This window comes from Dankookia sp. GCM10030260, from assembly GCF_042666655.1.
Classification (GTDB): domain Bacteria; phylum Pseudomonadota; class Alphaproteobacteria; order Acetobacterales; family Acetobacteraceae; genus Paracraurococcus.
This window is the reverse complement of record NZ_JBHTDE010000001.1, coordinates 385,849-605,314: the sequence shown is the minus strand read 5'-3', so window position 1 is coordinate 605,314 and position 219,466 is coordinate 385,849. Positions and strand designations below refer to the sequence as shown.

The following is a 219,466-nucleotide window of genomic DNA, read 5'->3' as shown; positions in this document are numbered from 1 at the left end:
GCGCCGCCGCCGGCCCCTCGATCGCCGCTGCCTCAGGCAGCGATGAACTCATTCCATTTCCTGACCATGTAGTCGTTCTCGTCCATCACGGCGTTCCAGCAGGCGACGCCGCCCATGCGGGCCTCGTAGCTGCCGCCGTCGCGCACCGCGCCGGCCTTCTCCATCACCGTGCCGTCCGGCGCCTTGATGTCCTGCTCGGCCGGCTTGCCTTCCATCCAGAAGGCCCATTCGTAGGGCTGCATATTGGCCTTCGCCGTCGACAGCACCGCCGAATAGTAGCCCTGCCGGTTGAGGAAGGCGCCGGCCCAGCCGGACAGGAACCAGTTGATGAAGTCGTAGGTGGCGTCGAGCTTCTTTCCCGTCAGCGTCTTCGGAATGCCGAAGCCGGCGGCCCAGGCGCGGTAGCCTTCCTTCAGCGGCTGGTAGACGCAGGGCACGCCCTTGCTGCGCACCGCGGTCACCGCCGGCGACCACATCGACTGGATGACCACCTCGCCCGAGGCCATCAGGTTGACGCTCTCGTTGAAGTCCTTCCAGAAGGCCCGGAACTGGCCGGCCCGCTTGGCCTCGGTCAGCACCTTCATGGTCAGGTCGATCTCGGCCCGGGTCATGTTGCCCTTGTCGGCATACTTGTGCTGGCCGGTGGCTTCCACGACCATCGCCGCATCCATGATGCCGATCGACGGGATGTTCAGCAACGCGGCCTTCCCCTTGAATTCGGGGTTCAGCAGCTCGGCCCAGGAGGTGACGGGGCGGCCGATCTTGTCCGGCCGGATGCCGAGCGTGTCGGCATTGTAGGTGGTCGGGATCAGCGTCATCCACTGGGTCTGCTCGGTGGCGAAGGTCTTCGCCTCCCGCGCCGGCAGGAAGCTGACCTTGCGCGGCGCGGTGCCCTGGTCGCCGATCTTCTTGCCGCCGATCTCGCCCTTGGTGAAGACCGGGGTGATCTCATCCACCAGCTTGATCCGCTTGGCATCCATGCCGAGCAGGTTGCCCGAGGGGATGATCTTCTTCAGCATCCAGTATTCGGAATCGAGGATGTCGAAGCTGTTCGGCTGGGTCACCGCCCGCCGCACCACGTCGTCGGACGTGACGGGCACGTATTCGATGACGATGCCGAGGTCCTCGCGGACCTTGTCCTTGATCTCCCTCGACTGGTTCACCGCGGTGCCGACATAGCGCAGCACCACCGGCCCCTGCGCATGCACCGCCGGCGCCGCCAGGCCCGCCACCGCGGCGCCCGCCGCGACCTTCAGCGCGTCGCGGCGCCCGAATCCCTTGTTCCGCATTGGTCCCCCTCCTCAGCTCGGCCCGGCCGCATCGGCAAGCGGGCGGATATCGGCCTCGTCCCAGGCCAGTGACACGCTCTGGCCGGACTCGACGGGATGCGCGTGCAGCGCGGCCTCCGTCAGCGCGACCGAGTATTCGTCCCCCGCCGTGCCGGCGAGTGCCACGGCGAAGCCGGTGCCGGTGTACTCGACGCCGGCGACCGTCGCCGGCAGGCCGGCATCGCCGATCCGGGTGCGGTCGGCCCGCACCGCGATCTGCCCGCCATTGGCCAGGGCGAAGACGTTGTGGCCGCCCATGAAGCGGGCGACGAAGGCGGTGCGCGGCCGGTCGAACAGCTCCTCCGGCGAGCCCTGCTGCTCGATCCTGCCGGCCCGCATCAGCACCACCAGGTCGGCCAGCGCCAGCGCCTCGTCCTGGCTGTGGGTGACGTGGACGAAACTGATCTGCAGCTCGCGCTGGAAGCGCTTGAGCTCGGCCCGCACCCGGCCGCGCAGGAAGGGGTCGAGCGCCGAGAGCGGTTCGTCCAGCAGCAGCGTCGCCGGGTTGGTGACCAACGCGCGGGCCAGGGCCACGCGCTGCTGCTGGCCGCCCGAAAGCTGCGCCGGCAGCCGCGTGGCGTAGCTGTCGAGCTCGACCAGCCGCAGCGCGTCGGCCGCCTTGGCGTGGCGTTCGGCGCGGCCGACGCCGCGCATGCGCAGGCTGAACGCGACGTTGTCCAGCACCGACAAATGCGGGAACAGCGCATAGGACTGGAACATCATCGCGGTGCCGCGACGGGCCGGCGGCAGGCCGATGATGGGGACGTCGTCCAGCAGAATGTCGCCGCTGGTCGGGGTCTCGTGCCCCGCCAGCAGCCGCAGCGTGGTGGTCTTGCCGCAGCCCGAAGGGCCGAGCAGGCAGACATAGCTGCCGGGCCGGATGCGCAGGTCGAGCGCATCGACCGCCACCGCGCCGCCGGGGAAGCGCTTGGTGACGGCGGCGAATTCGATCGCGCCGCGCGCCTTGGCGGCGGTCGGGCGCAGGGTGGTGGTGCCGTGCAGGTCCGCGGTCTCCGGCTGGCCCCAGGGAAAGTCGGGGGCGAGGTCCTTGCAGCATGCGTGCCACCCCGGCCCCAGTGGAAGCCTTTCGAATTGCCGGGGCCGCGCCGTCCGCTGCCCAGGCTTGCGGCAGGCTGCCGGAAGCGGTGGCAGCCTGCATGGCGATCGGCAAGGCTGCGGAGGGGAATGCATTCCCTTTCCGTGGGACGCATGCGTCCGACCCCACCCTTCCTTTCCGTGGGTCGGCACCCACCGCGCGGCCGGTGCCAACCCGCGGACATGGAGGAGGCTCCAGCGAAGATACGTCCTCCCTGGCCTTGCCCTTCCGGCGCCTAAAGCGACCGCGCCGGCACGCCCCCCACCACGGCGCCATCCGGCACATCCTCGACCACCGCAGCACCGACCCCGACCACGGCGCCGGCACCGATCGTCACATAGGGCCGGCAGGCGGCCCCGGCGCCGAGCAGCGCCCCGGCGCCGACCCGGACGCCGCCCGGCAGCACGCTGCCCGGGCCGCAATGCGCCGCCTCCCCCAGTTCCACGTCGTGCTCCAGGATCGCCCCGGTATTGACGATGCAGAACCGCCCGACGCGAACGCCGGCGCCCAGCACGGCGCGCGGCAGCACCACGCTGCCCTCCCCCACCGCGGCGCTGCCCGCCAGGATCGCCGAGGGGTGGATCAGGGCGGGAAAGCCGAAGCCGAGTGCCGCCAGCCGCAGCGCCGCCGCCCGCCGCGCCTCCGCGTTGCCGATCGCGATGCAGGCCAGCCCCACCCCCGCACGGCGCAGTCCCGGCAGCACCGATTCGTCGCCCAGCACCGGCACGCCCAGCATCGCTGCGGCCTGCGGCGCGGCATCCACAAGTCCGGCGATCTCCAGCCCGCCGCGGTCGCGGACCAGCTCGATCAGCGCCCGGCCATGCCCGCCGGCGCCCAGGATCAGCAGTTTTTCCACCATCACCGCCTTCCGCGTCGCTTCATCCGCCATCTCCTGCGTTGGCGAAGTCGGCGGTTAGGCCGATATTGCCCCGGAAGACCAACCCCTGGGGGCGGAGCGGACATTTCGGCATGCCAAGCAGCGAATGGGAAATCCCGTCGGACCTCCAGCCGGACCCCACCGAGCATGAGTTCGACCTGGACCAGGTGCTGCGCTCGGTCGTGGCGGTGAAGGCCATGGTGCCGGCGGATGCCTTCACCGCGCAGACCCTCGGCACCGAGCGGGTCGGCAGCGGGGTGGTGATCCGCCCGGACGGGCTGATCGCCACCATCGGCTACCTGGTGACGGAAGCCGAGGAGATCTGGCTCACCACGCATGACGGCCGCGTCGTACCCGGCCATGCCCTGGCCTACGACTTCGAGACCGGGCTCGGCCTGATCCAGGCGCTGGGCAAGCTCGCCCTGCCGGCCCTGCCGATCGAGGCCGGCGACCTGCCGCGGCCGGGCGATACCTGCGTCTTCGCCAGCGCCGGCGGCCGCAAGCACGCGCTGCGCTGCACCATCGCGGCGCGGCAGGAATTCGCCGGCTATTGGGAATACCTGCTGGAGGACGGGATCTTCACCGCACCGGCGCATCCCTCCTGGGGCGGCGCCGGGCTGATCGGCGGCGACGGCAAGCTGATGGGCATCGGCTCGCTGGTCATGCAGCAGCAGGACGGCAAGGGCCGCCGGGTCGACCTCAACATGGTGGTGCCGGCGAGCCTGCTGCCGCCGATCCTGCCCGACCTGCTGTCCTATGGCCGGCCGAACAAGCCGGCGCGGCCCTGGCTCGGCCTCTATGCCACCGAGGACGAGGAGGGCGTGCTGGTCAGTTCCATGGCGCGCCAAGGGCCCGCGGCCAAGGGCGGGGTACAGGAGGGCGACCGCATCCTGGCGGTCGGCGGCGCCAAGGTCACCGACCTGGCCGGGCTCTGGCGCGCGCTCTGGGCCTGCGGCAATGCGGGGACGCGGGTGCGGCTCTCGCTCAGCCGCGACCAGATGCCGCGGGAGACCACGCTGGCCTCGATCGACCGGCGCAGCGTCCTCAAGGCGCCGAGGCTGCATTGAGCGGCGACCTGGCGGCGCTGGCGCTGCGCCGGCAGGCGCGGCGGCTGCTGGCGCCCTGGGACCGGCCGGGCAGCCCGGGCGCGACCCTCGGCCTGGTGCGGGACGGCGCGCTGGTGCTGCACGAGAGCGCCGGCGCGGCGAGCCTCGAGCTCGGCGTGCCGATCGGCGCGGACACCGGGTTCCGCATCGCCTCGGTCAGCAAGCAGTTCACCTGCGCCGCCATCCTGCTGCTGGCCGAGGAAGGCAGGCTCTCGGTCGAGGACGACATCCGGCGATGGCTGCCGGAGCTGCCCGACCTCGGCGCCCGGATCGGCATCGACCAGCTGATGCGCAACTGCTCCGGCCTGCGCGACATGCTGGAATTGATGCGGCTTGGCGGCACCGACCTCTCCCACCCGGTGACGCCCGCGCAGCTGATGGCCGCCATCGGCCGGCAGCGCGGGCTGAATTTCCCGCCCGGCGCGCGTTTCCTCTATTCCAACACCGGCTTCATGCTGCTGGGCCGCATCGTCGAGGCGGCCGCGGGCGAGCCGCTGGGCGATTTCCTCGCACGCCGCATCTTCGCCCCGCTGGGCATGACCCGCACCCGCCACACGCCGGGCCTGGCGGAGGTCGTGCCCGGCCTCGCCACCGGCTACCTCCCGCAGGACGACGGCTTCGTCCGCGCGCAGCACGGCTTCCCGCTTGGCGGCGAGGGCGGGCTGGTGTCCTGCGTCGAGGACCTGGCGCTGTGGGAGCGGAATTTCGCCACCGGCCTGGTCGGCGGCGCCTGGCTGCCGGCCGCCCTGGCCGCGCGGGCGCATTTCACCAACGGCAGGCTCAACCTCTATGCCCGCGGGCTGGAGGTGACCGAACACCGCGGCCTGCGCACCGAGAACCATGGCGGGCTCTGGCCCGGCTACCGCACCTGCTTCCTGCGCGCGCCGGAGCCCGGGCTGGCGGTGATCGCCATCGCCAACCATGGCGGGATCGACGTGCACCACCTGGCGCACCAGCTGCTGGACGCGGCGCTGGAGGGAAGGCCGGGCCTGCGTCCCCTCCCCGCCGTGCCGCCGCGCCCGGCGCTGGACGGGTTGGCCGGCCGCTGGCTGGACCCCGGGTCCGGCGCGACGCTCGACATCGCCCTCGACGCCGCGGGTCAGCCGAGCGCGACCCAGCATGGCCTGCCCTTTGCCCTGGTGGCCGCCGAGGATGGCCGGCTGGTCGCCCGCCGCGGCATCTATCCCTTCGCGCTGTCGCTGCCCGAAGGCGACGGCCTGGCCCTGGAAACCGATGCCGGCACCGTCACCCGGCTTCGCCGCGTGGCCACGGCGCCGGTGCTGCCGGAGGGCCTGGCCGGCACCTATCGCTGCGCCGAACTGGACACGGTCTGGACCCTGGCGCCGGACGGCGACGGCCTGGCGGTACAGGTGCGCGGCCCGCTGACCGCCGCCGGCCCCTGGCCGGTGCAGCCGATCGAAGGCGACTGCCTCCGCATCCTCACCCCGGCGACGCTGTTCCAGGGCTGGGTGGATGCGCGGCTCGCCCGCGACGCGGCCGGGCGGATCGCCGCCATCCTGGTCAGCGGGTCGCGGGTGCGCGGCCTGCGCTTCGACCGACAGGGCTAGCGCGCGCCGGACAGGACGATATCCGCCTGGACCGGGACGGGCAGGCGCCAGGGGCAGGCCTGACGCCGAGCGACGGCGTTCGGACGCGGGCGACGCCGCCTGGCGGGCAGGCTGGATTGGGGGAGAGGCGTTCCCCCGTCGCCCACCGATTATTCCATGTCTGCAGGCTGCCGGGGAGAGTCTCTCGGGGCACTCGGCGCAAGGCCGCGTGACGTTGCCGACTGCGCTCGACCATGCGTTACGGTATTGCGTTGACCAGGGCGGTTGCCACGGCCGATCGGACCCGCGCAGCGCCGGGCCGGGGGGCCAGCCGGCGTGGCGCGAGACCCCTCAGGGAGGAGACAGGAATGACCCAGGCCACCCGCCGCGCCCTGCTGGCCGGCACCGCCGGGCTGCTCGCCGCCCCCGCCCCGCTGCGGGCGTTGGAATCCGCCTATCCCAGCCGTCCGGTGACGGTGGTGGTGCCCTGGGCGGCCGGCGGCTCGACCGACGCCTTCGCCCGGGTGCTGGCCGGGCGGCTCTCGACCGATCTCGGCCAGGGCTTCGTCATCGACAACCGCACCGGCGCCAACGGCACCATCGGCCTGACCTCGGCGGCCCGGGCGCGGCCGGACGGCCATACGGTCATCGTGCTGCCGAACAGCACCTATGCCGTGGCGCCGCACCTCTACCCGCTAGGCTTCGAGGTGGAGACGGCCTTCGCCGGGGTCGGCCTGCTGGTGTCGATGCCGATGTTCATGCTGGTCGGCAGGGCCTCGCCGGCCCGGACCCTGGCGGACTACGTCGCTTTGGCGAAGCGGCCGGGGGCGCCGCTGACCTATGCCAATTCCGGCATCGGCGCGACCAGCCACCTGGCCACCGAGATGCTGCTGCAGGCCGCCGGCATCGAGGTGACCGACATCGGCTACCGCGGCGGCGGCCCGGCCATCCAGGGCGTGCTGACCGGGGAGGCGGGGATGCTGTTCATGCCGGCCTCGGCCGTGATGGGCTTCATGGCGTCGGGCGACCTGCGGGCGCTGGCCGTCGCCTCCCCCCGGCGCAGCCCGCTGGCGCCCGACGTCCCGACCTTCGCCGAACAGGGCTACCCCGCAGTCGAGATGATCGAGCATGTCGCCATGCTGGCCCCGGCCGGCACGCCGCCGGCGGTGCTGGAGAAGCTGAACGCCGCCTGCCGCATGGCGCTGACCGCCGCCGACATGAAGCCCCGGCTGGACGCGCTGGCGGTGACTGCCGAGGCCCGGCCGCTGGCCGAATGGCTGCCCTACCTGGCCCTGGAAAGCCGCCGGATGGCGGAGATCGTCCGCCTGCGGAACATCAGCATCCGGTAGCCGGATCGGCCGGGAGGACGGCTTGCATTCCCGGGGCAAAGCCGTCATACCGCCCGCCGCGCCTGGGTAGCTCAGCTGGTTAGAGCACGGCACTCATAATGCCGGGGTCGCCGGTTCAAGTCCGGCCTCAGGTACCACCCCTTCCGCCGATCCCGGTCCGGATCGCGGCAGCGCGCAGCCCTCGGCTCCTCGACATGCCATGAATACGCATCCGGCCGCATTCTCGACGGCCGGAACGGTATATAAAATACATCATTATGAACGTGAAATATGTTGTGAAGAACAACATTCTTTTGAATCTATTTCTCCGTGATAGGCATCACACATCTAAGTGATCCGGAGAAACCCCATGGCGATCGTCACCGCCGGGCCGCAGGCCCTCGACACCCGCACCCTCTCCACCGCCGCCTGGTCGTCGCTGACCGTCACCACCCGCACGTCCAGCTACGCCCTGGGCGACGAGCGCTGCCTCGGCGCGCCCGGCACCAAGCTGGAATTCTGGGGCAGCGGGCTGACCTACGACGCCGCCGGCCGGCTCGCCTCGGGCAAGGTCTTCGCGGTGCAGGAGAGCGTCGGCGGCCAGGTCACCTGGCGCCTCGACAACCTGCAGCTGCAGGCCAAGACCCTGCTGGCCTGGGCGAGTGCCGGCACCCTGGCGCAGAACGGCCTGGGCGGGAATGACAGCCTGACCGGCACCGCGGCCGCCGACTGGCTGCATGGCCATGCCGGCCACGACAGCATCGCCGCCGGCGCGGGCGCCGACACGATCACCGGCGGCATCGGCAACGACCTGATCGATGGCGGGGCCGGGAACGACACCGCCATCCTGTCCGGGCGCCTGGCGGATTACCGGCTGGTCTCCTGGAACGGCACGGTCGGCGTCGTCGGCCGGACCCCGGCGGCGCGGGCCGCCGACGGCATCGACGAGCTCCGCCAGGTCGAGACCATCAGCTTCGCCGCCTCGGGCGAGAGCATCGCGGCGCCGGCGGCGAATTTCGCCCCGCTCGCCTATGTCGCCTCCTACCTCGACCTCAGCCTGCTGCTTGGCGCCAACCCGATGGCCGGCTTCAAGCACATGCTGCAATACGGCGCGGCGGAGGGACGCACGACCACCTTCTCGGGCGCCGAGTACATCGCCTCCTACCGCGACCTGATGCAGGCCTTCGGCAGCAATGCCGAGGCGGGCGCGCAGCATTTCATCCAGCATGGCCGGACGGAGGGGCGGCATGCCAGCTTCAGCGGGCTGGAATACATCGCCTCCTACGCCGACCTGATCGCCACGCTGCATGCCGACCGTGAGGCCGGGGCGCGGCAATACATCGAGCATGGCCGGGCCGAAGGCCGGCATGAGAGCTTCAACGGCCTGCTCTACATCGCCTCGCAGCGCGACCTGATCCCGACGCTGGGCGCCGATGCCGATGCCGGGGCCGAGCAGTACATCCTGCACGGCCATGCCGAGGGCCGGCAGGTCACCTTCAACGCCAAGCAGTATGTGGCCAACTACGCCGACCTGAAGGCCGCCTTCGGCAGCGACGTCGACGCCGCCGCCACGCATTTCATCCTGCACGGTGCCTACGAGGGCCGCACGGATGCGCCGCTGCTCTGATGCCGGCGGGCCGGATCACCGGCCCGCCGGCGGCGCCGCGCGGCCATGCCCCGCGGCGTCCCGGTTCAGCTGACTTCCTGGGCCGCACCCGGCGGCAACGGCGCGACGGCACGCAACGTGCCGTCGTGCTCCATCGCGCCTCGAACCGCGGCACCCCAGACCAGCGCGGCGGTCCCAAGGGTGGCGGCCAACACGCCGACGATCAACGACATCATGATCCTGCTCCTCGCAGAGCCGCGGCGGGCGGGGCGCGCGATGCGCCGGCGCCATGCGGTCCTGCCATGCCAGGATGTGGGGCGCCCACCGGCCCGCCGCTCGGGCCTTGCCGCGGCGCAGCCATGCATCGGCGGCGTGGCGGCGGGGATTGGCGCCGGGCGCCGGCGACAGTCAGGCCGCGGCGACGGTCGCCGCGGCCCGGCGGATGAAGCCGCCGCCGAGCACCCGCGCCCCGGCATAGGCCACGCAGGCCTGGCCGGGCGCGGCGATCGCGGCTTCGTCCGGCGTCACCCGCAACAGGCCCGTCGCGGCATCCCAGGCGATGGTCGCGGGGCGCGGCTCCTCCCGCGCGCGGAGCTTCACCTGGCAGCGCAGCGGCCCCACGGGCGGCGCAGCCAGCCAGTTCACCTCGCCGACCTCGACCACCGCCTGCGCCAGCGCCTGGCGCGGCCCGACCACCACCCGGCGGGTGCCGGCCTGGACCCCGGTGACGAACAGCGGCTGCTCGCCGTCGCGCGACGCCTGGCCGAGGCCCCGCCCCTGCCCGACCGTGTAGCGGGCGATGCCCTGGTGGCGGCCCAACACGCGGCCATCGAGATGCACGATCTCGCCCGGCTCGGCCGCATCCGGCCGGTGCTTCGCCACCACGTCGTGGTAGCGGCCGGCGGGGACGAAGCAGATGTCCTGGCTGTCCGGCTTCTCGGCGACCGCGAGGCCAAGCCGCGCCGCGACCGCCCGCACCGTCGCCTTGTCGGGATAGTCGCCCAAGGGGAAACGGCTGAAGGCGAGCTGTTCGGGCGTGGTGGCGAAGAGGAAGTAGCTCTGGTCCCGGGCCGGGTCGGCAGCGCGGTGCAGTTCGGCCCCGCCCGGGCCCTCGACGCGGCGGACATAGTGGCCGGTCGCCATCGCCTCGGCGCCGAGGTCGCGGGCCAGGCCGACCAGGTCGTGGAACTTGACCGTCTGGTTGCAGCGGATGCAGGGGATCGGCGTCTCGCCATTCGCGTAGCTGTCGGCGAAATCCTGCACCACGGCGTCGCGGAAGCGGCTTTCGCGGTCCAGCACGTAATGCGGGATGTCGAGCGTGTCGGCGACCCGGCGGGCGTCGTGGATGTCCTGCCCGGCGCAGCAGGCGCCGCGCCGAGCCGTGGCGGCGCCATGGTCATAGAGCTGCAGGGTGGCGCCGACGACGTCGTGGCCCTGCTCGCGCAGCAGGCCGGCGACGACGCTGCTGTCCACGCCGCCGGACATGGCTACCAGGATCCTCATGGCGGAGCCATTCGGGGGGCGACCAGGATCCTCATGGCGGAGCCATTCGGGGGGGCGACGAGGATCCTCATGGCAAAGCCATCCGGGGGGCGACGAGGATCCTCATCCGGTGTGGATCTTCTCGTAGCCGGCCGTCCGCCCCGCCGCCGCATCCAGCCCCTGCTGCCAGAAGCGCGCCTCCAGCCGCGCGGCCTCGGCGAAGGTCGCGCTCAGCAGGGCGAAGCGGGCATGGCCGCCATGGCTTTCCCCCAGCGCGTCGATCCGCGCCGCGGCGGCGCGGGCCATCGCCTGGTAGCCGGGATCGGCATAGGTATCGATCCAGGACTGGTAGGCATTGCCTTCGACCTTGCGCCGCGGGTCGGCCAGGATGCGCAAGGCCACCTCGCCATAGCCCACCGTGCAGGGGGCCAGCGCCACCTCCAGGTCGAGGATGTCGCCGGCCAGGCCGCGGTCGATGACATAGCGGGTATAGCTGACCGTCTCGGCGGATTCCGGGGTGGCGCGCACCTCGGCCTCGGGGATGCCCCAGCCCTCGCAGTATTTCAGGTGCATGAGCGTCTCGGACAGGATGGCGGCGATCGCGGCCGTCTTGTCGCGCATCGCCTCGATGCTCTCGGCCTTGAACACCGCCAGCGCCTTGGCCCGGGCGAAGTGGATCAGGAACAGGTAGTCCTGGATCAGGTAGCGCCGGAAGGCCGGCAGCGGCAGCGTGCCCTGCGCGATGCCCTGGACGAAGGGGTGCCAGGTATAGGCCTGCCAGTCGGCGGCGCAGGCGTCGCGCAGCCGGCGGTACAGGCCGCCTTCCTGGCCGAAGCCTTCCTCCCAGGAATTGCTGTGGCTGCGATTCACGCTTCGCTCCGGGGCTTCGCGATCGCAGCCATCAGCCGCCCGCGTTCCGCGTGCCGGCCGGCAGCTTCACCACCAGCCCATCCAGCGCATCCGTCATGATCAGCTGGCAGCCGAGCCGCGAGGTCTCCTGCAGGTCGAAGGCGAGGTCGAGCATGTCCTCCTCGTCCTCGGTCGGCTTGGCCAGCTTGCCGAACCAGGTCCCGTCCACCACCACGTGGCAGGTCGAACACGCGAGCGAGCCCTCGCAGGCGCCCTCGATGTCGACGCCGTGCTTGTGGGCGATCTCCAGCACCGAAAGGCCGAGCGGCGCGTCCACCTCGCGGCGCGTGCCGTCGCGCTCGATGAAGGTCATCCTGGGCATCTTATTCGCCTGCTCCGCTCGCGGTCCGCCAACCGGCGGCAAGCGCTGCCGCGGCCCGTTCCGCATCAGCGGGCGAGGTAAAGCGGCCGATGCCGATCCGCAAGCTCGCCCTGGCCTCGGCCTCGGGAATCCCGAGGGCCCGCAGCACGTAGGAAGGCTCGACCGCGGCCGAGGAACAGGCCGAGCCGGTCGAGACGCAGACATCCGGCGATGCCCGCATGATCGCCTGGGCGTCCACGGGCCCGGGGAAAGTCAGGTTGAGGTTGCCGGCCACCCGGCATTCGCGGTGGCCGTTCACCCGCAGGCCGGGCACCGCGGCTTCCAGCGCCTGCAGGAAGAGATCGCGCTGGCCGGCGATGCGGCCGGCGTCCAGCATGCCCTCGATCGCCGCGACCCGCGCCGCCTCCCCGAAGCCCACCACCAGCGGCACCGCCAGCGTCCCGGCGCGGAAGCCGCGCTCCTGCCCGCCGCCGGAGAACAGCGGAGCGAGGCGGACCCGCGGCCGCCGCCGGACATAGAGCGCGCCGATGCCCTTGGGCCCATAGATCTTGTGGCCGGAGATCGACAGCAGGTCGGCCTGGATCTCCTCGACGTCGAGCGCGATGCGCCCGCAACCCTGCGCCGCGTCGGTGTGGAACAGCGCCCCGGCCGCCCGGGCGATGGCGCCGATCGCGGCCAGGTCCTGGATGACGCCGATCTCGTTGTTCACCGCCATGACGCTGATCAGCAGGGTGCGGTCGTCCACCGCCCCGCGCAGCCGGTCGAGGTCGACCAGCCCGTCGGGGGCGACCGGCAGCACCACCGGCTCGAACCCCTCGGCGGCGAGGTCGCGGATGCTCTCCAGGACGCATTTGTGCTCGGTGGCGAGCGTCACGATCCGCCGGCGCTCGCTGCCCTGGCTCGCCGCGAAGCGGGCGGCGCCCTTGATCGCCAGGTTGTTGCTCTCGGTGGCGCCCGAGGTCAGCACCACCTCGCGCGCCTCGGCGCCGATCAGCTCGGCGATCTCGGCGCGGGCAGCCTCCACCGCCTCCTCCGCCTCCCGGCCCATGGCGTGCTCGACGGAGTGCGGGTTGGCGAAATTCTCCTCCCACCAAGGCCGCATGACGGCCAGCACGCGAGGGTCGACCGGCGTGGTGGCGTGGTTGTCGAGGTAGACGGGGCGGTTCGGGCGCATCGCGGGAAGATGGCGCGGCAGGGCGCCGCTGGGGAGGGGGGCGGCGGGAATGGCCGGCATGCCCGCGGCGGGGATGCGGCTTTCGGACAAAGGCCCCGGAGCTGGGTGCGGACCGGGTGTCGTTCCCGGACAAATACCCTGGGTGGCGCGGCGGGGCGGCGGACCGGGCCCTGGGTGGTGGGATGCTGGCATCGCCTCGCCCCTGCTAAAGGATGCCAAGCATATCAGGAAAATATTCTTTTTTTCAATCGTCGATCGCCATGGGCGTTCCACGGCGCGGCGGCTGCCTGCCGCCGTGCGGCACCGCAGGCCCCCCCCAGACCCAGAGAATGGGGGAAATGTCTCTGCCTTCCCCGATCGCCCTCAGGCCGCCCGGCGCCCCAGCCTTTCCCGCATGGCGGCCCAGGCGGCCAGGAACCGCTCCGGCGCCTCCTCGGCCACGTCCCAGGGCAGCGAGATGCGGATGCCGCAGCCGGCGAGGTCACCATGCCCCATCGCCGCCAGCACCGGGCTGCGCCCGACCTTGCCCGAGGAACACGCCGCCCCGGCCGAGACCCGGACGCCCGCGAGGTCGAGCGCGATCACCTGGGTCTCCGCCGCCGCCCCGGGCAGCAGGATGCTGCTGGTATTCGGCAGCCGCGGCGCGCCGGCGCCGGCGATGATGGCCTCCGGCGCCAGGGCGGCGATCCCGGCCTCGATCCGGTCGCGCAGCGCGGCGAGGCGCGCCGCCTCCCCGGCCTCGGGCAGTGCCGCGGCCAGGCCGGCGATGGCCGGCAGCGGCTCGGTCCCGCCGCGCCGGCCGCGTTCCTGGCCGCCGCCGGCGATCAATGCGGGCAATTCCAGTCCCGGCCGCAGCAGCAGCGCCCCGGCGCCGGCCGGCCCGCCCAGCTTGTGGCCGGAGATCGCCAGCGAATCGTACTCCGCCGGCAGCGCCGCCCGCCCGGCCGCCTGCACCGCATCGACATGCAGCAGCGCGCCCGCCGCCCGGCAGAGCACGGCGGCCTCGGCCAGCGGGTGCAGCACGCCGGTCTCGTTGTTCGCCGCCATCAGGCAGACCAGCGCCGGGCCACCTTCGGCCAGCAGCGCCGCCAGCGCCGCGAGGTCGGCGGTGCCGTCCGGCCGCACCGGGACCACACCGGCGCCGGGTGCGGCTGCCAGCACCGCCGGGTGCTCCGTCGCCCCCACCAGCACCCGCCGGCCCCGGCCGAGGCCGTGGACCGCCAGCGCATTCGCCTCCGTCCCGCCGCCGGTGAAGACCACGTCCTGGGCGCGGGCGCCGAACCGGGCGGCCACCGCGTCCCGCGCCTGCTCCAGCCGGCGGCGGGCGGCGCGGCCTCCGGCATGGACCGAGGAGGGGTTGCCGCCCGCCTCCAGCACCGCGATCGCCGCCGCCCGGGCGGCCGGCCGCAGCGGCTCGGTCGCGTTGGCATCCAGATAGAGGGTGTCCACCGCCCAGGCCGGCGCTACTGCGCCGCCTCCACCACCGCCGGCAGCGCCCCGTCGCGCGGCATCACCGCACGGCCGGCGATGCGGCCCTCGACCACGTCGGCGAGCGTCACATGCGCGAGGAACAGACGGATCTGCTCGCCCAGCTCGGACCAGAGGTCATGGGTCAGGCAGCGCTCGCCGGCGAGGCAGCCGGGCGAGCCCTCCTCGCAGCGGGTGGCGCGGATCGGCTCGTCCACCGCATCGACGATCGCGGCGACGGTGATGTCGCCTGCCGGCCGGGCCAAGCGGTAGCCGCCCCCCGGGCCGCGGGCCGAGGCGACCAGCCCGGAGCGGCGGAGATGGCCGAACAGCTGTTCCAGATAGGCCAGCGAGAGCAGCTGCGCCTGGGCCAGTTCCGCCAGCGACACCGGCCGGCCCGGGCAGGGATCGGTGCTGCAGCCCTGCTGCCGCGCCGCCAATTCGACCATTGCCATGACGGCATATCGCCCACGGGTGGAGAGACGCACGGCACAGCCCCCTCGGTCATCGAAAACTTGTATACCGGAATACCGGCCTGGCGCCGGAAACATGGGCGCCTTGCCTTGATTCTATTATGAAACCCGGCTTCGCATCTCTATATTCCGGTTGCCCAGGGGGAACGGGAGACTGCCCCGGGGCGACTGGACGATATGGCTACCAAGCTCTCCGGCCCGTGCGCCTCGATCGGCGCCGATGCCGGACGCTAGATTCTCCGACTTCCCCAGTCAACCATTTGGGGCTTTCGTCGGCGAATCCCGGAGCGTGTCGGGCGGTGCGTGAATCGCCCGTGCTCCTCTCGGCATCGTGTCATGATGCCGAAGGGAGCCCGGGCGTTGTTCACTAGTCTTCCCCACCAAGCGCCTCGGTGCGCCCGGCTTGCCGGCGGGACAGCTTCCCGCCCCCCGGCAATCCGGACGGGCCAGGCTCAACCGGAATTGGACCCACGGGACGATGCCTGAGGTCATGTTCGCCGGCCCTGACGGGCGGCTCGAAGGCCGTTACCACCATTCGAAGCAGGCCAATGCGCCGGTTGCGTTGCTGCTCCATCCCCACCCGCTGCACGGCGGGACGATGAACAACCGGGTCATCCACGCGCTCTACCAACGTTTCCAGGCCATGGGGTTCTCGACCCTACGATTCAACTTCCGGGGGGTCGGCCGCAGCCAGGGCCGCTACGACGGCGGCATCGGCGAGATCTCGGACGCGGCCTCGGCGCTCGACTTCCTCCAGGCGGTGAACCCGAACGCCCATAGCCTCTGGGTCGCCGGCTATTCCTTCGGCGCCTATGTCGGCATGCAGTTGCTGATGCGGCGGCCGGAAATGGGCGGCTTCGTGTCCATCGCGGCGCCGGCCAGCCACTACGACTTCGGCTTCCTCGCCCCCTGCCCCTGCAACGGACTGATCTACCACGGCGCGGAGGACGAACTCGTGCCGGAATCCTCGGTGAAGAAGCTGGTGGACAAGCTGAACACCCAGCGCGGCATCACCATCGACTACCGGGTGCTGTCCGGGGCCGGCCATGTCTTCACGCCGGAGGAGACCGAGAAAGTGGTCAACGCCGCCGAGGACCATGTGAATTCCCGGATGAACCGCAGCCGGATGGCGCTCGCCGCCGACTGAGCGGGACGCTGCGGGCGGCCAGCCGGCACGCTGCCGGCTGGCCGCCCGTGGCCCGCGTTTTCCCGCTTCCGTCGCATTCCCCATATTGCAGGTCGCGGGATAGGCTATCCTCGATCCGTGCCGGTACGATCGGCCGGCGCAGCGGGGGGAGCCATGGACAGCATCGCGACCCTGCCGGCCACCCGGCCGAGCCGGCAGCCGGCCCGGTTCCGCACCCATCTGCTAGGCCTCGCCCTGGCCACCGGCCTGCCGCTGGTGGCGCTGGCCATCGGCCTGACCTGGTGGGTCGCCGCCAGCGAGCGCAACGCGGCGCTGCGCGATCTCTCCCGCACCGCCGAGGCATTGCTGTCCGAGCTCGACCGCGAGCTCCGCATCACCACCGTCGCCCTCGACGTCCTGGCGACCGGGCCCGGCCTGGACGCCGCCCTGGCCGAGGCGCCGGGCGGGCCCGCCATCACCGCCTTCTGGGCCCGCAGCCGGGCCCTGATCGAACGCCGCCCTTCGGTGCTGCACAGCATCGCGCTGTTCGACCCGCAGGGCCGGCCGCTGGCGAATACCCTGGCGCCAGGCGGTGCCGCCCTGCCCGGCGTCGAGCAGGCCCGCTTCCCCGACGCGCCACCGCGGCCGAACGGTCCCGCCACCTATTTCGCCGCCGTCCTGCGCGCACCGGACAGCTATGTCTCGCCGCTGTTCCTTGGCCCGCTCGCCGGGCAGCCGGTGATCGCCATCGCCATGCCGGTCCGCCGCGACGGCAAGGCGGTGGGCGTGCTGACCGCCAACATCCTGCCGCGCAGCCTGGGCGAGGTGCTGCGCGGCCGGCCGCTCCGCCCCGGCTGGGTGGCCACGCTGGTGGACAGCCGCCACCTCGTCGTCGCCCGCACGGCGCAGGAGGACGCCTTCGTCGCCCGGCCGGCGATCGCCTGGATGGTCGATTTCCAGACCAGCGGCGCCGCCGCCGCGACGGTGAAGGTTGTCGCCCGCGACGGCACCCCGACCTATGCCGTGCTGCGCCACCTGCCGGCCAGCAACTGGACCCTGGTGCTCAGCGTCCCGCGCGCCGCGATCGACGGGCCGCTGCGCCGGGCGGTTCTGGTCGCCGCCGGCGGCGGGGCGCTGGCGGTGGCGCTGGCCGCGCTGCTGGCCATGGTGCTCGGCGCCCGGCTGGGGGAAGAGGTCGAGGCGCTCGGCCCCGACGCAGCGATGGTGGCGCGCGACCAGCCGCCGCCCCGCCGCGCCCCGCCCCGGGTGCGGGAGGTGGCGCGGGTCCGCCAGGCGCTGGACGAGGCCGGCGCCGCGCTGCGCGCCCGCGCCGCGGCGAAGCGGGAGGCCGAGGAGCACCTGGTGCTGCTGCTGCGCGAGGTCGACCACCGGGCCAAGAATGCGCTGGCCGTCGCCCTCTCGCTCATCCGGCTGGCGCCGCGGGACGTGCCGCCGGCCGAGTTCGCCGCCACCGCCGAAGGCCGCATCACCGCCATGGCCCGCGCCCATGCGCTGCTGGCGCGCGGCGCCTGGACCGGAGCGGAGCTGCAGGCCCTGGCCGAGAGCGAGCTGCCGGCGCATGCCGGGCAGGTCCGGCTGTCGGGTCCGCCGGCGCGGCTTTCGGCCGAGGCGGTGCAGCCGGTGGCGATGCTGCTGCACGAGCTGGCGACCAATGCGGCCAAGCACGGCGCGCTGTCGGTGCCCGGCGGGGAGGTCCGCATCGCCTGGGAATTCCTCGCGGCCGACCAGGCGCTGCGGCTGACCTGGACCGAGCAGGGCGGCCCGGCTTTGGCCGGGGCGCCGTCGCGGCGCAGCTTCGGCCTGCGGCTGATGACCCAGCTGGCGGAGCGGCAGCTGGCCGGTCGGCTGGCGCTCGACTGGACGGCGACGGGTCTCCGCGCCACGCTGACCCTGCCGGCGGCCCGGGTGGCGCCCGATGGCACGCCGCTGCCGGGGCCGGCGCCGGAGGCCCGGCCGGTCGCGGTCAGCCCGCACCCGGTCTGGACCACCCCGGGCGGCCCGCCGCCCCGGGTGCTGGTCGTGGAGGACGAGGCGCTGCTGGCGCTCGAGCTCGAGACCGGGCTGCGCGAGCTGGGCTGCGAGGTGGTCGGCCCGGCCCGCAACCTGATCGAGGCGCATCGCCTGGCCGCGGGCGAGCCACGCCTGGCCGCCGCCGTGCTGGATATCAACCTCGGCGGCGGAGAGCTGGTCTTCCCGGTGGCGGATGCGCTCGCCGCGCGCGGCGTGCCCTACCTGCTGGCGACCGGCTACGGCAGCGCCGGGCCGCTGGAAGGGCGCGATGCCGGTGCCGTCGCGGTGCTGCGCAAGCCCTACCAGCGGGCGGCGCTGGCGGCGGCCCTGGCGCGGGCGTTGCCGGGGGATGGGGCGGGCTGACAACCCGTTCTGAAATGGTCGGGGCGTTGCGGGCTTCGGCCGATTGCGGCCTGCATCGCGCCACCGATCGGTCACGCGTCCCTGCTCGAGTGGACGCTTCGTGCGACAAGCGTAACCCGAACGTCAAAGGAAGACGGTGGAGCGCGCTGCTGCGTCCGCTGATGGGGTGATCATCCGCAAGCAGCCGCTCCAGGCCATGTTGCGCACAGCAATGTATCTCGGCGGGCAACCACGACAGGAACAATCCAGAGAGGGCAATCAGGATCCGCGAACACGGAAGCCTGGCCCCGTGATCGGTCCATCAAGGTTATGGACGTATGCTGCCTCCTCTGGCCAAATGGACTTGGGGCCTTGACCGGAATTCGGCGTTGCCGGCCACACGATGCCTTCCTTGATAAATGGCCGAAGGTAGTTGTGACTGGCCGCTTGGAACTGTTGAAATTCATTGGGCCAGTTGATTGCCTGAGCGCTCGCTATATAGGTTACTCTATAATTCGCAAAATCATGCGGGCCTTCCGTTATTGCTGCGGTGGTCAAGGTAGACCTGTCGATTATCTTCTCCATGGTTGCAATTGCATTGTTTGGGTCAAATGGAAGCGGACTATAGATATGTGAAATGACCATGAATGCGTCGGCCAAATTTCCCTGCGGGAGACCGAAATGCTTCGGCCAACTAATGACGCCAGTAACCTTCGTGTTCTCGACATCGATGAAGCCTGGTTTTTGTTGTTCTATTTCTTCGCTTATCGGAAGCGTTTCTTTTTTATGCATTGGAACTGGTTTATCTGAAATAGCTTTCTCTATGGGGCTTTTCACTGCCATTCTCCAAAGGTTTCTTGCAGCGCGAGCTGACGCTATTGCCAATGCGTGCCGGCTCGCAAGGACCTCGCATGACGGTGACCCTTTGATGTCAGGTCCCACGCACGGAGGAACGCCACGCCTTTTGGAGAGCGCTTCACGCGAGCCATGACCTAGCCGTGTCATCCAACCGTCAACGGCGCCTGCGATGCATTACGAAGGCTTGTCAGGCTTTCCGACGCGATGGTCTGTCTGGCCGCCATTCGCCTCATGCCGCGCCGACGATCGAGTGGCCGGCAGCGATATTCCGGTAGTTGCCTGGCCGGCCGCGGCATGGTTGATCCGCAACAAGGCGTGCCACCAGGCGCCCCCGGGAGAGTCCAACCATGCGCCGCACCATCATCGCCCTCGGGCTTGCCGCCCTGCTGCCGCTCGGCGCCCAGGCCCAGGCGCCCTACCCCGAACGCCCGATCACCATGATCATCGCCTATGCCGCCGGCGGCGGCACCGACACCGCAGCGCGGACCCTGGCGCGCTTCCTGGAGAAGGACCTCGGCCAGTCGGTGGTGGTGGTGAACCGCGCCGGCGCTGGCGGCGAGATCGGCTGGTCCGAGCTCGCCCGGGCCAAGGCGGACGGCTATACCATCGGCTTCACCAATACCCCCGGCATCGTCACCGTGCCGATCGAGCGGCAGGCCCGCTTCAAGCTCGACGACTTCGCGCCGATCGCCAACATCGTCGACGATCCGGGCGGCATCTGGGTGCTGGCGGACAGCCCCTACCGCAGCCTCGCCGAGCTGATCGAAGCCGCCAAGAAGGCGCCCGGCACGCTGGGCTACGGCACCACCGGCATCGGCTCCGACGACCACCTGGCGATGCTGGCACTGGAGAGGCTGACCGGCGCCAGCTTCCTGCACATCCCCTTCGGCGGGTCGTCCCAGGTGCGCACCGCGCTGCTGTCGAAAAGCCTGCCGATCGCGGTGGTGAACATGGGCGAGGGCATCGCCGACTGGAAGCAGGGGGTGCTGCGGCCGCTGGCGCAGCTCGGCGCCACCCGCTGGGAGGCGACGGCGAGCGTGCCGACCGCGAAGGAGCTGGGCTTCGACCTGGTCGAGGGCTCGATGCGCGGCGTGGCCGCCCCGGCCGGGGTGACGCGGCCGATCCTCGACCGGCTGGCCCAGGCGGTGCGGCGGGCGGTGGAGGATCCGGAATTCCAGAAGGCCGCCGTGCAGCAGAACCTGCCGCTGCGCTTCCTCGGCCCCGATGCCTACCGCGCCGAGCTGGTGGCGCTGAAGGCGCAGTACGAGAAGCTCTGGGCGGCGCATCCCTGGAAGGAATGACCCCGGGACTGTTGCCAGGGTGGCAGCAGGCATGGTCCGATCCCGCATAAGCCGAGCGCGGCAAGACGCGCCGAACGGGAGGACCAGGACCATGCAACGACGCACCCTGCTGGGCGGGCTGGCCGCCATGCCGCTCGCCTGCCCCGCCTTTGCCCAAGGCTTCCCCGAACGGCCGCTGACCATGGTCATCGCCTTCCCGGCCGGCGGCGGCACCGATGTCGCCGCCCGGCCGCTGGCGCGGATCATGGAGAAGTATCTCGGCCAGCCGGTGGTGATCACCAACCGGCCCGGCGCGGCGGGCGAGATCGGCTTCACCGAGCTCGCCCGGGCCAAGCCCGACGGCTACACCATCGGCTTCATCAACACGCCGACCATCGTCACCATCCCGATCGAACGCCCCCAGGCCCGCTTCAGGCTGGACGACTTCGCCCCTGTGCTGAACGTGGTGGACGACCCCGGCGCCATCTGGGTGCTGCCCGACAGCCCGATCCGCAGCGTCGCCGACCTGGTGGCGGAGGCCAAACGCCGGCCCGGCCAGGTCAGCTACGGCACCTCGGGGATCGGGTCCGACGACCACCTGGCGGTGCTGGCGCTGGAACGGGTCTCGGGCACCAAGTTCCTGCACATACCGTTCGCCGGCGGCGCCCCGGTGCGGACCGCGACGATCTCGAAGCAGATCGACCTGGCGGTGACCAATATCGGCGAGGCGATCGGCGACTTCCGCCAGGGGCTGTTCCGGCCGATCGGCCAGATGGGGACCTCGCGCTGGCCGGTGATGGCGGACGTGCCGACCTTCCGGGAACAGGGCTTCGACGTGGTCGAGGGCTCGATGCGCGGCCTGGCGGCGCCGGCCGGCCTGCCGCGGCCGGTGCTGGACCGCATCGTCGACGCCGCCCGCAAGGCGGCGCAGGACCCGGAATGGCAGGCGGTGGCGACGCAGCTGGCGCTGCCGCTGCGCCTGCTGGGCCCGGACGAGTACCGGGCCGAGCTGGTGGCGATGCACGGGCACTACGAAAAGCTCTGGGCGGCGCATCCCTGGCGGGATTGAGCAGACAAGGTCGGGGAGGGAAAAGCATTCCCTCCCCAAATCCCTCCCTTCCTTTTCGTGGGTTGGCACCAGCTGCGCGGCAGGTGCCAACCCACAGAAACAGATGAGGGGGTCCGGGGAGAATGCTTCCTCCCCCGGCCTTTCCCTTTACAGGTAGCGCAGCGCCACGAACCCCACGACGATCCCGGCCGCCGCCCCGGTGGTCACCAGGGTCAGCCGCCGCTCGATGAAGTCGCGGATCGGCGGGCCGAAGCGGCGCAGCAGGAAGGCCAGCAGGAAGAACCGCGCCCCGCGCGTCACGACGCTGGCGGCCAGGAAGACCGGGAAGCTGAACATCGCAGCCCCGGAGGCGATGGTGACGATCTTGTAGGGGATCGGGGTCAGGCCTTTGATCAGGATGACCGTGGCGCCCCACTTCTCGTACCAGCCCTGGAACCGCAGCAGGGCGTCGGCGTGCCCGTAGGCCCGCAGCACCGGCTCGGCCAGCGCCTCGAACAGGAAATACCCGATGGCATAGCCGAGCACGCCGCCCAGCACCGAGGCGATGGTGCAGATCAGCGCATAGCGGTAGGCCCGGTCCGGCCGGGCGATGCACATGGGAATGAGCATCGCGTCGGGCGGGATGGGAAAGAAGCTGCTCTCGGCAAAGCTGACGCCGGCCAGCCAGGCTGGCGCGCGTCGATGCGCCGACAAGGCGAGCACGCGGTCATAGAGGGCACGGAGCATCATCGGGTCCCTAGGTCCGCAGGCGACTTCGCACGGGTGGAACCACGGCGCAACTCACGGCCGATTGCCTTGCGGTAGTGTCATATCGTCGCGGCTTCGCCATGCGCCGGAAGCGGGTTGCCGTCCCATGGAAAGCGATGGGATCATGCCGCATTGCAGCGACGGAACTTCGACATGTCGGGAACGAGTGCGGGGCGGCCCGCGGTGGCGGTCGGGGTGCTGATCGCCTGCGGGGTGGCCTGCGCGGCGCTGGCCATGGGCCTCAGGCAGAGCTTCGGCCTGTTCCTGGCGCCGATGACCGCGGCGCATGCCTGGTCGGCCTCCGGCTTCGCCTTCGCCATCGCCCTGCAGGTGCTGATCAACGGCTTCACCCAGCCGGTCTGGGGCCAGATCGCCGACCGCTACGGCGCCCGCAAGGTGATCATGGCCGGCGCCCTGCTGCAGCTGGTCGGCATCACCGGCATGGCGCTGTCGGAGAGCCTCGGCACCTTCACCTTCTTCGCCGGGGTGGTGATGGGCTTCGCCGTCTCGGCCGCCGGCATGCCGGTGATCATGGCCAGCCTGACCCGGCTGCTGCCGGAAGCCCAGCGCGGCCGGGCGACCGGGCTGGGAACCGCGGGGTCATCCTTCGGCCAATTCCTGGTGGTGCCGCTGGTGCAGTTCGGCATCTCCGGCTTCGGCTGGTACACGGCGCTGCTGCTGGTCGCCGCCGCCTCCCTGCTGATGATCCCGCTGGCGCTGCCGCTGAACGACAGGCCGGCCGCCCCGGTCCCCGGCGCCGCGGCGCAGCAGACGGCCGGCGAGGCGCTGCGGCTGGCGCTGCGGACGCCGACATTCTGGTATCTCTGCTGCGGCTTCTTCGTCTGCGGCCTGCATGTCTCCTTCATGGCGATCCACATGCCGGGGTTCGTTGCGTCCTGCCACCTGCCGGCAGTGGTCGGCGCCGGGGCCATCAGCCTGATCGGGCTGTTCAACATCGCCGGCTCGCTCGGCGCCGGGGAGTTGTCCACCCGCTGGAAGCGGCGGGAACTGCTGGTGGCGATCTTCGCCCTGCGCGCCGTGGTGATGACCATCTTCTTCTTCAGCGAGAAGACCACGGCGACGGTGCTGGTCTTCGCCGCGGCGATGGGGATCCTCTGGCTGTCCACCGTGCCGCCGACGGTCGCGTTGTGCGCCCGCAACTTCGGCACCCGCTGGCTGGCGACGATCTTCGGGCTGATCTTCCTGTCGCACCAGATCGGCGGCTTCGCCGGCGCCTGGCTGGGCGGCGTGGTGTTCGACCGCACCGGCAGCTACGACCTGATGTGGATCATCTGCATCCTGGCCGCCGCCTTCGCCGCGGTGATCCACATCCCGGTGCGGGACGGGCCGCCGAAGCCGGTCGCGGTGCCGGCCTGACGGGTTGGTTTGGGCCATGCCGGGTTCGGCGCTAGAACAGCGCCCGGAACCTGGACCGGAGGAAATCGGATGCGGCGTTGGGCCCTGCTGCTGGCCTTGGGATTGCCCCTGATCGGGGCCTTGGACGCCGAGGCGCAGGCGCCACAGCGCCAGGGCCCGCCGCATGAATGGACCTTCGGGTCCTGGACCGGCGGCATCTTCCCCGCCGGCGACACCGGCACGCCGGCCTGCCTCGGCAGCCCGAGCGTGATCTTCACCCGCGACATCGTCATGCGCATCTCGGTGGTGGATACCGCCTACCGGGAACGGACGATCGAGACGGTGGCGCAGACCCCGAACGGCCTCGAATTCCGCTTCACCGCGGCGGCCCCGGTCATCGGCCCGATGGGGCCGCGGGCGGCGCCCGATGCCGGCTTCGGCTGCGCCGGCGGGCCGAACGTGCTGCGGGTGGAACGCAAGGGACCGGACGAGATCGCCTTTCCGGGCTGTGCGGAATTTCCCTCCTCGCTGAAGCGCTGCACCACGGCAGGCAAGTAAGGCCGGGGAGGGAAAGGTATTCCCTCCCCGGACCCCACCCTTCCTTTCTGTGGGTTGGCATTCGCCGCGCGGCAGGTGCCAACCCACAGGAATAGATGAGGGGTTCGGGGAGAATACTTTCTCCCCGATCTTCCTTCCTTTTCTCGAGGTTTTTCCCGATGCGCATCGCCCTGATCCACGCCCTGCGGCACTCCCCCCCGCCGATCGAGGCCGCCTTCGCCCGCGCCTGGCCCGAGGCGGTGCTGATGAATCTGCTGGACGACAGCCTCTCGGCCGACCTGGCCCGCACCGGCCGGCTGGACCAGGCGATGGGCGAGCGGTTCCTCACCCTGGCGCGCTATGCCGCGGGCACCGGGGCGGACGGCATCCTCTTCACCTGTTCCGCCTTCGGCCCCTGCATCGAGGCAGTGGCAGCGGCCCAGGCACCGATACCCGTGCTGAAGCCGAACGAGGCGATGATCGAGGAGGCCGTGGCCGCCGCCCGCGCCGCCGCCGGCGGGCGCCGGCCGCGGATCGGCCTGGTGGCGTCCTTCGCGCCGACGCTCGACAGCATGCCGCCGGAATTCCCCGCCGACGTGGACCTCGTCCCCTGCGTGGCCGAAGGGTCGCTGGCCGCGCTCGATGCCGGCGACGGCGCCGCGCATGACCGGCTGGCCGGCGAGGCGACCCAGCGGCTGACGGATTGCGACGTGGTCGCGCTGGCGCAGTTCAGCCTGGCGCGGGCGGCGGAAGCCGTCGCCGCGGCGACCGGCCGGACGGTCTTCACCACGCCGGACAGCGCGGTGCGGAAGCTCAGGCGCCTGCTGGGCGGCTGAGCCGGGCGCGCTCAGGCGGCCTGCGCCATCTCCCCGTGCACCGCGGCGAGGATTTCGTAGGACCGCTTGCGCGCCGCGTGATCATGGATCTGCGCCGTCACCATCAGCGCATCCGCGCCCGTATGGGCGACGAAATCGGCGATGCCCCGGCGCACCGTCTCCGGCCCGCCGACCACGGCGCAGGCCAGGGCATTGTCCAGCATCATCCGCCCGCGCGGGTCGATCCGCGCATCGAAATTCTCGACTGGCCGCGGCAGCTTGCCGGCCTGGCCGCGGCGGAGGTTGAGGAAGGCCTGCTGCTGCGATGAATAGAGGTAGCGCGCCTCGGCATCGGTATCCGCCGCGACCACCGGGATGCCGAGCATGACATACGGCTTGTCCAGCCGGGCCGAGGGCCGGAAGGTCTCGCGGTAGACGGCGATGGCATCCATCATCATCTGCGGCGCGAAGTGGGAGGCGAAGGCATAGGGCAGCCCCAGCATCGCCGCGAGCTGCGCGCCGTAGGTCGAGGACCCCAGGATCCAGACCGGGATGTCGAGCCCCGCGCCGGGCACCGCGCGCAGCGACTGGCCGGGCTGCTCCGGATCGAAGTAGCGCATCAGCTCCATGACGTCGCGCGGGAAGTCGTCCACGTCGCCGGCCAGGTTCCGCCGCATCGCCTGCGCCGCCACCTGGTCGGTGCCGGGCGCACGGCCGAGGCCGAGCTCGATCCGGCCGGGATGCAGCGCGGCCAGGGTGCCGAATTGCTCGGCGACGATGAGCGGCGCGTGGTTCGGCAGCATGATGCCGCCGGCGCCGACGGTGATCCGCTTCGTCGCCGCGGCGACATGGGCGAGCGCCACCGCGGTCGCCGCGCTGGCGATGCCCGGCATGTTGTGGTGCTCGGCCATCCAGTAGCGGCCATAGCCCAGCCCCTCGGCGTGGCGCGCCAGGTCGGCCGAATTGCGCAGTGCCTGGCCGGCATCGCTGCCGTCCGGCACGGGGGAGAGGTCGAGGATCGAGAGCGGTATCATGCCAGGGATATTGGCACGCCCGGCGCCGGAACCAACCGCCTGCCGGCGCGCGCCCGATGGAAACGGGATTCTGCCATGTCCTGGCACGGCTCGCGGCACGCGGCGTTCCATGGGCATAGCCGACAGCGATACCGGAGCAGTGCCATGCAGGACCTCACCCAGACCGCGTTGCAGCGGGTCGACGACATCGCCGCGCGGCATGGCGTGAGCGCGGACGCCGTCGCCACGCTGCTGCGGGCGGTGTCGAACGGCGGCGGCAGCATGGCGCAGTTCAGCCATCCGGAATTGGGCGGCATGGGCCAGTGGTCGCAGGGCGGCATGACCATGGTCGGCGACATGTTCAACAACGGCCTGAAATACCGCGTCGACAGCCTGTGCAACGAGGTCGCCGCCCTGCTGCGGGAGAGCAACCCCTTCGTGCCGGCGCCGATGCAGGGCGGCGGCTTCAACCAGGGCTTCGGCAACTGGTGGCCGGACGGCCTGGGCAGCCCGGCCGCCTCGGGCGCGCAGAACGACATGCGCTACGCCTATTTCCCCGCCTCGCGCCGGCTGGCGGTGCAGCAGAACGGCCAGACGCGCCTCTACGACACCGCGTACCACAGCATCTCCGGCGTCTCGCAGCAGCAGGGCGGCGGCCAGTCGCTGAGCTTCGTCTCCGACCACGGCACGGTGCGGGCGGCAGACCTGCAGCAGGTGGACGGCCCGCCCTCCCCCCACCGGCAGGCCGTCCAGCCGCCGCAGCCCGCCTGGCGGCCCGAGCCGGCCACCGCCTGGCAGCCGGCGCCCGCCCCGCCGCAAGCCTCGGGGGGAAACGACGGCGACGTGCTGGCGAAGATCGAGAAACTGGCCGAGCTGCGCGGCCGCGGCATCCTCACCGAGGAGGAATTCTCGACCAAGAAGGCGGAGTTGCTGAGCCGGCTCTGAAGCGCCGAACCGTGCGGAACATAACTCTCGGCAACGTCACACAAGCCTCTGATCCGAAACCGTTCCTCGACGCTTGACGAAACCGTCCCGCTAGCGGCCCAATCGTCCAGGTCGTTGCCGGGGGGATGGATATGGCCGCGTTGGCGCGGATGCGGCCGGGGGTCGCTGATGGCCAGGGTGCGTCCGCCCCGCCGCCGGCCAGGCGCAGCCTGCTGCTGCTCGTCGGCATCGTCACCCTGCCGCTGCTGCTGATCGCCGGCCTTGCCTGGCATGGCTGGAACGCCGCCTGGCGCAATGCCGAGGCCGAGATGCTGCGCGCCGCCGAGATGGGGGCCGAGCATCTCCGCCGCGTGCTGGATGGCCACGACCTGCGCATCCAGCGCGCCAACGACGCCATCGCCGGCCTCACCGATGCCGGGATCCGCGCCGACGAGGCGCGGCTGCACGCCATCTTCAGCCGTATCGCCGGGCAGGCGCCGGATGGCAGCGGGCCGCTGACCCTCTTCGCCTTCGACCGCGAGTCGCGGATGCTGGTCGGCGCCACCGCCTTTCCGGTGCCGCGCGACAGGGATTTTGCCGACCGGGACTTCAATCAGGTGCTGCGCGACCCGGCGGCGCCGGAACCGCATGTCGGCCAGGTCCATGTCGGTCGGCTCGACGGCCGCGCCTTCTTCAGCGTCAGCCGGCGGCGGCAGGGCAGCGGCAACCCGCCCGGGCCGGACGGCTATGACGGGGTGGTCGAGGTCTCGGTCTATACCGATGCCGCCAATGCCAACCTGCAGCGCCTGCTGCGCGATCGCGCGGACCTGCTCTCCCTGGTCAGCGCCGACGGACTGGTGCTGGCGCGGTCGGCCGGCTTCGGGCCGCAGGGACCGCCGCTGCGCGTCGCCGCCGACACCGCCCTGGCCGGCCTGCTGGCCGGCGGCGCGGAGCGCAGTATCGTGCAGGGCCGCTCGAGCCTGGACGGGGTGCGGCGCCTGGCGGTCTATCGCCGGGTCGAGGGCTGGCCGGTCTATGCCGCCGCGGCGCGGCCGGAATCCGCGGTGCGCGCCGCCTGGTGGGGCGCCATCGCCGGGGAGCTGGCGGTGGGCCTGCCGGCCTGGGGCCTGCTGGTCGGCCTGGCCGGCGCGGTCTGGCGGCGGCAGCGGGCGCTGGGGGAGGCCAATGCGACGCTGGAGCAACGCGTCGCCGAACGCACCCGGGACCTGACCGAAAGCGCCGCGCAGCTCCGCCTGGCGCAGGAGGCCGCGGGGATCGGCATCTGGGAATGGGATGCCGGGACCCGGCTGCTGCGCTGGTCGCCGGAGCAATATGCGATGTTCGGGCTCGACCCGGCACGGGAGACGCCGCTCGGCTTCGCCCGTTTCCTCCTCTTGCTGCACCCCGAGGACCGGCCCCTGGCCGAGGCGGCGGCGCGCGACGCGATGCGCACCGGCGTCTACGAGGCCGAATTCCGCATCCTGCGCATCCGGCCGGACGGCACGCGGGAGCTGCGCTGGCTGCTCGGTCGCGGCCGGCGGCTGCCGTCGCGGGATGGGAAGGGGGCACGGCTGCTCGGGGTGAATGTCGACATCACCGACCGGCATCTGGCCGAGGAGCGCCGCGCCCTGGTGGCGCAGGAGGTGGCGCACCGCGCCAAGAACGCGCTGCAGCTGGTCGGCGCCGCGGTGCGGATGACGCGCGCCAGCGACACCGCCGAATTCATCCGCCTCGTCGAGGGCCGGGTCGCCGCCCTGGCCCGGGCGCAGACCCTGCTGGCCGAGACCGGCGGGCGCGGCGTCGACTTGGCGGTGCTGGCGGCGGGCGAGGTGGCCTCGGTCATGCCGGAGGAGGCGGACGGGCCGCGCCTCAGGCTCGATGGCCCAGCGCTGGAACTGGCCGAGGACGCGGTGCAGCCGGTCTCGATGGCGCTGCACGAGATGGCCACCAATGCGGCGAAATACGGCGCGCTGTCGCAGGCCGAAGGGCGGGTGACGCTGTCCTGGGGGCTGGACGAGGAGGCCGGGCGGCTGCGGCTGCGCTGGCAGGAGCATGGCGGCCCGCCGCCGCCCAGCGCGCCGGAGAAGGAAGGCTTCGGCAGCCGGGTGCTGGAGGCGACGCTGGTCGGCCAGCTCGGCGGCACGCTGCGGCGCGACTGGTCGCCGACCGGGCTGGTGCTGGACGTCCTGCTGCCGCTGGAAAGGCTGGCGGCGAAGGGGTGAGCCGCCGCACCGGCGCGTTGCCCCACGGGCGGATGCACGCCTCCGGGCGATCCCGCCCTGCGGCGACCCGCATTTCCTGCAGATCGTGCGGATTCACGCCTCCGGGCGATCCCGCCCTGCGGCGATCCGCGTTTTCTGCAGAGCGTGCGGATTCACGCCTCCGGGCGATCCCGCCCTGCGGCGATCCGCCCTATTCCGCCCGGATATTCGCCTCCGCCACCAGCTGGGCGTAGCGGGTCACCTCGGCGGCGACGAAGCGGCGGGATTCGGCCGGGTCGGCGCCGATCAGGTCGAAGCCGAGCTCGGCCGCCTTGCCGCGCAGGCCCGGGTCGCCCAGCGCCCGGCGGATGGCGGCGGCGATGTCGTCGGCGAGCGGCTCCGGCACCCCGGACGGCGCCTGGATCGCTGTCCAGCTGGTGATCCGCAGGCCCGGCAGCCCGGCCTCGGCGGTGGTCGGGATATCGGGCAGCAGCCGGTGCCGCGCGCCATCGGTCACCGCCAGCGCCCGCAGCCGTCCGGCCTGCACCTGGGTGATGCATTCCGGCAGGTTGGAGACCAGCATGTGCAGGTTGCCGGCGACCAGATCCGTCACCCCCGGCGCGCCGCCGCGATACGGTACGTGCACCAGCGAGGCCCCTGCCCCGGTGGCGCGGCGGAACAGCTCCAGCGCCAGATGCGGCGGCGAGCCGGTGCCGGAGGAGCCGGCATTCAGCCGCGCCCCGTCCCGCGCCGCGGCGACCAGTTCGCCGAGGGTCCGCCAGGGCATGGCCGGGTTGACCACCACCACCAGCGGCAGCGAACCCAGCAGGGTCAGGGTCTTCAGGTCGCGCAGGAAGTCGTAGGGCGCCTGCGGGAACAGCGACGCATTGACCGCATGGGTAAGGGTGATCGACAGCAGGGTGTGGCCGTCCGGCGCCGCCTTGGCCACCGCATCGGCGCCGATCTGCGCGTTGCCGCCGGGGCGGTTCTCCACCACCACCGGGCGGCCCCAGTCCTGCTGCAGCCGCTGCGCCACCAGCCGGCTGATGATGTCGGTCTGCCCGGCGGGGGTGAAGGGGACGACGACGCGGACGCTGCGCTCGGGGAAGTCCTGGGCGCGGGCCCCGCCGCCCGCCAGCAGGAGCGGCGCGGCCAGGGCGGCGCGGCGGGTCAGGCGCATCGGCGCTACTCCGCCGCGACGGGCAGGATGCCGCGGGCGGCCACCGCGGCGCGCACCGCCGGCAGCAGGTCGCGGCCATAGCCCGCCACGTCCTCCAGCGGGTCGAAGCCGCGGATCAGGAAGGTGTCGATGCCGAGCGCGGCATAGTCGGCCAGGCTGTCCGCCACCTGCTCGGCGGTGCCGACCAGGGCGGTGGTGTTCGAGCCGGCGCCGACCGCCGCCGCCACTTCCGTCCAGAGCCGCTTGTCGCGGACCTTGCCGCCGGCGGCGGCCTCCAGCAGCCGCTGCGAGCCGACGCTCTCGGGCTTCGACCCGCCCGAGCCGGTCGGGCGAAGGTCGCGGATGCGGGCGATGATGCGGTCGGCCCGGGCCCAGGCGGCCTCCTCCGTGTCCGCCAGCACCGGGCGGAAGGACAGGCTGAAGCGGATGGCGGCCGGGTCGCGCCCGGCCTTCGCCACGCTGGTGCGCACGCGCGCGATGGTCTCCCGCGCCTGGTCCAGCGTCTCGCCCCAGAAGGCGTAGACATCGGCCTGGCGGCCGGCGATCTCGATGGCGATGTCGGACGACCCGCCGAAGAAGACCGGGATGTGCGGCTGCTGCAACGGCTTCACCTCGGCGAAGCCCTGCTCGAAGCGGTAGTACTTGCCGGCGTGGTCGAAGGGCTTCGCCTCGGTCCACAGCCGCTTCAGCAGCGCGATGTACTCCTCCGACCGCGCATAGCGCTCGTCATGCGGCAGGTAGTCGCCGTCGCGCTTCTGCTCGGTGGGGCTGCCGCCGCTGATGACATGAATCGCGGCACGCCCGCCGGTCAGCTGGTCGAAGGTGGCGAATTGCCGGGCCGCGAGCGTCGGCGCGATGAAGCCCGGCCGGTGCGCCACCATGAAGCCGATCCGGTCGGTGGCCGCCGCGGCCTGCGACGCCACCAGCAGGGCATCCGGGGAGGTGCTGCCCCAGGCGACCAGGATGCGGTCGAAGCCGGCATCCTCGTGCGCCTTGGCGAAGCTGCGGATATAGCCGGGATCGACCACCGGGCCGCTGGGCGGGTGGATCTCCGACTGGAAGCGGTGGGAGATCATGCCGATGAATTCGAGCGGGTGGGCCACGCCGGGTTCCTCCGTTTCTGAGGCCGAGGGAGAAAGCATTCTCGCCCGGACCCCCTCATCTATCTTTCTGTGGGCTTGGCACGTGCCGCGCGGCGCGTGCCAAGCCCACAGAAAGGAAGGGTGGGGTTTGGGGAGGGAATACCTTTCCCTCCCCAACCTTGCTTCTTCAGGCGATGCGCAGGCGCCGCAGTGCCCGCCCGACCGCAGCATGATCGGCCGCGAGCCGCTGCGCCAATTCTTCCGGCGCCAGGGCCTCCGGCCGCAGCCCGAAGCGGCGCAGCGCGGCCTCCACCTCGGGCTCGGCCAGGCTCCCGTTGAAGGCGGCGTTCAGCCGCGCCACCACCGGCGCCGGCGTCGCCGCCGGGGCGAACATGGCGAACCAGCCGCTGCCCGGCCAGTCCTGCCCCAGGCCCAGCTCGCCCAGCGTCGGCACATCCGGGAAGGCGTCCCAGCGGGTCGCGCCGACCACGGCCAGCGCCCGCAGCCGCCCGGCCTCGACATGCGGCGCGGCGATCGGGTCGATGATCAGGTGGCAATCGCCGGCGATGACGCTGGTCGAGGCCGGGGCGCTGCCCGGGAAGGGCACGTGCACCGCATCGAAGCCGGCCTCGTCCGCCAGCAGCGCGGCGCGCAGCTGGCCGACCGAGCCGATGCCGGGAGAGGCATAGTTCAGCGCGCCCGGGTGCTTGCGGCCATAGGCGATCAGCTCGGCGATGCTGTGGATCGGCAGGTCCGCATTTACCGCGACCAGGGCGAAGGCCTCGCCCGCCGAGGCCACCGGCGCGAAGCTGCGGAGCGGATCGTAGCCCACCGCATTGAGGTGCGGCGCGATGGTCAGGTTGGCGGCCGAGGCGTTCAGCAGCACATGGCCGTCCGCCTTGGCGTCGGCGACGAAGCGGGCGCCGACCGCGCCGCCGGCGCCGGCCTTGTTCTCCACCACCACGGGCTGGCCGAGCTTCGGCAGCAGGGCGCGCGCCATGGTGCGGGCGACGTTGTCGTTGGTCGCGCCCGGCGTATAGGGCACCAGATAGCGGATCGGGCGGTCGGGGAAGCCCTGCGCGGCGGCAGGACGGATGAATGGCGCGGCGAGGCCGGCGCCGAGCAGCAGGCGGCGGGAGATCATCGGGACAACTCCAGGATACGGGCCGGCAGCTGCGGCGGCCGCGCCAGCCCGGCGAAGGCCAGCACGCCGAGCAGCGCGGCGAGGATCAGCAAGGTGCGGACAGCCTGGCCGATCATCGGACCGGCACGGGCCGCCGCACCGGGCCGGCCGAGTGCCGGCTGCGCTGCAGGACCAGGCCGGCGACGCGCTGCGCCGCGGCCGGGTTGGGGAAGGTGGCGCCGTCGAGATCCTCGACGGCGGGGTCGGTGGCGATGAAGCGCCAATCGGCGGCCTGGGTGATGGCGACGCCGACGAAGCGTCCCTGCACCTCGATCGGGCGGGAAGTGTGCATGGTCGGTCCTTCGGCCCTCCGGGTCGGGAGGGCGGCAAGCGGCTGATGGGGCTGGGGATTCTCCGGGCGCGACGCGCCCGTTGCGGTCAGCGCCGACAGCGCCCGCCGGGACCCTGCCCCAGGCAGGGGCCGGGATCGGGACGGCGGCGCTTTAGCGCTTGGTGACGCGGTGCAAGCTGCATGGATCAAATCCCGCGGTGCCGACGCAGAATGCCTCGGCAACACGCTCAATCTGCGAAGTCCAGTGGTGATTGTCAAGGATCGGGTCGCAGAATACGAATAAATAGCGATTTTATTGCGTGAATAACCGATCGCGCGCCAGGCCTTCGGTTCCGGCTGGAATGTTAGTTCATGCTATGTTCTAGTCGGCCGCATGCCCGACGACTCCTCGCCGCTCCCTGCCGGGACCCCGCCGCACCTGCGCGGCGCCATGCTGCGCTACCGCTGCCTGCTCGCCCGCGGCTGTGGTGCCGAGGCGGCGCTGGCCGAGCTGGTCGCCTATCTGGTGGTGCTGCGGCCGGGGCTGCCGCGGGTGCTCGCCCACGAACAGGCCGAGGCGGTCGCCGCCGCCTATGGCCCGGTGCCGCAGGCCCGGGTCGCGGGACAAGGACCAGGCACCCAGACGCATCCGCCGCGCGGGTTGCTGCTCGTGCTGGCCTCGCCGGCGCGGCGGCAGGACCGGGAGCAGATCACGGGAGGGCACCAAGCGCAGATGCGCGAAGGCGCTCGGGCGACGACGGGCGACGGCGGCGCTGCGTTCACGGTCGAACGCAAACCGCCATGACCCCTGCGCAGCACCCGGGGTCGCCTCCGGCGGCTGCAGGGCGACGGCTCCGGCATGATGCGCGCAGCGGGCCCGCGGTCGCCGGCTCGGGTGGACCGCGACGCGGTGACGACGAAGCGCAGGCCCGACCGATCCGGCAGAGGCCACCCGGCGGCCAGCCGATGCACGGCACCCGCCGGCCGGGGCGCAATCCTGCCGGTCGCCGCACCACCTCGCTGCCCTGCGTCCCGCCGGACAGGACGATATCCGCCGGCGGCAGCTCGACCGCGCCGGGCCGATCCGGCGGTCACGGAAGCGGGGTCCTCGACGCCGGCCGATCGTCGCGCACGGGAAGGCACCGGCCCGCATGCCACGGCGGAACCCTGCGGAGCCGTTCAGGCCTGGCCTGAACCGCTGTCCCGCGCGGTGCGGATCGCCCGCCGGATCAGCCGCGCTTGCGCGCCATCCCGGACGCCACCAGCGCCGCCTCCACCCCCGGCCGCACCTCCTGGATCAGCGCCATCGTCTCCGCCCGGCCGAGCGGCCGCGGCGCGATGCTGGCTGCCTTCTGCCGCGCCAGGACCTCGGGGTCGCGTGCCGCATCGAGCAGCGCCGCCTCCAGCCGGTCGCGGATCGCCACCGGCATGCCCGCCGGCCCGGCCCAGATGATCAGCTGGCGCGTCGCCGTCTCGTGGCCCAGCTCGATCAGCGTCGGCACCTCGGGGAATTCCGGCCAGCGGTCGACGCTGGCGCTCGCCAGCATGCGCAGGTTGCCGCCCTTGATCAGGCCGATCATCTCGGAGGTCCCGGTGTAGCTGTCGATATGCCCGCCGGCGACCTGGGTGGCGGCCTCGGTGATGCTGCTGATCTGCACGTAGGTGATCTGCATGCCGGTCAGCCGCGCGAGGTCGAAGAAGCTGACCGCCGAGCCGGGATTGGTGCTGGCGATGGTCAGCGGCCGCTTCCGCCCCTCGGCGATGAAGTCGGCCATGGTCTTCACATGCGGCAGCGACGGCCCGACGGGGATGCCGATCCGCAGCTCCGAGGTGACGGCGAGGAAGTCGAAGCTCTCCCAGGGCTTGTAGGGCAGGTCCATGGTGAGGGGCGCGACCACCAGGGCGGAGAAGCCGACCAGGCCGAAGGTATAGCCGTCCGGCTTGGCCTGGGCGATCCGCCCCGGGCCCAGCGTGCCGCCGGCGCCCGGCGTGTTGCGCACCACGACCGAGACGCCGAGCGCCCTTTCCATATGTGCGGCGATGGCGCGGGCGATGAGGTCGGTGCCGCCGCCCGGGCCGAAGCCGGTGACGAGCTGCATCTCGCGGTTCGGCCAGCGGTCGGGCGCGGGCTGCGCGGCGGCGTTTCTGATTGCGGGCGCCGACAGCGCGATGGCGCCCAGCAGGCCTCTGCGATGCATCTCTGCGTACCCTCCCGTGCCGGCCCATCCGTGCGGGCCACGCTTGCTTGCCGGCATCGTGCTGGGCGGCACGGCACCGAGTCAATCGGCGCGCGTCGTGCCCGCGAGGAAGGCCGCGACCGCCGCCCGGTCGGCGGCATCGCGCAGCCCGTTCGCGCCCATCCAGAGGCCGGGGAACATCGCATCGGGGTCGGCGAGGAAGCGCTGCAGCAGGCCGGCATCCCAGACCTGTCCGGCCTCCCGCGCCGCGAGCAGGGCGGGCGAATAGTCGAATTCCGCATCGCCGGCGACGCGGCGGCCGACCACGCCGGCCAGGCTGGGCCCGGCGCCCGGCGGGGCGCCCGGCGCCGCGGCATGGCAGCCGGCGCAACGCGCCGCGAAGACCTGCCGCCCCTCCGCCGCCGGCGCCGGGCCGGGATGCAGCACGGCGAGCAGCAGCAGCAGGCTGGCGCGGCTCACAGGCCGTACTGGATCCGGACGATCCGGTCGGTGCCGCTCTCGCCGCCCCAGGCCTCGCCGGCGAGGCCATCCATCTGCCGGACATTGGCGCCCGGGCGGTCGGAGGGGAAGGCAAGGAAGCTCTCGTCCCTCGGGTCGAAGCGGACGACCGCGTTCGCCGCGAAATCGGTCAGCCAGACCTTGTCGGACGGATCCACCCAGACGGAATAGGCGCGCGGCCGCTGGCCCGGCAGCTTCCAGGCCCGCCACGACGCGTCGCGCGGATCGTGGACCGAGACGTTGCCGCTGTTCCACTCGCTGATCCAGAGCCGGCCGGCGCTGTCCGACCAGACCCTGCGGGCGCCCTGGTTCGGCGTCGGCGGGTCGAGCACGCGGACCCGGCCGGTCTCCGGGTCCTCGATCTGCGCCAGGTGGTTGCCGGCGAGCGAGACGTACCAGAGCGTGCCCTGCGGCGTCCGGGTGATGCCGTAGGCGCCGCGGCCACGCGGCGCCTCCCACACCTCCATGCGTTCGCTGCGCGGGTCGAGGCGGCCGTAGATGCCGTTCTGGCCGGTGAACCAGTAGACGCCACGCGGATCGAAGACGCCGGTATTCAGGTTGGCATTGGCGAAGCGCTCCGGCAGCGGCCAGAGCTGCACGCGATGGTCCTTGGCGTCGACCCGGGCGATGGCATTCTGGCCGCCCTCGGTGACCCAGGCGGCGCCGTCGGGCCCGCGGATGACGCCGTGCGGCGCGGCGCCCGGGCCGAGGGCGACCACGCGGATGCTGCCGTCGCGCGGGTCGAGCCGGTTGAGCGTGCCGTTGCGCTGGCCGCAGAACCACATGGTGCCGTCGCCGGCGGCGGTGACGTCGCGCGAGCCGACGCGGCCGCTGCCGGGGGTGGCGGCGTCGAACCAGGTGACGCGGTAGCCGGGCGGGGGCGGCGTGGCGGCGCCGGCCGGCAGCGCCGGGGCGGCCAGCGCCGCGCCGGCGAGGGCGATCAGGTCACGACGATGCATGGCATGCTGTCCCTTTCCCAATCCGGGAAGGTGGCGGCAGGCCGGCAGGGTCGCAAGAGGCAAGGTCGCAGGGAAGGATGGTGCCGACTCGGGGAATTGAACCCCGGACCTACTGATTACGAATCAGTTGCTCTACCCCTGAGCTAAGTCGGCATCGTGGCCCATCGGGCCAGGGTCGCGGGGAGATACACGCGGGGCCGGCAAAGGGCAACGCCCCTTCGCCGGCCCCGCATGCGCTTTATGCCGCCGTCACCACAGGTACCGCGACCCGCGGCGTCGCGGTCCAGCCGATCTGCCCCACCGTGTCGCAGGCGTTGCAGACCGGCGCCCAGGCGGCGTGATCGGTGCCGCAATGGCCGCAGCGCCAGCGCGGCTCTGGCCGTGCCGCCGCCGCCTGGCGCAGCCACCTGGACTGCGCGGCGCGCGCCTCGGCGCTCTCGCCGTGCTCGGCCTCCTCCAGCTCGGCCAGCAGTAGGAAGGCGCGCCGGTCCGCCTCGCCCGAGGCCACCAGCGCCTCCAGCGCGGTCCGTGCCCGGCCGGTCAGCCCGGCCGCCAGCGCGGAGCGGGCCAGTAGCAGCCGGCTTTCCGGCGCCGACTGGTTCCGGCGGATCAGCCCTTCGGCCGCCTTCACCCGGTTCAGGTCGTCCGGCTCGTCGGCCAGGTAGGGCACCGCCAGGTCCGGATGCGGTGAGGCCGCCCAGGCCTCCTCCAGCACGCCGCGCGCCCGGCGGGACGACCCGCCGGCGCGCAGCCGGTTGGCATGCGCGATCGCCGCCGGGACGAAGGACTTGTCGGCCTGGAAGGCCTGCCGCTCGAGCTCGGCCGCCTTGGCCGGGTCCGGCTCCTGCGCCGCGGCGGCCAGCGCCAGCACCGGCTTCGGCAGGTCGGGCGCCTGCAGCGCCAGCGCCTCGCGCCAGTCGCGGGTGTGCAGCGCCAGCTGGGCGCGTTCCTCGCGCAGCCAGGCGGCGCCGGGCTGCACCGCCTCGGCTTCCTTCGCCAGCGCCCGCGCCGCCGCCCAGTCGCCGCGCTGCATCGCCTGCCGCAGCAGGCCGCGCAGCCCGAGGAAGCGGGAATCGTCGCGCTGCGCCAGCAGGCGGAAGGCATCGGACGCCGCCTCCTCGCGGCCCGACAGCCGCTCCGCCTCGGCGGTCAGCAGCAGGGTCTGCGGCGTGTCGCCCAAATAGTTGCGCGCCTTCCGCACCTCCAGCCGCGCCGCCTCGGCGGTGCCGGCGGCGAGCGCGATCAGCGTGCGGGTGACCGCGGCATCGCCCTCGGCCCGGCGCTTCGCCGTGCGCCGTGCGCGCATCCGCTGCGGCCAGCGGCGGATCCCGGCGATCGCCGCCAGGATGCCGTGCAGCACCAGGAAGCCGGCGGCCAGCAGCAGCAGCGCGATCGGGAAGCTGGTCCCGATCCAGGCGTCGCCGACCTTGATCTCCACCGTGCCGCCGAGCTGCGCCAGGTACATCGCACCGGCGACGCCCAGCACCAGGAACAGCAGGATCGTGATGGCGGTCCGCATCGGCTCAGCCCGCCGCCAAGCTGCGCAGCGCGGCGCGCGCCGCGACCAGCGACCGCGCCTGATCCGCCCAGCCCTGCATCGCGGCCCGGGCGGGCGGCGGCAGCTTGTCGACATGGGTCAGGCTCATCTCGACATCCCCTGCCTCCAGCGCGCGCCGGGCGCGTTCGATCTCGGCCTCGGCGGCATCGCCCCAGACCACCTGCTCGCCGCGCCGGACGGTGACCAGCCCGCCCAGCCGCGACAGCGCGCTGTCCACCACCCCGGCCTTGCTGCCGTCCGGCTGCATGGCGGCATCGGACGCGGCACGCGCCGCCTTGGCGGCATCCTCGAAGGACAGCCGCAGCGAGGCTTCGGTCGGCGGCGCCGATTGCGCGAAGCGGGCCAGCGCCGCCGGCGGCTGATCGACCTTCGCCAGGCCCTCGCCCAGCGGCTGGCCGGCCAGCAGCGCGCCGCGCAGCCGGTCGATCGCCGCCAGCCGCGCGGTGCGGCTCTCGAGGTCCTTCATCTGCTTCTGCGCCGTCTCCAGCGCGGCGATGCGCTCGCCGAGCGTCTTCTCCAGCGCCGCCAGCTTCTTCTCGGCCTCCTGCCGGGCGGCCTTCTCGCGCTCCTCGTCGCCGCGCGTCAGCTCCTGCAGCTTCTGCTGCATGACCTGCTGCGCCGCCTGCTCGCGCTGCTCGTCGGCCCGTGCGACCTCCTGCAGCCGGCGGCCGAGATCGGCGTCGAGCTGCTGGATGCGGGCGGCCTGCGCCTCGACCCTGGTGCCGAGCGCATCGAAGGCGGCGCGGGGCGTGATGGCGGCCGGGTCGAAGGCGGGCTTCGCCTCGATCCCCTGCAGCCGGCGCTCGTTCGCGGCCGACCGGTCGGTCGCCTGGGCGGCGCTGCGCTCGGCCACCGCGGCGCGTTCGGCCAGCGAGGCAAGCTGGCTTTCCAGCGGCCGCAGGTCGGGCATGGCCGGGGCCGGCTTGTTCTCCAGCCCCTGCACGCGGCCTTCCAGCGGGGCCAGGGCCTGCAGCCGGCCGCCGAGCGTGCCGAGCTCGCCGCGGACACCTTCCAGCGCGCCGAGGCGTTGCTCGAGCTGGGCCACGCGGGCCGGGTCGATGCTGGCGTCGCTGGTGGCGCGCGGCGTGGTCAGCAGCCACCAGACCGCGAGCAGCAGCACCACGCCGCCGACCCCGATCATCACGGCGGCCGGGTCCAGCCGCTTCGGCGCCGGCGGGTTCAGCGGGGAATTGCGGGCGACCGGCGCGGTGGCGCTGGCCGGCGTTTCGGGAGGAGTGTCGCTCATAGGATGCAGCCTACCTGGGACCGAGCAATGCCAGCAATGCGTCCTGGTCCGGCCGATCGGCGACTCGCACCGCGCGCCAAGCCAGGGGTGCGAGCCCCAAAACCGCCGCTTCGGCGACCCTGGGGCTGATCGCCAACGCCGCCGTCCGCGCCACGGTTTCGGCAAGGCCGGCAGCCTTCAGAAGTGACATCGCACAGCGTGCCGACCGCGGCGAGAAGAACAGCACGGAAACGACCTCACCATCTCGTTGCAACGCCGCCAGGGCTGCGGCCGGCAAGGCGGGGGCCGGGGCGGCGGCATAGGCGACGCGGCGCAGCACGCGGAAGCCCCGCGCCCGGAGGTCGGCGGCGAGGTCCGCCCCGTACCCCTCCCCCACCGCCAGCAGCAGCGGGCCGGCGGCGGGGTCGAGCGTCCGGGCGGCGTGCTCGGCCAGCGCCGCGGCGTCGCCGGCGGCGGCCGCGACTCGAGCGAAGCCGCGCGCGCGCGCCTCGGCCGCGGTCGCCTCCCCTACCGCCAGCACCGGCCAAGGGGCGGGCATGTCGGCCGGTGGCAGGGCGCGGGCGGCGGCGCGGCTGGTCAGCAGCAGGGCCTGGGCGGGGGGCCAGGCAAAGCGGCGCGGCGCCAGCACCAGGGCCGGCGCCAGGATCGGCCGCCAGCCGAGCGCCGCGACCCGCCGCGCGGTCTCCGCCGCGCCGGGCTCCGGCCGGGTGATCAGGACGCCGGGCGGCATCGCCTCAGGCGAAGAGGTCGGCCGGGCTGTCGGCCCGCAGGCTGTCGCCCAGTTCGGCACCGAGCCGCACCGCATCCGCCGCAGCCCCGGTCACCGCCCGCTTCAGCAGGAAGGACCCGTCCGGCCGCGCCACCAGGCCGGTCAGGTGCAGGTGGCCGTCCGGCAGCAGCCGGGCATGGCCGCCGATCGGCGTCCGGCAGGACCCGTCCAGCGCACCGAGCAAGGCGCGTTCCGCCCGGCTGACCGCCGCCGCGGTGCGGTCCTCGATCGCCGAGAGCAGCTCCCGCAATTCCTCGTCCGACTCGCGGACGGTGATGCCGACGATGCCCTGGCCGGCGGCCGGGACCATGGCCTCGGGGTCGATCACCACCGCCGCCTCGGCCTCCAGCCCCAGCCGCTTCAGACCGGCCAACGCCAGCAGGCTGGCGGCGAATTCGCCGCCGCGCACGCGGCCCAGCCGGGTCTGCACGTTGCCGCGGATCATGGCGCAGCGCAGGTCGGGCCGGGCGTGCAGGATCTGGCTCTGGCGGCGGACCGAGGCCGTGCCGATCACCGCCCCGGCGGCCAGGCAGCCATAGGGGTCGGCCGGGTCGGGCGCGCCGCAGCCGGGGCCGAGGATGATCGCGTCCCGCGCATCCTCCCGCCGCAGGGTGCAGGCCAGCACGATGCCGGGCGGCATCTCGGTTTCCAGGTCCTTCAGGCTGTGCACCGCGAAGTCGATCCGGCGGTCCAGCAGGGCCTCGTGGATCTCCTTGGCGAAAAGCCCCTTGCCGCCGATATCGGCCAGCCGGCGGTCGAGGATCCGGTCGCCGGCGACCGCGATCACATGCTCCTCGAAGGCGCCGACCGCCCGCAGCACCGGACACAGGACGCTGACGATCGACAGGAAATGCCGGGTCTGCCAAAGCGCGAGGGGCGAGCCGCGGGTGCCGACGCGGAGCGGCAGCAGGCCGCCGCGGCGCGGGCTCTCAGCATGGGTTTGGCCGGAAGGCATGCAGCCGTCATAGAACCGCCCGGCGGGTTGAGGAAGGCGTGATGGACCAGGGTGCGGCGGTGCTGGGGCTCGAATCGAGCTGCGACGAGACCGCGGCCGCGGTGCTGCGCGCCGACGGCAGCATCCTGGCCGAGGCGGTGCTGAGCCAGCTGGCCGAGCATTCTCCCTATGGCGGCGTGGTGCCGGAGATCGCGGCGCGGGCCCATCTGGACCACCTGCCCCGCCTGGTCGCCCAGGTGATGGCCGAGGCCGGGCTGGCCTACCGCGACCTGGCGGGCGTGGCCGCCACCGCCGGCCCCGGGCTGATCGGCGGGCTCATCGTCGGCAGCAGCCTGGGCAAGGGGATCGCGCTCGCGCACGGGCTGCCCTTCGTCGCGGTGAACCACCTGGAAGCCCATGCGCTGACCGCGACCCTGCCGGGGATCGTGGCGGAGCCCGTGGCCTTCCCCTATCTTCTGCTGCTGCTCTCGGGCGGGCATTGCCAATGCGTGGCGGTCGAGGGCGTCGGCCGCTACCGGCGGCTCGGCACCACGCTCGACGACGCGGTGGGCGAGGCCTTCGACAAGTCGGCCAAGCTGCTTGGCCTGCCCTGGCCGGGCGGGCCGGCGCTGGAACGGCTGGCGGCCACCGGCGATGCCGCCCGCGTCCCGCTGCCGCGGCCGCTGCTCGGGCGGGCGGGCTGCGACTTCTCCTGGTCGGGCCTCAAGACCGCGGTGGCGCACGCCCTCGCCCGCAGTGCCGGGACGGACCGGGACCGCGCCGACATCGCCGCCGCCTTCCAGGCCTCGGTCGCCGTGGTGCTGGCCGACCGGGCGCGGCATGCGCTCGACATGCTGCCGGCGACGACCGCCCTGGTCGTGGCCGGCGGGGTCGCCGCCAACCAGGGGGTCCGCGCCGCGCTGGCCGGCGTGGCGGCCGAGCGCGGCCTGCCGCTGGTGGCGCCGCCCGTTCGCCTCTGCACCGACAACGCCGTCATGGTCGCCTGGGCGGGGATCGAGCGGCTGCGGCTCGGCCTGACGGACGCGCTCGGCCATGCGCCGCGGCCGCGCTGGCCGCTCGAGGGCATGGCGGCGGCCTGAGGGATTGAGGCGGCAAAACCCCCGATTTCCGCTCAATTCGCCACAAATTCCTTGAGGCCGAAACGGCCGCTTCCGCACCCGAGCGAAGGCCCGCCGCGGCGCTCCGCCCGGCCGGGTTGAGGAATTCGGCCTTTGAGGAATTGAAGCGCGGCCGCGCGCCGGCCCGCTGCACGCAAGCAGGCCTTTGACCATATTCCTATAAAACAGCAATGGTTTCCGTTCAAGCCTGCGCGTCCGGCCGCCTGCGCAACATCCGCGCGAACCTCCCCCCGGCCCGCGCGTTCCCCTGGCGAAGCGGATCAGGGACACCCAGCATGGCCACCACCAGCCACCCCAAGCACGGCACCGACCACCCCGAGAAGACCTCGGACGCCAGCCTCGAAGCCGGCGTCGAGCAGACCTTCCCGGCCAGCGACCCGGTCGCCGCCACCACCTCGCAAGGCTCGCGCGCCGAACCGCCGGAAGCCATGATGCATGGCGCCGGCAGCAAGCCCGCGCCGGGCGCCGACGGCGTCACCCTCTCGCTGCGCTTCCCCGACACCGAAACCGCCAAGCTGGCGCTGGAAGCCGTGGTGCGGGAAGGCCCGATCGACCGCCGCTCCGCCGACATCGCGCTCGACGACGACCGGGTGATGATGCGGGTGGAGGTGCCCCGGGCCGACCGCGCACGGCTGGAAGGCCTGCTACAGAAGCATGGGGCAATGGAGAGCTAAATGCAGCAAGGCCGGGGAGAAGGCATTCTCCCTGGAGCCCCCATTTATTTTTGCGGGCTGGCCGCCGCCGTATTGAAATAACCTACCCTGCGGGCACGCCCTTGCTGGTGCTGTACTCGAAGTGCAGCGCCTCGCCCGGGAAGACCCGCGGATGGATGGCATGCGCGGCCATCGCGGCTTCCGAGAAGCCCTGCAGGATCAGCTTGAGCTTGCCGGGATAGGTGGCGATGTCGCCGATCGCGTGGATGCCGGGCAGGCTGGTCTCGCAGGTCGCGGGCGCGACCGTGACATGGCTGTGCGACAGGCCGAGGCCCCAATCGGCGATCGGGCCGAGCTCCATGGACAAGCCGTAGAAGGCCAGCAGGTGGTCGGCCGGGACGGTCTTCACCTCCCCCTTCAGGGTCGAGAGCACCACGCCGCTGAGCCGCGACCCGTCGCCTTCCAGCCCGTGCAGCTGGTAGGGGATGGCCATCTCCACCTCGCCGCGCGCCGCGGCGGCATCCAGCCGGGCGCTGCTTTCGGGTGCTGCGCGGAATTTCGGCCGGCGGTGCACCACGGTGACCCGGGCGGCGACCTCCTTCAGGCTCAGCGCCCAGTCCACGGCGCTGTCGCCGCCGCCGGCGATCACCACCCGCCGGCCGCGGAAATCCTCCCGCCGCGCCACCAGGTAGCGCACCGCGCCCGAGGCCTCGTAGCCGGCCAGGCCCTCCAGCGGCGGCCGGTTCGGGCCGAAGGCGCCGGCCCCGGCGGCCAGGATCACCGCGCGGGCCTTGATGGTGTCGCCGGCGCTGGTGCCGAGCCGCCATTCGCCGTCCAGCTCGCGCAGCGTCTCGACCCGCCGCCCCAGCAGATAGAGCGGGGTGAAGGGCGCGGCCTGCGCCTCCAGCCTGTGGATCAGCGCGCCGCCCTCGATCTCGGGATGCGCCGGGATGTCGAAGATCGGCTTCTCCGGATAGAGCGCGGCACATTGCCCGCCGATGGCGTCCAGCGCATCCACCACCACGCAGCGCATCCGCAGCATGCCGCACTGGAAGACCGCGAAGAGCCCGACGGGTCCGGCGCCGATCACGGCGACATCCGTTTCCACAGTCACCCCTGAAGCCCGCATGTCACCTATTCCCGCCGTCATCGGCGTCTTTCCCCAGGAAGGCGGGGGTCCTACAGGACATGCGGGCGGCGACCAAGCCCGAACCCCTTTGCCGGATCATGATGCCAGGCCCGATCACCCTCCCTCTGCCCGACCTGGCCGCCACCGGGCGGCTGGCCACGCGGCTTGCGCCAAGGCTGCGGCCGGGCGACGCGGTGCTGCTGGAAGGCCCGCTCGGCGCCGGGAAGAGCGCCTTCGCCCGCGCCCTGCTGCGGGCCCTGGCGGGCGATCCGGCGCTGGAGGTCCCCTCCCCCAGCTTCACCCTGGTGCAGAGCTACGACCTGCCGGGGGGGTGGGAGGCGCATCACTATGACCTGTACCGCCTGTCCGGCCCGACGGAGGTGGCGGAGCTGGGCTGGGACGAGGCGCGGGACGGGCTGGTGATCGTCGAATGGCCGGAACGGCTGGGCGCGCTGCGGCCGGCGGATGCGCTGGTGGTGCGGTTGGCGCAGGGGGCGGCGGAGGAGGCGCGGGTGGCGGTGCTGTCGGGGTGGCCGGCGGAACGGCTGGAGGCGGCGGTCGCCGAGAATTAGAGTGACGAGGGGGTTAAGGTGATCGAGGCGGAGGTCCGCTTCGGGCGGGAAGCGGACCTTCTGGGCCGGGGAAAGGCGGTGCGAAACTCGGGATCTCGGCGCCCGCGGCGGCTTGGCCGAGCTTGTCAGAGGCCCTGAAGGTTCTCTCCGCCGTCCACGGCGATGACCTGTCCGGTGATCCACCGCGCGTAGGACGACGCCAAGAAAAGCGCCGCGTCGGCGATCTCCTCGGGTTCGCCCATGCGGCCGAACGGGATGCTCGCGCGGATCGCCTGATAGAGCGGCGAGCCGTTGAGTCGCGCGCGCTCCCAACGGCCACCCGGGAATTCGACGGAGCCCGGCGCGATCGCGTTCACCCGGATTCCACTCGGCGCCAGAACCCCCGCCAGCGACACCGTGTAGTTGTTCACCGCCGCCTTCATCGCCGCGTAGGCCGGGCGCGGCGCACCGCAGCGCAGCGAGGCCACGGACGAGATGTTGATGATGCAGGGGTGATCCCCGCGCTCGAGGAAGGCACGCGCCGCGTGCCCGGCGCGCACCGTCGCCAGCAGGTCTACCGAGATGCCGCCGGCCCAACCTTCCTCGTCGTCCTTGGCGCCGAAGGCCGAAGCGTTGTTGACCAGGACGTCGATGCCTCCCAGCGCCGACGCGGCCTCCTCGACGTAGTGGAAGATGGCGTCGCGGTCCGCGAGGTCGCAGACCGAGGAATGCGTCGGGTGCCCGTTGGCGGCGATCCCGGAATGCGCGCGGGCGAGGTCCTCCGCCCCGCGCGCGCAGATCGACACCCCGGCCCCCGCCCGCGAGAAGGACAGTGCGATCGCCCGCCCGATGCCGCGGCTCGCGCCGGTCACGACGACCCGCTTGCCGCCAAAGTCGAATGCCATGGCTCGTGTCCTCCCGCTGCGAAGACCTTCTCCTGCATTCCAAGAACTCTCAGGTGGCGAGGGCGGAGTTCCCGCGCCGGTACCGGACGTTGGCTTCCTCACGCCTCCTGCTCTACCGCGGCCCAAAGATCGGTGTCAGCTGTCTGCATGCCGAAGCCCGTCAGCGCGGCGTGGACCTGGCCGCGGTGGTGGACCTGGTGGGTGAAGACGTGCACCACCAGGAACGCGTTCGAGCGACGCATCTCGGTCTGGGTGATGCGGTTGAACCAGACGTGCTCGCCGGCGAGCCAGTCCTCGCCGATTCCCCCGGCCCAGGCCACCATCCCGGCGTCCGCCTCTACCCTCCTCTCGCGCAGTTCGGCGAAGTCCGCGATGAACTCCGCGCTGTCTTGCGGGATGCCCGGTGGAGGAGGCCACCCGGCGAGGCCCGCCATCCAGCGCAGGTCGGCCCAGAGGATATGGGCCAGCGTGCCGTGGATCGACCTCCAGAAGAGCCCGCGGTCTGCGGCGCGCTGCTCATCGGTCAGTACGCCTGCGGGGGCGTAGATGCGGCGATTCATCTCCGCGTTGTAGGCCGCCATTGTGCGGGCGTAGGCGGGCGTGATCACGGCCCGTGACGCGTCATGGGTCGGGCGAGGCCCGGCCTCGCGGCCTGTCTCAGGTTCTCGGGGGCGAGCAGGACGTTGCCCCGGGAGTTCCTGTGCCGATGGAGAATGCCGTCGCCTGGGTTGCCGCCGATGGCCATTGCCGCCTCCCTGACCGGCAGAGGATCGTGCACTCTCCGTCGCAACTCAACTGGATTCATCCCGTAGGTCGCCGGGGAGGCACAGAATCAAGAGCTTTGCGCCGCACAAGGTCCAGCCTGGCGGACGGTGAACCCGGCGCCAGACTCCCTTCGGAACGTCGCCTCCGGACGGAATGCAGCCCTTCGGTGCCTCGACGAACTCCGCTATCAAGAGCCACGAGGGGGGCAGAAATCAAGGCGCCGCCGCATGTACGTCCACCTACTGGGCTAAGGTGAGACGGGTTTCCGGTGTGTAGAGGTGACCACCTGGGGATCGATGTTCGTGTTGTGGGCTGCATCAATCAGCCAATGACCATCCATTTTGTGCACGACCCAGGTGAAAATGCTCTCCCGCGGCTGACGCGGCGTTCCGTCCGGGTTGGTCTCGTCTGACATGCCCCAGTTCACGTGACAGATGCAGATGTCCGGAGTGAGCGGCCGTATCGACATGCCCTCGATGCGCAGCGTGCTGTTCCTGAACTGAGCGCCGTGAAGAGCGGCATGATATTTCCGTACTACATCTCGTCCCCCGAGCCAGCCGCCTCTGACATGCACGAAGTCTATGCCAGGCGTCACAATTGCGGCGAGCTCATCCATGTTGTGGGTGTTCCAGGCATGCTTAAAAGCGTGCCCTAAATTTTTGATCGCCTTCTCGTCGTCCGTGCTGATCATGGTGCCCCCAAGATCCTGTCGGAAGCCTTTATCCTGAGCCGTTCGGCCCCCTGCCTCAAGACCCGGCGCTGGTTGCAAAATCCAGGGTTCTGCATCGACACGGCCGCCCAGCTCGGTCAGTGGCTGACCTGGTGCAAAACTCCGGTGCGAAAGTCGGCTTCGGGTCGGCAGCAGCCAAGCCACCCTCGGGCCAAGGAAGGGTGCCAGAAGGCTGACCGTCGCTGTGGCGCGAAATAGCCTGGGGCTGACGCTGCTCGAGGCAGGATGCCCCTGGAAAGCGGTCCCGGCTGGCCATTGCCGACCGCAGGCCCACCCTTTGTGCCTTCCCTGCTGCGCGCCGGCGCGCCCGCCGGTTCACGGCGCGGGGTCGAGCGCCTCCGCGACCGCATCCCGCTGCCGGCGCGGCAGCAGCTTCATGGCCAGGATGAAGCCCGACAGCGCGAGGCAGATGCCATTCGTGACGATCAGCGGCCACTGGCCGAGTAGCAGCCCATAGGTGAGCCAGAGCAGGATAGCGAGGGTCCGGAGGGCATACATGCGCGCCGAAAGAGCGGCCGTGTCACGGGTGCGAATGACCTTCCACGCCTGCGGCACGAAGCTCGTGGTCGTGGCGAGGGCAGCGAGTGAGCCGACCAAGGTGGCCGCGTCCAAAGTGGGTCCTCCGGGGGGCGGGGCACGTCAACCCATCGGCCGACGCCAGGTTCCCCGCCCACTGCCCGAGGTCATGCCGGGGGATTGCTCCCCAGGGGATTCCCATCCAGTCAAACCCCGTTTCGCCGGGAGGCACCGGTTCGCGCGGCAGCTCTCCGCACGGGGCACGGTCGGCACCGATCTGCCACCCAAAGCAAGACTGCTTGGGGCCGGAAGCCGACCTCCGTCACGCCTCCCCAACTTTCCTCCGATACCCGATTTCCCGGCTGACATCCCCGCCCCGCCGGTCCATGACAGCCCCCACATGCGATACCCAGACCCCTTCCTCGCCGCCAACGGCTTTGCCGCCGCGCAGCGCCACCCGCTGGCGGCCGATGCCAGCCTGCGCACCTATACCCGCCTCCTCGGCGGGCCCCGCCCGGCGCTGCTGATGGACGCGCCGCCGCCGGAGGACGTCCGACCCTTCGCAGCACTGGCCCGCCACTTCCTCGCCGCCGGCCTCTCTTTGCCCGAGATCATCGCCGAGGATGCCGAGTCCGGCTTCCTGCTGATCGAGGATTTCGGCGACGCCACCCATGCCGCGCTGCTCGATGCCGGGACCGATCCGGTGCCGCTGTACACGGAGGCCGCCACGGCGCTGGCCGCGCTGCATGCCGCCCCGGTGCCGCCCGGCCTGCCGGCCTGGGACGCCGCGGCGATGGCCCGCGCCACGGCGGCGACCTTCCTCGACTGGTGGTGGCCGGCCGCCTTCGGCCGGGCCCCGTCGGACGGCGTGCGGGACGCGCTGGACGCCGCGCTCGGCGCCATGCTGGCGCCCTTCGCCGGCGCGCAGGGCTTCGTCCACCGCGACTACTTCCCGGCCAACCTGATGCGGCTGGAAGCGCGGGAGGGCGCGCGCCGCACCGGCATCCTCGACTTCCAGGACGGCGCGCTGGGGCATCCGGCCTACGACCTGATCTCGCTGGTCGAGGATGCGAGGCGCGACGTCGAGGCCTCGACCCGCCGCGCCGCGGTCGCGGCCTATCTGGCGGCGCGGCCGGGGCTCGACCGCGGCAGCTTCCTCGGCGCCATGGCGGCCTGCGGCGCGCAGCGGCACCTGCGCGTGGCGGCGCTCTGGGTGCGGCTCGACCGGCGCGACGGCAAGCCGCACTACCTCCAGCATGGGCCGCGCTGCTGGGGGCTGTTGCAGCGTTCGCTGTCGCAGCCGGCCTGCGCGCCGCTGCGGGAATTCCTCGATGCGCATGTGCCGGACGGGATGCGGCGCAACCCCGCGCCGGGCTGAGCCGAGCTCGGGCACCAGGCCGCCAGCCATCGAGGCGGGTCGAGGAAGGATACCTCCCCCCCAGCCTTGCCTTCCGCGCCGCGCGCCGGCGTCGTAGGAAGGCGCATGCCCCCCAGCCGCCGGAGTCCCGCCGCGTGATCACGCTCACCCATGGCATGGTCCTCGCGGCCGGCCTCGGCCTGCGCATGCGGCCTCTGACCGAGACCACCGCCAAGCCGCTGCTCAGGCTCTCGGGCCGCAGCCTGCTGGACCATGCGCTGGACCGGCTGGACTCGGTGGGCATCGGCCAGGCGGTGGTCAACGCCCATTGGCACGCCGACCAGGTCGCCGCCGCGGTCGCCGGCCGCGCCGGGCCGCGCGTCGTGCTGCAGCGGGAGGACACGCTGCTGGAGACCGGCGGCGGCGTCGCCCGCGCCTTGCCGCTGCTGGGGGACGGTCCCTTCGCGGTGGCCAATGGCGACAGCGTCTGGCTCGACGGGCCGCGCCAGGCACTCGGCCGCATGGCCGCGATGTTCGACCCGGAGACGATGGACGGGCTGCTGCTGGTGGTGCGCAGCGCCCAGGTGGACGGCGAGACCGGCCGGGGCGACTTCCTGCTCGACCCGCTCGGCCGGGTGCGGCGGCCGAAGGAGCGGGAGTTGGCGCCCTACGTCTTCTCCGGCGTGCAGATCCTCTCGCCCGGCCTGGTACGGGACGTGCCGGACGGCCCCTTCAGCCTCAACATCCTCTATGATCGCGCCATCGACTCGGGGCGGCTCTTCGCCCTGGTGCATGACGGGGTCTGGTTCCACCTCTCGACGCCGCCGGACCTGGAACGGGCCGAGGCGGCGATGCAGGCGGGGCTGGTCCGCGCCGTCTTCTGACCGCAGCCAGCACGGAGTGACCGGGTGAAGCTCTACGACATCCCGGCGCATCTCCCCTTCCTCGATTGCCTCGCCGCCGGCGTGCTGAAGTCGATCCCCGGCGAGGCGCCCGAGCGCCTGTCCCGCGTCACCATCCTGCTGCCGACCCGGCGCTCCGCCCGCGCCCTGCGCGTCGCCTTCCTGCGCGCCGCGAAGGGCAGTTCGCTGCTGCTGCCGCGGATGCGCGCGCTGGCCGGGCTCTCGACCGAGGATGCCGACGAGCTCGCCTTGCCCACGCTGCTCGACCTGCCGCCGGCGGTGGAGCCGCTGCGCCGCCAGGCGGTGCTGGCCGGCTACATCGTGCAGCTCCCGCGCGACCGCGGCGGCCCGGCGACCCAGGAACAGGCCTGGTCGCTGGCCGGCGCCCTGGCCACGCTGCTGGACGAGATCGCGCTGGAGGAGACCGACCTCGACCTGCTGGCCGAGGCCGACCCGGCGACGCTGAACGACGCCTGGCTGGCGCGCCTGGCCGGGCTGGTGCCGGAGATCCATGCCGAGCACTGGAACATCACCCTGGTCTTCGTCCGCGCCGTCATGGCGCAGTGGCAGGACTGGCTGGACAGGCAGGGGCTGCTGGATATCGGCATGCGCCGCGCCCAGGCGCTGCGGGCGCAGACCCGCGCCTGGCAGCAGGACCCGCCGCGCGACCCGGTGATCGCCGCGGGCATCGGCGTCGGCGGCACCATCCCGGCGGCCGAGGAGCTGCTGCGCGTCGTCGCCACCGAGCTGCCGCAGGGCTGCGTGGTGCTGCACGGGCTCGATACCGGCAGCCTGGAGCCGGTGATGTGGCAGGCGATCCACGACGCGCCGACGCATCCCTTCTGCGGCCAGCACCGGCTGCTGCGGAAGCTGCGGGCGGCGCAGGACGACGTGCGGCGCTGGCCGGGCTGCCTGCCCGACGAGGCCGTGCCGCTGGCGGTGCCGGAACTACGCCCGGCCCTGCTGGGGATGGCGTTGCGCCCGGCCGGCGGCCTGCCCGCCTGGCAGGACCGCCGGCCCTCCGCCTGGCGCCCGGCGCTGGCCGGGCTCACCCAGCTCACCGCGCCGGACGCGCAAGGCGAGGCGGTGGCGATCGCCCTGACCCTGCGCGAGGCGCTGGAGGACCCGAAGGCGCGCGTCGCCCTGGTGACGCCCGACCGCGACCTGGCGCGCCGCGTCTCGGCGGAACTCGCCCGGCATGGCGTGACCGCCGACGACTCCGCCGGCGAGCCGCTGGGCGAGACCCCGGCGGGGGGCTTCCTGCGACTGCTGGCGCGGATGGCCGCGGCCGAGCTGGCGCCGGTGCCGCTGCTCGCCGTCCTCAAGCATCCGATGTGTGCCGGCGGGCGCGACCGCGGCGACTGGCTGCGCGCGGTGCGCCGGCTGGAACGCGCCATCCTGCGCGGCCCGCGCCCGGCGCCGGGGATCGAGGGGCTGCGCACCGCCGCCGCGGCGGCGCTGGCGCGCGACAAGGATGCCGACATCCTGGCCGAGATCCGCGGCCTGCTCGGCACGCTGGAGGATGCGCTGGGCGGCTTCGACCGGCTGCCGGACAGCCCGGCACGGCCGCCCGCCGACCTGCTGACGGCGCAGCTCGAGGCGGCCGAGGCGCTCGCCGGCACGGACGCCGAAGCCGGCGGGCTGCGGCTCTATGCCGGGGAGGAGGGCGAGGCCCTGGCGGCGCATCTGGCGGCGCTGGAGCCGGCGATGCAGGCGCTGCCGCCGATCGCGCCCTCGGCCTGGCCGGCGCTGTTCGACGCGGCGATGGAGGGGGCGGCGGCGCCCTCGCTGCGCGCCACCCGGGGGCGCGACGCCGGGGCGCATCCGCGCGTCGAGATCCTCGGCCTGCTGGAAGCCCGGCTGCTGACCTTCGACCGGGTGGTCCTCGGCGCGCTGGACGAGACGGTCTGGCCGCTGGCGACCGATCCCGGCCCCTGGATGAGCCGGCCGATGCGCACCGAATTCGGCCTGCCGGAGCCCGAGGCCCGCATCGGCCGGGTCTGCGCCGACTTCCTGCTGGCGGCCTGTTCGGCACCCTCCGCCGTGCTGTCCCGCGCCGCGCGGCGCGGCGGCGCGCCGACCGTCCCGGCCCGCTGGCTCACCCGGATCGAGACCTTCCTGCGCGGCCAGTTCGACGACGCCGTCCTGCCCGGCGGCCTGCGGCTGCCGCAAAGCCCGATGGTCGCCTGGGCCACGGCACTCGACGCCCCGGCCGAGGTCACCCCCTGCGACCGCCCCGCCCCGGCCCCGCCGCCCTCGCTGCGGCCGCGCGAGATCAGCGTCACCGAGGTCGCCACCCTGCTGGCCGACCCCTACGCCTTCTATGCCCGCCGGATGCTGGGCCTCCGCCCGCTCGATCCGATCGATGCCGAGGCCGGGGCGGCCGACTACGGCAACCTGGTGCATGCGACGATGGCGCGGTTCCTCACCGCGCTGGGCGACGGCAAGTGGCCCGGGCGCGAGCAGGCCGCCGCGCTGTTCGAGGCGGCGGCCGAGGCGGCGCTGGCCGAGGCCGGCGCCCGGCCCGGCCTGACCGCCTTCTGGCGCCCGCGCCTCGCCCGCATCGGCAGCTTCGTCCTGGCGGAAGAAGCCAGGACGCGCCGCGACGGCCGGCTCCGCCGCACCGCGACCGAGATTTCCGGCCGCGTCACCCTGGCCGGGGCGGGCGACCAGGCGGTGACGCTGCGGGCGCGGGCCGACCGGATCGACGTGCTGGCCGACGGCACGCTCGGCATCCTCGACTACAAGACCGGCACGCCGCCGACCGGGCCGAAGATCGCCGGCGGCGACGCGCCGCAGCTGCCGCTGGAAGCCGCCATGGCGGCGCGCGGCGGCTTCCCCGGGCTGGAGGCCGCCGCGGCCACCGCCCTGCTCTACTGGAAGCTCAGCGGCGGGGCGGAGCCGGGCGAGGTGATCGATGCCGGCAACCTGCTGGCGAAGCACCGCAAGGCCGCGAGCCCGGCCGCCGCCATCGAATCCGAGGCCGAGGAGGCCTTCCAGGCCGCCCGAAGGCTGGTCGGCGACTACCTGCTGGGGCCGAAGCCCTTCCGCGCCTGGCCGCACCCGTCCCGCGCCACCGCCGGGCACGACTACGACCATTTGTCGCGCCGCGCCGAATGGGCCGGCGCCGAGGACGGCGACGCCGCATGAACACCATGATGCCCCCGATCGGCGCCCGCGCCGTCGCCGAGCGCGCCCAGCGCATCGCCTCCGATCCCGGCCTCTCGGCCTGGGTCGGCGCCTCCGCCGGGTCGGGCAAGACCAAGGTGCTGACCGACCGGGTGCTGCGGCTGCTGCTGCAGGAGGAGCAGAAGGCCAACCGGCTGCTGTGCCTGACCTTCACCCGCGCCGCCGCGGCCGAGATGGCGACCCGCCTCGCCCGGCGCCTCGGCGACTGGGCGGTGGCGGAGGAACCCAGGCTCGACGCCGAGCTGGCCGCGCTCGGCGCGGTGCCGGGGGAGGCGCTGCGGCGCCGCGCCCGGACGCTGTTTGCCGAGGTGCTGGAATTGCCCGGCGGCATGCGGATCTCGACCATCCACGCCTTCTGCCAGTCGCTGCTGCACGCCTTCCCGCTGGAGGCCGGGCTGCCGCCGCAGTTCTCCGTGCTGGAGGACATGGACGCGGCGCAGATGCTGTCCGAGGCGCGCGAATCCGTGCTGTCCGGCGGCCAGGTCGCGCCGGCCCAGGTGGCGCTGCTGGCCGGCCTCGTCGGGGCGGACGATTTCTCCAAGTCCGTCGCCGCCCTGATGCGCGACCGCGCCCGGCTGGCGAATGCGCTGCGGGCGACCAACGGGCTGCCCGGCCTGCGGCTGCGCCTGGCCCGGCTGCTCGGCCTCGAGGACGAGGACACGGTCGACAGCGCGGTGGCGAGGCTATGCGCCGTGCCGGAGGCGGTCGGCCAGGCCGCGGCGGCGCTGCTGAACCACAAGAACAAGACCAGCCGCGACGGCGCCGCGCGGATGCGCGCCTGGCTGGCGCAGGACCCGCTCGACCGCGACCCGGCGGAATGGCGGTCCTGCCTGTTCACCGACAAGGGCGACCTGCGCAAGGCCCTGGAGGGCATCGAGGCGATCGAGCGCGAGGCGCTGCGCCTGCAGGCCGCCGAATCCCACCTCACCTCCTGCCGCCTGCTGGAGGCGACCGAGGCGCTGCTGGCCCTGGCCGGCCCGGTGCTCGACCGGGTCGAGGCGCGCAAGCGCAGCGCCGGGCTGCTGGGCTACGACGACCTGATCGCCACCGCGGAGCGCGTGCTGAAGGACCCCGGCAGCGCCTGGGTGCTGTTCAAGCTGGACGGCGGGCTCGACCACATCCTGCTGGACGAGGCGCAGGACACCAACCCGGCGCAATGGGGCATCGCCAGCGCGCTGACGTCCGATTTCTTCGCCGGCGCCGGCCGGCGCGACAACGCGCTGCGCACCATCTTCGCGGTGGGCGACATCAAGCAGGCGATCTACGGCTTCCAGGGGGCGGACGCCGCCGGCTTCGGCACCTGGGAGGGCGAGTACCGCACCCGCGTGCAGGGGCTGGATGCCGGGCGGTTCGAGAAGGTGGACCTCAACGTCTCCTTCCGCTCCACCGCGCCGGTCCTCGCCTTGGTGGATGCGGTCTTCGCCGAGGGCGAGGCGCGCGCCGGCGTGGTGGCCGACGGCGCCACCCTGGTGCACCTGCCCGACCGCGCCGGCCAGGCCGGGCGGGTCGAGCTCTGGCCGTTGCTGCGCCCGGCGGAGAAGCCCAAGGCGCCGGCCTGGGAGGTGCCCGACGCCCCGGCCCGGGTCGCCGACGCCGCCGCCCTGCTGGCCGAGGCGCTGGCGGCGCGGATCGCCGCCATGGTCGGGACGGAGGAATTGCCGGCGCGCGGCCGGACGGTGCGGCCGGGCGACATCCTGGTGCTGGTGCGCCGGCGCACCGCCTTCGTGCAGCGCCTGGTGCGCGCGCTGAAGGAACGCCACGTCCCGGTCGGCGGCGTCGACCGGATCACGCTGGTCGAGCAGATCGCGGTGCAGGACCTGCTGGCGCTGTGCGACGTGCTGCTGCTGCCCGAGGACGACCTGCAGTTGGCGGCGCTGCTGCGCAGCCCGTTGCTGGGGCTGACGGACGAGGAATTGTTCGCGCTGGCGCATGGCCGCAGCGGGTCGCTGTTCGGCGCGCTGATGCAGCATCGTGGGGCCGAGGGCCGGTTCGGCGCCGCGGCCGACTGGATCGCGCGCATCTCCGGCCGGGCCGACCTGATCGGCCCGCATGCGCTGCTGGCCGGCGTGCTGGGCGAGGAGGGCGGCCGGGCGCGGCTGCTGGCCCGGCTCGGCCCCGATGCCGCCGACCCGCTGGACGAGGTGCTGAACGCCGCGCTCGACTACGAGGGACGCCACCCGCCCAGCCTGCAGGGCTTCGTCGACTGGCTCCGCCGCGGCGGCGCCGAGATCAAGCGCGAGGCCGAGGGCGGCGCGGATGCCATCCGCATCATGACCGTGCACGGCGCCAAGGGGCTGCAGGCGCCGGTCGTCATCATCCCCGACGTCGGCGGCGGCCGCGGCGAGAAGGAGATCCGCTGGGGCCGGCTGGACGGCGCCGAATTGCCGCTCTGGGCGCCGCGCAGCCGCCGCGAATACCGCGCCCCGGCCTGGCGGGACGTCTTCGAGCAGGACGAGGCGGCCCGGCTGCAGGAGGAGAACCGGCTGCTCTACGTGGCGCTGACCCGGGCCGAGGACCGGCTGCTGGTCTGCGGCTGGGGCAAGGAGCCGAAGGGCTGGTACGCGCTGATCGAGGCCGGCTTCCGCCGGCTCGACGGCATGGCGGAGACGCCTTTCGAGCCGGCCGCCTTCGACGGTCCCGCCGCCTGCGACTTCGGCGGCCTGCCCTGCCTGGCGCATGGCTGCGACCAGGAGTCGGGGCTGATGCAGGAACGCGCCGCCGCGGCGGGCGAGGCCGCCGGCCCCCTCCCCGGCTGGGCCACCCGCCCGGCCCCGCCGGAGGCCGCCGAGGTCGCCATCGCGCCCTCCGCCCTGCCGGGCGAGTCCGAGACCCCGGCCGCGGCGCCGCACGGCATCGCCGATCCCGGCGGCCGCCGCTTCCGCCGCGGCCGGGTGATCCATGCGCTGCTGCAGCACCTGCCCGACCTGCCGCCCGAGGCGCGGGCGGCCGCGGCGGGGCGCTTCCTCGCCCGGCCGGGGCATGGGCTGGGCGAGGCCGAGCAGGCCGAGACCGCGGCCGAGGTGCTGGCCTTGCTCTCGGCGCCCGAGGCGGCGGCGGCCTTCGCCCCCGGCAGCCTGGCCGAGGCGCCGATCGCCGGCCGGGTCGGCGGGGTGCTGGTCGCCGGCCAGGTGGACCGGCTGGTGGTGACGCCGGACCGGGTGGTGGTGCTGGACTTCAAGACCAACCGGCCGCCGCCGGCCGAGGTGGACCAGGTCCCGGCGCTGTACCTGCGGCAGATGGCGGCCTACCGCACGGTGCTGCGCCAGGCCTTCCCCGGCCGGGCGGTGGACTGCGTGCTGGTCTGGACCTACGGCGCCCGGCTGATGCCGCTGCCATCCGCGCTGCTCGACCGGCATGCGGCGGTGGCCCCCGCGCCGGTTGCATGACCGGCCTGCGATACCGCCATCCTTGACCCGGGGCCACCGGCGCCCGACCTTTGTGGCCGATCCGGGGCACCCCGCCCCACCAGATGAGGCATTTCCCCGATGAGCGAGCTCACCAAGGCGGTCACTGACGACACCTTCAAGCAGGACGTGCTGGATGCCAGCGGCGCCGTGCTGGTGGATTTCTGGGCCGAGTGGTGTGGCCCCTGCCGCATGGTCGGGCCGATCCTCGACGAGCTGGCGACCGAGTTCGAGGGCAAGCTGACCATCGCCAAGGTGAACATCGACGAGAACCCGATGACGCCGAACGAGTATGCGGTGCGCGGCATCCCGACGATGCTGCTGTTCAAGGACGGCAAGCTGCTGGACACCAAGGTCGGCGCCTCGCCAAAGGGGCCGCTGCGGGAGTGGATCCAGGGCCAGATCGGCTGAAGCCGATCGCGGGAGCACGCGCCGGAGCCTGCCCCTGCCCGACCGACAGCAGGCGGCGGCGGGCTAGCCTTCCCCGCCCGCCGCAAGCCGCCAAGGGCCTGCGGCGTAGCCATCGATAGGTTGATACCGCCGCTGCGCCGGCGCGGCCGCATGGGGCTGGCGCCGGTGGCGGCGGTGCCCATCTGGCGGGGCATGATGCGCTTCCTCGCCCCGCTCCTCGCCCCGTTGCTCCTGGTGGTCGCCGGCGCCGCCCGCGCCCAGGCGCCGAACAACCCGGCGGCCTTCCAGGTCACCGACTTCGCCACCGGGCTCGAGCGTCCCTGGGGCGCCGCCTTCCTGCCGGATGGCCGGCTGCTGGTCACCGAACGCCCCGGCCGGCTGCGGCTGGTCGGGCGGGATGGCCAGGTCTCCGCCCCGCTCGGCGGGGTGCCGGCGGTCGAGGCGCGCGGCCAGGGCGGCCTGCTCGACATCGCGCTCGCGCCGGATTTCGCCACGACACGCGAGCTTTATCTCTGCCACGCCATGGTGGTGCAGGGCGGCGCGCTGACCCGGCTGGTGCGCGCCCGGTTGGCGCCCGACGCCACGGCGCTGGAGGCGGTGACGCCGATCCTCGACGCGACGCCGGCGCAGGAGGAGGGCCGCAACCACTGGGGCTGCCGCATCGCCTTCGCCCCGGACGGCGCGCTGTTCCTGTCCACCGGCGACCGCTACGCCACCAAGCTGCGGGCGCAGCGGCCGGACGACTTGGCCGGCAAGGTGCTGCGCCTGGCCCGCGACGGCGCGCCGCGGCCGGACAACCCCTTCGCCGGCCGCGCCGGGACGCGGGCGGAGATCTTCACCCTCGGCCACCGCAACCCGCAGGGCCTCGCCTTCAACCCCTGGACCGGCAGCCTCTGGCAGGCGGAATTCGGCGCCCGCGGCGGCGACGAGATCAACCTGCTGCGGGCCGGCCGGAACTACGGCTGGCCGCTGGTGACCAAGGGGGTGGACTACAACGGCAGCCGGATCGGCGAGGGCGCCTCCCGCCCCGACCTGGAGGAGCCGGTGCATTGGTGGGTGCCATCGGTCAGCCCCTCCGGCATCGCCTTCTATGACGGCGCGGCCTTCCCGGCCTGGCGCGGCAGCCTGCTCGTCGCGGCGCTGAACCCGCCGGGGCTGGTGCGGCTGGCGACCCAGGGCGACCGGGTGGTCGGGGAGGAGCGCCTGCTCACCCAGGGCCCGCGGCTGCGCCAGGTGGTGCCGGGACCGGATGGGCTGATCTACCTGCTGACCGACGAGACGCGCGGGCGGGTGCTGCGGCTGGCGCCGGGCTAGCACCGGCCCGCCGGGACAACACATCGAAGGACGGCATCAGATCGAGCGGAACACGCAAGAACTTGTTTGACCCGACTCGAAAACCCACCATAGGTTGTGTTCAGCGAAAGAATTTCGCCAATCTAACCAGGATGGTGGCCATGCAGTCCCAGGACTTCGTACCTTTCCCCCACCGGGCGATGAACGACCCAAGCAGCGGCCCCGCCGACCGGCGGTCCCTGCTCGATGCCCTGAGCGCCCTTACCGCGCAGGCCGAGGCGGCCGGCCTCGACCTGACCGCGGCCCGGCTCCGCGCCGTCGGCAAGCTGGCCTGTGCCGAGATGGTCCAGGCCGGGCTGAAGCGCCTCGTCTGACCACTCCAAGGGTTGGTTGCGCACCGCTGACGGCGAGCGGCGCGATGCCGCCTGTTCGGCGCCGTTCCGGGCGCATGGCCGGCCGGGGCGGAGACCGATGAACAACGGCGCGCCGTGCGGCCCAGCTGGGCATGCTGCCGGTCAGCCGGGCCAGGCAGCCCGCGGCCCGGCGCCGCCCTGGCCGGGTGGAGGCGCCGTGGTGAGCGCCGGGCCACCCGGCGCGCCATGGCCTATCCGGGCGGCGCGCCGGTGGGTGGGCCGGGCGGGGTGCCCGGGTTGCCGACCAGGGACCAACCGGCGCCGTTGATGGCGATCGACCGCCGCCGCGTCGGGCAGGACCATGACCGGACGGCCGTCGGAATGCCGCCGGCCGGACAGGGGATACCTCCTGGCCTTGGCTGCAGCGCCTCAGGCCTCCGCCCGCGGCGCCGCCAGCGGCGGCAGCCCGAGCACCTCCTCCTCGTGCCGCATCACCCGGCGCGTCAGCTTCAGCGCCTGGTAGCAGTCGTCCGCTTCGGCGAAGCCCAGCGCCTGGCCCAGCATCTCCCGCGCCGAAGCCGAGGTCGTCGCCTCCTGGAACTCGGCGATCAGCGACCGCGCGGCGACCAGGCCGCCCGGGCGCTCCTCGTCGTTGCCGATATAGGCGGTCTGCAGGGCGAAATAGATCCGCCGGGCCGGCGTCGTTGCCGCCTCCGGCGCCATGATCTGCTTGCCGAACAGGAAGCGCGCCTTGGCCGCCAGCTCGATGCGGGCGCGATTGCGGAAGCGGATCGGCGCCCCGTTCACCACCATCAGATCGCCCTGGCGTAACTCGAGCACCAGCGTGGACATGAATCTTCCTTTTGCCGCCGCACGCGCAATCCACGAAGCCTCGCAGCTTGCGTTTAACGGTCCCTGAACCGCCAGGCGATCAGGGGAGATACCGAACGAGTGTCAGACTGCCGAGATTGCCCATCGCCGAGTAGCTCGCCTCCAGCGCGGTCCGGGTCGCCTGAAGGCGCGTGAGGGTGGATGCAAGATCGATCTCCTCGATATCGGCAAGCTGGGTCTTCAACGTGTCGGTGATGATGCCGTGCCGGTCCTGTGCCGCCTGCAGCCGCTGCTCGACCAGGCCGAGCGCGCCCTGCTCGTCGGCCAGGCCGTTCGCCGCGCTCTTCAGCCCCTGCCGGATGCCGTCCGCCAGCGCCCGGAAATCGGCCGGCGAACCGGCCTGGGCCGGGCCGAGCGAGGCGATGCTGGCCAGGCCGCGCAGCAGGTCGCGCGCCCAGGACCCGGTGGTCTCCCCGGCCGAGGCGGCGGCGCCGTTGCGGTTGGCGGCGATGCCATAGGCCACCGCCTGGCCATCCCCCGCCGGCACGCTGCGGCGCGGCTCGGCCAGCCCGGTCGCCGGGTCGGACAGGAAGGCGGAGAAGGGCGTCACCCCCGCGCCGTCGTCCATCGCCGCCGCCCGGGTCGCGGCCACGACCGCCGCGGCATTGCCGCCGCCGAGCGTCGCCACCGCGCCGGCGATCAGCGTCGCCATGCCCGAGGCCGGCAGGCCCTCCGGGTCCGGCACCGGCGGGTTGGCGAAATCCGACCCGCCGAACAGGTATTCGCCGCCGCTCCGGCTGTTCAGCAGCTGCCCGACCTCGACCATCGCCGCCCTGGCGCGCGCGGCGACCAGCGGGAGCGACGCGGTGTCGTTCGGGTCCAGCTTGATCGCCGCGCCGTCGGCGAATTCGCGGGCGATGGCGGACAGCCTCTGCAGCGCCGTGCCCGTGGCCGCGGCGCGGCCGAGCGCCTCGCCGATCGCGCCGGCATAGGCGTCGCGCCGGCCGATCTCGCCCCGCAGGGTCAGGGCGCGCGGCAACTGCGCCGCCAGGTCGCCGACCTGGTCGGTCCGCCGCCCGGTCGAGGCCTGCCGGGTCAGCGTCTCCAGCCGCAGCCGCAGCGCGGCGCTGTCGCCGGTCATCCGGCCGAGCAGGCTGATCCCGGTCATCGCACCGCCCCCAGCAGCGTGTCGAACAGCGCCTGCAGCGTCCCCAGCACCTTGGCATTGGCGGCATAGGCGTTCTGCAGCGCGACGATGCCGGCCATCTCGGCGTCGGTGTCGACCCCGGATTGCGCCCCGAACCGCGCCTGCAGCGCCGTGCCCAGCGCCGTCGCCTGGTCCTTGGCGGCGGTCGCCGCGGCACGGTCGCCGGTCTGCGCCGTGGTGACCCGACCGGCATAGGCCTCCAGCGTCGCCGGCGCGGTGAAGGGGGAGGCCAGGCTGCCATCCGGCCCCAGCCCGGCAGTGGCGATGCCGGGCCAGGGCTGGCCGGCCGCGGCCTCCGCGCCGAAGCCGTGGTCCAACACGCGGTCGAGCAGGGTGGTAAATCCGGCCGGCCCGCCGGGCGGGTTGGGGGTGAAGGCGGTGGGGCCGCCGGCGCCGCCCGCCACCGCCCGGGTGCCATCCCGCAGCCGGGCCGGGTCGGCGGCGATCGCCGGGTTCACCCGGATCCGCCCGGCGAAGCCGACCTGGTCGCTGCCGGCATAGGGCTGCGCCGGGTCCGGCACGCTGGTCCCGTCCGCATCGGTGAACAGCCGCAGCCCCTCCGCGTCCAGCCGGGCGGCGAGGTGGCCGGCCAGCATGTCGGCCTCGGCCTGGTAGCGCGGCAAGGTGCGGTCGCGCAGCGCGATCGCCTCCCCCAGCCGGCCGCCGGCGACCTAGCCGGTGATGTCGAGCCCGTTCAGCGTCACCCCCGGCAGGCTGCCTCCGGCGCCATGCAGGCTGGCCGGCTGCACCATGGCGTCGGCGGTGGCCAGCTGGTCGCGGCCGGGGTCGAGCGGCAGGATGATGCCGCCCTTGGCGACCAGCAGCAGGTCGCCGCCCGAGCGCTTCACCGCCTGCACGCCCAGGCTTTCGGCGAGGGTGGCGATGGCGGCGTCGCGCTGGTCCTCCAGCGCCGCGGCATCGCCCTCGCCGCCGGTCTTCAATTGCAGGGTCAGCGCGGCGACCTGGCGCAGCGCGGCGTTGGCGGCCTTCACCTCGGCGACGATGCCGTCCTGCGCCTGCTGCCGCGCCGTGCCGATCGCCTGGGACACGCCGTTCAGCCGCAGGGCCAAGGTCTCCGCCGCCGCCGCCGTGGCCTGCTGCTTGCCGGCATCGGCGGGGGCCGCGCGCAGCGCGAGGAAGCCGGTGCGGAGCTCGGCCAGCCCGTCCGCCAGGGTGTGGCCGGCCTCGCCATGCGCCTGCTCGATGCCGGTGAGCAGCGCCTCCCGCAGCCCGGCGGCGGCGCTGCCGGCGCGGCTGGCATCGAGCCGCGCCAGCAGCGCGGCATCGACGGCGCGCGCCGCATCCGCGGTGCGCAGCCCGGCCGGGCTGTCGCCGACGGTGACCGCCTGCTGCGGCACGGCCTTCCGCGTGTAGCCGGGCGTGTCGGCATTGGCGATGTTCTGCGAGGCCTGCGCCAGGCCGCGCTGCACCGCGCCCAGGCCGCTGCGGGCGATCAGCAGGGCGGCGTCGAGGCTCATGGCGGCCTATCCCCGTCCCGGCTCAGCGGCGCATGTTGATCGTGTCCTGCAGCAGCTCATCCGTCGCGGACACCACCTTGGTGTTGGCGGAATAGGCGCGCTGGGCGACGATCAGCTTGGTGAATTCGGTGGCGATGTCGACGTTGGAGCGTTCGATCGAGCCGGTGACCAGCTTGCCGACGCCGTTCGAGGCCGCATCGGTGACCCGCGCCTCGCCGCTTTCCGGCGTGCGCATGAAGGCCTGGCCGTCGAGCCGTTGCAGTTGTTCGGGGTCGTTGAAGGCGACCAGCGGGACCCGGGCGATGACCCGGCTCTGGCCGTTGTCGTAGTTCACCGCGACATCGCCGTTGGCGCGGATCGACAGGCTGGAATAGGCGCCGAGCGGGACGCCGTCCTGGGCGTTGTTGCGGACCGAGAATTCGGTACCCGAATACTGCGTCAGCCCCTGCGCCAGGCCGAACTGGCCGAGGGCGAGGGTGACGGTCTGCGCGCCCTCGCCGAAATCGGCGGTGAAGGTGATGTTCGCGGGGTCGCCGGTGGCGCTGCTCGAGGGCAGGCCGACGGAGCCGGTGGTGCCGGTGAAGCCGCCGATGGTGCCGTCGGTGACCGCCGGCGTGGCGTCGGCGCCGAAGCGCAGGCCGACCGTGCCGCGCGCCGCGGCATTGACGTCGTCCGGCGCGTTGAGCGCCATGGTCCAGGCATTGGTGCCGGTGCTGGTGAAGCTGAGGTTCACCGTGTGCAGCCGGCCGAGCGTGTCGTAGACCTGCGCCTGGGTCGTCACCGGCGTCGTCGTCGCATCCGCCGGCAGGTTGGCGGCGAGGTCGATCCTGGTGGTGGCGACCGGGTTGAAGACCTGCTGGTTCAGCCGGATCGGGTTGAGGATGGTACGGTCCGGGTTGCCCGCGGCATCGGACGGCCAGCCCTGCAGGTAGTAGCCGGCGCCGTTGACGAGGTAGCCGTCCTTGTCGAGCGAGACGTCGCCGGCGCGGGTGAAGAATTGCCGCTCGTCGAACACCGGCAGGCCGTTGGCGGTGCCCTTGGCCAGCGCCACGCTGAAGAAGCCCTGGCCGCCGATCGCCATGGCCAGCGGCTGTTCCGCCTGCTCGATCGTGCCCTGGACGGCGTTGGTGTAGTCCGGCCGGGCGATGACCGCGCCGGGCTCATTCACGTTGGCATTCGACTGGGTGATGTAGGAGACGAAATTCGTGTCCACCCGCTTGTAGCCGATGGTCTGGCTGTTCGCGACGTTGTCCGAGATGTCGCCGAGCGCCTTGCTCTGCGCGGTGAGGCCGCTGATGGCGGCGGTGAGCGCGCCGAAGAGGGACATGCGGGGAAGCTCCGGCAAGGAAGGGTGACCTGGCCGGGGGTGTTGCAGCGGGCGTGCCAGCCGCTGGCGGGGCCGGTCCGGCGAGGCCTGCCGGGCGGGCGGCAGGGCTTGCCGGGTGGCCGGCCGGGCCTGCCGGATTCCGCCTGGCCCGCGGTGGAACGCGGCTCGCAGCGGGGCCGGCATGGATGCATTCCCCCTGCCCGCCGCCGCGCCGCCCCCCCCTCCCGCCCAGCGCGGTGCCGCCGCGGCGCGCGACCCGGCGGCGCCGGCGGGCGGCTTCGCCGCGGCCCTGGCGCGGACGGCGCCCGGGACGCCGGCGGGGGACAACCCGGATGAGATCCCGGCGGCCGGGGACGCGCCGCCGGCCGAGGCGGGCCCGGTGCCCGTCCCGGCCGTTCCCGATGCGGCCTTGCCGGTCACGCCACCCGACCCGGCCGCCGCCGTGACCCTGCCAGGCGGCCAGGCCCCGGCCGCGGCCGAGGCCTCCGCCGCCGGCAGCCGGCCGGCCGACGCCGCGGCCCTGGCCGGCGCGATCCAGGGCGCCGGGTGCCCGGCCGGCGATGGCCGGGATGCGGTGGGGCCGGGCAGCGCGCCCGATGCCGCCGCGATCCCTGCCGCAGCCGACCCGTCGCCGACGCCAGGCCGATCCGCGGCGCTGCCGCCAGCCGGGGCGGCCGCGCCGCCGGCATCGCCGATGACGGCTGCGCCCGCCCCGCCGGCCGCAGCCGGGGCGCCGGCCGGCATCGCCAGGCCGGCCCCGGATGGCCATAGCGGGCCGCCGGTCACCCCGGGCCGCCGGATGCCGGCATCGCCGCCCATGGCCACGGCGGCCATGCCCCCGGCCGATGGCGCCGCCGCGCCGGCCGAGCCGCCCGTGCCGCCGCAGGTCGCCGCCCTCCTCCCAGCGGCACCGGGTACGCTACCGGCCCGCCCGGCGAGGCCCAGCCCCGGCCCGCCGCCCGACCGCCTGGCAGACGCCCCGGCATTGCCCACCCTGGCCCCCAACCCACCCGATCCCGTGCCGGCCGGGCCGCCGGCCCAGGACAGGCCGACCGCCACCCCGCGGCATCCCGGCGTGGTCCCGGTCGAATCCCGGCCGATCCCAGCCGGGACGGCCGCGGCCGAAGCTCCCGCGGCCCCGGCCCCGGCCCCGGCGCTCCCCGGCCTGCCCGGCCCTGCCCCGGCGGCCCCGGCCGAGGCCGCCGCGGCACCGCCTGCCCCACGCCTGGCCGCGCCGCCGATCCAGCAGGTCGCGCCGGTCGTCATCGCCCTGGCCCAAGGCCCCGGCCAGGCGCCGCGGCTCTCGGTGACGCTGGCGCCGGAGCAGCTCGGCCGGGTCGAGATCCGCATCGAGCGCGATGCCGCCGGCGACACCGCCGCCATCCAGGTCCTCGCCGAGCGGCCGGAGACCCTGGCCCTGCTGCAGCGCGACGCGCGGGAGCTCGACCGCGCCCTCGGCCAGGCCGGCGTCACCGTGGCGGACGGTGGGATGCGCTTCGACCTCGCAGGCCAGGACCAGGCCCCGGGTGGCGGCGAGCCGGGCGCGCGTCGCCAGGGCGGCGGCCGGCACCGCGCCCCGCCGGCCGAGGCCCTGGCCCCCGCCACGCGCCGCGGCCTGACGCTTTCCCTGCTCGACATCGCCGTCTGACCGGAGAACCCCGATGACCACCGTGACCAGTGCCACGCCGACCGGGACCGCCACCGCGGCGGGCAAGACCTCCACCGGGATCGGCGGCGACTTCAACACCTTCCTCACGCTGCTGACGACGCAGCTGAGGAACCAGGACCCGACCAAGGCCATGGACACGCAGGAGATGACCAACCAGCTCGTGCAATTCGCCTCGGTCGAGCAGCAGATCAGCATGAACGGCAACCTCGACAAGCTGATCGGGCTGCAGCAGGCGACGCAGCTCACCGCCGCGGCGCCGCTGATGGGCAAAGTGATGGATGTCGCCAGCGACAGGCTCTCGCTCCAGGGCGGCATCGGCACGCTGCGGCTGCCGGCCGCGGGCAGCGCGACCACGGCGCGGGTGACGGTGCTGGACGCGGCGGGGCGGACGCTGAAGCAGGCCGACGTCACGCTCGGCACGGCTGCGGCCGACTGGACCTGGGACGGCCGGAACACCGCCGGGCAGCGGCAGCCGGACGGCGCCTACCGCATCGCGGTGGCCGGGCGCGACGGGGACGGCAACCCGCAGGACCTCGCCGCGACGGTGCTGGCGCGCGCCACCGCGGCGGAACGCAGCGCGGCCGGCGACCTCAGGCTGGTGCTGGGCGGGCTTTCGGTCGGCTTCGATGCGGTCCGCAGCATCGGCCAGTGACCCGGCCTACCGCAGCGGCGGCAGCACCGGCGGGGCGGTGAGGGTGGCCGCCGGCGGCGGGGCCGGCACGCCGCCGACCGCGGGCACCGTCGGCTTCGGCGCGTCGGAGGTGGCGGGCGGCGCCTGCAGCGCATTGGCGACCACGGTCTTCACCCCGTCCGCCGCCTCGTTCGCCGCGACATAGGCGATGTCGCCCCAGAGCCGGTTGAGCCGGCCGGCCGGCACCTCGTTCATCTGCACCACGCGGCCGAGCTCCTCGCCGTCGCGCCGGCTGACGATCCAGATGATCTCGACCCGCTCGACCCCGCGGGTGCCGGCGGGGACCACGGCGACATCGGCCTGCAGGCCGTAGCTGGCGCCCTCGGCGCTGTCCTGCACGACGAAGCCCTGGCCGCCGAGCTGTTCCTTCATCCGCGCCCCGAGCGAGGCATTGCCGTCGCCCGGCGCGCCCAGGACCCCGAGCATGTAGAGCCGCGGCGGGCCGGCGGTGAGCGAGGCCGGGTCGGTCGATTTCCGCGCCGCCTCGACCTGCAGCAGCAGCTGGGTCAGCTTCGGCCCGTTCTCCCGCGCCACCTGGTCGAACAGCGCGCGGTCGGCATTGGCCCAGTCCTCCAGCGGGATGGGCTTGCCCTCGGTCGTCGCCTGCGGCTTGCGGTCGGCGTCCAGCAGGCGGAAGCGCGGCCGGACGGTCTCGCCGCGGCCCTGCCCTTGGCGGTCGGCGGTGATCTCCACCAGCCAGTCGAGCGGCAGCGGCGTGGCGCTGGCGATGACCGGCACGTCCTCGGTCTGCAGGGCGGCGACCAGGGCGGCGGCGAAGTCGGTCGCCTGCGCATTGCCGAGCAGCGCCTGCTCCGGCGGCGGCACGGCGATGCGGATGGCGAGCGGGATGGCGAGCACCTGCGCCTGGCCGCCCGGCCGCCCGCGATAGGGCTGCGGCAGGTCGACGCAGCCGGCGAGCGCGAGCACCAGGGCAAGCCGGGGGAGGAAAAGGCAATGGCCCCCCAAGCGCCGCGCGGCAGGTGCCAACCCAGACACATGGCGGAGGGGCCCGGGGAGGATACGTCCTCCCCGGCCTTGCTGCGGCCCACCGGACCGGCGCTCAGAGCAGGACACAGGCAACCAGCATCATGACCAGGGTCAGCACCATGAATTGGATCAGGTAGGGCATCGGCTCAGGGCCCGATGGCGATGGCGGAGATCTGGTGGCCGATCGGCCCGCCGCCGGCCAGCGTCCGTCGCCGGTGGCTGAAGAAGCGGTCCTCGTTCGCCAGGGTGTCGGTGGCGGCGGTCTCCACCACCCCGGTGCCGGCGGCGCCAAGGCGGGCGGCGCAATAGCCGGCCAGGTCGAACTGCCAGCGCCCCTCGCGCCGGCCGGCGGCGAAGTGGCGGGCATCGGCGGCGTCGCGAGCCAGCACGGCGTCGCGCAGGTCGGCGCCGACCTCGTAGCTCGGCTGGGCGATGCAGGGGCCGACCGCGGCGGTGATGCGGACGCGGTCGGCGCCGATCGCCTCCATCGCTGCCAGCGTCGCCTCCAGCACCCCGTCCACCGCGCCGCGCCAGCCGGCATGGGCGGCGCCGATGACGCCGGCCACGGGGTCGGCGAACAGCACCGGGGCGCAATCGGCGGTGATGACGCCCAGCGCGATGCCGGGGCGGCGGGTGACCATGGCATCGGCCCGCGGGCCCTGGCCTTCCGGCCAACCGATCTCGTCCACCTCGGCGACCGCGATGCCGTGCACCTGGGTCAGCCCATGCAGCGCCGGCAGGTCGAGGCCGAGCGCGCCGGCGACCCGGCGGCGGTTCTCCCGCACGCGGTCGCGGTCGTCCTGGCCCGACAGCGAGCAGTTGAGCGCCGCCCAGGGCCCTTCCGACACGCCGCCGCGGCGGGTGAAGAAGCCGTGGCGCAGGCCCGCCAGCGCGCCGAGCGCCGGCGTGACCAGGTATTCGGCATCCGTCATGCTGTCTCGAAGCCCGGAGGGGTGGGGAGGCCGGGATGGCACAGGCAGAGCGCCTTGAACAGGCGGCCCATCCCTTCCGGCGCGGTCAGCCGCTCGGCGCCCGACAGCGCCAGGCTGGCCTGGTCCCGCCGGCCTGCCGCCATGGCGCCGCGGGCGAGGATGGCGGCGCGGGCAGACAGGCCCAGGCGCTGGAGGAAAAGCCCCATCGGCAGCGGGCCATGCGCGGCGGCGCCGGCGGCGCGGCCGGCGTCCGCCAGGGCGGCAAAGGGGACATGGGCGGTGACATCGACCGTGCCGGGCTCGGCCAGCGGGTCGGCGGTCCCGTGCCGCGTCATCGCCTGCAGGCTGTCGCCGAAGCCGAAGGCGGCCGGGCCGTAGTCGAGCGCGAGCAGCGCGCCGCCCTGATCGCGGCAGCGGGCGGCGAGGCCGGCGGCGACCGCCATGCCGGCCTCGGCATGCTCGGCGACGGCACCTTCGGGGGCCTCGGCGGGCAGCGGCGGCGGAACCTCGGCGGGCAGGTCGAGGAAGCGGCCATCCGCCACGTGGCGTTCGAGCCAGGCGCCGTCGCGGCGGAGGAACTGGCGGATCGGCAGGGCGTCGAAGAACTCGTTGGCGAGGATGATCGCGGGGCCGTCCGGCAGGCCCGCCGCGTCGTCGTGCCAGCCCGCCACCGCCAGGCCCAGCCGTTGCTGCTGCGCGGCACGCAGGCCGGGGGAGGTCTCGACCAGGTGGACCTGCAGCGCGGCGCGGAAAGCCGGGACCATCTCCGCCGCCCGCAGCGCGTCGGCCATCAGCGTGCCGCGGCCGGGGCCGAGCTCGGCCAGGATCACCCGGGCGGGCGCGCCCATGAGCTGCCAGGTCACCGCGGCCCAGAGGCCGAGGCATTCGCCGAAGGCCTGGGAGATCTCGGGCGCCGTGGTGAAGTCGCCGCACCGCCCGAAGGGGTCGCGGCCCGCGTAGTAGGCGGCGACGGCGCGGGCCATGAAGCGGTCGAGCCGCTCCGGTCCGGGCATGCTCAGGCCGCCGCCGCGCGCGGCGCCGGCCGGGCCCGCAGCATCAGCCAGGCGCCGGCCAGGATCATCGGCACCGAGAGCAGTTGCCCCATGGTGGCCCCGGCGAAGAGGAAGCCGAGGAAGGCATCCGGCTGGCGGAAGATCTCGCCGACCGACCGCGCCACGCCGTAGCCGGCCAGGAAGGCGCCGGCGACGAAGCCGCGGCGTTCGCGGATGGACGGGATGTGCACCAGCACCTGCAGCAGGACCAGCAGCGCCACGCCTTCCAGCCCGGCCTGGTAGAGCTGGCTGGGATGCCGCGGCTCCGGCCCGCCGGTCGGGAAGACCATGCCCCAGGGCGCGTCCGTCACCCGGCCCCAGAGCTCGCCGTTGATGAAATTGGCCAGCCGCCCGAGGCAGAGGCCGATCGGGATCACCGCCGTGATCCGGTCGCCGAAGCCCAGCAGGTCGATCCGCTGCTGCCGGCAGAACAGCACGAGGGCGGCGATGACGCCGAGCGCGCCGCCATGGAAGGACATCCCGCCCTGCCAGACCATCAGGATCTCGAGCGGGTGGAACAGGTAATGGTCGGCCCGGTAGAACAGCACGTAGCCCAGCCGCCCGCCGATGATGATGCCGAGCGTCGCCCAGGTGACGAAGTCGTCCACCTGCTGCCGCGTCGCCACCACCGGCGCCAGCGCCACCAGCCGCCGCGCCAGCATCCAGCCGGCGACGATGCCGGCGATGTAGGCCAGCGCATACCAGCGGATGGCAAACGGCCCGACCTGCACCAGGACCGGGTCGATGACCGGGAAGGGAATGGCGAGGAGCATCAGCGATAGGGATCCTCTGCGCCCAGGAAGTCCTGCACGGTGCGGCGCACCCCGTCCTCCAGCGGCGTCGACTGGGCGTTGAAGCCGGCGGCGCGCAGCCGGTCCAGCGGCGCCTCGGTGAAGTACTGGTACTTGCCGCGCAGGTCGGCGGGCATGTCGATGAAGCGGATATCGGGGTCGCGGCCCATGGCGGCGAACATCGCGCGCACCAGGTCGAGGAAGGTCCGGGCACGGCCGGAGCCGACGTTGAAGAGGCCGGAGGCCTCAGGGTTGTCCAGCAGCCAGAGCATCACCGCGACGCAGTCGTCCACATGGACGAAGTCGCGCTGCTGGTGGCCGTCGGCGATGCCGTCGCGGTCGGAGCGGAACAGCGTCGCCGCCTCGCCGGCCATGACCTGGCGCCACTTGTGCAGCAGCACGCTGGCCATGCGGCCCTTGTGCTGCTCGTTCGGGCCATAGACGTTGAAGAAGCGCAGGCCCGCCCATTGCGGCGGCCGCGGCGCGCCGCGCGCCAGCATCTGCGCCACGCGGCGGTCGAAGGCCAGCTTCGACCAGCCATAGAGGTTGAGCGGCCGCAACGCGGCCAGCGCGGCGGGGCTGGCATCGTCCTCGAAGCCCTGGGCGCCGTCGCCATAGGTGGCCGCCGAGGACGCGTAGATGAACGGCACCTGCCGCTCGGCGCAGGCCGACCACAGGCGCAGGGGCAGGGTCAGGTTGGTCGCGGCGACCAGGTCGCCGTCGGTCTCGGTCGTCGCGCTGATCGCCCCCAGGTGCAGCACGGCGGTGACCGGCGGCCGGGTGGCCCAGAAATCCCACAGCGCCTCCGGCGGCAGCAGGCCGGCGATGGCGTGCTTGGCCAGGTTGCGCCACTTGTCGTCGCTGCCGAGGCGATCGATCACCATCACCTCCGCCCCGCGCGCCGCGAGCGCGGCGACGAGGTTGGAGCCGATGAAACCGGCCCCTCCGGTGACCAGATACATGGCGGAATCCCATAACCGGCGGCGTTGCGCCGCGACGGCGCGGGGTATAGGGCGCGACCACGCCGGCTGGAAGGGCACGCCCTTGCAGGTCCGGCACGAGGAGATGGCGATGAGCGAGACGGGCGGCCGCAAGCGCGGCGGGCTATTCGACGACCTGGCGGGCGTGGCGGGCGGTGCCTTCTCGGCCCTGGCCGGGGTGCGCGGCGAGGCCGAGGCGGCGATGCGCAGCCAGGTCGATGCCATGGTGCAGCGGCTAGACCTGGTGAAGCGGGAGGACTTGGACGCGGCGATGGAGCTCGCCCGCCGGGCGCGCGAGGCGCAGGAGGGGCTGGAGGCCCGGGTCGCGGCGCTGGAGGCGAAGCTGGCGGCGATGGCCCCGCCGGCCCCGGCGGCGAGCTTCGCCACGACGGCGGCGATCGAGCCCTCGCCCGCGGCGGACACCATGCTGCCGCCCGAGGTCGCCCCGACCGTGAAGACCGAAGCAAGCCCCGACGGGGTCTGACGGCCGGCCGCCGGACCGCGGCGGGTCGCGGTCGGTTGCCCATCGCGTCAATATGTCACCGGCCGGGAACCCGTTGTGATCCGGGCCGGCAACCGGCGCCCTTGCGGGTGCGTTTCGCACCTGCGTAGTCTACAGGTGGTGGTCAGCGCTGCCCGATTCACCCAAGATTTCGGTGGATGGGGGTATGGGTAGCGCGGACGCGCCGGTTTTCCACCGACTGAGGAGGTGCTGCGATGTCAGGTCTTCAGGCCCGCGAGCGCGAGCGTGCGACCAACCCCCTCGACGTGCTCGAGCAGATCGTCTCCTCCAACGAATGGGCCTTCGAGCGCCGCTCCGACGGCGAGATGGCGGCCGAGGCCCCGGGCAAGTGGTGCGACTACGGGCTGTTCTTCTCCTGGTCGCCGGAGATCAGCGCCATGCACTTCTCCTGCGCCTTCGACATGAAGGTGCCGCCGGAGACCCGCTCCAAGCTCTTCGAGCTGCTGGCCATCGCCAACGAGAAGCTGTGGATCGGCCATTTCGGCCTGGAGTCGGAGGACGGCGTGCCGGTCTTCCGCCATTCCGTCCTGCTGCGCGGGGCGCCCAGCGCCTCGGCCGAATCGCTTGAGGACATGGTGGACATCGCCATCACCGAATGCGAGCGCTTCTTCCCCGCCTTCCAGTTCGTGCTGTGGGGCGGCAAGGCGCCGGGCGATGCGCTGCAGGCGGCGATGCTGGACTGCGTGGGGGAGGCGTAAGCCCCGCCATGGCCGACGCGCCCGAGGACATGCGTGCGATCGGGCGGCTGCCGGGCGGGCTGGAGGTGGAGATCCGCCACCGAAGGGCCGCCGGCGGGACCGGGGCCGAGCAGGTGGTGGTCAGCGTCACCGCCCCGGCCGGCTTCGAGGCCTGGGGCCGGCTGATGGAGGCGTCCCACCCGATGCTGGCCTGGATCCAGGTGGTCGAGGCCGCCTGGGCGCCCTGGCTGGCGCTGATGGGCGTGGCGCCGCGGCTGCCTGGGCGCGGCAAGCCAGCCGGCGAATGACCTCTGCGCCGGGGCCGAGCAGCCCCGGCGCAGTCCTTACCGCCGCCGCACCTGCCCCACGTCCCGCACCGCGCCGCGCGCGGCGCTGGTGGTCAGCGCCGCATAGGCCTGCAGCGCCGTCGTCACCACGCGGTTGCGGCCCAGCGGCTGCCAGGCCTCGGCGCCGCGCGCCTCCATCGCTACCCGGCGCTGCGCCAGGACCGCATCGTCCACCGCCAGGCGAATCGTCCGGTTGGGGATGTCGATCTCGATCCGGTCACCGTCCTCGACCAGCCCGACCAGCCCGCCCTCGGCCGCTTCCGGCGAGAGATGGCCGATCGAAAGCCCCGAGGACCCACCGGAGAACCGCCCATCCGTCACCAGGGCGCAGGCCTTCCCCAGCCCGACCGACTTCAGGTAGCTGGTGGGATACAGCATCTCCTGCATCCCCGGCCCGCCCTTCGGCCCCTCGTAGCGCACCAGCACCACGTCGCCGGGCTGCACCTTCTTGCCCAGGATGGCCTCGACCGAATCGTCCTGGCTCTCAAACACCCGGGCCGGGCCGGAGAAGGCCAGGATGGAGGCATCCACCCCCGCCGTCTTCACGATGCAGCCCTCCTCGGCCAGGTTGCCGTAGAGCACCGCCAGCCCGCCGTCCTTCGAGAAGGCATGCGCCGCGCCGCGGATCACGCCGCGCTCGCGGTCGGCGTCCGGCGCATCCCAGCGCTCGGCCTGGCTGAAGGCCTCGGTGGTCGGGATGCCGCCCGGGGCGGCGCAGAAGAAGCGCTGCACCGCGGCGTCCCTGGTCCGCGTGATGTCCCAATGCGCCAGCGCCTCGGCCAGCGACGCCGCATGGATGGAGGGCAGGCCGGTGTCGATCAGCCCGGCGCGGTCCAGCTCGCCCAGGATCCCCATGATGCCGCCGGCGCGGTGGACGTCCTCGACATGCACGTTGGCGACCGAGGGCGCCACCTTGCAGAGCACCGGCACCCGGCGGGACAGCCGGTCGATATCGGCCATGGTGAAGTCGACCTCGGCCTCATGCGCCGCCGCCAGCAGATGCAGCACCGTGTTGGTGGACCCCCCCATGGCGATGTCGAGGGTCATCGCATTCTCGAAGGCGGCGCGGGTGGCGATCGCCCGCGGCAGGACGGAAAAGTCGTCCTCCTCGTAGTGCCGCTTGGCCAGCCGCACGATCAGCCGGCCGGCTTCCAGGAACAGCTCGCGGCGGTCGGCGTGCGTGGCGACGATGGTGCCGTTGCCCGGCAGCGCCAGGCCCAGCGCCTCGGTCAGGCAGTTCATCGAATTGGCGGTGAACATCCCCGAACACGACCCGCAGGTCGGGCAGGCGGAGCGCTCGATCGCCGCGACCTCGGCGTCCGTCACCGTCGGGTCGGCGGCGACGATCATGGCGTCGATCAGGTCGACCGCGCGCTTGACCCCGCGGTGCACCACCTTGCCGGCCTCCATCGGCCCGCCGGAGACGAAGACGACGGGGATGTTCAGCCGGAGTGCGGCCATCAGCATGCCCGGCGTGATCTTGTCGCAGTTGGAGATGCAGACCAGCGCATCGGCGCAATGCGCGTTGACCATGTACTCGACGGCGTCGGCGATCAGCTCGCGCGAGGGCAGGCTGTACAGCATGCCGCCATGGCCCATGGCGATGCCGTCGTCGACCGCGATGGTGTTGAACTCCTTCGCCACGCCGCCGGCGGCCTCGATCTCGCGGGCCACCATCTGGCCGAGGTCCTTCAGGTGGACATGGCCGGGGACGAATTGGGTGAAGGAATTGGCGATGGCGATGATCGGCTTGCCGAAATCCCCGTCCTTCATGCCGGTGGCGCGCCAGAGGCCGCGGGCGCCGGCCATGTTGCGGCCATGGGTGGTGGTGCGCGAGCGATAGGTGGGCATGGGTCGGGGATCCTCCGGGGGCGCGTGCTAGCCTCTCGTTCGGCGGCCGTCCACCGGCCCTGGCTTGCGCGCCTGCCCTCCCCCCGCGCTTGCACCCGCGCGCTCCCCGCGCGACCCTCCCCGCATGACCGAGACATCCCTCCCCCCCCTCCTCCTCGTCGGCTGCGGCAAGATGGGCGGCGCCATGCTGGCCGGCTGGCTGGAACGCGGCCTGGCCGAGGCCGTGGTGGTGGAACCCCATGCGGCGGCGGCCGCCGCCTTCGCCGGCCGCGTCACCGTGGTGGCGTCGCCGGCCGAGATCCCCGCCGGCTTCCGCCCCGCCGCCGTGGTGCTGGCGATCAAGCCGCAGGAGGCCGCGGCGACCCTGCCGGCCTTCGCCCATCTGGCCGGGCCGGACACCGTCTTCGTGTCCATCATGGCCGGGCGCAACGTCGCCGGCATGCGCGCCCTGCTCGGCCCGGCCGCGGCCGTCATCCGCGCCATGCCGAACACCCCGGCCGCCGTCCGCCAGGGCTTCACGGTGGCCTGCCCCGGCCCCGGCGTCACCGCCGGCCAGAAGGCCCTGGCCGATACGCTGCTGGCCTCGGTCGGCGAGGTCGCCTGGGTGGAGGACGAGGCGATGATCGACCCGGTCACCGCCGTCTCCGGCGGCGGCCCGGCCTATGTCTTCCTGCTGGCCGAGGTGATGGAGGCGGCCGCCATCGAGCAGGGCCTGCCGCCCGACCTCGCCCGCCGCATGGCCCGCGCCACCGTCGCGGGGTCCGGCGCTTTGCTCGCCGCCAGCCCGGAGGACAGCGCGCAGCTGCGGAAGAACGTCACCAGCCCGAAGGGCACCACGGAACGCGCCCTGGCGGTGCTGATGCAGCCGGAGGCCTGGCCGGCCTTGATGTCCAAGGCGATCGCCGCCGCCACCGACCGCTCGCGCGAACTCGGCGGCTGACCGGCCCTTTCAGCACCGCCCCCTCGCCCCAACCTGGAACAGCATGAGCGACACGATCGACGACACCGAGACCCGCCTGCTTGCCGGCTTCTGGCAGGTGGTCGCGGCGCATGGCTTCCAGGGCGTCACCCTCCGCCGCCTCGCCGCCGCCAGCCACCTGCCGCGGGGGGAGATCGCCGCACGCTGCCCGGACGGGCCGCGCGACCTGCTCGCCCTGCACGGCCGGGCGATGGATGCCGCGGTCGCCGCCGGCACCGTCCCCGGCCAGGGCGGCACCCCGCGCGACCGCGTCTTCGACGTGCTGATGCGGCGGATCGACGCCATGCAGCCGCACCGCGCCGGCCTGGTCCGGCTGCTCGAGGAGTTGCGCACCGAACCTGCCTTGGCGCTGTGCCTGCTCGCCGGCCTGCCGCGGTCGATGGGCCGGCTGCTGCGGGCGGCGGAGATCGACCCCGCCGGCGTCTTCGGTGCGCTGCGGGTGCAGGGCACCACCGCGGTCTGGCTGGCCACCGTCCGCGCCTGGGTCGAGGACGATTCGGTCGATCTCGGTGCGACCATGGCGGCGCTGGACCGCGCCCTGGACCGCGCCGAGCAGGTCGCGCGATCGCTTCGGCTCGATCCGGGTGACATGTCCAACGGTTGAATTTGCTGCGGTGCAGCATAATCTTTGACCGGACTTGGCGAGCCCCCTAGTCTGCGGCGGCCAATCACAGGGTGGAGGACGACATGTCTGACAACAGCAGCAAGCCTGAGACCGATCTGATGAAGATGCTGTCCGAGTTCCGGATGCCCGGGATGCCGGACGTGGAGGCCCTGGCCTCCGCCCAGCGCCGCAACCTGGAAGCGCTCTCGGCCGCCAACCGCGTCGCGCTCGAAGGCGCCCAGGCCGTCGCCCGCCGCCACATGGAGATCCTGCAGTCCTCCATGACCGAGATGACCGAGGCGATGAAGGCGCTCTCCGGCCAGGAGAGCCCGCAGGCCAAGGCCACCCGCCAGGCCGAGATGATGAAGGGCGCCTACGAGAAGGCGGTCGCCAACATGAAGGAGGTGGCCGACCTGATCCAGAAGTCGAACCAGGAAGCGCTCGGCCTGCTCAACAAGCGCTTCACCGAGGCGATGGACGAGGTGAAGTCCCTGGTCGTCAAGAAGGGCTGATCGCCCTGCCCGCCCGCGTCTTCGGGCGCGGGCTTCCATCGCCTCGCGCCTGGGGCGCGGGTGTCCAGATCTTGCGCCTGGGGCGCGGGTGTCCACGATCTCGCGCCGGGACCTTTTCAGGCCCGCGTCGCCATGGCCAGGGCCGGCGCCTGCCGCAGCGCGGCGGGCCGGCCCGCCGCGCCATAGCCCGGCGCCGCCGCCCGCGGCAGGGCCGCCCCGGCGATCGTCTCGATCACCTGCGACTGGATGGCGATGGCCCGCTGCAACAGGCGGCGGTTCTCCTCGCCCAGGCTCTGCAGCCGCGTCGTCAGCGCCGCCGCGTCATGCCGTGCAGCGCCTTCCGCCCTGGTCCCGGTTTTCGCCGCCGCGGCATAGGCGGCGGCGAAGGCATCGGTCGCCTGCAGCTTGGCGGTGGACAGGCCCGCGGCGCGCGGCAGGTCGAGCGCCGCCAGCGCCTCGTTCTCGGCCCGCAGCGCCTCGGCCAGCCGCTGCCCGGCGGCGATCAGTGCATCCATCATCAGGGTCATCGGCTGGGTTCCTCGGGTTGCGGGGCGTCCTGGCGTTGCAGCAGCGCCCGCAGGATGGCGTCGGACAGGCCGAGCCCATGGCCGGCGCGGACCGCCTGCTTCGCCACGGCATCGACCAGCATGGGCCGCCACTGCGCCTCCGCCGCGCCGCCGCCGAAGCGGCCGCGGCTGGGATCGGCGCTGGCGAAGACCGGCTGCAGCAATTGGGCGAAGGCCTGGGATTCGAAGGCCTGCGCCGCCTGGCGCAGCCTGGCCGGCGCGGCGGCACGCTCGGCGGCGGTGAGCGGACGGTCCATCAGCGCAGCTCCATCCCGGCCTGCCGCGTAGCCCGGCGCCGCCGGGCGAAGCCGCCATCAAGGCGCGGCGGGCCGGTCATCAGCGCAGCTCCATCTCGGCCTGCAGCGCGCCGGCCGCCTTCACCGCCTGCAGGATCGAGATCAGGTCGCGCGGCCCGACGCCGAGCGCGTTCAGCCCGCGCACCAGCTCCTGCAGGGTGATGCCGCCGGCCAGCACGCCGACCCGCCGCTCGGCCTGGTCGTCCACCTCGATGTTGGTGCGCGGCACCACCACGGTCTGGCCGTTCGCCAGCGCGTTGGGCTGGCTGACCTGCGGCGTCTCGGTGATGCGGATGGTGAGGTTCCCCTGGGCGATCGCCACGGTGGAGACCCGCACGTTGGCCCCCATGACGATGGTGCCGCTGGCCTCCTCGATCACCACCCGGGCGACCTGGTCGGGCTCGACCCGCAATTGCTCGATCTCCCCCAGCAGGGCGATCGGGTCGCGGCCGGCCAGGTTCAGCGCCACGGTGCGCGGGTCGGTCGCCGCGGCCAGGCTGCCGCCGGTCGCCCGGTTGATCGCGGCGGCGATCCGCCGGGCCGTGGTCAGGTCCGGGTTGCGCAGCGCCAGGCGCAGGCTGGGCCGGCCGGTCAGCGCATAGGGCACCTCCCGCTCGACGATGGCGCCCGAGGCTATGCGGGCGCTGGTCGGCACCCCGCGCATCACGCTCGCCCCGGCCCCGCGGGCGGCGACCGCGCCGGTGGCGACCGCCCCCTGCGCCACCGCATAGACCTCCCCGTCCGCGCCCAGCAGCGGGGTGACCAGCAGGGTGCCGCCCTGCAGGTTGGTGGCATCGCCCAGCGCCGAGACCGCGATGTCGATCCGGCTGCCGGGCCGGGCGAAGGCCGGCAGGTTGGCGGTGACCATCACCGCGGCGACGTTCTTGGTCGCCAGCTTGGCCTCGTTGTCGCGGGTGTTGACGCCGAGCCGTTCCAGCATGCCGATCAGGGTCTGCCGGGTGAAGATCGAGGTCGCCAGCCGGTCCCCCGTGCCGTTCAGCCCGACCACCAGCCCATAGCCGACCAGCTGGTTGTCGCGGACGCCCTCGACATCGGCGATGTCCTTGATCCGCACCGGCTGCGCCGCGGCCGGCGTTAGGCCCGCCAGGACGGCGGCGAGCGCCGTCATGGCCGCCAGCGCCCAGGCGCTCTTCGCCCTTGCGAAAGCAATTGTGGCCACGCTGCACTCCGTCCCGCAGGTCGGCGGGGTGGTTGCACCCGGCATGCCAGCCCCGCGGGCCGCAAAAGCGGCAGGGCTTGCCGGGGCGTGCGGCCGGGATTGCCGCGCGGCGGAAGAAATCGGTGCCAGGAGGGCAGGATGCAGCAGGTCGGCAGGATAGCGGCGGGCGGCGTGGCCGGGCCCAGGCGGGCCGGCGGCGGCCGGCCCGGCTTCGCCCTCGCCCCGCCGGGGGCCGAGGCGCCGGCCGGGACCGCCGCCACCGCAGCCGCCGGGCCGGTCGGGCTCGGCCTGCTGGCGCTGCAGGAAGGCGACGACCGGGCGGCGCGGGACCAGGCGGCATGGCGCCGCGCCGAATCGATCCTGAAAGAGTTGCAGGCATTGCAGCGCGACCTGCTGCATGACGGGAGCGACACGAAGGGACTCGCCCGGCTCGCCGCGTTGGAGATGGGAGAGGCTGGCGAGGACCCACTCCTGCGCGATGCGGTTGAGGCCGTGGTCCTGCGCGCAAAGGTGGAATTGGCCCGGCGCGGCTGGAACGCTGCCGTGTCAATCCCGTGAAAAGCCGCGAGTATCAGCAATTTGCGTCTGCGGAACCCCTTGGCTTTCGCCGTGGGCCACCTGTATGGTCCGGCCAACTTCGGGGTGGGCGCCAAGGCCCGGGCCCCGGCCGGAATGGGGTCGTCCAGACAATGCTCATCACCCTACCGCCCGACTACCGCCCGACCGAAAACGAAGAATTCATGAATGGCCAGCAGCAGGCCTATTTCCGCCAGAAGCTGCTGCGCTGGCGCCAGGAGTTGCTGCGCGAGGCCGGCGAGACCCTCGCCAGCCTCTCGATCGGCGGCATCGCGGAGGCCGACCTGACCGACCGCGCCAGCGTCGAGACCGACCGCGCCCTCGAGCTCCGCACCCGCGACCGCGCCCGCAAGCTGATCTCCAAGATCGACCAGGCGATCGAGCGGATCGAGAACGGCACCTACGGCTATTGCGAGGAGACCGGCGAGCCGATCGGCCTGCGCCGGCTGGAGGCCCGCCCGATCGCCACCCTGTCGATCGAGGCGCAGGAGCGCCACGAGCGCATGGAACGCGTCCACCGGGACGACTGAGCCCCTCCCCCCGTACCCGATCCCAGCATGGCCGGCCTCGCGCCGGCCATTCCAATTGCGAGGCGCGCGATGCGACTGGCCAACCGCCATGCCCTGATCACCGGCGCCGCCTCCGGCATCGGCCTCGCCACCGCGCGGCGCTTCCTGGCCGAAGGCGCCAGGGTCGCGCTGCTCGACCGCGACGCCGCGGCGCTGGCGCGGGTCGCGGGCGAGCTTGGCGTGCCCGGCCTCCCGGTCGACGTCGCCGACCCGGAGGCGGTCGCCGCCGCGGTCGATGCCGCGGCCGCGGCCCTCGGCGGGCTGGACGCCGTGGTGAATGCCGCCGGCATCAGCCGCGTCGCCGCCCCATCCGCGACCACGCCGGCGCTCTGGCGCGAGGTGATGGCGGTGAACCTCGACGGGCCCTTCCATGTCTGCCACGCCGCGCTGCCGCATCTGCGCCGGGCGGGCGGCGGCAGCATCGTCAACCTGGCCTCCGCCGCCGGGCTGATCCCCCGCCCGAACTACAGTGCCTATGGCGCCTCGAAGGGCGGGCTGCTGATGCTGACGCGCTGCCTGGCGCTCGACCTGGCGCCTGACAACATCCGGGTCAACGCGGTCTGCCCCGGCGCCATCCTGACCCCGATGGTCGAGCAGACCATGGCCGCCCAGCCCGACCCGGCGGCGGCGGAGCGCGCCTTCCTCGCCCGCTATGCGCTGGGCCGCTTCGGCACCGCCGAGGAGGTCGCCGGAGCCGTGCTGTACCTGACCAGCGCCGAGGCCAGCTACGTCACCGGCTCGGCGCTCGGCGTCGACGGTGGCTCCGCCTGGCATTGAGCGGCCGCGGCGGGCGCCCCGCAGCCTTAGACCGGGCGAGGCAGGCCGCCTGATGCCGAAGGGCAGGCTTTCGCCGGCACCAGGGCCGGCTTAACCCCAGCTTCACCCGGGGCGTGCCAGGCTGCGCCGGCCCATGCTCTCGCTCAACGCCTCGCTGGTCGCCTCGCTGTTCGGCGGGTCGGCCGGCGGCACCACCGCCGGTGACGCCGCCTCGGCGATCGTCGCGCTGAAGGCCGCCCAGGCGAAGGGCGCCGAGGCCAAGGGCGTGGCGGCGGAGCGCAGGGACCCGGTCACCATCACCGCGCTCAAGCAGTTCGAGACGGCGGTGGCCAAGGCGCGCGACGTGAAATCGGCGCTGCAGGACCCGCGGGTGCTGGCGGTGCTGCTGCCGGCGATGGGCCTGGCCGACCAGGCGGCCTATCCCGGGCTGGTGCAGCGGGCGCTGCTGGCCGACCCGAAGGACGGCAAGGGGATTCTGGCCAGCCTCGACAGCCGCTTCGCCGCCGCCGCCGCCACGCTCGACCTCAAGGCCAAGGGGCTGGCCGGGCTGCGCGACCCGGCGCTGCTGGCCAATCTCACCAAGGGCTATGTCCAGTACCAGTACCAGCAGGGGCTGGACGTCCAGAATCCCGGCATGGCGGATGCGCTCTATTTCATCCAGAACGCCGCGGCCAAGACCGATGTCTACGGCATCCTCGGCAATGCGGTGATGCGGCGGGTGGTGACCGGGGCGCTCGGCCTGCCGGCGCAGATCGCGGTGCAGTCGGTCGAGACCCAGGCGAGGGCCATCTCGGCCCGCATGAAGGTCGCCGACCTGCAGGACCCGCGGAAGGTGCAGGCGCTCGCCCAGCGCTACGTCATGGCCCAGGCCGGCAGCGGCGGCGGCAGCCTGCTGTCCCTGTTCGGCTGACCTCACGCCGGCGTTGCATCGTCGCGCCGGCTGTCCTACCTCTCCCCCCGGGCCACGCCCCCCCACCGGGGCGCATTCGCTTCTGGAAGGGAGCCGCATCATGGCGATCGCCACCAAGCCGGACCTGCGTCCGAGCAATCCCCGTTTCTCCTCAGGTCCCTGCGCCAAGCGTCCCGGCTGGACGCTGGACGCGCTCTCGGGCGCCTTCCTCGGCCGCAGCCACCGCGCCAAGGAGCCCAAGGCCCGCCTCGCCGAGGTGATCGAGCGCTCCAAGGCCATCCTCGGCCTGCCCGAGGGCTGGCGGCTCGGCATCGTCCCGGCCTCCGACACCGGCGCGGTCGAGATGGCGCTGTGGTCGCTGCTCGGCGCCCGCGGCGTCGACGTGCTCGCCTGGGAGTCCTTCTCGAAGGACTGGGCGACCGACGTGCTGAAGCAGCTGAAGCTGAAGGATGCCCGCGTCCTGGACGCGCCCTATGGCCGGCTGCCCGACCTGACCGGCTTCGACGGCACGCGCGACCTGGTCATGGTCTGGAACGGCACCACCAGCGGCGTCCGCCTGCCGGATGCCGACTTCATCCCGACCGAGCGCGAGGGCCTGGTGATCTGCGACGCGACCAGCGCCGCCTTCGCCATGGACCTGCCCTACGAGAAGCTCGATGTGGTCACCTGGTCCTGGCAGAAGGTCCTCGGCGGCGAGGCGGCGCACGGCATGCTGGCGCTGAGCCCCCGCGCGGTGGCCCGGCTCGAGAGCTACACGCCCGCCTGGCCGATGCCGAAGATCTTCCGCATGACCAAGGGCGGCAAGCTCAACGAGGGCATCTTCAAGGGCGAGACGATCAACACGCCCTCGATGCTCGCGGTCGAGGATGCGATCGACGGCCTGAAGTGGGCCGAAGGCGTCGGCGGGCTGAAGGGCCTGGTCGCGCGGTCCGAGGGCAACCTCGCCGCCGTCGCGGCCTGGGTGGCGAGGACCCCCTGGGTGGACTTCCTTGCGGAAGACCCGGCGACGCGGTCCTGCACCTCGATCTGCCTGAGGATCGTCGCACCCTGGTTCCAGGCGCTGGATGCCGAGGCCCAGGCGGCGGCGGCCAAGAAGCTCTCCGGCCTGCTGGAGAAGGAGGGCGTCGCGCTGGATGCCGCCAACTACCGCGACGCGCCCCCGGGCCTGCGCATCTGGGGCGGCGCCACGGTCGAGACCGCCGACATCGCCGCCCTCCTCCCCTGGATCGACTGGGCCTTCGCCCAGGTCGAGGCCGAGCAGAACAAGGTTGCCGCCTGATGCCGCGCGTCCTCATCTCCGACAAGCTCTCCCCCGCCGCGATCGAGATCTTCAAGCGGCGCGGCATCGAGGTGGACTTCCGGCCGGGCCTGTCGCCGGCCGAGCTGCGCGCCATCATCGCCCCCTATGACGGGCTGGCGGTGCGCAGCGCGTCGAAGGTGACGCGCGAGCTGATGGAGGCCGCGCCGAACCTCAAGGTCGTCGGCCGCGCCGGCATCGGCGTCGACAACGTCGACGTCACCAGCGCCACCGCGCGCGGCGTCGTGGTGATGAACACGCCCTACGGCAACGCCATCACCACGGCGGAACACGCCATCGCCATGATGTTCGCCCTCGCCCGGCAGCTGCCGGAGGCCTCCGCCTCCACCAAGGCCGGGAAGTGGGAGAAGAACCGCTTCATGGGCGTCGAGCTGTTCGGCAAGACGCTCGGGCTGATCGGCTGCGGCAATATCGGCTCCATCGTCGCCGACCGCGCGGTCGGGCTGCACATGAAGGTCGTCGCCTTCGATCCCTTCCTGTCGGCGCAGCGCGCGGTCGAGCTTGGCGTCGAGAAGGTCGAGTTGAACGAGCTGCTGGAGCGGGCCGACTTCGTCACCCTGCACACCCCGCTGACCGAGCAGACCCGCAACATCCTCTCGCGCGAGAACATCGCCAAGCTGCGGAAGGGCGTGCGCATCATCAACTGCGCCCGCGGCGGGCTGGTGGACGAGGCGGCGCTGTATGACGCGCTGAAGTCGGGCCATGTCGCCGGCGCCGCGCTCGATGTCTTCGAGACGGAGCCGGCGACCGAGAGCCCGCTGTTTGGTCTCGAGAACGTCGTCTGCACCCCGCATCTGGGCGCCGCGACCGCCGAGGCGCAGGAGAACGTGGCGCTGCAGGTGGCCGACCAGATGGCCGACTACCTGCTGACGGGGGCGGTCTCCAACGCCATCAACATGCCCTCGGTCACCGCGGAGGAGGCGCCGCGCCTCAAGCCCTACATGGCGCTGGCCCAGCTGCTGGGCGGCATGGCCGGGCAGCTGACCGCGGTGCAGGGGGCCGAGATCAAGGCGATCCGCGTCGAGTACGAGGGCCATGTCGCCGAGCTGAACCGCCGGCCGCTGACCGCCGCGGCACTCGCCGGCGTGCTCGCGCCGCTGATGGGCGCGGTGAACATGGTCAACGCCCCGGTGGTGGCGAAGGAGCGGGGGATCGAGGTCGCCGAGACGGTGCACGAGCGCCGCGGCGACTATGCCTCCCTGCTGCGCGTCACCATCGTCACCGACCGGGCGGAGAAGAGCATCGCCGGCACGCTGGTCGGCGACAGCCGGCCGCGGCTGGTGGAGATCAAGGGCATCGCGGTCGAGGCCGACTTCGCGCCCGACATGCTCTACGTGACGAACGAGGACAAGCCGGGCTTCATCGGCCGGTTCGGGATGGTGCTGGCCAATGCCGGCATCAACATCGCCACCTTCCACCTGGGCCGCGCAGCGCAGGGCGGCGACGCGATCTGCCTGGTGAGCCTGGACGGGCCGATCCCGGAGCCGGTGCTGGCCGCGGTGCGGGCGCTGCCGCTGGTGGTGCAGGCGACGCCGCTGCGATTCTGAGGAAAGGCTGGGGGAGAAGGTATTCTCCCCCAGGCCCCCTCATCTATTTCTGTGGGTTGGCACCTGCCGCGCGGCGTATGCCGACCCGGAAAAATCGAGGAGGGTTGGACGCACTGCGTTCAACGGGAGGATACTTCCTCCCTGGCCTTGCTTCCTATTCCATCCGCGCGCCGCTGATCTTCACCATCTCCGCCAGCATCGGCCGCTGCCTGGCGGCATGCGCCGCCGCATCCTCCGGCGTCGACCATACGCATTTCGCCCCCGTCTGCAGGAAGCGCTGCTGCACCGCCGGGTCGGCGGCGATCTCCTTCAGCGCCGCGTTCACCTTGTCGATGATCGGCCGCGGCATGCCTGCCGGCCCGACCCAGGTGCACCACGACGTGATGACGAAGTCGGGCACCCCGGCTTCCGCCATGGTCGGGATGTTCGGCAGCGTCGGCCAACGCTCCGGGCTGGTCACCGCATAGGCCTTCATCCGGCCTTCGGCGATCACCGGCAGGTAGCTGGCCAGGTTGTCGATGGCGAAGGTCAGGTCGCCCGACAGCATGGCGGGGATGATCTGCGCCGCGCCGCGGAAGGGCACGTGCTGGCCGTCGATCTTCAGCCGGTCGCAGAAGCCGCTGCCCGACAGGTGCGCCGTGGTGCCGACGCCGGGGCTGCCGAAGCTGACGCCCTTCGGCCGCGACTTCGCCCAGTCGATGAACTCGCGCAGCGTGTTCGGCGGGGTGTAATGCGCCGGCGCCACCACGACGTTCGGCAGCTCCCAGTGCATCGAGATGACCGAGAAGTCGGTCTCCGGATTGAACGGCAGCTTGGCGTAGAGGAACTGCGCGATGGACAGGTTGGCGATGGTCGCCGGCCCCTGGGTGTAGCCATCGGGCGCCGCCTTGGCGATCGCGTCCATGCCGATGTTGCCGGACGCGCCGGGCCGGTTCTCCAGCACGAAGGTCTGGCCGAGCTTCTGGGTGAGCTGCTCGCAGACGATGCGGGCCAGCACGTCGGTCGAGCCGCCCGGTGGCCAGGGGATGACCACCCGCACCGGGCGGTTCGGCCAATCGGTGGACTGCGCCAGGGCAGGCGCGGCGAGCGGCAGGGTGGTGGCACCCAGCAGCAGGGTGCGGCGGTCGAGCATCTGGTTTTCTCCCGGCGAGAGGTTCGGACTTGCGCGCTCCATGGCACCGAACGCCAGGGTCGCAAAGGGGTCGCAGCGGGCTAAGACTGGCCGGCAAAGGTGAAGGGGGCGCGCATGACACCGGACGAATTCCGCCGCGAGGGCCATCGGCTGATCGACTGGATCGCCGACTACCGCGAACACCTGGCCGACCGCCCGGTCATGGCCCAGGTCGCCCCGGGCGAGGTCCGCGCCGCGCTCCCCGCCACGCCGCCCGAGGCGCCGGAGCCGATGGAGACGGTGCTCGCCGATCTCGACCGCGTGGTCATGCCGGGGATCACCCATTGGCAGTCGCCGCGCTTCTTCGGCTACTTCCCGGCCAATGCCCCGCTGGCCGGGGTGCTGGGCGACCTGGTCTCCACCGGGCTCGGCGTCATCGGCCTGTCCTGGCAGTCCGGCCCGGCGATCACCGAGCTGGAGGAGGTGGTGACCGACTGGGTCCGCCAGATGGTCGGGCTCTCGGCTGCCTGGAGCGGGGTGATCCAGGACACGGCGTCCACCTCCAGCCTGGTCGCGCTGCTCTGTGCCCGCGAACGCGCCAGCGGCTACGCCATGGCGCGCGGCGGGATGCAGCAGGCCGAGGCGCCGCTGCTGGTCTATGCCTCGGCGCAAAGCCACAGCTCGGTCGAGAAGGCGGCGCTGCTGGCCGGCTTCGGGCGCGACCACCTGCGGCTGGTGCCCTGCGACGAGCACCATGCGATGCGCGCCGATGCCTTCGCCGCCATGGTGGCCGAGGACCTCGCCGCCGGCCGCCGCCCCTCTGCCGTGGTCGCCACGACGGGCACCACCGCGGTCACCGCCATCGACCCGGTCGGTGCCCTGGCCGCCGTCGCCGCGCGGCACGGGATCTGGCTGCATGTCGACGCCGCCATGGCCGGCAGCGCGATGATCCTGCCGGAATGCCGCGGGCTGTGGGACGGCGTCGAGGCGGCGGACAGCCTGGTGCTGAACCCGCACAAATGGCTCGGCGTGCCCTTCGATGCGTCGCTGTACTACGTGCGCGACCCGCAGCACCTGGTGCGGGTGATGTCGACCAACCCGTCCTACCTGCAGAGCGCGGCCGACGGCCAGGTGAAGACCCTGCGCGACTGGGGCATCCCGCTGGGCCGGCGGTTCCGCGCGCTGAAGCTGTGGTTCGTGATCCGCGAGCAGGGCGTGGAAGCGCTGCGGGCCCGGCTGCGGCGGGACATCGACAATGCGCGCTGGCTGGCGGCGCAGGTCGCCGCCACGCCGGGCTGGCGGGTGCTGGCGCCGGTGCCGCTGCAGACGCTCTGCGTCCGGCACGAGCCGCCGGGGCTGACCGGCGCCGCGCTGGATGCGCATACCCAGGGCTGGGCGGAAAGGCTGAACCGCTCGGGCACGGCCTACCTGACGCCGGCCATGCTGGACGGGCAGTGGATGGTGCGGGTCTCGGTGGGGGCGGAGGCGACGGAACGGGCGGATGTGGCGGCGCTGTGGGCGGCGATGCGGGCGGCGGCGGAGAGGCAGTAAGGAAGGTCGGGGAGGAGGTATCCTCCCCGACCTTCCTCCATTTCTCCGGGTTGGCGCCGGCCGCGCGGCGGGGTGGGGGCTTAGGGAGTGAACCGCCTAAAGCCTGAAACTCCGCTCAATCCGCTTCAGATCGGCTCAAATCGCGGCTGGGCGGATTCGACGAAGCCGGCCTTTCCCGCGGCTTTGCGGCCGATCGACTTGAGGAATTTCAGAAAGGAGAATTTGAAGTCCGGCTTCGCGCCCAACCGCGGGACGCGGCGGTGCCTTTGACAACATTCCTATACACGCGCCCGCCCGCAATTGCAACGATGCCATCCAGCCCGCCAACCTACACACCGATCCAGGCCAGGCGGGTGGGGTTCGGGGAGGGTAGCGCCCTCCCCGACCCTCACTCCTCGGCCGCCAGCTTCGCCGGCACCACCTCCCACACCGCCCCGCCCGCAGGCGGCGCGCAATGGATCGGCAGCGCGTTCGGCGTGCGGACGTTCGGCTCATGCCCGAAGGCCAGCCGCAGCGCGCGGAACAGCGCGCCGTGGGCCACGACCAGCACCGGGCCCGGCCGTGCCGTCGCCCGGTTCACCGCCGCCACCGCCCGGGTCAGCAGCGCGGCGAAGGTCTCGGCCCCCGCCGGGGTGTAGCTGCCGGCGATCCAGTCGTCGTACCAGTCGCCCATCGGCAGGCCTTCCTGCTCGCCGAAATTGACCTCCTGCAGCCCCTCGTCGAGGGCGACCGGCAGGCCGAGCGCCTCGGCCGCGATCTCCGCCGTCACCCGGGCGCGGACCAGCGGCGAAGCGACGATGGTGGCGATGCCGCCGATCCCCGCCAGCGTCTTCGCCGCCCGCCGCGCCTGGGCCAAGCCCACCGAATTCAGCGCGATGTCGGTCCGGCCCTGGGACCGGCCCTCGGCGTTCCAGTCGGTCTCGCCATGGCGGAGAAACCAGAAGGGGACCGGGTTCAGCGTCTCCGCCATGGCGCGGTCCCCCTATGCCAGGCCTTCGGCCTTGAGCACCCGCTGCACCGCCGGCCGGGCGTTCATCCGGGCATAGTGGGCGGCGACGTTCTTCGGCAGGGTCTTGCCCAGCCGGCCGGCCCACCAGAAGCACACGTAGAACAGCGCGCTGTCGGCGAAGGAGAAGTCGCCGACCAGCCAGTCCTTGCCCTCCAGCGCCTTGTCGAAGATGCCGAGCCCCTTGGCGAAGATCTCCTCGCCCTTGGCCTTCACCGCCTCGTGGTCGGATTCGGTCGGGGCGTAGTTGGACGGGCGGAACATGCGGGAGAAGCCCTGCATGTGCAGCGTGGCGACGGCGAAGTCGGTGTATTCCAGGGCGCGGGCCAGGCTGTCGGCATCCTTCGGCAGCAGCTTGGCCTCGGGGAAGGTGCTGGCCAGCCAGACCGCGATGGCGGGGTATTCGGTCAGCACCGCGCCATCGTCGCGCTGCAGGGTCGGGACCTTCGACTTCGGGTTCACCGCGGTGAAGTCGGGCTTGAACTGGGCGCCTTCCCGCAGGTTCACCGCCTCGGCGTCATAGGGCTTGCCGATCTCCTCCAGCAGCACGTGGATGCCGATCGAGCAGGCGCCGGGGGCGTAGAACAGCTTCATGCAACATCCTCCCAAAGGTTCGCGGATGCCGCGGAGCCTTGCGGAGCGGGCGGGGTCCGGCAAGGGGGAAAACGCCGCGGCCCGGCCCGGTGGCGTCGGGCCGGGGCGGCGGGCTGCGGGGTCCGTCCGAAGCGCGCCGCGGCGTGCGGCAGGTCGCCGCGGTGCCGCCGGCGCACATGGCACCTGCAACGCCGCACCAAGCCAAGAACGTATTCCGTCCGGCACGATCAGGACTGGTCGGGCCGGCCGGGATGGCTGTGTGGCGCCGGCGGTCTTCGGGAGGCTGTTGGTTCCCTCCGGAAGGCCCCGTGGGTGTCTTCGGCCTGGTGGTACAAGGACCGCCGGCACCACATACGCATCAAAACAACTTATCGCGAGTCTGTCCAGCGCAGCTCGGCACGGGGATCCTGCCGCCAGCTTGTGGTTCAGGACCGGTTTCGTTGCGGCGATGCCTCGGCCGGCCAGCCATGCCGCGCATGCAGGAAGCCCGGGCTGTGCCGGATTCCCCGCCGCGGCAAGGCCGGCCCAAGGGTCCGATGTCCCCGCCCGGCCGTCACCTGCCCGTTCGATGCCGCAAGGACGGCCGCCGGAACCGCACCCGATGCCGCCGCCAGCGTCCGGCGCGGACGCCGCGCCGGTCAGTTGAACAGCGAGGAGACCGAACTTTCGTCCGAGATCCGCCGCATCGCCTCGGCCAGCAGCGGGGCGATCGTCGCCTGGCGGATATTGGCCGAGATGCGGACCGCCTCGGTCGCCATGATGCTGTCGGTCACCGTCATGTTCTCGATCGGGGAAGCCCCGACGCGCGCCACCGCGCCGCCGGAGAAGACGCCGTGCGTGACATAGACCGAGACGCCCGCCGCGCCGCCCTTGATCAGCGCCTCGGCGGCGTTGACCAGCGTGCCGCCGGAATCGACGATGTCGTCGACCAGGATGCAGTGCCGGCCCTCGACCTCGCCGATCACGTTCATGACCTCGGAGACGCCGGCGCGCGGGCGGCGCTTGTCGATGATCGCCAGCTCGGTGTGCAGGCGCGACGCCAGGGCACGCGCCCGCACCACGCCGCCGACATCGGGAGAGACGACCATCAGGTCGCGGCCCTTGTAGCGTTCGGCAATGTCGCGCGAGAACAGCGGCGCTGAGAACAGGTTGTCGACTGGGATGTCGAAGAAGCCCTGGATCTGCGCCGCGTGCAGATCCATCGTCAGCACCCGGTGGGCGCCGGCGGCGGTGATCAGGTTGGCCACCAGCTTGGCCGAGATCGGCGTGCGGCTGCCGCTTTTCCGGTCCTGCCTGGCATAGCCGAAATAGGGGATCACCGCGGTGACCCGCCGGGCGGAGGCGCGCTTCAGCGCATCCAGCGTGATCAGCAGCTCCATCAGGTTGTCGTTCGCCGGGTAGGACGTGCTCTGCACCACGAAGACGTCCTCGCCACGGACGTTCTCGTTGATCTCGACGAAGACCTCCATGTCGGCGAAGCGCCGGATGGAGGCGCTGGTCAGCGGCAGGCCGAGTGCTGCGGCCACCGCGTCCGCAAGCGGACGATTGCTGTTGCAGGCGACGATCTTCATGACCGGCCGGACCCCTTTTCCACGCGACCCGAGCGCCGCCGATGCACCGCTTTCCGCACGGGACGGCGGAAATATCAAGCTGACGAAACCGTGTAAATCGCGCCTCAAGCAAAGCTGTGTCCCGCCGGGCGGGCGGCTTAACCGCTTTGCAACCCCGATCCGGCAATTCCTGCCTGCCGGCGACGTCCGGCCGCAGGGCGATCCCACCGGCGGGACGCCGTGGCGATGGGCCCGCACGCGACGCCGCGGGCGACAGAAGGGGGATGGATGGGCGGGGTTCTCGCCGGGCTGAAGGCGCTGGGGACGCAGCGGTTGCTCGCCCTGGGCGCGGTGGGCCTGGCGCTGCTCGGCCTGCTGGCGGCCCTGGCCCTGCGGGCCGGAGACCCGCCGATGGCGCCGCTGTTCGGCGAACTGGAACCGCGCGACGCCGCCGCCGTCGTCGCCTCGCTCGAACGCCAGCGCATCCCCTACCGCATCGCCGGCGGCGGCACCCAGGTGCTGGCCCCGGCCGACCAGGCCCCCCGGCTGCGGCTGCTGCTGGCCAAGGAAGGCCTGCCCGCCGGCGGCGGGGTGGGATGGGAGATCTTCGATCGCGGCGAAAGCCTCACCACCACGCCCTTTCAACAGGACGTGAACCGGCTCCGGGCGCTGGAAGGCGAGCTGGCCCGCACCATCCGCGGCCTGGCCGGCGTCCGCGCCGCCCGGGTCCACCTGGTGCTGCCGCGGCGCGAGGCCTTCTCGCGCGAACGCGGCGAAGCCCAGGCCAGCGTGGTCCTGGCCATGCAGGGCGCCCAGCGGCTGGACCGCGAAGGCGTGCAGGCGGTGCTGCACCTGGTCGCCACCGCGGTGCCCGGCCTCAAGCCGCAGGGCATCTCGGTGGTCGACAGCCGCGGCGCCCTGCTGGCCCGCGGCGGCCAGGCGCTCGCCGGCCCCGGCATGGCGCAGAGCCAGGAGGAGACCCGCCGGGCGCAGGAGCTCCGGCTCGGCCGGGCGGTCGAGGAATTGCTCGAACGCAGCCTCGGCCCCGGCCGGGTGCGGGCGGAGGCGACGCTGGAGATGGACTTCGACCGCATCGAGACCCGCGAGGAACGCTTCGACCCTGACAACCAGGTGGCCCGCAGCCAGCAGAGCACCACCGAACAGAACCGCGGCGCCGAGCCGGCCCCCACCTCCGTCGCCGGCAACCTGCCGGGCGCCGAACCGCCGCCCGGCGGCACCGGCACCTCGGAGAACCGGCAGGAGGAGACGACGAACTACGAGATCGGCCGCTCCACCCGGAACACGCTGCGTGAACACCCGGTGGTCAAGCGCCTCTCGGTCGCGGTGCTGGTGGACGGGGTGACCGAGGGCGAGCCGCCGCGCTGGCGCGAACGCAGCCCGGAGGAGCTGGCCCGCATCGCCGCCCTGGTGCGCAGCGCCGTCGGCTTCGACGACAAGCGCGGCGACAAGATCGAGGTCGTCTCCATGCGCTTCGTCGAGGAAACGCTGCCGGTCGACGCGGCGCCGGGCTTCCTCGGCCTGCCGATCTCGCCGGCGCTGGCCACCCGGCTGGCCGAGAGCGCCCTGCTGGCCCTGGTGGCGCTGGCCGGCATCCTGCTGGTCGGCCGGCCCATGGTCGGCCGGATCGCCGCCAGCCTGGCGCCGGTGGCGGCGCTCGCCGGCCCGGCCGGGGCGCTGGCCGGCGGCGGCACCCTGCCCGGCGGGCCGGAGGAGGTGGCGGCGCTGGCCGCCGGCACGGCCGCGGGCGGCGGCGGCGCCCTGCCGCCCGGCGCCGACCCGGCGGCGCTGCCGGGCGCCGAGGAAAGCATGGTCAGCCTGGCGCATGTGCAGGGCCAGATGCGCGCCTCCTCGCTCAATGCCCTGTCGCAGATGGTGCAGCGCCACCCGGATGAGAGCCTGGCCGTGCTGCGCCGCTGGCTCGACCCGGAGGACAGGCTGTGAGCGGCACGCGGGGCATGAGCGGGCCGCAGAAGGCCGCGGCGCTGATGCTGGCGATGGGGGAGGAGCATGCGGCGACGCTGTTCTCCCGCATGCATGAGGACGAGATCCGCGACCTCTCCGCCGCCATGGCCTCGCTCGGCGCCGTGCCTGCCCCGGTGATCGAGGAGCTGTGCAAGGAGTTCGGCGACCAGCTCGGCCAGACCGGCAACCTGGTCGGCACGTATGAAAGCACGGAACGCCTGCTGTCGAAGACCATGTCGCGCGAGCGCGTCTCCCAGATCATGGAGGAGATCCGCGGCCCGGCGGGGCGGACCATGTGGGACAAGCTGGGCAACGTGAACGAGGCGGTGCTCGCCAACTACCTGAAGAACGAATACCCGCAGACCGTCGCCGTGGTGCTGACCAAGGTCCGCCCCGACCACGCCGCCCGCGTGCTCTCGCTGCTGCCGGAAGGCTTCGCCATGGAGGTCGTGATGCGCATGCTGCGCATGGAGACCATCCAGAAGGAGGCCCTCGACGGCGTCGAGCGCACCCTGAAGGCCGAATTCATGTCGAACCTGGCGCGCTCGCAGCGGCGCGACGCGCACGAGATGATGGCCGAGATCTTCAACAACCTCGACCGCCAGGCCGAAGGCCGCATCCTCTCGGCGCTGGAGGAGCGCAACCGCGATTCCGCCGAGCGCATCCGCGGCCTGATGTTCACCTTCGAGGACCTGCAGCGGGTCGACAGCGCCGGGCTGCAGGCGCTGCTGCGCGCGGTCGAGAAGGACAAGCTCGCGCTCGCGCTGAAGGGCGCCTCGGAACAGCTGCGCGAGATGTTCATGAAGAACCTGACCGAGCGTGCGGCGAAGCTGCTGCGCGACGACATCGCGGGCCTCGGCCCGGTGCGGCTGCGCGACGTGGACGAGGCGCAGGCCGCCATCGTGCTGCAGGCCAAGGACATGGCGGCGCAGGGCCAGATCCAGCTGCAGGACGGGCGTGAGGAGGAGATGGTCCCGTGACCACGGCCTTCCTCCCGGCGCAGGACCGCCCGCCGTCGCCGGGCTTCGAGCCGGTGCTGCCGCTGGCCCGCCCTGCCGGGCACGCCCTGATGCGGGTCATCGCCTTCGACGTGCCGGATTTCGACGCGCCGCCGCCGCCGCCCGAACCGGATGCGGCGGCATGCGCCGCGGCCGAATTGCAGGCCCGGCTCGCCGCGGCGCGGGAGGCCGGCTTCGCCGAGGGCGAGGCGACGGCGCGCGAAGCGGCCGCCGCCGGCCTGGCGGCGCGCGAGGCGGAGGCGCTGGCGCGCATCGCCGCGGCGATGACGGCGGCCGCGACGCGGGCCGGCGATGCCGCGGCCGAGGCGGCCGAGGCGCTGGCGAGGCTGCTGCTGGCCAGCCTCGACGCCGCTTTGCCGGACGCCGCGGCACGGCTGGCGCCGGAGGCCGCGGCGCGGCTGGCCGCGGAACTGCGGCCGCTGCTGGAAGACGGCGTGGCGGTGACCCTGCGCGTGGCACCCGGCGCCGCCGCCGCGGCGGCCGCCCGCATCGGCGCGACGGCGCTGACCATCGCGGAGGATCCCGCGCTGCCGCCCGGCGACGCGGCGGCGCAATGGCGCGGCGGCGGCGCCACCCTCTCGCTCGCCGCGCGGCGGCAGGCGATCGCCGCCGTGCTGCAGGCCTTCGACCTTCAGGAGCAATGACGCATGGCGGACCCGGGCCCCTTCGAGAGCGTGACGGCCGCGGAAGCGGCCGCCACGCGCGCCGCCAGCGGGCCGGCGGCGCGCGACCTCGAGGCCGTCTACGACATCCCCGTGCAGGTCAGCGCGGTGCTGGGGCGGGCGACGATGCAGGTCTCGCAGCTGCTCAAGCTCGGCCGCGGCGCGGTGGTCGAGCTCGACCGCAAGCTGGGCGAGGCGGTGGACATCTACGTCAACAACCGCCTGGTCGCGCGCGGCGAGGTGGTGATGGTGGACGACAACCGGCTCGGCGTGACGATGACCGAGATCGTCAAGACCGACCGGCTGGGGTGACGGCGATGCGGTTCCCATGCAGCCCCGTGGAACAGACGCCGCAGGCGGCGCCGGCGATCGAGGCGAGCAAAGGATGACCCGGGTCCTGATCATCGGCGCGCTGGATGCCGAGCTCGGCCAGGCGGCGCGCATCGCCGCCGCCCGCGGCGCCCGGGTGGCGCAGGCGGACGGGCCGGCGGCGGCGCTGGTGCGGCTGCGGACCGAGGGCGCCGACCTGGTGCTCTGCGACCTGGCGCACGACATCGGCTGGCTGATCGAGCGCCTGGCCGCCGAGCGCATCGCCTGCCCGGTGATCGCCTGCGGCCGCAACGCCGATGCCGCCGCGGCGGTCCGCGCCATCCAGGCCGGGGCGAAGGAATTCCTGCCCCTGCCGCCGGACGCCGAGCTGATCGCCGCCATGCTGCAGGCGGTGGCCGGCGAGGCCGAGGGCCCGGTCTGGCGCGATCCCGCCATGGCCACCCTGCTGGCGCGGGCCGAGGCGCTGGCCCGCGCCGAGGCCAGCGTGCTGGTGACCGGCGAGAGCGGCACCGGCAAGGAGGTCCTCGCCCGCTTCCTGCACGCCCACAGCCGGCGCAGCCGCGGCCCCTTCGTCGCGCTGAACTGCGCCGCCCTGCCCGAGACGCTGCTGGAGAGCGAGCTGTTCGGCCATGAGAAGGGCGCCTTCAGCGGCGCCATCGCCGCCCGCAAGGGCAAGTTCGAGCAGGCCGACGGCGGCACGCTCCTGCTCGACGAGATCGGCGAGATGGATGCGCGGCTGCAGGCCAAGCTGCTGCGGGTGATCCAGGAGCGGGAGGTCGACAAGCTCGGCGGCACCGCGCCGGTCAAGGTCGATGTCAGGCTGCTGGCGGCGACCAACCGCGACCTCGGCGCCGAGGTGCGGGCCGGGCGGTTCCGCGAGGACCTCTGGTTCCGGCTCAACGTCGTCGCGCTGCACATCCCCCCCTTGCGCGAACGCCCGGGCGACGTTGCGGCGCTGGCGGCCCATTTCGCCCGCCGCTTCGCCGCCGCCAACGGGCTGCCGCAGCGCGCCGTCTCGCCGGCCGCCGAGGCGCTGCTGCTGGCGCATCCCTGGCCCGGCAACGTGCGGGAGCTGGAGAACACCCTGCACCGCGCCGTGCTGCTGGCCGAGGGCGGCTGGATCGGCCCGGAGGCGATCGAGCTGACGCCGCTGCGGGCCGCGCCCGCCATCACCGCGGTGCCGACCGCCACGCCGGCGGCCCCTGCCCCCGCGCCCGTCTCCGCCCTGGTCGGCCGGCGGATGGAGGAGGTGGAGCGCGACCTGATCATCGAGACGCTGACCCATTGCCTCGGCAACCGGACGCGCGCGGCCGAGATCCTCGGCATCTCGATCCGGACGCTGCGCAACAAGCTGCACGAATACCGCGCACAAGGGGCGCCGGTGCCGGTGGCGCCGGGCACCGGGTTGCTGCCGGGCCTGGGGCTGGGCCGCTAGCGGATGGGACGCATCGCGCTGCCAGGATGGCTGCGGGACATCCGGATCGGCGGCGACGTGGCGCTCGCCCTCGGCGTCGCCCTGCTGCTGGCGGTGCTGGTGGTGCCGCTGCCGGTGCTGCTGCTGGACGCGGCGCTCGCGGTGTCCATCACCCTGTCGGTGCTGATCCTGATGGTGGCGCTGTTCCTGGTGCGGCCGCTCGACTTCACCGCCTTCCCGCAGATCCTGCTGCTGTCCACCCTGCTGCGCCTGGCGCTGAACGTCGCCACCACCCGCACCATCCTGACGCATGGGCACGAAGGGCCGCAGGCGGCCGGCCAGGTGGTCGCCGCCTTCGGCGGCTTCCTGATGGGCGGCGACGTCATGGTCGGCCTGATCGTCTTCGCCATCCTGCTGGTGGTGAATTTCATGGTGGTGACGAAAGGCTCGGGCCGCATCGCCGAGGTCGCGGCGCGGTTCAGCCTGGACGCCATGCCCGGCAAGCAGATGGCGATCGACGCCGACCTGTCCTCGGGCCTGATCGAGGAGAAGGAGGCCCGCCGCCGCCGCCGCGAGCTGGAAGAGGAAAGCGCCTTCCACGGCGCCATGGACGGCGCCGCCAAATTCGTCCGCGGCGATGCGATCGCCGGGCTGGTCGTCACCGCCATCAACCTGATCGGCGGGCTGGCGATCGGCGTGCTGCGGCACGGGCTGCCGGTCGGGGAAGCCGCGACCACCTTCTCGATGCTGACGGTGGGCGACGGGCTGGTCAGCCAGATCCCGGCGCTGCTGGTCTCGGTCGCCGCCGGCATCGTCGTGACCAAGGGCGGCGGGGAGGAACGCGCCGACCAGGTGATGGGCCGCCAGCTCGGCCAGGGCTGGAAGCCGATGGCGCTGGCCGGCGGCGCCGCGGCGGTGATGGCGCTGCTGCCGGGGATGCCGCTGATCCCCTTCCTGGCGCTCGCCGCCGCCGCCGGCGCCGTGGCCTGGACCCGGCGCGAGGCGCAGCAGGTCGCCGAGGCCGCGCCCGCCGCCGCCCCGGCGGATGCGGCCGAGCCCCCGGTGGCGGATGCGCTGCGGCTCGACCTGCTGCGGCTGGAGCTGGGCTACGGCCTGCTGTCGCTGGCGGCCGGGGAGGCGCCGCGGCTGACCGAGCAGATCAAGGCGCTGCGCCGGTCCATGGCGCAGGAGATGGGCTTCGTGCTGCCCAGCGTCCGCATCCAGGACAACCTGGAATTGCCGCCCGACACCTACATCCTGCGGGTGAAGGAGATCGAGGCCGGCCGCGGCCAGCTCCGCCCGCCCCTGCAATTGGCGATCGATCCCTCCGGCCAGGTCCCGGCCATGGCGGGGGAGCGCACGACCGAGCCCAGCTTCGGCCTGCCCGCGCTCTGGATCGACGAGGGCCTGCGCGACGAGGCCCTGGCGCGCGGCTGCACCGTGGTGGATTGCGCCGGCGTGCTGGCGACCCACCTGACCGAGACGGTGCGCGACACCATGCCCGAGCTGCTCTCCTTCGCGGAGACACAGAAGCTGCTCGACGAATTGCCGGCCGAGCACCGCAAGCTGGTCGCCGACGTCATCCCGTCCCAGATCGGCACCGGCGGGTTGCAGCGCATCCTGCAGGCGCTGCTGGCCGAACGGGTCTCGATCCGCGACCTGCCGACCATCCTGGAAGGCGTGCAGGAAGCCGTCGCGGCGGGCAGCCGCGGCATCGGCGGCATCCTCGGCGTGGTGCGGGCGCGGCTGTCGCGGCAGCTTTCCGAAGCGGCGCGGGGCGCGGGCGGCTACGTCCCGCTGATCTCGCTGTCCGCCGACTGGGAACTGGCCTTCGCCGAAAGCCTGGCCGGCCCGCCGGAGGACCGCCAGCTGGCGATGGCGCCGTCCCGGCTGCAGGAGTTCATGCAGCGGTTGCGCGAGGCCTTCGACGCCGCGGCCAATGCCGGAGAAGCGCCGGTGCTGGTCTGCTCGGGCGGCATCCGCGCCCATGTCCGGGCGATCGTCGAGCGCTTCCGCCCGGCGACCATGGTGCTGAGCCAGGCGGAGATCCACCCGCGCGCCCGCATCCGCACCCTGGGCCAGGTCTAGCGCATGCGGCTCCGGCTGTTCCGCGCGCCCCGGATGGCGGAGGCCATGGCCCAGGTCCGCGCCGCGCTGGGCGACGACGCGGTGATCCTGGCGACGCGGCGGGTCCATGGCGGGGTGGAGGTGACCGCGGCGCTCGACGCGAGGGCCGAGGCGGAACCCTGGCTGATCCCGGCCGCGGCGCCCGAGCCCGCGCCGGCCGGGCCGGCACCGCCCGCATCCGCGGGGGCCGGGCCGCTGGCGCGGCACAGCCTGCCGGCCGCACTCGCCGCGCAGCTCGCCTGCGGGCCGCTCGACCGGGCGCTGGCCACGGCGCTCGGCTTCGCGCCGCTGCCGGATGCGACGGCCGCGCCGCTGCTGCTGGTCGGCCCGCCCGGCGCCGGCAAGACGCTGTCCTGCGCGAAGATGGCGACGCGGGCGGTGCTGGCCGGCGGCGTGCCGCTCGTGGTGACGACGGATGGCGAGAAGGCCGGGGCGGCGGAGCAACTGGCCGCCTTCACCCGGCTGCTCGGGCTGGGCCTGACCGTCGCGCCGCAACCGGCCGCGCTGGCCAAGGCGGTGGCGCGGCGGGCGGCCGGCCAGCCGGTGCTGATCGACAGCGCTGGCTGCGACCCCTTCGATGCATCCCAGGCCGCGGCGCTGCTCGCCCTCGCCCGGGCGGCGGGGGCGACGCTGCTGCTGGTGCTGCCGGCCGGGCTCGACCCGGCCGAGGCGGCGGAGACCGCGCAGGCCTTCCGGGCGCTCGGCGCGCGCCACCTGCTGCCGACCCGGCTGGATGCGGCGCGGCGGCTGGGCGGGGTGCTGGCCGCCGCCGCGGCCGGGCTGGCGCTGACGGAAGCCGGGCTGGGCCAGGACCCGTCCGGCGACCTGGCACCGATCGATCCCGCCTGGCTGGCGGCACGGCTGAGGGGGGAGGCATGACCGGCACGCACAAGGGAAGACTGCTCGCCGTCGCCTCCGGCAAGGGCGGCGTCGGCAAGACGGTGCTGGCGATCGGCCTCGCCCAGGCCCTGGCCCAGGCCGGGCAGCGGGTGCTGCTGGCCGACGCCGATCTCGGCCTGGCCAATGTCGACGTGCAGCTGGGCCTCGACCCGCAGCATGATGTCGCAGACGTGCTCGCGGGCCGGTTGAGCGCCGCTGCCGCTGCAACATGGCACGCGGCAGGCTTCGCCATCCTGCCCGGCCGCTCCGGGTCCGGCGCGCTCGCCGGGCTGGATGCCGCGGCGGTCGGCCGGCTGGTGGCGGCGCTGCGCGACGCGACGGCCGAATTCGACACCGTGCTGCTCGACCTCGGCGCCGGGCTGGATGCCGCGGTGCGCCGGCTGGCGGCGGCGGCCGACCTGCTGCTGGTGGTGGCGACCGAGGAGCCGACCAGCCTGACCGACGCCTATGCCGTGCTCAAGCTGCATCGGCGCGACCGGCCGGGTGCCGCGGCGCGGGTCGTGGTCAACCAGGCCGCGGACCGGACGGGCGGCGAGCGCACCTGGCGGACGCTGGACCGGGCCTGCAACCGTTTCCTCGGCGCTGGCGTGGGCCTGGCCGGGATCGTCGCGCGCGATGCGCGGGTGGCCGACTCGATTCGCCACCAGGCGCCGCTGCTGACCCGCCATCCGGGCTGCCCGGCCGCCCGGGACATAGCGGCATTGGCGAATTTCCTGGCCGGATGAACACAGGCATGCGCGCTTCGCAGCCGCGAAAGGTTTTGCGTTTCCATGCTGGCCAAGCGGAAAGCTATGGTCTTTACACCCTCTCTGGGCAGCCCTCTCCCGGCGCTGCCAGCCCTGGAGCATCCGATGTCGTTCCGCCGCCTTCTCCTGGCCGCCACCCTGCTCGCGGCGCCGTTCGCCGCCGGGGCGCAGCCGGTCGAAGGGCTCTATCTCGGGGCCGGTGCCGGCCTCAATTTCGTCCCCGACCTGAATGATCAGGGCGTCCGTCTCAGCACCCGCGACCCCGGCTTCGCCGGCGTGCTCTCGCTCGGCTGGGGCTTCGGCAATGGCTGGCGGGCGGAGGTCGAAGGCAACTACCGCACCGACGAGGTCGACCGGCTCTCGCTGAACGGCACGCGCCTCGGCAGTTCGGGCACCTACGACAAGTACGGGGCGATGGCGAACCTGCTGTTCGACTTCGACCTGTCGAATTTCGGCATCGCGCCCTCGACCTACCAGCCCTATCTCGGCATCGGCGGCGGCTATGTCTGGAACGAGATCCGCAAGGCCCGCTTCGCCACCGGCGGCAGCAGCTACCGGATAGAGGACACCGATCCGCAATTCGCCTACCAGGCCATACTCGGCTCGGCCTTCGGCCTGGGCAACCTGGCGCCGGGCCTGTCGGTGACGGCGGAATACCGGTTCCTCGGCACGCTGGAGCCGAAATTCAACATCGCCCGCACCTCCGGCCCGGCCGTCCCGGGCGTGCCCGGCAGCTTCGAGCCGACCAATTACAACCACTCGGTCCTGCTCGGCCTGCGCTACGCCTTCAACCCGCCGCCGGTGGCGGCCGTCCCTGCCCCGGCCCCGGTGGCGGCGCCCGAAGTGGCGCGCACCTACCTGGTCTTCTTCGACTGGGACCGCGCCGACCTGACCGACCGCGCCCGGCAGATCATCGCCGACGCCGCCGGCGCCGCCCGAAAGGTGCAGACCACGCGGATCGAGGTCGCCGGCCATGCCGACCGCTCCGGCACGCCGCAATACAACCAGCGCCTGTCGCAGCGCCGCGCCGACGTGGTGGCGAGCGAGCTGGTCAAGCAGGGCGTGGCGAAGGACGAGATCACCGTCACCGCCTTCGGCGAGACCAAGCCGCTGGTCCCCACCGCCGACGGGGTGCGGGAGCCGCAGAACCGCCGGGTCGAGATCGTCCTGCGCTAAGGGGGGGGGAAAGGGCGCCCTTCCCCCCGCGCCGGCTCAGCCCAGCAACCGCCCGGCCACCGCATCCAGCTTGGCCAGCAGCGCCGGGTCGCGCTTCTCGGGCGCGGTGATGATGGCGTGGTCGAGCGCGCGGTCGCAGCCCGCCGGGCAGAGGCCGCGCGGGGCGCCCAGCACCGGGACCACCGCCTTCACCAGGGCCTTCGCCTTGTCGGCGTTGTCGAACAGCACCTTCACCACCTGGTCCACCGTGACATGGCCGTGGTCGGGGTGCCAGCAGTCGAAATCCGTCACCATGGCGACCGTCGCGTAGCAAAGCTCGGCCTCGCGGGCGAGCTTGGCCTCCGGCATGTTGGTCATGCCGATGACGCTGCAGCCCCAGGACCGGTACAGCTCGCTCTCGGCCTTGGTGGAGAATTGCGGCCCCTCCATCACCAGGTAGGTGCCGCCGCGGGTCACCGGCAGCGCCAGGCCGCGCGCCGCGGCCTCGACCGCGTCGCCGATCCGCGGGCAGACCGGGTGCGCCACCGAGACATGCGCCACGCAGCCCTGGCCGAAGAAGCTCTTCACCCGGGCGAAGCTGCGGTCGATGAACTGGTCGACGATGACGAAATGCCCCGGTGGCAGGTCCTCCCGCAGCGAGCCCACCGCCGAGAGCGAGATGACGTCGGTCACGCCCGACCGCTTCAGCGCGTCGATATTGGCGCGGTAGTTGAGGTCGGAGGGTGGCGTCGGGTGGCCGCGGCCATGGCGCGGCAGGAAGACGCAGCGGACGCCTGCCAGCCGGCCGAACAGCAGCAGGTCGGAAGGCTCGCCCCAGGGCGTCTCCACCTTCCGCCATTCGCGGTCCTCGAGCCCGTCGATGTCATAGAGGCCGGAGCCGCCGATCAGGCCGATGACGGGGTCTATGCGGTCGGACATAAGCGGGCTCTCCGGCATCCAGGCCGCGGTTCTAGGGAAAGCGCGGCGGGCTGCCCAGGGGTGTGTCAGCCCAAGCCCCGCATGCGATGATCGCCGCCGAGTCGCGCCCCGGCGGGACCCATGTCTTCCAGGAGAGCCCGCCCGTGACCCGTGCCCTCACCTTGGCGGCGCTGCTGCTGCCCCTGCTCGCCGCCTGCAACCAGCCGCCGGCGCCGGTCGTCGACAGGTCGATCGAGCGCGGCACCGCGCTGCCGCCGCCCGGCCTGGCGACAGCGCCGCGGCGCTGAGGCGCGCCGCGCCGTGTGGATCGCGCAGCTCTCGGACCCGCATGTCCGGCCGGCCGGCGCGCTCTACAAGGGCGTGGTGGATGCGAATGCCGCGCTGGAAGCGGCAGTGGCCCAGGTCAATGCGCTCGACCCGCAGCCCGACCTGGTGCTGCTGACCGGCGACGTGACGGAGGAGGGCACGCCGGCCGAATATGCCGCGGCGCGGGCGATCCTGGCGCCGCTGCGGGCGCCGCTGCGCGTCATCCCCGGCAACCACGACGAACGCGGGGCCTTCCGCCAGGCCTTCCACGACCACGCCTGGCTGCCGCCCAACGGCCCCTTGCACTACGTGGACGCGGCATCCGGCCCGGTGCGGGTCATCGCGCTGGATGTGACGATCCCCGGCCTGCACCACGGTGATGCCGATGCGGCGGCGCTGGCCTGGCTGGAGGCGGCGCTGGCGGCGGAACCCCGGCGACCGGCGGTCATCATGATGCACCAGCCGCCGATCGCCTGCGGCGTGCCCTATCTCGACCGCTACCGCTGCCATGGCGGGGCGGCGCTGGCCGCCCTGCTGGCCCGTTTCCCGGCGGTGGAACGCGTGCTGTGCGGCCATGTCCACCGCAGCATGCTGCGTCGCTTCGGCGGCACCCTGCTCTGCACCGCGCCGAGCACCGCGACGGCGATCGGCCTGCGACCATGGCCCGGGGCGCGGCCGGCCTCCTCCCTGGAGCCACCGGGCTTCCTGCTGCACCAATGGCGGCCGGAGGGGATGCTGACCCATGCCGTGCCGATCGGCGGCTTCCCCGGCCCCTATCCCTTCGCCTGACCCCGGCCGCGGCGGGCGCTGCAGCGGATCGTGTTCCTGGATGAATGCTGCTCCGCTGTAGCCCGTTCCTTGTGAAGCGGATTCATGCCTCCGGGCGCCTCACGCCCGCCGGCGCCCCGTTCCAGGCGGCGCAGCCGGCGGCATGGTGGCCGTGGGGCCGGTCCGCATGGCCGTGGCCATGCCCCCGGTGGTGCCCGCCATGCTCCGGCCTGCCTTCCGCCACGACCTGGTCCGTCACGGTCAGCGTCACCACCGGCAGCGCGCCCTCGAAGCCGGAGGCATTGCTGCCGACCGGGTACAGCGTGATGGTCTCTGCATGCGGGCCCGCCACGGTGGTGTCGAGGCGGAAGCCCAGCGCGACCAGGCCGTCGCCGGCCGCCAGCCCGGCGAAGGGCTCCGCCCCCTCCACCGCGGCGGCATCGCCGGCGACCTCGAAGCGGCCGGACAGGTCGTCGGCCGGGGCCGCGGCCAGGTTGCGGACGGCCAGCACCACCGTGCCGGGGTCGCTGCCCTGGGCCAGGCTGCCGAGGTCGAGGGTCCAGTGGGCGCCGTCCTGTGCCAGGGCACCGGGGCCGGAGACCAGTTCGAAGCCGGGATCGGCATAGTTCAGCACCGCGCCGGTGATCGGCAGGGTGGTGCCGACGTCGAATTGGAACCGCATGAACTCGTAGCCGAGATGCACGGCCTGGTCCTGCAGCAGCAGCGCCGCGGTGGTGTCGAGCGTCACCTCGAAGGCGACGATGCCGCCGCGCGGGGCGATGCCGAAATTCTGCGGCGTGACGCCCGAGCCCGCCAGCGCGGGATCGGTGACGTTGCCGCCGTTCACCAGGGTCTGCACCGCCCCCTTCGCCGAATAGCCGCCATTGCCCGACAGGTTGATCAGGCTGAAATGGACCACCGCCGGGTCACCGACATGCAGGGTGCCGAAATCGAGGCCGGCGAGGTCGGCGGGGGCCGAGGCCCGCATATGGTCCGGGTCGAAGATGCGGACATTCGGCTGGTCGAAGGTCCCGGCGATCACCTGCCCGCTGCCGCTGAAGCCGGAAGCCGGGGCGAATTCGTTGCCGATGCCCGAATTGCCGTTCTGGAAAAGCCCGATCTCGATGTTGTTCGCGCCGAGCACGACGCTGCCGCCCCCGGCGCCGTCGCCGGGACCCAGCAGGGCAAGCGTGCCCGCCGCGACCGAGAAGGGCCCCAGCGGCGAGCCCGGGAAGGCCTCGAAGGACGCCGCGCCGCCGATGTCGAGCACCGCGTCCCGGCCGATGGTCAGGCCGGCATTGACGAAAAGCAGGGCGTCCTCCAGCTGGAGGCTGCTGCCGGTCGCCTCCGTCAGGCTGCCCGCCAGGAAGCGCTCGGCGCCGGTGCCGGCCAGGGTGACGGAGGCCCCCTCCTCGATCAGCAGGGTGCCGACCTGGCCGCCTGCGGTGGCGGTCCAGTCGCCCGGGCCGAAGACCGCGATGTCGTCGGGGCCGGGCGCCTGCGTCGCCGGCGCGTCCAGCGTCGCGTCGTACCAGCTCGCCGGATCGTCGAAACGGGCACCGGGTGCGCCGGTCCAGTCGAAGATGTCGGTCATTGCGGACGCCCTCCCCAGGCCGGGGAGCAAAGGCCGATCGACGCCGCTTTGGAAGGCCAAATATGAGCCGTGGCTAATACCGCCCATCACAGCCGGGCGACGTCCTGCGCAACGGCAAAAGGCCGCCCGGTGGGGCGGCCTTTCGGGGGGCTGCGGGGAGCTCTTGCCCCACGTTCGCCGCTGCGGGGGTGGTTGGCCCTGGCGGCGTCCTGCGCCGGCGGCCGCTAGTGCACGTCGGCCCAGATCTTGCGCTTCACCGCATAGGCCAGGCCGCCGAGGATGGTGAAGAACAGCACCATCTTCACGCCCATCGCCTTGCGCTCCTCGAGCTCCGGCTCGGCCGCCCAGGTGAGGAACTGGGAGACGTCCCGAACCATCTGCTCGACCGTCGGCTTGGTGCCGTCGGTGTATTCCACCTGCCCCTCGCTGCTGAGCGGCTGCGCCATGCCGATCTGGTGGCCGGGGAACCACTTGTTGTAGTTCATGCCCGGCATCAGGGTGACGCCGGCCGGCGGATCCTCGTAGCCGGTCAGCAGCGCGTGGATGTAGGCCGCGCCGCCCTCGCGGGCCTTGGTGATCAGCGACAGGTCGGGCGGCAGGGCGCCGTTGTTCGCCGCGCGGGCCGCGTTGTCGTTGGGGAAGGGGCTGCGGAACCGGTCCGAGGCCCGGCCGGCGCGCTCGAACATCTGGCCCTCGTCGTTCGGCCCGTCCTGCACCTGCACCGTCGCCGCGATCGCCCGGACCTCGGCATCCGAGAGGCCGAGGTCGCGCAGGTTGCGGTAGGACAGCAGGTGCATCGAGTGGCAGTTCGCGCAGACTTCCTTGTAGACCTGGAAGCCGCGCTGCGCCGAGGCGCGGTCGTAATGCCCGAAGATGCCGTCGAAGGAGAAGCGGACCTCCGGCAGCTTCATCGCCTCCCCGGCCGCCTGGGCCGGGGTACCGAAGCCGGCGCCGGCCGCCAGGCCGGCCGCCAGGGCGAGTGCCCGAAGGCCAGGAAACACCCGCATCACGCCTTCTCCATCGGCTTGCTCATGGCGCCGGCCAGCACCGGGCCACCCCCCCGCAGCACGGGACGGGCGATGCTCTCGGGCAGCGGCAGCGGTCGTTCGAGCCGGCCGAGCAGCGGCAGGATCACCAGGAAGTACAGGAAGTAGTAGGCCGTCGCCACGCGGCTGAGGGTCACGTAGGGCTCCTCCGGCGGCTTGCCGCCGCAGTAGAGCAGCACGAAGAACGACACCAGCCAGGTGAACAGGAAGGGCCGCGCCAGCGGGCGGAACCGCATCGAGCGCACCGGGCTGGTATCCAGCCAGGGCAGGACGAAGAGGATGGCGATCGAGGCGAACATCATGATGACGCCGCCCAGCTTGTCCGGCACCGCGCGGAGGATCGCGTAGAACGGCAGGAAGTACCATTCCGGCACGATGTGCGGCGGCGTCACCAGCGGGTTGGCCGGGATGTAGTTGTCCGGGTGGCCGAGCATGTTCGGGAAGAAGAACACCAGCACCGAGAAGACCGCGAAATAGGCCACCAGCCCGACGCTGTCCTTGGCGGTGTAGTAGGGGTGGAAGGGCAGCGTGTCCTGCGGACCCTTCGGGTCGATGCCGAGCGGGTTGTTGGAGCCCGTGATGTGCAGCGCCGCGACGTGCAGGAAGACCACGCCGAAGATCACGAAGGGCAGCAGGTAGTGCAGGCTGAAGAAGCGGTTCAGCGTCGGGTTGTCGACCGAGAAGCCGCCCCACAGCCAGGTCACGATCTCCGGCCCGACCAGCGGCAGGGCGCTGAACAGGTTGGTGATCACGGTGGCGCCCCAGAAGGACATCTGGCCCCAGGGGAGCACGTAGCCCATGAACGCCGTGGCCATCATCAGCAGGAAGATGACGACGCCCAGCATCCACAGCAGCTCGCGCGGCGCCTTGTAGGACCCGTAGTACAGCCCGCGCCAGATATGGACGTAGACCACGATGAAGAACATCGAGGCGCCGTTGGCGTGGGCGTAGCGCAGCAGCCAGCCGTAGTTCACGTCGCGCATGATGCGCTCGACGGAATCGAAGGCCATGCTGGTATGGGCGGTGTACTGCATGGACAGGACGACGCCGGTGACGATCATGATCACCAGATTGACCATGGCCAGGGCGCCGAAGTTCCAGAAGTAGTTGAAGTTACGGGGTGTCGGAAACGACCCGTACTCCTTCTGCATCATCGTGATGATGGGAAGCCGCGCATCGATCCAGTTGAGGACCGGGTTGGCGACGTCGCTCTTGTGCAGTCCGGATGCCATTGCCTGCTCCTCAGCCGACCGTAATCTTCGTGTCGGTATTGAAGGCGTAGTCGGGGACCGCGAGGTTGGCCGGGGCCGGCCCCTTCCTGATGCGGCCGGAGGTGTCGTAGTGGCTGCCGTGGCAGGGGCAGAACCAGCCGCCGAAATCGCCGCGCGGATCGGTCGGCTTCTGGCCCAGCGGCACGCAGCCCAGATGGGTGCAGACGCCGACCACGACCAGCCAGTTGTCCTTCTTCACGCGCGCCTGGTCCGGCTGCGGGTCCTTCAGCTCGGAGATCGGGGTGGCGCGGGCCTCCTTGATCTCCTCCGCCGAGCGGTTGCGGACGAAGACCGGCTTGCCGCGCCACATCACCGTCACCGCCGAGCCGGTGGCGATCGGCGTCAGATCGACCTCGGTGGTCGAGAGCGCGAGCGTGTCGCGCGCCGGGTTCATCGAGCTGATGAAGGGCCAGGCCATCGCGCCGACACCCACGGCAGCGAAGGATGCCGTCACCAGTAGCAGGAAGTCGCGCCGGGTCTCGCCGTCCTGCGGCGCCGCCTGCGCCATACTATCGGCCATGCCTCATCGTCCCTGATCGCGGCCACGCTTGCGTCCCGGGACGGGACTGGCGGGGGCCGAATGCGATTGACGCCGCGGGAGGCAAGCGGGGCCGGGCATGGCCGGTCCTGCGCTATCCTCTCGCGCCGCGCCGCATATAAAGGGACGAGATGCAGGGTGGCAATCCACCGGAACCGCAATAGAACCCCTGCGCTCCAGGAGGAAACCATGACCGAGGCCACCGGACCCGCCGGACACCCCTTCGCCCCCCGGGCACGTGCCTGGTTCGAGGCGCTGCGCGACAGCATCTGCGCCAGCTTCGAGGCGATCGAGGACGACCTGGCCGAGGGCCCGCATGCCGCGATGCCGCCCGGCCGCTTCGAGCTCACGCCCTGGACCCGGCCGGAAGGCGGCGGCGGCACCATCGGGCTGATGCGCGGCCGGGTCTTCGAGAAGGTGGGGGTCAACGTCTCCACCGTGCACGGCGAATTCTCCCCCGAATTCCGCAAGATGATCGCCGGCGCCGAGGAAGACCCGCGGTTCTTCGCCACCGGGATCTCCCTGGTCGCGCATATGCGCAGCCCGCGGGTGCCGGCGGCGCATTTCAACACCCGCTTCCTGGTGACGACGAAGCACTGGTTCGGCGGCGGCGGCGACCTCACGCCGATGCCGATGGAGGCGCCGGAATCGCTGGCCGACGCGGCGCGCTTCCACGCCGCCTTCCAGGCGGCCTGCGACCGGCACGACCCCGAGTATTACCCAAAATTTAAGAAATGGTGCGACGAGTACTTCTTCCTGCCGCATCGCGGGGAGACCCGCGGCCTGGGCGGCATCTTCTTCGACTATCTCGGCGACCGCACGCCGGGGCATGGGATCGAGGCCGATTTCGGCTTCGTCCAGGATGTCGGGCGCGCCTTCCGCGACGGCTACTCGGCGATCATCCGCGACCGGATGCACGAGCCCTGGACGCCGGCGGAGCGCGAGCACCAGCTGGTCCGCCGCGGCCGCTACGTGGAGTTCAACCTGCTGCACGACCGCGGCACGCTGTTCGGGCTGAAAACGGGGGGCAATGTCGAGGCGATCCTGATGTCGCTGCCGCCCGAGGCGAAGTGGCCTTGACCCTGGCACCGCGCATCCCCATCCGCCCCGCAACGCAGGAGACCGATCGATGAAAGCCGTCTGGTACGACCGCAACGGCGGGTCCGAGGTGCTCACCCATGGCGAGCTGCCCACCCCCTCCCCCGGCCCGGGCGAGGTGCTGGTCCGCCTCGCCACCTCGGGCGTGAACCCGTCCGACTGGAAGACCCGGCGCGGCTCCCGCCCCATGGCCTTCCCGCGCGTCATCCCGCACAGCGATGGCGCCGGCACCATCGAGGCGGTGGGCGAGGGTATCGACCGGGCGCGGATCGGCCAGCGCGTCTGGATCTGGAACGGCCAGTGGAAGCGGCCCTTCGGCACCGCGGCCGAATACATCGCCCTGGCCGCGATCCAGGCGGTGCCGCTGCCGGACAACACCCCCTTCGAGGCCGGCGCCTGCCTCGGCATCCCCGCGCTGACCGCGCTGCACGGGGTGCTGACCGATGGCGGCGTCACCGGGCAGACCGTGCTGGTCACCGGCGGGGCGGGCTCGGTCGGGCATTATGCCATCCAGTTCGCCCGGCTGCTGGGTGCGACCCGCATCCTGGCGACGGTGAGCTCCGAGGCCAAGGCGGCGCATGCGCTGGCCGCCGGCGCGGACGCCACCATCGACTACAAACGGGAGGACGTGGCCGAGCGCGTCGCCGCGCTGACCGGCGGCACCGGGGTGGACCGGGTCGTGGATATCGACCTCTCGACCACCGCGCCGCTGCTGCCGGCCATCCTGGCGCCGGGCGGGCTCTGCGCCGCCTATGGCTCGAACGGCCCGGCGGCGACCATGCAGTTCGGCCCGTCGATCATGCGCGGCATCGCGGTGCGCTGGTTCATCGTCTACGAGCTGGACGCGGCGCAGCGGGCCCTGGCGGTCGGCACGCTGGATGCCTGGCTGCGGGCCGGGCTGGTGAAACACGCCATCGCCGCCCGGGTCCCGCTGGCCGACTGCGCCGCGGCGCATGACGCGGTGGAAGCCGGCAAATACATGGGCAACCTCGTTCTGGACTGCTGAACGGCCGGCAAGCGCGGGGAGGGAAACGTTCTCCCTCCCCAAGCCCCTCCCTGCCTTTCCGTAGGCTCGGCACCGCCGCGAAGCGAATGCCGGCTCGGAGAAATGGAGGAGGGTCCAGGGAGGATACTTCCTCCCTGGCCTTGCCTTGCTCCCCCAAGGCCCATACCCATCCCCGTCCAAAGGAAAGCGACGACCATGAGCGACGAGACGATCGGCACCGGTGCGACGGCGACCGCGGGCCAGCTGGTCACGGTGCACTACACCGGCTGGCTGCACGACCCCGCCGCGCCCGAGACCAAGGGGAAGAAGTTCGACAGCTCGCGTGACCGAAACGACCCCTTCCAGTTCGAGCTGGGCGCCGGCCATGTCATCCAGGGCTGGGACCAGGGCGTCGCCGGCATGAAGGTCGGCGGCAAGCGCCGCCTGACCATCCCGCCGGAGCTGGGCTACGGCGCGCGCGGCGCCGGCGGCGTGATCCCGCCGAACGCCACGCTGGTCTTCGACGTGGAGCTGCTCGGCGTCGGCTGACGCCGCCGGCGCCGCGCTACCGGTGTTGCGCCGGCGGATGGTATGGATGGTTCCAACCAATCACGGGAAGGAACCGCCATGCTGAACCGCCGCGCGATACTCGCCACCCCCTTCATCGCCGCCCTGCCGCTGGCCGGGCGCGCGCAGGCCGCCTGGCCGGACCGGCCGGTGCGGGTCATCGTCGGCTTTCCGCCGGGCGGGTCGCTGGATGTCATGACCCGGCTGGCGGCCGAGCAGATGGGCCAGCGCCTGGGCCAGCCCTTCGTGGTCGAGACGCGCTCGGGCGCCTCGGGCAATATCGGGATGGAGGCGCTCGCCCGTGCCACGCCCGATGGCTACACCATCGGCACGGTCAGCATGCACAACCTGCTGATCAACCCGCTGCTGTTCAAGAAGCTGCCCTACGACCCGGAACGCGACTTCGCCTGGATCAGCGCCATGTGGGACCTGCCCAACGTGGCCGTGGTCCCGGCGCAGCTGCCGGTGCGCAGCATCGCAGAGCTTGCCGCCTGGGCGAAGCAGCGGCCGAACGGGGTCAGCTTCGGCTCCTCCGGCGTCGGCACCACCATCCATCTGTCCGGGGCCTATCTCGCCGGGCGGGCGGGGTTCGAGGCGCAGCACGTCACCTTCCGCGGTGCCGCGCAGACCATCCCGGCGCTGCTCTCGGGCGACATCCAGTATGCCGTGGACAACCTCGCCAGCTATGTCGGGGTGATCCAGGAGGGCCGCATGCGGGCCCTGGCGGTGTCGCTGCCCGAGCGCTGGCCGGCGCTGCCGGATGTGCCGACCATGGCCGAGGCCGGCCTGCCGAATTTCGAGGTCTCCCCCTGGCATATGTGGGCGGCGCCGCGTGGCACGCCGCAGGCCGTCACCGAACGGCTCTCGGCCGAGATCCGCGCCGCCTGGGCCGACCCGGCGCTGCAGCAGCGCGCCATCGGCATGGGCGCGCGGCTGACCGGCTCGACCCCCGCGGGGCTGGCGGAGCGGCTGGCGAAGGAGCGGCCGATCTGGGCGGAGATGGTGAAGGTCAGCGGGGCGCAGCCGGAATAACCGGCGCGATGGTGATCGGCCGGGCGCTTTCCTCACCCCGCCGGGGCGGCCAGAAGCGCTACCCCGCCTGACAGGACGCCCGATGCCGAAGCCCATCCTGCCTTGTCTTCTCCTGGCCGCGCTGGGCCTCGTGGCCTGCGACGATCCGCCCAAGGACAAGCCGCGGGCGGCAGCCGACGGCGGCACGTCCGGCGCCGAGGCCGCCGAGGCCCGCCGCGCGGCGGAGGAGCAGCTCCGCACCCGGCTGCGCATGCCGGGCGACATGCCGCTGCGGGCGGTGCAGGTCTGGCGGCAGCAATTGGCCGGGACCATCGCGGTCTGCGGCCAGGTGAACCCGGCCGGCGATGCCAACGACCCCTTCATCCCCTGGGTCGCCACCGTGACCCTGGCCGGGGGCCGCGCGCAGCGCACCGAACTGGTGCTCGGCGCCTCCAATGCCGAGGCGTCGCGGGTCTATGTCGAGCTGGTGGACCGCTGCTTCGAGGGCGGCGGGCCGCGCACCGCGCAGGGCATCCGGCCGATGCCGCCGCTGCCGCTGGACGCGTCGATGGTCCCGGCCCGCCCGGCCGCCGTCGCGGCGCCGGCGGCCACGGCCGGCGCCCCGGCCGTGGCCAGCCGCCAGGTGACCACCAGCCAGGCGCATCCGGTCAATATCCGCAACGCGCCGGGCGGCGGCGGCGCGGTGGTCCGGGTGGTCCCGCGGGCCTCCACCCTGCGGGTCTTCGGCGAGGCGCCGGGCGGCTGGCTGGAAGTGGGCGAGGACCAGCCCTTCGGCTGGGTGCACGGCTCGGTGCTGGACCGCTGATCGGCGCGCGAAGGCTCGCGGCGCCATCGCCGGAACCCTGATCGCGCACCCGCATGGAAGCCGGAGCGTGCCGCATGGGCGGCGCCGGGCGCCTCATGCGCCAGCTGGCCCATTGCCTATTGCAGGCTGCCCCAGCGCCCCGTCGCCGGTTCGGCCGAGGCCCATGCCCAGCCGGTGTCGTCGCGGCAGAGGCTGGTCAGGTACCAGGCGCGCGCCCCCGCCTTCCCCGCTTGTGCCGGCTTGGCCTCGTCGACCGAGAAGGCGACCTCGCGGCAGGCGGCCAGCGGCGTGTCGATCTCCCGCAGCACCACGACCTCGCCCTGCTTGTCGCCGATCGGCAGGGAATGCCGCACCTGCCAGGGCCGTGCCTCGCCGGGCGGCGCCGCGGCCGCGGCGGCGGCGATCGCCGCCTGCTCGGTCCGGTGCCAGCGGCGGGAGACATGGCGGAGGCTCCAATCTGCCACCGCCCGGGTGCCGACGCCAACCGCGATGCCGACCGCCGGATTGCCCGAACCGGCCGCGGCCGCGGTCCCCGTGGCGGCACCGATCAGGTCGCTGGCCGAGCTGCATCCCCCCAGCACCAGCGCGGCCGCGAGGACCGCCAGCCTCACTGCAACGACCCCCAGCGCCCGGTCGCCGGCTCGGCCGAGGCCCATTTCCAGCCGGTCGCGTCACGGCAGACCGCGGCCAGGTAGAAGGCCCGGGTCGCCTTGGCGCCCGCCCCGTCCTCGACAGAGAAGACGATCTCCTTGCAGTCCAGCGCGCCGGTGCTGATCACCCGGCTGACCGCCACCTGGCCGCGCTCGTTCGGCTCGACCGGGATGGCATGGTTGGTCTTCCAGGCCGCAGTGCCGCTGACCGGCAGCGGCCCGGCGGCGGCGGCGATGCGGTCCTGCGCCGCGCCATGGGTTTTCCGCTGGGCATATTGCAGCCCGGCCCGGCCGAGCGCCTGGACGCCGAGGCCGATGCCAGTGGTCAGCGCGGCATTGGCACCGAGGCTGTCGGCGACGCTGGCGCCGCCGATGCCGGCGACCGCCGAGGTCGTCTCGGTCAGCACTGCCTGGCAGCCGGGGAGGAGAAGGAGGGAGAGAAGGATCGCGGGCGGGATGGGGCACGGCATCGGGATCGGCAACGCGCCCCTCCGCCGGTGGTTCGCCGCTTTGCGTTGCTTTGCCTGCCCCGATCCGCTATCCCCCCGCCGCGCCGGCACCCCTGGAGGCCGGCGCGCCCATGTCCGGGACATGCCGTCCCCGACAGGGCCTTTTCCCAAGCAAGCGGAGTTCGACCAATGGTCCAGACTGTACGGATCGAGGCCGTGGCGCGCGAGCGGGCCGGTAAGGGGGCGGCGCGTGCGACCCGGCGTGAGGGGCTTGTCCCCGCTGTCATCTACGGCGCGAAGCAGGAGGCGACCCTCGTCTCCCTCGACCCGCGCGACGTGATGAAGGAATTGCAGAAGGGCGGCTGGCAGTCCCACCTGTACGAGGTGGCGCTGAAGGACGGCTCGACCGTCCGCACCGTGATGCGCGACGTTCAGTTCCACCCGGTGACCGACCGGCCGCTGCATGTCGACTTCCAGCGCCTGGCGGCAGGCACCCGCATCCGCGTCCGGGTGCCGGTGCATTTCCTCAATGAGGACACCTGCCCGGGCATCAAGGAAGGCGGCGTGCTGAACGTCGTGCGGCGCGAGATCGAGGTGCTGGCCAATCCCGACCAGGTGCCGGACGCCTTCGAGATCGACCTCGGCGAGGCGACCATCGGCGACAGCCTCCGCTGGTCGGCGGTGAAGGACAAGTTCGGCACCAAGGCGGTGATCGAGCGTGACTTCGTCGTCGCCACCGTCGCCGCGCCGACGGTGATCGAGGAAGTGGTGGCCGCCCCGGTCGCCGCCGCGCCGCCGCCGGCCAAGGGCAAGGGCGGCAAGGCCGCCGCGCCGGCCGCGCCCGCCAAGAAGAAGTAGCCTCCGGACGTCGTGGCGATGCTGCTCTGGGTGGGACTGGGCAATCCCGAGCCCGCCCAGGCGCGGCATCGCCACAACATCGGCTTCATGGCGCTCGACGCCATCGCCCGCCGGCACGGCTTCGCGCCCTGGCGGCAGCGCCACAAGGGGCTGGTGGCGGAGGGCATGGTCGGCGGCGTCAAGGTGCTTGCGCTGAAGCCGCAGACCTACATGAACGGCTCGGGTGACAGCGTGCAGCCCGCCGCCGGCTTCCACAAGATTCCGCCCGCCGACATCTGCGCCTTCCACGATGAGCTCGACCTGATCCCCGGCAAGGTCCGGGTGAAGCGGGGCGGCGGCGCCGCCGGGCACAACGGGTTGCGCGACATGCAGCGGGCGCTCGGCACCCCGGATTTCTGGCGGGTGCGGCTCGGCATCGGCCATCCCGGCCACAAGGACCGGGTGCATGGCCATGTACTGGGCAATTTCGCCAAGGTGGACACCTGGGTGGAACCGCTGCTGGACGCGGTGGCCGACGCCGCCCCGCTGCTGGCCCAGGGCAAGCCGGAAGACTTCATGACCAGGGTCGCCTTGCTGACCCAGGAGACCCGCTGATGGAAGCCGAGGACATCGCCGACTTCGCCGCCGGGATGGGCGGCGGGCCGGGCCCCGAGGACCTCGCCAACGGCGCCGCGGCGCTGGCCGCCGCCCTGGTGCGGGAGGCGCAGGCGCTGGCGGCGACCGCGGCTGCGCTCCGCCAGGCCGCGGCGGTGACCCCGGGCGACCCGACCGGCGGGCCGCTGTCGGATATCCGCCGCCAGCGCGGCGCCATGGCGGCCTCGGGCGAGGCGGCGATCCGCGCGGCGCTGCTGCTGGAAGCCGCCGAGGCGATCGGGCCGGGCGGCGAGCCGGGCCAGCTGGCCGGGGAGATCGCCGCCGCGGCGCGGCGCGCCGGGGTCGCGGCGGCCGGGCTGGTACCTGCGCTGCGGGCGGCGGCACTGTCGCTGGCGACCGACGACGGCGCGGCGCGGATTGCCGCCGCCACCCTGGCGGCGGACCTTGCCGCGGCGCTGGGCCGGGCGCGATAGAGCGCGATGGCTTGAGGCGGTATCGCCGAAAAGCCTGAATCGCGCGGCCGGACGAAGGCGAGAACATGATGCGTGAGCGAAGCCGAACGCGTCATGCTCTCGCACCAAGGCCCCCGGTCCCGGGGGCGGTTTCGCATCGTCGGCGCGGCGCGCCGGTCACTCCAGGAGGTTCCCGTGGGTTTCAACTGCGGCATCGTCGGCCTGCCGAATGTGGGGAAGTCCACGCTGTTCAACGCGCTGACGGAAACGGCGGCGGCGCAGGCGGCGAACTACCCCTTCTGCACCATCGAGCCCAATGTCGGCCGCGTCGGCGTGCCCGACCCGCGCCTCGACATGCTGACCAAGATCGGCAAGTCGCAGAAGACGGTGCCGACCAGCCTTGAATTCGTCGACATCGCCGGCCTGGTCCGTGGTGCGAGCAAGGGCGAGGGCCTGGGCAACCAGTTCCTCGCCAACATCCGCGAGGTGGACGCCATCGTCCATGTCCTGCGCTGCTTCGAGGACACCGACGTCACCCATGTCGAGGGCAGCGTCGACCCGGTGCGGGATGCCGAGACGGTCGAGACCGAGCTGATGCTGGCCGACCTCGAGGGCCTGGAGAAGCGCCAGGTCGGCCTGCAGAAGCGCGCCCGCAACGGCGACAAGGAGGCGATCTCCCAGCTTGTCCTGATCGACCCGATCGTCGCCGCCCTGCAGGCCGGCAAGCCCGCCCGCACGGCGGTGCCGAAGGGCGAGGAGGAGGCCGCCAAGCGGCTGCAGCTGCTGACCACCAAGCCGGTGCTCTATGTCTGCAACGTGGAGGAGGCCTCGGCCGCCACCGGCAACGCCTTCTCGGAGAAGGTCTTCGCCATGGCCAAGGCCGAAGGGGCCAGCGCGGTCGTCGTCTCGGCGGCGATCGAGGCCGAGATCAGCCAGATGGCGCCGGCCGACCGGCCGGACTTCCTGGAGAGCCTCGGCCTGCACGAGGGCGGGCTCGATCGCGTCATCCGCGCCGGCTATGCGCTGCTCGGCCTGCAGACCTACTTCACCGTGGGGCCGAAGGAGGCCCGCGCCTGGACCATCACCAAGGGGACGAAGGCACCGCAGGCCGCCGGCGTCATCCATGGCGACTTCGAGCGCGGCTTCATCGCCTGCGAATGCACCGCCTATGACGACTTCGTCGCCCTGGGCGGGGAGCAGGGCGCCAAGGAGGCCGGCAAGATGCGGGTCGAGGGCAAGGAATACGTCGTCCGCGACGGCGACATCCTGCTGTTCCGCTTCAACGTGTAAGCCCCAATTGTCGGGGCCCGGCCGATGAACGAGGCGATCACCGGCTGGCTGCAGGCGCAGGGACCGGAGGTCAACACCGCCTTCGTCCTGGTGCTGGCCTTCCTGATGGGCGCCGCGGTCGGGATCGAGCGCGGCATCAGCACCAGCTCGGTCGGCATGCGCACCTGCACGCTGGTGGCGCTGGCCAGTGCGGCCTTCGCCTACCTGATGGTGCAGCGGGTGCCGCAGTCGAATTGGGGCAACGGCTTCGGCGCGGTGGCGACCGGCGTCGGCTTCCTCGGCGCCGGGGCCATCCTGCGCGGCGGCAACGGCCTGTACGTGCGCGGCCTGGGCAATGCCGGGACGATCTGGTGCGTCGCCATGATCGGCCTGCTGGTGGGCGCGCAGGAATACTTCGCCGCGCTGATCGTGGTGCTGCTGGTGCTGGCGGTGAACGTGGTGCTGCGCCCGGTCGCCGCCTGGATCGAGCAGCACCGTGCCCGGATCAAGCCCGAGGACGACGTGCTGGACGGCTAGCGCGCGATGGCTTGAGGCGGAAGCGCCGCCGAGCCTGAATCACGCGACCAGGCAAGGGCTGGCACGTGATACGGGAGCGAACGCGAACGCATCACGTGCCAGGGTAAGGGCGGGCGATATTGGACATGATCCTCGGCTGGATAGGCCGCGACACCACGCTGTCCGGCCTGCCGGTCGCCTTCCTGCTCGGCGCCGCGGTGGGGGCGGAGCGTGAATGGCGGCAAAGCGCGGCCAGCCTGCGCTCGTGCGTCCTGGTCTCGGTGGCCGCCGCCGGCTTCGCCGACCTGATGACCACCCGGGTGGACCCGGCCAATCTCGGCGCTGCCTTCGGCGCTATTGCCACCGGCGTGGGGTTCCTCGGCGCCGGCGCCATCCTGCGGGAGGGCGCCAATGTCCGCGGCCTGTCGACCGCCGCCACCATCTGGTGCGTCGCCGCCATCGGCGCCCAGGCCGGGGCGCAGGAGACGGTGGGGGCGGTCTGGCTGACCGTGCTGGTGCTGCTGATCAACGTGCTGCTCAAGCCGTTGCAGCGGGTGATCCGGCGATCGCGGCCGGCGCAGCCCTCGGCCGAGGACCGGGCGCTGGAGGGGTAGCGGCCGGCGGGTGCCAGCCCGGCGGCGGCTACAGCGCCGCGCGCGCCAGCAGGATCTCCATGCCGCGTGGCCACTTGCCCGCACGGAACGGCAGGTCGCCCGCGGTCAAATCCATCACGGTACCGAGCGGGCGGGCGATGCCGCGGATATCGAGGGTTCTCGCCGCCAACCGATCCAGCGCCGCGCCACCATCCATGGCATTATCCCGATCGTCGCATGACGATCAGGCTGCCAGGAAACCGGGATGGCTCGGCCCCGTCCCACATCCCGCCGGGAGGAGGCGCGCCCGCATGCCGTCAGGCTTCCCGCTGAGCGCGGTCCCCGTCCTGATCGCCTTCCTGCTCGGCGCCGCCATCGGCGCGGAGCGGGAATGGCGGCGGCATCCGGGCGGCCTGCGGTCCTGTGCCCTGGTCGCCGCCGCGGCCTGCGTCTTCGCTCGCATCGCGGTCGGCCATGGCGGGTCCAATCCCGGCGCGGCGCTGGGGGCGATCGCCACCGGGGTCGGCTTCCTCGGCGCCGGGGTGATCCTGCGCCGCGGGACCACGGTGCGGGGGCTGTCGACCGCGGCGACCTTCTGGGCGGTGTCGGCGGTCGGCACCGCGGCGGGGCTGCAGGAGTTCGGCCTGGCGCTCGGGCTGACCGCCGTGGTGCTCTGCGCCCATGTCGGGCTGCGGCCGCTCTCGGCCTGGATCGAGGCGAAGGCGCCGCCGGAGGAAACCGGGCCGCGGTGATGTCGGATGGCCGCCGCCCCGCGTGCCGGTGGGCTCCCGGGCGGCAGGGGCGCGGCCGGAGCGAGAGGCCCCGAACCATGACCATCCAGGCGACGCCGTGTCGCACGACGCGCCGAAGGGTCTCGCCGACCGCATCGCCGCCGGCCTGCAGCCCGGGGCCTACTGGGGTACCTCGCGGACCCATGCCAGGGCGATGAGCGAGGCCGGGACCAGCCGTGGCGGCTGCATGGTGATCGCGGCGCCGACATGGAGGCCGCGACCGGCGGGGCGGCGCGCTGCCCGGCGGCGGCGGCCGAAGCGGTGGGGATCCGGCGGGTTCTGGCGATGAATGGCTGATCCTGCGGCGGCAGGAAGGCAAGCTCGGCGAGGAAAGCGTTTCCTTCCCGAACCCCTCCTTTGCTTCTCCCGGGCCCGGCACCTGCCGCGCGGCGGGTGCCGGGCCACGGAGACGGGGAAGGGTTGGATGCCCTGCGTCCAACGGGAAGGATATGCCCCCACTGGCCCTGCCTGACGCCGCCCGGATGACGCGCGGCGGCGGCTGCGCGGCGACCGTGCGGCCGGTCAGTCCCGCTTGTTCATCAGCACGGTGTAGCTGCACAGGCCGTTGCGGTGCTCGCCCTGGAAGCGGCCGTTGTCGAAGACCCCGGTGGTGGCGATGGTGCGGTCCAGCGAATCCGACATCCGCACGTCGCCGCTGGTGCCCACCGCGCCGGTCAGCACGTGCTGCACCGAGGGCTCGATCAGGAAGCTCGCGCGGCCCTGGCGCACGGTGATGGTGCGGTCCTCGGGCGCCGGCTGCCGGCAGGCGCGGGTGCGGTCCGGGTTGAGCGTGAGGCGGCCGGCATAGACGCCGTCGAAGCCGGTGACCGGGGCGCTGGGCTTGCTGGCCGAGGCGTTGGCGGTGCGGGCGGCGGCATTGTCCGTCGCCTCCGGGATCGTCGTCTCATTGGCGCAGGCGGCGAGCAGGCAGGGCGCGAGCAGCGCCAGGACCAGGGTACGGGGGGTCATCGGGGTCTCCGTCTGGGTCGGGGGGCCGGTCAGGCCGGGCCTTCGGTCCCCGGCGTTCCGGTAGGGGGCGGCGGGTCGTCGCGCCGGGCGCCGTCGAGCAACGCCTGGCGGCGCGTCTCGGCCCGCTGGTCGTTGGCTTTTTCGGCGCCGCTGCGGCCGTGCCTGGCGCGGTTGGCGGCCGCGGTCGCGGCGTCTGCCGCCTTCGCACGGGCCTTCTTCACGCGGTTCAGGTTGACGACCTCGCCCATGGCGGCAGGATAGGACGGATCGGTGGCCGGCGGGAACGCCCGGCCGCGCGATTCCGCCCGGCCGGTTTCCCAACCCCCGGCAATGCGGCTAGACTTCCTTTCGGAGCCGGCGCCAACAGCCGGCCTGCCAGATCCGAGGAAGCATCATGAACCGCAGGGCCCTGCTGGGCGGCGCGCTGGCCGCGCCCGCCCTCCTTTCCATCCCCGTCCGCGCCCAGGGGGTCATCACCCTCAACGGCGCCTCCCAGTTCGGCGACGACCATCCCTACACCAGGACGATGGTGAAGTTCGAGGAACTGGTGAAGCAGTACTGGGGCAAGCCGGTCAACTTCGTGCTGCACAAGAACAGCAGCCTCGGCCTGGAGAAGCAGTACTTCGAATACATGGCGCAAGGCCGGGCGGTGGACTTCGCCATCGTCTCGCCGGCGCATATGTCCACCTTCTCGAAGGCGGCGCCCTTCGTCGATGCGCCCTTCATCTTCCGCGACCTGGCGCATTGGAACCAGGTGCTGGACCAGGACCTGTTCAAGCCGGTGGCGGACGAGGTCGAGAAACGCGCCCGCGTCGCCATGATCGGCTATGGCGGCGGCGGCACCCGCAACATCTTCGCCAACAAGAAGCTGACCAACCTGGCCGACATGCGTGGCCTGAAGGTCCGCGTGCAGGGCGCGCCGATCTGGTCCCGCACCTTTGCCGCCGTCGGCATGTCCCCGACCGTCATCGCCTACAACGAGATCTACAACGCCATCCAGAACAACGTCATCGATGCCGGGGAGAACGAGGCCGCCGGCGTCGAGCAGATGCGCTTCTATGAAGTCGCACCCGACCTTTCGATGACCCAGCACGCCATCACCATCCGGCCGCTGTGCTTTTCCGTCGCCACGCTGGCCAAGCTGCCGAACGACCTGCAGGCAGCGATCCGCCGCGCGGGCAAGGAGGCCAGCATCTTCCACCGCCAGGCCGAATCCGGCGCCGACAGCCAGATCCTCGAGACGCTGGAGAAGGGGGCGAAGCTGCGCCGCATCGAGTTCACCCAGCGGGCCGAGATGAAGAAGCTGGTCGACCCGGTGATGGCGGCCTATGCGAAGGAAATCGATGCCGAGGCCATCCTGAACAAGATCAACGCGCTGACCTCGTGACGCCGGCGGGGCCGGCCCCCATGGCCTTACCATCCAGGGCCGGCCCCGTGCCGCATTTCATCCAGGACCCTTCATGCCAAACTCCCGTCCCGGAGCGCCGGCCGCACTCCGCGCCGTCAACCGCGCGCTCGCCGGCGCCATCCTGCTGCTGCTGATCGTCTCGGTCGCCGTGCTGGTCATCCCGGTCAGCCTGCAGATCTTCTCGCGCTACACCGCCTTCATCCCGTCCTACATCTGGACCGAGGAGATGGCGCGCTTCTGCCTGGTCTATTCCGTCATGCTCGGCGCGATGCTGGCGGTGCGGGAGGGGACGCATTTCACCGTCGACGTCTTCCCCCGCCTGTCGCCGCGGCACGAGGCGATGGTGGAGCTGCTCTCGGGCTGCTTCATCCTGGTCTTCGCCGGCGTCTTCCTGTGGTGGGGCTGGGAATTCACCGAATTCGCCATCTACCGGATCAGCGAGCTGGCCGAGTTGCCGCTCTGGCTGATCCACATGGCCTGGCCGATCGCGGGTGCCGTCTGGCTGCTGTTCCAGTCGGAACGCATGCTGGATGCGGTGGCGACGCTGCGCGGGGCGCGCGCGTGATGGGCGGGAATGTCCTTGCCGCCGGCACCGCGGCGCAGATCCTGTTCGGCGTCTTCTTCACCCTGCTGGTGCTGCGCGTGCCGGTGGCCGTGGCGCTCGGCCTGGCCTGCCTGCCGATCCTGCTGATCGAGCCGCGGCTGAGCCCGATGATGCTCGCGCAGGAGACCTTCAACGCCTACAATTCCTTCATCCTGCTGGCCGTCCCCTTCTTCCTGCTGACCGCCAACCTGATGAACACCGGCGGCATCACCGACCGGCTGATGCATTTCGCCCGCACCCTGGTCGGCCATTTCCCCGGCGGCCTCGCGCAGATCAACGTGGTGCTGTCCTTCTTCTTCGCCGGCATCTCGGGCAGCAGCACGGCCGACGCCGCCAGCCAGTCCAAGCTCTTCATCGAGGCGCAGCGGAAGGAGGGCTACGACGACAGCTTCTCCGTCGCCATCACCGCGGTCTCCGCCGTGCTCGCGGTCATCATCCCGCCGTCCATCCTGATGATCGTCTGGGGCGGCGTGCTGACGGTCTCGATCGGCGCGCTGTTCCTCGCCGGCGTGGTGCCGGGGCTGCTGATCGCCGGCGTGCAGATGGCGACCGTGCATGCCTATGCGAAGGCGCGCGGCTACCCGACCTACCCGCGCTCCGGCCTCGGCGAGATCTTCCGCAGCTTCCTGGTCTCCATCCCGGCGCTGGCCACGCCGCTGATCATCATCGGCGGCAAGGTCTTCGGCTGGTTCACCGCGACCGAGAGCGCCTGCATCGCGGTGCTCTATGCCGGCTTCCTGTCGCTGCTCGTGTACCGGGAGATGGACCTCAAGGGCCTGGTCGGCGCGCTGGGGGATACCGGGCGGCTGGCCGGCGTGGCGCTGTTCTGCGTCGGCACGGCCTCCGCCTTCGGCTGGCTGCTGGCCTTCTACCAGATCCCGCAGGCGCTGCTCTCGAACGTGCAGACCTGGGGGATGGGGCCGATCGGCGTCGGCTTCTTCATCGCCGGCGTCTTCCTGGTGGTGGGCTGCTTCCTGGATGCCATCCCGGCGATCATCATCGTCGGCGCCATCCTGCAGCCGCTGGCCCAGGGCGTGGGCATGGACCCGGTGCATTTCGCCATGGTCGGCATCGTCAGCCTCGCCTTCGGGCTGGTGACGCCGCCCTACGGGCTGTGCCTGATGATCGCCTGCTCGGTCGCCGGCATGCGGATGGCGGATGCGCTGCGCGACACCTGCATCATGCTGCTGCCGATGCTGGCGGTGCTGGCGGCGATCATCGTCTTCCCGCAGGTGGTGCTGTTCCTGCCGAACATGATCTCGCCGGAATTCCTCCGGTAGCGAATGCGTTGCGCCGGTTTCCTCGCGGAAACCGGCGCAACGCAATCACGTTTCCCGCCCGTACCATGCTGGCTACGGGAGAATGCGCGATGTCGACCATCCTGCTTGTCGTCCTGATTCTGCTGCTGCTCGGGGTGCTGCCGACCTGGCCGCACAGCCGCAACTGGGGCTACTTCCCCTCGGGCATCCTCGGGCTCATCGTCGTGGTACTCATCATCATGGCGGTGATGGGCAGGCTCTGAGCCCCACGCCCGCGGGGAGCAGGTGGATGGCCGGCAGCATCGGGACACGCGGCCTTCGCCTCGGCGGGCGGGACTGGCAATTGGCCGGCGCGGCGGGGGACAGCTTCTTCGCCCATGCCGACGACCATGCCCCCGGGATGGAGGCGCTGGCCGCGGTCGCCGCCGCCATCCTGCCGGCGGATGGGGTGGTGCTGGATGTCGGCGCCAATATCGGGCTGTCCGCCCTGGCGCTCGCGCCGCTGCTGCCGCAGGGCCGCATCCTGGCCTGCGAGCCCTCCCCGCGCACGGTCGCCGCGCTGCGCCGCACCCTGGCACTGAACGGGCTGGAGGCGCGCGTCGCGGTCGAGGCCGTGGCGGTCGGCGCCGCCGCCGGCGAGGCCGCCTTCCACGCGGCCGAGCATTCCGCCGGGGCGCATCTGCTGGACCCCGGCACGCTGGGCGGCGCGGCGCTGCCGCAGGTCACGGTCCCGGTCGAGACGGTGGATGCGCTGGTCGCGCGGCACGGGCTGGCGCGGCTCGACCTCATCAAGATCGATGTCGAAGGCTTCGAGACCGAGGTGCTGGACGGGGCCCGGGCCACGCTGGCCCGGTTCCGTCCGCTGGTCTTCGCCGAATTCAATGCCTGGACCCTGCAGTGCAACCGCAGCGCCAATCCCCGCGCAGTGCTGGAGGACTGGCTTTCGCGCTTCCCCATCGCGCATGCGCTGCGCGGCGGCGAGCCGCCCTTGCGCATCACGCCGGCGACGCTGCTCGGCTTCCTGCACGACCACCTGGTGCTGCGCGGCTGCGCCGACGAGCTGGTGCTGGGCTACGACGAAGGCTGGGTGGAACGCTGGCGGCCGGCCTGAGCATGCATTCGTAAGGCCAGGGAGGAAGCGCCTTTTCCTCCCGAACCTTGCGTCTGCTTGCAGGCCCTCAATGCGCCTGCTGCAGCGCCGCCTCGGCCGCGATGCCCAGGCATTCCTCGATCTGCGCCCGCAGCCGCCGCAGGTTGCGGTGGCCGGCGAAGCTACGCTTCAGCGCCTGCCGGGTTTCGAGGTCGAGGCCGGGCAGTTCGCCCGCGGCGCAGCCGATGTCGCCGGCGATCCCGGCCAGCAGCCCGGCCAGCGTGCCGTCGAAGGCCGAGGCCGGCGGCGGCGCGATATGGTGCACCGCCAGCCGCGACAGCAGCGGCGCCGGGATACCGCGTGTCTCGTTCGCCGCCATCACCCAGACCACGTTGCGCAGATCGGCCGGGGTGCGCAGGCATTCGTCGAACCAGCCCGAGGCGCTTTCGGGCTCGATCATCGCCAGCAGCGTGTCGTGCACCCGGCCGTTGCTCTCGCGCTGGCCGCCGGCTTTCTCGATCTCGTCGAGGAACAGCACCGGGTTGGGCGCCGCCAGGCGGCACATTTCGGCGATCGGCCAGGCCGGAGTGGCCGCCGACCAGCCCCGCGCAGTGCCCTGCAGGCAGCGGTTGTCGGTGGCGCCGCCCAGGTTGAGGCTGCCGAAGGGCAGGTTCAGCGCCTGGGCCAGCCGCCGGGCGAACCAGGTCTTGCCGATGCCGGGCGGGCCGACCAGCAGGATCGGCCGGATGCGCGGCGAGGGCCGGCCGGCATGCGCCGCCAGCGCCAGGGTGCGGCGGATCTCCGTCAACGGCGCGGCGAAGGCCGGCGCCGCAGCCGCCAGGGCCTCGATCCGCCGGGTCGAATCGCGCGGCACCTGGCGCAGCGGCAGCGGCGCGGCAAGCGCTTGGTAGGTCTGCCACTCGGCGCGGTCGTTCGGCGGCTCGAAGGGCTGCAGCACGGTGACCGCGCCGGGGCCGGCGGGCGGCGCCGGGGGCAGCGGCGGCGGCTCGGCCATAGGGACCGAGGGTGCGGCGGCGGCCAGGCCCAGCGCGTCGGCGATGCGGCGATGCAGCGGCCGGCCGCTGTCGGGACCCTGGACATGGCGCAGCCAGAGATCGGCGGCCAGCCGGCTGGCCAGGACGAAATGCCGCAGCCGGGCCGGGTTGTTGGCGGCGGCGCCGAGCGCCCGGGCCTCGGCATGCAGGCGGTACTGCAGTGCCTCGACGCAGACCAGGGCGCCCTGCCGGGCCAGCGGGCCGCCGCGCTCGCACACCACGCGGGTGGCGGCGAGGACAAGATCAGAGCCCTGGGCGAAGCGGCCGGCGATGGTGCCGAAGCGGAGGGCGAATTCCAGCAATCCGGCATCGTCGCCGGATTGCAGCGGGCCCTCCCCGATCCGCGAGGGGAAGAGCGGCGACCGGAGATGGTCGAGCAACGCTGCCTCCAGCGCCGCCAGTTCCTCCCGCTCGATCGCCAGCCAGAGCCAGAGCGGCGGGGTCTTGTCGTCGCCGAACAGGAGCACGGAGCCTTGCGGCGCGGACTCGGTGGTCTGGCAGTCGGCATGGCCAGGCAGCGCGCGGCTGTCGAGTTGCGTATCCGGCACGGGCGGCTCTCGCTCCCTCTGTTCACGGAAATGAGAGACCAAAGAACACGGTCGTCGTGGGATTGTGAATACAAATCTACAGTCCCCGCGCGGAATGACCGTACGGGTTGCATCGAGTCCGGATATCCGCGCCGGCAAATCACGCCCGGTCCGCCGGGCGGGGCGATCGGAGGCGGCACCCAAGCCGGCAGTTCATGCCCGGCGCCGCGCAGGCCGGCCGCAGGCTAACGAATCGCCAGCGCATTCCCCGGCGAGCCGATACCGCCCCTCAGATGCAGTGGCGCCGCGGTGAAGAAGCCGGTGTAACGGCCGGTCGCGGCGCTGTCGGCGGCCAGGTCCTCGAAGTCGAAGAACTCGCCGATGACCAGGCCGAGCCGGGCGATGCCCCAGTGCAGCGTCGGCTTCCAGGGGAAATAGGGCCAGACCTCGACCGTCGGGTTGTCGGCGCAGGTGGCGGCGACGCCCTGGTCCCAGAGGAAGCGCCACATGTCCTCCCCGCCCGACAGGCCGCTGTAGTCCTGGCCCTTGTTGGTGCCGCGCACCAGGTGGTCGCGGCCGTCGATGTCGGCGGCGGCGCGGAAGGCTTCCAGCCAGCCGGTGCGGACCAGCAGGATGTCGCCGGGGCGCAGCGCGGTGCCCTGCGCGGCCAGGCAGGCAGCGAGTTCCTCGGCACTCGCCCGCCGCCCGCCGAGCGGCCCCCAGTCGCGACCGATGCTTGCAAAATACCGCGCCAAATCGGCCAGCACGCAGCGTCCGGCAATGCCGTGCCGCAGCGCCTTGTCGATGCCGTTGCGGCTCTCCGCCCCATGCACCACGGCGCTGATGGGGGCGTGGTTGTAGAAGCCGTGATAGGGGTCGGCGAAATGGGAGAGGCCATCCCATTGCGTGCTGCCCTGCAGCCAGAAGCTGTCCAGCATGTCGTCGCGGATCAGCCTTCCCGGTTGCTCGTCGGCGATCAGGGTCGGCGTCGGCGCGGTGCGGCGGCGATGGCTGCCCTGGCGGGTGGCGCCGAAGGGCTCGTCCAGCGGCAGGTTCAGGTTGAAGCGGCGGCCGGCGCGGATCTCCCCGGCGGCTGCGGCAACCGTCGCCCCGGTGATGCGGTTGAGCGTGCCGACCTGATCGTCCGGGCCCCAGACGCCCCAGGACAGCGGCAGGCCGGAGCCGTCATCGGGGCGGGGCAGATCGTCGTAGCGCGGGGGCATCTTTGGCCTCATATCGCCAGTGAGTGGTGGGCCGATGGTGCCGCCTGTAGGGAATGACGACAATGCATGCGACACGACGCGGCCTGCTGGCCGGCGCGGCGACGACGGCCCTCGCGGTCCCGTCACGGGCCGCGGACTGGCCGGCCCGGCCGATCCGCCTGATGGTGCCCTTCGCCGCCGGCGGTGCCGCCGACAGCGCGGCGCGGGCCATCACCGTGGTCATGGCGCAGAGGCTCGGCCAGACCATCGTGGTGGAGAACCGCACCGGCGCGGGCGGCAGCGTCGGCGCCGCCGCCGTCGCCGCGGCGCCGGGCGATGGCTACACGCTGCTCTGGGATGCGTCCTCGCACCTGGTGAACCCGGCGCTGATGAAGGCCCTGCCCTTCGACTATGCGAGCTTCGTCCCGGTCTCCCTGGTGGTGCGCTTCCCCGGCGTGCTGGCGGTGAAGGCCGACTTTCCCGGCCGCAGCGTCGCCGAGTTCATCCGCCAGGCGAAGGCGCGGCCGGGCGCCATCAGCGTCGGCACCCAGGGCAATGCGACGGCGGGGCATGTCGGCCTGCTGCAGTTCACCCGCCGGGCCGGGATCGAGGTGATCCACGCCCCGTATCGCGGCGGGGCGGACGCGGCCCGCGACCTGGCGGCGGGGGCGATCGACGCGGTCTTCATCACCACGGTCAGCGCCGGGCCGATCGTCGACAGCGGCCGCGCCCGCTTCCTGGCGGTGACGACGCTGGAGCGCGTCCCGAGCCGGCCCGATGTGCCGACGCTGGCCGAGAGCGGCTTCCCCGGCTTCGAATCCAACGAATGGGCGGCGCTGTTCGGCCCGGCCGGGACGCCGGCGCCGGTTGTCGCCCGGCTGCATGCCGCACTGGCCGAGGCGCTGGCCGACCCGGCCGTCAAGCACCGCCTGGCGTTGATCGGCGCGGTGCCGGTCGGCAGCGCCCCGGCTGACTTCGCCCGCTTCGTGCGGGAGGGCCGGGCGCAGATGGCGACCCTGGTGCAGGAGGCCGGCATCCGGCTGGACTGACCCCGCACATGCCTTTCGACAACGGGTCCGCCCCGCGCGGCCATGCCGCCGGCATCGCCCTGATGCTGGCATCCGTCCTGCTGTTCTCGCTCAACGACGTGCTGGGGAAGTGGCTGGTCGCCAGCTACGTCGTCGGGCAGGTGCTGATGCTGCGCAGCCTTGCCTCGCTGGCGGTGCTTGCCCCGCTTGCCTGGCGGGTGCTGCGGCGGCCCGGCTACCGGGTGGAGCGGCCCGGGCTGCAGGCGCTGCGGGTGGCGCTCGGCGCGGCCGAGGCCGCCTGCTTCTACTGGGTGGTCGGCCACATGCCGCTGGCCGATGCCATGACCTACTGGATGGCGGCGCCGCTGATGGTCACCGCGCTGGCCGCCCTGCTGCTGGGGGAGCGGGTCGGGGCGCGGCGCTGGGGGCTGGTGCTGCTGGGCTTCGCCGGCGTGGTGGTGGCGCTCGGCGGCGATTTGGGCGGGCCCGGGTTGCCGGCGCTCGGCGCCCTGGCGGGGGCGCTGCTCTATGCGCTGTTCCTGCTGTCGAGCCGGCAGCTGCGGGCGACGCAGGACGTGCTGCTGGCCTGCTTCCAGATGCTGGGCGGGCTGGGGGTGGGGCTGGCGCTGCTGCTGGGTGGCGGCTGGCAAACGCCCGCGGCGGGCGACCTCGCCTTGCTGCTGCTACTCGGGCTGGTGGCGACGCTCGGCCATATGGGGGTGACGCGGGCGCTGAAGCTGGCGCCGGCCTCGGTCGTGGTGCCCTACCAGTACAGTTTCCTGCTCTGGGCCGCGGTGTTCGGCTGGCTGGTCTGGGGCGATGTCCCAGGCCCTGCCCTGCTCGCCGGGGCGGCGCTGATCACCGGCGCCGGGCTGCTGCTGTACCGGGAACAGCAGAGGGGCTGACATGCGAACGGGGCGGCAGGTTGCCCCGCCGCCCCGTCCGGATATCCGGCAGAAGGAGGGGGCTTACGCCGCCTCCTGCTCCTCGGCCACTTCGGGCTTCGGGCCGCTGTCGAGGCCCTTGGCCGCGACATCGCGATCGACCAGCTCGATCACCGCCATGTCGGCCGCATCGCCGTAGCGCATGCCCGCCTTCAGGACGCGGGTGTAGCCACCGGCACGCCCCTTGTAGCGGTCGGCGATGACGGTGAAGAGCTTGTCCACCACCTTCGCGTCCATGATCTGCGCATAGGCCTGGCGCCGCGCATGCAGACCGCCGCGCTTGCCAAGGGTGATGATGCGCTCGACATACGGGCGCAGCTCCTTCGCCTTGGGCAGCGTGGTGGTGATCTGCTCGTGCTTCAGCAGGCTGGTCGCCATGTTGCGGAACATGGCGAGCCGGTGGGTGGAGGTGACGTTGAGCTTCCGCCCCGCCATTCCGTGACGCATTGTCGTAGGTTCCTAAATCGCCGGGGTCAGAACGGCTCTTCGAGCTTCTTGGCCAGGTCTTCGATGTTCTCCGGCGGCCAGCCCGTCACCGTCATGCCGAGGCCGAGGCCCATGGAAGCGAGCACTTCCTTGATCTCGTTCAGCGACTTGCGGCCGAAGTTCGGCGTGCGGAGCATCTCCTGCTCGGTCTTCTGCACCAGGTCGCCGATATAGACGATGTTGTCGTTCTTCAGGCAGTTCGCCGAGCGGACCGAGAGCTCGAGCTCATCGACCTTGCGCAGCAGGTTGCGGTTGAACGGCAGGTCGTCACGCTCTTCCTCGACCTTCCGCTCGCGCGGCTCGTCGAAGTTGATGAACAGCTGCAGCTGGTCCTGCAGGATGCGGGCAGCGAGCGCCACCGCGTCCTCGGGCGCCACCGTGCCGTCGGTCTCGACGTTCAGGACGAGCTTGTCGTAGTCCGTCACCTGACCGACGCGCGTCGGCTCCACGCGGTAGGCCACGCGGCGGACGGGCGAGTAGATCGCATCCACCGGGATCAGACCGATCGGCGCGTCTTCCGGCCGGTTCATCGACGCGGGGACGTAGCCCTTGCCGGTATTGACCGTCAGCTCCATCGACAGCTTGGCGCCGTCGTCGAGCGTGCAGATCACCAGGTCCGGGTTCGAGATCTCGATGTCGCCGGTGGTCTGGATCTGGCCGGCGGTCACCTCGCCCGGGCCGGTCGCGGTGAGCATGAGGCGCTTCGGCCCCTCGCCCTGCATCCGGATGGCAAGCTGCTTCACGTTCAGCACCAGGTCGGTGACGTCTTCACGCACGCCCTGGATGCTGCTGAACTCGTGCAGCACGCCGTCGATCTTCAGCGCGGTCACCGCGGCGCCCTGCAGCGACGACAGCAGCACGCGGCGCAACGCGTTGCCGAGCGTCATGCCGAAGCCGCGCTCCAGCGGTTCGGCCACGATGGTCGCCACGCGGTCGGGATCAGACCCGACCTCGACGCCCAGCTTTTCCGGGCGAATCAGCGACCGCCAATTCCTCTCGATCACGAGCATCTCCTTGCGGCCCCTTTCCCCAGTTGCCGCGTCAGACGCGCCGACGCTTGCGAGGGCGGCAGCCATTGTGCGGGATCGGCGTCACGTCACGGATCGCCGTGACATAGAAACCGACCGCCTGCAGCGCGCGCAGGGCGGACTCACGCCCCGAACCCGGGCCGCTCACCATGATCTCCAGCGTCTCCATCCCGTGTTCGCGGGCCTTCTTGCCCGCGTCCTCGGCGGCGACCTGCGCCGCGTAGGGGGTGGACTTCCGGCTGCCCTTGAAGCCCTGGCTGCCAGAGGACGACCAGGCGATCGCGTTGCCCTGGGCGTCGGTGATCGTCACGATGGTGTTGTTAAAGGAAGCAAGCACATGCGCCACGCCGGTGGCGATGTTCTTGCGCTCCTTCTTGCGGGGCGTACGGGCCGCCTTGGGATCGCGCGCCATCTTACTTGGTCACCTTCTTCTTGCCGGCGATCGCGACCGCCTTGCCCTTGCGGGTGCGCGCATTGGTATGCGTGCGCTGGCCGCGGACCGGCAGGCCACGGCGATGGCGCAGGCCGCGGTAGCAGGCCATGTCCATCAGCCGCTTGATGTTCATCGCCACTTCGCGGCGAAGGTCGCCCTCGACCCGGTATTCGCGGTCGATCAACTCACGGATCTTGAGGATTTCCTCGTCCGTCAGCTGGTTGACGCGGCGATCTTCCGGAATGGAGAGCGTCTGGCAGATGTCGGCCGCATGCTTGGGGCCGATGCCATAGATATAGCGCAGCGAAATAAGCACGCGCTTATTCGTGGGAATGTTGACACCGGCGATGCGCGCCACTGCTGAGCTCCTGGAGCCTGTCGCTCCTGCTTGAACCGGCGCAGCGGGAGCCACCTTGGCCCACACGCCATCCCGGCGAGGTGATCTTCGTAAAGCCAGATGAACGGCTAAGCGCAGCCATGGCGGCCAGAGGGCCACCCATGTCCGCGGGAGGCGCGGACTATACGCAGCGCCGCCGAACCGTCAACCCTTTTGCGGCAAGGGACCGAGGATGGCCTCGATCTGCCCTGCCACCGTATCCATCTCCGCCATGCCGTCCACCACCCGCAGCACACCCCTGGAGGCGTAGTAGGGCAGCAGGGGCGCCGTCTGGCGGTGATAGGCCTCCAGCCGCGAGGCCACCGTCGTCGCGTTGTCGTCGGCGCGACGGGTGAATTCCGTGCCGCCGCAGAGATCGCAGACTCCGGCAGCCTTCGGCTGCTTGAAGCTGTCGTGATAGCCCTCTCCGCACTTCGCGCAAGTGAAGCGGCCGGAGATTCGGTCGACCAGCGCCGCATCGTCGACCTGGAGCTCGATCACATGATGCAGCGGCATCGATTTCTGCTGCAGCATCAGGTCGAGCGCCTCGGCCTGCGGCACCGTGCGGGGGAAGCCGTCCAGGATGAAGCCGTCGGCGACGTCTGCCTGGGAGACCCGGGCGGCGAGCATGGCGATGATGATCGCATCGGGCACCAGCTCGCCGCGTTCCATGATCGTCTTGGCCTGGAGGCCGATCTCGGAGCCCGACCTGACCTCGGCCCGGAGCATGTCCCCGGTCGAGACCTGCCGCAGCCCGTAGCGGTCCTCCAGGCGCTTGGCCTGGGTGCCTTTGCCGGCGCCTGGCGGGCCCAGCAGGATCAGGTTCATGCCCGTCATCCCCATCGCTTCGCGCGGCCGCCCCGGCGCCCGCGCTTTGTCCTTGGTCAGGGCCACGCCCCCCGGCGTGGCCTCAGCTGCGCGGCCGCGGCGAGCCGCGCCCACCGAGCCGGGCCTTCTTGATCAGGCCCTCATACTGATGGGCGAACAGATGCGACTGGATCTGCGCCACGGTGTCCATGGTGACCGAGACGATGATCAACAGCGAGGTGCCGCCGAAGTAGAAAGGAACGCCATAATGGCTGATCAGGATCTCCGGCAGGATGCAGACCAGGCAGAGATAGAGCGCGCCCACCGCGGTCAGCCGGGTCAGCACCCGGTCGAAATAGTCGGCGGTGTTCTGCCCTGGCCGGATGCCGGGGACGAAGCCGCCATATTTCTTCAGGTTGTCCGCCGTCTCGGTCGGGTTGAACACCACGGCCGTGTAGAAAAAGGCGAAGAAGATGATCAGCGCCATGTACAGCGCCATGTAGAGCGGCTGGCCATGCGCCAGGGCGTTGGCCACCATCTGCAGGATGCCGTCGTCGTTGCTCGGCCCAGCCGCGAAGCCCGCCACCGTCGCCGGCAGCAACAGCAGGGAGGAGGCGAAGATCGGCGGGATCACGCCCGCGGTATTCAACTTCAACGGCAAATGGGTGGCTTCGCCGCCAAACATCCGGTTGCCGACCTGGCGCTTGGGATACTGCACCGGGATGCGGCGCTGGGCCCGCTCGACGAAGACCACCAGGGCGATCACCGCGAGCGCGGCCAGCAGGAAGAAGATGATGAAGAAGGTCGACAGCGCGCCGGTCCGGCCCAGCTCGAGCGTCGAGACCAGGGCATGCGGCAGGTTGGCGACGATGCCGGCGAAGATGATGAGCGAGATGCCGTTGCCGACGCCGCGCGCGGTGATCTGCTCGCCCAGCCACATCAGGAACATCGTCCCGCCGACCAGCGTGATGACGCAGGACAGCCGGAAGAACATCCCGGGGTCATGGACCGCGTTGCCGAAGGCCCCGCGCATCGATTCCAACCCGATGGCGATGCCCCAGGCCTGGAATATGGCAATCAGCACGGTCAGGTACCGCGTATACTGATTGAGCTTCTTGCGCCCCGCCTCGCCTTCCTTCTTCAGGGTCTCGAGCGCCGGGACGGCGGCCGACATCAGCTGGATGATGATGCTGGCCGAGATGTAGGGCATGATGTTCAGCGCGAAGACGGTCATGCGCCCGAGCGCGCCGCCGGTGAACATGTCGAACATGCCGAGGATGCCGCCACCGTGCTGGGCGAGGATCTCTCCCATCACGGCCGCATCGATTCCCGGGACCGGCACATAGGTGCCGATGCGGACGACGATCAGCGCCCCCAGGGTGAACCAGATGCGCTTCTTGAGCTCGGTCGCCTTCGACAGGACGCCGAAATTCAGATTACCCGCGAGCTGCTCGGCGGCGGAGGCCATGGGACTGCGTACCCTCCACACGGCAACGGCGCCGACAACCGGGAGGATCGCCCCCCCGGCCGTGGCGCCGCAGCCACGATTCCCTGATTAGGTAGCCCCCGCCCTGCCGGGCGGCAAGCGTCAGCCTGCGGCTGGAGCCTCGGCTTCGGCCTTCGGCGGCGGCAGCGTCACCGTGCCACCGGCCGCCTCGACCGCCGCGATGGCGGCGACGGAGGCACCGGAGACGGTGATGTGCACCGCCTGGTCGATCGCGCCGTTCGCCAGCAGGCGGACGCCGACGACCTTGCCGCCGGTGCGGATGAGCCCCGCCGTGCGCAGCGTGTCCTCGGTGATTGGCTCACCGGCCGGCAGACGGCCCTCGGCCAGCGCCTTCGTCAGCGCGCCTAGGTTGATCGGCGCATATTCCTTGCGGAAGATGTTGACGAAGCCGCGCTTCGGCAGCCGCCGGTAGATCGGCAGCTGGCCGCCTTCGAAGCCGTTCAGGGAGACGCCTTCACGCGCCTTCTGACCCTTGACGCCCTTGCCGGACGTCTTGCCCTTGCCGGAGCCGATGCCCCGGCCGAGGCGCTTCGACTTGTAGTGCGCGCCCTTGTTGTCGCGAATCTCGTTGAGCTTCATGTCACCCACCGGTCCCGGGGGTTTCGTCCACCTTGATCAGGTGGGCGACCTTCCGGATCATGCCGCGGACCGAAGGAGTATCCTCCAGCTCCCGCGAGCGGTGCATCTTGTTGAGGCCGAGCCCGATCAGCGTTTCCTTCTGGCCGGGCTTGCGGCCGATCGGCGACCCGGTCTGGGTCACCTTCACGGTCTTCTTCACATCAGACATTGGCTGCCTCCGCCGCAGCGGCCTCGGCCGGCGCCTGGTCCTTGCGGGGGCCAAGCAGGTCCGACACCTTCTTGCCACGCCGTGCCGCGACCGCCCGGGGGCTGGTCGAGCGCGTCAGCGCCGCGAAGGTGGCCTTGATCATGTTGTGCGGGTTGGTCGAGCCGAGGCACTTGGCCACGACGTCGCCCATGCCCAGCGTCTCGAAGATCGCGCGCATCGGGCCGCCGGCGATGATGCCGGTACCGGCGGGGGCTGCCCGCAGGATGACCCGGCCGGCGCCGAACTCGCCGATGACGTCGTGGTGCAGCGTCCGGCCTTCCCGCATCGGCACGCGGATCATGGTCCGCTTCGCCTGCTCGGTCGCCTTGCGGATCGCCTCCGGGACCTCGCGCGCCTTGCCGGCGCCCCAGCCGACCCGGCCCTTCTGGTCGCCGACGACGACGAGCGCCGCGAAGCTGAAGCGCCGGCCGCCTTTGACCACCTTGGCGACGCGGTTGATGGTGACGAGCTTGTCCTTCAGCTCGTCGCCGTCCGTGCGCTCCTGCCGGTTCTCGCCGCCGCGATCGCGGCCGCGGCCGCGACGACGGTCGCCTTCGCCACCGCCATGTTCACCGCCGCCGCCGCTATGAGGGGTACGTGCCATTATGAGATCCTCAGAACGACAGTCCGCCCTCGCGGGCGGCGTCGGCCAGGGCCTTGACCCGGCCATGATACAGGTAGGGCCCACGGTCGAAGACCACCGCGGTGACGCCGGCAGCCAGCGCCCGCTCGGCCACGCGCTTGCCGACGACCACGGCGGCGTCCTTGTCCGCCCCGGTCTTCAGGCTCTCGCGCAGTTCCTTCTCGATCGTCGAGGCGGCGGCGAGGGTACGCCCCTGCGCGTCGTCGATCACCTGCGCATAGATGTGCTTGCCCGAGCGAAAGATCGACAACCGCGGACGGCCGGTGGACTTCTGCTTGAGCTGGTAGCGCAGCCGCGAACGGCGGCGCGCATGCAATGCGAGCTTGTCAGCCATTACTTCTTCTTACCCTCCTTCCGGAGGATCTGCTCGTCGGTGTAGCGGACGCCCTTGCCCTTGTAGGGCTCGGGACCGCGATAGGCGCGGATCTCGGCGGCCACCTGGCCCACCCGCTGCTTGTCCGCACCGCTGACCTTCACGGCCGTCGGGCGTTCGCAGACGATGGTGATCCCGTCCGGGATCGGGTAGCGAACCTCGTGGCTGAAACCCAGGGCCAGGACCAGGTCCTTGCCCTGCACCGCGGCGCGGTAGCCGGTGCCGTTGATCTCCATCGACTTAGTGAAGCCGGTCGAGACGCCGATGCACATGCCGTTGATCAGGCTGCGGGTGGTGCCCCACATGGTGCGGGACCGGCGGTCGTCCCGGCGCGGCTTCACCGCGACCTGGCCGCCCTCGATCTCCACATCCACTTCGTCCGTCAGGGGGAGCTTGAGCTCGCCCAGCTTGCCCTTGGCGACCACGGTCCGACCCTGCAGCGCCACCTGGACGCCGGCGGGGACCGGGACGGGATATTTGCCGACGCGCGACATCGCTTCTCCCTCCCTCAGAACACGCGGCAGAGGACTTCGCCGCCAACATTGGCGGCGCGGGCCTCATTGTCGCTCATCACCCCGCGGGGCGTGGACAGGATGGAGATGCCGAGGCCGTTGTAGTACTTCGGCAGCTCCTTGATCTTCGAGTAGACGCGCCGGCCGGGCTTGGAGATGCGGGTGATCTCCTTGATGGCGGGCTCGCCTTCCGAATACTTCAGCTCGATCTCGATGCGGCTGACGCCGGGACGGTCCTGCTCCACGCGCCAGGCGCGGATGAAACCCTCGCGCTTCAGCACGTCCAGCACATCGGTCCGCAGCCGGCTGGCCGGGGCGACGCAACGCGTCTGCCGGGCCCTCTGGGCATTGCGGATGCGGGTGAGCATGTCCCCGAGCGGATCGGACAGTGACATGGCCTGCCCTCCTTACCAGCTCGCCTTGGTCACGCCGGGGATCTGGCCAGAGTTGGCGAGATCCCGCAGCGCGTTCCGGCACAGCTTGAACTTACGGTAGTTGCCGCGCGGACGGCCGGTCAGCTCGCAGCGCAGGCGCACGCGGACGCGGGCACCGTTGCGCGGCAGCTGCGCCAGCTTGAGGGTCGCGTCGAAGCGATCCTCGACCGGCAGGGTGCGGTCCATCACGATACCCTTCAGCGTGGCGCGCTTCGAGGCATGCACCTTGCTCAGCTTCGCACGGCGCTTGTTCTTCTCGATTGCCGAAGTCTTGGCCATTCGATTCTATCCTCCGGAACCTGCTCCCGCGGCGTGCCGCGGGCGGTCTTCCAAGATCAGGGCTGGAAAGGAAGCTGGAAGGCCTTCAGCAGGGCCTTGGCTTCCTTGTCGGTCTTCGCCGTGGTGACGAACTGGATGTCCATGCCGCGCACCGTGTCGACCCGATCGTAGTTGATCTCGGGGAACACGATCTGCTCCTTCATGCCCATGGCGAAGTTGCCACGGCCGTCGAAGCCCTTGTTCGCGGGCAGCCCCCGGAAGTCCCGCACCCGCGGCATCGCCACGGTCACCAGACGGTCGAGGAACTCGTACATCCGCGCCTTGCGCAGCGTCACCTTGCAGCCGATGAGCTGGCCTTCGCGGATCTTGAAGCCCGCGATGGCCTTCTTCGCCTTGGTCCGCACCGGCCGCTGGCCGGCGATCGCGGTCATGTCGGCCACCGCGGCGTCGAGCTTCTTCTGGTCGCCCGCCGCCTCGCCGACGCCCATGTTCAGGACGATCTTCTCGAGCTTCGGCACTTCCATCGGGTTCTTGTAGCCGAACTCCTCCACCAGGCGCTGGCGGATGACCTCGGCGTAGAACACCGCCAGGCGCGGCTTCTCGGCGGGCGAAGCCGCCGCCTTGCCGGCCTTGGCCGGGGTGGACTGCACGCGGCCTTCGCCGCCGCCGCCCGCCTCGGCCTTCTTCGGGGCTTCCTGCCGCTTGGCGGAGCCGCTGTTCTTGCCGGTGGGGGTCTTGCCGCCGGCCTTCTTCTTCTTCGAATCGCTCATGCGTCAAGCACCTCGCCCGAGGGCCTCGCCACGCGGACCTTCTTGCCGTCGTCCAGCAGCTTGAACCCGACGCGGGTCGGCTTGTCGGACTTCGGGTCGATCAGCGCCAGATTGGACAGGTGGATCGGCGCTTCCTTTTCCTGGATCCCGCCGGGCTGGTTCATGCCCTGCGGCTTCCGGTGGCGCTTCACCACGTTCACGCCCTGTACCAGGGCACGGTCTTCCGTCGGGTTGACGGCGAGAACCTCGCCGCGCTTGCCCTTGTCGCGACCGGCCAGGATCTGGACCCGGTCGCCCTTCTTGATCTTCGCCGCCATGGCCTTACAGGACCTCCGGCGCCAGCGAGATGATCTTCATGTACTTCTTCGCCCGCAGCTCGCGCACCACCGGGCCGAAGATGCGCGTGCCGATCGGCTCGCCCGCCTTGTTGATCAGCACCGCGGCATTGCTGTCGAAGCGGATCGCGGTGCCGTCGGCGCGCCGCACCGGATAGGCGGTGCGGACGATGACGGCGCGATGCACTTCGCCCTTCTTGACCTTGGCGCGCGGGATCGCCTCCTTGATGGAGACCACGATCACGTCGCCGACCGAGGCCGACTTCCGCTTCGAGCCGCCCAGCACCTTGATGCACTGGACGCGGCGCGCGCCGGAATTGTCGGCCACTTCAAGGTTGGCTTCGACCGCGATCATGCCGCGGCCCCTTCAGCCTGGACGGCCACGAGCGGACCGCCATTGCGCTGCACGACCTGCCAAGCCTTGCGCTTGGAGATCGGCGGGCATTCCTCGATCTGCACCAGGTCGCCTTCCTTGCAGAGGTTGGCTTCGTCGTGCGCGGCGTACTTCTTCGAACGCCGGATGAACTTCTTGTAGAGCGGATGCATCACGCGACGTTCGACAAGGACGGTGACCGTCTTGTCCATCTTGTCGCTGACCACCCGGCCCGTGAGGACGCGTTTCGGCATAGCCGCCGGTCTCCCCTTTAAGGCTTGGGTTGAGAAGCTGCCGAGCGCTTGCGCTCGTGCAGGACGAATTTGATGCGCGCGATGTCGCGCCGCACCACCTTGACGCGGCCGGTCGCCTCGAGCTGGCCGGTCGCGCGCTGGAAGCGCAGGTTGAACTGCTCCTTGCGCAGGTCGAGGAGCTGAGTCTGCAGCTCATCGGCCGTCTTGGCGCGGATGTCAACGATCTTGGTCATGGCCTCAGGCCTCCGCGCCCAGGCGCTGCACGATCTTGGTCCTGATCGGCAGCTTGGCGGCGCCGAGCGTCAGCGCCTCCTTGGCGGTGTCGAGCGACACGCCATCGATCTCGAACATGATCCGGCCCGGCCTGACCCGCGCCACCCAGAATTCGGGTGCGCCCTTGCCGGAGCCCATGCGGACCTCGGCCGGCTTCGACGAGACGGGGACGTCCGGGAAGATCCGGATCCAGACCCGGCCCTGACGCTTCATGGCACGGGTGATCGCGCGGCGGGCCGCCTCGATCTGCCGGGCGGTCACCCGCTCCGGCTCCAGGGCCTTCAGGCCGAAGCCGCCGAAGGACAGGCTGAATCCGGCCCGGGCGATGCCCTTGATGCGGCCCTTGTGGGCCTTCCGGAAAGTCGTGCGCTTGGGTTGCAGCATCTCACATCATCCCTCAGCGCTGCGGCGCCTGCTCGGCGGCGCGCCGGTCCTGCGCCATCGGGTCGTGTGCCAGGATCTCGCCCTTGAAGATCCAGACTTTCACGCCGCAGGTGCCGTAGGTGGTCTTCGCGGTCGCCACGCCATAATCGATGTCCGCGCGCAGCGTATGCAGCGGCACGCGACCTTCGCGGTACCATTCCATCCGGGCGATCTCGGCACCGCCGAGGCGGCCGCCGCAGTTGATCCGGATGCCACCCGCGCCGAGACGCATGGCCGACTGCACGGCGCGCTTCATGGCGCGGCGGAAGGCGACCCGGCGCTCGAGCTGCTGGGCGATGTTCTCGGCCACCAGCGTCGCGTCGATCTCCGGCTTGCGGATCTCGACGATGTTCAGCGAGACCTCGGCGCCGGCGAGCTTCGCCATGTCCTTGCGCAGGTTCTCGATGTCGGCGCCCTTCTTGCCGATGACGACACCGGGCCGCGCGGCGTGGATCGTGACGCGCGGCTTCTTCGCCGGGCGCTCGATCACCACGCGGCTGACACCGGCGCCCTTGAGGCGGGTGCGCAGCGTCTCGCGCAGCTTCAGGTCCTCATGCAGCAGCCGGGAATAGTCGGCATCGGCGAACCAGCGGCTGTCCCAGGTCCGGTTGATGCCGAGCCGGAAGCCGATCGGATTGACTTTGTGACCCATGTTACGCGGCCTCCTGCTGGGCCGGAGCGACCGCCGGCTGTTCGGCCACGATGATCTTCAGGTGGCTGAACCACTTCTCGACGCGCGAGGAGCGGCCACGGCCGCGAGCGTGGAAGCGCTTCATGACCTGGGACCGGCCGACCTCGACGCGGGAGACGACCAGCTGATCGACGTCCAGCTGGTGGTTGTTCTCCGCGTTGGCGATCGCGCTTTCCAGCGTCTTCTTCACGGTCTGCGCGATGCGGCGCTTGCTGAAGGTCAGCGTGGCCACGGCATCGCCGACCTTGCGGCCGCGGATCAGGCCCGCGGCCAGGTTCAGCTTGCGCGGGCTGACACGAATGTTCTTCGTGACGGCCTGCGCCTCGGTCTCCGGGAGACCGCGTTCATGCTTCGGCTTGCTCATCGGATCAGCCCCGCTTCGCCTTCTTGTCGGACGAGTGCCCGGTGAAGGTGCGCGTCGGCGAGAATTCGCCGAACTTGTGGCCGACCATGTTCTCCGAGACCTGCACCGGGATGAACTTCTTCCCGTTGTAGACCCCGAAGGTCAGGCCGACGAACTGCGGCAGGATCGTGCTGCGACGCGACCAGATCTTGATGATCTCGTTGCGCGTCGAAGCCCGGGAGGCCTCCGCCTTGGCAAGCAGGTAGCCGTCGACAAACGGCCCCTTCCATACGCTGCGCGGCATCGCGATCAGCCCTTCGTCGCGTGGCGGCGACGGACAATGAGACCGTCCGTCCGCTTGTTGTTGCGCGTCTTCGCACCCTTTGTCGGCTTGCCCCAGGGCGTGACCGGATGACGGCCGCCCGAGGTCCGGCCTTCACCACCGCCGTGCGGATGGTCGACCGGGTTCATCACCACGCCGCGCTGATGCGGCCTGCGGCCCAGCCAGCGGGAACGCCCGGCCTTGCCGAGCTGCTGGTTGGAGTTGTCCGGGTTGGACACCGCGCCGATCGTTGCCATGCACTCGGCGCGGACCGTGCGGACCTCCCCCGAAGATAGCTTGACCTGGGCATAGCCGGCATCCTTGCCGACCAGCTGCACATAGGTGCCAGCCGAGCGGGCGATCTTGCCACCGGCGCCGGGCTTCATCTCCACGTTGTGGATGATGGTCCCGACCGGGATGGCAGCCAGTGGCATGCAGTTGCCCGGCTTGATGTCGGCCTTCTCGGCAGCCACCACCTGGTCGCCGGCCTTCAGCCGCTGCGGCGCGATGATGTAGGCCAGCTCGCCGTCCTGGTACTTCAGGAGCGCGATCCAGGAGGTGCGGTTGGGGTCGTATTCCAGCCGCTCGACCACCGCGGCGACGCCCAGCTTGGCGCGCCGGGTGAAGTCGACGATGCGGTAGGTCTGCTTGTGTCCGCCGCCACGGAACCGGACCGTGGTGCGGCCGTGGTTGTTGCGGCCGCCGGAATGCGACTTGCCCTCGGTCAACTGCTTGACCGGCTTGCCCTTCCACAGCTCGTCGCGCTTGACGAGAATGGTGCCGCGGGCACTCGGGGTGACCGGGTTGAAACTTTTCAGAGCCATGGCGTCACGCGAGTCCCGTCGTGAGGTCGATGCTCTGGCCTTCGGCCAGCTTCACCATCGCCTTTTTCCAGTCCGAGCGCTGGCCGGGGCGGCCCTTGAAGCGCTTGGTCTTGCCCTTCACCACCAGGGTGTTGACGGCCAGCACCTTGACCCCGAACAGCGCCTCGACCGATGCCTTGATCTCCGGCTTGGTGGCCTCGATCGACACGCGGAAGACGAACTGGTTCTGCTCGGACAAGGCGGTCGCCTTCTCCGTCACCAGCGGGGACAGGATGGTCTGGAACATCTTCTCCTTCGAGAGGACGGGCCGGGTTGCCGCGGCGCTCATGCCAGGCGCTCCTTCAGGGCCTCGACGCCGGCGCGGGTGACCGCGAGGACGTCGTGCTTCAGGATGTCATAGACATTGGCGCCCATGGTCGGCAGCACCTGCATGTGCGGCAGGTTGCGGACGATGCGGCCGAAGCCCTCGTCGACCGTCGCGTCGACCACCAGCGCGCTCTTCCAGCCGAGCAGCTTGAGCTGCTTGGCCAGGACGCTGGTCTTCGCCACGTCGCCCGCCGCGGCCGCGTCGAGCACGATCAGCTTGCCCTCGGCCTGCTTCTGGCTGAGTGCGCAGATCAGGCCGAGCCGGCGAACCTTCTTGTTCAGGGAGTAGCCATGGTCGCGCACGACCGGGCCGTGGACGACGCCGCCCTTGCGGAACTGCGGCGCGCGCAGCGAACCCTGGCGGGCATTACCCGTGCCCTTCTGGCGGTAGGGCTTTTTGGTGGTGCCGGAGACCTCACCCATGCCCTTGACCTTGTGCGTGCCGGCACGGCGCTTCGCCAGCTGCCACTGCACGACGCGCGCCATGATGTCGGGACGGGGAGAGACGCCGAACAGCGCCTCCGGCAGCTCGATATCGCCTGCCGAGCCGTTATCCAGTGTAATGACCGGAACCTGCATCGTATCTATCCTCAGGCCAGAGCCGCGGGGAACGGCGCATCGGCATGGCGCGCGCGCTTGACCGCGTCGCGCACCAGCACGTACGTGCCCTTCGAGCCCGGGACGGCCCCCTTGATCAGCAGCAGGCCCTTCTCCAGGTCGTGACCCGCCACCACCAGGTTCTGGGTGGTGATGCGCTCGGACCCGAGATGCCCCGCCATCTTCTTGTTCTTGAAGGTCTTGCCCGGATCCTGGCGGTTGCCGGTGGAGCCGTGGCTGCGGTGGCTGACCGAGACGCCGTGCGACGCCTCGAGGCCCGCGAAGTTCCACCGCTTCATCGCGCCGGCAAAACCCTTGCCCTTGCTGATACCGGTGACATCGACCTTCTGGCCCGCGACGAAATGCGCCCCGCTGAGCTTCGCGCCCAGGTCGACCGCCGCATCGGCGCCCACCCGGAACTCGACGAGCTTCAGCGGCGCCTCGACGCCGGCCTTGGCAAAGTGGCCGCGGTTCGCGCGGGTCACGTTCTTCGGCTTGGCCCGGCCGATGCCGATCTGGAGGGCGTCGTAGCCATCCTTCTCGGCCTCGCGGCGGGCGATAACACGCACCTCATCCAAATGTAGGACAGTCACGGGAACCGTGCTGCCGTCATCATTGAATAGCCGGGTCATGCCCAGCTTCCTGGCGATCAGGCCGGTGCGGCCGGTCTTGGCGGCCATGGGTACTAACTCCTCCTGCCGCTCAGAGCTTGATCTCGACGTCCACGCCCGCGGCGAGGTCGAGCTTCATCAGCGCGTCCACGGTCTGCGGGGTGGGGTCGACGATGTCCAGCAGACGGCGATGCGTGCGGATCTCGAACTGCTCACGGCTTTTCTTGTCGACGTGCGGCGAGCGGTTCACGGTGAAACGCTCGATCTCGGTCGGCAGCGGGATAGGCCCGCGCACCCGTGCGCCGGTCCGCTTCGCGGTGTTGACGATCTCCCGCGTGCTGCCATCGAGCACGCGGTGATCGAACGCCTTGAGGCGGATGCGAATATTCTGGCTGTCCATGGGAGACGGACCCAACCTTGCGCTTGTCGTTTACTTCTTCGCGGCCGGGGCGGCTGCGACGCTGTCGGCGGAGATCGAGGCGACGACGCCGGCGCCGACGGTCCGGCCACCCTCGCGGATGGCGAAGCGCAGGCCCTGGTCCATGGCGATCGGCGCGATCAGCGACACGTCCATCGTCACGTTGTCGCCCGGCATCACCATCTCGACGCCTTCCGGCAGCTTGACGATGCCGGTCACGTCCGTGGTCCGGAAGTAGAACTGCGGCCGGTAGTTGGTGAAGAACGGCGTGTGCCGGCCGCCTTCTTCCTTCGTCAGGATGTAGCTCTCGGCCTTGAAGTTCATGTGCGGCTTGATCGAGCCCGGCTTGGCCAGCACCTGGCCGCGCTCGACGTCCTCGCGCTTGATGCCGCGCAGCAGCACGCCGACGTTGTCGCCCGCCTGGCCCTGGTCCAGCAGCTTGCGGAACATCTCGACGCCGGTGACCACCGACTTCACGGTGTCCTTCAGGCCGATGATCTCGACTTCCTCGCCCACCTTGACGATGCCGGTCTCGACCCGCCCGGTCACCACGGTGCCGCGGCCGGAGATCGAGAACACGTCCTCGATCGGCATCAGGAAGGGGCGGTCCAGCGGCCGCTCCGGCTGCGGGATGTAGGCATCCACCGCCGCCATCAGCTCGAGCACCGCCTTCTCGCCCAGCGCCACGTCGCCGTCGTCCAGCGCCACCTTGGCCGAGCCCTTGACGATCGGGATGTCGTCGCCCGGGAAGCCGTAGGAGGTGAGCAGCTCGCGCAGCTCCATCTCCACCAGCTCGACCAGCTCGGGGTCGGCCAGGTCCATCTTGTTGAGGAACACCACCAGCGCGGGGACGCCCACCTGGCGCGCCAGCAGGATGTGCTCGCGCGTCTGCGGCATCGGCCCGTCGGCCGCCGAGACCACCAGGATCGCGCCATCCATCTGCGCCGCGCCCGTGATCATGTTCTTCACGTAGTCGGCGTGGCCCGGGCAGTCCACGTGCGCGTAGTGCCGGTTCAGCGTCTCGTACTCGACATGCGCGGTCGAGATCGTGATGCCGCGCGCCTTCTCCTCCGGCGCCTTGTCGATCTGGTCGTATGCCGTGAACGTCGCGCCGCCGGTCTTCGCCAGGATCTTGGTGATCGCCGCCGTCAGCGACGTCTTGCCATGGTCAACGTGACCAATCGTCCCGATGTTGCAGTGCGGCTTCGTCCGCTCGAATTTCGCCTTCGCCATCGTCGTCGTCCTTCGATCCGGTTACCAGCGGTAATGGCTGAAGGCTTTGTTGGCCTCCGCCATCCGGTGCGTGTCTTCGCGCTTCTTGACTGCCGTGCCGCGGTTGTTCGCCGCGTCCATCAGCTCGCCCGAAAGGCGTTCTTCCATCGTGTTCTCGCCGCGCTTGCGCGACGCTTCGATCAGCCAGCGGATCGCCAGCGCTTGGCGGCGCTCGGGGCGAACCTCGACCGGCACCTGGTAGGTCGCGCCACCGACGCGGCGGCTGCGGACCTCGACGGCCGGCTTCACGTTGTCCATGGCTTCATGGAACAGGCGCAGCGGGTCGCCCTGCGGGCCGACACGCCGCTTGAGCGTGTCCATGGCGGCATAGACGATCCGCTCGGCGGTGCTCTTCTTGCCGTCGTACATCAGCACGTTCATGAACCGGCTGAGCACCAGATCGCCGAACTTGGGGTCCGGCAGGACTTCGCGCTTGGTCGCGCTATGGCGGCGAGACATCCGGGCCCCTCCTTACTTCGGCCGCTTCGCGCCATACAGCGACCGGCGCTGACGACGCTTGGCGATGCCCTGGGTGTCGAGCACGCCACGGAGGATGTGGTAGCGCACGCCGGGAAGGTCCTTGACGCGACCGCCCCGGATCAGCACCACCGAGTGCTCCTGCAGGTTGTGCCCCTCGCCGGGGATGTAGCTCACCACTTCGTAGCCATTCGTCAGGCGCACCTTGGCGACCTTACGGAGGGCCGAATTCGGCTTCTTCGGCGTCGTTGTGTAGACGCGCGTACAGACACCGCGCTTCTGCGGGCAGGCCTGCAGCGCAGGCACCTTGTTCCGCTTCGCGTTCGGCTCGCGCCCCTGGGCGATGAGCTGGTTGATCGTCGGCATGACGCCCCTTCGAATCCCGTCCGTCCGTCCCGCGGCCGCGTAAAAGCCAACATGCCCGCAGGATGAGCCTCTCGCTCCCCTGCAGGCGCCCTGACCTGCCCCCGACCTGATGCAACCCCAACGAGGGGCCGCGGTGCCGAACGCGCAGCGTTGTGGACCAATCCCGGCATTCCAAGCGCCGATGCGCCTGGCCGTGCCAAGGGACGGCTAACTACAAGCCACCCCGCCCTGAGTCAAGCGATCCGCCGCTTGGTTAAGAAAAAGGCCGGGCTCCTTGCGGAACCCGGCCCGATTTCTTGTCCCGGCGGCGGAACTACTCCGCCGCCTGCTGCCCTGCCGGCTCCGGCAAGGCCGGCGAATTCGGCAGTCGCGTGCGGTCCCGCTGCGCCGCCAGCGCCTTCAGCCGGTTCATCACCGAGCCCGTGCCGGCCGGGATCAGCCGGCCGACGATGACGTTCTCCTTCAGGCCCGCCAGCACGTCCACCTTGCCCGCGGTGGCCGCTTCCGTCAGCACCCGCGTCGTCTCCTGGAAGGAGGCGGCGCTGATGAAGCTGGTGGTCTGCAGGGACGCCTTGGTGATGCCCTGCAGCACCGGCTCGGCCCGGGCGGGCCGCTCCTTCACCGCGAGGCGCTTGTCGTTCTCGGCCTCGAATTCCAGCCGGTCGACCTGCTCGCCGATCAGGAAGGTGGTGTCCCCGGCATCGAGGATCTCCACCTTCTGCAGCATCTGCCGAACGATGACCTCGATATGCTTGTCGTTGATCTTCACGCCCTGCAGCCGGTAGACGTCCTGGATTTCATTCACCAGGTAGTTCGCCAGCGCCTCGACCCCCAGCACGCGCAGGATGTCGTGCGGCACGCGGGGGCCGTCGACCAGCGGATCGCCCGCCTTGACGTAGTCGCCCTCCTGCACCGAGACGTGCTTGCCCTTCGGCACCAGGTATTCGCGCGGCACAGGTGGCTCGTCGCCGACCTGGTCGGGGACGACCAGGATGCGGCGCTTCGCCTTGTAGTCCTTGCCGAACTCGACGCGGCCGTCGATGTCCGAGATGATCGCATGGTCCTTCGGGCGCCGCGCCTCGAACAGCTCCGCCACCCGCGGCAGGCCGCCGGTGATGTCGCGGGTCTTCGACGATTCGCGCGGCAGCCGGGCCAGGATGTCGCCCGCCTTGACCACGCCGGCATTCTCGACGTTCAGCACCGAGGCCGGCTGCAGGAAGTACTGCTGCACCTGGCCGTCCTCGGACCGCAGCAGCAGCCGCGGCCGGAGGTTGGCGTTGCGCGCCTTGTCGACCGGCTCGCGCACCACCTTGGACGACAGGCCGGTGACGATGTCGGTCTCCTCATAGAGGGTGACACCCTCGATCAGGTCGGCGAATTCCAGCGTGCCGGCCCGTTCGGTGATGATCGGCAGGGTGAAGGGGTCCCACTCCGCCAGCTTCAGGCCGCGGGTGACCGCGGCCCCTTCGTCGGTCAGCAGCCGGGCGCCGTAGGGGACGCGGTAGCGCGCCCGCTCGCGGCCCTGCGCGTCGCTCAGGATGATCTCGCAGTTGCGGCTCATCACGATCGGCGCGCCGGAGCTGTTGGCGACGATGTTTCGGTTGGCGATCTTCACCGTGCCGTCCGAGGTGGCTTCCACCGCCGACTGCTCCGCCCCGCGCTGCGCCGCACCGCCGATATGGAAGGTGCGCATGGTCAGCTGGGTGCCGGGCTCGCCGATCGACTGCGCGGCGATGACGCCGACCGCCTCACCGACGTTCACCGGCGTGCCGCGCGCCAGGTCGCGGCCGTAGCAATGGCCGCAGACGCCCGAGCCCGCATCGCAGGTCAGGACGGAGCGGATATACATCTCCTCGACGCCCGCGGTCTCGATCCGCTCGGCGTCCGGCTCCTCGATCAGCGTATTGCGGGCCAGCAGCAGCTCGCCGCTGATCGGGTCGAACACGTCGCGCTGCGAGGTGCGGCCGAGGATCCGTTCGGACAGCGAGGAGATGACCTCGCCGCCATCCATCACCGCACGCACGGTGATGCCGCGCTCGGTGCCGCAATCCGGCACCACGATGATGCAGTCCTGCGCCACGTCGACCAGGCGGCGGGTCAGGTAGCCGGAGTTCGCCGTCTTCAGCGCCGTGTCGGCCAGGCCCTTGCGGGCGCCGTGGGTGGAGTTGAAGTACTCCAGCACGGTCAGGCCTTCCTTGAAGCAGTTGATGATCGGCTGCTCGATGATCTCGCCCGACGGCTTGGCCATCAGGCCGCGCATGCCGGCCAGCTGACGCATCTGCGCCGGCGAGCCGCGCGCGCCGGAATGCGACATCATCCAGACCGAGTTGGTCGGCTTGCCCGCCTCCTGCTTCGAGATCTCCTTCATCATCGCCTGCGCCACTTCCTCGGTGCAACGCGACCAGGCGTCGACGACCTTGTTGTAGCGCTCGCCGGCGGTGATCAAGCCGTCGAGGTACTGCTGCTCGAACTCCTTCACCTCGGCCTTGGTCTTGGCGATCATCTCCGGCTTGCTGTCGGGGATGACCATGTCGTCCTTGCCGAAGGAGATGCCGGCCTTGGCGGCCTGGCGGAAGCCGAGCCCCATCAGCCGGTCGGCGAAGATCACGCTCTCCTTCTGGCCGCAATGCCGGTAGACCGTGTCGATCACGTCGGAGATCGACTTCTTGGTCAGCTGGCGGTTGACCAGGCTGTAGGGCGTGCGCGGATCGACCGGCAGCAGGGCGCCCATCATCAGGCGGCCCGCGGTGGTCATCACCGTCGTCATGGTCTTGTCGCCCGGCTCGGTCGGCGCCGGGACCCGGGCATGGATCGCGGTGTGCAGGCTGATGGCGCCGGCGGCCAGCGCCTGCTCCACCTCACCCAAGCCGCGATAGACGTGCGGGCGGAAGTTCAGCGCCTCCGCCTCGGCCGGGGTCATCCCCTTGCCCTGCTTGGCGTCGGCGCTGGCGATCAGCCCGCGCACCTCATCGGTCCGGGCACCGGCGGCGCGGTATTCCGGCGTCTCCAGGCTGAGGTAGTAGAGCCCGAGCACGATGTCCTGGCTCGGCACGATGATCGGCTTGCCGTTGGCCGGGCTGAGGATGTTGTTGGTCGACATCATCAGCACGCGGGCTTCGAGCTGCGCCTCCAGCGACAGCGGCACGTGCACCGCCATCTGGTCGCCGTCGAAGTCGGCGTTGAAGGCGGTGCAGACCAGCGGATGCAGCTGGATCGCCTTGCCCTCGACCAGCACCGGCTCGAAGGCCTGGATGCCCAGGCGGTGCAGCGTCGGCGCCCGGTTCAGCATGACCGGGTGCTCGCGGATCACCTCCTCCAGGATGTCCCAAACCTCAGGACGCTCCTTCTCCACCATCCGCTTGGCGGCCTTGATGGTGGTGGCGTGGCCGTACTTCTCGAGCTTCGAGTAGATGAAGGGCTTGAACAGCTCGAGCGCCATCTTCTTCGGCAGGCCGCACTGGTGCAGCTTGAGCTCCGGCCCCACCACGATGACCGAGCGGCCCGAATAGTCGACGCGCTTGCCGAGCAGGTTCTGCCGGAAGCGCCCCTGCTTGCCCTTCAGCATGTCGGACAGCGACTTCAGCGGGCGCTTGTTGGCCCCCGTGATGGCGCGGCCGCGGCGGCCGTTGTCGAACAGCGCGTCCACCGCTTCCTGCAGCATGCGCTTCTCGTTGCGGACGATGATGTCCGGAGCGCGCAGCTCGATCAGCCGCTTCAGCCGGTTGTTCCGGTTGATGACGCGGCGATACAGGTCGTTCAGGTCGGAGGTCGCGAAACGGCCGCCGTCCAGCGGCACCAGCGGGCGCAGCTCGGGCGGGATCACCGGGATGACGCCCAGGATCATCCAATCGGGGCGCGCGCCGGATTCCGCGAAGGCCTCGATCAGCTTCAGCCGCTTGACCAGCTTCTTGCGCTTGGCCTCGGAGGTCGTCTCCTTCAGCTCGACGCGCAGCCGGGTCGCCTCCTTGTTGGAGTCGATGCCGGTCAGCATCTGCTTCACCGCCTCGGCGCCGATGCCGACGGTGAAGGCGTCCTCGCCGAACTCGTCCATCTTGGTCTGGTACTGGTCCTCGGTCAGAAGCTGGTGCAGCTTCAGGTCGGTCAGGCCAGGCTCAAGGACTACATAGCTTTCGAAGTAGAGGACCTTCTCCAGCTCCTTCAGCGACATGTCGACCATCAGGCCGACGCGCGAAGGCAGCGACTTCATGAACCATATATGCGCGACGGGGCTGGCCAGCTCGATATGGCCCATGCGCTCGCGCCGGACCTTGGCCAGCGTGACTTCCACGCCGCACTTCTCGCAGATGATGCCGCGGAACTTCATCCGCTTGTACTTGCCGCAGAGGCACTCGTAGTCCTTGATCGGGCCGAAGATGCGGGCGCAGAACAGCCCGTCCCGCTCCGGTTTGAAGGTGCGGTAGTTGATCGTCTCGGGCTTCTTGATCTCGCCGTAGCTCCAGGAGCGGATCTGCTCCGGGCTGGCAATGGAGATCTTGATCTGGTCGAAGGTCATGGCCTGGCCGGTCTGGCCCAGGATCTTCATCAGCTCGTTCATGCGGCCTTCCTCGTGGTCCAGCCTGCCGCCCGCGAAAGGGGGCGGCCGCGCATCCGATAGGGGCTGCCCCGGCGCTCACGCGCCGGGGCGTCGCGGTCAGTTGCCGCGGGTCTCGAGATCGACGTTGAGGCCGAGCGACTTCAGCTCCTTCACCAGGACGTTGAAGCTCTCGGGGATGCCGGCCTCGAAGTTGTCCTGGTCGCGGACGATGGCTTCGTAGACCTTGGTGCGGCCGGAGACGTCGTCCGACTTCACCGTCAACATCTCCTGCAGCGTGTAGGCTGCGCCATAGGCTTCCAGCGCCCAGACCTCCATCTCGCCGAAGCGCTGGCCACCGAACTGCGCCTTGCCGCCCAGCGGCTGCTGGGTGACGAGCGAGTAGGGGCCGATCGAGCGGGCGTGGATCTTGTCGTCCACCAGGTGGTGCAGCTTCAGCATGTAGATGATGCCGACGGTCACCTTGCGCTCGAAGATCTCACCGGTGCGGCCATCGGTCAGCCAGACCTGGCCGGAGGTGTCGAGCCCCGCCCGGGTCAGCATGCCCTCGATATCCGCCATCCGGGCGCCGTCGAAGACCGGCGTCGCGATGGGGATACCCTTCTTCAGGTTCTCCGCCAGCTCGATCAGCTGGTCGTCGTCCATCGGCGCGATGTCCCGCTGGAAGATCTCCTCGCCATAGGTGGTGCGGAGATGCTCCAGCAGCTCGTCGCGCATGGCGCCGCTGCGGCGGTATTCCTCGACGAGTTCGCCGACCTGGCGGCCGAGCGTCGCGCAGGCCCAGCCGAGATGGGTCTCGAGGATCTGCCCGACATTCATCCGCGACGGCACGCCGAGCGGGTTCAGCACGATGTCGACCGAGGTGCCGTTGTCGAGGAACGGCATGTCCTCCACCGGCACGACGCGGCTGACCACGCCCTTGTTGCCGTGGCGGCCGGCCATCTTGTCGCCCGGCTGCAGCTTCCGCTTCACCGCGACGAAGACCTTGACCATCTTCATCACGCCGGGCGGCAGCTCGTCGCCGCGCTGCAGCTTCTCGACCTTGCTCTCGAAGCGCTTCTGCAGGCGCTCGATGGCACCGTCGAACTCGCGCTTCAGCGCCTCGATCTCGACCATCGCGGCGTCGTCCTGCACGCCGATCTGGCGCCAGGTGGCCTTGGCGAATTCATCCAGCACCGCATCGGTGATGACGGTGCCGGACTTCACGCCGCGGAAGCCACCCGAGGCCTTGCGGTTCAGCAGCCGCTCGCGCAGCCGGCTGTGGAAGGACCGCTCCTGGATCGCCTTCTCGTCGTCGCGGTCCTTGGCGAGCCGCTCGATCTCGGCCCGCTCGATCGCCATGGCGCGCTCGTCCTTGTCGACGCCGCGGCGGCTGAAGACGCGGACATCGACGATGGTCCCCGCCACGCCGGGCGGCAGCTTCAGCGAGGTGTCGCGGACGTCGGAGGCCTTCTCGCCGAAGATGGCGCGGAGCAGCTTCTCCTCCGGCGTCATCGGCGATTCACCCTTCGGCGTCACCTTGCCGACGAGGATGTCGCCCGGCTGCACCTCGGCGCCGATATAAACGATGCCGGCCTCGTCGAGGTTGCGCAGCGCCTCCTCGCCCACGTTCGGGATGTCGCGGGTGATCTCCTCCTGGCCCAGCTTGGTGTCGCGGGCCATGACCTCGAACTCCTCGATATGGATCGAGGTGAAGACGTCGTCGCGCGCGATCCGCTCGGAGATCAGGATGGAGTCTTCGAAGTTGTAGCCGTTCCAGGGCATGAACGCGACGAGCACGTTCCGCCCCAGCGCCAGCTCGCCGAGTTCCGTCGACGGGCCATCGGCGATGATCTCGCCGGTGCGGACGCCGTCGCCCACCTTCACCAGCGGGCGCTGGTTGATGCAGGTGGACTGGTTGGAGCGCTGGAACTTGCGAAGACGGTAGATGTCGACGCCGCGCGTGGTGCCGTCGTCGCCGGTCGCCCGCACCACGATGCGCGCGCCGTCAATGCTGTCCACCACGCCATCGCGCTTGGCGACGATGGTCGCGCCCGAATCCCGGGCGACCGCCGCTTCCATGCCGGTACCGACCAGCGGCGCATCGGCGCGCACCAGCGGCACCGCCTGGCGCTGCATGTTGGAACCCATCAGCGCCCGGTTGGCGTCGTCGTTCTCAAGGAACGGGATCAAGGCTGCCGCCACCGACACAAGCTGCTTCGGCGAGACGTCGATCGCGGTGACCTCCTCCGGCTTCACCAGCCGGAAGTCGCCGCTTTGGCGGACCGAGACGAGCTCGGACAGGAACTCGCCGGTCGTGGCATCGACCTCGGCATCGGCCTGCGCGACCACGAGCCGCTCCTCCTCCATGGCGGAGAGGTAGCGCGGCTCGCCGACGATCTTGCCGTCCCGCACCAGCCGGTAGGGCGTCTCGATGAAGCCGTACTTGTTCACCTTGGCGAAGGTGGCGAGCGAGTTGATGAGGCCGATGTTTGGCCCTTCCGGCGTCTCGATCGGGCAGATGCGGCCGTAATGCGTCGGGTGCACGTCGCGCACCTCGAAGCCGGCGCGCTCGCGGGTCAGGCCTCCCGGGCCAAGCGCCGAGAGGCGGCGCTTGTGCGTCACCTCGGACAGCGGGTTGGTCTGGTCCATGAACTGCGACAGCTGACTGGAGCCGAAGAACTCCCGCACCGCGGCCGCCGCCGGCTTGGCGTTGATCAGGTCGTGCGGCATGACGGTGTCGATATCGACCGACCCCATGCGCTCCTTGATCGCACGCTCCATGCGCAGCAGGCCGACGCGGTACTGGTTCTCCATCAGCTCGCCGACCGAACGCACCCGGCGGTTGCCGAGGTTGTCGATGTCGTCGATCTGGCCGCGGCCGTCCTTGAGCTCGAGCAGGACGCGCACGGTGGCGATGATGTCCTGCTTGCGTAGCGTGCGGATGGTGTCCGGCACCTCCTCGGCGGCGAAGCCGAGGCGCATGTTCATCTTCACCCGGCCGACCGAGGACAGGTCGTAGCGCTCGCCGTCGAAGAACAGGCCGCGGAACAGCGTCTCCGCGGTCTCCGGCGTCGGCGGCTCGCCCGGGCGCATGACCCGGTAGATGTCCATCAGCGCTTCGTCGCGGTTGGTGTTCTTGTCGACCGTCAGGGTATTGCGGATCCACGGCCCGACCGACTGGTCGATCGCCAGGGTCGGCAGCTTCTCGAGGCCCGCATTCTCGATCGTGGCGAGCTTGGGCTCGGTCAGCTCCTCGCCGGCCTCGGCCCAGATCTCGCCGGTGTTGAGGTCCACCAGGTCTTCGGCGACGAAACGGCCGAGCAGGTCGGCGCGGCCGACCAGCACCTCGGTGGTGCCGCCCTCGGCGATCTTGCGGGCCGAACGCGGGGTGAGCTTGGCATCCTTCTCGGCCACCACCTCGCCGGTGCGGGCGTCGATCAGCGGCTCCTGCAGCTTGATGCCGCGGAAGGCGTCCGGATCGAAGGGACGCGACCAGCCCTTGGCGCCCCGGGTGAAGGCGACCTGGCCATAGAACTCGTTGAGGATCTCCTCGGCATCCATGCCGCGGATCTCGTTCGGCTCGAGCGCGGTGGCGCCCTTCTCGATCCGCTTAGCCTCGGTGCTGGCGCTGTCGAGCGCGAGCAGCAGGGTGCTGGCCGGCAGCTTGCGCTTGCGGTCGATGCGGACGTAGCAGATGTCCTTGGCATCGAACTCGAAGTCGAGCCAGGAGCCGCGATAGGGGATGACGCGCGCGGCAAAGAGGTACTTGCCGCTGCTGTGGGTCTTGCCCTTGTCGTGGTCAAAGAAGACGCCCGGGGACCGGTGCATCTGGGAGACGATGACGCGCTCGGTGCCGTTGATGATGAAGGTGCCGTTGTCCGTCATCAGGGGCATGTCGCCCATGTAGACGTCCTGCTCCTTGATGTCGCGGACCGAGCGGCTGCCGGTGTCCTCGTCCACGTCCCAGACAATCAGCCGCAGCCGCACCTTCAGCGGCGCCGCGAAGGTCAGCCCGCGCTGGATGCATTCCTCGACGTCGTATTTCGGCTCTTCCAGCTCGTACTGGACGAATTCCAGCCGGCCGCGCCCCGCGAAGTCGTCGATCGGGAAGACGGACTTGAAGACTTCCTGCAGGCCGGCATGCAGCCGCCCATCGGGGTTCACCTCCATCTGCAGGAAGGCTTCGTAGGACGCCCTCTGCACATCGATGAGGTTCGGCATCGGCGCCACCTCGGGCAGCCGCCCAAAGCTCTTGCGGATGCGCTTGCGCCCGGTGAACGACTTCGTGATAGCGTTCATGCCTGTCCCGTATCCCTTCCGCCCGTCGCAGCGCCAAACCGGCCGCGCTGCCCGGCGCTTACCAAATTCCTGTCCGTCCGATGTCCCGCACCCCCGTCTCCCACGCACGTGGCGGGGGCTGCGAAGCGCAGAAACGGAAGCGCGGACGGCAACCCGATGGGTTCCCGTCCGTACCTCCGCAGTCTGGACCCCAAGGCCGGCGACGAACTGCCGGCCCCGGGGGATAGCCTGAAGGCGACCTTACTTGACTTCGACGGACGCCCCGTTCTCTTCCAGCACCTTCTTGATCTTCGCCGCTTCGTCCTTGGAGGCGCTCTCCTTGACGACCTTCGGCGCACCCTCGACCAGATCCTTGGCTTCCTTCAGCCCGAGACCGGTGATGGTGCGGATCTCCTTGATGACGTTGATCTTCTTGTCGCCAGCCGCGGTCAGCGTGACGGTGAATTCCGTCTGCTCCTCGGCCGGCGCGGCAGCCGCGCCACCGCCAGCCGGCGCCGCCGCAACCGCGACCGGAGCCGCGGCGGAGACGCCCCACTTCTCTTCCAGCATCTTGGAGAGCTCGGCGGCTTCCATGACGGTCAGGCTGGAGAGCTCTTCGACGAGCTTTGCGAGTTCGGCCATGTCTGTGTACCTTCTGATCTAATGGCTTGGCTTGATGTTTGCAACACCCAGGCGCACGCTCAGCATCTCGAAGCGATCCGCCTGGGTTACATACTCGGTCCGGTTAGGCGGCCTCAGCCTCGTCCTTCTTCGCGAAGGCACTGAACACCCGCGCCAGCTGCGACCCAGGGGCCTGCAGCACGCCCGCGATGCGCGTCGCCGGGGTCTGGATCAGACCCAGGAGCTGCGCCCGCAGGGCGTCGAGCGAGGGCAGCTCGGACAGCGCCTTCACCCCATCGGGGGTGAGGTACTGGACGCCGAGCGCCCCGCCCAGGATCACGAACTTGTCGTTCCCCTTGGCGAACTCCACGGCCGTCTTCGCCACCGCCACCGGGTCCCGTGCCCACGCAAGCGCGGTCGGTCCCTTCAGCAGCGGCGAGATGGCCTGGAAGCGGGTGCCGTCGAGGGCGAGGGTGGCCAGCCGGTTCTTCGCGACCTTGTACGTCGCACCAGCATCGCGCATGCGGCGGCGCAGATTGCTCACCTCGGCGACCGTCAGACCCTTGTTCTGGGCGACGAGCACGAAGGAAGTATCGGCGAACACCGTGGCGAGGTGGGCGATGAACTCGCGCTTTTCCGTGCGGTCCAAATCCCGTCTCCAACGATGACCGGCGCCTTATGGAGGGGCACCGGCCGGTTCACACGCAGGCCCACCGCGGCTGCGGCGGGCCCTGGTTCGCCTGTCTGAGCCGGACCACCAAGCCATGCATGCCAGCGGAGCCGGAGCCCCGCGCGGCACGAATTCCTCGGCACCCCGTCTACCGCTGGCGGAGCAAGCTCCATCAAAGCCCCTCAAGGGAGAACCCCGGGGGCTACGCGCGGTCTCGGACAGGTTCGGGGAGGGACTAGCCCTCCCCTGCCCGCCCACCTTGCGGCGGGCGAATCTCTCGCGGCGCACCGGCCCGGAGGCCGGCGAGCCGGCTCAGGCGGCGGCGAGGCTCGCCACGTCCACCTTCACGCCGGGACCCATCGAGGAGCTCACGGCCACCTTCTTCACGTAGGTGCCCTTGGCGCCGGTCGGCTTGGCGCGCTGGATCGCCTCGATGAAGGCGCGCGCGTTCTCCAGCAGCTGGGCTTCCTCGAAGGAGGCCTTGCCGATGCCGGCATGCACGATGCCGGCCTTCTCGGCGCGGAACTCCACCTGGCCGGCCTTGGCCGCGGTCACCGCGCCGCGGACGTCCATGGTGACGGTGCCGAGGCGCGGGTTCGGCATCAGCCCGCGCGGGCCGAGGATCTTACCGAGCCGCCCCACCAGGCCCATCATGTCCGGCGTGGCGATGCAGCGGTCGAACTCGATCTTGCCTTCCTGCACCGCGGCGGCCAGCTCATCCGCGCCGACCACGTCGGCACCGGCGGCCAGCGCCTCCTCGGCCTTGGCGCCGCGGGCGAAGACGCCCACGCGCACCGTCTTGCCGGTGCCGTTCGGCAGGCCGACCACGCCACGGACCATCTGGTCGGCATGGCGCGGGTCGATGCCGAGGTTCATCGAGATCTCGATCGTCTCGTCGAACTTGGCCTTGGCATTGGCCTTGGCCAGGCCGATGGCCTGGACCAGCGGCACCACCGCGTCGCGGTCGAAGCCGGCGTAGATCGCCTTGAGGCGCTTGCCCTGCTTGGCCATGGTTCAGCCCTCCACCACGGTGAGGCCCATCGCGCGGGCGGATCCTGCAAGCATGCGCACGGCGGCGTCCACGTCGTTGGCGTTCATGTCCTTCATCTTCACCGCGGCGATCTCGCGCAGCTGGGTCTTGGTCACCCGGCCGACATTGGCGCCCTTGCCCGGCGTCGTGCTGCCCTTCTCGATCTTCGCCGCCTTGAGCAGGAAGTAGGTGTTGGGCGGCGTCTTGGTGATGAAGGAGAAGGTACGGTCGGAGAAGGCCGTGATCACCACCGGGGTCGGGGTGCCGGGCTCCATCTGCTGCGTCGCCGCGTTGAATTCCTTGACGAACTGCATGATGTTCAGGCCGCGCTGGCCCAGCGCCGGGCCGACCGGCGGCGAGGGGTTCGCCTTGCCGGCCGGAATCTGCAACTTGATGTAGCCGGTGATCTTCTTCGCCATAATACGTCCCTGGGGCCAGGGAGCCGCGGTGCCTGCGGCGCCGGCCCCCATGCCCCGGACGGGCAAAGGACCGGGCGCCTCCCGCGTCCCGTTCAAGTGAGCGGGCGCCTATGGACGCCGCTCCCCCTGGAGTCAAGTGGAAACCGGCGGCGCCGGGTCAGCCGAAGGCCCAGCCGCCCGGCTGGGTCCAGGCCTGGGCATAGGCGTCGAAGCCGGCATCCGGCGCCCCGCCGGCCTGGGCCCCGTGCACCGCGCCGTCCACCGCGATGGCGTCGCCCAGCACCAGGATCTCCCCCACCGCCCGCGCCGCCCCGCCGCCGAGGATGGGATCATTGCCCTCGCCGCCGAACAGCCAGACCCAGTTCTCGCCGCTGGCGACGGTGTCGCCGCGGCCGGCGCCGAACGGCGGGTCGTCGCCGATGCCGTCCTCAAGACTGTCGTCGCCCGCTTCGCCATCGGCATAATCGTTGCCGGCCTCGCCCAGGATGGTGTCGGCGCCGACGCCGCCAGGGATGCTGTCGTCGCCCGCCCCGGCCTGCTCGACGGCGGCGGCCCCGGTGCGGTTGAGGACGCCTCGGCCCGCGCTGCCCTCTCCGTCGGCGGTGTTCAGCAGCAGGTGGTTCAGCCAAGTCGCCACCTCGCCGATCGAGGCATTGGCCTTGCCGTCCTCGTTCAGGAAGTGGTCGTCCTGCACCGCGAAGCCGATGCGGTACAGCCCGTCTGCCAGGGTATCGACCAGGTTGAAGCCCAGATAGCTGCTGGTGCCGCCGTCGTCCTTGATCAGGTGGTAGCCGGTCTCGACTCCCGTCCTCGTCTCGCCGGGCAGCGCGGTGGACAGCGCCGGCCGCCCGGCATCGCTGCGGATCCAGCCGTTCAGCGCCGCCACGTCCGCCACGCCGATTCGGCCGTCGTCCAACAGACGCAGCGCGGCGATGCCCTCCGCGATCGACCGGTTCAACCCGTCCGCGGCCTGCAGGCCGGCGGCGATCTGCGCCGCGGGGATATTGGCCGCGAGGCCCGCATCGGTGGCCAGCGTGTCGACGATCCAGTCGAGCGACGTGCCGGTGGTCGACAGGGCGATGCCGGGGGTGGTGGTCGCGGTCGGCGCGGGTCGGTGACGACGGGCATCCTCGGGCTGCGGTGTCTCGCGGACTGTGCGAAATCGCGGGCCAAGACGGGCGACAGTCGCCACCTACACAAGTTCTTGGTGTTGTTTTACACTGTATTTCTACTTTTAACTGATAATGCAGCCTTGCGCGACCGCAAGGGTCAATAAAAACCCACCCACCACCCCGAACCGCAATGCATCCTTCCGGCGCCGCCGGCGTCAACGCCCCGACCGCCCAGGGCGGCGGAGGCCCTGGCGCGTGCTTGCGACCCTTCCCGGCTGGCGGGACTGGCTATTCTCGGCGCGGTCCTTCGCGGCGGCGATGCTGGCACTCTGGCTCGCGCTCTGGCTCGACCTGCCACGGCCCTATTGGGCGGTCGGCACGGTCTATATCGTCATCCAGCCGCTTTCGGGGGCGCTGCGGGCCAAGGCGCTGGCGCGCTTCCTCGGCACCCTGGCGGGCGGCGCCTTCGCCGTCGCCGCGGTGCCGGCCCTGGTCGATGCGCCGCCGCTGCTGGCGCTGGTGCTGGCCTTGTGGGTCGCCGGCTGCACCATGGGCTCGCTCTACGACCCGACGCCGCGCAGCTACGCTTTCCGGCTCGCCGGCTTCACCGCCGCGCTGATCGCCTTCCCCGGCGTCGATGCCCCCGGCGCGATCTTCGCCACCGCCCTGGCCCGGGTGGAGGAGATCGGCCTCGGCATTCTCTGCGCCACCCTGGTCGACCAGGTCTTCCCCCGCCCCGCCACGCCCATCCTGCTGGCCCGGCTGGAGGCCTGGATCGGCGGCATGGCCCGGTTCGGCGCCGCGGCCCTGTCGGGCCGGATGGAGGAGACCGGCTTCATCGCCGAGCGCCGGCGGGTCGCCCGCGACGGCGCAGCCCTCGACGCGCTGTTCGAGGAGACCCGCTACGAGACGGCGCAGCACCCTGCCGGCCTCGCCTGGGTGCGCGCACTGCGGGCCCGGGCGCGCTCGGTGCCGGCGATGATCACGGCGGTGGCCGACCGCGCCCGGGCACTGCAGCAGGACGCGCCGGCGGCGCAGGCGGCGCTCGCCCCGCTGCTGCGGGAGACCGCGGCCTGGATGACCGCGACCGCCGATCCGGCGCGCCGTGCCGCGGCCTGGGCGGCGGCGCCGGCCCTGCTCGGCCGGCTGCGGGTGGCCGAGCGCGCCGAGGCCGGCGAGACCTGGCCGGGCCTGCTGCGCGAGGGCCTGCTGGCCCGGCTGCATGAGCTGGTCGAGACTTGGTCGCTGGCCTTGGCGCTCGAACCCGGCGCCGCGACGCTGGGCGCCACGCCGCGCGCGGCGGCGGCGCCGGTGACCAGCATCCACACCGACCCGCTGCTGGTCGGGCTGACCGGGCTGGCCGCGGTGCTGGCGATCCTCGCTTGCAACCTGGCCTGGGTGGCGACCGGCTGGCCGGAGGGCGGCACGGCAACGATGATGGCCGCCGTCGCCACCGCGATGTTCGCCCAGCTCGACGACCCGGCGCCGGCGATCGCCCGGTTCATCGGCTGGACCCTCTTCGCCGTGGTCGCGGCGGCTGTCTACCTGTTCGCGGTGCTGCCGTCGATCGACGGCTTCCCGCTGCTCGCCTTCGCCCTGGCCGTCCTCTACCTGCCCTTCGGCGCGCTGCATGCGCAGCCGGCCCGGCTCGGCATGGCCTTGCCGGTGCTGGTCAATACCGTCGCGCTGATCTCCCTCCAGACGGTCTACGAGGCCGAATTCGCGGCCTATGTGAACGGCGCGCTGGCGCTGCTGGCGGGCTTCGCCGCCGGCCTGGTCAGCACTCGGCTGGTGCGGGCCTTCGGCATCGACTGGCGGCTGCGCCGGCTGGTCGCCGCCGACCGCCGCGACCTGGCGCGGCTGACCGAGGGCCGCCGGGCCGATCTCCGCCGCAGCGTCGCCGCCATGCTGGACCGCTTCGAATTTCTTGCCGGCCGGATCGGCTCGGCCGATGCCGCGACGCTCGACCTGACCGAGCTGGCCGAATTGCGCGCCGCGGTGAACGTGGTCCGGCTGCGCGAGGCGGCGCCGCAGCTGGCGCCGGCGGCGCGCGCGGCGGTGGCGGCGGCGCTGGCCGCGGTCGCCGCCCGGGCGCGGGGCCAAGCGATGCCGGATGCGGTGCTGGGCCGGCTGGATGCGGCGCTGGGCGCCACCATGCCGGGGCGGGACACAGCGACGCGCGGCGCGGCACTGGCATTGTCCGGCCTGCGCCGCGCCCTGTTCCCCGCCGCGCCGCCGCCGCGGCTGGAGCAGGCGGCGTGATCGGCGAGTTCGACCTGCAGGGCATCTTCGTCCCCGCCCTGCTGGCCTGGGCGGCGCTGGCGCTGCTGGCCAATGCGCTGGCACGGCGGCTGCTGCAGCGGTTCGGCCTCTATCGGCTGATCTGGCACCGGCCGCTCTTCGACCTCGCGCTCCTCGTCATCCTGCTCGGCGCCATCGCGGCGCTGGCCAACCGGATCCTGGCATGACCTTCCCGCAGGCCGGCCGCGTCGCCGTCACCCTCGCCGCCGTGCTGCTCGCCGGCTTCGCCGGCTGGCAGCTCTGGCGAACCTACATGGAGGAGCCCTGGACCCGCGACGGCCGCATCCGGGCCGAGGTGGTGGGGATCGCCCCCGACGTCTCCGGCCTGGTGCAGGCGGTGCCGGTGCGGGACAACCAGGCGGTCCGCCGCGGCGAGGTGCTGTTCCGCATCGACCCCGACCGCTTCGCCCTGGCGCTGCAGCAGGCCGAGGCGGTGCTCAGCAGCCGGCATGCCTCGCTGCTGCAGGCGCAGCGCGAGCAGCAGCGCTACGGCCGGCTCGACCAGAGCGCGGTCTCGGTCCAGCGGCAGGAACAGGCGGTGACCGACGCGCAGGTGGCCGAGGCGGCCTGGCGCCAAGCGGTGGTGGAGCGCGACATCGCCCGGCTGAACCTGGAACGCTCCGAGGTGCGGGCGCCGGTGAACGGCTTCGTCACCAACCTGGAGCTCCGCCCGGGCGACTACCTCGCAGCCGGCCGGGCGGCCCTCGCTTTGGTCGATTCCGACAGCTTCCACGTCGCTGGCTATTTCGAGGAGACCAAGCTGCCGCGCATCCGCCCCGGCGATCGCGCCACCATCCGGGTGATGGGCGAGGCCGGGATCATTGAGGGCCATGTCGAGGGCATCGCCGCCGGGATCACCGACCGCGAGCGGGTCGCCGGCGACAACCTGCTGGCCAACGTCAACCCGACCTTCAGCTGGGTGCGGCTGGCGCAGCGGGTGCCGGTGCGGATCGCCATCGACCGGGTGCCCGAGGGGCTGCGGCTGCTGTCCGGGCGGACCGCGACGGTGACGGTGCTGCCCGCGGCGCGCGACAGCGGCCTGCGTACGAAAGCGGACGCGGCGCCGCTGTAGCGCCTTGTCTTCGGGGCAGGTTCACGCGCCCAGGCGTTCGCGCCCGCCCGCGGTCGGCTCTGGCTAGCCCGGCTTCGGTCCCGCAGGGGGCAGCGTCCGGCCGATCAGGTGGCGCATGCGGGGGATCTCCTCCTCCAGCGCCCGGGCCAGGCCGGCACCATCGACCCGGTCCCAGCGGATGGTGCCGGTATTGTCGAACAGCGCCACCACGTCCGGCTCCCGCAGCGCGTCGCGGAAGGTCCCGGCGAGCCGCGCCACCACCGCGGCCGGCGTGCGCGCCGGGACATAGACGCCGGACCAGCCGAGCAGGTCGGCACCCGGCAGCCCGGCCTCGGCCAGGGTCGGTATCTCGGGGGCGATCGCCAAACGTTCCCCGGCATTCACCGCCAGCGCGCGCAGCCGGCCGTCCCGGACGAAGGGCAGGCTGCTCAGGGGATAGTCGAAGCAGAGGTCGACCCGTTCGGCCGCGAGGTCGTTCAACACCTGACCGAATTGGTTGTAAGGAATGTGGGTCAGGTCCAGCTTCGCCGTTTCGGCAAACAGGGCCGCGGCGGCGTGCTGGCCGGAGCCGATGCTGGCGGCATAGGTGACCTTGCCGGGATTCGCGCGGGCATAGCCGATCAGCTCGCCGATGCTCCGCCACGGCCGCCCCATGCCGCTGACGGCGACGTTGGCCGAGGCACCGATGCCCTGCACCGGCAGGAAATCCCGCTGCGCATCGTAGCGCAGGTTGGGGATCAGCAACGGGGCGATGGCGAAGGTGGCGAAATTGCCGAAGAACAGGGTATGGCCGTCCGGCGCCGCGCGGGCGGCGACTTCGGCCGCCGCGGTGCCGCCGGCACCCAGCCGGTTGTCGACCACGACGCTTTGGCCAAGGGGCGCGGCCAGCTTGGTGGCGATCAGCCGGGCGGCGATGTCGAGCACGCTGCCGGGTCCGCCGGGAACCACCCAGGTGATGGTTCGGGTGGGAAACCCTTCCGCCGCGGCCGGGGCCGGCCAGGCCGCCCGCGCTGCCAGGGCCGTCGCGGCGCCGAGCGCCGCCCTTCGCGTCTGATCCATCCGGCGTTCCGCCCTTGCCGTTTCCTCGCCCGGCAAGGGTAGCGTCCGGGCCGGCAGCTGCAACCGCAGACTGCAGCGCCGCCGCCGGATGCCCTCAGACCTTCTCGACCTGGGTGTATTCCAGCTCGACCGGCGTGGAGCGGCCGAAGATCGAGACGCTGACCTTGACCCGGCCGCGCTCCTCGTCGACTTCCTCGACCGTGCCCATGAAGCTGGTGAAGGGGCCGTCGGCGACGCGGACCTGCTCGCCGATCTCGAAGACCACGGCGGGCTTGCGCGGCTTGTCCACGCCTTCCTTCACCTGGTTGACGATGCGCTGCGCCTCGGACTCGGTGATCGGGCTCGGCTTGTTCTTGTTGCCGAGGAAGCCGGTGACCTTGGGCGTGTCCTTCACCAGGTGCCAGGCCTCGTCCGACATCTCCATCTTCACCAGCACGTAGCCGGGGAAGAATTTGCGTTCGGAATTGACCTTCTGGCCGCGCCGCACCTCGGTCACCTCCTCGGAGGGGACCAGGATCTCGTCGAACTGCTCACCCAGGCCCTTCTGGGCGGCCTGTTCCTTGATCTGCTGGGCGATCTTCTTCTCGAAACCCGAGTAGACGTGCACCACGTACCAGCGCTTGGCCATCGATTCGTTCCCCCTCACCCCAACCCGAACAGGCCGCGCATCCCGAACGCGATCACTTGGTCGACGACCAGGAAGAACACGGCCGCGAGCGCCGACATCGCCAGCACGAGGCCGGTGGTGATCAGGGTTTCCTTGCGGCTCGGCCAGGTGACCTTCGCCACCTCCGTCCGCACGTCCCGGACATACTGCGCGGGATCCAGTCTGGCCAACGCGTCGAACCCTTCCAGGCTGCGGTGAACGCTTCGCGGGCGGTCGCCCGTCCCGGAAGCCTGGGAAAGGCGCCACCCACCGAGAGACTAGTGGCCCCGGGACGACCCGGGGAAGTGGCAGGGGCGGAGGGTCTCGAACCCCCAACCTCCGGTTTTGGAGACCGGCGCTCTAGCCAATTGAGCTACGCCCCTTCACACCGGGCAGGGCCGCGGCGCGGCGACGCCTATAGGTCAGGGAAAACGGGCTGTCGAGAGGCAGGGACGGAGTCCGCCCCCAAACGCAAACGGGCCGCCCTGGGGCGGCCCGTCGCAACCTTGCGCTTGTCGTTTACTTCTTCGCGGCCGGGGCGGCTGCGACGCTGTCGGCGGAGATCGAGGCGACGACGCCGGCGCCGACGGTCCGGCCACCCTCGCGGATGGCGAAGCGCAGGCCCTGGTCCATGGCGATCGGCGCGATCAGCGACACGTCCATCGTCACGTTGTCGCCCGGCATCACCATCTCGACGCCTTCCGGCAGCTTGACGATGCCGGTCACGTCCGTGGTCCGGAAGTAGAACTGCGGCCGGTAGTTGGTGAAGAACGGCGTGTGCCGGCCGCCTTCTTCCTTCGTCAGGATGTAGCTCTCGGCCTTGAAGTTCATGTGCGGCTTGATCGAGCCCGGCTTGGCCAGCACCTGGCCGCGCTCGACGTCCTCGCGCTTGATGCCGCGCAGCAGCACGCCGACGTTGTCGCCCGCCTGGCCCTGGTCCAGCAGCTTGCGGAACATCTCGACGCCGGTGACCACCGACTTCACGGTGTCCTTCAGGCCGATGATCTCGACTTCCTCGCCCACCTTGACGATGCCGGTCTCGACCCGCCCGGTCACCACGGTGCCGCGGCCGGAGATCGAGAACACGTCCTCGATCGGCATCAGGAAGGGGCGGTCCAGCGGCCGCTCCGGCTGCGGGATGTAGGCATCCACCGCCGCCATCAGCTCGAGCACCGCCTTCTCGCCCAGCGCCACGTCGCCGTCGTCCAGCGCCACCTTGGCCGAGCCCTTGACGATCGGGATGTCGTCGCCCGGGAAGCCGTAGGAGGTGAGCAGCTCGCGCAGCTCCATCTCCACCAGCTCGACCAGCTCGGGGTCGGCCAGGTCCATCTTGTTGAGGAACACCACCAGCGCGGGGACGCCCACCTGGCGCGCCAGCAGGATGTGCTCGCGCGTCTGCGGCATCGGCCCGTCGGCCGCCGAGACCACCAGGATCGCGCCGTCCATCTGCGCCGCGCCCGTGATCATGTTCTTCACATAGTCGGCGTGGCCCGGGCAGTCCACGTGCGCGTAGTGCCGGTTCAGCGTCTCGTACTCGACATGCGCGGTCGAGATCGTGATGCCGCGCGCCTTCTCCTCCGGCGCCTTGTCGATCTGGTCGTATGCCGTGAACGTCGCGCCGCCGGTCTTCGCCAGGATCTTGGTGATCGCCGCCGTCAGCGACGTCTTGCCATGGTCAACGTGACCAATCGTCCCGATGTTGCAGTGCGGCTTCGTCCGCTCGAATTTCGCTTTTGCCATGCTCCGGCTCCGCTACGCGACTGGCCCGCGCGACCGACCACCGGTCGAAGGGCGTCGTTGACCACCCCGAAACCCGTCGGACCCGCACGCCCAACGAAACCGGGCGCTGGAGCGGGTGACGGGGATCGAACCCGCACAACCAGCTTGGAAGGCTGGGGCTCTACCATTGAGCTACACCCGCGCCCAAAGCACCCCCGGCCGGGGAACGCCGGCGAACCGGCGCCGCAGGGGGAATATGGAGGGGGTTGGATTTGAACCAACGTAGGCGCAAGCCAACGGATTTACAGTCCGTCCCCTTTAGCCACTCGGGCACCCCTCCGCAGTCCTGCGCTATGTCCCAGGCAGCGGGTGGCGCGGGTTATCCGGTTTCATCCTGTCCTGTCAACGTGGGGGCGAAGGCAGTTTCGCCCCCGGCCATGGTTTCATCATGGCTGGACAGCGGCACCGCGCCGCGCTTTGTGCAGGCATGCGCCGAGGCCCGCCGCGTAGCGGCAATCCATCCATGCCGCGTAGCGGCAATCCATCCACGCCGCGTGGCGGCAATCCGTCCATGCCGCGTGGCGGCGATCCATCCGCGCCGCGTGGCGGCACCAACCCACCGCCATCCGGCGGATTCCCCCCTGTCCCGGGCCGCCGTGGCGGCCCAGGCCGTGCCGTCGCGGCCGGTGGCGTCTGGTTGCACGGGCTGCACCCCGTTGCCGCGGCGCTGGCCAACCCGGCGCGGCGGCTGAAGCGCCTGCTGCTGACCGAGGAAGCCGAGGCGACGCTCGCCGCTGGCCTGCCGAAACCCTGGCGGATCGCCGCCGAGCGGGTGGAGCGCGCCCATATTGCCAGCTTCCTGCCGGAGGATTCGGTGCACCAGGGTGCCGCCCTGCTGGCCGAGCCGCTGCCCGACATGCCGCTCGACCGGGCGCTCGACCATGGCACCGGGCCGATCCTGGTGCTCGACCAGGTGACCGACCCGCGCAACGTCGGCGCCATCCTGCGCTCGGCCGCGGCCTTCGGCGCCGCCGCGCTGGTGATGCAGGACCGCCACGCCCCACCCGAGACGGGGGCGCTGGCCCGCGCCGCCTCCGGCGCGCTCGAGATCGTGCCGGTGGTGCGGGAGGTGAATTTGTCCCGGGCGCTTGACTACCTGAAGAAGGCCGGGCTCTGGGTGGTCGGGCTGGCCGGCGATGCGCCGGTGACGCTGGCCCAGGCCGGGCTTGGTGGCCGCCGCGTGGCACTGGTGCTGGGCGCCGAGGGCGAGGGCATGCGGCGGCTGACGCGGGAGCATTGCGACGAGCTGGCCCGGCTGCCGATCGCGCCGGAGATGGAGAGCCTGAACGTCTCCGCCGCCGCCGCGGTGGCGCTGTATGAGCTGGTGCGCGGCTGAGGGTTAAGCCTGGAGAGGACAAGCCATTCCCTCCTCAAACCGCACCTATGCTTCCTCCGGGCTTGAGACCCGCCGCGCGGCGGGTACCAACCCACACCAATAGAGGATGGTTCAGGGAGGATACCTCCTCCCTGGCCTTGCTTGATCCGCTGGTAAGGGAGAGACACCGATGGACGCAGCCGCCGATGCCATCCTCGCCGCCCGCCGGGCGAAGCGCATCCTGGCCCCGCTCGGCGCCGCGGCGCCGGCGCATCCGGAGGCCGGCTATGCGGTGCAGCACGCGGTGGCCCAGGCGCTGGGTGCGGTGCCGCCGGCCGGCTTCAAGATCGGCGCGACGACCAGGCAGATGCAGGACTACCTGGGCCTGTCGGGTCCTGCCGCCGGCTTCGTGCCGCGGGCCAGCCTGCATGCCAGCGGCGCCGAGTTCCGCTTCTCCGATTTCCTCAACCCTGGCGTGGAATGCGAGATCGGCGTCCGGCTCGGGCAGGATTTGCCCGCCGGCCCGACCACCCGCGAACAGGCCGCCGCCGCGGTCGTCGAGGTCTTTCCTGCGATCGAGATCGTCGAGCGGCGCTACGGCGACCTGGCCGAGCTCGGCACGCCCACGCTGATCGCCGACCAGGTCTTCCATGCCTTGGGCGTGCTCGGCGCCCCGATGGCGGGGTGGCAGGGGCTCGACCTCGGTGCTGCCCGCGGCAGCTTCTATGTCGGCGGCAAGCTGGTGGGGTCCGGCCATGGCCGCGACCTGCTCGGCCATCCGATGGAGGCGCTGGCCTGGCTGGCCGGCTCGGGCGCCGCCCGGGTCTTCGGCGGGCTGCGGGCGGGCCAGGTGGTCTGGCTCGGCTCCGTCACCCCGCCCATATGGCTCGACGGGCCCTGCGAGGTCATCGCCGATTTCGACCTGCTGGGACAGGCGCGGCTGCGCTTCGTCTGATTTGCCGGGGGGCGAAGGGGGGCGTTAACCCGGCGCGGCGATAAGGACCGGGCCGTCCGCCGGGGCGGCCGCTGCCGATCATGCCGCCAGGATGGCGCGCCGGAATGGAAACCCCATGCCGCACGCCGCCTGGACCATGCTCAATGACGATCAACAGCTTGCCCTGGCGCGGGAAGCGCTGCGCCGCGCCGCCGAGACGCTGGCCGACCACGCCGAAGTGCTGGCGGCGGAAATGGATCGGGGGACGTTGGTCGACCACGGCGGGCCGGATGCGCTGCGGCTCTTCGCCGCCGTGGTCCGGGCGACCAATACCGATGCCTTCGGCCAGGTGGGCCAGGCATGACCGCTTCTGCGGACGCAATCGCGCGAGGACCACGCGATGATGAACGGATCGGCGCCCCGCGCCGGTTGTGGCCGCACCTCTCCCTCCGGATGATGCGGCCCGCCGCGCACGGGGCCATGGGGTGCCGCCCGCGCGCGTCCCGCAGGAGCCCCGATAGATGCGCCCCATGCCTGATCTGCCCCGCCGGTTCCGGACCGGCCTGCTCGCGCTGCTGCTTTGCCTCCCGGCGCTGGTGAACGGCTTCCCGCTGCTTTTCGACGACAGCGCGCACTACCTTCGGAAGCCCTTCGCCTTGGTGCAGGAACTGGCGCGCGGCCGGCTTTCGATCGATGCCGGGCAGTACCGCGGCTACATGCCTTCGCATTTCGGCGGTGGGGAGGCCGCGGCGCCCGCGCCGGGGGCATCTGCGCCGGGGGCGGCAGCGTCCGTGCCGCAGGCAGCAGCGGTCGTGCCGCTCTCGGGCAATCCCTTCTTCCTGCGGCCTGCACCCTACAGCCTGGCGCTGGTGCCCTTCGCCCATGCGGTCACCATCTTGCTGCTGCCCTTTGCCCAGGCGTTGCTGGTGGTGCTGCTGGCGGAGGCGCTGCTGCGCGCCCTCGCCGGGCCGGCGCCGCCGGCCTGGGCGTGGGGGGCGATGGCCGTCGGACTGCTGGCCTCCGCCGCGCCCTGGTTCGCCAGCCAGATCATGCCGGACGTGCTGACCGGGTGCCTGGCGCTCTGGCTCGGCTTGCTGGTGGCGGGCGGAGACTGGTTGAGGCGGCCCTGGCGCGCCGTGGGCTTCGCGCTGCTCGGTGCATTCCTGGTCGGCAGCCACCTGACGCATCTGCCGCTGGCGGCCGGCGGGGCGCTGGTCGGGCTCGGGCTGCGCTGGGCGATCGAACGCAAGCAAGACCCGCTGCGCTGGCGACGGGCCGGGCTGGCGCTGGCGGCGCTGGTTCTGGCCGCCGGCGGGCTGGTCGGCACCAACCTGGCCTTCGGCAGGAAGGCGACGCTGTCCGAAAGCTCGCCCTTGTTCATGCTGGCGCGCATGGTCGGCGACGGCACCGCGGCGCTGGTGCTGGAGAAGGACTGCCCGGCCGGCGCGGGCTGGCTGCTGTGCGGCCAGCCGGAATTCTGGCGCGGCAATTCGGATGATTTCCTCTGGCAGCCGCGTGCGCCCTGGCTGCGCCACTGGGCCGAGCGCGACCGCTTCCTGGCCGAGGCGCGAGAGATCAGCGGCCGGGTGCTGCGCGAGTATCCGGGCGAGCAGGCGGCGCGCAGCCTGGCAAATTTCGCCCGGCAATTGGTCACCCTGTCGATCGACCCGCAATTGACCGAACCACCGCCGTACAGCTTCGGCGAATTGGCCGGGCAGATGGGCGCGCCGGCGGCGGGGCTTGCGGCGGCCAGCATGGCGAACACCGGCGATGCCCGGCTGAGCGCGTATCGCCGGTTGCAGGACCAGGCACAGAAGGCCTTGTTCTGGGTTGCGCTGCTGGCGCTGGCCGGCATCATCGTGCTGGCCTGGCGGGCACGGCGCGGGCCGCTGCTGGCGGTGGCCGGATTGGCCCTGGCGCTGGTGCTGGGCAATGCCTTCCTGGCCGGTGCGCTGTCCGCCGTGCATGGCCGCTACCAGAGCCGGATCACCTGGCCGGTAACGCTGCTGGCGGTGGCGGCCGGGGCGGCGGCGCTGCGGCCGCGGGCTACGGTGGACCGGCCGGCGGCTGCGCGGTATGAGGCAGGGCAGGCCGGGTTAGCACAGCGGTAGTGCAGCGGTTTTGTAAACCGAAGGTCGGGGGTTCGATCCCCTCACCCGGCACCGAGGCTTTCGGCTCGGCGGTCCGCGCAGCCGGCCACGTCCTGTGTCCGGCCGCTTAAGCCCCTCGCATATCGAACAACGCGGGAATTGCTCAGGCGCCGGCTCGTCAGGGGCGAGGCATATGCTTGGCGCCGTCGTGCAAGGGGCAACCACGAGGGCGAGCGGCGGCCGAAATCCACACAGGCGGGATGGGGCAGGTCCATTGGTCCCGCGTCCACCGGCGGCCGACACGGGGCGGTCCTTTGGACCTCACGCGCCAACCAGGCGAAGCCGTGGCCAGCTCGCCGTCATGCGTTCGACAAGCCGGAGCCTATCCCAGTCGGACCGGTATCCCCCCGCCCGGGCGCCCCCGCTGGATTCATGTCCGGACGACGGTGGCGATCCCGACCCGGGGAGTTGCTCGGTCTCCTCCTCGTCCGCGCGAGCAGGCCTGTACGAGGCCGGCGACATCGTGGACCTCGACAGCGATCCGACCAAGCTCGTCGAGGTGCGGGAGACCGGCAAGCAACCGCTCATCACCCGCGGCACGCTGACCATCGTCTCTGTCGCCATCGACGTGGCGACGTGCTTGGCGAGCCTGCCGATGATCATCGCCGCCTCCCGTCCCGAGCAGGAGGTGCCGAACGTCATGCGGCTCGCCTCGCCGGAGAGCGCCATCCTCGAGGCGGCGATCTTCCCTGCGCTGACCATCGTGGCGCTGGTGCCGCTCGCACTGCGCGGCGTGGCCTGCGTGCCGGTCGGCGCGGCGGCGCCGCGGTGCCTCATCCTGGCTGTCCAAGGCCTTGGGCGGCGCCGCGGCGGCCGTCCTCAGCACCGGATCGTCGACTTCCTGCCCGGCCTCGCAGTGCCGCTCGCCTGCGCCGGGGCCTGGCCGGCATGGCTTTCCCGACCCGGGCCGGCGGCAGCAGCGACCGGCTGACGGGCACGGCGCGGCGAGACCGAAGCCGGCATGGCGGGAGGCGCCGCTCGGGGTGGGTGGAACTGGGTTGGGCTGTCACTGGCGCCTCGCCCTAAATCGGGCCAGAAATCGACCGGCATCGGCACGAATGGTGGCCGGCCTTCATCCGCCGCTCGGCCGTGATACGCAGGACACTCCGAGGCGGGCGGCGCCTTTTCCCGTCCTCGCGGTCATTCGACACGGCAAGAGCCTGCCGCGAGGTCATGGCCTGCATCCACAGCCGCACCGCCGGAGCGGCCAGGGTCGGGCTGAGAGCGAAATCGGCGCAAGACCGGTTCCCCCGCATCCGGCGGCGCAGGAAGGACCTCGCCTGGGAGGCGCTTACGGCTCCCGCCAATTGCACGAAATCGTATTACACGCGAAACGGCGCTCACGCCGCAGTGCGTTACTTCGCCGCGACAATAGTTTATAAGTCTTTGATATTGCCTGTATCTTCCAATGGACCACACGGTGCCGTCAGTAAATCCAACGCATCAATCACAACCTAAAGTTGTCCTTCAAGAGAATGCATTGCAATTTACAACTTTAAGGGGAATTTCTACCCAATCTGTGAGCCGTGACGCAAGTATTGGTGAATTGAGAACGAATATGTACTGCTGTTAATCACCCCCTGCGTGCATATGACAGCGCTGTAACTCTTCCCAGTCGCGCCGTCCTGCAAGTAACGACCACAGTCTTAATGTTCGCTCTTGGTGAGCGGCAGCTGCGGTCAGCGTGGAGGAGGATGAAGATGGTTAATCTCGTTCGCCATGACCTGGAGTTTATTCTCCGGCAGATCAAGATCGCCGAAGCGCATTCCGCGGGAACGCCGCTGACGGAGATCCGGATCGACAATAACGGCAACGTCACGACAGACCCGACGGCTGCCCTGGCGATTCCGACGCCTCTGTCGCCCTATGGGCTTCGCACGGTCGACGGCAGCTACAACAACCTGGTGGCGGGCCGCGAGGAATGGGGCGCCGCCGATACGCCCTTCCCGCGGATCACCGACCCGGCCTACCGCAACGAGGCGGATGGCGACAGCATCACCTTCGGCGCCGGCAGCCCGGGCCAGGTGGTCTTCACCGACGGCAACTATGCCGAGATGGGCGCGCCCCCGCCGGGCACCCAGGGCCTTGGCGGCGGTACGGTCGTCGATGCGGACCCGCGCATCATCTCGAACCTGATCGTCGACCAGACGCTGGAGAACCCGGCGGCCGTCTATGCCGCCCTCACCTATGCCGGCCTCACCGGCGCCGAGCTGTCCGCCGCCCTCGCCGAGATCCGCACGGCCTACAACGCGACCAAGACCGCCACGGACGAGACGCGTCCGGCGGCCCAGGCCGAGCTCGCCGCGATCCTCGACAGCCATGGCGTCGTGATGGAGGGGACCACCGTCGTCCTCAAGAACGTCGCGCCCGATGAGGGGCTGTCGGCCTCCTACAACGGCTGGTTCACGCTGTTCGGCCAGTTCTTCGACCACGGCCTCGACCTCGTCACCAAGGGCAACAACGGCACGGTCTACATCCCGCTCCAGCCGGACGACCCGCTGTACAACCCGGCGACCCCGCACTCGAACTTCATGGCGCTCACCCGTACGCCGGTGAACGCGGAAAACCTGACGACCGCCTGGGTCGACCAGAACCAGACCTACACCTCCCACTCCTCGCACCAGCTGTTCCTGCGGGAATACAAGCTGGTCGACGGCAAGCCCGTCTCCACAGGCAAGCTGCTCGAGGGTGACCGCGGGCTGGCGACCTGGGCCGACGTCAAGCAGCAGGCCGCCGAGATGCTCGGCATCCGGCTGACCGACGCCGACGTTACCAACATCCCGCTGTTCAAGATGGACGAGTACGGCGAGTTCATCCGCGGCGCGAACGGCCTGCCGCAGCTCGTCGTGAGCCTCGGCGCCGACGGCAAGTTCGGCGGCGGCGACGATGTCTTCGTCGAGGGCAACCTGGCCAACCCGATCAGCACCGCAGGGGCGGTCCGTACCGGCCACGCCTTCCTCGACGACATCGCGCATGCCGCGGCCCCGATCGTCGTGGGTGGCCTCCTGATGCAGGACGGTGACTCCGAGGTCGGCTACTCCGGCGGGTTCAACAGCCGCGGCCAGCAGACCTCCTACGACAACGAACTGCTCGACGCCCACTACGTCACCGGCGACGGCCGCGGCAACGAGAACATCGGCCTCTCGGCCGTCCACCACGTCTTCCACTCCGAGCACAACCACACCGTCGAGCAGGTGAAGATCCGGGCGATCGAATCCGGCGACGTCGCCTTCCTGAACGAGTGGCTCCAGGTCGACCTGCCGCTCGACGCGGTGCTGCCGCCGGCCAGCGACGCCGAGGCCGTGAAGGCCTTCGCGGCGACGCTGTCCTGGGAAGGCGAGCGCCTGTTCCAGGCCGCGCGCTTCACCACCGAGATGCAGTACCAGCACCTCGTCTTCGAGGAGTTCGGCCGCAAGGTCCAGCCGGACATCGATGCCTTCGTCTTCAACCCGTCCGTCGACATCAACCCGAACATCCTCGCGGAATTCGCCCATGTGGTGTACCGCTTCGGGCACTCCATGCTGCGGGAGACGGTCGACCAGATCAATGCGGACGGCACCCGGTCCGACATGGACCTGTTCGACGCCTTCCTGAACCCGCTGGCCTTCGGTTCTGCGACGATCGACCACGACGCGGCGGCCGGCGCCATCGTCCGCGGCATGACCAGCCAGGTCGGCAGCGAGATCGACGAGTTCGTCACCCACGTGCTGCGCAACCAGCTCGTCGGCATCCCGCTCGATCTCGCGGCGCTCAACATCGCCCGTGGCCGCGACACCGGCATCCCCTCGCTGAACGAGGCCCGCCGGCAGTTCAAGGAAGCCGCCAACGGCGATACCCAGCTCGACCCCTACACCAGCTGGACCGACTTCGCGCTGAACCTGAAGAACCCGGCCTCGATCGTCAACTTCATCGCGGCCTACGGCACGCATGAGACGATCACGGACGCCGCGACCGTCGCCGCCAAGCGGGATGCCGCCATGGCGCTGGTGTTCGGCGGCGTGGGTGCGCCGGCCGACCGCGACGCCTTCCTCAACGGCACCGGCCAGTATGCGGCCAAGCTCGGCGGCCTCGAGGATATCGACCTCTGGGTCGGCGGCATGGCCGAGAAGAAGATGGCCTTCGGCGGCATGCTGGGCTCCACCTTCTCCTTCATCTTCGAGCTGCAGATGGAGAACCTGCAGAACGGCGACCGGTTCTACTACCTGTCGCGGGTCCAGGGCCTCAACCTGCTCAACGAGCTGGAGAACAACTCCCTCGCCAAGATGGTGCTGAACAACACCGACCTGGGCGAGACCGGCTATGCCCTGCCGGGCGACATCTTCTCCGTGCCTGACCACGTCATCTACGTGGACAAGAACGAGCAGCTGAAGTTCGGCTATGCCGATCCGGTGCAGGAGGACCCCTTCCTGGAGGCGCTGGCCCCGATGATCCAGCGGGTCGATGCCAACAACGACGGCGTCGCCGAGTACCTGCGGGTCAACACCAATGACCACGTCCTCATCCAGGGGACCAACGGCGCCGACACCATCGTCTCCGGCGGTGGCGACGACGCGGTCTGGGGGCGCGGCGGCAACGACCGCATCGAGGCGGGCTACGGGGTCGACAAGGTCCATGGCGGTGATGGCGACGACATCATCACCAACAGCGGCACCGACATCGGCGCGGTCGACATGCTGCACGGCGAGGCCGGCAACGACGTCATCCACGGCGGCAGCGGCCTCGCGCTGATCTTCGGCAACGAGGGCCAGGACTTCATCATCACCGGCCCCGACGGCAAGGAGGCGTTCGGCGGCACCGGCAACGACTTCATCCTGGGCGGCGCGGGCGGCGACTTCCTGCTGGGCAACGAGGGCGACGACTGGATCGAGGCGGGTGACGGCTTCGACACCACGGCCGGCGACAACTCGGAGCTGAACTTCAACTCGTCCATCATCGGCCACGACGTGATGTTCGCTGGCCAGAACGAGCATGATTTCGACGCCGAATCCGGCGACGACATCATGGTCCAGGGCGAGAGCGTCATGCGCAACGAGGGCATGCTCGGGTTCGACTGGGCGATCCACAAGTTCAACCAGGAGGCCGCCGATTCGGACCTGATCACGCCGATCTTCACCACCGTCGAGCAGGACATCCTCCGCGACCGCTTCGACCAGGTGGAGGCCCTGTCCGGCTGGGAGAAGAACGACATCCTGCGCGGCGACAACCGCGGCGGCGCGAACGCCGAGGCTCCGCCGGTCGGCGCCAATGGCGACTTCACCTTCGCCGGGAACGAGCTTACCCAGGCGGGCGTCGACCGCATCGCCGGCCTGCGCGAGCTGCTCGGTGACCTGGTGGCGCCGGCGCCGGCGAGCGGCAACCGGGAAGCCATCGTTGCCTTCGACGACGGCAACATCCTGCTCGGCGGCGGCGGCAGCGACACCATCGAGGGCCGCGGCGGCAACGACGTCATCGACGGCGATGCCTGGCTGAACGTGCGCATCAAGGTGAGCCTCTCGAATGGCGCCGTCGGCTCCGCCGAGGGCATGACCTCCACGGTACGAGACGCCGCGGGCAACCTGCTCTACGGCGGCAAGGCCCTCTTCGACCTGATGCTGGACGGTACGCTGAACCCGGGCCAGCTCAGCATCGTCCGCGAGATCCTTTACGCGAACGACACCGGCGAGACCGACACCGCGGTCTTCTCGGACGTGATGGCCAACTACACCATCACCTATAACGCGGCGGGGAACTACTACACCGTCGACCATACCGGCGGCACGCAGGCCGACGGGACCGACCGCGTGATGAACATGGAGCGGCTGCAGTTCGCCGACCGCGTGCTGGTGCTGCCGGGCGGGCCGGACGCCGACTTGATCACCGGGACGGCGGACAACGACCTGCTCGTCGGCAACGGGGGCAACGACACGCTGCTTGGCATGGCGGGCAACGACACGCTGGAGGGCGGCCTTGGCAAGGACCTGCTGCTGGGCGGGCAGGGTGCGGACCGCTTCGTCTTCACCTCGGCCACCGAGACGCAGCCCACTGCCGCGGGACGCGACGTGATCGGCGACTGGGGGGCGGGCGACCTGATCGACCTCTCCGGCATGGACGCCAATCTCGACATCGGGGGGATGCAGGACTTCGTCTTCCGCGGCACCGCGGCCGACGCCTTCGCGGCGGCGGCGGGGGAGGTCTGGACCTATCAGATGGGTGGCAACACCTACCTGATCGGCGGCGTGAACGGCGACACCGCGCGCGATTTCCAGATCGAGCTGACCGGGCTGCACAGCCTCTCGGCCAGCCAGATCCTGGGCGTCGGGCGGGTGAACCAGGCCGGCACCGGCGGGGCGGACACGCTGACCGGCCTGGCGGGCAACGACACGCTGCTCGGCCAGTCCGGCGACGACGTGCTGCGGGGCATGGCGGGCAACGACGTGCTGCAGGGCGGCCTCGGCAAGGACCTGCTGCTGGGCGGGCAGGGTGCGGACCGCTTCGTCTTCACCTCGGCCACCGAGACGCAGCCCACCGCCGCGGGACGCGACGTGATCGGCGACTGGGGGGCGGGCGATCTGATCGACCTCTCCGGCATGGACGCCAATCTCGGCATCGCGGGGGTGCAGGACTTCGTCTTCCGCGGCACCACCACCGACGCCTTCACGGCGCGGGCGGGCGAACTCTGGACCTATCAGATGGGTGGCAACACCTACCTGATCGGCGGCGTGAACAGCGGCACCACGCGCGACTTCCAGATCGAGCTGACCGGGCTGCACAGCCTCTCGGCCAGCCAGATCCTGGGCGTCGGGCGGGTGAACCAGGCCGGCACCGGCGGGGCGGACACGCTGACCGGCCTGGCGGGCAACGACACGCTGCTCGGCCAGTCCGGCAACGACGTGCTGCGGGGCATGGCGGGCAACGACGTGCTGCAGGGCGGCCTCGGCAAGGACCTGCTTCTGGGTGGGGAAGGCGCGGACCGCTTCGTCTTCACCTCGGCCACCGAGACGCAGCCCACCGCCGCGGGACGCGACGTGATCGGCGACTGGGGGGCGGGCGATCTGATCGACCTCTCCGGCATGGACGCCAATCTCGGCATCGCGGGGGTGCAGGACTTCGTCTTCCGCGGCACCACCACCGACGCCTTCACGGCGCGGGCGGGCGAACTCTGGACCTACCAGATGGGTGGCAACACCTACCTGATCGGCGGCGTGAACAGCGGCACCACGCGCGACTTCCAGATCGAGCTGACCGGGCTGCACAGCCTGACCGCCGATCAGATCCTGGTGTGATCCAACTGGCGTCGGGTCGCTCCTACGCGGCCCGACGCCGCCCCCTGACGATCGGGGACTTTGATCTATGGTCGTCAAGCAGAGGGGGGGGGGGCGGAAGCGTCTCCCCCCTTTGGCGCGACCGAAGGCACCACGCATCGATGCTGGATCGTTCGATCAGGTGCAGGCGGGTGACGGTGCCGCGACCGCCCTGCGCGATGACCCGAAAGAGGCGCAGGCCGAGTGGGCCCTGACGGCCGCGCCGATGCCTTGACTGCCGCCGTCGAAGCGCTTCGGGCCAACCTTCACCGGCATCCCCCGCCAGGCGCTGCGGCGGAAGTGGCAGGTCTTCGCGCAGCAGGGTTGGGTCCAGCAGGTGGCCGCCGTCGCCGCCGATCCCGCGCGGGACAATGAGGATTTCCTGCGACAGCTGGCGCAGTTGCTGAGCAGGTTCGCCCGGCTGCGGCATGAGAGCGTAAGCAGCACCGCCTAAATCCTCACCTCTGTAGCCCTGGCGTAAGTATTTCGAGAATCGCGTCAGTTACACGTGAGGGCAATGCCTCACCGTATCTGCCGCCGGCCAACCGTATAATGCGGGATGGCCGCCAAGCACCGGCAGAATGTCCTGGCGTAGCCCTCCGGACGGCGCGCATGCTGCCGCTTCCTTGACGCAGGATGGAGGCCGCCATGACCACGCTGCGTGCCCGCGACCTGTTGACCACCGAGGTGGCGAAGGTGCCGCCCGAGACACCCGTCGCGGCGATCGCCCGCATGTTTGCCGACCGCGGCATCTCGGCCGTGGCGGTCACCGACACGGCCGAGACTTTGCTCGGCATCGTCACCGAGTCCGACCTTATCCGACGGCTGGCGGACGAGGACGAGCGGCCCTCCGGCTGGCTCGCACGGCTGTTCGACAACTCGGGCGCGCAGGCGGAGCGCTACGCCCGCAGCCATGGCGTGAATGCGGGCGAGGTGATGACCCGGCGCGTGGTCACGGCAAGCCCCGACGATAGCGCCGCCCACCTCGCCCGCCTCATGGAGGAATGCAGGGTCCGCCGCGTGCTGGTGACCGACGGCGGGCGGGTGCTCGGCCTCGTCAGCCGTTCCGACCTCGTGCGCGCCCTGGTCGCGCAGCAGCAGGCGCCGGAGGTCGAGGCCTCCGACGATCGCATCCACCACGCCGTGCTGGATGCCATGCGGAGCGAGCCCTGGGCCGACACCATCCGCACTGCCGTGCATGTGCAGAACGGGGTGGTGGAATTCTACGGCTTCAGCCGTTCGGAGGCGGTCAGCCGCGCCCTGTGCGTGCTGGCCGAGAACGTGCCCGGCGTGAAGCGCGTGGTGGATCATACCAGCCAACGGATTGGACGGGAGCCGAGCTGAGGGAGGTGGCTCGGGGGGTTCGCCGCCGTCAGGAAAAAGGCACCCGTCGGCCTGTCCGTGGCTCCCAAGCCGCCTCGAGGCCGTCGGCTGCGCTCACCCTGGACGCTGTCGTCCAGCGAGTTCGATCAGCAAAGGTTACAGGGCGATCTCTGACGACCAGAACCGCCAGGAACCCCAGCATCATATCGAAAGAAATGATGTCGTCGCCGGAGCGAACAGGGAAGGTCGGAGGACGCGTGCCGCGGGTGATCATCCGCGTCCTTTCGAGGCGAACATGTGGATGATGCTGCCGACCAGACGGCAAAGCTGCCGGAGCGCCTCGTCCTATGCCCCTGGAAAGTCTGGCGGACCCGAAAGGATTCGAACCTTCGACCTCTGCCTTCGGAGGGCAGCGCTCTATCCAGCTGAGCTACGGGTCCAGACCGGCGCTTCCTAACCTGCCCCGCGCCCCATGGGAAGCCCCTTGGCATCTCACGTCCGGTGCACGTCTTGGACGACATGCCCGGATCCTTCGCCGACCATCGCCGCCGGTCCCGCCGGGCCGATGCCCGCAGCGTCGCCGGGCCGGAATCATCGTCCTTCGCCTGCCCCTCATGAGCCATGGCTCGGTGGATCATCTGCAGGATCGCAAGCCATGGCAGCCTCGCCAGCCGCCGTCGCATCGGCCGGTCCACCTCCCGCCCCAGCGCCGCCTGCATGCCGCGCGGCGGGACCAGGTCCGTCAACCGCGCCGCCGTCCTGCAGGACCAGCACCATGCGGCCGCGGTTGCGGGACGCCGGCCGGGGTGACGCCATGCGACGCCCCCCGCCTCCCGCCCGCGGATGCACCGGCCTATGCTGACCACGACGGAGGGACGAACCATGGACGGAAGCACCGCCCGCACCCCGAACGAGTCGCGCGCCCTGCTGCAGGCCCTTTACGCCGAGATGCAGCCGCACAGCCTGTTCCCGCTGTGGGAAGTGCTGGCCTCCCTGGTCACCCCCACCCCGCGCTCCGCGGCGCGGTCGCATCGCTGGTCCTACGGCCAGGCGCGGGACTACCTGCTGCGCGCCGGCGACCTGATCAGCGCCGAGCAGGCCGAGCGCCGGGTGCTGATCCTGGAGAATCCCGGCCTCGCCGGCAGCTCGGCCGTCATCCCCAGCCTCTATGCCGGCCTGCAACTGATCCTGCCGGGGGAGGTCGCGCCCTGCCACCGGCATACCCAATGCGCCCTCCGTTTCGTGATGGAAGGCGACGGTGCCTTCACTGCGGTGGATGGCGAGAAGGCGGTGATGCGGCCCTTCGACCTGGTGCTGACGCCGAACTGGCAGTGGCACGACCACGGTAATGCCTCCGGCCAGCCGATGATCTGGCTGGACGGCCTCGATATCCCGACGGTGCGCTTCTACGAGGCGAGCTTCGCCGAGCGCCTGGACGCACCGGCACATTCGGAGAGCATCCCGGCCGGCGACAGCCTGGCCCGCTACGGCCGCAACCTGCGGCCGATGCGCGGCAGCACGACCGATCGCCGCCCGGCGCGGCAGCCGCTGTTCCACTACCCCCATGCCGAATGGCGGGCGAGCCTGCTGGCCCTGGCCGCGGCCGAGCCCCCAGATCCGCATCTCGGCCATGCGATGGAGTTCACCAACCCGGCCGATGGCGGGCCGATCATGCCGACCATCGCGGCGCATGTCCGGCACCTGCCGGCCGGCTTCGAGACCCGCCCCCGGCAGAGCACCGACGGCACCATCCTCGTGGTGGTGGAAGGCCATGGCACCGCCCAGGTCGGCGGGCAGGACTACCGGCTGGAGGAACGCGACGTGCTGGTTGTGCCCTCCTGGCAGCCGCTGACGCTGGCAGCCGGCAGCCGGATGCTGCTGTTCGGCTATTCCGACCGTGCGGCACAGGAGAAGCTCGGGTTGTTCCGTGAGGCGCGATCATAGGAACGCCGCTTCGCCCGCCGCGTTGGCCCGCCGATCACGCGGGAGGCAGGCATGGCAGACCCTTTGGTGCTGGCGGCGGAGGGCGTCACGCCGACGCAATTCGAGATCCCTGGATCCCGCGGCGACTTCCGCATCCAGATCCTGAACGAGGACTCCGCGCGCGGCGTGGTCACCAGCATCGTCCATATCCCGGCCGGTGGCTTCATCCCGGCGCATTTCCACGAGGCCGGAGCCGAGATGCACTACCTGCTGTCCGGCGACCTCACCGAACGCGGCGAGACCCTCGCCCCCGGCGGCTTCCTGACCCAGGCCGCCGGCGTGGTGCACGGCCCGCATGAGAGCCAGGGCGGCTGCCAGGTGCTGACGGTGCAATCCTGGCAATCCCGCGACGGGAAGTTCGACTTCCACATCGCCGAGGGCGAAGCCACCCCGGGCAGCCAGCCGGACCTCGAGGCCCGCGCGCCCGCCGGCGAGGGCGGCGAGACCGGCGCGCCGATCGCCAGCGAGGGCATCCCCGGCACCGACGAGGGCACCTCCCGTCAGGCGACGGAGCAGAGCCTCGGCCGCGGCTACGGCTGAAGCCCACGTCCGCCGGCGCGCCGCAGCACGGCGCAGAGCCGCGAGAAGGATAGCCAGAAGGCGCCGTGTCCGGGCGCATCCTCCGGCTCCGCGCCTTGGCGCGGCTCGCCGCGGCGCAGCAGGCCGAGCCGGGCCTCGAAACGGCCGCGCATGTTTTCCAGGAAGGCGTCGCTGCTGCCGAGATACTGCTCGATCATCTCGGCGGCGATCTCGATCTCGAGACCCGGCCGCCCGGCCAGGGCGAAGCGCTTCAACGTCCGACTGTCATGCGCCAGGGCAAGGTGCAGCCGATGCAGGTCGGCGAGATGCCGCGCGACGCGCAGCCGCGTCTCGCGGACCTCATCCGCCAGGGTATCGCTCTCGGGCATCCTCCAGCCACCTTCTCCGGGCCATGCAGGATGCGGCGCAGGCGCTGAAGCCGCGGTTAATGCGCCTGTCCGGCTGGCGGTGCTAACGCGCCTGCCCGGCTGGCGGTGCTAACGCGCCTGCCCGGCTGGCGGTGCTAACGCGCCTGCCCGGCTGGCGGTGCTAACGCGCCTGCCCGGCTGGCGGTGCTAACGCGCCTGCCCGGCGCGATGCGCCGCCCAGTCCGCATCGCTCCAGCCCAGCATCCCGTCGCTGCCCGACCGTGCGCCGCCGAGGTAGCGCTTGCCGCCATCGATCACCACCGCCTCCCCGGTGATGTAGCCGGCCATGTCGGAGACCAGGAAGGCGGCGAGTTCGGCCAGTTCCGCATGCGCGCCGACCCGGCGCAGCGGGATTCCCTCCTCCACCGCGCCCATGCCTTCGGTCCGCAGCCGGGCGGTCGCATCGGGGGTGGGGAAATTGCCCGGCGCGATCGCCACCAGCCGGATGCCGCGCGGCCCCCATTCCACCGCCAGCGACTTGGTCATCGCCAGCACGCCGGCCTTGGCCATGGCGGACGGCACGGTGAAGGCGCCGCCCTGTAGCGCCGACAGCGTCAGGATCGACAGCACCGTGCCGCCCCGTCCGGCATCGATCCAGCGCCGCCCGCAGCCCAAGGTGCACCAGGCGCTGCCCTTCAGCACGATGTCGAGCACCGCCTCCACCGCGCGTGGCGAAAGCCGGTGCGATTGCGCCAGGAAATTCCCCGCCGCGTTGTTGACCAGGATATCGAGCGGCGCCCGCGCCCAGACGCGGTCCAGCATCGCCTCGACCGCGGCGTGGTCGCGCACGTCGCAGCGCTCGGTCGCGACCGCTGGGCCGAGTTCGGCCGCCGTCGCCGCCAGCACCTCGGCCCGCCGGCCGCAGATGGTGACCTCGGCGCCGAGCTCGACGAAGCGCCGCGCCATGCTCCGGCCCAATCCGGTGCCGCCGCCGGTCACCAGGATATGCCGGCCGGCCAGCGTGTCGGGGGACAGCATGTGCGTCAGCCCCCCAGCACCACCTGCCCCGGCCGCGGCGTCCCCGCCAAGGCCATGGCGATGTCGTCGCGCACCGCCGCGATGCGGCGGTAGTATTGGTGCGTGTGGTCGATCTCCTGTTCCGCCACCGCGTCCTGCAGCCTGCTACAATCGACGAAGCAGAATTGCCCGGGCGGGAAGACGGCGGCATCGGCCTGATCCGGCGGCCCCTTCTCGCCCAGCCGCTGGATCGCGTTCACCGCCTCGCTCACCATGAGGATCTGGTCCTCCTTGCTGACATAGACGCTGGTGCGGTCGGCGAGCTTCGGCATCTGCTCCAGCCAGGGGGGCGCGTGGCCGGCGAAGGCGAAGTCGCTGTCGGCCGCGGCCAGCACCGCTTCATCGAAGCGCATCCCCGGACTCTGCCCGCTGGTGGCCCAGCCCGCGAAGGCGCCTTCCAGCGCGACATGTCCCATGCTGTGCGCCAGCAGGAAGACCTTGCGGCCCTGCGCCCGCACCTGCCGCACCAGCGGCGCCAGCCGGTCCAACGTCCGCGCCAGGTCGCGGCCGGAGCTGCGGGCGTTGCTCTGGTCCAGCTTGTAGCGGTTGGCCAGCGGGCTCTGCAGCTTGCGGTCCAGCGCGAAGCCGAGCAGCGACAGCAACACGGTGGCGACGCCGGGGATGACGTCCTCGCCATCCACCACCCGCCCGGCGGAAGGCCAGGTGAAGGCGATGACGGTGCAGTCGGCCTCCGCCAGACCGGAGGCGGCGAACCATTCGCGGTTGAAGGCGGCGCGCGCCATCGCATCGGCGAAGCTGTTGGCGAAGCCGTGGACGAAGAACAGCAGGTTCTTGCCGCTGCCGAGGATGTCGGCCAGCGTCGTCGCGCTGAACATGTCCGGCGTGACGTCGACGACCTCCTCCACCCGGCGCTGTTCCAGCGTCGCCGGGTCGGGCGTGGTGTTGGTGACGAAGGCGACGCCGCAGGACAGCGTGCGCACCTCCATGCCGACCATCAGCGGGCCGAAGGCCTCCGCCGGCGGCGCGCCGGCCGGCCCGGCCGCCCGGTTGGTGATGAAGTAGACGCTGGTGCGCATGCTGCCGCCCCCTCCCCTTTCTGGTGGCCGAGCTTACGGGGTCCGGCCCGGGCCGGCACGCACGACGGCTTGACCGCCCCCGCCGGCGGGGGGAGCCTGCCACGGAACGTCCGGAAGGAATACGCGCCCATGTTGCCGCTGCAAGGCGTGAAGGTGCTCGAGATCGGCCAGAACCTGGCCGGCCCCTATGGCAGCGAGATCCTCGGGATGCTCGGCGCCGAGGTGGTGAAGATCGAGCGCCCGGAGGGTGACGACGCGCGCGGCTGGGGCCCGCCCTTCCATGCCGGCATCGCCTGCAGCTTCCACGCGGTGAACCGCAACAAGCGCAGCGTGGTGCTGGATCTGCGCGACAAGGCGGCGCTGGCCTGGCTGCGCGACTTCATGACCACGCAGGACATCTTCATCCAGAACATGCGGCCCGGCTCGCTGGAAGCCTTCGGCCTCGGCGCGGAAGCGCTGCGGGCGCTGAACCCGCGGCTGATCTACTGTTCCCTGCACGCTTTCGGCGCCAAGGGACCGCTCGCGCTGCGGCCCGGCTACGAGCCGATCATGCAGGCCTTCGCCGGCATGTTCAGCGTCAACGGCTCGGCCGAGGCGCCGCCGGCACGCGTGGGCATGCAGGTGCTCGACCTCGGCACCGGCGTCTGGGCCGCGCTCGGCTGCCTCGCCGCGCTGCAGTTGCGTGGCCATACGGGACAGGGCTGCATCGTCGATACCTCGCTGTTCGAGACCGGGCTCGGCTGGATGGCGCAGCATTTCGCCGGCTTCAACGAGAGCGGCCGGCAGCCGCCGCGGCACCGCAGCGGCAACCCGAAGCTGATCGTCTTCCAGGCCTTCGACACGGCGGATGGCGAGATCGTGGTGGCCGCGGCGAACGACCGGCTGTTCGCCAAATTCGCCGTGGTGCTGGGCCATCCGGAATGGGCCGCCGATGCACGGTTCAAGACCAACGCCGACCGCATCGCCCACCGCGAGATCCTGCTGCCACTGCTGGAGGCGGCGATGCTGACCCGCAGCAGCGAGGACTGGAGCGAGGCGCTGGAGGCCGCCGGCATCCCCTGTTCGCCGATCCACGACCTGGCCGCGGTGAAGGCGCATCCGCAGACCGCCGCACTCGGCATCATGCAGCCGATGCCGGGATACGCGCTGGAAGGCGTGGCGCTGCCGGTCTCCTTCGACGGCGACCGGCCGCCGGTGCGGACCGGCGCGCCGGCATTGGGCGAGGCCAATGCCGAGCTGGGCGCGCCTATTCCGGCTCGATCCCGGCCAGCCTGACGAAGCGGGACCATTTCCCGCGCTCGATCCGCACCAGCTCGGCGATGCGCGGCAGGTCGAGCGCTTCCGGCACGAAGCCGAACTCGACCAGCCGCGAGCGCGCCGGCTCGGCCAGGATGGCGGCATTGACCAACGCGTTCAGCCGCTGTGCCACCTCGGGCGGCGTGCCGGCCGGCACGGCGATGCCGAGGAAGCCGGTCAGGACGAAATCCGGCCAGGTCTCGCTCAACGCCGGCAGGTCCGGCCAGCGGTCCCAGCGACCCTGGCGGGTGATCGCCAGGGCACGCACCTGGCCCTGCCGCAGATACGCATCGCCCGCGGTGGTATCGACGAAGATCAGGTCGAGCCTGCCCGCCAGCAGGTCGGCGAAGGCGGCGCCGATGGTGCGGTAGGGCACGCCCTGCAGCCGCGTGCCGGCCATGACGTTGAGCAATTCGCCCGGCACGCGGGACGAGGCGTTGAAATGGCCGAAGAAAATGCCTCCCGGCTTCGCCTTGGCGGCGGCGACCAGCGCCGCCACGTCGCGCCAGGGGCTGTCCGGCCGCACCAGCAGGTAGGACCCGTTCGAGCCGAAGAAGCCCACGGTGGTGAAGTCGCGCTCCGGGTCGTAGGGCAGGTCGCGCACGGTGCTGGGATTGGCCGAATGCGTGCTGGTGGTGGCCAGCAGCAGCGTGGTGCCGTCGGGCGCCGCCTGCTTCACCGCCATGGTGCCGATGACCCCGTTGGCGCCGGGGCGGTTGTCCACCACCACGGGCTGGCCGGTGGTCTCCTCGACATGCTTCGCCACCAGCCGCGCGGTGATGTCGCCCGAACCGCCGGGGGCGAAGGGGACGATGATGCGCAACGGCCGCGCAGGGAATCCCTGTGCCCGCGCCGCCAGGGGGGCGAGCGTCGCGGCAAGAAGGCTACGCCGCAGCATCAGGCGGGCAGCACCGCGGTTTCCGGTGCGAGCTTCGCCGGGATGCCGTCATGCTCGCCGAAATCCTCCGCCAGCGGCCGGCGCGCATCGAAGCTGAGCCAGAGCCGTACCATCAGCCGGCGCTGGGCCGGGTCCTCCCAATCCTCGAACTCGGTCCGGGCATGGGTGGTGACGTAGTTGTTGCAGAACTGCATGTCGCCGGGCTCGAGCATCATGTCGAGCCGCATGTCCTCCCGCGCGCTCAGCGTGCTCATCAGCTCCAGCGCCTCGCGCTCGGCCTCGGTCAGCGGGATGCCGCGGCGCTCGGCGCCGGTCTCGATCGGGTTGCGGATGAAGCGGCAGGAGACGAAGCCCTGGTGGTTGCTGAACACCGGGATCGGCCGCGGCGTCACGCCGCTCGGGTTGTCGGCGGCCTCGCGTTCCGAATAGTGGAAGCCGCGGTAGAGGATCGGGACAAGGTCGGGCCGGGTCCGCAGGATCTCGTTGTGCACCGCCATGGTGCTGACGACCGAGGACAGCCCGCCCGATTTCGCCCGGCGCTGGCAGAGCAGCCCGACCAGGTCGCAGCGGTCGGTGTGGAAATCCAGCCGCGCCTTGGTCTGGTAGCCGCGGGTATTGGCCGAGCCGTAGGTGCGGCCTTGGTCGAAGACATGCCCCAGCATCTCGCCATGCGAGTTCTGCGACACCGCGGTGCCGAGATGGGTGCCGAGGCCCCAGAAGATCGCCTCGCGCTCGGCCTCGGTGAACCGGTCGGCCGGCAGGCCGCGCACGACGAAGAAGCCGCGGCCGCTGCGGGCCTCCTCCAGCCAGGCCGCCAGCCGTGGGGCCAGCACGGGCAGCGGGAAATCGGCGCGGGTGATGGCGGTGGTCGGGATGCCGCGGGCCTGCACGCTGCGAAGCGCACCGCCCAGGTCCTCGACCTCCGCCGCGGTCAGGCTGCTGATCCAGGCAGGATCGTCGGCGATCGCCGCGCCGCGCCAGGCGCTGGCGTCGGTGACGGGGGCATATGCATTCATTCTGGCGTTTCCGGACGGGTCCCGAGGCGACAGACTCTCCGCCCGAACCCGTCTCCGTGCAACACCCCTTCAAGCCGCGCCGGAAGGCTGGTTGAATGGCGGCAAGGAAGCACCAGGAAAACCCGAGAATGACGTCCCATGCCGCGCTGCGGATCGCCCCCCTCCGCGCCTCCGTGCCCGAGGCCGAATGGCAAGCCCGGCTCGACCTCGCCGCCTGCTACCGGCTGTGCGAGGGGTACGGCATGTCCGACATGATCTACACCCACATCACCGCGCGGGTGCCGGGCAGCCCGGGGCATTTCCTGATCAACCCGAACGGGATGCTGTTCGGCGAGATCACCGCGTCGTCCCTGCTGAAGGTCAGCGTGGACGGCGACATCCTGTACAAGCCCGACCTGCCCTACGGGCTGCACCCCGCCGGCTTCACCATCCACAGCGCGATCTACCGGGCGCGGCCGGATGCCATGGCGGCGATGCATACCCACACCATCGCGGGGATGGCGGTGTCGTCGCTGAAATGCGGACTGCTGCCGCTGACCCAGACGGCGACGCGCTTCTACGGCCGCATCGCCTACCACGAATTCCGCGGGCCGGAGCGCGACCCGTCCGAGCGCGACGCGCTGGCGCAGACCATCGGCCCGCTGAACTACTGCATCCTGCGCAACCATGGCATGCTGACCTTGGGCGAAAGCGTGCCGGAAGCCTTCACCGCCATGTGGGGCATGGAACGCGCGTGCCAGGCGCAGCTGCAGGCGATGGCCTGCAACACCGAGCTCAACATGCCGTCGGAGGAGGTGGTGGCGAAATCCTGCGCCATGTACGACCCGCCGAATTCGCGCCGCTACGGGCTGCTGGAATGGCCGGGGCTGCTGCGCAAGCTGGACCTCATGGACAGTTCCTGGCGGGATTGAACGGGGTGTTCCGGCGCGCCCTGCTGGCCTCGCCCACGCTGCTGGCGCACCGCGCACGGGCCGAGGCGGCCTGGCCCAGCCGCCCGGTCCGCATCGTCATCCCCTTCGGGGCCGGCGGGCCGATCGACTCCATCGGCCGGCTGCTGGCCGAATTGCTGCGCGACCGGCTCGGCCAGCCCTGCCTGATCGACAACCGCCCCGGTGCGGGCGGCAGCATCGGCATCCGCACCGTGATCCAGTCGCCGGCCGACGGCGGCGTGCTGCTGCTGACCAGCGCCTCGCTCGCCTCGGTGCCGGCGCTCTATCCCGGCCAGGGGCTCGACCCGCGCAGCGCGCTGACGCCGGTCAGCCTGGTGGCCGATATCCCGACCGCGATGGTGGTTCGCGCCGACGGGCCGTGGCGCCGCGTGCAGGACGTGGTCGTGGCGGCCAAGGCGCGGCCGGGCATGCTGACCTATGGCAGCGGCGGCGCCGGGTCGTCTAACCATCTCTCCGGCGCGCTCTTCGCCTCGGCCGCGGGCGTCAGGCTGGAACACGTCTCCTACCGCGGCGCGGCGCCAGCGATGATCGCGCTGTTCGCCGGCGAGATCGACATGGTCTTCGCCTCCACGGTCGAGACGCTGCCGCATGTGCTGGGCGGCCGCGCGCGGCTGCTCGGCGTGGCGACGGAACGGCGCGTGCCCAGCCTGCCCGACACGCCGGCCCTCGGCGAGATCGTCCCCGGCTATGTCGCGCTGAACTGGTACGCCATCGCCGCGCCGCGAGGATTGCCGCCGCCGATCGTGGCGAAGCTGTCCGCCGTGCTGGCCTCGCTGCGCGACCTGCCGGAGGTGAAGGCCCGCTTCGCCGCCGCCGGCACCGTGCCGCTGCTGACCGGCCCGGCGGCGCTGGAACGGCTGCTGGAAAGCGACGTGCCGAAATGGCAGCGGGTGGTGGCGGAGGCCGGCATCCGCGGGGAATTGGGGAGGACAACAGGATGAGCAAGACAGTCGGCCGCGCACTCGCCGAGAGCCTGGTCGCGCATGGCATCGACACCATCTGGATGGTGCCGGGCGAGAGTTTCCTGGGATTGACCGACGCGCTCACGGAAGTTCCCGAGATGCGCCTCATCGTCTGCCGGCACGAGGGCGGCGCCGGTTTCATGGCGGTCGCCGATGGCCGCATGCAGGGCGGCCGCGCCGGCGTGTTGCTGGTCTCGCGCGGCCCCGGCCTGTCCAACGCCATGGTCGCGCTGCACACCGCATGGCACGATGCGACGCCGCTGGTGGTGCTCTGCGGCCAGGTGGAGCGGAAGGACTTCGGCCGGCTGGCGCTGCAGGAGCAGAACTACGCGAAGCTGCTCGGCGACATCACCAAGGCCGTCATCGAGGTGAACGAGGTGGTGCAGGCGAGCGAATCCATCGCCCGCGCCTTCCACCTGGCGGAGAGCGGCACCCCCGGCCCCGTCGCCGTCATCCTGCCCGAGGACATCTTCGACGAGCTCACCGACACGCCGATGGCGAAGCCGCGCCCGCGCGTCCATGGCGGGCCACGCGCGGAAGACCTCGACCAGCTTGCCAAGATGCTCGCCGAGGCCGAACGCCCGCTGGTCTGGGTCGGCGGCGCGTTGACCAACGCCGATGCGACGACGCTGGACGAGCTGCGCCGGCTTGCCGAGCAATGGGTGGTGCCGGTCTCCCCAACCCATCGCCGGCCGCAGCTGTTCGACGCCGGGCATCCCAATTACGGCGGCTACATGGGCATCCGCGTGCCGAAGCAGCTGATGGACGAGATGCGGAAGGCCGACCTGCTGGTCGTCATCGGCGAGCGCATCACCGACAGCGTCAGCCAGTCCTATACCTTCCCCACCGCGCCCGACCCGCAGCTTCCCTTGGTCCAGGTCTGGCCCGACCCGAACGAGATCGGCCGGGTCTTCCGCCCCGATCTCGGCATCGCCGCCGAACCCGCCGCCGTCATCCGCGCGCTGCTGAAGCGCGGCGCGCCGGCGGGCGCCTCGAAGCGCACCAGCTGGGTCGCCGGACTGAACGCCATTCACACGAAGCTGATGGCGCCGGACTGGGAGAGCATGGCGGATGGCGTGAACTTCGCCGCCGTCTGCGTCGAGATCGCCAAGCACCTGGCGCCCGATGCCGCGGTGACGTCCGATGCCGGCAATTTCTCCTCCTTCATCCATCGCTACATCGGCTTCAGGCCGGGGCAGAACTTTCTCTCCTCGGTCGTCGGTGCGATGGGCGCGGGCGTGCCGATGGCGGTCGCCGCTGCCATCCGCCGCCCCGGCAAGCAGGCGATCGGCTTCTGCGGCGACGGCGGCGCGCTGATGAGCGGCAACGAGATCGCCACCGCCATGCAGTACGGCGCCGCGCCGATCATCGTCATCTCCGACAACAAGCGCTACGGCACGATCGGGATGCACCACGAGGTGCGCTACCCCAACCGCCCCTACGAGGCCGCGGTGAAGCTCACCAACCCGGATTTCGCCGCCTGGGGCCGCGTCTTCGGCGCGGAGGGCATCACCATCTCGACCGAGGCGGAGGTCGAGGACGCCATCGCCCGGGCCTTCGCGGTGAAGGACCGGCCCGTGGTGGTGCATGTCCACACCTCGGCCGAGCAGATGAGCGCCTGGCGCCGCCGCGGCGCGCCGCGGGTGCACGAGTGATGGGTCGCGTCACAGGCGGGCTGGCGACGCGCCGCGCGCTGCTCGCGGCCGGGCTTGCCACGCCGCCGGCGGTACAGGCCCAGACCTTGCCCACGTCCTGGCCCGCATCCTGGCCCGACCGGCCGGTCCGCATCGTCGTGCCCTATGCGCCCGGCGGGCCTACCGACATCCTGGCGCGCACGCTCGCCGCCGCGCTGGGCGAGGCCTGGCGCCAGCCGGTGGTGGTGGAGAACCGCCCCGGCGCCGGCAGCGCCATCGGGACCGAGGTCGTGGCGCGCGCCGCGCCGGACGGGCATACCCTGCTGTTCGCCGCGACGGCGCATGTGATGAACCCGGCGCTGATGCCGCATCTGCCCTTCGATGCGGTGCGCGACTTCACCGCCATCAGCAACTGCGCCTTCCACCCGATGCTGCTGGTGGTGCATCCCTCGACCGGGATCACCGACCTGCCCGGATTCGTCGCCGCGGCCAAGGCAAGACCGGGCGGGCTGACCATGGGCTCGGCCGGCGTCGGCAATGCCAGCCACCTGGCGATGGCGCTGTTCGCCTCCGTCACCGGGATCGAGCTGACGCATGTGCCCTTCTCGGGCGCGGCGCCGGCGCAGGCGGCGGTGCTCTCGGGCCAGGTGCAGGGCGGGTTCTTCAATTCCACGGTCGCCGTGCCGCAGATCCGCGACGGCCGGCTGCGCGGCATCGCCACCGCCGATGCCCGCCGCTGGCGGGAGCTGCCGGACCTGCCGACCCTGGCGGAGCTCGGCTATCCCGGGACGGAGGCCGGGTCCTGGTACGGCGTGCTCGCCCCGGCCCGGCTGCCGCCGGCGCTCACCGCCCGGCTGCATGCGGATATCCTCGCGGCGATGCGCCGGCCCGCGGTGCGGGAGAGGGTGATCGCCGCCGGGCTGGATCCGCTGGAGACCGGCCCGGCAGAATTCCAGGCGCAGCTCGCGGCCGAGGTCGAGAAATGGGGCCGCGTGGTGAAGACGGCGGGGATCAGGCCCGACTAGCTGGCGCGTGATCGTCTGGGATGGACCCACCGCAAGACGTAAATCACACGGCATGACAATACCCTAGAACCTGCCGGGCGCTTCGGTCGGCGCCCGACAGACCCTAGGCCTCGACGAAGACCGCGCCGGCCTCGACCTTCACCCGGTAGGTCGCCACCGGGACATCCGCCGGCTCGTTCAGCGCGGCGCCGGTGCGGATGTCGAAGCAGGCCTGGTGCAGCGGGCATTCCAGCTTGCCGTCCTCGCAGTAGCCGTCCGACAGCAGCGCGTATTCGTGCGTGCAGATGTCGTTCACCGCGAAGATGCCGTCCTCCAGCCTGACCACGGCGATCGACAGGTCGCCGATGCGGACGGCCAGCGGCATGTTCTCGGCGAGGTCCGCCTCGGCGGCCACGCGGTGCCAGTCTGCCATGGATGCTTCCCCTTCGTGTCCGGCGGAATTACCGCGTGGCGGCGTGGCTGTCGAACCCGTCCGCCGCCAACCCACAGCAAGGACGGCTGGAATTCTGGAAGCGAATGTTTTTCCCGCCGCAACCTCGCCCACTCACGCCGCGTCGGCATTCTTGTTCGCCGGCGCGCGCAGCCGCTCCGCCCAGGCGGTCAGCGCCACGTATTCCACCGGGTCATGCGTGCAGAACACCATCACCGTGGCGTCCGCGGCCTGCGCCAGGGCCCGCACCCGGCGCTGCTGCGCCCGCACCAGCGGGCCGGACCAGGCCATCACCGCTTCGTAGGCGGCGCTGCCGGGCGGGCAATGCGGCACCGCGGCGTGGATCTCGGCGCGGTTGAAGTAGGTGTCGCCGGCATGCAGCAGCCAACCCTGCGGCGTCTCGATCGCAACCCCCGCATGGCCCGCCGAGTGGCCGGGCAGCGGCACCAGGACGAATTCCTGCGGCAGCCCGGCCAGGCGTTCCACCGCGTCGAAGCCGTACCAACGGCCGCCGGGACGGTCGGGATAGGTGCGCCAGCGGCCGGTGTCGCCCCATTGCACCGGGCGGTAGCGGGCGCGGCCCAGCACGCCTTCCCGCGCATGCGCCGCCCCCGCTTCGGCTTCCATCACATGCACCGTCGCCTGCGGGAAATCGACCAGCCCGCCGGCATGGTCGAAATCCAGATGCGTCATGACGATGTGCCGCACGTCGCCCGGATGCAGGCCGAGCCGCTTCATGTGCCGCAGCATCGTCCGGTCGGGGTCGTAGCGGAAGCGCAGCAGCGCGCTGTTCAGGGTGGGCAGCCGGCCGGCGGGGCGCAGCATGTCGCGCATGCCCAGCCCGGTATCGACCAGCACCACGCCGTGCCGCGGCGTCTCGATCGCCAGGCAGTGGCAGGTCAGCCGGCCGATGGCGCCAGGGCTGACGCCATCCATCAGCGCGCCGCCAAGCGGCCGCGCCGGCCCGCAGTCGAGATGGTGGATCCGCATCGCCGTGTCCTCCGTGTCCGCGAAGGCCAACGGGACGCGACGCGGGCGGTTCAGCCCGCCAGCACCCAATCGCGGAACAGCGCCAGGTCGATATTGCCGCCGCAGAGGATGACGCCGACGCGATTGCCCGCCATCCGCGCGCGTTCCTGCAGCAGCGCCGCCAGCGGCGCGGCGCCGGCGCCTTCCGCGAGATTGTGGGTATCCTGCCAATAGGCGCGGATCGCCGATGCCACCTCCGCATCCGTCACGGTGACGACGCGTGCGGCGCCGGCGCGGATGATCGCCAACGCCGCCGGGTCGGGGATCCGCGTTGCCATGCCGTCGGCAAGGGTATGCGCGGTCGGCACCGTCACCACCCGGCCGGCGGCGAAGGACAGCGCATAGGCCGGCGCCTCGGTGCTCTGCACGCCGACGATCTCGGTGCGCAGCCCCAGCAGGTCGCGGGCCAGGATGCAGCCGCAGATGCCGGAGCCGAGGCCGATCGGCACATAGAGCGTATCCAGGTCGGGCACGGCGCGAAGGAATTCGAGCGCATAGGTGGCCACGCCGCAAACCAGGTCCGGCGCGAAGGAAGGCGCGAATTCCAGGCGCCGTGCCTCGGCCAGCGCCATGGCATGCAGCCGCGCCGCGTCGAAATCCTCGCCGTGCTCGACCAGCACGGCGCCCTGGGCCCGCATCGCCGCGTTCTTCTCGGCGCTGTTGCCGATGGGGACGACGATCGTCACCGGCACGCCATGCAAGGCGCCGGCATAGGCCAGGCTCTGGCCATGGTTGCCGCGCGTCGCGCTGATCACGCCCGTGACCCAGGGCCGTTCGCGCTTCAGGCGGTCCATGTAGACCAGCCCGCCGCGCACCTTGAAGGCGCCGGTCGGCGTGTGGTTCTCGTGCTTCACCCAGACCTCGGCGCCGCTGCGCGCGGCCAGCAGCGGCCAGGCGAATTGCGGCGTGGCCGGGAAGGCGGCGTGCACCAGGCGGGCGGCAGCCTCGAGCGCGATCAGGTCGAACATGGCAGGACAGGCATGGGGACCTCCGGAACGGGGATCGGCGGCGGGCGTTCCCCGTGCCACTCCCGAGTGTAGCGAAAGGACCTCGCATGCCTATCGTGGTTGACAGCAGCCAGTGGACCGGTGAGCACGACGACGCGCCGATGGCCCACCCCGTGGTCTGGGGCGAGTTCACCGAGACCGCCGAGGTGGATCGCGCAGCCGAGCGGCTGCAGGCGGAAGCCTGGTTCCGCGATTCCCTGGTGGAGACGGCGCCGGCGGAAGCCCAGCCCGGCCCGGCGGACAACCAACAGGTCGATGTGCCGGACGAGGACCCGAAGGGCGCCGACCGGCGCAACCTCCGACAGAATTTCGTCGGCATCGGCACGGCCGCGACCTCGATGGCGGCGGCGGGGATCGTCATCGCCACCGGCGGCGCGGCGCTGCCGGCGGTGGCTGCCGCGGCGGCGGCGGGCGGTGCGACCCTGGCAGCGGGCGAGGCAGCGGCTGCCGCGGTGCCGGAGAGCGGCACGGGTCGCCAGCCGGCGGCTCAGGCGGACGCGATGCGGGCGGAAGGCCCCTCGCTCGGCATCACCGTGGCGACCGCGGCGCTGCGGGAACAGGCGGAAGCCTTCCTGCAACAGGCCGGGGCGAAGCGCGTCTGGGTGCAGGAATCGCCGAAGGACCAGGCGCCGGCATAGTCAGCATCGTGGGGCCCGGTGCGCCGGGCCCCGAAGGGCTCAGAGCGGCTTGAGGTTGGCGGCAGCAGCCTTGCCGCGTTCCATCACCACCTCGTACTGGACCTTCTGGTTCTCGTTCAGCCCCTGAAGGCCGGCCTTCTGCACGGCGGTGATGTGCACGAACACGTCCTTGCCGCCGTCCTGCGGGACGATGAAGCCGAACCCCTTGGTCGCGTTGAACCACTTCACGGTGCCCGTCGCCATGCGACGCACCCTCCTTGTCCTGAGGCGCGGACGCCGATCGCCCGCGCGGGAACCACCGGGCTGGATCGGCTTGAAGGCGCCCGGTGGAACCGGGAGGGCACGGCAAGGCGGGCCAAGAACGGCTGGCATGCCAAGTGGACGCAGATCGGTCCGGCGAAGTCAAACACCTTGCACACGCATTTCAGTGAGAAGCGGCAGCGGCATTGACTACGGTTTGCTTCGAATGGCGCGACTATTCGCAAGAATAAAGCGGGCGTCTTGTATGCGACTGCCTGGGTGCCGGTGGCATGGCCTCGGTCCGGGCGCCGCTTGGGTCATGCAGCCCGACGGACGGCACGACCAGCCGTCAGATCGCCATGACGTTGACGGCGGAAGGTCCCTTGGCGCCGTTGGTCACCTCGAACTCGACCCGCTGGCCTTCCGCCAGGGTCTTGAAGCCGTTGTTCTGGATGGCGGAGAAATGCACGAAGACGTCCTTGCTGCCGTCCTCAGGCGTGATGAAGCCGAAGCCCTTGCTTTCGTTGAACCACTTCACCGATCCCTTGACCATGTTGGCCATGCGCCGTCCCTCTCTGCGAACCTTCGCCCCGCCGATGCGCGGCGATACCCGGCGGATGGGATGCCTTCGCGGGGATCGCGGGCCGGTCCTTCAATCCTTGGGTAGCGGTCGTGCCGCAGAATCATCAATCGTTCGGATGCTGTCAATCGGCCCCGCCACCGGCCACGAAAAAGGGCGGGGCCTTGCGGTCCCGCCCCATCCGGCACTTCGATCCTTGTGGGATCAGAAGTCCATGTCGCCCATGCCGCCCATGCCGCCGCCCGGGCCGCCGGCCGGAGCCGAGGCCTTCGCCGGACGCTCGGCCACCATCGCTTCCGTGGTGATCAGCAGCGCCGCGACCGAGGCCGCATCCTGCAGCGCCGTGCGCACGACCTTGGTCGGGTCGATGATGCCGGCGTTGACCAGGTCCTTGTACTCGTCGAGCTGCGCGTCGTAGCCGTGCGCATAGTCGGTGGTGCGGAGCACCTCACCGGCCACCACGGCGCCGTCCTTGCCGGCGTTCTCGGCGATCTGCTTCAGCGGCGCCTGCACGGCGCGGCGAACGATCTCGATGCCGACCTGCTCGTCGCTGTTCAGCCCCTTCAGCGTGTGCAGGTTGGTGCTGGCGCGCAGCAGCGCGGTGCCACCGCCCGGCACGATGCCTTCCTGGACCGCGGCGCGGGTCGCATGCAGCGCGTCGTCGACGCGGTCCTTGCGCTCCTTGACCTCGATCTCGGTCGAGCCGCCGACGCGGATGACGGCGACGCCACCGGCCAGCTTGGCCAGACGCTCCTGCAGCTTCTCGCGGTCGTAGTCCGAGGTGGTTTCCTCGATCTGCGCCTTGATCTGCTCGCAGCGGCCGTTGATCTCGGACTTCTCGCCCGCGCCATCAACGATCGTGGTGTTTTCCTTCTCGATCTTGATCAGCTTCGCGCGGCCGAGCATGGCGAGCGTCACGGTCTCGAGCTTGATGCCGAGGTCCTCGCTGATCACCTGGCCACCGGTCAGGATCGCGATGTCTTCCAGCATCGCCTTGCGGCGATCGCCGAAGCCCGGCGCCTTGACGGCGGCGATCTTGAGGCCGCCACGCAGCTTGTTCACCACCAGGGTGGCCAGGGCCTCGCCCTCGACATCCTCGGCGACGATCACCAGCGGACGGCCCGACTGCACCACGGCTTCGAGCAGCGGCAGCATCGGCTGCAGCTGGGACAGCTTCTTCTCGAAGATCAGGATGTAGGGGTTTTCCATCTCGGCGATCATCTTCTCCGCATTCGTGATGAAATACGGGGAGACATAGCCGCGATCGAACTGCATGCCCTCGACGACGTCGAGCTCGGTCTGGATGGACTTGGCTTCCTCGACGGTGATGACACCCTCGTTGCCGACCTTCTCCATCGCCTTGGCGATCATCTCGCCGATCTCGCTCTCGCCGTTGGCGGAGAGCGTGCCGACCTGCGCGACTTCGGCCGAGGTCGTGATCTTCTTGGTCTTGGCCTCGAGCTCGCCGACGATCTGGGTCACGGCCTTGTCGATGCCGCGCTTTAGGTCCATCGGGTTCATGCCGGCGGCCACGGCCTTGGCACCCTCGCGGATGATGGCCTGGGCCAGCACGGTCGCGGTGGTGGTGCCGTCGCCCGCGGTGTCGTTGGTCTTCGAGGCCACTTCGCGCACCATCTGCGCGCCCATGTTCTCGAACTTGTCGGCCAGCTCGATCTCCTTGGCGACGGTGACGCCGTCCTTGGTGATCCGCGGCGCGCCGAAGCTCTTGTCGAGCACGACGTTGCGGCCCTTGGGGCCGAGGGTGACCTTCACCGCATCGGCCAGGATGTCGACGCCGCGGAGCATACGCTCACGCGCGTTGGCGCCGAACTTAACGTCCTTTGCTGCCATGTGGGCTATCCTTCATGTGGTGCGCTCACGCCGGTCGCGCCGGGCCGAAGCCCTGCTGCGCGGCGGATCGCAGGATTGATGATCGTCGCAGGCACGGTCGGGCCGCCCGGGACCGCGGCGCCCGGGGCATGTCCCCTGGGCGCCACGGTCCCCGGCAGCGCCGGACTCAGGCGGCCTTGGCGACGGCCGGGGTGTCGAGAATGCCCATGATGTCGGACTCCTTCATGATCAGGAGCTCCTCACCGTTGAGCTTCACTTCGGTGCCCGACCACTTGCCGAACAGGATGCGGTCGCCCGCCTTGACGTCGAGCGCGCGGAGCTCGCCCTTGTCGTTCAGCGTGCCGGAGCCGACGGAGATGACTTCTCCCTCCTGCGGCTTTTCCTTGGCGGTGTCGGGGATGATGATGCCACCCGCGGTCTTCTCTTCGGCCGTGACACGGCGAACGAGAACGCGGTCATGCAGGGGACGGAAGCTCATGGTCCTCTCCTGATGCCTTTGCTATTTGCGTTTCCTCAACCGGCAGGTCCGTCCAGCGTCCGCGTCAGCAGCCCGTTGGCACTCCCCCCGGAGGAGTGCCAGAGAACTATGCGAACCCGGCGCCCCCGTCAAGGGATTGCAGCACTCACCGAGTGCGAGTGCTAACAGACTGATTCTGAAGGTTTTTTGTTGCGCCCATTGGTGCATCCCCAGCAGACTTGCGTCGTTCACCAGGAGGAAATCGCCAGCCGCACCATGAGGACGGACCGAAATGGCTGAGGAAAGGACGACAGGCGTGCCGCAGGAGACCAAGGGCTTCGTTCGCGTACCGCAACCCGAGCAGCCCGACCGGGCGCCGAACCGTGCCGGGATCCGCCGCGGCCGGCCCATCGCTGAACCGATAGGCTGCAGGCCGCCCCGCTAGGGCCACAGGACTACAATTCCCCAGTACGGTTCAAGACCCTGGAGTCAAGGCCAGCGATGTCCCGATCCCCGATGCCGACCGCCGCCCCATTCCTCCGCCAGACGGAAGATGCCAGCCAGCTCGTTACTGTAAGCGTATTGTACTACCTGCCGGACCACCGCAGCTTGGTCAACGAATTCACTTGGCAGACACTCGACCGTGGCCCGCACTATGCCCGGGTCGAGGCCTTCCTCGATTATTGGCGGCGCGAGATCGATGCCGTCATCAAGGAGGTGAAGATCGCCGGGGCCCGGCCCTTCGCGCCCGGCCAGGTCGATCACGTCGCCCATCGCTTCTCGCTGAACTGACCGCCGCCCGGCCGCTAGGGCCAGCCCCACTCCCTGCGCGCCGCGCCCGGCATCCCGCCCGGCGGCCCTCGACCACCCCGTCGGCCGGGTCGCCACCCAGGATGTGCAGCGACAGCACGGCGATCGAGGGCCGCGGCAGCGGCAGGGCGACGCGCTGGACATGGGTGTCGATCGCGTGGCTGCGAATCGGCCGGGCGATGTTCTTGAGCTCGAGCAGGCCGAGGCCGCGCGCCGTGGCGACCGCGGTCTTCATCGTCCCGGCCGCCTGGTCAGGCATCGGCTGCGACAGGGCAATGCCGCTGGGCTGCGCCTGTTCCTGCAGCCGGGCGGCGATGTTCACCGCGTCGCCGAAGATGGTGCGGTCCTGCGCCAGGACCTCGCCGACATGCGGGCCAATGCGCAGCACGATATGCGGCGTCTCCGCGCCCGGCCGGTTGTGCTCCAGCATGGCCCGCTGCAGGTCGAGCGCCCAGCGCAGCGCATCCGCCGCCGTGGCGAAGTCGGCCAGTACGCCGTCGCCCCGAAGGTCTACCACCCGGCCGCGATGCACCGTGGTGATCGGCCGCATCATGGTCCGCAGCGGCGCCATCCAGCGCGCATGGGTCCGCCACTCCTCCGTCGTCATCAGGATCGAGTAGCCGACGATATCGGTAAAGGCGACGGCGGCCGGCCTGGCCGTCACCAGGCTGTGGCCGCCGTCGTCACCCCGCTTCGGCTGGTCCGGCAACACGGGCCGGTATTCCTGTGACGAGGGATTGCATACCACGCCCCCCGTCCCACCGTGTTTCGCTCCCTGGCAAGGGTACGGTGCGGCAGGGGCTCTCGCTTTCGCGCGAGGCGAGATGCCGCGTGCGCGGGATGCCCCGAGCGGAAGCACTCGATGGACCCGGCCCAGCCGATCTGGTTCTACATATCCTTCCCGGCCGCAACCGGCCTGCCTCGCGACCCGGGCGCGCTCCTCCGCCGGGTGCTCGAACTGGCCCAGGGCGACTGCCGGCGCGAGGAACGGACACCCGGGCCGTGCTTCGCCGACCGGCCCTCCGACCGGGTCCAGGCGCTCGAGGTGGCGCCGACCGAGGACGTGGCGGCCTTCGTCGACATCGCGCCGAACGCCGCGCTGCTGATCCGCCAGCTGCAGGCGGCCGGCATCGCCATCCGCGCCGGCATCGACCGGCCGATCGGGGTGCAGTCCTGCTGGTGCCCGGGCCAGGGCCCGCGCCATTTCGGCGACCGCCGGGAGGCGGAGCGGCTGATCCACGCCGGGGCGCTGCACGGCGCGGGGCCAGCGGGTGAACCTTGTCATCGTCGACCAGGGGCTGCCGGCGGATTTCCCCTCCAAGGGCGAGCGCGGCGACGGCTGGTCGGTCGACGCCCCCCCCCTTGCGGGGGAAAAGCGCCTGCCGTTCACCGGCAAGGGCCGCCATGCGGCGATGGTCGCCCGCAACGCGCTCGCCTTCGCCAAGGAGGAGAACGCCAGGCTGCGGGACTGCCCGCTGCTGTCGGACCGGATCGACCGACTGGGAATCTTCCTGTCCTATGCCCATACCGCCTTCGGCCAGTCGACCGACGCGCTGAAGGCCTATCGGGACCGGAATCCCCAAGCCGGGGCGTGGGTCGTGGTGAATGCCTGGGCGGTCCGGGACACCAGGCAGGACCAGCCGCTGCCGCCGCACAACCATTCCAGCAACATCGACCACGCCCTGAACAAGCAAGTGGCGGATCTCGACGAGAGGGCGTGCACCAGGCCTTCGCCGCCGACAATTGCGGCCAATCCTGCCCACCCAGCCGCTGCGGCGTGTTGGACCGCGGCCCGGGGTGGAGCATCCACGGCGCCAATTCGCACCCTCGGGTGCTGACGGTCGGCGCGGTGCGGACGGATGGGCTCCTGGGTTGGCTATTCGGCCGAGGGGCCGGGGCGGCTGGCAAAGCGGAAGCCCGACCTCCGTGCCCCGCCCCTGTTCCGCCAGACGCTGCGGCCCTTCGAGGGGGAAGACAATTCCGGCACCTCGGCCGCCTGCGGCGTCGCCGCGGGGGTGGTCGTCGCCGCCCGCCTGCGCAAGACCTGGGAGGACCTGCCGCCGGAGGCGCTGCGGACGCCGCTGCAGACATCGGCGACGCCGCAAGGGACCGACCGGACGACCCGATCCCGCTTCGGCGCCGGCATCCTGAACGCGACGGCAGTGGCCAAGTTGTGGAGCGGATCACGCGATGGCGGTCACGCCCTGGCGGGATCGGCCCTACTGCAACGGATCGTAGGGCTTGATCGTCTCCACCACCTGCTGCGCCGCGGGCGTCTGCCGGATCACCAGCCAACCGGCGGCGCCGAGCAAGCAAAGCCCGAAGACCGTCAGGGAGGCGATCCGGCCGAGGCTCCGCTTCGGGCGCATGTCAGGCAAGGCAGGCGACTCCGATCAGCGCAACACGTCGATTTTGCACATCTGCATTGCAGCGTCCAGTGACTTTCCCGGCAAGGTTGTATTGCCGGGAAAGCGTCACGCGCGCCCGTAGGTATCCTCGATCCGTACGATGTCGTCCTCGCCGAGATAGGCACCGGACTGCACCTCGATCAGGGTCAGCGGGATCATGCCCGGATTGACCAGCCGATGCACGCAGCCGAGCGGCAGATAGATGCTCTCGTTCTCCCGCAGCAGGATCTCCTCCCCGTCGCGGTGGACGATGGCGGTGCCGTTCACCACCACCCAGTGCTCGGCGCGGTGGAAATGCTTCTGCAGCGACAGCTTCTGCCCAGGGCGGACGCCGATCTTCTTCACCTGGAAGCGGTCGCCCTGGATCAGCCCCTCGTAATGGCCCCAGGGGCGGTAGATGCGGCGGTGCTCGGTCGCCTCCTTGCGGCCGGCGCGGCGCAGTTGCTCGACCAGCAGCTTGACGTCCTGCGCCCGGTCGCGCGGCATCACCAGCACGGCGTCCTCGGTGGTGATCACCACCGTGTCGCGCAGCCCGACGATGCCGGTCAGGATGCCTTCGGACCGCACGTAGCAGCCGCGGCTGTCGACCATCTCGACCGGGCCCTCGGCGACGTTGCCGCCGGCATCCTTGGCCGCGACCTCCCACATCGCGTCCCAGGAGCCGAGGTCCGACCAGCCGATGGCGGCCGGCACCACCGCGGCGCGGTCGGTCTTCTCCATCACCGCGTAGTCGATCGAAATGGCCGGCGCCGCGCTGAAGGCCGCGCTGCCGAGCCGGACGAATTCGAGGTCGCGCGCGGCCTCGGCCAGGGCCTGGGCAACGGTGCGCAGCACCTCGGGCGCGTGGCGTTCCAATTCCGCCACCAGGGTCGCGGCGGTGGCGACGAACATGCCGCTGTTCCAGAGATGCCGGCCGCCGGCGAGGAAATCCGCCGCCTTGGCCGCGTCCGGCTTCTCGACGAAGCGGGCGATCGACATCACCCCGGGCGCGTCCGGCAGCGGGTCGCCGGATTCGATGTAGCCGAAGCCGGTCTCGGGCGCCGTCGGCCGCATGCCGAAGGTGACGATCCGCCCGGCCCGGGCGGCGACCACCGCCAGGTCGAGCGCCGCGTGCAGCGCCGGCAGGTCGGTGATCGCCGCATCGGCGGCCATCAGCCACAGCACGGCATCCGGCGCCTCGGCGTTCAGCAGCAGCGCGGCGGCGGCGATGGCCGGGGCGCTGTTGCGGCCGGCCGGCTCCAGCAGGATGCGGGCGCCGTCGATCCTGGCCTCGCGCAGCTGCTCGGCGACCAGGAAGCGGTGCGCCTCGTTGCAGACCACCAGCGGCGGGCCGAAGGCGGCGCCGCGCGCCCGGCCGGCGGTTTCCTGCAACATGGTCTGGGCGGAGACGAGCGGCCAGAACTGCTTCGGGTAGCCCTCCCGCGACAGGGGCCATAGCCGGGTGCCCGTACCACCCGAAAGGATCACCGGAACGATCACTGCGAGCCCACCCTATGCGTCCGTGATGCCGATTACAGGAACCGAACGCCGGCGACAATCAGGCCGCGCTGCGCCGCAACAAAGGCAGGGCAGCCCGACCCTCAGCCGCCGGGAGCAGCCGCCGGCCGCCGCCCGGCCGCCACCTCGTCGATCAGGTCGAGCAATTGCGGCAGGCAGCGCCGCTGCAGGTCGTAGCGCTCGACGATGGTGCGCCGCGCCGCGCGGCGCAGGTCGCGGTAGGCTTCCGGCCGGGCCAGCGCCTTGACCACCGCGGCCGCCACCTGCTCCGGCGCGTGGAAGTCGACCAGCAGGCCGTTGCGGCCGTCCTCGATCACCTCCTGCACCGGCGGGGTGGCGGAGCCGATGACCAGGGCCTCGTTCGCCATCGCCTCCAGCATCGACCAGGACAGCACGAAGGGATAGGTCAGGTAGACATGCGCCGCGGACAGGCTGAGCACCGCCTGCAGCGCCGGGTGCGTGATCTTGCCGGTGAAATGCACCCGGGACAGGTCCAGCCGCTCGCCCAGCTCGGCCAGCAGGATCTCCCGCCAGCTGCCGCCCTCGCGTGGCTTGGAGCCGTAATGCGGGTCGTCGCCGCCGACGATCACCACTTGGGCGGCCGGCCGCTGCTCGAGGATCGCCGGCAGGGCGCGCATGAAGCTGGGGAAGCCGCGGTAGGGCTCGAGGCCGCGGCCGATGAAGGTCACCACCTCGTCGCCCTGGCGCAGGACGCGGCCGTTCGGCAAGGTGAGCTCGGGGTCGGGCAGCCGGCGGATGACCTCGGTATCCACCCCCTCATGCACCACCGACATCCGGTCCCGCGCCCAGTCGGGGAAGCGGCTGTGCTGCCAGCGCGTCGCGGTATGGCCCCAGTCGGAAGCCTGCAGGCAGAGCAGGTGGTTGGCGTTGAGCATCCGGACGCGGCAGGCGTCGTCGATCTGCACCGGCGCCTCGGGCGGGTCGAAGCCGACATCGCCGCCGACCGAGGTGTAGTAGTATTCGTAGTAGTAGAGCATCCGCGCATCCGGCCAGACATCGCGCAGGAACAGTCCCTCCCCCCAGCCGGGATGGCAGCAAAGCACGTCGGGGCTGAAGCCGCGCTCCTTCAGCGTCAGCGCGGCGCGGGCCACCTGCTGGCCGCGGAAGGTGGCGTTCTCCAGCCGGCGCAGGTAGCGGTGGGTGCCTTCCGCGCCGGTGGTCGGCGCCTTGTAGCGCAGGTGCTGCACGCCCGGCAGCGCCTCCGCCGCATTCTCCCCCAGTGCCAGGACCTGGGTATCCGGCCGCCGGGCCAGGGCCGGCGCGACGTGGCGGTACTGCGCCGGGAAATTCTGGTGCACGAACAAGGCCCGCATGCGGTACGCATCCTGCGTTGCGACAAACTGTCCGCGAAACCGGGTCGGGACCCGGCACGCATTGGCCGGGCCGCCCTCCGCCTCGCGGTGGCGTCATGCACCATGGCGGAATAAGCGGCAAACAACTTGGTGATCCGTGAACGGCGCGCTCGTGAGGTGCGGGACGCACACGTTTGCGCGCGCCGTGCAACGAAGCCGCCGACTTCCCTTTACCCTGGCGCGATGCAGCCAGCTTTCGACCGGACCGATTGGTCGGTCCTTTCCACCCTCCTCCGCACGGCCCAGCGCGACGGCTGGCGTGTGGAATTCGCGCCCGACCGTGTCCTGGTATCGAGCCGCCGGGCGACCGAGGGCGTGCTCACCCTGCCGGCGGTGCTGGTGCGGCATGCCCGCAGCTGCGGCTGGCAGACGGCCATCCGCGGCGGGGAAATCGCGCTGCGGCACCCGGCGGTACGCCAGGGGGTGACGCTGCGGCTGGGCGGGCGCTGATCCGGTGCGGATGCCGGACTAGAGTCCCGCTCCGCCTTCCGTCCTATCGCGCATTGGCGCTGGCCTCGGACCGCGTGGCGCCGACCCGGGCGGCCAGGGCGGCGGCCATGAACTCGTCGATCTCGCCGTCCAGCACCGCGTCCGGATTGCCCTTCTCCAGGCCGGTGCGGAGGTCCTTCACCAGCTGGTAGGGCTGCAGCACATAGTTGCGGATCTGGTGGCCCCAGCCGATATCCGTCTTGCCGGCCTCGATGCCCGCGCTCACCGCCTCCCGCTTCGACAATTCCAGCTCGTACAGCCGCGCCTTCAGCATGTTCATGGCGATGGCGCGGTTCTTGTGCTGGCTGCGGTCCTGGGTGGAGGCGGCGACGATACCGGTCGGGATATGGGTGAAGCGGACGCCCGATTCGGTCTTGTTGACGTGCTGGCCGCCGGCGCCCGAGGCGCGGAAGGTGTCGGTGCGCAGGTCGGCCGGGTTGATCTCGATCTCGATCTTGTCGTCCACCACCGGGTAGACATAGATGCTGGCGAAGCTGGTCTGCCGCTTGTCGTTGCCGCCGAAGGGACTGATCCGGACCAGGCGGTGCACGCCGGTCTCGGTCTTCAGCCAGCCGAAGGCATTCGGGCCGCTGACCTGCACCGTCGCCGACTTGATGCCGGCCTCCTCCCCCGGGCTTTCCTCGGTCAGCGTCATCTTGTAGCCGCGCTTCTCGGCCCAGCGCTGGTACATGCGCAGCAGCATCTCGGCCCAGTCCTGCGCCTCGGTGCCGCCGGCCCCGGCGTTGACTTCCAGGTAAGCGTCGTTCTGGTCGGCCTCGCCCGAGAGCAGGCTCTCGATCTCGCGCCGCTTGGCCTCGGCGGCCAGCTGCACCAGGTCGGCGACGGCGGCATCGGCGGTGGCGGCATCGCCCTCGGCCTCGGCCATCTCGACCAGTTCGAGGCTGTCGGCGACCGATTGCTCCAGCTTCCGGACGCCCTCGACCTGGTCGGCGATGCGGCCGCGCTCGCGCATCAAGGTCTGCGCCGCGGCGGCGTCATTCCAGAGTGCGGGGTCCTCGGCCCGGGCGTTCAGCTCGTCGAGGCGGCGTAGGGCGGCATCCCAGTCAAAGATGCCTCCTCAGCAGGGCCACCGAAGCGGTGATCTGCTCATTCAGGGATTCGGCATCAGCGCGCATGGCGGACCGGTAGTGCAGCCGGGGCGGCCTGTCCAGCGCCCCGCGCGGTTAACAAGCGGGACATGCCTTCACGCGAGTTCATTCGACCCGGCCGCACGTCGCGCGATAGCATGCCGCCCGACCGGCTTCGCCAGGAGGTTGCCTTGGCCGCTCTCGGCCCCGGATTCGCCACCGACGCCGCCCACCGCATCCTCGGCCGCGCCGCCTACGGCGCCAGGCCGGGCGATGCCGAGGCGCTGTCCCGCCAGGGCCTTGCCGCCTGGATCGAGCACCAGCTCGCCCTGCCGGCCGAGGACCAGGCCATCGCGGCGCGGCTCGCCGCCCTCCAACTGCCAATCCGCTACGCCGCCAGCGAGGGCCGCTGGCCGGCGCTGGAGGAGAACCGGCCGCTGACCCGGCTGGCGATGAGCCAGCCGGAGAATTTCCGCTTCTACCCCCGCCAGGACCGCCCGGTGCCGCCGCCCGAGGTGGAGCGCGGCCGGCTCGAGCTGCTGGTCGCCGGCCTGGTCCGCAAGGTGGCCGCCGAGGCCCAGCTGCGCGAGCGGCTGGTCGAGTTCTGGCACGACCACTTCTCGGTCAATGCTGGGGCGGGCAACAACGTGCAGGTCTCGCTGGTCGATCTCGACCGGCGCATCCGCGGCCAGGCGCTGGGCAGTTTCCGCGCCCTGCTGGAGGCGACGGCGACCGCGCCGGCGATGCTCTACTTCCTCAACAACCAGTCCTCCCGCGCCGGGGCGCCGAACGAGAATTACGCGCGGGAATTGCTGGAGCTGCACACGCTCGGCCGGCCGGCCTATTTCGGCGCGGCGCGCACCGCGCGGGACGTGCCGCGCGACGCCGAGGGCCGGCCGGCCGGCTATGTCGATGCCGATGTCTGGGAGGCGGCGCGGGCGCTGACCGGCTGGTCGGTGGCGGCGAACCAGGCGATCGACGGCGTGCGCCGGCTGCCGGACACCGGCGAATTCGCCTTCGTCGAGGCCTGGCACGACCAGTATCAGAAGCTCTTCCTCGGCCGTGCGCTCGAACCCTTCGCCGGCGCCATGGCGCATGGCCGGGCGGTGCTGGACGCCCTGGCCGAACACCCGGCGACCGCCCGTTTCGTCTGCACCAAGCTGGTGCGCTGGCTGGTCGGCGAGCCGGTGCCGCAGGCCGTGGTGGCCCGCGCGGTGGCCGCATTCCGGGGCAATCTCGCCGCTCCCGACCAGATCGCGCGGGTGGTGCGGGCCATCCTGGACGGGCCGGAGATCGCCGATGCGCGGCTCGGCCGGATGCGCCGGCCGCTGGATGCGGTGGCCGCCGCGGCACGGGCCTATGCGGTGCCGATCGCGCCGACCGCGGCGCTGTTCGGCCAGCTGGCGGCGGCCGGCCAGATTCCCTTCGGCTGGCCGGCACCCGATGGCCAGCCGCTGGACGCGACGCAGTACAACGGCGCCGGGGCGCTGCGCACCCGCTGGACCCTGCTTCTGGCGGTGGCCCGCAACAGCCTGGGCACCGGCGCCTCGCCGCTGTTCGAGGGCATGGCCGGGCAGCCGGTCGCCGAATCGGCCGGGACGCTGGCGCGGCTGGCGCTCGGGCCGGCCGGCAAGGCGGTGGGGGAGACGGTGGCCGGGGTCTGGAGCGCGGCCGGGCGGCCGGAGCGGCCGGGCACGGCCGATGTGGCGGAGCTGGCCGGCTGGGTGCTGGCCGCCCCGGCCTTCCAGCAGGCATGACATCCGATTTGCCTGGAAGCAGGCAAACAGAAGAAAGAAAGCTCGGGGAGAAAGTATTCTCCCCGAGCCCCTCATCTATTTTTTCGGGTTGGCACCTGCCGCGCGGCCGGTTCAGACCCTCAGGAAGGAAGGGGGGGGTTGGGGGAGGGAATGGTTTTCCCTGCCCGGCCCTTCCTGGCCGAATGGACCTTGCGGGACAAAGGAGCGCGCCATGACCATGCTGCTCGGCCGCCGCGGCCTGCTCCGGGCAGGGCTCGCCGCCACCACCCTGCCCGGGCTGCGCGGCATGGCCTTCGCCGACCCCGCCGCGCGCCACGAGGTGCCGCTGCTCATCCTGGTCTTCCTGCGCGGCGGGATGGACGGGCTGCATTTCCTCTCCCCGGCCGACGACCGGGACTTCGCCGAGCTGCGCATCCCGGCGCTCCGGACCGCCGCCGAGGGCGAGCGGGCGGGGGAACGGCTGGATGCCATGCCGGGCACCGATTTCCGGCTGCACCCGGAGGCCGCGGCGCTGGCCGGGATCTGGCGCGAGGGCCGGATGGCGATCTGGCCCGCCGCCGGCGTGCCGCAGCCGACCCGCAGCCATTTCGAAGCGCAGTCCCTCATGGGCTGGGGCCAGGGCAGGTCGGGCGAGACCCAAGGCCGCAGCGGCTGGCTGGCCGCCTGGGCCGAGGCGACCGGCGGCAACGCGCCGGTGGTGGCATTGTCCGGCCAGGACCGCACGGTGGCGGAGCTGATCGGCGCCGGGCGCGGCCTGGCGGTGCCGACCCTGGCACGCGGGCTGGGGATGCCGGGCGGTGAATTCGGCGCGGCGATGCTGGAGGCGCTGCACAGGAAGGCGCGCGGCCCGCTGGCCGAGGCCGGCCAGGCGGCGCTGGCCAGCCTGGGCGGCCTCGACCGCCTGCTGCCGCGCAACGCCGCCGGCCAGGTGCAGGCCTATACGCCGGCCAACGGGGTGGATTACAGCCCGGCCGCCGAATTCGGTCGCGGCCTGGCGACCATCGCCCAGGTCGCCAAATTGCAGCCCGGGCTGACCGCGGCGGCGGTCGATCTCGGCGGCTGGGACACGCATGAGGGCCAGGCCGGGCGGTTCGAGAACCGGGTCCGCATCCTGAACCGTGGCCTGGCGGCGCTGGATGCCGACCTGCGCGACCTGCCGCGGCGCTGGACGGTGCTGGTCACCAGCGAGTTCGGCCGTCGGCTGCGCGCCAACCGCAGCGGCGGGACGGATCACGGCCGGGCCGGGACGGTCTTCGCCTTCGGCGGCGGCGGCAGGCGGGAGTTCGGGCTGGCACGGCATTTCGGCGCCTGGCCCGGGCTCGCGGGCGAGGCGCTGGAGGACGGCGCCGACCTCCGCGTCGCCACCGACTACCGCGACGCCTTCCGCCAGGTGGTGGCGGAACTGGCGCCAACTGCGCCCGTGCCGTTCGGCCGCGGCTGACTTGGGCCCAGACCTCCCCGCGCGGCGCATGCCAACCCACAACAATAGAGGCGGGGCCTGGGGAGGATACCGCCCCCCCGGCCCTGCCTTTCAGTACAGCCCGCCGAGGCTCTGCTCCGCCCCCGCCGCCGTGCTGCGGCCACCCTCCTCGGCGACCGGCCGGGCGCTGTTCTCGGTGCCCGGCTTGAAGGCCTCCAGGATGGTCGCCCCGCCATCCTGCGTCCGCACGAGCGCCACGCCCGGCGGCGCCCGGAAGGGCACCGGCGGGCTGTTGCGCAGCGCCGCTTCCAACACCTCGCGGAAGATCGGCGCGGCGTTCTGCCCGCCGGTCTCGTCCTTGCCGAGCGTCCGCGGGTCGTCGAAGCCGAGCCAGACGGCGATGACGATGTCCGGGGTGAAGCCGACGAACCAGTTGTCGAAGTAGTCGTTCGTGGTGCCGGTCTTGCCGGCGATCGGCCGGTTCAGCCCCTTCCCCGCCGCCGTGCCGGTGCCGCGCTGCACCACGCCGGTGAGGATGTTGGTCATCTGGTAGGCGGCGATCGGGTCGGCGATCTGCGGCCGTGCATCGGCCAGTTCCGGCGGTTCCTCGCCCGGCGAGGTCGCATCGCACCCCTGGCAGGACCGCGCATCGCTGCGCCAGATCACCTTGCCGCGGCGGTCCTGCACGCTGTCGATGAAGCTCGGCGTCACGCGCTTCCCGCCGCTGGCGAAGCCGGCATAGCCGGCGGCCATCCGCAGCACCGTGGTCTCGCCCGAGCCCAGCGCCATGGCGAGGTAGCGCGGCATGTTGTCGATGACGCCGAACCGGGCCGCGGTCTCCGAGACCTTGGCCATGCCGACTTCCTGCGCCACCCGGATGGTGACCAGGTTCAGCGACTTCTGCAGCGCGGTGCGGATGGAGACATAGCCGTTGAAGCTGCCCTCGTTGTAGTTGGACGGCCGCCAGACGCCCTGCGGGGTCATCACCTCGATCGGCCCGTCGAGGAAGCGCTGGTTCGGCGGCACCCCCGCCTCCAGCGCCGGCAGGTAGACGAAGGGCTTGAACGACGAACCCGGCTGGCGCTGCGCCTGCGTCGCGCGGTTGAACTGGCTCTTGTCGAAGGACCAGCCGCCGGCCATGGCCAGCACCCGGCCGTTGCTGGGGTCGAGGGCGACGATCGCGCCCTCGATCTGCGGCACCTGGCGCAGCGCCAGGCGCTCCGGCCGGCCGGCGGCGGCGGCGGGGAGGACCTCGACCGGCACCACGTCGCCGACCGCCAGCACGTCCTGCATGCGGCGCATCGGCGCGAAGCGGTTCTCCGGCAGGGTCTTGCGGGTCCAGGCGACGCCGTCCATCGCCAGCGTCGCGGTGCGCGGCTGGCTCGGCGTGCGCGGGTCCGGTCGCTCGACCCAACCGAGCTTGGCCTCGCGGTCCTTCACCTCCAGCGCCACCGCCAGCCGCCATTCCGGCAGCAGGCCGCCGGTGCGGGGCACCGCTTCCAGCTGCGGCATCCAGTCGGCCGCGCCGGCCGAGACCCGCGCCACCGGCCCGCGCCAGCCGCCCCGGCGGCGGTCGTAGGACAGCAGCCCGCCGCGCAGCGCCTGCTCGGTCGCCGCCTGCAGCGGCGGCTCGATGCTGGTGCGGACCACCAGCCCGCCGGTCGTGGTCTGCTCGGCGCCGAAGCGGTTGATCAGCTCGCGGCGGACCTCCTCGGTGAAGTGCTGGCCCACCTGCACCACCTCCGGCCGGCGCAGCAGGCGGGGGACGATCGGCTCGGACTTGGCCTTGGTCGCCTCGGCCGCGCTGATCGCACCGTCCTCGGCCATCCGGTCCAGCACCCAGTCGCGCCGGGCGCGGGCGGCTTCCGGGTAGCGCAGCGGGTTGTAGTTGTTCGGCGCCTTGGGCAGCGCGCCGAGGAAGCCGATCTCGCCGACCGTCAGCTCATCGAGCCCCTTGTTGAAATAGGCCTGGGCGGCGGCGGCGACGCCATAGGCCTGGTAGCCCAGGAAGATCTCGTTCAGGTAGAGCTCGAGGATGCGCTCCTTCGGCAGCGCCTCCTCGATCCGGATCGCCAGGATCGCCTCCCGCACCTTCCGCATCATGGTGCGGTCGGCGCCGACCAGCATGTTCTTGGCGACCTGCTGGGTGATGGTGGAGGCGCCGCCCATCCGCCGCCCCGTGCCGTACTGCTCGATGTTGGTGACGACGGCGCGCAGGATGCCGAGCGGGTCGACCCCGTGGTGTTCCCAGAAGCGCTGGTCCTCGGCGCTGACGAAGGCGGCCTGGACCCGCTTGGGGATGGCCTCGATCGGCATGAAGACGCGGCGCTCGGCGGCCAGCTCGGCCAGCAGCCGGCTGTCGGCGGCATAGATGCGCGACATCTGCGCGGGCTGGTAGTCGGCCAGCCAGCGGTAGTCCGGCAGGTCGGCGGCGATGTGGCGATAGAGGCCGAAGCCGGCGACGGCGCCGCCGACGATGCCGACCGCGGCCAGGGTGAACAGCAGCCGGAACAGCCCGCCGAACAGCGAGGGTCGGCGGCGGCGCGGCTTGTCGGGCTTCGCCTTGCGGGGGGGCGGCACGGGGGCGACCCCGGGGGACGGCGGGTCGAAGCCGGGATCGAGACGGGGGTCGGAAGGGGGCATTGTCAGGGTCTCATACACTGCCGGCGTGGCAGCGGCGACCACAGGCCGGTGAGAGGCGCTTAACCCCGTCTTCACCCCTGCGCGGCCAGCATGGGCGCGGGGGCAAAGGCCCCGCAGGAGAAGGCGATCCGCATGGGCAAGATGCTCGTGACCGGGGCGGCGGGCTTCGTCGGCCGGCACCTCACCCACGCGCTGCTGGAGGCGGGGCACGAGGTCCATGCCGTCGACAGCATCCGCCCGCTGACCGGGGCGGTGGACCCGGCCGCCGGCTGGCCGCTGTTCGAGCCGCGCGACTATCACGGTTTCCATTTTCATCGGGAGGATTGCCGGGACTGGTTCCGCCGCCACCCGGACCTCGGCTTCGACGTCGCCTTCCATCTCGCCGCCATGGTCGGCGGAAGGCTGATGATCGAAAACAACCCGCTGGCGGTGGCCGACGACCTCGGGATCGATGCCGGATTCTTCCAATGGGCGGCGCGGGCGCGGCCGGGGCGCAGCGCCGTGTTCAGCTCCTCCGCCGCCTATCCGGTGCGGCTGCAGCGGCGGGACGGCTACGTCCTGCTGGCCGAGGAGATGATCCGCTTCGACGGCGATATCGGCCTGCCCGACATGTCCTATGGCTGGGCCAAGCTGACCGCCGAATACCTGGCCCGGCTGGCGCATGAGCGGCACGGGCTGCGCGTGGTGTGCTTCCGCCCCTTCTCCGGCTACGGGGAGGACCAGGACCTGGCCTACCCCTTCCCCGCCATCTGCCGCCGCGTGCTGGAGAACCGCGGCGCAAGGGTGCTGGAGGTCTGGGGCAGCGGCCAGCAGATGCGCGACTTCATCCATGTGGACGACTGCATCCGCGGCATCCTGGGCATGCTGGACCGGATCGAGGACGGCGCGGCGGTGAACCTGTCGACCGGCATCCTGACCAGCTTCACCGCCCTGGCCGGCATGGCGGCCGAACTGGCCGGCTGGCGGCCGGAGATCCGCGGCATGTCCGCCCGGCCGGAAGGCGTCTTCGCCCGGGCCGGCTGCACCCGGCTGCAGGACAGCCTCGGCTTCCGGCCGCGGATCACGCTGCGGGAGGGGATCGGCCGGGCGCTCGACCACCTGGCGGTCCCGGCGTGACCATCCGCAGCATCGCGGTCTTCCACTGCACCGCCCGGGTCGGCTCCGCCTGGTGCTGCGCCGAGGGGATCTCGGTGACCCTGGCGGCGATGGGCTACCGGGTGATGGATTGCGGCCATCCGCAACGTGGCGCCCCGCCGCTCGAGGCGCTGCGCCAAGCCGACCTGATCATCCTCGGCGCGGTCGAGTGGTATGGCGACCTGCTACTGTCGCATTACGGCGCGGACTGGGCGACGCTGCCGATGCCCAAAGCGGCCTGGTACGCCGAATCGGCCGAGCGGGACGACCGCGACTTCCCCTTCGGCCGCTACCAGGGCCTGGCCGACCGGCATTACTTCCCGGCGGCGCAGGACGCCGCGGCCTTTGGCGGCACCTGGCTGCCCTTCGGCGCCGATACCGTGCTCTTCGCGCCGCGCCCGGTGGCGAAGCGGCACGCGGCGGCCTTCCTCGGCTCGCTCTACCCCAAGCGGGTGGAATTCCTCGGCCGCCTTGGCATCCCGCTCGACCGCATGGCGCCGGTCTCCGACCCCGACCCGATCCGCTCCTTCGCCCTGCTGGCGGAGGCCTATGCCGCGACCGAGATGTTCGTGAACCTGCCGGCCTGGTCGCGGCTGCTGGTCACCAAGGTATGCGAGGTCATGGCCTGCGGGACCATGCTGGTGACGCCGGCGATGGACCACCCCGCCGCGCTGGCGAACATGGCGCAGTTCGAGGACGGCCGGCACTTGGTCTACTACCCGCCCGACCGGCCGGACCGGCTGGCCGAGATCCTCGCCCACTACCGCCACGCGGCCGCGGAGCGCGAGGCGATCGCCGCCGCCGGCCGGGCCGAGGTGGTCCGCGCCCATAGCCTGCGGGCACGGCTGGAACGGCTGGTCCGCGATGCGGAGACGCTGCGGGGCTGACGCCCCGACGGTTCAGCTGCCGGGACGAAGGCCGCCGTTCGGTTCGTTGAATCCTTCGCGCCGGGCGGCGTGGTCGGTGACAAGGGTGGCGACGACGAGCGCGGCGAGGCCAAGCAGGAATGTCAGCATGGGAAGAGGCTCCAAGTTGATGATCCTCCCTATCCCTGCCGATCATGTTGCACTGCACAAAAGCCGTTTCAAGGGGATCGGCCGCCTTCGGTCAGCCGCTATCCGTCAGCCGTCCTCGGTCAACCACCGTCGGCAAGCGCCGTGCCGCGCGCGCTGAGGAACCCGTGCACCGTCGCCGCCAGCGCCGCCGCCACCCGGGCGCGGTGTGCCGGCCGGTTCAGCGCCGCCTCGTCCTGCGGGTGGGACAGGAACCCCATCTCGACCAGCGCCGAGGGCACGTCGGGCGCCTTCAGCACGACGAAGCCGGCGCGGCGATGGGTGTTGGGCAGCAGCGTCACCTCGCCGTCCAGCGCCGCCACCGCCAGCCGGGCCAGCCGCTCCGACCCCGCACGGGTTTCCTGCCGCATCAGGCTGAGCAGGATGCGCTGCACCTCTGGCGGCACGCTCGGCAGGCGGAGACCGCCGGCGCGGTCGGCCTCGTTTTCCCGCCGGGCGAGGGCCGCGGAGAAGCTGTCGGTCGCGGTTTCCGACAGGGTGTAGACGCTGGCCCCGCGCGCCCCGGGCGCCGAATCGGCGTGCAGGGACAGGAACAGCGCCGCCTCGCGCCGCCGTGCCAGGTCAATCCGGCGGCCGAGCGGGATGAAGACGTCGCGGGAGCGGGTCAGCGCCACCCGGCAGCGGCCGGCGGCTTCCAACTGACGCTTGAGCTCCAGCGCCGCGGCCAGGGTGATGCGCTTCTCCTGCGTCCCCCGCGCGCCGATCGCCCCGGGGTCCTTGCCCCCATGGCCGGGGTCGAGCACCACCAGCGGCAGCGGCCCGCGCGACACCGCGGCGGCGGCAAGGCTGCGGCCATCGGCCAGCCGGGCGAATCCGGCAGCCGGGCCCGGGGCCAGGGTAATGACCAGCCTGCCGGCCGCAGCCGTTGCCTGCGGCGCCCCGACCGGCCTGGCCAGCACTATCACAAGCTGTTGAGCGAGCCCGGAGCCCTGCCGCTCCAGCGCCTTGACCAGCCCGGTGCCAGGCATCCGGACAGGGCCGCGCCAGGGCAGGTTCGGCAGGTCGAGCAGCAGCCGCGGCGGTCCTTCCGCCGCGGTCAGCCGCCAGGTGGTCGGGCGTTCGAGTGTCAGGGTGATTTGCGTCCGACCCCGTTCTACTCTCACGGATAGCGCCGATGACGGCCCCTTGGCGGCGGCGGCCGGGCCGGCAGCGAAGGCGGCCAGCAGGCCGAGCAATTCCCGCCGCCGCCGACCGGCGGCCTGCAACCCTGCCTTCGCCCCATCCCCCGGCTTGGCCCAGAACGCCCGCATAGGTGCATCATCCCCCGAGGATGCGCCCGCAGCTGTACCAGCCCGACGCGAGTCGGCGCCACCAGGATGGATGCCGGCCTTGTGGAAAGCCGCGCCGGTCGCCTATGGTGGTTCGCCCCGGCGGCGCCCGCTGCCGGCGGAGATTTGGGCGCAGCCGCGCCGACAGGCCATATCCCCATCCTGGGGGGTCGTCGATGCGGCGCGCGGCATAGGTCTGGCATGGGGTCGCGGTCAACGCCGCACCCGCGTTTCGCCGGATCGCCAAGCCGGATACCGCCCTCAAGGGCCGGCCCGGTTCGCCCGTCTCCGTCCCCGCGGGACCTGTCGCGCCAAGACCCTTGGCAGTCCCTGACGCAGTCGGGACCGCCCCAGGTGCCAGCGTGACCGACGCCGCTTCACCCGCTCCTGCGGGCGTCGCGCTTGGCGCGTGGGCACGAACCTGGGGCGCCGTCCCGGGCGACCGCCGCGTGCCAAGCCTGGCGCGCCGGATGCCCGTGGCTGCCCCGCCGGAAGAGGACGGGACGCCGCCGCATGCCTGATGCCCGCGCCGCGCAGCCGTCCTCGACCGGGTCACGCCACCCCGATCCGCCACGCCGCACCCCGGTGCCGCGTGGCGCGGAGCAACCGCTTCGATGACCAAGCGCATGCTGATCGACGCATCCCACGCGGAAGAAACCCGCGTGGTGGTGCTGGACGGCAACCGGCTCGAGGAGTTCGACCTCGAGGCCGCCACCAAGCGACCGCTCAAGGGCAATATCTACCTGGCCAAGGTGGTCCGGGTGGAACCCAGCCTGCAGGCCGCCTTCGTCGAGTACGGCGGCAACCGGCACGGCTTCCTCGCCTTCAGCGAGATCCATCCGGACTACTACCAGATCCCCGTCGCCGACCGGCAGCGCCTGCTCGAGATGCAGGCCGCCGAGGCGCGCGAGGAGGACGAGGACGAGGACGAGGACGTCCCGCCGGAATCGCCGATGGACCGCGCCGCCGCCGAGGGCGACACGCGTCAGGCCGAGGAGCCCGAGGCCGAGCCCGCGGCGATCGCGCTCGAAGGCGAGCAGCAGGTCATGGTCGCCGAAGCGCCCCCCGAGCCGGTTGCCGAGGCGCCTGCCGCCGAAGCGGCCGAGCCGGAGCCCGCCCCGGTCGAGGCCGCGGCGCCGGCGAGCGAGGCCGAGCCCGAGCCCCGCGGCACGGGCGACCAGCCCGCCGCCGAGGCGCCGCTGCCGAACGGCCATGACGCGGCCGGCGGCCATGACGAGGCCGAGGAGGAGGATGCCCCGCCGCCCGAGACCATCGGCGGCGAAGGCACCGAGGACGTGACGCGCGAGCGTCGCACCACGCCGCGCTTCATGCGCCACTACAAGATCCAGGAAGTCATCCGCCGCCGGCAGATCATGCTGGTGCAGGTGGTGAAGGAGGAGCGCGGCACCAAGGGCGCGGCGCTGACCACCTTCATCTCGCTGGCCGGCCGCTTCTCCGTCCTCATGCCGAACTCGCCACGCGGCGGCGGCGTCTCGCGCAAGATCACCTCGGCGACCGACCGCAAGCGGCTGCGCGAGGTGATCGACGAGCTCGGCCTGCCGCAGGGCATGTCGCTGATCGTCCGCACCGCCGGCGCGCAGCGGCCGAAGCCCGAGATCCGCCGCGACTGCGAATATCTGCTGCGGCTCTGGGACAACATCCGCGAGCGCACGCTGTCCTCGACCGCCGCGGCGCTGATCTACGAGGAAGCCGACCTCATCAAGCGGTCCATCCGCGACGTCTTCTCCCGCGACGTCGAGGAGGTGCTGGTGGATGGCGAGGACGCCTTCCGCGAGGCGCGCGAGTTCATGCGGATGCTGATGCCGCAGCAGACCCGCAAGATCCAGCTGTTCCGCGACGGCGGCCTGTTCGCCCGCCATGCGGTCGAGCAGCAGCTGGATGCGATGCATTCGCCCAACGTGCAGCTGCGCTCGGGCGGCTACATCGTCATCAACCAGACCGAGGCGCTGGTCGCGATCGACGTCAACTCGGGCCGCTCGACGCGCGAGCGGCATATCGAGGACACCGCCTACCGCACCAACATGGAAGCCGCCGACGAGATCGCCCGGCAGCTCCGCCTGCGCGACCTGGCCGGCCTGATCGTCATCGACTTCATCGACATGGAGTCGGCCAAGCATGACGGGATGGTCGAGCGCCGGCTGAAGGAGGCGCTGCGCATCGACCGCGCCCGCATCCAGGTCGGCCGCATCTCCCATTTCGGCCTGCTGGAGATGTCGCGCCAGCGGCTGCGCCCCAGCCTGACCGAGACCACCTTCGTCACCTGCCCGCATTGCCAGGGCCGCGGCCAGGTGCGCTCCATCGAAAGCGGCGCGCTGCAGGTGCTGCGGGCGATCGAGGAGGAGGGCGCCAAGCGCCGTGCCGCCGAGATCGCGGTGCATGTCCACAGCACGGTCGCGCTCTACCTGCTGAACCGCAAGCGCGACAAGCTGGCGCAGATCGAGGCCCGCTTCGGCATGGCCGTGGTCTTCGAGCCGGATGACACGCTGCTGCCGCCGACCGTGCGCATCGAGAAACTGCGCGCCGCCGATCCGGGCCGGCCGGTCGAGACCGGCCCCGCCGCGCTGCGCATGGACTATGCGCCGGAGCCCGAGCCGGAGGAGATCGAGGAGCCCGAGGTCGCCGACCCGGCCGAAGCCGAGGGCGACGCGCCGGCCAACCCGGAAGGCGAGACCGAGGCCGAGCGCGAGAACCGCCGCCGCCGCCGCCGGCGCCGCCGGCGTGGCGGCAACGGCACCCGCGCCGATGGCAGCCTGCAGGATGGTGCCGGCGACGGCGAGGATGGCGAGGCGGAGGAGGACGAGCCGCAAGCGGTGGCCGAGCCCGTCGCCGCCCTGGCCGAGCCGGCCGAAGCACCGGCCGCCGAGCCGGACGGCGAGTCCGGGCCGCCCGCCGAGACCGCCGGTGAGACTGCCGGCGAGATGGCCAGTGAGACCGAGGCCGAGGCGGAGGCCGCCCGTGAGGCGCAGCGCCGCCGCCGGCGGGGCCGCCGCGGCCGCGGCGCGCCGAACGGCCGCGAGGGCGACGAGGCCCCGCCGGCGCGCGCCCCCCAGCCCCAGCCCCAGCCCCAGCCGCGCTACATGGGGCCGACCCCGGCCGATCCCTTCGCCGGCCAGGTGGACGACATCCTGGCGGCGATGGAGGCGGCGGAGGCTGCCGCCGAAGCCGCCGCGAATGCCAGCCGCCGGGCCCGCGCCGCCATCCCGGCCGCGCTACCCCCGGTCGAGGCGGCCCCGGCGGAGCCACCGCCGGTGGATCTGGCTCCGGCCGAATTGGGGGCGGTCGAGGCACCCGCCGCGCCCGAGCCGGCGGCCGAGCCGGCGGCGCCCGAGATCGAGGCGATCACCGCCGCGCCGGAGGTCGGCCTGACCGAAGCGGCGCTCGCCGGGCCGGCACCTGTGCCGGCCGCGGCCGAGCCCGCCGCGCCGGAGCCGCTGCCCGAGCCGGTCCTCGCGCCGGCGCCCGAGCCGGTCGCCGAGGCCGTGCCGGAACCCGGGCCCGCCACGGCCGCAGCCGAGCCGGTTCCGGAACCGGCCGAGGCGCTGGTGCAGGGTCCCGCCGTGCAGCCGGTCAGCATCGACACGCTGGACGAGGCCGCGCCGCGCCGTCGCGGCTGGTGGAAGCGCTGATCCCGGGAATGGGAGGGCCGGCTGGCCCTCCCACCCGATCAGGACATTGAATTGCCGAAAGGCCGGGCATGGCATGCCCGGCCTTTCGCGCATTCAGGGGTGGTCGGCGGCGGGGATCAGGCCCGGGCGGCGGCCATCGGCGCGTCGGAGAGCCGCTGCAGGTCGCGCAGGGTGGAGCGCAGCAGCCCCAGTTCGGCCGTCGACAGCGGCCCGTCGCGCTCGTCCCCGGCCCGGCGCACCACCGTCGCCAGCTTCACCATCGCTTCCGAAAGGGTGCCGGCCTGCGCCTTGGCCAGCGCCGTGATGGTCCGCGCCTCGGCCTCGACCAGCAGGTCGAGCAGGTCCTCGTCGGTGGTCTCCGCCGTCTCGACCTGGATCAGCCGGGCGGAGAGGGACGCGATGTCGACCTGCGGCGGGGCGGCGACGGAGCGGAAGGGGATGACCTGCGACATGAGCGGCGTTCCTGGCGATGAGGCGGGAGATGGGAGGGATCAGGCGTCGACCAGGCCGGCGCCGTTCTGGACCGGCATGACGCAGGCGGTGGGGCAGCGGGTCACCGCGCCGCCGCGCTCGGCGAAGGCGGCGAGCAGCGCCGCCACCTCGGATTCATGCAGCGGCGGCAGGTCGCGGCAGCGCGCCTTGTGGGCCAGCATGGCGGCCAGGGCGGAGCGCCTGGACTGCATGGCGATGGCGGCGGGCGAGAGCGGGCGGGGGGCACTGCTCATCTACAGACCTCACGAAAACGCGATCTGCAGATTGAATACAATTCTACGATAGGCAGGGCAAGAACTTTTCACGTCGGCGCGATAGCTGCTCCGTCACGCTGCCGATGGCCCCGGTCGGGCCGCCGGCAGCCTGGCGTCAGGCGAAGAATTTGTAGTCGCCCGCCGCCAGTCGCACGGTGGAATCGGCCGATTGGACCAGGATCTCGCCGACGATCGCGCCGTCGCCGTCGTGCAACCCATAGATCGGCAGATGCGGGTCGTTGCCCGCGTCCTTGAGCCACTCCAGCCATGCCCCGGCGCCGAAGCCGAAGAAGGCCAGGAAATCGTCCTCGACGCCGGACCAGGCCAGGTAGCCGCCGGCGCCGTGGAAATCGACGACATGGTCCCGCTGGCCGCCATGCTGCGCGCCGATGGCCAGGTCCCCCTTGTGGAAGACGAAGGTATCGTTCCCCGCCCCGCCCGTGGCCCGGTCGATGCCCGCCCCGCCGCGAAGGCTGTCCTTGCCGGCGCCGCCGGCGAGCCGGTCGTCACCTTCCCCGCCGGTCAGGACATCGTCTCCCGCATCGCCCGAGAGCAGGTCGGCGCCGCTGCCGCCGTCCAGCGTGTCGGCGCCGTCGTGTCCGGCGATGGTGTCGGCGCCGGCAAGGCCCAGGATGTGGTCGGCGCCGGCGAAGCCGACGAGCAAATCGGCACCCGGCGTCCCCGCCGGGTCCACCAGCAGCATGACATGGCCGGTTGCGGCCAGGCCCGATGGGTCCGCCACCGTGTACTGGAATTGCGCCGGCCCGCCGTCCGCGGCGGCGGTGAACAGCACCTCGGCGCCCGCCAGCCGCACCGTCCCGCCGCCGGCGCCGCCGACCGCGACCAGGCTCAACCGATCGCCATCCGCGTCCGTATCGTTCGCCAGCAGCGACGCGACCGGAATGCGCAGCGTCTGGCCCGCCAGGACCTGGAAGCCGGCATCGTCCCGGGCCACGGGCGGGTCGGGCGAGGGGATGACGGTGATGATGACCTGGCTCGGCGGCGACGGGGGGAAACCGTCCGTCCACCACGTGCTCTCGATGGTGAAGGTGCCGTTGGCGTGGCCCGGCTCGAAGTAATAGGCGGGGCCGAAGAGTTCGGGCTCCTCCCGCAGGTAGGGGCCGGTGACGGTGCCGCCGCCGCGGCGGAAGCTGACGGCGCCGACCCAGGTGGAGGAGTTCTCCGCCACGTCGAGGTAGGTGACGGTCGGCGTCGGCGCCTGGACATGGATCGTCACGGCATCGCCTTGCGCCAGGAAGGCGCCACCCAGCATCCAGGGGCCGGGCCAGGCATGGGTGTTGTGGATCACCCCGTACTCGCCCGGCAGCAGCGGGCCGGAGGAGAAGCCGCTGGTCCGGAAGCTGCCGTCCCAGCTGAAGACCTCCGGCTCCAGCGCCCAGGCGTATTCCTCGCCCGGCTGGAAGCCGTCGTCGCCGTTGGCATCGACATAGGTGACGATGTCGACATATGCCGGCCGGAATCCCTGGTCGGCCACCGTGATCGTGCCGGGCCGCACCTCGAAGGGCCCGAGGCGTTGCGCCGCGCCGGCACTGCCGAACAGGTAGAGGGAGTAGGTCCCGGCGGGCAGCGCGGCCAGGATCGCATCGGCCGGCCCGTCATGCACGACGTCGCCCGCGGCGGAGACGACGTCCACATGGCCGGGCAGCGTCGGGTCGCCGAGGTCGCGCACCCCGTTGCCATCGAGGTCGAAGTAGAGATCGGCCTGCAGCCAGCCCGGCAGCGGGGAATCGGCCATGATTCGCCTCCATGAGGAAACTATAATTTACATAGGCCGATGATCCCGTGAATATAGATATCAATCCGCAATTACGCGCATCCGGATCGGGCCGCCCGGTGCCGACGGGTCCGGCAGGGCGGTCCATGGGACGTTCGTCCCCCTCTCCGCGCCGCCTGCGGCGTGCAGCCCTCGACCTACCAGCCGTGCAGCGCCCGCGAATCCTCCGGCGCCTGGTCCCGCCGCTCCGCCATGCCGTAGTCGCGCAGCACGGCCGCCACCCGCAGCCGGTAGCCGGCGAAGACCCCGTCACGCCCGGCCGCCTGCGACCCGCGATGCCCGGGATGGGTGCGCCAGCAGGCGACCGCCGATTCGTCCGCCCAGAAGGACAGGCTGACCAGCTTCCCCGGGTTGCTGATGCTCTGGAACCGCTCGACCGAGATGAAGCCCGGCACCTTCTCCAATTCCGGCTTCAGCCGGGCGGCATGCTCAAGGTAGTCCTCGAACCGCCCATCGGCAGGTTCGACCTCGAAGATCACGGCGATCATGGCGGCACTCCCTTTGCGCGAGGATGGCATGGGTCCGGCCCGCCTGTCCTTCGCGCACGCCCGAAGCGCATCGCCGCGCGCCGCGCTAGGCTGCCCCGCATGACCAGCCCCGCCGCCTTCGCCGCCACCGCCGCCCTGATGTCGGAGCCGCCGCGCGCCGCCATGCTGCAGGCACTGCTCTCGGGCGAGGCGCTGACCGCCGGGGAGCTCGCCCGGGTCGCCGGCATCGGCGCCCCGGCCGCCAGCGCGCACCTGGCCCGTCTGGTGGAAGGCGGCCTCGTCGCGGTGCACCGCCAGGGCCGCCATCGCTACCACCGCCTGGCCTCGGAGGAAGTGGCGGCGGCGCTCGAGACGCTGGGCGGCCTGGCCGCCGCGGTCGCCCCGCCCGGCCGCCGCTGGCCGCATGGCGAGGCCTTCCGCCGCGCCCGGCTCTGCTACGACCACCTGGCCGGGCGGCTCGGCGTCGCACTGCATGCCGGGCTGACCGGCAGTGGCTGGATCACCCCGGCGCCCGGCGGCTGGGCGGCGACCGCGGCGGGGGAGACGGGCCTGGCCGGACTCGGCGTGGATCTCGCCGCCGCCCGGCAGGCGCGCCGCTTCGCCTGCGACTGCATGGACTGGTCGGAACGCCGGGCGCATCTGGCCGGTGGGCTGGGGCGGGAGATCGCCGCCTGCTGCCTGCGCCGCCACTGGCTGTCCCGCCTGCCGGGCGAAACCGCGGACGACCCCATGGCCCGCCGCCGCCTGGCGCTGACACCGGAAGGGGCGCGGCAGCTCGGCGAGGCGCTCGGGATCGACGCCTGATGCGGCTTGCCCCGGCCACGCAGCTGCTGGCCGCCCTGGCCCTGATGACCGGCGCCAGCCAGTTCCACCGCGCCGCCCTCGGCGTGGTCGGGCCGGAGCTGGCGGCGGCGCTGGATGCCGGGCCGGGGCTGCTCGGCGCGGCGAACGGCGCCTTCTTCCTTGCCCTGCTGTTGCTGCAAGTGCCGGTCGGCCTGGCGCTCGACCGGATCGGGCCACGCCGGACGGTGGCCTGGCTGGCGCTGCCGGCGGCGCTCGGCGCGCTCGGCCAGGCGCTGGCGCCGGATGCGGGGTGGTTCCTGGCCGCGCGCTTCGTCCTCGGCCTGGGCTGTGCGGCCTCCTTCATGGCCTCGGTCGTGCTTTGCGCCC

221 protein-coding genes and 7 tRNA genes (2 of these 228 running past the window's edge) are annotated in these 219,466 nt (G+C 71.7%); 100 read left to right on the top strand and 128 right to left on the bottom strand.

Translation table 11 applies throughout. The features are described from left to right. The 4 genes from ACFQS7_RS02990 to ACFQS7_RS02975 form a co-directional block, all read right to left on the bottom strand. A protein-coding gene (locus ACFQS7_RS02990) for an ABC transporter permease (RefSeq protein ID WP_380065524.1) crosses the window boundary here: on the bottom strand, nt 1-52 show its start. 905 nt of this gene lie to the left of the window's left edge; 52 of the gene's 957 nt are visible here — the first part of the coding sequence; the start codon lies at nt 50-52; the stop codon falls past the left edge of the window. Continuing rightward, entirely contained in the window at nt 33-1,289 is a 1,257-nt protein-coding gene (locus ACFQS7_RS02985; protein ID WP_380065523.1) for a PotD/PotF family extracellular solute-binding protein, read from the bottom strand. The genes ACFQS7_RS02990 and ACFQS7_RS02985 overlap by 20 nt, the downstream gene beginning before the upstream one ends. Before the next feature lie 12 nt (nt 1,290-1,301). Beyond that, nucleotides 1,302-2,519, bottom strand: a complete 1,218-nt coding sequence (locus tag ACFQS7_RS02980; protein ID WP_380065522.1) for an ABC transporter ATP-binding protein — start codon at nt 2,517-2,519, stop codon at nt 1,302-1,304. Nucleotides 2,520-2,659: 140 nt separating this feature from the next. Beyond that, nucleotides 2,660-3,313, bottom strand: a complete 654-nt coding sequence (locus ACFQS7_RS02975; protein WP_380065521.1) for a NeuD/PglB/VioB family sugar acetyltransferase — start codon at nt 3,311-3,313, stop codon at nt 2,660-2,662. 80 nt (nt 3,314-3,393) lie between these two features. On the opposite strand from ACFQS7_RS02975, the gene ACFQS7_RS02970 reads away from it, so the two are divergent. The 5 genes from ACFQS7_RS02970 to ACFQS7_RS02950 all read left to right on the top strand — a co-directional run bounded on the left by ACFQS7_RS02970 (nt 3,394) and on the right by ACFQS7_RS02950 (nt 8,909). Next, a complete protein-coding gene (locus tag ACFQS7_RS02970; RefSeq protein WP_380065520.1) occupies nt 3,394-4,368 on the top strand; it encodes a S1C family serine protease in 975 nt (324 codons plus the stop codon). Then, a complete protein-coding gene (locus ACFQS7_RS02965) occupies nt 4,365-5,975 on the top strand; it encodes a serine hydrolase domain-containing protein (RefSeq protein ID WP_380065519.1) in 1,611 nt (536 codons plus the stop codon). The genes ACFQS7_RS02970 and ACFQS7_RS02965 overlap by 4 nt, the downstream gene beginning before the upstream one ends. A gap of 347 nt (nt 5,976-6,322) precedes the next feature. Further along, the gene (locus ACFQS7_RS02960; protein WP_380065518.1) at nt 6,323-7,303 is read left to right on the top strand and encodes a Bug family tripartite tricarboxylate transporter substrate binding protein; all 981 of its coding nucleotides are present in this window, start codon (nt 6,323-6,325) and stop codon (nt 7,301-7,303) included. Nucleotides 7,304-7,363: 60 nt separating this feature from the next. Next, nucleotides 7,364-7,440 (top strand) — tRNA-Met (locus ACFQS7_RS02955). A gap of 212 nt (nt 7,441-7,652) precedes the next feature. Then, complete coding sequence (locus ACFQS7_RS02950; protein WP_380065517.1) at nt 7,653-8,909, top strand: hypothetical protein; 1,257 nt, start codon at nt 7,653-7,655, stop codon at nt 8,907-8,909. Between the two features lie 65 nt (nt 8,910-8,974). Here ACFQS7_RS02950 and ACFQS7_RS02945 read toward each other — a convergent pair whose 3' ends face one another. From ACFQS7_RS02945 to ACFQS7_RS02915, 7 genes are all read right to left on the bottom strand, one after another. Continuing rightward, on the bottom strand, nt 8,975-9,124 hold the full coding sequence (locus ACFQS7_RS02945; protein WP_380065516.1) for a hypothetical protein: 150 nt from the start codon (nt 9,122-9,124) through the stop codon (nt 8,975-8,977). A gap of 172 nt (nt 9,125-9,296) precedes the next feature. Continuing rightward, nucleotides 9,297-10,391 (bottom strand): tRNA 2-thiouridine(34) synthase MnmA, encoded by a 1,095-nt coding sequence (mnmA, locus tag ACFQS7_RS02940; RefSeq protein ID WP_380065515.1) that lies wholly within the window; start codon nt 10,389-10,391, stop codon nt 9,297-9,299. 102 nt (nt 10,392-10,493) lie between these two features. Further along, nucleotides 10,494-11,240 carry a thiaminase II gene (gene tenA / locus ACFQS7_RS02935; RefSeq protein WP_380065514.1) on the bottom strand — a complete coding sequence of 249 codons (747 nt, stop codon included), beginning with the start codon at nt 11,238-11,240 and terminating at the stop codon, nt 10,494-10,496. A gap of 31 nt (nt 11,241-11,271) precedes the next feature. Next, nucleotides 11,272-11,601 carry a ferredoxin family 2Fe-2S iron-sulfur cluster binding protein gene (locus tag ACFQS7_RS02930; protein WP_380065513.1) on the bottom strand — a complete coding sequence of 110 codons (330 nt, stop codon included), beginning with the start codon at nt 11,599-11,601 and terminating at the stop codon, nt 11,272-11,274. 1 nt (nt 11,602) lies between these two features. Beyond that, on the bottom strand, nt 11,603-12,775 hold the full coding sequence (locus ACFQS7_RS02925; protein ID WP_380065512.1) for a cysteine desulfurase family protein: 1,173 nt from the start codon (nt 12,773-12,775) through the stop codon (nt 11,603-11,605). 363 nt (nt 12,776-13,138) lie between these two features. After that, nucleotides 13,139-14,224, bottom strand: coding sequence for a cysteine desulfurase family protein (locus ACFQS7_RS02920; RefSeq protein ID WP_380065511.1), 1,086 nt, complete (start codon nt 14,222-14,224; stop codon nt 13,139-13,141). Between the two features lie 14 nt (nt 14,225-14,238). Next, nucleotides 14,239-14,730 (bottom strand): Rrf2 family transcriptional regulator, encoded by a 492-nt coding sequence (locus ACFQS7_RS02915; protein WP_380065510.1) that lies wholly within the window; start codon nt 14,728-14,730, stop codon nt 14,239-14,241. Nucleotides 14,731-15,193: 463 nt separating this feature from the next. Between ACFQS7_RS02915 and ACFQS7_RS02910 the strand changes: the two genes are divergently transcribed. Together ACFQS7_RS02910 and ACFQS7_RS02905 are read left to right on the top strand one after the other, a co-directional pair. Next, nucleotides 15,194-15,862 carry an alpha/beta hydrolase gene (locus tag ACFQS7_RS02910; RefSeq protein ID WP_380065509.1) on the top strand — a complete coding sequence of 223 codons (669 nt, stop codon included), beginning with the start codon at nt 15,194-15,196 and terminating at the stop codon, nt 15,860-15,862. Between the two features lie 153 nt (nt 15,863-16,015). Continuing rightward, the gene (locus ACFQS7_RS02905; RefSeq protein ID WP_380065508.1) at nt 16,016-18,235 is read left to right on the top strand and encodes an HWE histidine kinase domain-containing protein; all 2,220 of its coding nucleotides are present in this window, start codon (nt 16,016-16,018) and stop codon (nt 18,233-18,235) included. A gap of 258 nt (nt 18,236-18,493) precedes the next feature. Here the strand turns inward: ACFQS7_RS02905 and ACFQS7_RS02900 are convergent, their stop codons facing one another. Further along, the gene (locus tag ACFQS7_RS02900) at nt 18,494-19,057 is read right to left on the bottom strand and encodes a hypothetical protein (protein ID WP_380065507.1); all 564 of its coding nucleotides are present in this window, start codon (nt 19,055-19,057) and stop codon (nt 18,494-18,496) included. Nucleotides 19,058-19,419: 362 nt separating this feature from the next. On the opposite strand from ACFQS7_RS02900, the gene ACFQS7_RS02895 reads away from it, so the two are divergent. After that, complete coding sequence (locus ACFQS7_RS02895; RefSeq protein ID WP_380065506.1) at nt 19,420-20,373, top strand: tripartite tricarboxylate transporter substrate binding protein; 954 nt, start codon at nt 19,420-19,422, stop codon at nt 20,371-20,373. Between the two features lie 91 nt (nt 20,374-20,464). Further along, nucleotides 20,465-21,421 carry a Bug family tripartite tricarboxylate transporter substrate binding protein gene (locus ACFQS7_RS02890; RefSeq protein ID WP_380065505.1) on the top strand — a complete coding sequence of 319 codons (957 nt, stop codon included), beginning with the start codon at nt 20,465-20,467 and terminating at the stop codon, nt 21,419-21,421. Nucleotides 21,422-21,568: 147 nt separating this feature from the next. Here the strand turns inward: ACFQS7_RS02890 and ACFQS7_RS02885 are convergent, their stop codons facing one another. Beyond that, on the bottom strand, nt 21,569-22,147 hold the full coding sequence (locus tag ACFQS7_RS02885; RefSeq protein WP_380066191.1) for a YqaA family protein: 579 nt from the start codon (nt 22,145-22,147) through the stop codon (nt 21,569-21,571). 174 nt (nt 22,148-22,321) lie between these two features. On the opposite strand from ACFQS7_RS02885, the gene ACFQS7_RS02880 reads away from it, so the two are divergent. The 3 genes from ACFQS7_RS02880 to ACFQS7_RS02870 all read left to right on the top strand — a co-directional run bounded on the left by ACFQS7_RS02880 (nt 22,322) and on the right by ACFQS7_RS02870 (nt 24,897). After that, complete coding sequence (locus tag ACFQS7_RS02880) at nt 22,322-23,545, top strand: MFS transporter (RefSeq protein WP_380065504.1); 1,224 nt, start codon at nt 22,322-22,324, stop codon at nt 23,543-23,545. Between the two features lie 69 nt (nt 23,546-23,614). Continuing rightward, nucleotides 23,615-24,082 carry a hypothetical protein gene (locus ACFQS7_RS02875; RefSeq protein WP_380065503.1) on the top strand — a complete coding sequence of 156 codons (468 nt, stop codon included), beginning with the start codon at nt 23,615-23,617 and terminating at the stop codon, nt 24,080-24,082. 158 nt (nt 24,083-24,240) lie between these two features. Continuing rightward, the gene (locus tag ACFQS7_RS02870) at nt 24,241-24,897 is read left to right on the top strand and encodes an arylsulfatase (protein ID WP_380065502.1); all 657 of its coding nucleotides are present in this window, start codon (nt 24,241-24,243) and stop codon (nt 24,895-24,897) included. Between the two features lie 11 nt (nt 24,898-24,908). On the opposite strand, the gene ACFQS7_RS02865 is transcribed toward ACFQS7_RS02870, so the two are convergent. Then, entirely contained in the window at nt 24,909-25,910 is a 1,002-nt protein-coding gene (locus ACFQS7_RS02865; protein WP_380065501.1) for an LLM class flavin-dependent oxidoreductase, read from the bottom strand. Nucleotides 25,911-26,054: 144 nt separating this feature from the next. Between ACFQS7_RS02865 and ACFQS7_RS02860 the strand changes: the two genes are divergently transcribed. Next, complete coding sequence (locus ACFQS7_RS02860) at nt 26,055-26,834, top strand: SHOCT domain-containing protein (RefSeq protein ID WP_380065500.1); 780 nt, start codon at nt 26,055-26,057, stop codon at nt 26,832-26,834. A gap of 131 nt (nt 26,835-26,965) precedes the next feature. Beyond that, entirely contained in the window at nt 26,966-29,035 is a 2,070-nt protein-coding gene (locus ACFQS7_RS02855) for an HWE histidine kinase domain-containing protein (RefSeq protein WP_380065499.1), read from the top strand. A 190-nt stretch (nt 29,036-29,225) separates the two neighbouring features. Here ACFQS7_RS02855 and ACFQS7_RS02850 read toward each other — a convergent pair whose 3' ends face one another. The 4 genes from ACFQS7_RS02850 to ACFQS7_RS02835 form a co-directional block, all read right to left on the bottom strand. Next, nucleotides 29,226-30,194 (bottom strand): tripartite tricarboxylate transporter substrate binding protein, encoded by a 969-nt coding sequence (locus ACFQS7_RS02850; protein WP_380065498.1) that lies wholly within the window; start codon nt 30,192-30,194, stop codon nt 29,226-29,228. A gap of 5 nt (nt 30,195-30,199) precedes the next feature. Further along, entirely contained in the window at nt 30,200-31,336 is a 1,137-nt protein-coding gene (locus tag ACFQS7_RS02845; RefSeq protein ID WP_380065497.1) for an LLM class flavin-dependent oxidoreductase, read from the bottom strand. 127 nt (nt 31,337-31,463) lie between these two features. Further along, nucleotides 31,464-32,420 (bottom strand): Bug family tripartite tricarboxylate transporter substrate binding protein, encoded by a 957-nt coding sequence (locus tag ACFQS7_RS02840; protein WP_380065496.1) that lies wholly within the window; start codon nt 32,418-32,420, stop codon nt 31,464-31,466. Nucleotides 32,421-32,532: 112 nt separating this feature from the next. Continuing rightward, nucleotides 32,533-32,751 (bottom strand): hypothetical protein, encoded by a 219-nt coding sequence (locus tag ACFQS7_RS02835; protein WP_380065495.1) that lies wholly within the window; start codon nt 32,749-32,751, stop codon nt 32,533-32,535. A 373-nt stretch (nt 32,752-33,124) separates the two neighbouring features. Here ACFQS7_RS02835 and ACFQS7_RS02830 point away from each other — a divergent pair, with 373 nt between their 5' ends. Beyond that, complete coding sequence (locus ACFQS7_RS02830) at nt 33,125-33,535, top strand: hypothetical protein (RefSeq protein ID WP_380065494.1); 411 nt, start codon at nt 33,125-33,127, stop codon at nt 33,533-33,535. Nucleotides 33,536-33,959: 424 nt separating this feature from the next. Here the strand turns inward: ACFQS7_RS02830 and ACFQS7_RS02825 are convergent, their stop codons facing one another. The 8 genes from ACFQS7_RS02825 to hemC all read right to left on the bottom strand — a co-directional run bounded on the left by ACFQS7_RS02825 (nt 33,960) and on the right by hemC (nt 40,913). Further along, complete coding sequence (locus ACFQS7_RS02825) at nt 33,960-34,928, bottom strand: Bug family tripartite tricarboxylate transporter substrate binding protein (RefSeq protein WP_380065493.1); 969 nt, start codon at nt 34,926-34,928, stop codon at nt 33,960-33,962. Between the two features lie 81 nt (nt 34,929-35,009). Continuing rightward, nucleotides 35,010-35,387: a c-type cytochrome gene (locus ACFQS7_RS02820; protein ID WP_380065492.1), complete on the bottom strand. Its 378-nt coding sequence runs from the start codon at nt 35,385-35,387 to the stop codon at nt 35,010-35,012. After that, nucleotides 35,384-36,385 (bottom strand): hypothetical protein, encoded by a 1,002-nt coding sequence (locus tag ACFQS7_RS02815; RefSeq protein ID WP_380065491.1) that lies wholly within the window; start codon nt 36,383-36,385, stop codon nt 35,384-35,386. The genes ACFQS7_RS02820 and ACFQS7_RS02815 overlap by 4 nt, the downstream gene beginning before the upstream one ends. Before the next feature lie 78 nt (nt 36,386-36,463). Beyond that, nucleotides 36,464-36,538 (bottom strand) — tRNA-Thr (locus ACFQS7_RS02810). Nucleotides 36,539-36,623: 85 nt separating this feature from the next. Then, a complete protein-coding gene (locus tag ACFQS7_RS02805; protein WP_380065490.1) occupies nt 36,624-37,904 on the bottom strand; it encodes a heme biosynthesis HemY N-terminal domain-containing protein in 1,281 nt (426 codons plus the stop codon). Nucleotides 37,905-37,908: 4 nt separating this feature from the next. Continuing rightward, a complete protein-coding gene (locus tag ACFQS7_RS02800) occupies nt 37,909-39,189 on the bottom strand; it encodes a hypothetical protein (protein ID WP_380065489.1) in 1,281 nt (426 codons plus the stop codon). 10 nt (nt 39,190-39,199) lie between these two features. Next, nucleotides 39,200-39,919, bottom strand: a complete 720-nt coding sequence (locus ACFQS7_RS02795) for a uroporphyrinogen-III synthase (RefSeq protein WP_380065488.1) — start codon at nt 39,917-39,919, stop codon at nt 39,200-39,202. A 4-nt stretch (nt 39,920-39,923) separates the two neighbouring features. After that, complete coding sequence (hemC, locus tag ACFQS7_RS02790; protein ID WP_380065487.1) at nt 39,924-40,913, bottom strand: hydroxymethylbilane synthase; 990 nt, start codon at nt 40,911-40,913, stop codon at nt 39,924-39,926. A 41-nt stretch (nt 40,914-40,954) separates the two neighbouring features. Between hemC and tsaD the strand changes: the two genes are divergently transcribed. Further along, nucleotides 40,955-41,992, top strand: coding sequence for a tRNA (adenosine(37)-N6)-threonylcarbamoyltransferase complex transferase subunit TsaD (tsaD, locus tag ACFQS7_RS02785; RefSeq protein ID WP_380065486.1), 1,038 nt, complete (start codon nt 40,955-40,957; stop codon nt 41,990-41,992). A gap of 314 nt (nt 41,993-42,306) precedes the next feature. After that, nucleotides 42,307-42,705 carry a hypothetical protein gene (locus ACFQS7_RS02780; RefSeq protein ID WP_380065485.1) on the top strand — a complete coding sequence of 133 codons (399 nt, stop codon included), beginning with the start codon at nt 42,307-42,309 and terminating at the stop codon, nt 42,703-42,705. Nucleotides 42,706-42,787: 82 nt separating this feature from the next. On the opposite strand, the gene ACFQS7_RS02775 is transcribed toward ACFQS7_RS02780, so the two are convergent. Continuing rightward, nucleotides 42,788-43,813 (bottom strand): NAD(P)/FAD-dependent oxidoreductase, encoded by a 1,026-nt coding sequence (locus tag ACFQS7_RS02775; RefSeq protein WP_380065484.1) that lies wholly within the window; start codon nt 43,811-43,813, stop codon nt 42,788-42,790. 98 nt (nt 43,814-43,911) lie between these two features. Here ACFQS7_RS02775 and tsaE point away from each other — a divergent pair, with 98 nt between their 5' ends. Further along, complete coding sequence (gene tsaE, locus ACFQS7_RS02770) at nt 43,912-44,385, top strand: tRNA (adenosine(37)-N6)-threonylcarbamoyltransferase complex ATPase subunit type 1 TsaE (RefSeq protein ID WP_380065483.1); 474 nt, start codon at nt 43,912-43,914, stop codon at nt 44,383-44,385. A gap of 125 nt (nt 44,386-44,510) precedes the next feature. Here the strand turns inward: tsaE and ACFQS7_RS02765 are convergent, their stop codons facing one another. The 4 genes from ACFQS7_RS02765 to ACFQS7_RS02750 form a co-directional block, all read right to left on the bottom strand. Beyond that, nucleotides 44,511-45,269 carry an SDR family NAD(P)-dependent oxidoreductase gene (locus ACFQS7_RS02765; protein ID WP_380065482.1) on the bottom strand — a complete coding sequence of 253 codons (759 nt, stop codon included), beginning with the start codon at nt 45,267-45,269 and terminating at the stop codon, nt 44,511-44,513. Nucleotides 45,270-45,367: 98 nt separating this feature from the next. Next, entirely contained in the window at nt 45,368-45,877 is a 510-nt protein-coding gene (locus ACFQS7_RS02760; RefSeq protein ID WP_380065481.1) for a DinB family protein, read from the bottom strand. A 404-nt stretch (nt 45,878-46,281) separates the two neighbouring features. Further along, nucleotides 46,282-46,725, bottom strand: a complete 444-nt coding sequence (locus ACFQS7_RS02755; protein WP_380065480.1) for an SgcJ/EcaC family oxidoreductase — start codon at nt 46,723-46,725, stop codon at nt 46,282-46,284. Nucleotides 46,726-47,079: 354 nt separating this feature from the next. Further along, nucleotides 47,080-47,376 (bottom strand): SemiSWEET family sugar transporter, encoded by a 297-nt coding sequence (locus tag ACFQS7_RS02750; RefSeq protein ID WP_380065479.1) that lies wholly within the window; start codon nt 47,374-47,376, stop codon nt 47,080-47,082. A gap of 304 nt (nt 47,377-47,680) precedes the next feature. On the opposite strand from ACFQS7_RS02750, the gene ACFQS7_RS02745 reads away from it, so the two are divergent. The 7 genes from ACFQS7_RS02745 to ACFQS7_RS02715 all read left to right on the top strand — a co-directional run bounded on the left by ACFQS7_RS02745 (nt 47,681) and on the right by ACFQS7_RS02715 (nt 58,210). Next, nucleotides 47,681-48,658, top strand: coding sequence for an aminoglycoside phosphotransferase family protein (locus ACFQS7_RS02745; RefSeq protein WP_380065478.1), 978 nt, complete (start codon nt 47,681-47,683; stop codon nt 48,656-48,658). Between the two features lie 134 nt (nt 48,659-48,792). Beyond that, complete coding sequence (locus ACFQS7_RS02740) at nt 48,793-49,521, top strand: nucleotidyltransferase family protein (RefSeq protein ID WP_380065477.1); 729 nt, start codon at nt 48,793-48,795, stop codon at nt 49,519-49,521. A 24-nt stretch (nt 49,522-49,545) separates the two neighbouring features. Next, a complete protein-coding gene (addB, locus tag ACFQS7_RS02735; protein ID WP_380065476.1) occupies nt 49,546-52,689 on the top strand; it encodes a double-strand break repair protein AddB in 3,144 nt (1,047 codons plus the stop codon). Then, nucleotides 52,686-56,114: a double-strand break repair helicase AddA gene (addA, locus tag ACFQS7_RS02730; protein WP_380065475.1), complete on the top strand. Its 3,429-nt coding sequence runs from the start codon at nt 52,686-52,688 to the stop codon at nt 56,112-56,114. Before addB ends, addA begins: the two co-directional genes overlap by 4 nt. Nucleotides 56,115-56,213: 99 nt before the next feature. Then, the gene (gene trxA / locus ACFQS7_RS02725) at nt 56,214-56,543 is read left to right on the top strand and encodes a thioredoxin TrxA (protein WP_380065474.1); all 330 of its coding nucleotides are present in this window, start codon (nt 56,214-56,216) and stop codon (nt 56,541-56,543) included. A gap of 120 nt (nt 56,544-56,663) precedes the next feature. Continuing rightward, a complete protein-coding gene (locus ACFQS7_RS02720; protein WP_380065473.1) occupies nt 56,664-57,857 on the top strand; it encodes a PQQ-dependent sugar dehydrogenase in 1,194 nt (397 codons plus the stop codon). Between the two features lie 140 nt (nt 57,858-57,997). After that, nucleotides 57,998-58,210: a hypothetical protein gene (locus ACFQS7_RS02715; RefSeq protein ID WP_380065472.1), complete on the top strand. Its 213-nt coding sequence runs from the start codon at nt 57,998-58,000 to the stop codon at nt 58,208-58,210. 408 nt (nt 58,211-58,618) lie between these two features. On the opposite strand, the gene ACFQS7_RS02710 is transcribed toward ACFQS7_RS02715, so the two are convergent. The 5 genes from ACFQS7_RS02710 to flgE form a co-directional block, all read right to left on the bottom strand. Continuing rightward, nucleotides 58,619-59,041 carry a flagellar biosynthesis repressor FlbT gene (locus ACFQS7_RS02710; RefSeq protein ID WP_380065471.1) on the bottom strand — a complete coding sequence of 141 codons (423 nt, stop codon included), beginning with the start codon at nt 59,039-59,041 and terminating at the stop codon, nt 58,619-58,621. A 79-nt stretch (nt 59,042-59,120) separates the two neighbouring features. Further along, nucleotides 59,121-60,188, bottom strand: coding sequence for a flagellin (locus ACFQS7_RS02705; protein ID WP_380065470.1), 1,068 nt, complete (start codon nt 60,186-60,188; stop codon nt 59,121-59,123). After that, nucleotides 60,185-60,850, bottom strand: coding sequence for a flagellar basal body rod C-terminal domain-containing protein (locus tag ACFQS7_RS02700; RefSeq protein ID WP_380065469.1), 666 nt, complete (start codon nt 60,848-60,850; stop codon nt 60,185-60,187). Before ACFQS7_RS02700 ends, ACFQS7_RS02705 begins: the two co-directional genes overlap by 4 nt. A 48-nt stretch (nt 60,851-60,898) precedes the next feature. Then, a complete protein-coding gene (locus tag ACFQS7_RS02695; RefSeq protein ID WP_380065468.1) occupies nt 60,899-61,705 on the bottom strand; it encodes a FlgK family flagellar hook-associated protein in 807 nt (268 codons plus the stop codon). A gap of 22 nt (nt 61,706-61,727) precedes the next feature. After that, a complete protein-coding gene (gene flgE / locus ACFQS7_RS02690; RefSeq protein WP_380065467.1) occupies nt 61,728-63,032 on the bottom strand; it encodes a flagellar hook protein FlgE in 1,305 nt (434 codons plus the stop codon). Nucleotides 63,033-63,213: 181 nt separating this feature from the next. On the opposite strand from flgE, the gene ACFQS7_RS02685 reads away from it, so the two are divergent. Then, entirely contained in the window at nt 63,214-64,680 is a 1,467-nt protein-coding gene (locus tag ACFQS7_RS02685; RefSeq protein WP_380065466.1) for a flagellar hook-length control protein FliK, read from the top strand. Nucleotides 64,681-64,693: 13 nt separating this feature from the next. Beyond that, complete coding sequence (locus ACFQS7_RS02680) at nt 64,694-65,353, top strand: flagellar hook capping FlgD N-terminal domain-containing protein (protein ID WP_380065465.1); 660 nt, start codon at nt 64,694-64,696, stop codon at nt 65,351-65,353. A gap of 6 nt (nt 65,354-65,359) precedes the next feature. Here the strand turns inward: ACFQS7_RS02680 and ACFQS7_RS02675 are convergent, their stop codons facing one another. The 5 genes from ACFQS7_RS02675 to rfaD all read right to left on the bottom strand — a co-directional run bounded on the left by ACFQS7_RS02675 (nt 65,360) and on the right by rfaD (nt 70,116). Continuing rightward, entirely contained in the window at nt 65,360-66,319 is a 960-nt protein-coding gene (locus ACFQS7_RS02675; RefSeq protein ID WP_380065464.1) for a hypothetical protein, read from the bottom strand. A gap of 206 nt (nt 66,320-66,525) precedes the next feature. Beyond that, complete coding sequence (gene pgeF / locus ACFQS7_RS02670) at nt 66,526-67,311, bottom strand: peptidoglycan editing factor PgeF (protein WP_380065463.1); 786 nt, start codon at nt 67,309-67,311, stop codon at nt 66,526-66,528. Further along, complete coding sequence (locus ACFQS7_RS02665) at nt 67,308-68,324, bottom strand: class I SAM-dependent methyltransferase (protein WP_380065462.1); 1,017 nt, start codon at nt 68,322-68,324, stop codon at nt 67,308-67,310. Before ACFQS7_RS02665 ends, pgeF begins: the two co-directional genes overlap by 4 nt. 2 nt (nt 68,325-68,326) lie before the next feature. Next, nucleotides 68,327-69,136 carry a prolipoprotein diacylglyceryl transferase gene (gene lgt, locus ACFQS7_RS02660; RefSeq protein ID WP_380065461.1) on the bottom strand — a complete coding sequence of 270 codons (810 nt, stop codon included), beginning with the start codon at nt 69,134-69,136 and terminating at the stop codon, nt 68,327-68,329. Next, the gene (rfaD, locus tag ACFQS7_RS02655; RefSeq protein ID WP_380065460.1) at nt 69,136-70,116 is read right to left on the bottom strand and encodes an ADP-glyceromanno-heptose 6-epimerase; all 981 of its coding nucleotides are present in this window, start codon (nt 70,114-70,116) and stop codon (nt 69,136-69,138) included. The genes lgt and rfaD overlap by 1 nt, the downstream gene beginning before the upstream one ends. Between rfaD and ACFQS7_RS02650 the strand changes: the two genes are divergently transcribed. From ACFQS7_RS02650 to ACFQS7_RS02640, 3 genes are all read left to right on the top strand, one after another. Further along, nucleotides 70,115-70,618, top strand: coding sequence for an accessory factor UbiK family protein (locus ACFQS7_RS02650; protein WP_380065459.1), 504 nt, complete (start codon nt 70,115-70,117; stop codon nt 70,616-70,618). The genes rfaD and ACFQS7_RS02650 overlap by 2 nt on opposite strands. 233 nt (nt 70,619-70,851) lie before the next feature. Continuing rightward, nucleotides 70,852-71,355 (top strand): YbjN domain-containing protein, encoded by a 504-nt coding sequence (locus ACFQS7_RS02645; RefSeq protein ID WP_380065458.1) that lies wholly within the window; start codon nt 70,852-70,854, stop codon nt 71,353-71,355. An 8-nt stretch (nt 71,356-71,363) separates the two neighbouring features. Continuing rightward, nucleotides 71,364-71,642, top strand: coding sequence for a hypothetical protein (locus ACFQS7_RS02640; RefSeq protein ID WP_380065457.1), 279 nt, complete (start codon nt 71,364-71,366; stop codon nt 71,640-71,642). A gap of 36 nt (nt 71,643-71,678) precedes the next feature. On the opposite strand, the gene ilvD is transcribed toward ACFQS7_RS02640, so the two are convergent. Then, nucleotides 71,679-73,532, bottom strand: a complete 1,854-nt coding sequence (gene ilvD, locus ACFQS7_RS02635) for a dihydroxy-acid dehydratase (RefSeq protein ID WP_380065456.1) — start codon at nt 73,530-73,532, stop codon at nt 71,679-71,681. Nucleotides 73,533-73,656: 124 nt separating this feature from the next. On the opposite strand from ilvD, the gene proC reads away from it, so the two are divergent. The 3 genes from proC (at nt 73,657) to ACFQS7_RS02620 (ending at nt 75,627) form a co-directional block, all read left to right on the top strand. Next, a complete protein-coding gene (gene proC, locus ACFQS7_RS02630; protein ID WP_380065455.1) occupies nt 73,657-74,472 on the top strand; it encodes a pyrroline-5-carboxylate reductase in 816 nt (271 codons plus the stop codon). Nucleotides 74,473-74,515: 43 nt separating this feature from the next. Continuing rightward, nucleotides 74,516-75,115, top strand: a complete 600-nt coding sequence (locus ACFQS7_RS02625) for a TetR family transcriptional regulator (RefSeq protein ID WP_380065454.1) — start codon at nt 74,516-74,518, stop codon at nt 75,113-75,115. A gap of 83 nt (nt 75,116-75,198) precedes the next feature. Further along, on the top strand, nt 75,199-75,627 hold the full coding sequence (locus tag ACFQS7_RS02620; RefSeq protein WP_380065453.1) for a phasin family protein: 429 nt from the start codon (nt 75,199-75,201) through the stop codon (nt 75,625-75,627). A 116-nt stretch (nt 75,628-75,743) separates the two neighbouring features. On the opposite strand, the gene ACFQS7_RS02615 is transcribed toward ACFQS7_RS02620, so the two are convergent. The 3 genes from ACFQS7_RS02615 to ACFQS7_RS02605 all read right to left on the bottom strand — a co-directional run bounded on the left by ACFQS7_RS02615 (nt 75,744) and on the right by ACFQS7_RS02605 (nt 77,618). Continuing rightward, a complete protein-coding gene (locus ACFQS7_RS02615) occupies nt 75,744-76,154 on the bottom strand; it encodes a hypothetical protein (RefSeq protein WP_380065452.1) in 411 nt (136 codons plus the stop codon). After that, nucleotides 76,151-76,450 (bottom strand): rod-binding protein, encoded by a 300-nt coding sequence (locus ACFQS7_RS02610; protein WP_380065451.1) that lies wholly within the window; start codon nt 76,448-76,450, stop codon nt 76,151-76,153. Before ACFQS7_RS02610 ends, ACFQS7_RS02615 begins: the two co-directional genes overlap by 4 nt. 79 nt (nt 76,451-76,529) lie before the next feature. After that, the gene (locus ACFQS7_RS02605) at nt 76,530-77,618 is read right to left on the bottom strand and encodes a flagellar basal body P-ring protein FlgI (protein ID WP_380066190.1); all 1,089 of its coding nucleotides are present in this window, start codon (nt 77,616-77,618) and stop codon (nt 76,530-76,532) included. Nucleotides 77,619-77,807: 189 nt separating this feature from the next. On the opposite strand from ACFQS7_RS02605, the gene ACFQS7_RS02600 reads away from it, so the two are divergent. The 6 genes from ACFQS7_RS02600 to serA all read left to right on the top strand — a co-directional run bounded on the left by ACFQS7_RS02600 (nt 77,808) and on the right by serA (nt 83,366). Then, the gene (locus ACFQS7_RS02600) at nt 77,808-78,227 is read left to right on the top strand and encodes a flagellar assembly protein FliX (protein ID WP_380065450.1); all 420 of its coding nucleotides are present in this window, start codon (nt 77,808-77,810) and stop codon (nt 78,225-78,227) included. 131 nt (nt 78,228-78,358) lie between these two features. Further along, nucleotides 78,359-78,775 (top strand): RNA polymerase-binding protein DksA, encoded by a 417-nt coding sequence (gene dksA / locus ACFQS7_RS02595; protein ID WP_380065449.1) that lies wholly within the window; start codon nt 78,359-78,361, stop codon nt 78,773-78,775. A gap of 69 nt (nt 78,776-78,844) precedes the next feature. Continuing rightward, nucleotides 78,845-79,591: an SDR family NAD(P)-dependent oxidoreductase gene (locus ACFQS7_RS02590; protein WP_380065448.1), complete on the top strand. Its 747-nt coding sequence runs from the start codon at nt 78,845-78,847 to the stop codon at nt 79,589-79,591. Nucleotides 79,592-79,724: 133 nt separating this feature from the next. After that, nucleotides 79,725-80,501 carry a DUF1217 domain-containing protein gene (locus ACFQS7_RS02585; RefSeq protein ID WP_380065447.1) on the top strand — a complete coding sequence of 259 codons (777 nt, stop codon included), beginning with the start codon at nt 79,725-79,727 and terminating at the stop codon, nt 80,499-80,501. Between the two features lie 100 nt (nt 80,502-80,601). Continuing rightward, nucleotides 80,602-81,780, top strand: coding sequence for a phosphoserine transaminase (locus ACFQS7_RS02580; RefSeq protein WP_380065446.1), 1,179 nt, complete (start codon nt 80,602-80,604; stop codon nt 81,778-81,780). After that, nucleotides 81,780-83,366 (top strand): phosphoglycerate dehydrogenase, encoded by a 1,587-nt coding sequence (serA, locus tag ACFQS7_RS02575; protein ID WP_380065445.1) that lies wholly within the window; start codon nt 81,780-81,782, stop codon nt 83,364-83,366. The genes ACFQS7_RS02580 and serA overlap by 1 nt, the downstream gene beginning before the upstream one ends. Nucleotides 83,367-83,520: 154 nt before the next feature. On the opposite strand, the gene ACFQS7_RS02570 is transcribed toward serA, so the two are convergent. After that, a complete protein-coding gene (locus tag ACFQS7_RS02570) occupies nt 83,521-84,498 on the bottom strand; it encodes a Bug family tripartite tricarboxylate transporter substrate binding protein (RefSeq protein ID WP_380065444.1) in 978 nt (325 codons plus the stop codon). Nucleotides 84,499-84,612: 114 nt separating this feature from the next. On the opposite strand from ACFQS7_RS02570, the gene ACFQS7_RS02565 reads away from it, so the two are divergent. After that, nucleotides 84,613-86,028, top strand: coding sequence for a pyridoxal phosphate-dependent decarboxylase family protein (locus ACFQS7_RS02565; RefSeq protein WP_380065443.1), 1,416 nt, complete (start codon nt 84,613-84,615; stop codon nt 86,026-86,028). Between the two features lie 388 nt (nt 86,029-86,416). On the opposite strand, the gene ACFQS7_RS02560 is transcribed toward ACFQS7_RS02565, so the two are convergent. From ACFQS7_RS02560 to ACFQS7_RS02550, 3 genes are all read right to left on the bottom strand, one after another. After that, nucleotides 86,417-86,998, bottom strand: a complete 582-nt coding sequence (locus tag ACFQS7_RS02560) for a histidine phosphatase family protein (RefSeq protein WP_380065442.1) — start codon at nt 86,996-86,998, stop codon at nt 86,417-86,419. Nucleotides 86,999-87,010: 12 nt separating this feature from the next. Continuing rightward, nucleotides 87,011-87,628, bottom strand: coding sequence for a glutathione S-transferase family protein (locus ACFQS7_RS02555; protein ID WP_380065441.1), 618 nt, complete (start codon nt 87,626-87,628; stop codon nt 87,011-87,013). A 638-nt stretch (nt 87,629-88,266) separates the two neighbouring features. After that, entirely contained in the window at nt 88,267-89,199 is a 933-nt protein-coding gene (locus tag ACFQS7_RS02550) for a ribose-phosphate pyrophosphokinase (protein ID WP_380065440.1), read from the bottom strand. A gap of 267 nt (nt 89,200-89,466) precedes the next feature. Here ACFQS7_RS02550 and fliF point away from each other — a divergent pair, with 267 nt between their 5' ends. The 9 genes from fliF to ACFQS7_RS02505 all read left to right on the top strand — a co-directional run bounded on the left by fliF (nt 89,467) and on the right by ACFQS7_RS02505 (nt 99,535). Next, nucleotides 89,467-91,140, top strand: a complete 1,674-nt coding sequence (fliF, locus tag ACFQS7_RS02545) for a flagellar basal-body MS-ring/collar protein FliF (protein WP_380065439.1) — start codon at nt 89,467-89,469, stop codon at nt 91,138-91,140. A gap of 14 nt (nt 91,141-91,154) precedes the next feature. Next, a complete protein-coding gene (gene fliG / locus ACFQS7_RS02540) occupies nt 91,155-92,141 on the top strand; it encodes a flagellar motor switch protein FliG (RefSeq protein ID WP_380065438.1) in 987 nt (328 codons plus the stop codon). Continuing rightward, nucleotides 92,138-92,824: a hypothetical protein gene (locus ACFQS7_RS02535; RefSeq protein ID WP_380065437.1), complete on the top strand. Its 687-nt coding sequence runs from the start codon at nt 92,138-92,140 to the stop codon at nt 92,822-92,824. Before fliG ends, ACFQS7_RS02535 begins: the two co-directional genes overlap by 4 nt. Nucleotides 92,825-92,827: 3 nt before the next feature. Further along, entirely contained in the window at nt 92,828-93,154 is a 327-nt protein-coding gene (fliN, locus tag ACFQS7_RS02530) for a flagellar motor switch protein FliN (protein ID WP_380065436.1), read from the top strand. 73 nt (nt 93,155-93,227) lie between these two features. After that, nucleotides 93,228-94,607: a sigma-54 interaction domain-containing protein gene (locus tag ACFQS7_RS02525; protein ID WP_380065435.1), complete on the top strand. Its 1,380-nt coding sequence runs from the start codon at nt 93,228-93,230 to the stop codon at nt 94,605-94,607. 3 nt (nt 94,608-94,610) lie between these two features. Beyond that, nucleotides 94,611-96,674 carry a flagellar biosynthesis protein FlhA gene (gene flhA, locus ACFQS7_RS02520; RefSeq protein WP_380065434.1) on the top strand — a complete coding sequence of 688 codons (2,064 nt, stop codon included), beginning with the start codon at nt 94,611-94,613 and terminating at the stop codon, nt 96,672-96,674. A gap of 3 nt (nt 96,675-96,677) precedes the next feature. After that, nucleotides 96,678-97,592, top strand: a complete 915-nt coding sequence (locus ACFQS7_RS02515) for a GTPase (protein ID WP_380065433.1) — start codon at nt 96,678-96,680, stop codon at nt 97,590-97,592. Then, a complete protein-coding gene (locus tag ACFQS7_RS02510) occupies nt 97,589-98,338 on the top strand; it encodes an AAA family ATPase (protein WP_380065432.1) in 750 nt (249 codons plus the stop codon). The genes ACFQS7_RS02515 and ACFQS7_RS02510 overlap by 4 nt, the downstream gene beginning before the upstream one ends. Nucleotides 98,339-98,464: 126 nt before the next feature. Beyond that, entirely contained in the window at nt 98,465-99,535 is a 1,071-nt protein-coding gene (locus ACFQS7_RS02505) for an OmpA family protein (protein WP_380065431.1), read from the top strand. Between the two features lie 36 nt (nt 99,536-99,571). Here the strand turns inward: ACFQS7_RS02505 and ACFQS7_RS02500 are convergent, their stop codons facing one another. Next, nucleotides 99,572-100,453 (bottom strand): S-methyl-5'-thioadenosine phosphorylase, encoded by an 882-nt coding sequence (locus ACFQS7_RS02500; RefSeq protein WP_380065430.1) that lies wholly within the window; start codon nt 100,451-100,453, stop codon nt 99,572-99,574. A gap of 143 nt (nt 100,454-100,596) precedes the next feature. On the opposite strand from ACFQS7_RS02500, the gene ACFQS7_RS02495 reads away from it, so the two are divergent. Beyond that, nucleotides 100,597-100,740: a hypothetical protein gene (locus ACFQS7_RS02495; RefSeq protein ID WP_380065429.1), complete on the top strand. Its 144-nt coding sequence runs from the start codon at nt 100,597-100,599 to the stop codon at nt 100,738-100,740. Between the two features lie 13 nt (nt 100,741-100,753). Continuing rightward, entirely contained in the window at nt 100,754-101,548 is a 795-nt protein-coding gene (locus ACFQS7_RS02490; protein WP_380065428.1) for a metallophosphoesterase, read from the top strand. Between the two features lie 82 nt (nt 101,549-101,630). On the opposite strand, the gene ACFQS7_RS02485 is transcribed toward ACFQS7_RS02490, so the two are convergent. The 4 genes from ACFQS7_RS02485 to petA form a co-directional block, all read right to left on the bottom strand. Then, nucleotides 101,631-103,121 (bottom strand): hypothetical protein, encoded by a 1,491-nt coding sequence (locus ACFQS7_RS02485; protein WP_380065427.1) that lies wholly within the window; start codon nt 103,119-103,121, stop codon nt 101,631-101,633. A 224-nt stretch (nt 103,122-103,345) separates the two neighbouring features. Then, nucleotides 103,346-104,128: a cytochrome c1 gene (locus ACFQS7_RS02480; RefSeq protein ID WP_380065426.1), complete on the bottom strand. Its 783-nt coding sequence runs from the start codon at nt 104,126-104,128 to the stop codon at nt 103,346-103,348. Continuing rightward, nucleotides 104,128-105,399, bottom strand: a complete 1,272-nt coding sequence (locus ACFQS7_RS02475; RefSeq protein ID WP_380065425.1) for a cytochrome bc complex cytochrome b subunit — start codon at nt 105,397-105,399, stop codon at nt 104,128-104,130. The genes ACFQS7_RS02480 and ACFQS7_RS02475 overlap by 1 nt, the downstream gene beginning before the upstream one ends. 10 nt (nt 105,400-105,409) lie before the next feature. Then, nucleotides 105,410-105,958, bottom strand: coding sequence for a ubiquinol-cytochrome c reductase iron-sulfur subunit (gene petA / locus ACFQS7_RS02470; protein WP_380065424.1), 549 nt, complete (start codon nt 105,956-105,958; stop codon nt 105,410-105,412). Between the two features lie 207 nt (nt 105,959-106,165). On the opposite strand from petA, the gene hemF reads away from it, so the two are divergent. The 5 genes from hemF (at nt 106,166) to ACFQS7_RS02445 (ending at nt 110,463) form a co-directional block, all read left to right on the top strand. Next, complete coding sequence (hemF, locus tag ACFQS7_RS02465) at nt 106,166-107,056, top strand: oxygen-dependent coproporphyrinogen oxidase (protein WP_380065423.1); 891 nt, start codon at nt 106,166-106,168, stop codon at nt 107,054-107,056. 49 nt (nt 107,057-107,105) lie between these two features. Further along, nucleotides 107,106-108,080: an NADPH:quinone reductase gene (locus ACFQS7_RS02460; protein WP_380065422.1), complete on the top strand. Its 975-nt coding sequence runs from the start codon at nt 107,106-107,108 to the stop codon at nt 108,078-108,080. A gap of 195 nt (nt 108,081-108,275) precedes the next feature. Then, on the top strand, nt 108,276-108,608 hold the full coding sequence (locus tag ACFQS7_RS02455) for an FKBP-type peptidyl-prolyl cis-trans isomerase (protein ID WP_380065421.1): 333 nt from the start codon (nt 108,276-108,278) through the stop codon (nt 108,606-108,608). A gap of 78 nt (nt 108,609-108,686) precedes the next feature. Next, nucleotides 108,687-109,658, top strand: coding sequence for a Bug family tripartite tricarboxylate transporter substrate binding protein (locus tag ACFQS7_RS02450; protein WP_380065420.1), 972 nt, complete (start codon nt 108,687-108,689; stop codon nt 109,656-109,658). Between the two features lie 82 nt (nt 109,659-109,740). After that, on the top strand, nt 109,741-110,463 hold the full coding sequence (locus ACFQS7_RS02445; RefSeq protein WP_380065419.1) for an SH3 domain-containing protein: 723 nt from the start codon (nt 109,741-109,743) through the stop codon (nt 110,461-110,463). Nucleotides 110,464-110,579: 116 nt separating this feature from the next. Here the strand turns inward: ACFQS7_RS02445 and ACFQS7_RS02440 are convergent, their stop codons facing one another. Together ACFQS7_RS02440 and ACFQS7_RS02435 are read right to left on the bottom strand one after the other, a co-directional pair. Next, nucleotides 110,580-111,074: a hypothetical protein gene (locus ACFQS7_RS02440; RefSeq protein ID WP_380065418.1), complete on the bottom strand. Its 495-nt coding sequence runs from the start codon at nt 111,072-111,074 to the stop codon at nt 110,580-110,582. Further along, nucleotides 111,071-111,520, bottom strand: coding sequence for a hypothetical protein (locus tag ACFQS7_RS02435; protein WP_380065417.1), 450 nt, complete (start codon nt 111,518-111,520; stop codon nt 111,071-111,073). The genes ACFQS7_RS02440 and ACFQS7_RS02435 overlap by 4 nt, the downstream gene beginning before the upstream one ends. A 231-nt stretch (nt 111,521-111,751) precedes the next feature. On the opposite strand from ACFQS7_RS02435, the gene ACFQS7_RS02430 reads away from it, so the two are divergent. From ACFQS7_RS02430 to ACFQS7_RS02405, 6 genes are all read left to right on the top strand, one after another. Next, nucleotides 111,752-112,420: a 50S ribosomal protein L25/general stress protein Ctc gene (locus ACFQS7_RS02430; protein WP_380065416.1), complete on the top strand. Its 669-nt coding sequence runs from the start codon at nt 111,752-111,754 to the stop codon at nt 112,418-112,420. An 18-nt stretch (nt 112,421-112,438) separates the two neighbouring features. Then, nucleotides 112,439-113,014 carry an aminoacyl-tRNA hydrolase gene (gene pth / locus ACFQS7_RS02425; RefSeq protein ID WP_380066189.1) on the top strand — a complete coding sequence of 192 codons (576 nt, stop codon included), beginning with the start codon at nt 112,439-112,441 and terminating at the stop codon, nt 113,012-113,014. Continuing rightward, a complete protein-coding gene (locus ACFQS7_RS02420) occupies nt 113,014-113,487 on the top strand; it encodes a hypothetical protein (RefSeq protein WP_380065415.1) in 474 nt (157 codons plus the stop codon). Before pth ends, ACFQS7_RS02420 begins: the two co-directional genes overlap by 1 nt. 174 nt (nt 113,488-113,661) lie before the next feature. Continuing rightward, a complete protein-coding gene (ychF, locus tag ACFQS7_RS02415) occupies nt 113,662-114,756 on the top strand; it encodes a redox-regulated ATPase YchF (RefSeq protein ID WP_380065414.1) in 1,095 nt (364 codons plus the stop codon). 24 nt (nt 114,757-114,780) lie between these two features. Then, nucleotides 114,781-115,272, top strand: coding sequence for an MgtC/SapB family protein (locus tag ACFQS7_RS02410; protein ID WP_380065413.1), 492 nt, complete (start codon nt 114,781-114,783; stop codon nt 115,270-115,272). 125 nt (nt 115,273-115,397) lie between these two features. Beyond that, nucleotides 115,398-115,865: an MgtC/SapB family protein gene (locus ACFQS7_RS02405; protein ID WP_380065412.1), complete on the top strand. Its 468-nt coding sequence runs from the start codon at nt 115,398-115,400 to the stop codon at nt 115,863-115,865. Between the two features lie 28 nt (nt 115,866-115,893). Here the strand turns inward: ACFQS7_RS02405 and ACFQS7_RS02400 are convergent, their stop codons facing one another. Continuing rightward, nucleotides 115,894-116,061 carry a hypothetical protein gene (locus tag ACFQS7_RS02400; RefSeq protein WP_380065411.1) on the bottom strand — a complete coding sequence of 56 codons (168 nt, stop codon included), beginning with the start codon at nt 116,059-116,061 and terminating at the stop codon, nt 115,894-115,896. Between the two features lie 94 nt (nt 116,062-116,155). On the opposite strand from ACFQS7_RS02400, the gene ACFQS7_RS02395 reads away from it, so the two are divergent. After that, nucleotides 116,156-116,596, top strand: a complete 441-nt coding sequence (locus ACFQS7_RS02395; protein WP_380065410.1) for an MgtC/SapB family protein — start codon at nt 116,156-116,158, stop codon at nt 116,594-116,596. Nucleotides 116,597-117,157: 561 nt separating this feature from the next. On the opposite strand, the gene ACFQS7_RS02390 is transcribed toward ACFQS7_RS02395, so the two are convergent. Both ACFQS7_RS02390 and ACFQS7_RS02385 read right to left on the bottom strand, forming a co-directional pair. After that, on the bottom strand, nt 117,158-117,604 hold the full coding sequence (locus ACFQS7_RS02390) for a hypothetical protein (protein ID WP_380065409.1): 447 nt from the start codon (nt 117,602-117,604) through the stop codon (nt 117,158-117,160). A gap of 29 nt (nt 117,605-117,633) precedes the next feature. Further along, nucleotides 117,634-117,852 (bottom strand): DUF4169 family protein, encoded by a 219-nt coding sequence (locus ACFQS7_RS02385; protein WP_380065408.1) that lies wholly within the window; start codon nt 117,850-117,852, stop codon nt 117,634-117,636. A 146-nt stretch (nt 117,853-117,998) separates the two neighbouring features. On the opposite strand from ACFQS7_RS02385, the gene ACFQS7_RS02380 reads away from it, so the two are divergent. The 5 genes from ACFQS7_RS02380 to ACFQS7_RS02360 all read left to right on the top strand — a co-directional run bounded on the left by ACFQS7_RS02380 (nt 117,999) and on the right by ACFQS7_RS02360 (nt 121,986). Further along, nucleotides 117,999-118,991: a TRAP transporter substrate-binding protein gene (locus ACFQS7_RS02380; RefSeq protein ID WP_380065407.1), complete on the top strand. Its 993-nt coding sequence runs from the start codon at nt 117,999-118,001 to the stop codon at nt 118,989-118,991. A gap of 73 nt (nt 118,992-119,064) precedes the next feature. After that, on the top strand, nt 119,065-119,577 hold the full coding sequence (locus ACFQS7_RS02375) for a TRAP transporter small permease (protein WP_380065406.1): 513 nt from the start codon (nt 119,065-119,067) through the stop codon (nt 119,575-119,577). Beyond that, entirely contained in the window at nt 119,577-120,896 is a 1,320-nt protein-coding gene (locus tag ACFQS7_RS02370) for a TRAP transporter large permease (protein WP_380065405.1), read from the top strand. Before ACFQS7_RS02375 ends, ACFQS7_RS02370 begins: the two co-directional genes overlap by 1 nt. 89 nt (nt 120,897-120,985) lie before the next feature. After that, on the top strand, nt 120,986-121,138 hold the full coding sequence (locus tag ACFQS7_RS02365) for a DUF3309 domain-containing protein (protein WP_380065404.1): 153 nt from the start codon (nt 120,986-120,988) through the stop codon (nt 121,136-121,138). A gap of 26 nt (nt 121,139-121,164) precedes the next feature. Continuing rightward, complete coding sequence (locus ACFQS7_RS02360) at nt 121,165-121,986, top strand: FkbM family methyltransferase (protein ID WP_380065403.1); 822 nt, start codon at nt 121,165-121,167, stop codon at nt 121,984-121,986. A gap of 67 nt (nt 121,987-122,053) precedes the next feature. Here ACFQS7_RS02360 and ACFQS7_RS02355 read toward each other — a convergent pair whose 3' ends face one another. Then, complete coding sequence (locus ACFQS7_RS02355) at nt 122,054-123,568, bottom strand: AAA family ATPase (RefSeq protein WP_380065402.1); 1,515 nt, start codon at nt 123,566-123,568, stop codon at nt 122,054-122,056. A 224-nt stretch (nt 123,569-123,792) separates the two neighbouring features. Further along, nucleotides 123,793-124,770 (bottom strand): cyclase family protein, encoded by a 978-nt coding sequence (locus ACFQS7_RS02350; RefSeq protein ID WP_380065401.1) that lies wholly within the window; start codon nt 124,768-124,770, stop codon nt 123,793-123,795. A gap of 62 nt (nt 124,771-124,832) precedes the next feature. Between ACFQS7_RS02350 and ACFQS7_RS02345 the strand changes: the two genes are divergently transcribed. Both ACFQS7_RS02345 and ACFQS7_RS02340 read left to right on the top strand, forming a co-directional pair. Beyond that, on the top strand, nt 124,833-125,798 hold the full coding sequence (locus ACFQS7_RS02345; protein WP_380065400.1) for a Bug family tripartite tricarboxylate transporter substrate binding protein: 966 nt from the start codon (nt 124,833-124,835) through the stop codon (nt 125,796-125,798). A gap of 8 nt (nt 125,799-125,806) precedes the next feature. Next, entirely contained in the window at nt 125,807-126,682 is an 876-nt protein-coding gene (locus ACFQS7_RS02340; RefSeq protein WP_380065399.1) for a DMT family transporter, read from the top strand. 63 nt (nt 126,683-126,745) lie between these two features. Here ACFQS7_RS02340 and rplQ read toward each other — a convergent pair whose 3' ends face one another. From rplQ to ACFQS7_RS02155, 37 genes are all read right to left on the bottom strand, one after another. Next, nucleotides 126,746-127,168 (bottom strand): 50S ribosomal protein L17, encoded by a 423-nt coding sequence (gene rplQ / locus ACFQS7_RS02335; RefSeq protein ID WP_380065398.1) that lies wholly within the window; start codon nt 127,166-127,168, stop codon nt 126,746-126,748. Between the two features lie 26 nt (nt 127,169-127,194). Then, nucleotides 127,195-128,217 carry a DNA-directed RNA polymerase subunit alpha gene (locus ACFQS7_RS02330; RefSeq protein ID WP_380066188.1) on the bottom strand — a complete coding sequence of 341 codons (1,023 nt, stop codon included), beginning with the start codon at nt 128,215-128,217 and terminating at the stop codon, nt 127,195-127,197. A gap of 31 nt (nt 128,218-128,248) precedes the next feature. Then, nucleotides 128,249-128,647 (bottom strand): 30S ribosomal protein S11, encoded by a 399-nt coding sequence (gene rpsK, locus ACFQS7_RS02325; protein WP_133292386.1) that lies wholly within the window; start codon nt 128,645-128,647, stop codon nt 128,249-128,251. Between the two features lies 1 nt (nt 128,648). Beyond that, a complete protein-coding gene (gene rpsM, locus ACFQS7_RS02320) occupies nt 128,649-129,026 on the bottom strand; it encodes a 30S ribosomal protein S13 (protein ID WP_380065397.1) in 378 nt (125 codons plus the stop codon). A gap of 183 nt (nt 129,027-129,209) precedes the next feature. Then, nucleotides 129,210-129,872: an adenylate kinase gene (locus tag ACFQS7_RS02315; RefSeq protein WP_380065396.1), complete on the bottom strand. Its 663-nt coding sequence runs from the start codon at nt 129,870-129,872 to the stop codon at nt 129,210-129,212. 82 nt (nt 129,873-129,954) lie between these two features. Then, the gene (secY, locus tag ACFQS7_RS02310) at nt 129,955-131,319 is read right to left on the bottom strand and encodes a preprotein translocase subunit SecY (RefSeq protein ID WP_380065395.1); all 1,365 of its coding nucleotides are present in this window, start codon (nt 131,317-131,319) and stop codon (nt 129,955-129,957) included. 120 nt (nt 131,320-131,439) lie between these two features. Next, a complete protein-coding gene (gene rplO, locus ACFQS7_RS02305; protein ID WP_380065394.1) occupies nt 131,440-131,937 on the bottom strand; it encodes a 50S ribosomal protein L15 in 498 nt (165 codons plus the stop codon). Between the two features lies 1 nt (nt 131,938). Then, nucleotides 131,939-132,145, bottom strand: a complete 207-nt coding sequence (gene rpmD / locus ACFQS7_RS02300; protein WP_380065393.1) for a 50S ribosomal protein L30 — start codon at nt 132,143-132,145, stop codon at nt 131,939-131,941. Beyond that, nucleotides 132,138-132,788, bottom strand: coding sequence for a 30S ribosomal protein S5 (gene rpsE / locus ACFQS7_RS02295; protein ID WP_380065392.1), 651 nt, complete (start codon nt 132,786-132,788; stop codon nt 132,138-132,140). The genes rpmD and rpsE overlap by 8 nt, the downstream gene beginning before the upstream one ends. Nucleotides 132,789-132,798: 10 nt before the next feature. Next, nucleotides 132,799-133,161: a 50S ribosomal protein L18 gene (gene rplR / locus ACFQS7_RS02290; RefSeq protein WP_380065391.1), complete on the bottom strand. Its 363-nt coding sequence runs from the start codon at nt 133,159-133,161 to the stop codon at nt 132,799-132,801. Continuing rightward, nucleotides 133,161-133,694: a 50S ribosomal protein L6 gene (gene rplF / locus ACFQS7_RS02285; protein ID WP_380065390.1), complete on the bottom strand. Its 534-nt coding sequence runs from the start codon at nt 133,692-133,694 to the stop codon at nt 133,161-133,163. Before rplF ends, rplR begins: the two co-directional genes overlap by 1 nt. Nucleotides 133,695-133,708: 14 nt before the next feature. Further along, complete coding sequence (rpsH, locus tag ACFQS7_RS02280; RefSeq protein WP_133292395.1) at nt 133,709-134,107, bottom strand: 30S ribosomal protein S8; 399 nt, start codon at nt 134,105-134,107, stop codon at nt 133,709-133,711. A gap of 12 nt (nt 134,108-134,119) precedes the next feature. Beyond that, the gene (gene rpsN, locus ACFQS7_RS02275; RefSeq protein ID WP_380065389.1) at nt 134,120-134,425 is read right to left on the bottom strand and encodes a 30S ribosomal protein S14; all 306 of its coding nucleotides are present in this window, start codon (nt 134,423-134,425) and stop codon (nt 134,120-134,122) included. Between the two features lie 56 nt (nt 134,426-134,481). Next, nucleotides 134,482-135,015 carry a 50S ribosomal protein L5 gene (gene rplE / locus ACFQS7_RS02270; RefSeq protein WP_380066187.1) on the bottom strand — a complete coding sequence of 178 codons (534 nt, stop codon included), beginning with the start codon at nt 135,013-135,015 and terminating at the stop codon, nt 134,482-134,484. 176 nt (nt 135,016-135,191) lie between these two features. Beyond that, entirely contained in the window at nt 135,192-135,512 is a 321-nt protein-coding gene (gene rplX / locus ACFQS7_RS02265; protein WP_380065388.1) for a 50S ribosomal protein L24, read from the bottom strand. A gap of 4 nt (nt 135,513-135,516) precedes the next feature. Next, the gene (gene rplN / locus ACFQS7_RS02260) at nt 135,517-135,885 is read right to left on the bottom strand and encodes a 50S ribosomal protein L14 (protein ID WP_380065387.1); all 369 of its coding nucleotides are present in this window, start codon (nt 135,883-135,885) and stop codon (nt 135,517-135,519) included. Continuing rightward, nucleotides 135,882-136,157, bottom strand: coding sequence for a 30S ribosomal protein S17 (gene rpsQ / locus ACFQS7_RS02255; RefSeq protein WP_380065386.1), 276 nt, complete (start codon nt 136,155-136,157; stop codon nt 135,882-135,884). Before rpsQ ends, rplN begins: the two co-directional genes overlap by 4 nt. Before the next feature lie 17 nt (nt 136,158-136,174). Continuing rightward, complete coding sequence (gene rpmC, locus ACFQS7_RS02250; RefSeq protein ID WP_380065385.1) at nt 136,175-136,390, bottom strand: 50S ribosomal protein L29; 216 nt, start codon at nt 136,388-136,390, stop codon at nt 136,175-136,177. Nucleotides 136,391-136,394: 4 nt separating this feature from the next. Further along, entirely contained in the window at nt 136,395-136,814 is a 420-nt protein-coding gene (gene rplP, locus ACFQS7_RS02245; protein ID WP_380065384.1) for a 50S ribosomal protein L16, read from the bottom strand. A gap of 13 nt (nt 136,815-136,827) precedes the next feature. After that, nucleotides 136,828-137,505, bottom strand: coding sequence for a 30S ribosomal protein S3 (gene rpsC / locus ACFQS7_RS02240; protein WP_380065383.1), 678 nt, complete (start codon nt 137,503-137,505; stop codon nt 136,828-136,830). Between the two features lies 1 nt (nt 137,506). Further along, a complete protein-coding gene (gene rplV, locus ACFQS7_RS02235; protein ID WP_380065382.1) occupies nt 137,507-137,908 on the bottom strand; it encodes a 50S ribosomal protein L22 in 402 nt (133 codons plus the stop codon). A gap of 4 nt (nt 137,909-137,912) precedes the next feature. After that, a complete protein-coding gene (gene rpsS, locus ACFQS7_RS02230) occupies nt 137,913-138,191 on the bottom strand; it encodes a 30S ribosomal protein S19 (RefSeq protein ID WP_380065381.1) in 279 nt (92 codons plus the stop codon). Between the two features lie 5 nt (nt 138,192-138,196). Beyond that, nucleotides 138,197-139,033: a 50S ribosomal protein L2 gene (gene rplB / locus ACFQS7_RS02225; protein WP_380065380.1), complete on the bottom strand. Its 837-nt coding sequence runs from the start codon at nt 139,031-139,033 to the stop codon at nt 138,197-138,199. Nucleotides 139,034-139,037: 4 nt separating this feature from the next. Next, a complete protein-coding gene (locus ACFQS7_RS02220; protein ID WP_380066186.1) occupies nt 139,038-139,319 on the bottom strand; it encodes a 50S ribosomal protein L23 in 282 nt (93 codons plus the stop codon). Nucleotides 139,320-139,357: 38 nt separating this feature from the next. Beyond that, nucleotides 139,358-139,978, bottom strand: coding sequence for a 50S ribosomal protein L4 (gene rplD / locus ACFQS7_RS02215; RefSeq protein WP_380065379.1), 621 nt, complete (start codon nt 139,976-139,978; stop codon nt 139,358-139,360). Between the two features lie 11 nt (nt 139,979-139,989). Beyond that, nucleotides 139,990-140,676, bottom strand: a complete 687-nt coding sequence (gene rplC / locus ACFQS7_RS02210) for a 50S ribosomal protein L3 (RefSeq protein WP_380065378.1) — start codon at nt 140,674-140,676, stop codon at nt 139,990-139,992. 22 nt (nt 140,677-140,698) lie between these two features. Continuing rightward, on the bottom strand, nt 140,699-141,007 hold the full coding sequence (gene rpsJ / locus ACFQS7_RS02205; RefSeq protein ID WP_007004401.1) for a 30S ribosomal protein S10: 309 nt from the start codon (nt 141,005-141,007) through the stop codon (nt 140,699-140,701). A 30-nt stretch (nt 141,008-141,037) separates the two neighbouring features. Then, on the bottom strand, nt 141,038-142,258 hold the full coding sequence (tuf, locus tag ACFQS7_RS02200) for an elongation factor Tu (protein WP_380065363.1): 1,221 nt from the start codon (nt 142,256-142,258) through the stop codon (nt 141,038-141,040). 21 nt (nt 142,259-142,279) lie between these two features. Then, nucleotides 142,280-142,756 carry a 30S ribosomal protein S7 gene (gene rpsG, locus ACFQS7_RS02195; RefSeq protein WP_380065377.1) on the bottom strand — a complete coding sequence of 159 codons (477 nt, stop codon included), beginning with the start codon at nt 142,754-142,756 and terminating at the stop codon, nt 142,280-142,282. Between the two features lie 12 nt (nt 142,757-142,768). Beyond that, nucleotides 142,769-143,140: a 30S ribosomal protein S12 gene (gene rpsL / locus ACFQS7_RS02190; protein ID WP_111472698.1), complete on the bottom strand. Its 372-nt coding sequence runs from the start codon at nt 143,138-143,140 to the stop codon at nt 142,769-142,771. Between the two features lie 313 nt (nt 143,141-143,453). After that, nucleotides 143,454-147,695 (bottom strand): DNA-directed RNA polymerase subunit beta', encoded by a 4,242-nt coding sequence (rpoC, locus tag ACFQS7_RS02185; protein ID WP_380065376.1) that lies wholly within the window; start codon nt 147,693-147,695, stop codon nt 143,454-143,456. Between the two features lie 96 nt (nt 147,696-147,791). Beyond that, on the bottom strand, nt 147,792-151,973 hold the full coding sequence (gene rpoB / locus ACFQS7_RS02180) for a DNA-directed RNA polymerase subunit beta (protein ID WP_380065375.1): 4,182 nt from the start codon (nt 151,971-151,973) through the stop codon (nt 147,792-147,794). A 240-nt stretch (nt 151,974-152,213) separates the two neighbouring features. Beyond that, nucleotides 152,214-152,594: a 50S ribosomal protein L7/L12 gene (gene rplL / locus ACFQS7_RS02175; protein WP_380065374.1), complete on the bottom strand. Its 381-nt coding sequence runs from the start codon at nt 152,592-152,594 to the stop codon at nt 152,214-152,216. A gap of 103 nt (nt 152,595-152,697) precedes the next feature. Next, the gene (gene rplJ / locus ACFQS7_RS02170; protein WP_380065373.1) at nt 152,698-153,222 is read right to left on the bottom strand and encodes a 50S ribosomal protein L10; all 525 of its coding nucleotides are present in this window, start codon (nt 153,220-153,222) and stop codon (nt 152,698-152,700) included. A gap of 333 nt (nt 153,223-153,555) precedes the next feature. Next, nucleotides 153,556-154,254, bottom strand: a complete 699-nt coding sequence (gene rplA, locus ACFQS7_RS02165; protein WP_380065372.1) for a 50S ribosomal protein L1 — start codon at nt 154,252-154,254, stop codon at nt 153,556-153,558. 3 nt (nt 154,255-154,257) lie between these two features. Continuing rightward, nucleotides 154,258-154,692, bottom strand: a complete 435-nt coding sequence (rplK, locus tag ACFQS7_RS02160) for a 50S ribosomal protein L11 (protein ID WP_380065371.1) — start codon at nt 154,690-154,692, stop codon at nt 154,258-154,260. A 157-nt stretch (nt 154,693-154,849) separates the two neighbouring features. Further along, on the bottom strand, nt 154,850-155,884 hold the full coding sequence (locus ACFQS7_RS02155; protein WP_380065370.1) for a calcium-binding protein: 1,035 nt from the start codon (nt 155,882-155,884) through the stop codon (nt 154,850-154,852). A 175-nt stretch (nt 155,885-156,059) separates the two neighbouring features. Between ACFQS7_RS02155 and ACFQS7_RS02150 the strand changes: the two genes are divergently transcribed. Genes ACFQS7_RS02150 through ACFQS7_RS02140 form a run of 3 tightly spaced genes read left to right on the top strand, consistent with a single transcriptional unit; the run spans nt 156,060 to nt 159,177 of the window. After that, the gene (locus tag ACFQS7_RS02150; RefSeq protein ID WP_380065369.1) at nt 156,060-158,066 is read left to right on the top strand and encodes an FUSC family protein; all 2,007 of its coding nucleotides are present in this window, start codon (nt 156,060-156,062) and stop codon (nt 158,064-158,066) included. Further along, the gene (locus tag ACFQS7_RS02145) at nt 158,063-158,272 is read left to right on the top strand and encodes a DUF1656 domain-containing protein (protein ID WP_380065368.1); all 210 of its coding nucleotides are present in this window, start codon (nt 158,063-158,065) and stop codon (nt 158,270-158,272) included. Before ACFQS7_RS02150 ends, ACFQS7_RS02145 begins: the two co-directional genes overlap by 4 nt. Continuing rightward, on the top strand, nt 158,269-159,177 hold the full coding sequence (locus tag ACFQS7_RS02140) for an efflux RND transporter periplasmic adaptor subunit (RefSeq protein WP_380065367.1): 909 nt from the start codon (nt 158,269-158,271) through the stop codon (nt 159,175-159,177). The genes ACFQS7_RS02145 and ACFQS7_RS02140 overlap by 4 nt, the downstream gene beginning before the upstream one ends. Before the next feature lie 63 nt (nt 159,178-159,240). Here ACFQS7_RS02140 and ACFQS7_RS02135 read toward each other — a convergent pair whose 3' ends face one another. The 7 genes from ACFQS7_RS02135 to ACFQS7_RS02105 form a co-directional block, all read right to left on the bottom strand. Continuing rightward, nucleotides 159,241-160,236 (bottom strand): Bug family tripartite tricarboxylate transporter substrate binding protein, encoded by a 996-nt coding sequence (locus ACFQS7_RS02135; RefSeq protein WP_380065366.1) that lies wholly within the window; start codon nt 160,234-160,236, stop codon nt 159,241-159,243. Nucleotides 160,237-160,330: 94 nt separating this feature from the next. Beyond that, complete coding sequence (gene nusG / locus ACFQS7_RS02130) at nt 160,331-160,864, bottom strand: transcription termination/antitermination protein NusG (protein ID WP_380065365.1); 534 nt, start codon at nt 160,862-160,864, stop codon at nt 160,331-160,333. 14 nt (nt 160,865-160,878) lie between these two features. Then, nucleotides 160,879-161,073 (bottom strand): preprotein translocase subunit SecE, encoded by a 195-nt coding sequence (gene secE, locus ACFQS7_RS02125; protein ID WP_380065364.1) that lies wholly within the window; start codon nt 161,071-161,073, stop codon nt 160,879-160,881. Between the two features lie 115 nt (nt 161,074-161,188). Continuing rightward, nucleotides 161,189-161,265 (bottom strand) — tRNA-Trp (locus tag ACFQS7_RS02120). Between the two features lie 136 nt (nt 161,266-161,401). Continuing rightward, a complete protein-coding gene (gene tuf / locus ACFQS7_RS02115; RefSeq protein ID WP_380065363.1) occupies nt 161,402-162,622 on the bottom strand; it encodes an elongation factor Tu in 1,221 nt (406 codons plus the stop codon). 107 nt (nt 162,623-162,729) lie between these two features. Continuing rightward, a tRNA-Gly gene (locus tag ACFQS7_RS02110) sits at nt 162,730-162,803 on the bottom strand. A 55-nt stretch (nt 162,804-162,858) separates the two neighbouring features. Next, nucleotides 162,859-162,941: transfer RNA gene (locus ACFQS7_RS02105), tRNA-Tyr, on the bottom strand. A gap of 231 nt (nt 162,942-163,172) precedes the next feature. Here ACFQS7_RS02105 and ACFQS7_RS02100 point away from each other — a divergent pair. The 8 genes from ACFQS7_RS02100 (at nt 163,173) to ACFQS7_RS02065 (ending at nt 175,684) form a co-directional block, all read left to right on the top strand. Continuing rightward, nucleotides 163,173-163,997 carry a TrmH family RNA methyltransferase gene (locus ACFQS7_RS02100; RefSeq protein WP_380065362.1) on the top strand — a complete coding sequence of 275 codons (825 nt, stop codon included), beginning with the start codon at nt 163,173-163,175 and terminating at the stop codon, nt 163,995-163,997. Between the two features lie 169 nt (nt 163,998-164,166). Continuing rightward, nucleotides 164,167-164,931 (top strand): 2-keto-4-pentenoate hydratase, encoded by a 765-nt coding sequence (locus tag ACFQS7_RS02095; protein WP_380065361.1) that lies wholly within the window; start codon nt 164,167-164,169, stop codon nt 164,929-164,931. A gap of 115 nt (nt 164,932-165,046) precedes the next feature. Then, nucleotides 165,047-165,274, top strand: a complete 228-nt coding sequence (locus tag ACFQS7_RS02090) for a hypothetical protein (RefSeq protein WP_380065360.1) — start codon at nt 165,047-165,049, stop codon at nt 165,272-165,274. Nucleotides 165,275-165,440: 166 nt separating this feature from the next. Next, nucleotides 165,441-167,021, top strand: a complete 1,581-nt coding sequence (locus ACFQS7_RS02085) for a hypothetical protein (protein ID WP_380065359.1) — start codon at nt 165,441-165,443, stop codon at nt 167,019-167,021. Beyond that, a tRNA-Thr gene (locus ACFQS7_RS02080) sits at nt 167,001-167,072 on the top strand. Before ACFQS7_RS02085 ends, ACFQS7_RS02080 begins: the two co-directional genes overlap by 21 nt. A gap of 451 nt (nt 167,073-167,523) precedes the next feature. Further along, nucleotides 167,524-167,991: a hypothetical protein gene (locus tag ACFQS7_RS02075; protein WP_380065358.1), complete on the top strand. Its 468-nt coding sequence runs from the start codon at nt 167,524-167,526 to the stop codon at nt 167,989-167,991. 769 nt (nt 167,992-168,760) lie between these two features. Then, on the top strand, nt 168,761-174,322 hold the full coding sequence (locus tag ACFQS7_RS02070) for a peroxidase family protein (protein WP_380065357.1): 5,562 nt from the start codon (nt 168,761-168,763) through the stop codon (nt 174,320-174,322). A gap of 666 nt (nt 174,323-174,988) precedes the next feature. Then, the gene (locus ACFQS7_RS02065; RefSeq protein ID WP_380065356.1) at nt 174,989-175,684 is read left to right on the top strand and encodes a CBS domain-containing protein; all 696 of its coding nucleotides are present in this window, start codon (nt 174,989-174,991) and stop codon (nt 175,682-175,684) included. Between the two features lie 342 nt (nt 175,685-176,026). On the opposite strand, the gene ACFQS7_RS02060 is transcribed toward ACFQS7_RS02065, so the two are convergent. Beyond that, a tRNA-Arg gene (locus ACFQS7_RS02060) sits at nt 176,027-176,103 on the bottom strand. Nucleotides 176,104-176,545: 442 nt separating this feature from the next. Between ACFQS7_RS02060 and gtdA the strand changes: the two genes are divergently transcribed. Both gtdA and ACFQS7_RS02050 read left to right on the top strand, forming a co-directional pair. Beyond that, complete coding sequence (gene gtdA, locus ACFQS7_RS02055; protein WP_380065355.1) at nt 176,546-177,607, top strand: gentisate 1,2-dioxygenase; 1,062 nt, start codon at nt 176,546-176,548, stop codon at nt 177,605-177,607. Nucleotides 177,608-177,658: 51 nt separating this feature from the next. Further along, entirely contained in the window at nt 177,659-178,186 is a 528-nt protein-coding gene (locus ACFQS7_RS02050; RefSeq protein WP_380065354.1) for a cupin domain-containing protein, read from the top strand. Here ACFQS7_RS02050 and ACFQS7_RS02045 read toward each other — a convergent pair. From ACFQS7_RS02045 to ACFQS7_RS02035, 3 genes are all read right to left on the bottom strand, one after another. Continuing rightward, the gene (locus tag ACFQS7_RS02045) at nt 178,177-178,554 is read right to left on the bottom strand and encodes a hypothetical protein (RefSeq protein ID WP_380065353.1); all 378 of its coding nucleotides are present in this window, start codon (nt 178,552-178,554) and stop codon (nt 178,177-178,179) included. The two genes, ACFQS7_RS02050 and ACFQS7_RS02045, sit on opposite strands and share 10 nt — an antisense overlap. Nucleotides 178,555-178,740: 186 nt before the next feature. After that, nucleotides 178,741-179,571, bottom strand: coding sequence for an SDR family oxidoreductase (locus ACFQS7_RS02040; protein ID WP_380065352.1), 831 nt, complete (start codon nt 179,569-179,571; stop codon nt 178,741-178,743). A gap of 5 nt (nt 179,572-179,576) precedes the next feature. After that, a complete protein-coding gene (locus ACFQS7_RS02035; RefSeq protein WP_380065351.1) occupies nt 179,577-180,647 on the bottom strand; it encodes an alpha/beta fold hydrolase in 1,071 nt (356 codons plus the stop codon). Between the two features lie 129 nt (nt 180,648-180,776). On the opposite strand from ACFQS7_RS02035, the gene ACFQS7_RS02030 reads away from it, so the two are divergent. Then, entirely contained in the window at nt 180,777-181,922 is a 1,146-nt protein-coding gene (locus ACFQS7_RS02030) for a CaiB/BaiF CoA transferase family protein (RefSeq protein ID WP_380065350.1), read from the top strand. Here ACFQS7_RS02030 and ACFQS7_RS02025 read toward each other — a convergent pair. Beyond that, nucleotides 181,894-182,841 (bottom strand): Bug family tripartite tricarboxylate transporter substrate binding protein, encoded by a 948-nt coding sequence (locus ACFQS7_RS02025; protein ID WP_380065349.1) that lies wholly within the window; start codon nt 182,839-182,841, stop codon nt 181,894-181,896. The genes ACFQS7_RS02030 and ACFQS7_RS02025 overlap by 29 nt on opposite strands. Continuing rightward, nucleotides 182,841-183,857, bottom strand: a complete 1,017-nt coding sequence (locus ACFQS7_RS02020; RefSeq protein ID WP_380065348.1) for a TauD/TfdA family dioxygenase — start codon at nt 183,855-183,857, stop codon at nt 182,841-182,843. The genes ACFQS7_RS02025 and ACFQS7_RS02020 overlap by 1 nt, the downstream gene beginning before the upstream one ends. Before the next feature lie 128 nt (nt 183,858-183,985). Between ACFQS7_RS02020 and ACFQS7_RS02015 the strand changes: the two genes are divergently transcribed. The 4 genes from ACFQS7_RS02015 to ACFQS7_RS02000 are packed head-to-tail and all read left to right on the top strand — an operon-like array spanning nt 183,986 to nt 188,428. Further along, nucleotides 183,986-184,768 carry a class II aldolase/adducin family protein gene (locus ACFQS7_RS02015; RefSeq protein ID WP_380065347.1) on the top strand — a complete coding sequence of 261 codons (783 nt, stop codon included), beginning with the start codon at nt 183,986-183,988 and terminating at the stop codon, nt 184,766-184,768. Between the two features lie 5 nt (nt 184,769-184,773). After that, nucleotides 184,774-185,748 (top strand): Bug family tripartite tricarboxylate transporter substrate binding protein, encoded by a 975-nt coding sequence (locus tag ACFQS7_RS02010; RefSeq protein WP_380065346.1) that lies wholly within the window; start codon nt 184,774-184,776, stop codon nt 185,746-185,748. Then, nucleotides 185,745-187,424: a thiamine pyrophosphate-dependent enzyme gene (locus ACFQS7_RS02005; RefSeq protein WP_380065345.1), complete on the top strand. Its 1,680-nt coding sequence runs from the start codon at nt 185,745-185,747 to the stop codon at nt 187,422-187,424. The genes ACFQS7_RS02010 and ACFQS7_RS02005 overlap by 4 nt, the downstream gene beginning before the upstream one ends. After that, nucleotides 187,424-188,428, top strand: coding sequence for a tripartite tricarboxylate transporter substrate binding protein (locus ACFQS7_RS02000; protein ID WP_380065344.1), 1,005 nt, complete (start codon nt 187,424-187,426; stop codon nt 188,426-188,428). Before ACFQS7_RS02005 ends, ACFQS7_RS02000 begins: the two co-directional genes overlap by 1 nt. Before the next feature lie 103 nt (nt 188,429-188,531). Here ACFQS7_RS02000 and ACFQS7_RS01995 read toward each other — a convergent pair whose 3' ends face one another. From ACFQS7_RS01995 to ACFQS7_RS01985, 3 genes are all read right to left on the bottom strand, one after another. Continuing rightward, the gene (locus ACFQS7_RS01995) at nt 188,532-188,840 is read right to left on the bottom strand and encodes a non-heme iron oxygenase ferredoxin subunit (RefSeq protein WP_380065343.1); all 309 of its coding nucleotides are present in this window, start codon (nt 188,838-188,840) and stop codon (nt 188,532-188,534) included. Nucleotides 188,841-188,972: 132 nt separating this feature from the next. Next, the gene (locus ACFQS7_RS01990) at nt 188,973-189,848 is read right to left on the bottom strand and encodes an MBL fold metallo-hydrolase (protein ID WP_380065342.1); all 876 of its coding nucleotides are present in this window, start codon (nt 189,846-189,848) and stop codon (nt 188,973-188,975) included. A 50-nt stretch (nt 189,849-189,898) separates the two neighbouring features. Beyond that, nucleotides 189,899-190,855 carry a threonine dehydratase gene (locus ACFQS7_RS01985; RefSeq protein WP_380065341.1) on the bottom strand — a complete coding sequence of 319 codons (957 nt, stop codon included), beginning with the start codon at nt 190,853-190,855 and terminating at the stop codon, nt 189,899-189,901. Nucleotides 190,856-190,941: 86 nt separating this feature from the next. Between ACFQS7_RS01985 and ACFQS7_RS01980 the strand changes: the two genes are divergently transcribed. Further along, nucleotides 190,942-191,532, top strand: coding sequence for a hypothetical protein (locus ACFQS7_RS01980; RefSeq protein WP_380065340.1), 591 nt, complete (start codon nt 190,942-190,944; stop codon nt 191,530-191,532). Between the two features lie 39 nt (nt 191,533-191,571). On the opposite strand, the gene ACFQS7_RS01975 is transcribed toward ACFQS7_RS01980, so the two are convergent. From ACFQS7_RS01975 to groES, 4 genes are all read right to left on the bottom strand, one after another. Next, nucleotides 191,572-191,775 carry a cold-shock protein gene (locus ACFQS7_RS01975; protein WP_133289018.1) on the bottom strand — a complete coding sequence of 68 codons (204 nt, stop codon included), beginning with the start codon at nt 191,773-191,775 and terminating at the stop codon, nt 191,572-191,574. A 346-nt stretch (nt 191,776-192,121) separates the two neighbouring features. Next, complete coding sequence (gene cspE / locus ACFQS7_RS01970) at nt 192,122-192,325, bottom strand: transcription antiterminator/RNA stability regulator CspE (protein WP_380066185.1); 204 nt, start codon at nt 192,323-192,325, stop codon at nt 192,122-192,124. Between the two features lie 231 nt (nt 192,326-192,556). Further along, nucleotides 192,557-194,203 carry a chaperonin GroEL gene (gene groL, locus ACFQS7_RS01965; protein WP_380065339.1) on the bottom strand — a complete coding sequence of 549 codons (1,647 nt, stop codon included), beginning with the start codon at nt 194,201-194,203 and terminating at the stop codon, nt 192,557-192,559. A 166-nt stretch (nt 194,204-194,369) separates the two neighbouring features. Next, nucleotides 194,370-194,681, bottom strand: a complete 312-nt coding sequence (groES, locus tag ACFQS7_RS01960) for a co-chaperone GroES (protein WP_380065338.1) — start codon at nt 194,679-194,681, stop codon at nt 194,370-194,372. Nucleotides 194,682-195,161: 480 nt separating this feature from the next. Here groES and ACFQS7_RS01955 point away from each other — a divergent pair, with 480 nt between their 5' ends. Then, entirely contained in the window at nt 195,162-195,452 is a 291-nt protein-coding gene (locus tag ACFQS7_RS01955) for a hypothetical protein (RefSeq protein ID WP_380065337.1), read from the top strand. On the opposite strand, the gene ACFQS7_RS01950 is transcribed toward ACFQS7_RS01955, so the two are convergent. Continuing rightward, entirely contained in the window at nt 195,370-196,182 is an 813-nt protein-coding gene (locus tag ACFQS7_RS01950; RefSeq protein ID WP_380065336.1) for an adenylate/guanylate cyclase domain-containing protein, read from the bottom strand. The genes ACFQS7_RS01955 and ACFQS7_RS01950 overlap by 83 nt on opposite strands. A 559-nt stretch (nt 196,183-196,741) precedes the next feature. On the opposite strand from ACFQS7_RS01950, the gene ACFQS7_RS01945 reads away from it, so the two are divergent. Both ACFQS7_RS01945 and ACFQS7_RS01940 read left to right on the top strand, forming a co-directional pair. Further along, nucleotides 196,742-197,308 carry a hypothetical protein gene (locus ACFQS7_RS01945; RefSeq protein WP_380065335.1) on the top strand — a complete coding sequence of 189 codons (567 nt, stop codon included), beginning with the start codon at nt 196,742-196,744 and terminating at the stop codon, nt 197,306-197,308. A 21-nt stretch (nt 197,309-197,329) separates the two neighbouring features. After that, entirely contained in the window at nt 197,330-197,911 is a 582-nt protein-coding gene (locus ACFQS7_RS01940) for a hypothetical protein (RefSeq protein WP_380065334.1), read from the top strand. A 33-nt stretch (nt 197,912-197,944) separates the two neighbouring features. On the opposite strand, the gene ACFQS7_RS01935 is transcribed toward ACFQS7_RS01940, so the two are convergent. Beyond that, nucleotides 197,945-199,357: a mannose-1-phosphate guanylyltransferase/mannose-6-phosphate isomerase gene (locus ACFQS7_RS01935; RefSeq protein WP_380065333.1), complete on the bottom strand. Its 1,413-nt coding sequence runs from the start codon at nt 199,355-199,357 to the stop codon at nt 197,945-197,947. 101 nt (nt 199,358-199,458) lie between these two features. Continuing rightward, a complete protein-coding gene (locus ACFQS7_RS01930) occupies nt 199,459-200,709 on the bottom strand; it encodes a glycosyltransferase (RefSeq protein ID WP_380065332.1) in 1,251 nt (416 codons plus the stop codon). 222 nt (nt 200,710-200,931) lie between these two features. Here ACFQS7_RS01930 and ACFQS7_RS01925 point away from each other — a divergent pair, with 222 nt between their 5' ends. Further along, on the top strand, nt 200,932-201,198 hold the full coding sequence (locus ACFQS7_RS01925) for a hypothetical protein (RefSeq protein WP_380065331.1): 267 nt from the start codon (nt 200,932-200,934) through the stop codon (nt 201,196-201,198). Nucleotides 201,199-201,241: 43 nt separating this feature from the next. On the opposite strand, the gene prfB is transcribed toward ACFQS7_RS01925, so the two are convergent. Next, a protein-coding gene (gene prfB / locus ACFQS7_RS01920) for a peptide chain release factor 2 (RefSeq protein WP_380065330.1) occupies nt 201,242-202,373 on the bottom strand; the annotation gives its coding sequence in 2 pieces (ribosomal slippage) (nt 201,242-202,303 and nt 202,305-202,373; 1,131 coding nt in all). 143 nt (nt 202,374-202,516) lie between these two features. On the opposite strand from prfB, the gene ACFQS7_RS01915 reads away from it, so the two are divergent. Continuing rightward, nucleotides 202,517-204,082 carry a DUF1800 domain-containing protein gene (locus ACFQS7_RS01915; protein WP_380065329.1) on the top strand — a complete coding sequence of 522 codons (1,566 nt, stop codon included), beginning with the start codon at nt 202,517-202,519 and terminating at the stop codon, nt 204,080-204,082. 211 nt (nt 204,083-204,293) lie between these two features. Then, the gene (locus tag ACFQS7_RS01910; RefSeq protein ID WP_380065328.1) at nt 204,294-205,523 is read left to right on the top strand and encodes a DUF1501 domain-containing protein; all 1,230 of its coding nucleotides are present in this window, start codon (nt 204,294-204,296) and stop codon (nt 205,521-205,523) included. A 90-nt stretch (nt 205,524-205,613) separates the two neighbouring features. Here the strand turns inward: ACFQS7_RS01910 and ACFQS7_RS01905 are convergent, their stop codons facing one another. Further along, on the bottom strand, nt 205,614-208,145 hold the full coding sequence (locus ACFQS7_RS01905) for a penicillin-binding protein 1A (protein WP_380065327.1): 2,532 nt from the start codon (nt 208,143-208,145) through the stop codon (nt 205,614-205,616). Between the two features lie 132 nt (nt 208,146-208,277). On the opposite strand from ACFQS7_RS01905, the gene ACFQS7_RS01900 reads away from it, so the two are divergent. Together ACFQS7_RS01900 and ACFQS7_RS01895 are read left to right on the top strand one after the other, a co-directional pair. Further along, the gene (locus tag ACFQS7_RS01900) at nt 208,278-209,261 is read left to right on the top strand and encodes an NAD-dependent epimerase/dehydratase family protein (protein WP_380065326.1); all 984 of its coding nucleotides are present in this window, start codon (nt 208,278-208,280) and stop codon (nt 209,259-209,261) included. Beyond that, nucleotides 209,258-210,166, top strand: a complete 909-nt coding sequence (locus tag ACFQS7_RS01895) for a glycosyltransferase (protein ID WP_380065325.1) — start codon at nt 209,258-209,260, stop codon at nt 210,164-210,166. The genes ACFQS7_RS01900 and ACFQS7_RS01895 overlap by 4 nt, the downstream gene beginning before the upstream one ends. A gap of 248 nt (nt 210,167-210,414) precedes the next feature. Here the strand turns inward: ACFQS7_RS01895 and ACFQS7_RS01890 are convergent, their stop codons facing one another. After that, the gene (locus ACFQS7_RS01890) at nt 210,415-211,602 is read right to left on the bottom strand and encodes an N-acetylmuramoyl-L-alanine amidase (RefSeq protein WP_380065324.1); all 1,188 of its coding nucleotides are present in this window, start codon (nt 211,600-211,602) and stop codon (nt 210,415-210,417) included. Between the two features lie 632 nt (nt 211,603-212,234). Between ACFQS7_RS01890 and ACFQS7_RS01885 the strand changes: the two genes are divergently transcribed. After that, complete coding sequence (locus tag ACFQS7_RS01885; protein WP_380065323.1) at nt 212,235-215,267, top strand: ribonuclease E/G; 3,033 nt, start codon at nt 212,235-212,237, stop codon at nt 215,265-215,267. 116 nt (nt 215,268-215,383) lie between these two features. Here ACFQS7_RS01885 and ACFQS7_RS01880 read toward each other — a convergent pair whose 3' ends face one another. The 4 genes from ACFQS7_RS01880 to ACFQS7_RS01865 all read right to left on the bottom strand — a co-directional run bounded on the left by ACFQS7_RS01880 (nt 215,384) and on the right by ACFQS7_RS01865 (nt 218,296). Beyond that, the gene (locus tag ACFQS7_RS01880; RefSeq protein ID WP_380065322.1) at nt 215,384-215,719 is read right to left on the bottom strand and encodes a hypothetical protein; all 336 of its coding nucleotides are present in this window, start codon (nt 215,717-215,719) and stop codon (nt 215,384-215,386) included. Nucleotides 215,720-215,758: 39 nt separating this feature from the next. Beyond that, nucleotides 215,759-215,992, bottom strand: coding sequence for a hypothetical protein (locus ACFQS7_RS01875; RefSeq protein WP_380065321.1), 234 nt, complete (start codon nt 215,990-215,992; stop codon nt 215,759-215,761). 136 nt (nt 215,993-216,128) lie between these two features. Continuing rightward, on the bottom strand, nt 216,129-217,769 hold the full coding sequence (locus ACFQS7_RS01870) for a calcium-binding protein (protein WP_380065320.1): 1,641 nt from the start codon (nt 217,767-217,769) through the stop codon (nt 216,129-216,131). Nucleotides 217,770-217,945: 176 nt separating this feature from the next. Then, nucleotides 217,946-218,296 (bottom strand): antibiotic biosynthesis monooxygenase family protein, encoded by a 351-nt coding sequence (locus tag ACFQS7_RS01865; RefSeq protein WP_380065319.1) that lies wholly within the window; start codon nt 218,294-218,296, stop codon nt 217,946-217,948. A 99-nt stretch (nt 218,297-218,395) separates the two neighbouring features. On the opposite strand from ACFQS7_RS01865, the gene ACFQS7_RS01860 reads away from it, so the two are divergent. After that, complete coding sequence (locus tag ACFQS7_RS01860; RefSeq protein ID WP_380065318.1) at nt 218,396-219,100, top strand: ArsR/SmtB family transcription factor; 705 nt, start codon at nt 218,396-218,398, stop codon at nt 219,098-219,100. After that, a protein-coding gene (locus ACFQS7_RS01855) for an MFS transporter (RefSeq protein ID WP_380065317.1) crosses the window boundary here: on the top strand, nt 219,100-219,466 show its 5' portion. It continues 842 nt past the right edge of the window; only the first 367 of its 1,209 coding nucleotides appear in the window; the start codon lies at nt 219,100-219,102; its stop codon lies off the right edge, out of view. The genes ACFQS7_RS01860 and ACFQS7_RS01855 overlap by 1 nt, the downstream gene beginning before the upstream one ends.

Coding starts and splice junctions, on each gene's coding strand:
- ACFQS7_RS02985 (WP_380065523.1), bottom strand. CDS start 1,289: ATGCGGAACAAGGGATTCGGGCGCCGCGACGCGCTGAAGGTCGCGGCG.
- ACFQS7_RS02980 (WP_380065522.1), bottom strand. CDS start 2,519: ATGCATTCCCCTCCGCAGCCTTGCCGATCGCCATGCAGGCTGCCACCG.
- ACFQS7_RS02975 (WP_380065521.1), bottom strand. CDS start 3,313: ATGGCGGATGAAGCGACGCGGAAGGCGGTGATGGTGGAAAAACTGCTG.
- ACFQS7_RS02970 (WP_380065520.1), top strand. CDS start 3,394: ATGCCAAGCAGCGAATGGGAAATCCCGTCGGACCTCCAGCCGGACCCC.
- ACFQS7_RS02960 (WP_380065518.1), top strand. CDS start 6,323: ATGACCCAGGCCACCCGCCGCGCCCTGCTGGCCGGCACCGCCGGGCTG.
- ACFQS7_RS02950 (WP_380065517.1), top strand. CDS start 7,653: ATGGCGATCGTCACCGCCGGGCCGCAGGCCCTCGACACCCGCACCCTC.
- ACFQS7_RS02945 (WP_380065516.1), bottom strand. CDS start 9,124: ATGATGTCGTTGATCGTCGGCGTGTTGGCCGCCACCCTTGGGACCGCC.
- mnmA (WP_380065515.1), bottom strand. CDS start 10,391: ATGAGGATCCTGGTAGCCATGTCCGGCGGCGTGGACAGCAGCGTCGTC.
- ACFQS7_RS02930 (WP_380065513.1), bottom strand. CDS start 11,601: ATGCCCAGGATGACCTTCATCGAGCGCGACGGCACGCGCCGCGAGGTG.
- ACFQS7_RS02925 (WP_380065512.1), bottom strand. CDS start 12,775: ATGCGCCCGAACCGCCCCGTCTACCTCGACAACCACGCCACCACGCCG.
- ACFQS7_RS02910 (WP_380065509.1), top strand. CDS start 15,194: ATGCCTGAGGTCATGTTCGCCGGCCCTGACGGGCGGCTCGAAGGCCGT.
- ACFQS7_RS02905 (WP_380065508.1), top strand. CDS start 16,016: ATGGACAGCATCGCGACCCTGCCGGCCACCCGGCCGAGCCGGCAGCCG.
- ACFQS7_RS02900 (WP_380065507.1), bottom strand. CDS start 19,057: ATGGCAGTGAAAAGCCCCATAGAGAAAGCTATTTCAGATAAACCAGTT.
- ACFQS7_RS02895 (WP_380065506.1), top strand. CDS start 19,420: ATGCGCCGCACCATCATCGCCCTCGGGCTTGCCGCCCTGCTGCCGCTC.
- ACFQS7_RS02890 (WP_380065505.1), top strand. CDS start 20,465: ATGCAACGACGCACCCTGCTGGGCGGGCTGGCCGCCATGCCGCTCGCC.
- ACFQS7_RS02885 (WP_380066191.1), bottom strand. CDS start 22,147: ATGCTCCGTGCCCTCTATGACCGCGTGCTCGCCTTGTCGGCGCATCGA.
- ACFQS7_RS02880 (WP_380065504.1), top strand. CDS start 22,322: ATGTCGGGAACGAGTGCGGGGCGGCCCGCGGTGGCGGTCGGGGTGCTG.
- ACFQS7_RS02875 (WP_380065503.1), top strand. CDS start 23,615: ATGCGGCGTTGGGCCCTGCTGCTGGCCTTGGGATTGCCCCTGATCGGG.
- ACFQS7_RS02870 (WP_380065502.1), top strand. CDS start 24,241: ATGCGCATCGCCCTGATCCACGCCCTGCGGCACTCCCCCCCGCCGATC.
- ACFQS7_RS02865 (WP_380065501.1), bottom strand. CDS start 25,910: ATGATACCGCTCTCGATCCTCGACCTCTCCCCCGTGCCGGACGGCAGC.
- ACFQS7_RS02860 (WP_380065500.1), top strand. CDS start 26,055: ATGCAGGACCTCACCCAGACCGCGTTGCAGCGGGTCGACGACATCGCC.
- ACFQS7_RS02855 (WP_380065499.1), top strand. CDS start 26,966: ATGGCCGCGTTGGCGCGGATGCGGCCGGGGGTCGCTGATGGCCAGGGT.
- ACFQS7_RS02850 (WP_380065498.1), bottom strand. CDS start 30,194: ATGCGCCTGACCCGCCGCGCCGCCCTGGCCGCGCCGCTCCTGCTGGCG.
- ACFQS7_RS02845 (WP_380065497.1), bottom strand. CDS start 31,336: ATGCTTTCTCCCTCGGCCTCAGAAACGGAGGAACCCGGCGTGGCCCAC.
- ACFQS7_RS02840 (WP_380065496.1), bottom strand. CDS start 32,420: ATGATCTCCCGCCGCCTGCTGCTCGGCGCCGGCCTCGCCGCGCCATTC.
- ACFQS7_RS02835 (WP_380065495.1), bottom strand. CDS start 32,751: ATGCACACTTCCCGCCCGATCGAGGTGCAGGGACGCTTCGTCGGCGTC.
- ACFQS7_RS02830 (WP_380065494.1), top strand. CDS start 33,125: ATGCCCGACGACTCCTCGCCGCTCCCTGCCGGGACCCCGCCGCACCTG.
- ACFQS7_RS02825 (WP_380065493.1), bottom strand. CDS start 34,928: ATGCATCGCAGAGGCCTGCTGGGCGCCATCGCGCTGTCGGCGCCCGCA.
- ACFQS7_RS02815 (WP_380065491.1), bottom strand. CDS start 36,385: ATGCATCGTCGTGACCTGATCGCCCTCGCCGGCGCGGCGCTGGCCGCC.
- ACFQS7_RS02805 (WP_380065490.1), bottom strand. CDS start 37,904: ATGCGGACCGCCATCACGATCCTGCTGTTCCTGGTGCTGGGCGTCGCC.
- ACFQS7_RS02800 (WP_380065489.1), bottom strand. CDS start 39,189: ATGAGCGACACTCCTCCCGAAACGCCGGCCAGCGCCACCGCGCCGGTC.
- ACFQS7_RS02795 (WP_380065488.1), bottom strand. CDS start 39,919: ATGCCGCCCGGCGTCCTGATCACCCGGCCGGAGCCCGGCGCGGCGGAG.
- hemC (WP_380065487.1), bottom strand. CDS start 40,913: ATGCCTTCCGGCCAAACCCATGCTGAGAGCCCGCGCCGCGGCGGCCTG.
- tsaD (WP_380065486.1), top strand. CDS start 40,955: ATGGACCAGGGTGCGGCGGTGCTGGGGCTCGAATCGAGCTGCGACGAG.
- ACFQS7_RS02780 (WP_380065485.1), top strand. CDS start 42,307: ATGGCCACCACCAGCCACCCCAAGCACGGCACCGACCACCCCGAGAAG.
- ACFQS7_RS02775 (WP_380065484.1), bottom strand. CDS start 43,813: ATGCGGGCTTCAGGGGTGACTGTGGAAACGGATGTCGCCGTGATCGGC.
- tsaE (WP_380065483.1), top strand. CDS start 43,912: ATGATGCCAGGCCCGATCACCCTCCCTCTGCCCGACCTGGCCGCCACC.
- ACFQS7_RS02765 (WP_380065482.1), bottom strand. CDS start 45,269: ATGGCATTCGACTTTGGCGGCAAGCGGGTCGTCGTGACCGGCGCGAGC.
- ACFQS7_RS02755 (WP_380065480.1), bottom strand. CDS start 46,725: ATGATCAGCACGGACGACGAGAAGGCGATCAAAAATTTAGGGCACGCT.
- ACFQS7_RS02745 (WP_380065478.1), top strand. CDS start 47,681: ATGCGATACCCAGACCCCTTCCTCGCCGCCAACGGCTTTGCCGCCGCG.
- addA (WP_380065475.1), top strand. CDS start 52,686: ATGAACACCATGATGCCCCCGATCGGCGCCCGCGCCGTCGCCGAGCGC.
- trxA (WP_380065474.1), top strand. CDS start 56,214: ATGAGCGAGCTCACCAAGGCGGTCACTGACGACACCTTCAAGCAGGAC.
- ACFQS7_RS02715 (WP_380065472.1), top strand. CDS start 57,998: ATGCAGTCCCAGGACTTCGTACCTTTCCCCCACCGGGCGATGAACGAC.
- ACFQS7_RS02710 (WP_380065471.1), bottom strand. CDS start 59,041: ATGTCCACGCTGGTGCTCGAGTTACGCCAGGGCGATCTGATGGTGGTG.
- ACFQS7_RS02705 (WP_380065470.1), bottom strand. CDS start 60,188: ATGACCGGGATCAGCCTGCTCGGCCGGATGACCGGCGACAGCGCCGCG.
- ACFQS7_RS02695 (WP_380065468.1), bottom strand. CDS start 61,705: ATGAGCCTCGACGCCGCCCTGCTGATCGCCCGCAGCGGCCTGGGCGCG.
- flgE (WP_380065467.1), bottom strand. CDS start 63,032: ATGTCCCTCTTCGGCGCGCTCACCGCCGCCATCAGCGGCCTCACCGCG.
- ACFQS7_RS02685 (WP_380065466.1), top strand. CDS start 63,214: ATGGATGCATTCCCCCTGCCCGCCGCCGCGCCGCCCCCCCCTCCCGCC.
- ACFQS7_RS02680 (WP_380065465.1), top strand. CDS start 64,694: ATGACCACCGTGACCAGTGCCACGCCGACCGGGACCGCCACCGCGGCG.
- pgeF (WP_380065463.1), bottom strand. CDS start 67,311: ATGACGGATGCCGAATACCTGGTCACGCCGGCGCTCGGCGCGCTGGCG.
- ACFQS7_RS02665 (WP_380065462.1), bottom strand. CDS start 68,324: ATGCCCGGACCGGAGCGGCTCGACCGCTTCATGGCCCGCGCCGTCGCC.
- lgt (WP_380065461.1), bottom strand. CDS start 69,136: ATGCTCCTCGCCATTCCCTTCCCGGTCATCGACCCGGTCCTGGTGCAG.
- ACFQS7_RS02650 (WP_380065459.1), top strand. CDS start 70,115: ATGGCGGAATCCCATAACCGGCGGCGTTGCGCCGCGACGGCGCGGGGT.
- rfaD (WP_380065460.1), bottom strand. CDS start 70,116: ATGTATCTGGTCACCGGAGGGGCCGGTTTCATCGGCTCCAACCTCGTC.
- ACFQS7_RS02645 (WP_380065458.1), top strand. CDS start 70,852: ATGTCAGGTCTTCAGGCCCGCGAGCGCGAGCGTGCGACCAACCCCCTC.
- ACFQS7_RS02640 (WP_380065457.1), top strand. CDS start 71,364: ATGGCCGACGCGCCCGAGGACATGCGTGCGATCGGGCGGCTGCCGGGC.
- ilvD (WP_380065456.1), bottom strand. CDS start 73,532: ATGCCCACCTATCGCTCGCGCACCACCACCCATGGCCGCAACATGGCC.
- proC (WP_380065455.1), top strand. CDS start 73,657: ATGACCGAGACATCCCTCCCCCCCCTCCTCCTCGTCGGCTGCGGCAAG.
- ACFQS7_RS02625 (WP_380065454.1), top strand. CDS start 74,516: ATGAGCGACACGATCGACGACACCGAGACCCGCCTGCTTGCCGGCTTC.
- ACFQS7_RS02620 (WP_380065453.1), top strand. CDS start 75,199: ATGTCTGACAACAGCAGCAAGCCTGAGACCGATCTGATGAAGATGCTG.
- ACFQS7_RS02615 (WP_380065452.1), bottom strand. CDS start 76,154: ATGACCCTGATGATGGATGCACTGATCGCCGCCGGGCAGCGGCTGGCC.
- ACFQS7_RS02610 (WP_380065451.1), bottom strand. CDS start 76,450: ATGGACCGTCCGCTCACCGCCGCCGAGCGTGCCGCCGCGCCGGCCAGG.
- ACFQS7_RS02605 (WP_380066190.1), bottom strand. CDS start 77,618: ATGACGGCGCTCGCCGCCGTCCTGGCGGGCCTAACGCCGGCCGCGGCG.
- ACFQS7_RS02600 (WP_380065450.1), top strand. CDS start 77,808: ATGCAGCAGGTCGGCAGGATAGCGGCGGGCGGCGTGGCCGGGCCCAGG.
- dksA (WP_380065449.1), top strand. CDS start 78,359: ATGCTCATCACCCTACCGCCCGACTACCGCCCGACCGAAAACGAAGAA.
- ACFQS7_RS02590 (WP_380065448.1), top strand. CDS start 78,845: ATGCGACTGGCCAACCGCCATGCCCTGATCACCGGCGCCGCCTCCGGC.
- ACFQS7_RS02585 (WP_380065447.1), top strand. CDS start 79,725: ATGCTCTCGCTCAACGCCTCGCTGGTCGCCTCGCTGTTCGGCGGGTCG.
- ACFQS7_RS02580 (WP_380065446.1), top strand. CDS start 80,602: ATGGCGATCGCCACCAAGCCGGACCTGCGTCCGAGCAATCCCCGTTTC.
- serA (WP_380065445.1), top strand. CDS start 81,780: ATGCCGCGCGTCCTCATCTCCGACAAGCTCTCCCCCGCCGCGATCGAG.
- ACFQS7_RS02570 (WP_380065444.1), bottom strand. CDS start 84,498: ATGCTCGACCGCCGCACCCTGCTGCTGGGTGCCACCACCCTGCCGCTC.
- ACFQS7_RS02565 (WP_380065443.1), top strand. CDS start 84,613: ATGACACCGGACGAATTCCGCCGCGAGGGCCATCGGCTGATCGACTGG.
- ACFQS7_RS02560 (WP_380065442.1), bottom strand. CDS start 86,998: ATGGCGGAGACGCTGAACCCGGTCCCCTTCTGGTTTCTCCGCCATGGC.
- ACFQS7_RS02555 (WP_380065441.1), bottom strand. CDS start 87,628: ATGAAGCTGTTCTACGCCCCCGGCGCCTGCTCGATCGGCATCCACGTG.
- ACFQS7_RS02550 (WP_380065440.1), bottom strand. CDS start 89,199: ATGAAGATCGTCGCCTGCAACAGCAATCGTCCGCTTGCGGACGCGGTG.
- fliF (WP_380065439.1), top strand. CDS start 89,467: ATGGGCGGGGTTCTCGCCGGGCTGAAGGCGCTGGGGACGCAGCGGTTG.
- fliG (WP_380065438.1), top strand. CDS start 91,155: ATGAGCGGGCCGCAGAAGGCCGCGGCGCTGATGCTGGCGATGGGGGAG.
- fliN (WP_380065436.1), top strand. CDS start 92,828: ATGGCGGACCCGGGCCCCTTCGAGAGCGTGACGGCCGCGGAAGCGGCC.
- ACFQS7_RS02525 (WP_380065435.1), top strand. CDS start 93,228: ATGACCCGGGTCCTGATCATCGGCGCGCTGGATGCCGAGCTCGGCCAG.
- flhA (WP_380065434.1), top strand. CDS start 94,611: ATGGGACGCATCGCGCTGCCAGGATGGCTGCGGGACATCCGGATCGGC.
- ACFQS7_RS02515 (WP_380065433.1), top strand. CDS start 96,678: ATGCGGCTCCGGCTGTTCCGCGCGCCCCGGATGGCGGAGGCCATGGCC.
- ACFQS7_RS02510 (WP_380065432.1), top strand. CDS start 97,589: ATGACCGGCACGCACAAGGGAAGACTGCTCGCCGTCGCCTCCGGCAAG.
- ACFQS7_RS02505 (WP_380065431.1), top strand. CDS start 98,465: ATGTCGTTCCGCCGCCTTCTCCTGGCCGCCACCCTGCTCGCGGCGCCG.
- ACFQS7_RS02500 (WP_380065430.1), bottom strand. CDS start 100,453: ATGTCCGACCGCATAGACCCCGTCATCGGCCTGATCGGCGGCTCCGGC.
- ACFQS7_RS02485 (WP_380065427.1), bottom strand. CDS start 103,121: ATGACCGACATCTTCGACTGGACCGGCGCACCCGGTGCCCGTTTCGAC.
- ACFQS7_RS02480 (WP_380065426.1), bottom strand. CDS start 104,128: ATGCGGGTGTTTCCTGGCCTTCGGGCACTCGCCCTGGCGGCCGGCCTG.
- ACFQS7_RS02475 (WP_380065425.1), bottom strand. CDS start 105,399: ATGGCATCCGGACTGCACAAGAGCGACGTCGCCAACCCGGTCCTCAAC.
- petA (WP_380065424.1), bottom strand. CDS start 105,958: ATGGCCGATAGTATGGCGCAGGCGGCGCCGCAGGACGGCGAGACCCGG.
- hemF (WP_380065423.1), top strand. CDS start 106,166: ATGACCGAGGCCACCGGACCCGCCGGACACCCCTTCGCCCCCCGGGCA.
- ACFQS7_RS02460 (WP_380065422.1), top strand. CDS start 107,106: ATGAAAGCCGTCTGGTACGACCGCAACGGCGGGTCCGAGGTGCTCACC.
- ACFQS7_RS02455 (WP_380065421.1), top strand. CDS start 108,276: ATGAGCGACGAGACGATCGGCACCGGTGCGACGGCGACCGCGGGCCAG.
- ACFQS7_RS02450 (WP_380065420.1), top strand. CDS start 108,687: ATGCTGAACCGCCGCGCGATACTCGCCACCCCCTTCATCGCCGCCCTG.
- ACFQS7_RS02445 (WP_380065419.1), top strand. CDS start 109,741: ATGCCGAAGCCCATCCTGCCTTGTCTTCTCCTGGCCGCGCTGGGCCTC.
- ACFQS7_RS02430 (WP_380065416.1), top strand. CDS start 111,752: ATGGTCCAGACTGTACGGATCGAGGCCGTGGCGCGCGAGCGGGCCGGT.
- pth (WP_380066189.1), top strand. CDS start 112,439: ATGCTGCTCTGGGTGGGACTGGGCAATCCCGAGCCCGCCCAGGCGCGG.
- ACFQS7_RS02420 (WP_380065415.1), top strand. CDS start 113,014: ATGGAAGCCGAGGACATCGCCGACTTCGCCGCCGGGATGGGCGGCGGG.
- ACFQS7_RS02410 (WP_380065413.1), top strand. CDS start 114,781: ATGAACGAGGCGATCACCGGCTGGCTGCAGGCGCAGGGACCGGAGGTC.
- ACFQS7_RS02405 (WP_380065412.1), top strand. CDS start 115,398: ATGATCCTCGGCTGGATAGGCCGCGACACCACGCTGTCCGGCCTGCCG.
- ACFQS7_RS02400 (WP_380065411.1), bottom strand. CDS start 116,061: ATGGATGGTGGCGCGGCGCTGGATCGGTTGGCGGCGAGAACCCTCGAT.
- ACFQS7_RS02395 (WP_380065410.1), top strand. CDS start 116,156: ATGCCGTCAGGCTTCCCGCTGAGCGCGGTCCCCGTCCTGATCGCCTTC.
- ACFQS7_RS02390 (WP_380065409.1), bottom strand. CDS start 117,604: ATGACCCCCCGTACCCTGGTCCTGGCGCTGCTCGCGCCCTGCCTGCTC.
- ACFQS7_RS02385 (WP_380065408.1), bottom strand. CDS start 117,852: ATGGGCGAGGTCGTCAACCTGAACCGCGTGAAGAAGGCCCGTGCGAAG.
- ACFQS7_RS02380 (WP_380065407.1), top strand. CDS start 117,999: ATGAACCGCAGGGCCCTGCTGGGCGGCGCGCTGGCCGCGCCCGCCCTC.
- ACFQS7_RS02375 (WP_380065406.1), top strand. CDS start 119,065: ATGCCAAACTCCCGTCCCGGAGCGCCGGCCGCACTCCGCGCCGTCAAC.
- ACFQS7_RS02370 (WP_380065405.1), top strand. CDS start 119,577: ATGGGCGGGAATGTCCTTGCCGCCGGCACCGCGGCGCAGATCCTGTTC.
- ACFQS7_RS02365 (WP_380065404.1), top strand. CDS start 120,986: ATGTCGACCATCCTGCTTGTCGTCCTGATTCTGCTGCTGCTCGGGGTG.
- ACFQS7_RS02360 (WP_380065403.1), top strand. CDS start 121,165: ATGGCCGGCAGCATCGGGACACGCGGCCTTCGCCTCGGCGGGCGGGAC.
- ACFQS7_RS02350 (WP_380065401.1), bottom strand. CDS start 124,770: ATGCCCCCGCGCTACGACGATCTGCCCCGCCCCGATGACGGCTCCGGC.
- ACFQS7_RS02345 (WP_380065400.1), top strand. CDS start 124,833: ATGCATGCGACACGACGCGGCCTGCTGGCCGGCGCGGCGACGACGGCC.
- ACFQS7_RS02340 (WP_380065399.1), top strand. CDS start 125,807: ATGCCTTTCGACAACGGGTCCGCCCCGCGCGGCCATGCCGCCGGCATC.
- rplQ (WP_380065398.1), bottom strand. CDS start 127,168: ATGCGTCACGGAATGGCGGGGCGGAAGCTCAACGTCACCTCCACCCAC.
- ACFQS7_RS02330 (WP_380066188.1), bottom strand. CDS start 128,217: ATGCTCGTGATCGAGAGGAATTGGCGGTCGCTGATTCGCCCGGAAAAG.
- rpsK (WP_133292386.1), bottom strand. CDS start 128,647: ATGGCGCGCGATCCCAAGGCGGCCCGTACGCCCCGCAAGAAGGAGCGC.
- ACFQS7_RS02315 (WP_380065396.1), bottom strand. CDS start 129,872: ATGAACCTGATCCTGCTGGGCCCGCCAGGCGCCGGCAAAGGCACCCAG.
- secY (WP_380065395.1), bottom strand. CDS start 131,319: ATGGCCTCCGCCGCCGAGCAGCTCGCGGGTAATCTGAATTTCGGCGTC.
- rplO (WP_380065394.1), bottom strand. CDS start 131,937: ATGAAGCTCAACGAGATTCGCGACAACAAGGGCGCGCACTACAAGTCG.
- rpmD (WP_380065393.1), bottom strand. CDS start 132,145: ATGTCTGATGTGAAGAAGACCGTGAAGGTGACCCAGACCGGGTCGCCG.
- rpsE (WP_380065392.1), bottom strand. CDS start 132,788: ATGGCACGTACCCCTCATAGCGGCGGCGGCGGTGAACATGGCGGTGGC.
- rplR (WP_380065391.1), bottom strand. CDS start 133,161: ATGGCTGACAAGCTCGCATTGCATGCGCGCCGCCGTTCGCGGCTGCGC.
- rplF (WP_380065390.1), bottom strand. CDS start 133,694: ATGTCGCGCGTCGGCAAATATCCCGTCCCGGTCCCCGCCGGCGTCCAG.
- rpsH (WP_133292395.1), bottom strand. CDS start 134,107: ATGTCACTGTCCGATCCGCTCGGGGACATGCTCACCCGCATCCGCAAT.
- rpsN (WP_380065389.1), bottom strand. CDS start 134,425: ATGGCCAAGACTTCGGCAATCGAGAAGAACAAGCGCCGTGCGAAGCTG.
- rplX (WP_380065388.1), bottom strand. CDS start 135,512: ATGGCGGCGAAGATCAAGAAGGGCGACCGGGTCCAGATCCTGGCCGGT.
- rplN (WP_380065387.1), bottom strand. CDS start 135,885: ATGATCGCGGTCGAAGCCAACCTTGAAGTGGCCGACAATTCCGGCGCG.
- rpsQ (WP_380065386.1), bottom strand. CDS start 136,157: ATGCCGAAACGCGTCCTCACGGGCCGGGTGGTCAGCGACAAGATGGAC.
- rpmC (WP_380065385.1), bottom strand. CDS start 136,390: ATGACCAAGATCGTTGACATCCGCGCCAAGACGGCCGATGAGCTGCAG.
- rplP (WP_380065384.1), bottom strand. CDS start 136,814: ATGCTGCAACCCAAGCGCACGACTTTCCGGAAGGCCCACAAGGGCCGC.
- rpsC (WP_380065383.1), bottom strand. CDS start 137,505: ATGGGTCACAAAGTCAATCCGATCGGCTTCCGGCTCGGCATCAACCGG.
- rplV (WP_380065382.1), bottom strand. CDS start 137,908: ATGAGCAAGCCGAAGCATGAACGCGGTCTCCCGGAGACCGAGGCGCAG.
- rpsS (WP_380065381.1), bottom strand. CDS start 138,191: ATGCCGCGCAGCGTATGGAAGGGGCCGTTTGTCGACGGCTACCTGCTT.
- rplB (WP_380065380.1), bottom strand. CDS start 139,033: ATGGCTCTGAAAAGTTTCAACCCGGTCACCCCGAGTGCCCGCGGCACC.
- ACFQS7_RS02220 (WP_380066186.1), bottom strand. CDS start 139,319: ATGTTCCAGACCATCCTGTCCCCGCTGGTGACGGAGAAGGCGACCGCC.
- rplD (WP_380065379.1), bottom strand. CDS start 139,978: ATGCAGGTTCCGGTCATTACACTGGATAACGGCTCGGCAGGCGATATC.
- rplC (WP_380065378.1), bottom strand. CDS start 140,676: ATGGCCGCCAAGACCGGCCGCACCGGCCTGATCGCCAGGAAGCTGGGC.
- rpsJ (WP_007004401.1), bottom strand. CDS start 141,007: ATGGACAGCCAGAATATTCGCATCCGCCTCAAGGCGTTCGATCACCGC.
- tuf (WP_380065363.1), bottom strand. CDS start 142,258: ATGGCGAAGGCGAAATTCGAGCGGACGAAGCCGCACTGCAACATCGGG.
- rpsG (WP_380065377.1), bottom strand. CDS start 142,756: ATGTCTCGCCGCCATAGCGCGACCAAGCGCGAAGTCCTGCCGGACCCC.
- rpsL (WP_111472698.1), bottom strand. CDS start 143,140: ATGCCGACGATCAACCAGCTCATCGCCCAGGGGCGCGAGCCGAACGCG.
- rpoC (WP_380065376.1), bottom strand. CDS start 147,695: ATGAACGAGCTGATGAAGATCCTGGGCCAGACCGGCCAGGCCATGACC.
- rpoB (WP_380065375.1), bottom strand. CDS start 151,973: ATGAACGCTATCACGAAGTCGTTCACCGGGCGCAAGCGCATCCGCAAG.
- rplL (WP_380065374.1), bottom strand. CDS start 152,594: ATGGCCGAACTCGCAAAGCTCGTCGAAGAGCTCTCCAGCCTGACCGTC.
- rplA (WP_380065372.1), bottom strand. CDS start 154,254: ATGGCCAAGCAGGGCAAGCGCCTCAAGGCGATCTACGCCGGCTTCGAC.
- rplK (WP_380065371.1), bottom strand. CDS start 154,692: ATGGCGAAGAAGATCACCGGCTACATCAAGTTGCAGATTCCGGCCGGC.
- ACFQS7_RS02140 (WP_380065367.1), top strand. CDS start 158,269: ATGACCTTCCCGCAGGCCGGCCGCGTCGCCGTCACCCTCGCCGCCGTG.
- ACFQS7_RS02135 (WP_380065366.1), bottom strand. CDS start 160,236: ATGGATCAGACGCGAAGGGCGGCGCTCGGCGCCGCGACGGCCCTGGCA.
- nusG (WP_380065365.1), bottom strand. CDS start 160,864: ATGGCCAAGCGCTGGTACGTGGTGCACGTCTACTCGGGTTTCGAGAAG.
- tuf (WP_380065363.1), bottom strand. CDS start 162,622: ATGGCAAAAGCGAAATTCGAGCGGACGAAGCCGCACTGCAACATCGGG.
- ACFQS7_RS02100 (WP_380065362.1), top strand. CDS start 163,173: ATGCCGCGTGGCGGCGATCCATCCGCGCCGCGTGGCGGCACCAACCCA.
- ACFQS7_RS02095 (WP_380065361.1), top strand. CDS start 164,167: ATGGACGCAGCCGCCGATGCCATCCTCGCCGCCCGCCGGGCGAAGCGC.
- ACFQS7_RS02090 (WP_380065360.1), top strand. CDS start 165,047: ATGCCGCACGCCGCCTGGACCATGCTCAATGACGATCAACAGCTTGCC.
- ACFQS7_RS02085 (WP_380065359.1), top strand. CDS start 165,441: ATGCCTGATCTGCCCCGCCGGTTCCGGACCGGCCTGCTCGCGCTGCTG.
- ACFQS7_RS02070 (WP_380065357.1), top strand. CDS start 168,761: ATGGTTAATCTCGTTCGCCATGACCTGGAGTTTATTCTCCGGCAGATC.
- ACFQS7_RS02065 (WP_380065356.1), top strand. CDS start 174,989: ATGACCACGCTGCGTGCCCGCGACCTGTTGACCACCGAGGTGGCGAAG.
- gtdA (WP_380065355.1), top strand. CDS start 176,546: ATGGACGGAAGCACCGCCCGCACCCCGAACGAGTCGCGCGCCCTGCTG.
- ACFQS7_RS02050 (WP_380065354.1), top strand. CDS start 177,659: ATGGCAGACCCTTTGGTGCTGGCGGCGGAGGGCGTCACGCCGACGCAA.
- ACFQS7_RS02045 (WP_380065353.1), bottom strand. CDS start 178,554: ATGCCCGAGAGCGATACCCTGGCGGATGAGGTCCGCGAGACGCGGCTG.
- ACFQS7_RS02040 (WP_380065352.1), bottom strand. CDS start 179,571: ATGCTGTCCCCCGACACGCTGGCCGGCCGGCATATCCTGGTGACCGGC.
- ACFQS7_RS02035 (WP_380065351.1), bottom strand. CDS start 180,647: ATGCGCACCAGCGTCTACTTCATCACCAACCGGGCGGCCGGGCCGGCC.
- ACFQS7_RS02030 (WP_380065350.1), top strand. CDS start 180,777: ATGTTGCCGCTGCAAGGCGTGAAGGTGCTCGAGATCGGCCAGAACCTG.
- ACFQS7_RS02025 (WP_380065349.1), bottom strand. CDS start 182,841: ATGCTGCGGCGTAGCCTTCTTGCCGCGACGCTCGCCCCCCTGGCGGCG.
- ACFQS7_RS02020 (WP_380065348.1), bottom strand. CDS start 183,857: ATGAATGCATATGCCCCCGTCACCGACGCCAGCGCCTGGCGCGGCGCG.
- ACFQS7_RS02015 (WP_380065347.1), top strand. CDS start 183,986: ATGACGTCCCATGCCGCGCTGCGGATCGCCCCCCTCCGCGCCTCCGTG.
- ACFQS7_RS02005 (WP_380065345.1), top strand. CDS start 185,745: ATGAGCAAGACAGTCGGCCGCGCACTCGCCGAGAGCCTGGTCGCGCAT.
- ACFQS7_RS02000 (WP_380065344.1), top strand. CDS start 187,424: ATGGGTCGCGTCACAGGCGGGCTGGCGACGCGCCGCGCGCTGCTCGCG.
- ACFQS7_RS01995 (WP_380065343.1), bottom strand. CDS start 188,840: ATGGCAGACTGGCACCGCGTGGCCGCCGAGGCGGACCTCGCCGAGAAC.
- ACFQS7_RS01990 (WP_380065342.1), bottom strand. CDS start 189,848: ATGCGGATCCACCATCTCGACTGCGGGCCGGCGCGGCCGCTTGGCGGC.
- ACFQS7_RS01985 (WP_380065341.1), bottom strand. CDS start 190,855: ATGTTCGACCTGATCGCGCTCGAGGCTGCCGCCCGCCTGGTGCACGCC.
- ACFQS7_RS01980 (WP_380065340.1), top strand. CDS start 190,942: ATGCCTATCGTGGTTGACAGCAGCCAGTGGACCGGTGAGCACGACGAC.
- ACFQS7_RS01975 (WP_133289018.1), bottom strand. CDS start 191,775: ATGGCGACGGGCACCGTGAAGTGGTTCAACGCGACCAAGGGGTTCGGC.
- cspE (WP_380066185.1), bottom strand. CDS start 192,325: ATGGTCAAGGGATCGGTGAAGTGGTTCAACGAAAGCAAGGGCTTCGGC.
- groL (WP_380065339.1), bottom strand. CDS start 194,203: ATGGCAGCAAAGGACGTTAAGTTCGGCGCCAACGCGCGTGAGCGTATG.
- groES (WP_380065338.1), bottom strand. CDS start 194,681: ATGAGCTTCCGTCCCCTGCATGACCGCGTTCTCGTTCGCCGTGTCACG.
- ACFQS7_RS01955 (WP_380065337.1), top strand. CDS start 195,162: ATGTCCCGATCCCCGATGCCGACCGCCGCCCCATTCCTCCGCCAGACG.
- ACFQS7_RS01940 (WP_380065334.1), top strand. CDS start 197,330: ATGGGCTCCTGGGTTGGCTATTCGGCCGAGGGGCCGGGGCGGCTGGCA.
- ACFQS7_RS01930 (WP_380065332.1), bottom strand. CDS start 200,709: ATGCGGGCCTTGTTCGTGCACCAGAATTTCCCGGCGCAGTACCGCCAC.
- ACFQS7_RS01925 (WP_380065331.1), top strand. CDS start 200,932: ATGCAGCCAGCTTTCGACCGGACCGATTGGTCGGTCCTTTCCACCCTC.
- ACFQS7_RS01910 (WP_380065328.1), top strand. CDS start 204,294: ATGACCATGCTGCTCGGCCGCCGCGGCCTGCTCCGGGCAGGGCTCGCC.
- ACFQS7_RS01905 (WP_380065327.1), bottom strand. CDS start 208,145: ATGCCCCCTTCCGACCCCCGTCTCGATCCCGGCTTCGACCCGCCGTCC.
- ACFQS7_RS01900 (WP_380065326.1), top strand. CDS start 208,278: ATGGGCAAGATGCTCGTGACCGGGGCGGCGGGCTTCGTCGGCCGGCAC.
- ACFQS7_RS01890 (WP_380065324.1), bottom strand. CDS start 211,602: ATGCGGGCGTTCTGGGCCAAGCCGGGGGATGGGGCGAAGGCAGGGTTG.
- ACFQS7_RS01885 (WP_380065323.1), top strand. CDS start 212,235: ATGACCAAGCGCATGCTGATCGACGCATCCCACGCGGAAGAAACCCGC.
- ACFQS7_RS01880 (WP_380065322.1), bottom strand. CDS start 215,719: ATGTCGCAGGTCATCCCCTTCCGCTCCGTCGCCGCCCCGCCGCAGGTC.
- ACFQS7_RS01875 (WP_380065321.1), bottom strand. CDS start 215,992: ATGAGCAGTGCCCCCCGCCCGCTCTCGCCCGCCGCCATCGCCATGCAG.
- ACFQS7_RS01870 (WP_380065320.1), bottom strand. CDS start 217,769: ATGGCCGATTCCCCGCTGCCGGGCTGGCTGCAGGCCGATCTCTACTTC.
- ACFQS7_RS01865 (WP_380065319.1), bottom strand. CDS start 218,296: ATGATCGCCGTGATCTTCGAGGTCGAACCTGCCGATGGGCGGTTCGAG.
- ACFQS7_RS01860 (WP_380065318.1), top strand. CDS start 218,396: ATGACCAGCCCCGCCGCCTTCGCCGCCACCGCCGCCCTGATGTCGGAG.